The organism is Amycolatopsis acidiphila, from assembly GCF_021391495.1.
GTDB lineage: Bacteria > Actinomycetota > Actinomycetes > Mycobacteriales > Pseudonocardiaceae > Amycolatopsis_E > Amycolatopsis_E acidiphila.
The window spans coordinates 4287938-4514665 of the sequence record NZ_CP090063.1; the positions used below are offsets into that span (position 1 = coordinate 4287938).

Genomic DNA, 226728 nt, shown 5'->3' on the forward strand with positions numbered 1-226728 from the left:
GCTGAACCCGAGCGACGTGATCACGCTCGTCGAGCGCGCGCTGGAGGAGCTGGGCGAGCCGATCTACCTCGGCGACCACGGCATCGGGGTCAGCGCGAGCGCCGGCATCGTCGTGCGGGACGTCACCGAGGGAGGTCCCGAGGACCTGCAGCGCGCCGCCGAGATCGCCCTGCATCGCGCCAAGGAGGCAGGCAAGGCGCAGTGGATGCTGTTCGACCCGGAGCTCGACGCGCGCGACCGCGCCCGCTACCGGCTCGGCGCCGAGATCGCCGGGGCGCTGGAGAACGGCGAGTTCTCGCTGATCTACCAGCCGACGGTGCGGCTCGCCGACCACGGCCGGCTCGCCGCGGTGAACGCCGCCCTGCGCTGGCACCACCCGGAGCTGGGCGAGCTCGACTCGGCCGAGTTCTACCCGCTCGCCGACACCACCGGCATGACGATCCCGCTCGGCAAGTGGCTGCTGGCCCGGTCGCTCGCCGCGGCGGCCCGCTGGCGTGAGCGCTACGGCGAGGCCGCGCCGGAGGTGTGCGTGCGGCTGCCACGGCGCCTGGCGATCGAGCCCGACCTGGTACGCCTGGTCAAGGACCAGCTGGACACCTACCGGCTGCCCGCGCACGCGCTGCGCCTGTGCACCGACAGCGCCTCGCTGCTCGACCCGCGTGGCGAGGTGCTGGAGTCGCTGTCGGTGCTGTCGGACCTTGGCGCGAAGCTGGTGCTGACGGTCAGCGGCTCGGCGGACCTGGAGCTGATCCCGGCGCACGGGCTGAAGGTGCAGCACGCGGTCCTCACCGGCCCGGCGGTGGACGCCGTGGCCGACAGCGAGGACGAGGCCGCCGCCCGCCACCTCGACCAGCTGATCACGCGGGCCCGCGAGCTGCAGCTGCGCATCGGCGCCGAGGGCGTGGTCGACGCCCGGCACGCCGAACGGCTGCGCGCCCACGGCGTGCTCGCCGCCCGTGGCCCGTTCGTCGCGACCTCGGCGACCGACGACGAGGTGGACGAGCTGATCGAACGGCACCGGGGGCAGCGGTGAAGCCCGGCGACCTGGTACCCGACTTCACGCTTCCCGACGAGACCGGCGAACCCCGTTCGCTGTCGGGCTTCCTCTCCGCGGGGCCCCTCGTGCTGTTCTTCTACCCGGCGGCGATGACGACGGGCTGCACCGCGGAGAGCTGCCACTTCCGGGACCTGGCCGAGGAGTTCGCCGAGACCGGCGCCCAGCGGGTGGGCATCAGCCCGGACCCGGTGGCCAGGCAACAGGAGTTCTCCGCGAAGCACGGGTTCGACTACCCTCTGCTGTCCGATGTGGACGGTGCGGTGGCCACCCTGTTCGGCGTCCGGCGGAAGTTCGGCCCGCTGCTGACCCGGCGGCACACGTTCGTGATCGACACCGACAGGCGCGTGCTCGAAGTGGTCAAGAGCGAGCTGCGGATGTCCGCGCACGCGGACCAGGCGCTGCGGGCGCTGCGCTCACGGGGCGTCTAGCCGCCAGTGCACGTGCACCCCGGTGCTCGCGGTACCACCCGGCAGCTCCGCCGGCGCGCCGCCGACCCGGGTGAAGCCCAGCCGCCGCGGGATGAGGCCGCTGCGCTCGTTGGCCTCGTCGTGGCGGATCTCCACCCGGTTGGCACCGATGCGGAACGCCTCCGCGGTCAGCAACGCGGCCGCCCTGGTCACCAGGCCGCGCCCGGCGTACGGCTTGCCGATCCAGTAGCCGATCTCCAGGCCGCCGTTGCCGATCCTGCTCATCAGCCCGCAGGCGCCGAGGATCTCGTCGTCCTCGGTGACGTTCGCGTAGTCGTAGGCCACCCCGTCCCGCCACTCCTGCTGGGTCTTGGTGAGGAACTCGACGCTGTCGGCCTCGCTGTACCCGGCCGCCGCCCACGGCATGAACGGCGCGAGGTGATCGAGCGAGTCGTGCACCGCGTGGTAGAGCGCGGCCGCGTCGTCGGGGCGCCAGCGGCGCAACCTGACCGCGCCGTCGGACAGTTCGGGTTCGGGTTCCATGCGCTCGATGCTGCCGGTTCGGCGGCACCGAGCGCATCCCGTTAATTCATGATCGCGCTGTCCGGGATGGCGGTGTCCCCGCGCAGCGCGTCGAACAGCTGCTTGGACTTGGTCTTGTCCCAGTTCTCCGCGGACGCCGAGGTCACCGGGACCGTCGTGGTGACCACGCCGCCGTCGGAGATGCCGCGCATCGCCCATGCCAGGCCGACCAGGTTCTGCAGGTGGTCGCCCGAGTCCATGGTCAGCGCGTCCGGCGCGGCCGAGAGCAGCGGGAAGAAGTGGAACGGGTTGAGCAGTGTGCCCGCGGTCGCGATCTGGCTCACCAGCGCGCCGATGAACTTGCGCTGGTTCTCCACCCGGTCCAGGTCCGAGCGCGGGGTCGCCTCGCTGTGCCGCATCCGGACGAAGCCCAGCGCGTGCGCGCCGTCGAGGGTCTGGCAGCCCGCCGGGATGGTGATGTTGGTGAAGTCGTCGTGCATCTGCGTCGGCACGCACATGTCGACGCCGCCGATCGCGTCCACGACGTTCGCGAACCCGCCGAAGCCGATCTCGGCGTAGTGGTCCATGCGCAGGCCGGTGGCCTGCTCGACGGTCTTCACCAGCAGCTGCGGGCCGCCGATCGAGAACGCGGAGTTGATCTTGCCCTTGCCGTGGCCGGGAATGCTGACCTGCGAGTCGCGCGGCAGGCTCAGCAGGGTCGGCTTGGTGCTGTTGTCCGGCAGGTGCGCGACCATGATCGTGTCGGTGCGCGAGCCACCGCCGGCGGCGGCGCTGTCCCCGGTGGCCAGCTGCTGCTCCTGCTCGGTGCTGAGCCCGTCGCGGCTGTCGGAGCCCACGATGAGCCAGTTCGTGCCCGACGCCGCGGCCGGGCGGCCGCTGTAGTCGGACAGCGCGTCGACGCGGTTGATCGAGCTGTCCAGGTAGATCCAGACCCCGGCGAGGAACACCACGAACAGCACGACGAGGGTCAGCAGGATCTTGCCGAAGCCGAACCGGCGCCTGCGGCGCGGCCGCCCCGGCAGTGGCTGCTGGTCGTACGGCGCCTCGGGCGGCTGCGGCGGCGGCCCCGCCGGGCGCCGCGGCATCGGCCGCGCCGGGGCGCCGCGGCCCGGCAGCGGCAGCATCTGCGCCGACTGGTGCTGCCGCGGGCCTCGCGGCTGCGGGCGCGAATAGCCGCCACCGTAGTCACCGCCGTAGGTCATGCGCTTCTCACCCGTCCCCGATCTCGGCCTGCGGTGTCCCAGTGAACCGCAAACTTACGCAACAAGGACGTGTGACTCCCCGAAAGGGTTGTGCGCGCACTACAGCGGCAGCCGTAACCGCTGGTCAGGTGCCTTCTTCCAGGCCGGCAGCGTGGCCGCGCCCGCGGCGTCGAGGGTGAACCCGCGCACCAGCCGGTTCCACGCCGGCGCGCGCAGCAGCATGGCGTGGGCCTCGGACATCAGCTCGAACCGCACGAGCCGGGCGGCCACCAGCCGGGCCCGCTCCGCGTAGGCGTAGGACTCCGCCGGGTTCGTGACGTGGTCGAGCGTGCCGTGCGCGATGAGCACGCTGCGCTCCTTCACCGGCTCGACGGGCTCGCCACGCGGCGTCCACGGCGCGAGCGCGCACACCGCCGTCACCGCCGGATCGTCGGCGACCCGCAGCGCGACCCGGCCGCCCATCGAGTGCCCGACGAGGAACACCGGCGCACCAGGGCGTTCTTCGTGGATGCGCGCCAGCGCCCACCGAGCGTCGGCGACCGGGTGCAGCCCGGGCTCGTTCCAGCCGCGGACCCTGTTGCGCAGCAACCGGACCTCGACGCCGTGCCGGGCCGCCGCGGCGGAGATCGCGCGCGCCAGCGGCAGCATGCGCAGGTACGCCAGGCCCCATGGGCGCACCTGCGCCAGGCCCGCTTCGGCGCCGCCGTGCAGGACCAGCGCGACGGCCCGCACCGGCCCCTTGGCCGCCCACACGCGCAGGGCGGGAATCCGATCGGTCACTTCGTGATCAACGCCCACGCCACCCCATTCTTCCCGATAGTGTCTCCCGCGTGATCGGAGATCTGGTGACTGAAGCGGTGCGTGCCGCCGAGACCGACAACGCCGAGCAGGTCGCGCGGGCGGCCGAGCTGGTGGTGAAAAGCCTGCGCGCCGACGGGCTGGTCTTCACCGCGGGCGCCGGCCACTCGCTGGCCGCCGTGGCGGAGACCTTCTACCGGGCCGGCGGGTTGGCCTGCGTGTACCCGCTGTACCACCCGCAGCTGCTGCCGCTGCACGGCGCGCAGTCGAGCACGTCCGCCGAGCGCCGCAGCGGCCTGGCGGCCGAGGTGCTCGGCGCCGCGGCGCCCGGCCCGGAGGACGTGCTGGTCGTGTTCTCCACCTCCGGCGTCAACCCCTACCCGGTGGAGCTGGCGCGGGCCGCCCGCGCCGCCGGTGCGCCCGTCGTCGCCGTCAGCTCCCGGCGGTCGGTCGCCGCGGCGCCCCGGCGGGCCGGCAGCACCCTGATCGAGGAGGCCGACGTCGTGCTCGACACCGGCGTCCGCCCGGGCGACTCGAGCTTCCCGCCCGAGGAGCCCCGCACGGCCGCGCTCTCGACGATCCTCAACGCGTTCCTGTGGAACGCGGTCCTGGCGAAGGTGGTGACCCTGGCCGAGGACGCGCCACTGTGGCGCAGCTCCAACGTGGCCGGCGGGGACGAGGCCAACTCCGCGCTCTTCGCGCGTTACCAGCCCCGGGTGCCCGCCCTGGCCTGACGCCTCAGGCCGCGGCGGGCTCCTCGGCGAACTGCGTGTGATAGAGGTCGGCGTAGCGGCCCTCGGCGGTGAGCAGCTCCTCGTGCGTACCGCGTTCGACGATCTCGCCGCCCTCGACGACGAGGATCTGGTCCGCGGCGCGCACGGTGGAGAGCCGGTGCGCGATCACGAGTGCCGTCCGTCCGGCGAGCGCGTGCGTGAGCGCCTCGCCGACGGCGGCCTCGGACTCCGAGTCCAGGTGGGCGGTCGCCTCGTCGAGCACGATCACCCGCGGCTGCGCCAGCAGCAGGCGGGCGATGGTGAGCCGCTGCCGTTCCCCGCCGGAGAGCCGGTAGCCACGCTCCCCCACCACCGTCTCGAGCCCGTCGGGCAGCGACCGCACCAGGTCCGCGAGCCGGGCCCGCCGCAGCGCGTCCCAGATCTCCTCCTCGGTGGCGCCGGGTCGCGCGTAGGCGAGGTTGCCGCGGATCGTGTCGTGGAACAGGTGCCCGTCCTGGGTGACCACGCCCACGGTCTCCCGGATCGAGGCGAAGCTCAGCTCCTTGACGTCCACATCGGACAGCCGGACGGTGCCGGAGTCGACGTCGTACAGGCGCGGCAGCAGGGTCGCGATGGTCGACTTCCCGGCGCCGGACGAGCCGACCAGCGCCACCATCTGCCCGGCCTCGGCGCGGAAGCTGATCCCGTGCAGCACCTCCTCGCCGCCCCGGCTGTCCAGAGTGGACACATCCTCCAGCGACGCGAGCGAGTACCGGTCGGGCGCGGGGTAGCCGAAGCGCACGTCGTCGAACTCCACCGTCACCCCGCCCGCCGGCACGGCACGCGCCCCGGGCTGCTCGGTGATCATCGGGTCGAGGTCGAGCACCTCGAAGACCCGCTCGAACGACACCAGCGCGGTCATCACGTCGACGCGCACGTTGGCCAGCGCCGTCAGCGGGCCGTAGAGCCTGGTCAGCAGCAGGGCCAGCGCGACCACGGTGCCGGGCTGCAGCTGCCCGCGGATGGCCAGCCAGCCGCCGAGCCCGTAGACCAGCGCCTGCGCGAGGGCGGAGACGAGGGTGAGGCTGGTCATGAACCAGCGGGTCAGCATCGCGGTGCGGACACCGATGTCGCGCACCCGCCCGGCGCGCTCGCCGAACTCGTCGGCCTCCTGCCGCGGCCGCCCGAACAGCTTCACCAGCGTCGCGCCCGGCGCGGAGAACCGCTCGGTCATCTGGGTGGTCATGCCCGCGTTGAGCTGGGCGGACTCGCGCTGCAGGCTGGCCATCCGGCGGCCCATCCGGCGCGCGGGCAGCACGAACACCGGCAGCAGCACCAACGCGAGCACGGTGACCTGCCAGGAAAGGGTCAGCATCACCGCGAGCGAGAGCACCAGCTGGATGACATTGGTGACGAGGCCGGACAGGGTGGCGGTGAAGGTGCGCTGGGCGCCGATCACGTCGTTGTTCAGCCTGCTCACCAGCGCGCCGGTGCGGGTGCGGGTGAAGAACGCGATGGGCAGCCGCTGCACGTGCTCGAACACCGCGCGGCGCAGGTCGAGGATCAGCCCCTCGCCGATGCGCGCGGACTGCCAGCGCTCCACGAGGCCGAACCCGGCGTCGGCGACCGCGAGCACGGCCACCACCACCGCCAGCATGATCACCAGCCCGGCCTGGCGGCCGCCCACGATGGTGTCGACCACCTTGCCCGCGATCAGCGGCGTGGTGACCGCGATGACCGCGGAGACCACCGTCAGCACGAGGAAGACCCCCAGGCTGCGCCAGTACGGCCGCGCGAAGCGGGCCACCCGCCGCACGGTGCCGGGCGCCAGCCCGCGCGGTGTGTCGTTGCCGCGCATCGCCGAGCTCAGCAATGACCAGCTGTTGTCCACAGCGCCCCTCCACCCTCGCCCCGAAATCTCGACATTACTTCAAGTTCTGTTCACATATGACCTGGACAACGTCATATCTGAGCACAAGCTTCCCGAAACCACCCACCATTTTCGCGCAGCGGCCCGGGTGCCGGTGTCCCGGGCGGCGGGTCCGCCGGGCATCCGCCTCCGGAAACCCCGGCTTGCGAGGATCCGGCAGGACGGCACCAAGGGCCCCTGTAATCTTGCTGGTCATGGGTGTCGAAGCGTTGCACTCTCCACTCGCCCGCACCCGTGCCGCGGTGTCGCCGCTGGCGCTGGACCTGGTCTTCTACCTCGGTTGCCTGAGCTACGCCGTGGCGACCGCGGCGGGCTCGGAATTCTACGGGTTCCGGGTGTGGGGCGGGTTCGCCGCGATCGGCTACGGGCTCGCCGCGGCGCACACGGTGTGGCTGTGGACGCAGCGCGGCCCCTCGGGCCGGTGGCGCTCCCGCCGCGCCGGCCTGGCCGCGATCGTCGTGTTCGCGATGCTGGTCCCGCTGGCCGTGCTCGTGGTGCGGCGGCTGACCGGTGTGGACTGGCTGATCACGCCCTACTCGTGGAGCGCGCAGCCCGAGGTGTGGGTGATCGAGCGGTCCGCGAGCCTGCTGCTGCGGCACGGAACGCCCTATGTGGACGTCACCGCGCTCGGCCGGCCCCCGGAGGTCAACGACTACACCCCCTACGGCCCGGTGATGGCGTTGTTCGGCCTGCCGCGCGCGCTGTTCGGCGGCAGCCCGGTGGCCGACGCGCTCACCGACGCGCGGCTGATGTTCGCACTGACCGCGTGCCTGTGCGCCTGGCTGACGCTCCGGCTCATGGGCAGGCCTCGGGTTCCGGTACGCGCGGTCCAGCTCGCGGTCGCCTGCCCGCTCACCGCGCTCACCTGGTCGGTGGCCGGACCGGACCTCGCGATCGTCGGGCTGCTGCTGGTGTCCGGCGCGCTGGCCGTGCGGGACCGCCCGGTGGGCTCGGCGATCGTGCTGGCGGCCGTGGTCAGCGCCAAGCTGATCGTGGCACCGGCCGTGGTGGTGCTCGCCGTGCTCGTGGCCGCACGGCTCGGCCGCGGCGCGCTCGCCCGGTTCGCGGGCACGTTCGTCCTGGCCGGAGCGGTGCTGACCGTGCCCGTGCTGCTGGTCGACCCGGCGGCGTTCGTCGAGCACGTGATCCGGTTCCCGGCAGGCCTCGGGGTCGTGACCTCGCCGGCGGCCAGCCCACTGCCCGGCTACCTCATCGCGAGCACCGGAACGGCGGGAAAGGCCGTCGCCTTCGTGCTGCTGGGCTCGGCGGCGCTCGCGATACTGAGCTGGCTCCTGCGCCGCCCGCCGGTGACCGGCTCGGACGCGATGCTGCGGATCGCCGCGGGACTCGGGGCGTTCACCCTGCTCACTCCGGCCACGCGTTACGGATATCTGGTGTACCCGCTCGTGCTGCTGGGCGCGATGCTGTGTTTCCGCCGCGCGGAAGGCCGGAACCTCAGTGGTACTACTACTTCTTCTTCACCCGGGTAGCGCCACCGCGCCCGCGCAACTGCACACCTGATTCGGAAAGTACGCGGTGCACAAAACCGTACGAACGTCCGGTCGACTCCGCGAGGGCACGAATACTGGCGCCCTTCTCGTATTTCTTCTTCAGGTCAGCGGCCAGCTTGTCGCGCGTGTTGCCGGTGATGCGCGCACCCTTCTTCAGGTCAGCCACGTCTTCCCGCCTTCCTACGACAGTGTTCGGGGCCTGTCGCGGCCCTGCACAGGCAATGATCGATCACCGCGCCGCGGAATGCCAGGCGACGAGCGAAAAAATCCTCGGAAACGGTCGATATTGGGCCATTTCAGTGTGGTTGCCTACAACAACTAAACACCTGGGCCCCGTATTCACCGGGTCCCGTTATTGTTGGCGGCCAGTCACCGCCCGCGCCGCTCGACTATCGAGCGGCGACGGGCGGATTGGATCAGGCCAGCTGCACGAGCTCGAGGTAGTCGGCCGACCAGTGGTCCTCGGTGCCGTCGGGCAACAGGATCACCCGCTCGGGCTCGAGCGCCTCGACCGCGCCGGGGTCGTGCGTCACCAGGACGACTGCGCCGCTGTAGCTGCGCAACGCGTCCAGCACCTGCGCGCGGCTGGCGGGGTCGAGGTTGTTCGTGGGCTCGTCGAGCAACAGCACGTTCGCCGCGCTGGACACCAGGCCCGCCAGCGCGAGGCGGGTTTTCTCGCCGCCGGAAAGGGTGCCCGCGGGCTGGTCGAGCTGCTCGCCGGTGAACAGGAAGGAGCCGAGCAGGTTCCGCAGCTCCTGGGCGCCGGTGTCCGGGGCGAGGTGGCGGATGTTCTCCCACACGCTCGCGTCGTGGTCCAGCGTCTCGTGTTCCTGCGCGTAGTAGCCCAGCCGAAGCCCGTGCCCCGGCACGACCTGCCCGGTGTCGGGCTTCTCCATGCCGCCCAGCAACCGCAGCAGCGTCGTCTTGCCCGCGCCGTTGAGCCCCAGCACCACAACCTTCGAGCCGCGGTCGATCGCGAGGTCGACGCCGGTGAAGATCTCCAGCGATCCGTACGATTTGGACAGTTCCTCGGCGGTGAGCGGCGTGCGGCCGCAGGGGGCGGGCGCGGGGAACTTGATGTGCGCGACCTTGTCGGCGTGGCGCGTCTCGTCGAGGCTCGCCAGCATCTGCTCGGCCCGGCGCGCCATGTTCTTCGCCGCGACCGCCTTGGTGGCCTTCGCGCCGAGCTTCGCGGCCTGCTGCTGCAGGGCCGAGGCCTTCTTCTCCGCGTTCGCCCGCTCGCGGCGACGGCGCTTCTCGTCGGTCGCGCGCGCTTCGAGGTAACGCTTCCAGTTCATGTTGTAGTGGTCGAGCTCGCCGCGGGTGGCGTCGAGGAACCACACCTTGTTGACCACCTCGTCGAGCAGCTCGACGTCGTGGCTGATGATCACCAGCCCGCCCTCGTGCGACTTGAGAAAGCCGCGCAGCCAGTTGATGGAGTCGGCGTCGAGGTGGTTGGTCGGCTCGTCCAGCAGCAGGATCGTGTCCGAGCGGCCCGAGGAGCCGACATCCGAGGCGGCGAACAGGATCCGGGCCAGCTCGACGCGACGGCGCTGCCCGCCGGAGAGCGTGCGCAGCGACTGTGTGAGAACGCGCTCGGCCAGGCCGAGATTCGCGCAGATTCGCGCGGCTTCGCTCTCCGCGGCGTAGCCGCCGAGTGCGGCGAACCGCTCCTCGAGCCGGCCGTACTTGCGGATCGCCCGGTCGCGCGCGTTGTCGTCGACGAGCTCCGACATCGCCGTCTGCGCCTTCTCCATGTCGCGCAGCAATGCGTCCAGGCCGCGCGCGGACAGCACGCGGTCCTTGGCGGTGACGGACAGGTCGCCTTCGCGCGGGTCCTGCGGCAGGTAGCCGATCTCGCTGCCGTGGCGGACGTCGCCGGAGTAGGGCTCGCCCTCGCCGGCGAGGACCTTGAGCGTGGTCGTCTTGCCGGCGCCGTTGCGGCCGACGAGGCCGATGCGGTCGCCCGGCTGGATGCGCAGGGTGGTGTCGGCGAGCAGGATGCGCGAACCGGCGCGCAGCTCGAGGCCGGTGGCCGTGATCAAGAGAACTCCCGGAGGCGGGCGGATGAGGGCAGCGTGCGGTGGCCCGGCGTCAGGCCGGGCGCGAACCGCTATTCCCTGAGAATCTCCAGGTACCCCACACGACCAGTGTAGCGAGCGGGGGCCACCGGTCTTCCCCGCGGTGGCCGGGCTCACCCCGGCCGGAGCAGGATCTCCACGTCCCGTGCGCGCTCCGCGGCTTCGTCGAGCACCGCCCGCCGTGGCTCGACCACGTCCAGAACCCGTTGTGCCGCAAGGGCGAACAGCGGTTCGAGCCGGCTGTCGCCACGCAGCTCGTCGAGCGCGTGCCGGTCCCCGCCGAGCACGACGGCGGCCAGTTCCGCCAGCCGCGGGACGAGCACCTCGACGCCGTCGTCCGCGACGTCGCGCATCGCGTGCCGGGCCTGTTCCTCGCGCCGCCGGGCGAACCGCTGCTGCGACCAGCCGCCCGCGGCCGACCGGCCGTGCACGTGGTGCCGGTCGGTGCGCGAGAGGAGGACCTTGCCGTTCTCGGCGATCCCGAGGCTGTGCGCCCCGAGCCGCACCAGCAGCAGGCCGATCCGGCGGGGGCGCTTCGCGTGGACGACCAGCCGGACGGTCGGCGGCCCGGTGCCGGTCAGCGGCGGGAACGGCACCACCACCGTCGCCGTCGCGCCGTTGCCGCCCGTCACGACCACTTCGGTCTCGGTCGCCGCGGTGTCGCTGATCCCGCCGTTGCGCCGGGCGAAGCCGTCGAACCAGCCGGCGAGCCGCTCCGGTGACACCTGCACCACCCGGCCCCCGCCCGGCGCCTCCCGCCCGCCGGTCATAACACGAACGAGTCCGACCACGGCTGGGAAGACCGGCCCGACAGCGCGTCCAGCAGGGACACCGCCTGCCGGTCGGTCAGCGAGGACACGAAGTCGATCACCGCCCGGCCGCGCGCGAGCCCGCGCACGGCGTCCTCGCCCGTGACCGGTTCGCCGGTCGCGCCGACGAGCAGCTCCGGCGAGACCGAGGCCAGCTCGGTGAACTCGGCGTACGCCAGCTCGACCAGGTCGTGCAGCCGGCGCGGCAGCCTCGACTCCTCGTCCCGGTCGCCGAGCCAGGCGTCGAGCGCGTCGACCAGGGTGGTGATCAGGCTGGCCTGCCCGCGCTGGTGCAGCGCCAGCTCGGGCCGCAGCAGCACGAACTGGCGGTGCACGAACTTGAGTACAGCCACCTCGTGCCACTGCGCCGGGCGCAGCGTGACGTGCCCGGACCGGGTGCTCGGCGACTCCAGCACGGTGATCCCGCCGACCAGCCGCGAGGTCCACCGCGCGGAGAACGCTGCGGTGGCCTGCTCGGCCTCGATCGAGCCGTCGAACCCGCTGGCGAGCAGGCCGTCGACCAGCTCGGTGTGCACCCGCGCGACCGCGTCGGCGAACGCGTCGTCGTCGACGACCCACGAGTCGCGCGCGTGCATCCGGCGGCGCAGCAGCTCCAGCGACCGGCCGGGCCGCCGCGTCTGGGCCGCGAGCGTCGCACTGTCCAAACCGGCCAGTTCGAGCGCGTGCGCCAGCCACTGCCCCAGCTCGGTGGCGACCGGGGCGTGCTGCAGCACGCCGATCCGGTGGAAGTCCTGGATGTCGTGGATGGCGTAGGCGATGTCGTCGGCGGTGTCCATCACCGAGGCCTCGATCGTCTGCTGCCACGGCTCGATCAGCCCGGCGTACGGTGCCCGCGCCCCCTCCACGTCGTCGAGCTCGGTGCTGTAGGCGGAGAACTTGCTCGACCCGGTGCCCGGCGCGTCGGCGGGCTCGGCGGCCCCGCGCGGCGGGTTCGGCATCGCCGAGGGGTGCGGCTCGGGCCGGTGCAGCCGGGCCCACGGGTACTTCAGCACCGCGGCGCGCACCGCCGCCGTCAGGTCGAGGCCGACCGCGGACGGTCCGCGCACGTCGGTGGTGGTCAGGATGCGGAAGCTCTGCGCGTTGCCCTCGAACCCGTCGGCGAGGCCGAAGCGGTGCCGGGCCACCCGGTCGAGCACCTGCTCGCCCAGATGCCCGAACGGTGGGTGCCCCAGGTCGTGGGCGAGCGCCGCGGCCTCGGCGACGTCCGGTTCGAGGCCGCCGAACTTGCCGATCAGCTCGGCCGCGTCGGGCGTGGCGAGCAGCCGGTCGCTGATCGCCCTGGCGACCTGCGCGACCTTCAGGCTGTGCGTGAGCCGGTTGTGCAGCAGCCCGGACCCCGCCGCGCTGACGACCTGGGTGACCCCGCCGAGCCTGGCGAAGAACGGGGACGCCACGATCCGGTCGCGATCGGCGCGGAACGGGTTGTCCGCCAGATCCGACCAGGTGGTGGCGGCCTCCGCCGCGTCATCCCTGCGGCGGGCCCGGAGATCGCTGTCCATCCGGCAAGGCTAGCGACGCGCGGCGGGCCCGGCGCGACCGCCACGTCCCGGATGCTGGGAAACCGCCCGGCGATACGGCCGTTCCGGCGAACTCTCGGGACGCCCCGGTGAACATCAGTCGACATCTGTGGAGAAACGCCGTCTGACCGGCGAGTATCGGCTTCGTGCGCGCGTCCCCGAATGCCGTCCGGTTCGCCTTCCAGCCGTTGTACAGCCTGCACACCGGCGGCATCGTCGCGCTCGAAGCCCTCGCCCGCCCTGTCAAGGGCTCGGTGCACGAACTGCTCGACCGCGCGCACCGCGAGCAACGGCTGGCCGAGGTCGACGTCGCGCTCGCCGCCGACGCGGTGCGGGCCGAGGCCCGGCACGAGACGTTGCTCCCCCTGCACCTGAACCTGACCGCGCCCACCGCCGCCGCGCCCGAGACGGCGTTCGACCCGCTGCTCGACGCGCTCGCGCGGGCCCGCCGCCGGCCCCGCGAGGTGGTGCTGGAGATCGGGCCGCCGTTCGCGCAGGTGTGGCCCGAGCAGCTCCTGGCCGGCCTGCACCGGCTCGCCGAGCTCGGCTTCCGGCTCGCGCTCGACGGCCTCGGCCGCGCCGACCTGCCGTTCGCCCTGCTCGCCTCCGCACCCGTCGACCTGCTGAAGCTGGACCGCACCGTGCTGGGCGCCCTGCCGTCCAACGCCGCGTCCGTCGCGGTCGTGGAGTCGCTGCTGCACTACACCTCGCGCACGAACACCAGGCTCGTCGCGACCGGTATCGAGACAGAGGCCCAGCTGACCGCCGTCCGGAAACTGGGGGTCCGGATCGCGCAGGGCAACCTGTTCGCTCCGGCCGCCGACGGCGTCAACTGGACCCACCTGCTCACCCCCGCCACCCCCGAACCCGACGAGCGGGCGGTGCCGGGGTCTCTGGCCGCCCCGCGGGTGCGGGACTTCCTGCGCCCGGCGAGCACCCTGCCCCAGGCGGCGACCTGTGACGAGGTGCGCACCGCGCTCGCCGCGGGCGACGAGCCGACCGGCATCGTCGGCGTCGACGAGCACGACCGTCCACAGTGGTCGGTGGACCGGACGCGGTTCCTCGTCGCGGTCACCGGTCCCTACGGGCACGCCCTGCACGCGAGGCGCCCGGCCGCCCGGCTGGCGGACTCGCCGCACGTGATCCACGCCGACGCCGGCGCGCTGGAGCTGCTGGAGCTGGTCACCGACGCCGACTGGGGCCGCACCGGCGACGACGTGGTCGTGGTCGACGAGCAGGGCCGCTGCCTGGGCGTGGTGCTGGTGACCGAGGTCGTGCGCGGGGTGGCCGAGGCGAAGGTCGAGGAGGCCGCGGCGCTCAACCCGCTCACCCGGCTGCCCGGCAGCGAGACCGTCGCCCGCGACATCGACCGCCGGATCGCCTGCCGCGAGCCGTTCGTGACCGCCTGGCTCGACGTCGACTCGTTCAAGGCCGTCAACGACAACGCCGGGTTCGCCGCGGGCGACGACCTGATCCGCGCGCTCGGCCGGACGCTGACCGACCTGGCCTCGCGGCTGCCGCGGATGACCGTGAGCCATGTCGGCGGGGACGACTTCCTCATCGCCTGCGACGTCGACGAGATCGGCAAGATCGCGGGCGCGCTGCTGGACACGCCGTGGTCCGCCGAGGGCATGCCGGTCACGGTGTCGCTCGCGACCCTGGTGTGCGCCACCTCGACCATCTCGTCCTACCGCGAGGCCTCCCGGCGCCTGGCGCCCCTGAAGAAGCGCGCGAAGGCCGTGCCGGGGTCGAGCTGGGTGCTGGGCCGCCCGGACACCGAGCGGGTCGAGATCCTGCGGGGCCGCCGCCCCCTGCCCGAGCCCCGGCCGATCCTCGACCACACCGCTTAGCGCGCCGCCCGTTCGGGGCCGGCCGCGGCGAAGCCGTTCACCCAGTTCTGCTGGACCTGCGCCGCCTCCGCGGCGTCCGGGACGGCGTTCGTGCACGACGTGCCGGGACCGTGCCCGGACATGATCTCCGAGCAGGGACCGGTGTAGTCGTCGGGCAGCCCGAGGTTGTGGCCCAGTTCGTGCGCGGCGATCCTGGTGGGGGCGAAGCCCTCTTCGACCTGCTGCCGGTCGATGTAGACCTGGCCGTGCCCGTGGCCGTCGGTACTGGTGTAGGAGCCCTGCCCGTCGTCGGTCTCGTGGAACACGATCGTCGCCGAACCGCCCTTGACCAGCCGCACGTCGGACACCGCCGCGTTCCAGTTCGTCGCCGCCTGGTCGATCTGGGTGAGGTAGTCCGGCGCGCCGGCCGAGCTGTAGTACAACGTGGTCACCCCGGCCGCGTCCGCGCTCGCGCCCAGACCGAGCTGGACGCCGAACGGGAGGGCCACGGCCAGCGCCCCCACGAGCACCCGCCTGCCAAGCATGCCCATCACCCTCCTTGCGGTTGGGAATTCACGTGCAAGGGAGACGATAGGGATGCTCGGTCCCCCTTCAATACCACCGAAAGTACTGAAGGGGCACCGCAGCCGAGCGCGAAGCACGGCGACCGGCGAACCGGCGCGAAGAACCCCTCCCCGGCCGAGGCCGGGAAGGGGTTCTCGCGAAACGAACTAGACGGTGAAGCCGAGGGCGCGCAGCTGCTCGCGACCGTCCTCGGTGATCTTCTCCGGGCCCCACGGCGGCATCCACACCCAGTTGATGCGGAAGTCCTTGACCACGCCCGCGCTCCCGACGAGCACCGACGCCGTCTGGTCCTCGATCACGTCGGTCAGCGGGCAGGCCGCCGACGTCAGTGTCATGTCCAGCGTCGCGGTGTTGTCGGCGTCCACGTGGATGTCGTAGACCAGGCCGAGGTCGACGACGTTGATGCCGAGCTCGGGGTCGACCACGTCGCGCATGGCCTCTTCGATGTCCTCGATCTTCGCCACGTCACCGCCGGGCTGCGCCTGCTCGGGCAGGTCGGCGGCCGAACGGCCCTCGCGGGTCTGCGTCTGTTCCTCGGTCATGCCGTCGCTCCCTCTGCGTTCTCGCGGGACACCCGCACCCGGTCGGTCCTCGCCCGGCGCGCTCCCGTTTCGCACTCACTCATCCAGGCCTCCGGTCTTGACGAGCGCGTCCTTGAAAGCCATCCATCCCAGTAGAGCGCATTTCACCCGCGCCGGATACTTGGCGACCCCGGCGAACGCGACGCCGTCCTCGAGCACGTCCTCGTCCGGCTCCACCTGGCCGCGCCCCTGCATCAGCTCGACGAACTTGTCCATCGTCTTGAGCGCCTCCCCCACCGGCTTGCCGACGACCAGGTCGGTCAGCACCGAGGTCGAGGCCTGGCTGATCGAACAGCCCTGCCCGTCGTAGGAGATGTCGGCGACGGTGTCCCCGTCGAGCTTCAGCCGCAGCGTCACCTCGTCGCCACAGGTCGGGTTGACCTGGAACGACTCGGCGTCGAAGGGGTCGCGCAGGCCGCGCCCGTGCGGGTGCTTGTAGTGGTCCAGGATGATGTCCTGGTACATCGACTCCAGGTTCATCAGGCCACTCCGAAGAAGCGCTGCGCCTCGCGGACCCCGCGCACCAGGGCGTCCACTTCGGACAGATCGTTGTACAGGTAGAACGTGGCGCGCACGGTCGCGGGCACCTGGCACACCCGATGCAGCGGCCACGCGCAGTGGTGCCCGACGCGCACCGCGATACCCAGGCTGTCGAGCACCTGGCCGGCGTCGTGCGGGTGCACGCCGTCGATCACGAACGCGATCGTCGCGCCGCGGTCCTTCGTGTCGCCAGGACCGATCAGCCGCACGCCCTCGATCTGCGACAGCCCGGCGAGCGCGGCCTCGGCGAGCGCGTGCTCGTGCTCGGCGACCTTGTCCATGCCGATCGCGGTGAGGTAGTCCACCGCGGCACCGAGCCCGACCGCCTGCGAGGTCATCGGCACCCCCGCCTCGAACTTCTGCGGCGGCGGCGCGAACGTGGTGCGCTCCAGGGTGACCAGCTCGATCATCGAGCCGCCGGTCAGGAACGCCGGCATCGCCTCGAGCAGCTCGCGCCGTCCGTAAAGGACACCGATCCCCGACGGGGCGAGCATCTTGTGCCCGGAGAACACCGCGAAGTCCACGTCCATCCGGTGGAAGTCCACCGGGAAGTGCGGCACCGACTGGCACGCGTCGAGCAGGGTCAGCGCGCCGACCTCCCGCGCCCGGCGCACGATCGGCTCGACCGGGTTGATCGTGCCGAGCACGTTCGACTGGTGCACGAACGCGACCAGCTTGGTGCGCTCGTTGACCAGCTCGTCCAGGTTGGACAGGTCGAGGCGGAACTCGTCGGTCAGGTCGAACCAGCGCAGCGTCGCCCCGGTGCGCTGGCACAGCTGCTGCCAGGGCACCAGGTTCGCGTGGTGCTCCATCGCGGTGATGACGATCTCGTCCCCGGGCCCGACGACGAAGCGCTTCGCCGCGGGATCCGGTTCGGTGGCCGCGTTGCTCATCGCGTAGGCGACGAGGTTGATGCCCTCGGTGGCGTTCTTGGTGAACACCAGCTCGCCCTGGTCGGCCCCGACGAACTCGGCTGTCCGCGCCCTGGCGTACTCGTAGGCGTCCGTGGCCTCCTCGGCGAGCTGGTGCGCCCCGCGGTGCACCGCCGCGTTGGAGGTCTCCAGGAACTTCCGCTCGGCGTCGAGGACCTGGACCGGCCGCTGCGAGGTGGCGCCGGAGTCGAGGTACACCAAGGGTTTCCCGTCGCGGACGGTACGCGACAGGATGGGGAAGTCGGCGCGCACCGCAGCGACATCCAGCGACGTGGCCGTCGTGTTGGCGTCCGAACTCGTGGTCACGCGCCAACTCCTCTCTCGGTGTCAGTTCGGGGGAAAGCTCAGATGGCGGCAGCACCCACGTACTTGACGTAGCCGTTCTCCTCCAGCTCGTCCGCCAGCTCCTTGCCGCCGGACTCGACGATCCGCCCGCCCGCGAAGACGTGCACGAAGTCCGGGGTGATGTGGCGCAGGATCCGGGTGTAGTGGGTGATCAGCATGACGCCGGTCTCGCCCGACGCCTTGTACTCGTTGACGCCCTCGGAGACGATCCGCAGCGCGTCGACGTCGAGGCCCGAGTCGGTCTCGTCCAGGATCGCGATCTTCGGCTTGAGCAGCGCCAGCTGCAGGATCTCGTGACGCTTCTTCTCTCCGCCGGAGAAGCCCTCGTTCACGCTGCGCTCGGCGAACTCGGGCGAGATCTCCAGCTTGGTCATCTCGTCCTTGACTTCCTTGACCCAGTGCCGCACCTTCGGCGCCTCGCCGCGCACGGCGGTGACGGCGGTGCGCAGGAAGTTCGACATGGACACGCCGGGCACCTCGACGGGGTACTGCATCGCCAGGAACAGCCCGGCGCGCGCCCGCTCGTCGACCGTCATGTCGAGCACGTTCTCGCCGTCCAGCAGCACCTCGCCGGAGGTCACCTCGTACTTGGGGTGCCCGGCGATCGCGTAGGACAGCGTCGACTTGCCCGAGCCGTTGGGGCCCATGATCGCGTGGGTCTCGCCGGGGCGGATCGTCAGGTTGACGCCCTTGAGGATCTCCTTGGCGCCCTCGTCGGTCGTGACGCCGGCGTGCAGATCCTTGATTTCCAGTGTGGCCATGAGGTTTCTTTCGTCTTTCGTGGTGGCGGGGAAGGTCAGCTGCCGACGGCTTCGAGCTCGGTCTCGATCGCCTGCTGAAGGCGCTCGCGCACCTCCGGGATGTCGATCTTCATCAGGATCTCGTGGAAGAACCCGCGGACCACCAGCCGGCGTGCGGTCTCCTCCTCGATCCCGCGCGACTGCAGGTAGAACAACTGCTCGTCGTCGAATCTTCCCGTCGCACTCGCGTGCCCCGCGCCGGCGATCTCGCCGGTCTCGATCTCCAGGTTCGGCACCGAGTCGGCGCGCGCGCCCTCGGTGAGCACCAGGTTGCGGTTGAGCTCGTAGGTGTCGGTGCCCTCGGCCGCGGCGCGGATCAGCACGTCGCCGATCCACACGGCGTGCGCGCCGTCGCCCTGCAGCGCGCCCTTGTACATCACGCGCGACTTGCAGTTCGTCTCCGCGTGGTCGACGAACAGCCGGTGCTCCTGGTGCTGCCCCGCGTCGGCGAAGTACAGCCCCAGCATCTCGACGTCGCCGCCCCGGTCGGCGAAGGTCGCCGTGGGCGACACGCGCACCAGGTCCCCGCCGAGGGTGACCACGATGTGCTTGAGCGTCGCGTCCTTGCCGAGCGCCAGGTGCTGCTCGGAGACGTGCACCGCGTCGTCGGCCCAGTCCTGCACGCTGACCACGGTCAGCGTCGCGCCCTCGCCGATGACGAACTCGATGTTGTCGGCGTAGGTGCCCGAGCCCACGTGGTCGAGCACGATCGCGGCTTCGGCGTAGGCCTCGGCCCGCACCTGCACGTGCCCGTAGGCGGTGCTGCCCACACCCGGGCCGGTCAGCCGCAGCACCGTCGGCTTCGACGCCCGCGTCTCCTTCGGCACCGTCAGCACGGTCGCCGAGGTGAACGACGAGTACGCCTGGGCGGCGATCCGGTCACTGGGCTGCCCGGCCTGGCCGAGGCGGTTGTCCTCGCGGCCGACGGTCTCCACGCGCACCTCCGGCGCGGCGTCGGCGTCGACCTTGACCTCGCCGTCGGCGACCGCGGTGCCGTCGTGCAGGCCCCGCAGCCGCTTCATCGGGGTGAACCGCCAGTTCTCCTCGCGGCCGCCGGGAACCTCGAAGGCCTCGACGTCGTACCCGGTGTAGCGCTCCGCGCGGGAAGTGGCCGGGACGGTGACCTCCGCGGCTTGCGCGACGTTGTTGCTTGCCACCGTCATGTCAGCCGACGGCTCCTTCCATCTGCAGTTCGATCAGGCGGTTGAGCTCGAGCGCGTACTCCATCGGCAGCTCGCGCGCGATGGGCTCGACGAACCCGCGGACCACCATCGCCATCGCCTCGTCCTCGGTGAGGCCGCGCGACATCAGGTAGAACAGCTGGTCCTCGCTCACCTTCGACACCGTCGCCTCGTGCCCCATGGACACGTCGTCGTTGCGGATGTCGACGTAGGGGTAGGTGTCCGAGCGGGAGATGTTGTCCACCAGCAGCGCGTCGCACTTCACCGTCGAGCGCGAGTGGTGCGCCCGCTTGGCGACCCTGACCAGGCCGCGGTAGGAGGTGCGGCCGCCGCCGCGCGCCACCGACTTCGACACGATCGTCGAGGAGGTGTGCGGGGCCAGGTGCTCCATCTTCGCGCCGGCGTCCTGGTGCTGGCCCTCGCCCGCGAACGCGACCGAGAGGACCTCGCCCTTGGCGTGCTCGCCCATGAGGAACACCGACGGGTACTTCATCGTCACCTTGGAGCCGATGTTGCCGTCGATCCACTCCATGGTCGCGCCCTCTTCGCACTTCGCGCGCTTGGTGACCAGGTTGTAGACGTTGTTCGACCAGTTCTGGATCGTCGTGTAGCGGCAGCGGCCGCCCTTCTTCACGATGATCTCCACGACGGCCGAGTGCAGCGAGTCCGACTTGTAGATCGGCGCGGTGCAGCCTTCGACGTAGTGCACGTAGGCGTCTTCGTCGACGATGATCAGCGTCCGCTCGAACTGGCCCATGTTCTCGGTGTTGATCCGGAAGTAGGCCTGCAGCGGGATGTCCACGTGCACGCCCTTCGGCACGTAGATGAACGAGCCGCCGGACCACACCGCGGTGTTCAGCGCGGAGAACTTGTTGTCCCCGGCCGGGATCACCGAGCCGAAGTGCTCCCGGAAGATCTCCGGGTGCTCCTTGAGCGCGGTGTCGGTGTCCAGGAACAGCACGCCCTGGGCCTCGAGGTCCTCGCGGATCTGGTGGTAGACGACCTCGGACTCGTACTGGGCCGCGACGCCAGCGATGAGGCGCTGCTTCTCCGCCTCCGGGATGCCGAGCTTGTCGTAGGTGGCCTTGATGTCCTCGGGCAGCTCGTCCCAGCTCGCCGCCTGCTTCTCGGTCGAGCGGACGAAGTACTTGATGTTGTCGAAGTCGATGCCCGAGAGGTCGGCGCCCCAGTTCGGCATCGGCTTGCGCTCGAAGAGCTTCAGCGCCTTCAGGCGCGCCTCGAGCATCCACTCCGGCTCGGACTTCTTGGCGGAGATGTCGGTGACGACATCGGTGTTCAGCCCGCGGCGGGCGCTCGCGCCCGCGACGTCGGAGTCGGCCCAGCCGAACGCGTAGTTGCCCAGGGAGTCGATCGTCTGTTCCTGGGTCAGCGGCGCGGTGGCGGGATTGCGCTGCTCGGCAGCGGCAGTCATGCGCTTCCTCCATCCGGAGTTCGTGCTCGTTGTCCCTGCGGGCTCTCCGCCGGGACGTGGGTCGTGCACACGGAGTCACCGTGTGCGATGGTCGCCAGTCGCTGCACGTGGGTGCCGAGCAGCTTGGCGAATGCCTCGGTCTCCGCCTCGCACAGCTGCGGGAACTCAGCTGCGACGTGGGCGACCGGGCAGTGGTGCTGGCACAGCTGTTCGCCGCTGCCGACCTGACGGGTCGACGCAGCGTAACCCTCCCTGGTCAGCGCTGCGGCCAAGGCCTCGGCGCGCCGTGCCGGCTCGGCCGGCTCGGTGACCGCGCTCTCGTGCGGCTCGACCAGCGAGGCGACCCGGCGCTCGGCGAACGCCCGGACCGCGTCCTCGCCCGCGTGCTCGGCGAGGAACCGGATCGCGGACACGGCGAGGTCGTCGTAGGCGTGCCCGAACCGCGCCCGTCCCGCCTCGGTGAGCAGGAAGAGCTTGGCCGGACGGCCGCGCCCACGCGGGCCGCGCCGGGACGCGTCCCTCGTTTCGGCCTCCCCGTCGGCCAGCAGTGCGTCGAGGTGACGCCGCACCGCCGTCGGGGAGATGCCCAGCCGGTCCGCGACCACGACCGCGGTCATCGGGCCGTCCTCCAGCAGGAGGCGGGCCACTTCGTGCCTGGTCCGCCCCTCGGCCGTCGCCTGGGCGGGCACGGCCGCACCCGGAGCCGGGTGCTCCTGAGGTGTGCCGCTGTTTTTCACAACATAAGTGTGTCGTATTTCCGGCCGGGAGGCAAAGACAGATCAACCGTCAGTGACCGGGGTCACCGTCACCGCCCTCAACGGAGCCGTTACGCCCCGCCGCTAGTCTCTTCTCGTGGTAGTTGGCGAGCCGGACACCGGGGAGCGGCCTGCCGCGTCGCCGGTGGGGCCGCCGGCGACCGGGCCCCTCGAGAAGAACGAGCTGCGGGCACTCGACGTGATCCGGCGGTTCGGCACGGTCGGGGCACTCTTCCTCGCCCTGGGCTCCCTCGGCGCCGGGGCCGCGCCGGTGCTCAACCCGGTGCAGGACATCCCCGTGCTGCGGCTGTTCTCCCGCATCCCGACCGTCTCGCTCGCCATCGCCTTCACCGGCATGGGCATGCTCGTCATCGGCTGGCTCATGCTGGGCCGGTTCGCCCGGCCCGGCCGCGCCCGGCTGGTCAGCCGCGCGCAGCTCACCCGCACGCTGGTGATGTGGCTGACGCCACTGATGTTCATCCCGCCACTGTTCTCCCGCGACGTCTACAGCTACCTGGCCCAGAGCGAGATCGTGCACCGCGGGATGGACCCGTACGCGCTCGGCCCGGCGCAGGCGCTGGGCGTCGGCGACCCGCTGACCAGCGGCGTGTCGAACATGTGGCGCGAGACCCCGGCGCCGTACGGGCCGCTTTTCCTCAAGCTGGGCAGCTGGATCTCCGGGATCGTCGGCGACGACATCGTCGCCGGGGTGCTGCTGCAGCGCGCGATGGCGCTGGTCGGCGTGGTGCTCATCATTTGGGCGCTGCCGCGGCTGGCGCGCCGGTTCGGGGTCGAGCCCGCGACGGCGCTGTGGCTCGGCGCGGCCAACCCGCTCGTGCTGTTCCACCTGGTCGCCGGGGCGCACAACGAGGCGCTGGGCATCGGGCTGATGGTGGCCGGGCTGGAGCTGGGCATCCGGCGGCTGCCGGTGCGGGTGGCGGGCGACACGCCGCCGCCGCTGGCACGCGGGGAGATCCTGTTCATCGTGCTGGGCGCGGTGGTCATCACGCTGGGTGCCGCGGTCAAGATCAACGCGATGATCGCGCTCGGCTTCTTCGGGGTGATGATCGCGCGGCGCTGGCACGGCAGGCTCGCCGACCTGCTCAAGGCGTGTGCGCTGATGAGCGCCGTGTTCGCCGTCGTGATGGTGGCGCTGTGCTACGGCACCGGGCTCGGCTTCGGCTGGGTGGGCGCGCTGGGCACGCCGGGGCTGGTGCGCAGCTGGATCTCCCCCACCGCCGAGCTCGCGAACCTCGGCGGGGTGCTGGGCATCGCGCTGGGGCTGGGCAACCACACCGACGCGCTGGTGTCCATCGTGCAGACCGCGGGCACCATCGTGGCCGCGCTCATCACGCTCAAGTTCCTGTGGGACAGCTTCCGCTGGCGCTACCGTCCCATCATCGGGCTCGGCGTGTCACTCGGCGCGTTCATGATGCTGCACGTGGCGATGCAGCCGTGGTGGCTGCTGTGGGCGGTCATCCCGCTCGCCGCCGCGGCGGGCACCTCGCGCTTCCGTGTCGCGGCGATGATCGTCAGCGCCGTCGTCGCCTTCCTCGTCGCCCCACCGGGCAGCAGCTTCGACGGCCGCGCGTACGTGCCGCTGCAGGCCTATCTCGCCGCGCTCGTCGTCGTGGTGATCGCCCTGCTGGTGGTGCGGCGCACCGCGCCGATGCTGCTGAAGCGGGACGCGAAGCCGGTCACATAGCAAGGGGTCGTAGGCTTGTCGGTCGTGAGCACACCTGCCGTCGAGATCACCGGGCTGGTGAAGCGCTACGGCGCCAAGACCGCGGTCGACGGCCTGGACCTGAAGATGGACCGGGGCCGCCTGCTCGCCCTGCTCGGGCCCAACGGCGCCGGCAAGACCACCACCGTCGAGATCTGCGAGGGGTTCCTGCGCCCCGATGCCGGCCGCGTCCGCGTGCTGGGCTTCGACCCGGCGCGCGAGGGCGCGGCGCTGCGCCCGCGCATCGGCGTGATGCCGCAGGGCGGCGGGGCGTATCCGGGGGTGCGGGCCGGCGAGATGCTCGGGCTGGTCGCCTCCTGCGCCGCGCGACCGCTGGATCCCGCGTGGCTGCTGGAGATCCTCGGCCTGTCGCAGGTCCGCCGCACCCCGTTCAAACGCCTCTCCGGGGGCCAGCAGCAGCGCCTGTCGCTCGCCTGCGCGCTCGTGGGGCGCCCGGAGCTGGTGTTCCTCGACGAGCCGACCGCGGGGATGGACCCGCAGGCCCGCCGCCTGGTGTGGGACCTTCTGGGCGCCCTGCGCGCCGACGGGGTGAGCGTGCTGTTGACCACACACCTGATGGAGGAGGCCGAGGCGCTGGCCGACGACGTCGTGATCGTCGACCACGGCAGGGTCATCGCGGAGGGCACGCCCGCCGCGCTCACCGCCGAGGAGGGCGACGCGGCGCAGCTGCGGTTCAAGGCCCGCGCCGGGCTCGACACCGAGCTGCTCTCGGCCGCGCTGCCGGAGGGGTACAAGGTGCACGAGCCCACCCCGGGCAGCTACCACGTGCTCGGCCACGTCGACCCCCAGGTCGTCTCGACCGTGACCTCGTGGTGCGCGCAGCAGGGCGTGCTGGCGGAGGAGCTGCACGTGGGCAAGCGGGACCTGGAAGAGGTCTTCATCGAGCTGACCGGACGGGAGCTGCGCTCGTGAGCACGTTCGCCCCGGGCACCTTCACGCCCGAGCCCGGCGCCGGGCGACGCGGCCGGATGCTGCTGACGCACGCGAAGGTCGAGACGAGCCTCACCCTGCGCCACGGCGAGCAGATCCTGCTGACGCTGCTGATCCCGCTCGCGCTGCTGATCGGCCTGACGCTGCTGGACATCCTGCCGACCGGCGACCTCGGCCAGGTGTCCAAGGTGGACTGGGTGACGCCGCGGATCTTCGCGCTGGCCGTGATGTCCTCGGCCTTCACCGGGCAGGCGATCGCGCTCGGCTTCGACCGGCGCTACGGCGTGCTCAAGCGCCTGTCGGCGACGGCGCTGCCGCGGTGGCTGCTGGTGGCCGGGCGGATCGTGGCCGCGCTGGTGGTGGTGCTGCTGCAGGTCGTCGTGCTCGGCCTGGTGGCGGCGGCGATGGGCTGGTCCCCCTCCGGCGCGGGGCTGGCCGAGGCGGTGCTGCTGCTCGTGCTGGGCACGCTGAGCTTCGGCGCGCTGGGCGTCCTGCTGGGCGGGTCGCTGCGGGCCGAGGCGGTGCTGGCCCTGGCGAACATCGTGTGGTTCGTGCTGCTGCTCGCGGGCGGCATCCTGCTGGCCCCCTCCGCGCTGCCCTCGGGCGTGGCGGCCGTCGTGGAGCTGTTGCCCTCGGGCGCACTGGCCGAAGGCCTGCGCGAGGCACTGGTGAACGGCACGCTCGCCTGGGAGCCGGTCGTGGTGCTGCTGGCCTGGGGCGCGGTGGCGGGCGCCGTCGCGACGCGCACCACTCGCCTCACCTGACCGGGCGGGGTGCTGTCCATGGGACCAAGGTCCCGCGCCTATCCTCGATCCGTGGCTGTGAACTCCCTCGTCGCCCGGTTGCCCCTCCCCTCGCGCGCCGTCCAGAAGGCCGTGGGCATCGCGGCGGTGGTGGCGCAGGCCGGGATCGGCGTTACCGGGTCGGTCGTCCGGGTCACCGGGTCCGGCCTGGGCTGTTCGACCTGGCCGCAGTGCCAGCCCGGCAGCATGGTCCCCGTCGAGCACTCCGAGTACCACACGCTCAACCAGTGGATCGAGTTCGGCAACCGGATGCTCACCGGCGTGGTCATCGCCGTCGCCGTGCTGGCCGTGCTCACCGCGTGGCGCGTGCACCTCGCCACGCCCCGCAAGCGGCTCCTCGTGCTCGCCTGGACGATGCCCGGCGGTGTCGTGCTGCAGGCCGTCGTCGGCGGGATGACCGTGCTCGCGAAGCTCGAGTGGTGGACCGTGGCGATCCACTTCCTCGTCTCCACCCCGCTCATCTGGCTCGCGGTGCTGCTGCTGCACGGTTTCCTCGAAGGCGACGAGCCGCCCCGCAGGCTCGTCCCGCCCATCGCGCGCGCCTTCCTGACCGCCCTCGTCGTCGCGATGTGGGCGATCCTGGTCGCCGGCACCACCGTCACCGGCGCGGGCCCGCACGGCGGCGATGCCAACACCCACCGCCTCGACGCGCCGATCGAGACGCTCGCCCGGATCCACAGCGGCATCCTGGTGGTGTACCTGATCGTGCTCGCCGTCTTCGGCCTCACCCTGTTGCGCACGGGCGCCCCGCAGCGCCTCTGGCGCCGCTACGGCGTCGTGTGGCTGGTCGCCGTCGCGCAGGGTGTCCTCGGCGTCGTGCAGTACGCGCTGGGCGTCCCCGAAGCCCTCGTCTCGCTGCACGTCCTCGGCTCGGCGCTGGTCATCGTGGCGACAGCGGCGTTGTGGTGCGGCGCGCGCGACCGCGGGGCACCACCGGTCCGTGACGTTTTCCCGCAACAGTCAGGGGAACTCACCGCGGCGGGGTGACACGGCAGGACCGCAACAGGTCATACTGCCGTAACGCCGCAGCGGTGTAGGCGCCAGACCGAGGCACTAGGCTCAGGGCTGGCAAAAGGGCGGATTGTCCGGCTTCCGCCCCGGAACGGAGTGAGGTCATTTCCCGCATGAGTGCCACCGACATCCGACCCGGCGCGAAACCCCTGGTCTCGCACAGCCGGTCGACCGGCCAGATGATCGTGCTCAAGGCGTTCCTGCTGATCCCGTTCGCCGCGTTGCTCGCCGCCCTGCCGCTGGCCTGGGGGTGGGGCCTGAACTGGCTCGACCTCGCGCTCGCCGCGGCGTTCTACGCCGTGGCCACCCTCGGGGTGACCGTCGGGTACCACCGCTACTTCACCCACGGCGCGTTCAAGGCGGGCCGCCCGCTGCGGGTGGCGCTGGCGATCGCGGGCAGCATGGCCGTGCAGGGCTCGGTGATCTTCTGGGTCGCGAGCCACCGCCGCCACCACGCGTTCGCCGACCGCGACGGCGACCCGCACTCCCCCTGGCTGTTCGGCACCTCGCCGGCCGCCCTGCTGCGCGGCTTCTGGCACGCCCACATGGGCTGGATGTTCCAGCGCGAGGTCACCAACTACGACCGCTTCGCCCCGGACCTGGTCGCCGACCGCGACCTGCGGGTGGTCAACCGCTACTTCTGGCTGTGGATCACGCTGAGCCTCGCGCTGCCGGCGGTGCTGGGCGGCCTGCTGAGCTGGTCGTGGTGGGGCGCGGTCACCGCGTTCTTCTGGGCCGGGCTGGTGCGCATCGCCTTCCTGCACCACGTGACCTGGTCGGTGAACTCGATCTGCCACATGGTCGGCGACCGGCCCTTCGCCAGCCGCGACAAGGCGGCCAACTTCTGGCCGCTGGCGATCCTGTCGATGGGCGAGTCCTGGCACAACTCCCACCACGCCGACCCGACCTGCGCCCGGCACGGTGTGCTGCGCGGCCAGGTCGACGTGTCGGCCCGGGTGATCTGGTTCTTCGAGAAGCTCCGCTGGGCGCGCGACGTCCGGTGGCCCAAGCCCGAACGGCTCGCGGCCAAGCGGATCGCCTGACCGGATGGCCGGGCCCGCCCGCCGGGCTAGCGCCGGCCCGCGGGCCCGGCCATCCGGTGGCGGTGCTCGGCGCCGATCTTGACCGCGTTCACGGTCGCGGCGTCCCATTCGGCGAGTTCGAGGCCCTCGACCGCCTCGACGAGCGCCTCGCCGGTGGCCGGGGCGGGCACGATCACGTCGCCCAGCGCGCCGTCGGCGCCGACGAGCACGACACGCGCGCCCGCCCGGCCGATGTTCTCCACCACGCCCTTGGCGGGCTTGCCGTGGTCGGCGACGAACCTGCGCGCCGAGGCCAGCTGCTTCGCGGTCGGCGCCGGGGTCTTCTCGTTCTCTTCAGCCACGTGCAGCATCCTAAGGGCTGCGGCGGAACATCTCAGCGGGTGTGAGACTTGGGACCTGACAGACCCGTATCCCACGCATGCAGGAGGACCCATGCCCACGGCAGTGCAGATCCGGCAGACCGGCGGCCCCGAGGTGCTGGAGGTCGCCGAGGTCGAGATCGGCGACCCGGGGCCGGGTGAGCTGCTGGTGGACGTCGCGGCCGCGGGCGTGAACTACATCGACACCTACCACCGCAGCGGGCTCTACCCGATGGAGCTGCCGCTCACGCTCGGCCTCGAGGGCGCGGGCACCGTCGCCGCGGTCGGATCCGGTGTGCCGGACTTCGAGCCCGGCGACCGGGTCGCGTGGCAGGGGCAGATCGGCAGCTATGCCGCACAAGCCAAGGTGGCCGCGAAGATCGCCGTGCGGGTGCCGGACGGCGTCCCGGACGAGACGGCCGCCGCGCTGATGCTGCAGGGCATCACCGCGCACTACCTGGTCCGCTCGACGTACGAGGTCGACGACGGCGACGACGTCCTGGTGCACGCGGCCGCCGGTGGCGTCGGCCTGCTGCTGACCCAGCTGGCGAAGGCCCGCGGGGCGCGGGTGATCGCCACGGTGTCCACCGAGGAGAAGGAGAAGCTCGCCCGCGAGGCCGGCGCGGACGACGTGATCCGGTACGACCAGGCCGACTTCGCCGAGCGGACCCGCGAGCTGACCGGCGGCGAGGGTGTCGCGGTGGTCTACGACGGCGTCGGCAGGACGACGTTCGACGGCAGCCTCGCGAGCCTGCGCGTGCGGGGCGTGCTGGCGCTGTTCGGCGCGGCGAGCGGTCCGGTCCCGCCGGTCGACCCGCAACGCCTCAACAAGGGCGGCTCGCTGTACCTGACCCGGCCGACCAGCGCGCACTACGTGCGCACTCGCGAAGAGCTGGACTGGCGCGCGGGCGAGCTGTTCCAGTCCGTTGTGGACGGTTCGCTGAACGTCCGGGTGGGGCACCGCTATCCGCTGGCCGACGCCCGCCAGGCGCACGAGGACCTGCAGGGCAGGCGGACCACCGGGAAGCTCCTGCTGCTGCCCTGAGCGCCGTGGAACGGACCGGACCGCCAGGCTCGAGGCCTGGCGGTCCGGGAACCGCGGTCGCGGGACGGCCGCACCGCCTCAGGCGCCGACCGCGGCGCGGATCGTCTCCTTCAGCGAGCTGGTGGTCGCGATGACCGCGGTGGGCTCGTAACCGCAGTGCGCCATGCAGTTGGCGCACCGGGGGTCCTTGCCCCGGCCGAACTTGTCCCAGTCGGTCTCCTCGATCAGCTCGCGCCAGGTCTTGGCGTAGCCGTCGTCGAGCAGGTAGCACGGGCGCTGCCAGCCCAGCAGCGAGTAGGACGGGATGCCCCACGGCGTGCACTCGAAGTCCTTCTTGCCCTCGATGAAGTCGAGGAACAGCGGCGAGTGGTTGAGCCGCCACTTCTTGCGCCGCCCGTCGGCGAAGGCCTTCGAGAACAGCTCACGCGTCTGCTGCACGCCGAGGAAGTGCTCCTGGTCGGGCGCCTTCTCGTACGCGTAGCCCGGCGAGAGCTGCATGTTGTCCACGCCGACGACGTCGTTGAGGTAGTCCAGCACGTCGATGACGTCCTGCGGGGTGTCGGTGTTGAAGAACGTCGTGTTCGTCATCACCTTGAACCCGAGGTCCTTCGCCATCTTGATCGCGTCGATCGCCGCCTGGAAGCCGCCCTCCTTGCGCACCGAGGCGTCGTGCTTCTCCTCGAGGCCGTCGATGTGCACCATCCACGCGAAGTTGCGGTGCGGCTTGAACTTGTGGATGTGCTTGGACAGCAGCAGCGCGTTCGTGCACAGGAACACGATCTTGCCCCGCTCCAGCAGGATCCGGGTGATCTCGTCGATCTGCGGGTGCATCAGCGGCTCGCCGCCGGCGATGGAGACCATCGGCGCGCCGCTCTCCTCCACCGCCCCGATGGCCTGCTGCACCGGCATCCGCTGCTTGAGCAGATGCGCGGGCTGCTGGATCTTCCCGCAGCCACCGCACTTGAGGTTGCACGCGTACAGCGGTTCCAGCTCCACCAGCACCGCGTACTTGTCCCTGCGCTGCAACTTCTGCTTGGCCAGGTAGGCGCCGAGCCGGATGGACTGACGCAACGGCATTGCCATGATCTACCCCACTTCCCGAGGTAACGTGAATCGGACGTCTTCGTCGGCCACCTGGCTGTCCCGTACCGAGGTACGGCCGAGCCCGGCCAGGCACTGAGTCAGTTCCTCCACCAGGTGCGGCGGCGCGGAAGCACCCGCGGTGATCCCGATCCGCCCTGCACCGGCGAGCCAGCGCATGTCCACTTCGGACACGTCATCGACCAGGTGGGCCGGCGCGCCGTGCCGGCGCGCCACCTCCACCAGCCGCTTGGAGTTCGACGAGTTCGCCGAGCCGACCACCAGCACCAGGTCGGCGTGCTCGGCGACGGCGCGCACGGCGCGCTGCCGGTTCGTCGTGGCGTAACAGATGTCGTCCCGCCGCGGCACGGCCATCGCCGGGAACCGTTCGCGCAGCACGGAGGCGATCTCCTCCGCCTCGTCCACGGCCAGCGTCGTCTGCATCGCGTAGGCGACCTTCTCCGGGTCGCGCACCCGCACCTGCGCGGCCGCCGAGGCGTCCTCCACGACGACGACCTGCTCCGGCGCCTCGCCGATGGTGCCTTCCACCTCCTCGTGGTCGGCGTGCCCGATGAGCAGCACCGTGTCCCCGCGTGAGCTGTACCGGCGGACCTCGTTGTGCACCTTGGTCACCAGCGGGCAGGTCGCGTCGATCACCTTGAGGTCCTTGGCCACCGCGTCCTGGCGCACGGCCGGCGCGACACCATGCGCGGCGAGCACGGTCGTGGCGCCCGGGGGCACCTCGTCGACCTCCTGCACGAAGATCGCGCCCATGCCCTCGAGCCTGCGCACCACGTGGGCGTTGTGCACGATCTGCCGCCGCACGTAGACCGGCGCGCCGTACCGTTCGAGCGCGCGCTCGACGATCTCGATCGCCCGGTCCACCCCCGCGCAGAACGAGCGCGGGCTGGCCAGCAGGATCTCCCCGGCCCCCGCCGCCTCACACCACTCGCGCAGGGCCGGCGCGGCCGCCCGCAACGACCGCAGCCCGGCGATGCCGCGCAGCACCGTGCCGGGGCGCCACAGTGGACGGTCGGGGGTGTCCACCACGGCGCGTACCACGGCCAGCGGCCCCGGTACGGTGGCGAACTGGGCGGACTCCATGTCCACCGCGAGCGCACCCCTGGCGGCGAACCGGCCCCGGTCGACGCCGTCCACCAGCGACTCCGACGAAGCGACCGGTCCGGTGTGGACGGTCAGCCCGAGGCGGCGCAACGACGCCGCCAGCAGCGGCGCGGACCGCAGCCGCACCGGGCCCTCCGGGCCGTCGAGCTCGGTCGCCACCACCAGGTCGCCGGGTCGCACGCCGTCGGTGACCGCGCCCCCGATCCCCGCGACGAGCACCGGCGCACCGCCGGTCAGCCGCTCGGCCGACTCGGCCGCCCGCCGCGGTCCCATACCCGTGTGCAGCACGCGCACCCCGGGCGCCCGCAGCGCCGCCGCCTCGAGGTACATCGGCGCACACACCACACCGGTCATGAGCCCTCCAGGTAGCGACCGAGCGCCGAGACCGGGAAGACCAGCCGGTAGAGGTGGTAGTTGATGTAGAAGTCGCCGGGGAACCCGGTGCCGGTGAACTGCGGCTCGTCCCAGGTGCCGTCAGGACGCTGCGTCTCCGCCAGCCACCGCACGCCACGCTCCACAGTGGACGAACCACGCTCGCCGGCCGCGAGCAGCGCCAGCAACGCCCACGCGGTCTGCGAAGCGGTCGAGTCGCCCTTGCCGATCCACGCCGGGTCCCGGTAGGACCGCAGGTCCTCGCCCCAGCCGCCGTCGGGGTTCTGGCACCGCGCGAGCCAGGCGACCGCGCGCCGGATCACCGGATCGGCGGGCGAGACCCCGGCCGCCACCAGCGCGGGCACCACGGCACCCGTGCCGTAGAGGTGGTTGGCACCCCACCGGCCGAACCAGGAACCGTTGTCCTCCTGCGCGTCCAGCAGCCACTGCACCCCGCGGCGGCACTCGCGGGTACCCGTGAGCCCCTCCGCGGCCAGCATCTCCACCACGTGCGCGGTGACGTCGGCCGACGGCGGGTCGATGACGGCCCCGAAGTCGCAGAACGGCAGCTTCGTCGTGAGCGTACGGGTGTTGTCCGCGTCGAAGGCGCCCCATCCGCCGTCGCTCGACTGCATGCCCCGCAGCCAGATGGTCGCGCGGTCGACGGCCTCCTTCAGCCGCGGCCGGTCCGGGTACGCGGTGCGCCGCAGCGCGAGCACGATCTCGGCGGTGTCGTCGGTGTCGGGGTAGACGTCGTTGGCGAACTCGAACGCCCACCCGCCCGGCGGCGTCGTGGGCCGCTTCACCGCCCAGTCGCCGGTGACCCGGATCTCCTCGCCCAGCAGCCAGTCCGCCGCCTTCAGCAGCGTGGGGTCGTCGGCGGGCACGCCCGCGTCGTGCAGCGCGGTCATGGCCAGGCCGGTGTCCCACACCGGCGACTGGCAGGCCTCCAGCCGCCGCACCACGCCGTCCGGTGTCTCCTCCCGGATGATGAAGCCGTCGAGGCCCTCGAACCCGGCCTTCACCGCGGGGTGCTCGAACGAGTAGCCCAGCAGGTGCAGCGCGAGCAGCGAGTACACCCACGGCGGCTGGATGCCGCCCCACGAGCCGTCGGCCTCCTGCCGGGCGAGGATCCACTCCGCCGCCTGGCGCATCGCCAGCCCGCGCATCGGCTTCACCGGCAGCTTGGCGTAGGTGTGCAGCGCCTTGTCCAGGTATCCGAAGGCGCCCGCCCAGGTCCACGGCTTGAGGTTCGTGCGCGCCCGCTTGCCGGTCCGCAGCTCGTCCACCCCGAACGCCATCGGGCGGACCGGGCGCAGCGTGGCGACGATGGTCAGCGGGACCACGGTCTGGCGCGCCCAGCACCCCCAGTCGTAGACGTTGAGCGGGAACCAGGACGGCAGGAAGATCAGCTCCGGCGGCATGTTCGGCAGCTCGTCCCAGGACCACAGCCCGAACAGCGCCAGCCAGATCCGGGTGAACACCCGGGTGGCCTCGAGCCCGCCGTTCGCCAGCACGAACTTCTGCGCGGACCGCATGTGCGGCGCGGCAGGCGAGTCGCCGGCCAGCCGCAGCGCGACCCACGCCTCGACGGTCGTGGACAGGTCGCCGGGGCCACCGTAGAAGGTCGCCCAGGTGCCGTCCGCCCGCTGCTGCGAGCGGATCCAGCGCGCGGCCTCCTCGGTCTCGGTCGCGGTGCGGATGCCGAGGAACTCCCGCAGCAGCAGGTCCTCGGCGTCCATCGTGACGTTGGTCTCCAGCTCGCCCTTCCACCAGCCGCCGTCCTCCTGCAGCCCCTTGAGGTGCGCGACCGCGCGCGCGAGCGTGTCGGCGGGGTTTCGCAGCGCGCTGGGGGTTTCGGCGATCTGGGTCATCAGGCCTCCCTCGTGACGATGAACTGCGCGAGCGACAACAGCTCCTCTCGCGCGTGGTCGGGAATGCGCGCGTCCTCGAGCTTGCGGCGGCCCGCGGCCATCCGGCGGTAGGCCTCGTCCAGCGCCCACTTGCGCCCACCCGCCTGCTCGATCAGCTCGGCGGCGCGGCGCACGGACTCCTCCCCCGGCGGCTCCGTCCTGGCCAGCCATTCCGCCACCTCGCGGCCCAACCCGCCACCGTGCGTGATCGCGTAGGTCACCGGCAGGCTCTTCTTGCGCGCCCGCAGGTCGGAGTACACCGGCTTGCCGGTCACCGCCGTCTCCCCCCAGATCCCGAGCACGTCGTCGACCAGCTGGAACGCCAGGCCGAGGTCCGCGCCGAAGCCGGCGAGCGCGTCGACGGTCGCGCGGTCGGCGCCGGCGAGCACCGCGCCGATCGCGGTGCTCGCGGACAGCAGCGCACCGGTCTTCCCGGCGGCCATGTCCAGGCATTCGTCGAGGCCGACGTCGTTGCGCTGCTCGAAGGCGACGTCGAGCACCTGGCCGCGGATGAGCTCGTTGGTGGCCTCGGCCAGCAGCCGGGCCGCGGCGACCGCGCACGGCCCGTCGACGTCGAGCAGCACCTCCTGGGCGAGCGAGAGCATCGCGTCGCCGGTGAGGATCGCGCTCGCCGCACCGCGCACCGCCCACACCGTCGGCCGGTGCCTGCGCTCGGTGTCGCCGTCCATCAGATCGTCGTGCAGCAGCGAGAAGTTGTGCACCAGCTCGACGGCGACCGCGCCCGGCAGGCCGACCGCGGGCTGCGCGCCCGCCGCCTCCGCGGACAGCAGCGCCAGCGCCGGCCGGACCGCCTTGCCGCCGCCCGAGGTCGGGTTGCCGTCGAGGTCGGTCCAGCCCAGGTGGTAGTACGCGATCGAGCGGCTGGTCGGGTCGAGCCGGTCCAGCGCGGCCCGCATCGCCGGCAGGATCGCCTGCCTGCCCTGCTGCAGGGAGTCGAGAACAGCGGTCATCAGTCGTCCTTACTCTCGCGCGAAGTGGAACCGTCGTGGACGCCTGCGACGCCGAGGACGGCCCGGGCGGCCGCGTCACCGCTGCGCACGGCGCCCTCCATCGTCGCGGGCCACCCGGTGGCCGTCCACGCACCGGCGAGCACGACCCCGCCGGCGGCGGTCACTGCTCCCGGGCGCAGCGCGGCGCTGCCGGGGGCCGGACGGAAGGTGGCGTGCCGCTCGCGGGTGACGAAGAAGTCGCGCACCCCCGCGTCCGCGGCGGCGGGCAGAACCGCCCGCAGTGCGGGCAGGATCCGCTCGCGAACGTCCCGCACGGGGACGTCGACCAGGTCGTCGGCGGCCGACAGCGAGACGGCCAGGTACTGCCCACTGTCCACACCGGACTGTGCGGTGCGGTCGAACACCCACTGCACCGGCGAGTCGACCGCGGCGAAGAACGGCTCGTCGAGCACCCGGCGGTCGAACACGACGTGCGCGTTGACGATCGGGGAGCTGCCGAGCCGGGCGGCCCAGCCCTCGGGCAGGCTGACGCTGCCGGCGGGCAGCAGGCGGTGCGCGGCGTCCGGCGGGACGGCCAGCACTACGCGGTCGGCCACGAACTCGGTCTCCCCCGCCACGACCCGCCACCCGTCGTCCGCACGGGTGAGCGCGGTGACCTTCGTGCCCAGCAGCACCTGGGCCCCGGCCTCGGTGAGCCGCGCCTTCGCCGGGTCGCCGTGCAGCTCGCGCAGCGGGACCTTCGACCAGCCGATGTCCGCCGCGGCGGCGTCGGTGAGCAGTCCCAGCTGGAACACCGTCGCGGCCAGGGCGAGCGACGCGTCCGTCGCCGGGGCGTTGAGGGTGGCGATGCCGACGAGGTCCCACAGCTTCGTGATGGCCCGTTCGCTCTGCCCGTGCCTGCTCAGCCAGCCCGCGAAGGACTGCGCGTCGGTGCTGGGCGAGGCCGGGTCGACCCCGCGCAGCGCGAGGGCGGCGCCGGCGAACTTCAGCCGGTCGGCCAGCGGCAGCGGCCGGTACTTCAGCACCGAGTCCGCCAGGTGCAGGGGCGCGGGCAAGGCGTTGCGCCGCAACCAGACCGGCTCCCGCAGCCGGGGTGAGCGGACCTGGATGGCCAGCCTCGGCTGCAGGTGCACCTTGTCCAGCACCCGCAGCCGCCGCAGCAGGTCCAGGTAGGACGTGCAGCAGCGCAGGAACACGTGCTGGCCGTTGTCCACGTCCAGCTCGCCCCGGCGGAACGAGTGGGTGAGCCCGCCGAGGTGGCCCTTGGACTCCAGCAGGGTCACGTCCAGACCGGCGTCGGCGCAGCGCAGCGCCGCGGTGATGCCCGCGAGGCCACCGCCGATGACCGCGACCCTCGGTGTCACGACAGCCGTCCCGACAGCGCGCGCGCCGCCACTCCCAGCTTCTCCCGGCCGGACAGCGAGAGCCGGCGATCGAACACGAGGGAAGGCTGGTCGTTGATGCGTTCCAGGAGCTGCCGGTAGATGCCCGCCATCGCCAGGCAGGACGCCGAGCTGCGCCGGTCGAGCAGCGGCGCCAGGCGCAGCCCGTCGGCGTACCACTCCCGGGCCCGCGCGGCGCTGTGCCGGATGAGCGCGCTCAGCCCGCCGTCGGTGTCCTTCAGCCGGCCCTGCTCGTCGAGCGCCAGCTCCACGCCGAACGCGTCGAGGTCCTGCTGCGGCAGGTACACCCGGCCGTTCATCAGGTCCTCGCGGATGTCGCGCAGGATGTTGGTCTGCTGCAGCGCGATGCCCAGCGCGTCGGCGTAGCGGGAGGCGTCGGGATGGGGCTTGCTGCCGAACACCCCGAGGCACAACCGCCCGACGGAGCCCGCCACGCACCGGCAGTAATCGGTCAGCTCGTCGAAGCTGCCGTACCGGCGGCCCTCGATGTCCATCCAGACGCCGTCGAGCAGCTCGTCGAACGCGCCCAGCGGGATCGGGTACTGCTTCGCCGCGTCCCCGACCGCGACGAGCACCGGGTCCGTGCTGGTGTCCAGCTCGGCCAGCGACTTGCGGACCTCCTCCAGCCGGACCGACTTCTCCTCGATCGGCAGGTCCCCGTCGCCGATGTCGTCGACCCGGCGCGCGAGCGCGTAGACCGCGCACAGAGCGGAGCGGCGCCGCCGCGTCAGCAGCCGGATGCCGTAGTAGAAGTTGCGGGCCTCTGTCTTCGTGATCCGTTCACACGCGGCGTAAGCGACTTCGATATCGGTCAACGGCGGCCTCCCCGCAGCAGCAGCTTCGAAAGGTGGATCAGCACGTCCCGCTTGCGGGGCCGGGGCGTCGCGGAGAGGACGTCCCAGTTCGCGCGGCGGAGCGCATCGACGGTCGCCAGACCGCCGGCCAGGTAGCCGGCGATGGCCAGGCGCGCCCAACCATGCAGCAGCCGCACCAGCGGCGCACCTTCGGTCAGCTGATCGAGTGCTTTACCCACCTGGGCCGCGACGGCCTGGCGGACCGCCGCGTTCGCCCGCTCCGCGTCGAGGTCGGCATCGGTCGCGCCGAACCGCGCGAGGTCGTCCTGGGGCAGGTAGACCCGGCCCGCGCGCTTGTCCTCTGCCACGTCCTGGCAGTGCTCGACGAGCTGCAGCGCGGTGCAGACCAGGTCCGAGAGCCGCTCGGCCTCGGCCGAACGGACGCCGAAGATGCGCAGCACGATGCGGCCGACGGGGTCGGCCGAAAGGGTGCAGTAACCGGCGAGCTCGGCCTGGGTGGCGTAGCGGGTGACCTTCTGGTCCTGCAGGTTGGCCCGCACGAGCCGGTCGAACGGCTCCTTGTCCAGGCCCCGCGCGCGGATGACCGGGACGAGCCGGCGCAGCACCGGCTCGGCGGGCTCGCCGTCCCATGCCCGGGAGAGATCTTCACGAAAACGCAGCAGAGCCGCGGTCCGGTCGCCTTCGGCCTCGTCGCCGAGGTCGTCGATCACTCGCGCGACGTCGTACAACGCGCTCAGGTCGTGGCGCAGCGCCCGGGGAAGTATCCGCAGCGCTACCGGAAAGTTCTCGGCCTGTTTCTTTTCCTCCAGCGTGGCCACCCTTCCTGCTGGCCGCGGGGACAGCCCGGAGGCGCCGACCGTGTCGGAACCTGTCGGTGCGGGGCTCATTCGCCCATAATCCACCGGGAGGGGGCCGTGGTTCTTCGCACAGGAAACAAATTCCGGGAAGGCCGGGTTATCACGAGCGGACAGTCTTAACCCGATCGAAGGACGGTCTACGGCATAAGGGTGGAGGTAGCCGGTGGAAGTGGGCAGAAGAGCAGACTCGTCGGAGACGAAACTGGAGGAGCTCGCCGCCGCGACCGCCGAACGGCTGCCCAGGATGCTCGACGACGTCACCCGGTTGCTGAGCCACGACTGGCCGGACTACGCCGACTTCATCGTGACCGAACGGGACGAAGTGCTCGTTTCGGCCAACATGTTCCTGCACCGGCTGATGAAGATGGCCAAATGGGACATCACCGAGCTGCCGGGGGTTTCCGACCAGCCGCCCGAGCAGCTCGGCGAGCAGCCGCTGTTCGAGGAGATCGGCCGCGCGCAGTGGCAGCAGGGGCGGGACCTGACGAGCCTGCTGTCGGCCTACCAGATCGGCGCGCGGGTGGCGTGGCACCACGTGGCGGAGGTGGCGCTCGAGGTCGGGGTGCCCTCCGACGTGTTCGCCTCCCTCGCCGAAGCGGTGTTCATCTTCATCGACCAGCTGTCGTCCGCGTCCGCCCGCGGTTACGTGCTCGAGCAGTCCGAAGCCGCCGCGGCCCGGGAGCGCCTGCGTGACGACCTGGGCAACATGCTGCTGTCCGACCGGTCCGACTCCGGCGCCGTGCGGGCGGTGGCCGCGCGGGTGGACTGGCCGCTGCCCCGGGAGGCGGCGGTGATCCTCGTCGAGCCCGACAACCCCGTCGGCGGCGCCCTGCTGGCGCGGCTGGACCACTCGTGCCTGCACGTGCGGCGCCAGCGGATGATGTGCGCGATCGTGCCGGACCCGGACGGCCCGCAGCGGCGCGCGCGGCTGGCCACGGCGCTGCGCGGCGCGGGCGCGGTGGTCGGGCACGCCGTGCCGCTGGAGCACCTGCCGGCGAGCATGCGGGTGGCGGAGGTGGCCGTGCAGCTGCGGCGCACGCACGTGCTGGAGGACGACCCGGTGTTCGTCGACGAGCACCTGGACTCGATCATCGTGCACCGCGACGCCCGGCTGCTCGAAGCGTTCCGGGCGCAGTGCCTCGCGCCGCTGGACGAGCTGGGGCCGGTCACCCGCCAGCGGCTGTGCGAGACGCTCGCGTCCTGGCTGCGGCACCTCGGCGACCGGCGTGCGGTGGCCGAGGAGCTGCACATCCATCCCCAGACCGTGCGCTACCGGCTCACCCAGCTGCGCGAGCTGTTCGGCGAGCGCCTCGACGACCCGGACAACCGGCGGCGGCTCACCCTCGCGCTGGCGTGGGGCGTGCCCGAGCGTGACTAGGCCACCTCGTCGAGGACCTTCCGGAACTCCTTGACGAACGCCTCGGCGTCGTCGACGAAGGCCGGGTCGGTGGCCACGCTCATCGAGAACGATCCGTACCAGCCCAGCACCCCGACGACGAACGGGGTGCCGGGGGCGATCGGGATGATCGGGAACGCCGTGATGAGCGGGTAGCCGGCGAAGGTGACCTGCCAGCTCGCGCCCGGCATGTTCGAGGCCGTGCCGTTGAAGAACCGCCCGCCGTAGACCGTGCGGGCGAACCACGCGTGGAACACCGGCGGCATCAGGTTCGCCACGGTGTGCTGCACGAACCGCGACGCGATCGCCCGGGTGCCGGTCCGCAGCCTCGTGCTCGCCTTCGCGATGGCGGCCAGCCGGTCGGTCTCGGCCATGTCCCCCATCGGCACCTCGACCATCACCGCGGCGGTGACGTTGCCCGCCATCCCCGCCCGCTGCTCCGCCGCCATCAGCGGCACCGAGACCAGCAGCTTCTCCGGCAGCGGCCCCTTGGCGACACGGCGCAGCGCGGCGGCCGTGCCGGCCAGCAGCAGGTCGGTGACGCGGACCCCGTGGCGGCGGGCGAGCCTGCGCATCCACTCCAGGTCCAGCTTCAGCGTGCCGAACTCGCGTGCCGGGGAGTCCGACACCGGCAGCCGCGTCTGCGGGCGGGAGTCGGTGGCCAGCTGCGCGATGCCCAGGACGCCACCGGCGAGCTGCCGGAGCGGGCCCGGCCGCTTCACCTCGCCGAGCGCCGAGGTCAGGTCCGGTGAGCTGAACAGGTCGAGCATGAGGTTGATCGTGCCGATCCCGTCCGCCACCGAGTGGTGCACCAGCGACACGACGGCCGCGACGTCCTCCTCGACGCCGTTGACCACGCAGAACCGCCACAGCGGCCGGTCCCGCGGCAGCTGCTGCCCCGCCAGCTCGGCGACGAGCCGGTGCAGCGCGCCCATCCCGCCCGGGCGGCCGTCGCGGGACAGGTCGAACACGGGCACGTGCCAGGACCAGTCGATGTCGGCGTGCTCGACCCAGCGCCACCGGCGCCAGCGGGTCGGCGGCCCCAGCCGCTTGCGGAACTCGGGGCGCTCGGCCAGCTTCGCGGTGATGGCCGCCCTGGCCACCTCGTGCGTGGGCGGCGTGCCCGCGCGCGAGGTGTCCAGCATGATCAGGCCGCCGACGTGCTGCGGCGCGTCCGGCGTCTCCACGTGCAGGAAGAACGCGTCCGACGCCGGGATCCGGTCCGTTTCTCGTCTCGCCACGTCCGCGATCATGACACCGGCCGCCACGACGACGACAGCGCCCGCCGCGTCGAGCCAGTAGTGGTTGCCGGTCGCCAGGATCACCGCGAGGGTGACGAGCACGTGCACCGCGCTGAGGGCCTGCACCGCCCGGCCGCCCGAGATCCGCGCCAGCACCACCGACACCCACAGCGCCCAGCCCACGTGCAGGGAGGGCATCGCGGCGAGCTGGTTGGCGTTCTCCACCAGCGGCGAGCCCCACGAGCCGACCGTGTGCCCGAGCCGGACGGTATCGGCGAAGCCCGCGCCGGGGAGCATCCGCGGCGGGGCGACGGGAAACAGCCAGAAGCACAGCAGGGCCAGCAGGTTGAGCCAGGCGAACGAGTTGCGCACCTGCCGGTAGTGGCCGGGATGACGCAGATAGACCCAGACCAGCAGGATCAGCGCGCTGGCGATGTAGGTGACCGCGTACTCGTAGTTCGCCAGGGTGCGCAGCCAGCCCTGCCCGGCCAGCCACTGGTTCATCGGCAGCTCGAAGTCCAGGTGCAGGGCCCGTTCCAGCCACAGGATCGCGGCACCGCTGTCCAGCGCGCGCAGTTCGCGCGACGGCAGCGGCTTCGCCTCGATCAGCAGGTAGACGGCGAAGAGCGCCACACCTGCGAGCAGCTCACCCCACCAGCGGGGGCGCGTAGCCGACCCCGGCTGGTACCGCAGCGTTAACGGGGAGTTGGTTGACGACCCGGCTGTGAGCACACTCCGTCATATAGCACGAAAACCCCGCCGGGCGCTCGCTCAGCCGACGGGTGCCGGCGCCGGCCCGGCGGCGTTGCGCCAGCCCATCCGCAGCGTCACGCCCGGCACCCGGCGCAGCTTCCGCCAGCCGTGCCCGGCGCACACCGCGATGGTCAGCGCGGTGAGCAGCGTGCTGAGCACGCCGCGCGAGAGCAGTCCCGCCTCGACGCCCCAGTGCAGGAAGCCGATGGTCATCGCGGCGTCGATGAGCCGCGAACCGCCCCACATCAGGGCGACCTCGACGAACACCCGGTTCACCGTGCGGTGGGCGAACAGCTCCGCGGGCAGGCGGACGAAGTCCCGCGCCAGCCGGGCGGTGATGGGCCTGCCGATCACGGCGCTGCCCACGAAGATCAGGAACATCACGACCGAGCCGAGTGCCGGCTGCAGCACGTACACCACGGCGCTGGAGGTGATGAGGGCGAAGCAGGCGCGGCTGACCAGCATGCCCGTGCACAGCAGCAGCGTCCGCGGCAGGTCCCGGCGCATCATCCGGCGGGCGCCGATGACGAACACCGACCAGCCGAGCACCGCGCACAGCGCCGGCACCAGGCCCGCGAAGTGCAGCAGGACCGCCAGCAGGGCGCTCGGGACGACGACGGTCTCCAGGAGCAGGACCAGCGCTCGCGCCAGCGTCCCCCGCAGATGGGGGATCTCGATCACCAGATGGCGCTCGGGGTGCGCGTTCGCGTGCTTCACGTTTCGTATCACTCCTGGGCCTAAGTGTCCGGCGGTTGCGCGGGGGCCGCAACTTTGCGGGGCACGTTACCGGCGTTCGGGTAAACGCCATGTGTTGCCGTCCGGGTGGTTTCCCGTTGCACGGTGGGCGAATGGGCCAAACCGAACACGCCCGCCACCAGCAGCGCCGCGGCGCCGGCCGAGGCGGCGAGCGGACCGGGCGAGGTGGAGAGGGTGGCGTGGAAGGCGAGCATGCCGAGCACGTAGCTCACGGCCGGGTTGACGATCGACATCACCGCGATGGCGGCCGAGAGCGATCCGGAGCCGTAGGCCTGCTGGCCCAGCAGCAGACCGCTGAGGGTGGACAGCGCGAGCACGTAGCCGGGCCAGTCGAGCGCGGTGGCCAGCACGCCGTGGTTGAGCAGGTCGTCGGTGGTGAGCTTCATCAGCGCGGCGCTGATCGCGTAGCAGACGCCGGCGGCGCTCGCGATGAGCGCGCTGTGCATCAGCGGGCCACGGCCCTGGGCGATCTGCACGAGCGTCACCACGGCCGCGGCGGCGACCACGACCGCCACCACCAGTCTCCCCCGGTCGGGGGAGCCGTCCAGCGGGGCCGCGCCCTCGACGGCGAGGAAGCACGCCACCCCGCCGCTGATCGCGACGGCGGCGACCCAGTCCCGGGCCGCGGGCCACTGCCGGATGACGGCCGAGGCCATCGGCAGCGCGAACAGCAGCTGGGTGACCAGCAGCGGCTGGACCAGTGCGATGGAGCCGAAGTGCAGGGCGGCGGCCTGGCTGACGAAGCCGAGCAGGTTGGTGAGCCAGCCGGTGATCCAGATGCGCTGCCGGACGAGCCTGCGGATGAGCCAGAGGATGGGGATGCGGTGCCGGTTGGCCCGGTGCTCGGTGTCGGCGTCGGCCACGACGAGCACCGCGCTCCGCTGGAGTGCGGCGGAGGCGGCAAAAAGAAACGCGGTCGCGAAACCGAGGAGAACCGGGATCAACACATCGAGTTGCAGCGCTCCCCAGGGCAAAAAGATTCCGGCATCTCAGCCGGAACCACCGAATCGGGCCGCCAACCCACGGTACACGCCCGGCAGGACACCCCGCACGAGTACCGGCAGCCGTAACCAGCGCGGAACATACTGATCAGCGCGGTCTTCGCGGGCCGCGCGCAGCACCGCCGCGGCGACGCGGGCGGCGGGAACGGGGCGCGGGGAACTGCGTTCGTAGGGCCGCCCGCGCCGGGCGAAGAATTCGGTGTCCACCACTCCGGGCACGACGACCCCGATTCGCACCGCCGTTCCGGCGAGCTCGAATCGGAGGCTTTCGGCGAAACCGTCCAATCCGGCTTTCACGGCCGAGTAGACCGATTCGCCGGCGACTCCCGTCCGCCCGGCGATCGAGGTGACGAACACCACGCGCGCGGCGGGCCGGACGCGCAGCGCGGGCAGCAGCGCCCGGGTGAGCTCGATCGGGGCGGTCAGGTTCACGTCGACCACCCGCCGCACGTCCTGTGCGGTCATCTCGCCGAACGGACCCGCCCAGCCGACGCCCGCGTTGTTCACCAGGACGTCCACCCGGCCGAAGCGGGCCAGCATCTCCTCCGCCAGTGCGGGGACCGCCGCGACGTCGGCCAGGTCCCCGGTCACCACCGCGCCGCCGGTGCGCTCGGCCAACTCGGCCAGCCGCGCGGTGTCCCGGCCGTGCAGGACGAGCGTGGCCCCGGCGTCGTGCAGCGCGAGCGCGGTGGCGGCGCCGATACCGGACGACGCACCCGTCACCACCGCCACCGCCCCGCGCAGCTCCATCGGCGTCAGCCGGTGACCTTGACCGCGTCCACGACGAACACCAGGGTCTCGTTGGGCTTGATGCTCTGGTTGCCCGTCGCGCCGTAGCCCTTGTCCGGCGGGATGATCAGCAGGCGGCGCCCGCCCTGCTTGACGCCGACCAGGCCCTCGTCCCAGCCCTGGATGACACTGCCCTGACCGAGCGTCAGCGGGAACGCGCCGCTCGCGAAGGAATTCTGCTGGTCGACCTTGTCCGACCAGGTGTACAGGTCGTAGTTGACCTGCAACTGGCTGCCGTTCTTGGCCGCCGGGCCCGTGCCGGGCTGCAGGTCCTCGGTCAGCAGCGTGGTCGGCGCGCCGCAGGTGTCCGGGATCGTCACGGTCGGCTTGCTGCCGAACTGCCCGGTCACCTTCACGTCGTCGGCCGTGCAGGGCTTCAGCTGCTGCGTCGTCGGCGCCGCGGCGGCCGACGCGGAGACGCCCGCCGGGTTGGGCGCCGGGTACGTCGGGCCGTCCCCGGGCGGGTAGGACGAGGGCTCCTGGTGGGGAGAGCAGGCGGCGATGCTCAGCGCGGCGGCCACCACGATCATGATCTTGCCAGCGTTACGCATGGCGCTCACCTTAACCGGGCGTTGACCAGTCCTTATCCGGCACCCACAAGTGGTTCCAGCGCGTGCTCGGTGTAGACGACGCCCAGCCGCCGGGTCGCGCGCGTGAGCGCGACGTACAGGTCGTTCCAGCCTCGCGGGGAGCCGGCCACGATCTCCTCCGGCGCGAGCACCAGCACGCCGTCGAACTCCAGGCCCTTGGCCTCCTCGACGCCCAGCAGCGACAACCGCTCGTCCTCCGGCAGCTCCTCGCGCAGGGCCGCGAGCCGCCCGGCCGGGCAGAGCACCGCGACGGTGCCCCCGTCGGCCGCGCGCAGCTCGCCGGCGACGATCTCCCGCAGGCTCGCGTCCCCGAGCGGGCGCTGCCACGGCGGGATCCCGCTCTCGCGCACCGATGCCGGCGCACGCAGCCGCGGGTCGACGTTCGCGAGCGCGCCGGCGGCGAGGTCCATGATCTCGGCCGGGGTGCGGTAGTTGACGGTCAGCTCGCGCAGCCGCCACCGGTCCTCGACGTACGGGCTCAGCATCTCGCCCCACGACGAGGCGCCCGCGGCCGCGCCGGTCTGCGCGACGTCGCCGACCAGGGTCATCGACCGGCTCGGGCAGCGGCGCATGAGCAGCCGCCAGTCCATCGGCGACAGCTCCTGCGCCTCGTCGACGATCAGGTGCCCGAACGTCCAGCGCCGGTCCCGCGCGGCCCGCTCGGCGGCGGTCAGCTCACTGCGGCGCTGCTGGCGTTCGGCGAACAGCTCGGCGTCGAGGATGTCGCTGACCCGCAGGATCTCCTCGTCGACGATCTCCTCGTCCTGGTCGAGGATGTCCAGCACGCCCTCGGCGTACGCGCGCTCCTCACGTTCCCGGCGCTCGCGGGCGGCACGCTCCTCGGTGTCGTCCTCGCCGAGCAGCTCCGCCAGTTCGTCGAGCAGGGGCACGTCGGCCGGGGTCCACCGCGACTTCGGCGGGCGGACGAGGGACGCGCGCTCGGCCTCGGTCAGCCGGCCGCCCGCCGCGGACTTCAGCCGCTCGGGTGCACCGAGCAGGTCGCGCAGCAGCCGCTGCGGGGTCAGCCGCGGCCACAGCGAGTCCAGCGCCGCGAGCACCTTGTCCGAGGCGGCCAGCTCGGCCCGGATGTCGGCCCGGTCCCCCGCGTCGAGGACCTCGGCACCGGCGGTCTCCCCCTCGTCGAGCGGGATCTCCGGCACGCCCTCGAACAGGTCCACCTCCAACCGCCCGCTCGCCTGCTCGGCCAGCGCGTCCAGCAGCTGGTCGACGAACACCCGGCGGGCGACGTTGTGCGGGCGGAGGGTGGCGCGTGCCCTGGCCCTGGCCTGCTCGCAGGTGGCGCGGTCCAGCTCCAGCACGCCGTCGTCGAACTCGACCTCGAGCACGTCGTCCGGCACCTGCTGCCGGTCGGCGACGGCATCGGCGAGCACCTCGATCATGGTCCGGCGGCCCTTGACCTCGGCGGCCTCGCGGGTGTCCGCACCCGTGGCGCGCACCCCGGGGAACAGCTGGCCGACGGTCGAGAGCAGCACGCCGGTCTCGCCGAGCGACGGCAGCACCTGGCCGATGTAGCGCAGGAACGTGCTGTTCGGCCCGACCACCAGGACGCCGCGCGTGGCCAGCTGCTGGCGGTAGGTGTAGAGCAGGTACGCGGCGCGGTGCAGGGCCACCGCCGTCTTGCCGGTGCCGGGCCCGCCCTGCACGACGAGCACACCGCTCAGCTCGTCGCGGATGATCCGGTCCTGCTCGGCCTGGATGGTGGCGACGATGTCGCTCATCTCGCCCGTGCGGCGGCGCTCCAGCGCGGCCAGCAGCGCCGCCTCTCCGGCGAGCCCGAGGTCGTGCCCCTGGTCCGCGGCGCGCAGGTCGAGGATCTCGTCGTCGAGCGCGACGACGCGGCGGCTGAGGGTGCGGATGTGGCGCCGCCGCCGCACGCCCTCGGGCGAGGCCGCAGTCGCCAGGTAGAACGGCCGCGCCGCCGGGGCACGCCAGTCGAGCAGCAGCGGCTCGTAGTCGCCGTCCTCGTCGAACAGGCCCAGCCTGCCCACGTAGGTGGTCTCGCCGGAGTCGAAGTCGAGCCTGCCGAAGCACAGCCCCTGCTCGACCGACGAGAGCTGCGCCAGCCGCTCGGAGTACGTGGTGGTCGCGACGTCCCGCTCGGTGCGAGCCTGCGGGGTGCCCCCCGCCTGCCCGAGCGCCCCGGTGAGGCGCCGCTGGGCGAACTCCCGCTCGGCGTCCAGCTTGCGGTAGAGCAGCGACACGTAGTCCTGCTCCCCCGCGAGGTCTCCTGCGTTGTCGGGTTCCCGTTCTGGGGACACGGACAAGAGCAACCCGCCTTCACTTCAGGATTGATGGTCGGCTTGGGCAACCAACGACCCTACCCGCCGGGGAATTCCCGGTACGGCGGATTTTTCCCGCGCCGGTCCTAGAAGGGCAGGCCGAGCGCGGGCAGGCCGATCGCGGAGTCGACGGCCAGCGCGCAGAACACGACCATCAGATAGGTGTTGGACCGGTGGAACAACGCCATCGGCTTGGTCTCCACCCCGCGCCGGACCTGCCGTTGCAGGGAGTGCGCGTAGAAGAGGAACCAGGCGCCCGCCAGCACCGCGAACGAGGCGTAGAGCCAGCTCGTCACCGGCAGCAGCAGCAGCGTCCAGGCGACCATCACCCAGGAGTAGATGACGATCTGCCGGGCCACGTGCTCCGGCGTCGCGACCACGGGCAGCATCGGCACGCCGGCGCGCTCGTAGTCGTCGCGGTACTTCATGCCCAGCGCCCAGGTGTGCGGCGGGGTCCAGAAGAAGATGACGCCGAACATCACGAAGGCGGGCCACTGCACCGTGCCGGTCACCGCGGCCCAGCCGATCACCACCGGCATGCAGCCCGCGGCGCCGCCCCACACCACGTTCTGCGCGGTGCGGCGCTTGAGGCCGAGGGTGTAGACGAAGATGTAGAACAGGATCGTCGCGATCGCGAGCACGGCGGCGAGCAGGTTCACCGTGAAGAACAGCATCAGGAACGAACCCGCGCCGAGCACGAGGCCGAACACCAGGGCGTTGCGCCGTGGCACCGAGTCGCGCACGAGCGGGCGCCGCTTGGTGCGGTTCATCACCTTGTCGATGTCGGCGTCGATCACGCAGTTGAGCGTGTTCGCGCTGCCTGCGGCCATCGCCCCGCCGACCAGCGTGGCCACGATGAGCCACGGGGACGGGATGGTGCGGGCCGCGAGGAACATCGCGGGGATGGTGGTGACCAGCAGCAGCTCGATGACCTGCGGCTTGGTCAGTGCCAGGTAGGCGGCCGCACGGCCGCGGAGCCGTCGCAGGCCACCGGCGGGCGGTTCGCCCCCGGGGTGGTCGGCGCTGGTGCGCTCACTGCGGCCGTGCGCAGCGTTCACCAACGACATTTCGCTCCCTGGGTCAGATTCGGGCGGCGCCGGCACGAGGCGCGACACCGCAACTGATCGTAGTCGCGGGGTGCACGCCGATCGCTCGTGGGGTTCGCGTGTCGGCCTTCCGGCGCTCGGGTACCCGACCTACTAGGCTGCCCCCGAAGGGCTGGGCGGAGGCCGCGCGCACAGGGTCCAACCAGGAATATTGTGTCTTCGGTATCGATTGAGACGAATGGGCACCTGCGCGCGCGAACACGCCAAGTGACGAAACAGACAACGACGAGCATCGGGAGTTCGAGTTCAGTGTCCGAAACCGCCTCTATCAGCGAGAACAACCCTCTGCTCCGGCGGAACGTGCCCGCCGACTGGACGGACCTCGACACCCGCGCCGTGGACACCATCCGCGTGCTCGCCGCGGACGCCGTCGAGAACTGTGGCAGTGGCCACCCCGGCACGGCGATGAGCCTGGCGCCGCTGGCCTACACCCTCTTCCAGCGCGAGATGCGGCACGACCCCGCCGACCCCGAGTGGCCCGCGCGTGACCGGTTCGTGCTCTCCGCCGGGCACTCCAGCCTCACCCTCTACATCCAGCTCTACCTCGCCGGCTACGGTCTCGAGCTCGAGGACCTCAAGCAGCTGCGGAAGTGGAACTCCAAGACCCCGGGGCACCCCGAGTACCAGCACACCCCCGGCGTCGAGGTGACGACCGGCCCGCTGGGCCAGGGCCTGGCGAACGCCGTGGGCATGGCGATGGCCGCCCGCCGCGAGCGCGGGCTGCTCGACCCCGAGCCCGCGCCGGGCGAGAGCATCTTCGACCACCACATCTACGTCATCGCCTCCGATGGCGACATCGAGGAGGGCGTCACCTCCGAGGCCTCCTCGCTCGCGGGCCGCCAGGAGCTGGGCAACCTCGTCGTCTTCTACGACGACAACAAGATCTCCATCGAGGACGACACGAACATCGCCCTGTCGGAGGACACCGCCAAGCGGTACGAGGCCTACGGCTGGCACGTCCAGGTCGTCGAGGGCGGCGAGGACGTCGTCGCCATCCAGGACGCGATCAAGGCCGCCAAGGCCGACCCGCGCCCGTCGTTCATCCTGCTGCGCACCATCATCGGCTATCCCGCGCCGACGAAGATGAACACCGGCAAGGCGCACGGCGCCGCGCTGGGCGCCGAAGAGGTCGCCGCGGTCAAGAGGATCCTCGGCTTCGACCCGGAGAAGAGCTTCCAGGTCGAGGACGAGGTGCTCGCGAGCACCCGCAAGGCGCTCGACCGCGGCAAGCAGTGGCGCGCCGAATGGCAGGAGAAGTTCGACGCCTGGGCGGCGAAGAACCCCGAGCGCAAGGCGCTGGCCGACCGGATGTCCACCCGGACCCTGCCCGATGGCTGGGCCGAGAAGCTGCCGACCTGGGAGCCCGACGCCAAGGGCATCGCGACCCGCAAGGCCTCCGGTGAGGTCCTCTCCGCGCTCGCCGACGTGCTGCCGGAGCTGTGGGGCGGTTCGGCCGACCTGGCCGAGAGCAACAACACCACGATGAAGGGCGCCGACTCGTTCGGCCCGGAGAAGGCCTCCACGAAGATGTGGAACGCCAACCCCTACGGCCGCACGCTGCACTTCGGTGTCCGCGAGCACGCGATGGGCGCGATCCTCAACGGCATCGCACTGCACGGCGGCACGCGGCCCTACGGCGCCACCTTCTTCACCTTCTCCGACTACATGCGCCCGCCCGTGCGGCTGGCCGCGCTGATGCACGCGCCGGTCATCTACGTGTGGACGCACGACTCCATCGGACTCGGCGAGGACGGCCCGACGCACCAGCCGATCGAGCACCTCGCCGCGCTGCGCGCGATCCCGGGCCTGAACATGGTCCGCCCGGCCGACGCCAACGAGACCTCGGGCGCCTGGAAGGCGGCGCTGGAGGACAAGCGCCACCCGTCCGGGCTGGCGCTGACCCGGCAGAACGTGCCGGTGCTCGAGGGCACGTCGATCGACGCCGTCGCCAAGGGCGCCTACGTCCTGGCCGACGCCTCCGAAAGCGCAGCGGGCGAGCCCGACGTGATCCTGATCGGCACCGGGTCCGAGGTCCAGCTGGCCGTCGAGGCCCGCAAGGTCCTCGAAGCCGACGGAGTTCGAACCCGAGTGGTCTCCATGCCGTGTTTCGAGTGGTTCGAGGCACAGGACGAGGCCTACCGGGAGTCGGTGCTCCCGGCCGGGGTCAAGGCCCGGGTGGCGGTCGAGGCCGGCATCGCGCAGCCCTGGTACCGCTACGTCGGTGACGCCGGTGAAATCGTGTCGATCGAGCACTACGGTGCCTCGGCCGACTACCAGACCCTGTTCCGCGAGTTCGGGTTCACCGCCGACGCCGTGGTCGACGCCGCGCGCAGCTCGCTCGCCAAGACCAAGAAATCCTGACCAGAAAAGGGGATGAACGTCATGAGCGACCGACTTGCCCAGCTGTCCGAAGCCGGTGTCTCGATCTGGCTCGACGACCTGTCGCGTGAGCGGCTCAACTCCGGCAACCTCGCCGGCCTGATCCGCGACAAGCACGTCGTCGGGGTCACCACCAACCCGACGATCTTCGCCAACGCGCTGTCGGACGGTGAGGCCTACGACGAGCAGGTCCGGGAGCTCGCGGACCGCGGCGCCGACCTCTCGGCCACCGTGCGCGAGCTGACCACGACCGACGTGCGCAACGCCGCGGACCTGTTCCGCGACGTCTACCGCGCCACCAACGGGGTCGACGGCCGGGTCTCCATCGAGGTCGACCCCCGCCTGGCCAAGGACGCGGAGAAGACCGCGGCCGAGGCGCAGGACCTGTGGAAGACCGTGGACCGGCCGAACATCTTCATCAAGATCCCGGCCACCGAGGAGGGTCTGCCCGCCATCACGCGCACCCTCGCGGAGGGCCTCAGCGTCAACGTCACGCTGATCTTCTCGGTCGAGCGCTACCGCAAGGTGATCGACGCCTTCTTCGCCGGCCTGGAGCAGGCCAAGGCCAACGGCCACGACCTGCGCGGCCTCGAGTCCGTGGCGTCGTTCTTCGTGTCCCGGGTGGACACCGAGGTCGACAAGCGCCTGGACGCGATCGGCACCGACGAGGCCAAGGCGCTGCGCGGCGAGGCCGCCATCGCCAACGCCCGGCTCGCCTACGCCGCGTACGAGGAGCTGTTCGCCTCCGAGCGCTGGCAGGCGCTCGCCGGCGCCGGGGCCAACCCGCAGCGCCCGCTGTGGGCCTCCACCGGCGTGAAGGACCCGTCGTACTCCGACACCCGCTACGTCGACCAGCTGGTGGTCCCCAACTCGGTGAACACCATGCCGGAGAAGACACTGCTCGCAGTCGCCGACCACGGCGAGATCGACGGTGACAAGGTCACCGGCACCGCCGGCCAGGCGCAGGCGGTGTTCGACCAGCTCTCGGCTGTGGGCATCGACATCCCGGACGTGTTCCGCACGCTCGAGGACGAGGGCGTCGAGAAGTTCGAGAAGTCCTGGCAGGAGCTGCTCGACACCGTCGAGGGGCAGCTCGGAAAGGCGAAGAGCTGACATGGTGGGGGACGAAACCACGGTCACGATCGTCGACGGCGGGCTCGCGGCGAAGGCCGCGCCGCTGATCGACAAGTTGGTCGCCGACCAGGTCGCCTCGAAGCTCGCCGCGCAGGATCCCACGCTGTGGGGCCCGGACGCCGAGTCCGAGGCCTCGATCCGGCTGTCCTGGACGACGCTGCACAAGACCTCGCGCCCGCTGATCGGCGAGATCGAGGCGCTGCGCGAGGAGCTGCGCGGCGAGGGCGTCGACCGCGTCGTGCTCGCGGGCATGGGCGGCTCGTCGCTGGCGCCCGAGGTGATCACCGGGACCGAGGGCACACCGCTGACGGTCCTGGACACCACCGACCCCGGCCAGGTCGCCGACGCGCTCGCCGGCGACCTGCAGCGCACGGTCATCGTGGTGTCCTCGAAGTCCGGCGGCACCGTCGAGACCGACAGCCACCGCCGCATCTTCGCCAAGGCCTTCACCGAGGCCGGCATCGACGCGGCGCGGCGCATCGTCGTGGTCACCGACCCCGGCTCGCCGCTGGCGGAACTGGCCGAGCACGACGGCTACCGCAAGGTGTTCCTCGCCGACCCGCACGTGGGCGGCCGCTACTCGGCCCTGACCGCGTTCGGGCTCGTCCCGGCCGGGCTCGCCGGCGCCGACGTGGCGCGACTGCTCGACCAGGCCGCCGCGGCGGCCCAGGTGCTGGGCAACGACGACGCCGCGAACCCGGCGCTGCGCCTCGGCGCGGCCTGGGCCGCGGCGCACGCCGACGGCGCGGAGAAGGTCGTGCTGGCCGACACCGGCTCGGGCATCACCGGCTTCGCCGACTGGGCCGAGCAGCTGATCGCCGAGTCCACCGGCAAGCAGGGCACCGGCCTGCTGCCGGTCGCGGTCGAGGGCCCCACGGCGCCCGGCTTCGCCGACGCCGGCCCGGACGCGACCCCGCTCGCGATCGGCCCCGAGGTCGGTGCCGCGAAGATCGCCACCGGCGGCCCGCTCGGCGCGCAGTTCCTGCTGTGGGAGTTCGCGACCGCGATCGCCGGGCGGCTGCTGGAGATCAACCCGTTCGACCAACCCGACGTCGAGGCCGCGAAGAAGGCCGCACGCTCCCTTTTGGACAACCCCGCCGCGCTCGAGGGCGGCGAGAGCCCGTCCACTGTGGACGGCGTGGTCGAGGTCTTCGCGCCGGAGGGCGTGTCCACCGACGGCGAGCTGGCCGACGTGCTGCGCGCGTTCCTCGCGACCGCGCCGGAACACGGCTACCTCGCGGTGCAGGCCTACCTGGACCGGCTCGACGACGCGTCGGCGGCGCTGTTGCGCCCAGAGCTCGCCCGCCGCAGCGGCCTGCAGACCACCTTCGGCTGGGGCCCGCGGTTCCTGCACTCGACAGGGCAGTACCACAAGGGGGGTCACCAGAACGGCATCTTCCTGCAGGTCACCGGCACGCCGGAGACCGACCTGGAGGTGCCGGACCGGCCCTACACCCTCGGCAAGCTGCAGCACGCCCAGGCACTGGGCGACGGGCAGGTGCTCGCCGAGCACGGCAGGCCGGTGCTGCGGCTGCACCTGAGCGACCGGGCCGCCGGCCTGGCTCAGCTCTTCCGTGCTGTACAGGAGGTCGGCGAGTGAAGGAGCAGTGGACCAACCCACTGCGGGATCCCCGCGACAAGCGGTTGCCGCGCATCGCAGGGCCGTCCAGCATGGTGATCTTCGGGGTCACCGGCGACCTGTCGCGCAAGAAGCTGATGCCCGCGATCTACGACCTGGCCAACCGCGGCCTGCTGCCGGCGGGCTTCTCGCTCGTCGGGTTCGCCCGGCGCGACTGGGAGAACGAGGACTTCGGCCAGCTGGTGCACGACGCCGTCGCCGAGCACGCGCGCACGCCGTTCCGGGAGTCGGTGTGGCACCGGCTCGCCGAGGGCATCCGGTTCGTGCAGGGCAGCTTCGACGACGACGACGCGTTCGACCGGCTGGCCCAGACCGTCCGTGATCTCGATGCCGAGCGCGGCACCGGCGGGAACACGGCGTTCTACCTGTCGATCCCGCCGAGCGCGTTCCCGGTCGTGACCAAGCAGCTGGCCCGCTCCGGGCTGGCGCAGTCGGACGACCAGTCCTGGCGCCGCGTGGTCATCGAGAAGCCGTTCGGGCACGACCTGGCCAGCGCCAAGGAGCTCAACGGCATCGTCAACGACGTCTTCCCCGAGGAGTCGGTGTTCCGCATCGACCACTACCTCGGCAAGGAGACGGTGCAGAACATCCTGGCGCTGCGCTTCGCCAACCAGCTGTTCGAGCCGATCTGGAACTCGAACTACGTCGACCACGTGCAGATCACCATGGCCGAGGACATCGGTCTCGGTGGCCGCGCGGGCTACTACGACGGCATCGGCGCGGCGCGGGACGTGATCCAGAACCACCTGCTGCAGCTGCTCGCCTTCACCGCGATGGAGGAGCCGCTGTCGTTCGAGCCGCGGGCGCTGCGCGCGGAGAAGATCAAGGTGCTGTCGGCGACCAAGCCGGTCGAGCCGCTGGACCAGACCACCGCGCGGGGCCAGTACACGGGCGGCTGGCAGGGCGGCAAGAAGGTGCCGGGCCTGCTGCAGGAGGCCGGGTTCGCCAAGGACTCGACCACCGAAACCTACGCCGCCGTGACGCTCGACGTGCAGACCCGCCGGTGGGCCGGGGTGCCGTTCTACCTGCGCACCGGCAAACGCCTGGGCCGCCGGGTCACGGAGATCGCGGTCGTGTTCAAGCGCGCCCCGCACCTGCCGTTCGACTCCACCTCCACCGAGGAATTGGGCCAGAACGCGCTGGTGATCCGGGTGCAGCCGGACGAGGGGATCACTCTGCGGTTCGGTTCGAAGGTGCCGGGAACGACCATGGAGGTCCGCGACGTCACGATGGACTTCGGGTACGGGCACGCGTTCACCGAGTCCTCCCCCGAGGCGTACGAGCGGCTGATCCTGGACGTGCTGCTGGGCGAACCGTCGCTGTTCCCGGTGAACGAGGAGGTCGAGCTGTCCTGGAAGATCCTCGACCCGATCCTCGAGCACTGGGCCAAGCAGGGCGCGCCCGAGCCGTACCCGCCGGGCAGCTGGGGGCCGGCCTCGGCGGACGAAGTGCTCGCGCGTTCGGGCCGGAACTGGAGGCGTCCGTGATCATCGACCTGCCATCGACGACCACTTCCCAGGTCAACCGCAAGATGGTCGAGCTGCGTGAGCGCGGCGGGGCCGTGGCGCTGGGCCGGGTGCTGACGCTGGTCATCGTCGACGACGACGGCGAGCACCTCGAGGAGCACATCGACGCGGCGAACGAGGCCAGCCGGGAGCACCCGTGCCGGGTCATCGTCGTCGCGCGGGGGTCCCGCACGGCGGCCGCTCGGATCGACGGCCAGATCCGGGTCGGCGGCGACGCCGGCGCGAGCGAGGTCGTCGTGCTGCGGCTCTACGGTCCGCTCGCGGCCCAGGGCCAGAGCGCGGTCGTGCCGCTGCTGCTGCCGGACGCGCCGATCGTGACCTGGTGGCCCAGCGCGGGCCCGAAGGACCCGGCGGAGGACCCGATCGGCCTGCTCGCGCAGCGCCGGATCACCGACTCCGCCGCCGAGCGCAACCCGATCCGCGCGCTGATGACCCGGCGCAAGGCCTACACCCCGGGTGACACGGACCTGGCCTGGACGCGGCTGACGAACTGGCGTGCCCAGCTGGTCGCGGCGCTCGACCTGCCGCCGTACGAGGCGATCACCGCGGCGACGGTCACCGGCGAGGCGGACTCGCCGTCCACCGAGCTGCTCGCCGGGTGGCTCGCGGAGTACCTGAAGATCCCGGTCAAGCGGGTCAAGGTGCCGAACGCGCAGGGCATGGTGTCGGTGTCGCTCGAGCGGCGCTCCGGCGTCGTCGAGCTGCACCGCCCGGACGGCAAGGTCGGCACGCTGACCCAGCCGGGCCAGCCGACGCGGCGGATCGCGCTGCACCGGCGCAGCACCAAGGACTGCCTGATCGAGGAGCTGCGGCGGCTCGACCCGGACGAGATCTACGAGGCCTCCCTGCACGGACTCGAGAAGCTCACCTCGGGCGCGGCGAAGGCCGCGGCCAAGACCGGCGCCAAGGCCACGAGCGGCAAGAAGACGGCCAAGGCGAGCACGTCGTGAGCAAGACCGAGGTGGTCGTCTACGCCAATCCCGACCTGCTGGCTGCGGCGGTGGCCGCCCGCCTGGTGACCAGGCTGGTGGATCTGCAGGCGGCCAAGGGGTCGGCGTCCCTCGTGCTCACCGGTGGCAGCACCGGCATCGCGGTGCTCGACCAGCTGCGCCGCTCCCCCGCACGGGACGCGGTGGACTGGTCGCGGCTGGACCTGTACTGGGGCGACGAGCGGTTCGTGCCCGCGGACGACGACGAGCGCAACGAGAAGCAGGCCCGCGAGGCACTGCTCGACCACGTGCCCGTCGACCCGAAGCGGGTGCACGCCATGGCGGCCTCGGACGGCGAGTTCGGCGACGACGTCGACGCCGCGGCCGAGGCCTACGCCCGGGTGCTGGCGGACAACGCGCAGCCCGAGGACCACGGCGACGTGCCGAGCTTCGACATCACGCTGCTCGGCCTTGGCGGCGAGGGGCACACCGCGTCGGTGTTCCCGGAGTCGCCCGCGGTCTACGAGACCGAGCGGTCGGTGGTGGCGGTGCGCAACTGCCCGAAGCCGCCGCCGACCCGGATCTCGCTGACGCTGCCGGCGATCCGCCGGTCGCAGGACGTGTGGCTGCTGACCACCGGCGAGGCGAAGGCCGACGCGGTGGCGCTGGCGCTCTCGGGCGCCGGCGAGGTCCAGCTCCCGGTCGCCGGGGCGCGGGGCCGGCGGCGCACGCTCTGGCTGATCGACAAGGCCGCGGCGGCGAAGCTGTCCAACGTGTACAAGCCGCCCACGGCCTGAGCTCCCGGAGGGCCTCCGGTGCGCAATGGTCTGCACCAGAGGCCCTTCGGAGAGGGTCCAGACCACTGAAATCCGTAACAATGGGTGAAATTCACGGTCAGCACACGTGCGCCCGTTAGCATCCGCACATTTATTCGCTTGCGCGCGTCCCAGCGAACCCCTTCGCGCATCTCACCGTCAAGTCCACGAGACGAGTGAGGGCCGATCACATGAGCACTGAGGGACTCTCCATCGGCATTTCGGTCGGTGGTGCCAAGATCGCCGACCGGGCACGCAGACGCCACGGCGCACGCTGGGAAGTGCTGACCAGACGTGAGACGCTGGCGCCGCTCGCCGTCGACGCGGCCGCCATCCTGCTGGCGGCGCTCGACGTGTGGCTGGTCATCCCCGACAAGGCACCGCCCTACTCGATCTACCTCTCGGCGCTGGCGATCCTCGCGCTGGCGGCCCGCCGGTGGCTGCCCTTCGTCGTCGTGCTCGGTACCGTGCCGGGCTTTCTCACCGGCTGGTCGCAGCTCGCCGCGATGATCGCGCTCGGCATGCTCGCCACCCGCAAGCAGACGCACTGGCAGGTGTGGGTCGGCGCCGCGCTGGTGTGGATGTGCCGGTTCATCCAGTGGCCGCTGCCGGACTTCGCGTCGCTGAGCTGGCGCGAGCACGTGCTCGACGGCATCTACGGGGTGCTCGTCGCCGGGATGCCGATCGCGATCGGGCTGCTCATCGGCGCCCGCGCCCAACTGGCGCAGAAGCTCGTCGAGCTGGCCGCGAGCCGGGACCGCGAGCAGCAGCTGCGCGACGACGCGGTGCGCGCGGAGGAGCGGGCGCGGCTCGCCCGCGAGATGCACGACGTCGTCTCCCATGACATCACCCTGATCGCGATGCAGGCCGGGGTGCTGGCTGCCTCCGGGGAGTCGGGGAACGCCAGGCAGACCGCGCAGGTCATCCGGCAGCTCTCGACACGGACGCTCGAGGAGCTGCGGTCACTGGTCGGGGTGCTGCGATCCGGCGCCGCCGACGACGGCCCACAGCCGGGCATCGGCGAGCTGGACCAGCTCGTGCGCGGCTGCGAGGTCCCCGTGCAGCTGACCGTGGACAGCGTGCCCGAGCAACTGCCGGCGAAGGTGTCCGCGGCCGCCTACCGGACCGTGCAGGAGTGCCTGACGAACGTCTGCAAGCACGCCCCCGGCGCGGCCGCCACCGTGCTGATCCTGGGCGACGGCGACGCGCTGAACATCGAGGTGCGCAACGACGGGCCCAGCCGCCCGGCGACGCCGCTGCCCTCGGGCGGGCACGGCCTCACCGGCCTGGCGGAGCGCGCCCGGCTGCTCGGCGGCAGCTTCGAGACCGCGGCGACCGACGACGGCGGCTTCCAGGTGCGGGCGACCTATCCGGTCAAGTCCTGAGAACGCCGATGGGGGCCGGTTCCCGCTTGGGTCCGGCCCCCGATCGGAGCTCGCTTCCGGCTACCTAGATCTGGCGACGCTGGCGCAGCCGCTCGAGCGCCTCGGCGAGGATCGCCTCGCCATCGGCGTCGCTGCGCCGTTCCTTCACGTACGCCAGGTGGGTCTTGTACGGTTCGGTCCGTGGTGCCGCCGGCGGGTTCTTGGCGTCCTGACCACCGGGCAACCCGCACCGCGGGCAGTCCCACTCGTCCGGGACCTCGGCGTCCATCGAAAACGACGGACGGGACTCGTGCCCGTTGGCACACCAGTAGGAAACCCGGCGACGCGGCGCGGACTCGCCGCGCTCGGACTCGCCGGAAGGACCGGCACCGACCCTGGTGCCTCGAATCGCGTTACCGCCAACCATGAATCCTCACAGTGTGATAGGCGGCGCGCCCCCCATAGGCACGCCCGTGCACTCAGACCTTCAGCAGCAGGCCGAGACCCACGATGCTGATCAACCAGATCGCACCGAGCAGCAGGGTGATGCGGTCGAGGTTCTTCTCGGCCACGCTCGACCCCGCGAGACTCGACTGCATCCCACCACCGAACAACGAGGACAAGCCGCCACCACGCCCACGGTGCAGCAGTACCGCGATCACCAACAGCACGCTGGTCGCGATCAACAGGATTTGCAGGAACAGCTTCATCTCATCCTCTGGTGTCTCCGGGTGACGTACGACCCGACGGGCGGGTGGCCCATCGTACGACACCGCGAAAGGTGTTCCCTGATCGTGTGACGGTCTGAGGTTGCCAGACTACTCGGCGGCCGGGAGGCTCACGGCAGCGGACCCCCGGCGGCCAGGGCGCACAGCTTGGTGAACTCGTCGGCCTGCAGGCTCGCGCCGCCGACCAGCGCGCCGTCGATGTTGTCGCACGCCACGAGCTCACCGATGTTGCCCGACTTCACCGAGCCGCCGTACAGCACGCGGACCTCCTCGGCGACGTCGGCGCCGTACTTGTCCGCGATCGTGGCACGCAGCGCCTTGCACACTTCCTCGGCGTCGTTCTGGGTGGCCACCCGCCCGGTGCCGATCGCCCAGACCGGTTCGTAGGCGACGACGACGTACTCCTTGACCTGCTCGGCCTTGAGGCCCTTGAGCCCGGCCACCAGCTGCGAACAGGAGTGGGGGACGTGGCGGCCCTCCTCGCGCACGTCCAGCGCCTCGCCGACGCACAGGATCGGCTTGATGCCGTGCTTGATGGCCGCGCGGACCTTCTTGTTGACCAGCTCGTCGTCCTCGTGGTGGTACTGGCGCCGCTCCGAGTGCCCGACCACCACGTACTCGCAGCCGAGCTTCGCCAGCATCGGGCCCGACACGTCGCCGGTGTAGGCGCCCGAGTCGTACGGCGAGAGGTCCTGCGCGCCGTAGGTCAGCAGCAGCTTGTCGCCGTCCACCATGGTCTGGATGCTGCGGATGTCGGTGAACGGCGGCAGGACGGTGACGTCCACCTTCGCGTAGTACTTCTCCGGCAGGGAGAACGCGATCTTCTGCACCAGTGCGATGGCCTCGAGGTGGTTGAGGTTCATCTTCCAGTTGCCTGCGATGAAGGTCTTGCGGGCCATCAGGCACCCTCCGTGTTCCGCGCGGCCCGGGTGCGGGTGTCCCGCGCGGGCACCGCCGCACCTGGTCGGGCTCGACGAGCGGCTGCGCAATTTTCGCTCATCGGCCCTCCTCCTCCAGCACCGCGACGCCCGGCAGTTCCTTGCCCTCGAGGTACTCCAGCGAGGCACCACCGCCGGTGGAGATGTGCGAGAACCCGTCCTCGGGCAGCCCGAGCAGGCGGACCGCGGCGGCCGAGTCGCCGCCGCCGACCACGCTGAACGCGGCCGAGTCCGCGATCGCCTGCGCGACCCCCCGGGTGCCGGCCGCGAACGGCGCCAGCTCGAACACGCCGGCCGGGCCGTTCCAGAAGACCGTCCTGGCCCCCGCGATGACCTGCGCGAACCGCTCGACCGTGTGCGGGCCGATGTCGAGGCCCTTCCACTCGGCCGGGATCGCGTCCGCGCGGACCGTGCGCACCTCGACGTCCTCGGCCAGCGCCTCGGCGACGACCACGTCGACGGGGAGGACGATCTTGTCGCCGTACTCGCCGAGGAGCTTGCGCGCGGTGTCGACGAAGTCGCGCTCAAGCAGCGAGCCGCCCACGTCGTGGCCCTGGGCCGCGAGGAACGTGAAGGCCATGCCACCGCCGATGAGCAGCGTGTCGACCTTCGGCAGCAGCGCCTCGATGACGGCGAGCTTGTCGGAGACCTTCGACCCGCCGAGCACCACGACGTAGGGCCGCTCCGGCTCGCCGGTCAGCTTGCTCAGCACCGCCAGCTCGGCGAGCACGAGGCCGCCCGCGTAGGCAGGCAGCGCGCGGGCCACCTCGTAGACCGAGGCCTGCTTGCGGTGCACCACGCCGAACCCGTCCGAGACGAACGCGCCGCCGTCGCCGACGAGCGCGGCGAACTCGGCCGCGAGCTCCGCCCGCTCGGCGTCGGACTTGCTGGTCTCGCGCGGGTCGAACCGCACGTTCTCCAGCAGCGCGACCTCGCCGTCGGCAAGCGTGCCGACGACCTCCTCGGCCTGCTCCCCCACGACGTCCCCGGCGAGGCGGACCGCCTTGCCGAGCAGCTCGCCCAGCCGGTCGGCGACCGGGCGCAGCGAGTACCGCGGGTCGGGCGCGCCCTTCGGACGGCCCAGGTGCGCCGCGACGACCACCTTGGCGCCGGCCTTCGCCAGGCGCTCGATGGTCGGCAGCGCGGCACGCACGCGGCCGTCGTCGGTGATGGTCTTGCCGTCGAGCGGGACGTTCAGATCCGAGCGGACCAGCACGCGCCGCCCGGCGACGCCGTCGGCCAGCAGGTCTTCGAGCGTCTTGACTGCCATGGTCTCAGGAGAGCTTCGAGCCGACGAGCTTCACCAGGTCCGCCAGCCGGTTGGAGTAGCCCCACTCGTTGTCGTACCAGCCGAACACCTTGACCTGGTCGTCGATGACCTTGGTCAGCGGCGCGTCGTAGATGCACGAGGCCGGGTCGTTGACGATGTCGCTGGAGACGATCGGGTCCTCGCTGTAGCGCAGGATGCCGGCCAGCGGGCCCTGCGCGGCGGCCTGGTACGCGGCGTTGATCTCCTCGACGCTCGCCTTCTTCGTCAGGTTGACGGTGAGGTCGGTGATCGAGCCGGTGGGCACCGGCACGCGCAGCGAGTAGCCGTCGAGCTTGCCGTTCAGCTCGGGCAGCACGAGACCGATCGCCTTCGCGGCGCCGGTGGAGGTCGGCACGACGTTCAGCGCGGCGGCACGGGCGCGGCGCGGGTCCTTGTGCGGGCCGTCCTGCAGGTTCTGGTCCTGCGTGTAGGCGTGGACGGTCGTCATCAGGCCCTTTTCGATGCCGAAGCTCTCGTGCAGGACCTTGGCCAGCGGGCCGAGGCAGTTGGTGGTGCAGGAGGCGTTCGAGATGATCGTCTGCGAGCCGTCGTAGAGGTTGTCGTTGACGCCCAGCACGACCGTCAGGTCCTCACCCTTGGCGGGCGCGGAGATGATCACCTTCTTGGCGCCGCCCGCGATGTGCGCCTTCGCGGCGTCGGCGTTGGTGAAGAAGCCGGTCGACTCGACGACGACGTCCACACCCAGGTCGCCCCAGGGCAGGTTGGCCGGGTCGCGCTCGGCGAGGGCCTTGATGGTCTTGCCGCCCACGACGATGCCCTCACCGCTGACGCTGACCGGCTCGGGGTAACGGCCCAGGATGCTGTCGTACTTGAGCAGCTGCGCCATGGTCGAGACATCGCCGAGGTCGTTGAAGGCCACCACCTCGATGTCGTGGCCGGCGGCCTGCACGGCGCGGAAGAAGTTGCGGCCGATCCGACCGAAGCCGTTCACACCTACGCGAACCGTCACTGCTCGTCTCTCCTCGGGTCGACCCGGTCCGTGACCGGGCTACACATCTTCGGGCTCAGGGGCCACCCTAGCGTGCTGGCCTGCACGGACCGACATGGACCGACGAGATGTCCGCCACCCGGGTAAATCGATCAAGAGGCCAGCTCTTTCTCCAGTGGTGTCCGGAATTTGGGAGTTACCCGGACGGCGCCGAGCCAATCGCGCAACCGGTCCGCAGCACCCTCGATCGCGGCGAGCGCGTCGGCTCCGACGTCCTCCAGCACCCGGTGCACGATCTCCCCCGATTCCCGCTGCGCCCAGCCGCCGACGATCCGGCCGCCCCACCACACGGTGGGCCCGATGTTGCCGGTGCGGTCGAACAGCGGCGCCTGGTGCGCGCCGAGGTACCACTCGCGCCGCACCCAGCCCATCGGCGTGGGGTCGAGCGCGGGCAGGAGGGCGGCGGCGGGCTCGGGTTCGGGCACGGGGTCCAGGTCGTCGGGCAGGATCACCCCGGGCGTGCCGTCCAGGTCGACCTCGGCCGTGCCGAGCTCCGCGAGCGCCTTCTTCACCTGTGCCGCCGTCCAGCCCGTCCACCACTTGAGGTCCTCGACCGGGGCGGGGCCGAACGCGCGCAGCCAGCGGCGCGCCAGCTCGGCCCGTGCGGTGTCGGGCGGGAGGGCGGGAATGCCGCCCGGCAGCCAGGAGTCCGCGGTGGCCCAGGAGTACTGCGTGGACAGCCAGGAGCCGCGCGGGCGGCCGCGGACGATGCGGCCCTGCGCGGCGAGCAGGAACAGCACCCGGTTGGTGATGTAGCCGCGGGCCTCGTACGGCTTTCCCTGTGCCATCACGATTTCGGTGCGCAGCCTCGGCTCGCTGTCGGCGATCTGCTGCGCGTGCGCGCCGCCGCGGGCGGCCAGCGCGCGGTAGGCGCCCTCCTCGACCTCGGCGAGCCAGCTGCCGAGCTCCTCGTCCAGCTCCGCCGTGGCGAGGTGCTGGATGAGCAGCTTCCGTTGCTTGCGCGCGATTTCGTCGGCACAGGCGGCCTGCACGACGGGCGCGAGCGCCACCGGGACCACGAACATCGTGCGGCGCATCCCGAGCATCCGCAGCAGCGTGCGGTCCAGGTAGAGGGCGCGCTCCACCGTTTCCGGCTCCCGCAGCCGCACCGCGGCGGACAGGTGCACGGTGGCCGGGTCGGTCGCGTGCAGCGCGACGAGCGCGTCCGCGACCTCCTCGACAGTGCTCGCGGGCGCGCTCAGCAGCTGTCGCGTCATCAGTCGCGCGCGCCGCTCGGCAACGCCCACTCGTCTCGTCACACCCGCTTCCTACCAGCGGCCACCGACAAAACCGGTCGCAACGGCAGGCTCGCCGGGGCTAGGTTCCGCATATGGTCTCCTCTGCCCACTTCGCGGCGTTCGCCGCACTGGTGTTCCTCATGGTCGTCGTACCGGGGCCGAGCGTGCTGTTCACCATCAGCCGTGCCCTCACCGTCGGGCGCCGCGACGCGCTGCTCACGGTCGTCGGCAACGCGGCGGGCGTCTACACGCAGGTGGTGGCCGTGGCGTTCGGGCTCGGGGTGCTCGTGCAGGGCTCGGCCACGGTGTTCACCGTCATCAAGCTCGCCGGCGCCGGCTACCTCGTGTACCTGGGCGTGCAGGCGGTCCGGCACCGCCACAAGCTGACCGACGCGTTCGCCGCCGCCGTGCGCACCACGCCGGGGCGCACCCGCACGGTGCTGCGTGACGGGTTCGTCGTCGGCTTCGCCAACCCGAAGTCGATCGTGTTCCTGGCGGCCGTGCTGCCACAGTTCGTCGACCAGGCCGCGGGCCGGGTGCCGGTGCAGATCATGATCCTCGGCCTGTGCCTGCCCGTCATCGCGGTCCTGTCGGACAGCGTCTGGGCGCTCGTGGCCGGTGCGGCGCGCACCTGGTTCGCCCGCTCGCCGAAGCGCCTCGAGCTCATCGGCGGCACGGGCGGCCTGGTCATGATCGGCCTCGGCGCGGGGCTCGCGCTCGCCGGCCGGAAGGACTGACGCTCCCTAGAAGCGGAACAGCCCGTGTGGCGTGCCGCGCCCGGTGGGGCCGTCCCAGCCGGCGCCGGCGCTGCACAGCCGCCCGTCGAAGGTCTGTTTCGGATCGGCCGGCACGCCGCCGCTCGGCGGGAGGCAGCGGCCGTTGCTGATGCCGCCGTTGGTGCCGGAGGTGACGTCGTTGAAGCCGGCCGGGTCCAGCTCGTAGAGCAGGTTCGGCCCGAGCACCCGCGCCAGCGACCCGCTCGCGGCGTAGACACCGGCGACGAACGGCGAGGAGGCGCTGGTCCCGGCGACGACGGTCCAGCCGAGCGGATGGTTGGTCTGCGGGCTGTAGGTCACGTAGATGGCGAGGTTGTCCGCGACCGCCGACACGTCGACCCCGGCCCGCGCGCCGACACAGGTCGTGCTGACGTCGCCGGGCTGGCTCAGCGGCGGCGGGGCGCCGGGCGCGCAGCTGGAACCGGCGCCGCTCCACGCGCCCTCGCTGTAGCGGTCGGACTGCTTGACCAGCTCGGTGCCGCCCACCGCGGTGACGGTCGGCAGCGCCTGCGGCCACAGGTACTCGTTGGCCTCGAACCCGGAGTCGCCGCTGGAGGCGACGACGGCGACCCCGTGCGGCGCCAGCTGCGCCGCGACCGGCCCGTGCAGCATCGCGTCGTCCCCGGGCAGCCCGTAGCTGATGCTGACCGCGTTCGCACCCTGGGCGACGGCCGTCTGCACGGCCGTACCGAACGCGGCCGCGTAGCCGTCGTAGTTGACGGTGCCGTTCTGGTCGGTGCTCGGCAGCTCCGACTGCGGGATCTGGATCTCCATGATGCGGCAGTTCGGGCACGCGGCCGAGGCCATGTCGACGTCGAGCGCCGTCTCCACGGCGATCTGCTCGTCGACCGCGGCACCGTCGGCACCCGCGGTGGGCGCGAGGGGCGGGCCGCCGCGGAAGTCCAGCTGCCGGAAGCAGCCGCTCGCGCTCGTGCACGGCGGCAGGCCGTACTGCGCGCGGTACACCCCGAGGTCGCTCTCGAGCGTCGGATAGGCACCGACGTCGATGATCGCGACGGTGCCCGCGTTCGGCGAGGTCGCCGGGATGTCGTGGGACTGCTGCAGATCCTGGGCGCCCCAGCCGATCGGCGCCTCGTACGAACCGCCGACCAGCTTCTGGACCTGGCACGCGACGCGCGCCAGCTTTCCTTCGCACACCGGTTCGAATCTCCCGCTCCGGGACTGATCCGCCGCCGCGGGCGCCGAGACGAGCGCCGTTGTGAGAATCATTCCGGCGAAGACCGCGAGACCGGACCGCAACTTCGGGCTCCTCATCGTGCTGTTTCGGGAGTTGGGCTGCGCCACGGGCAAAGGACCCGGCCGCGGATCCGGCTGGGGGCACCGGATCCGCGGCCGGGCGTGGACGGCGTCCGGCCCGCGGCCGCCGGACGGGACGGGTGGTTCAGCCCAGCAGGCCGGCCAGCAGCGCCGACAGGCTCAGCAGCACCCGCTGCAGGAGCGCGTCGAGCAGGGTCGCCACGGACGGGATGTCCTGCCGCGCGGTCTGGTCCGCGGGCAGCTGGGCGATCTTGTCCGCGGCGGTGACGGCCTCGTCGTGCGCGGTCGCGGCGGTCTGGCGGGTGTCGGCCTGGATCGAGTAGCGGTCGCTGGTGGCCAGATCGGACAGCAGCGGCTCCAGCTGGGTCAGCTCGGCGCGGGCCCCGGTGGCGTCACCGGCCTTGGCGTCGTTGACCAGGTTGTCGCGAGAGGTCTGGACCTGAGCGGCCGCGCTTTCGGTGCTCGACGTGCCACTGCCGGCCGGGGTGGCCGCGGCTGCCATGCCGGCACCGGTCAGCGTCAGCACGCCGCCTGCGACGAGTACCGAGATCAGGCGCGCGAATCGGTTCTTCATTGTGGGCTCCTCGAAAGAGTGGGCTGTCTGCCTGCAATTCCTTACCCAATCGAGCCACGATTCACCCAGCATCCAGCCGAAGGAGCTAACGAAAGATATTCGAGACACTTTCACGAATTGCGTACGCACTCTTTCCGGAGATTCCCGGAGGAGTGGATCAAGACAGGAAAAGGCCGAAGTCGATCACTGCCCGTCGACGCCGCGCAACTCGTTCGAGGCAACGGCCACCCAGATCGGTGGCAGCGGGAAAAATTCTACCCGGACCCCTCCGGTAACCCGTTAGGGCAGGTCACCGCGGGGGCACCGGGTCGAGCAGAATCCGCCGCGAGGCCGGGTGAGCGGGCGGGGGCGGCCGTCACGGCACGCCGTGCCCAGCCGTCGCGGTGGGGCGGGAGTGGCGGCGGATTGTCCTACTCGGTCGCCTTCGCGAACAGGCGGGTCGCCGAGAGGTGGGAGGTGCCGTCGGGGGCGGCGAGCTCGTCGAGGTGGTTGCGGATCGTCGCGTCGACCGACAGGTACTTCCGCCCTGCCCGCAGGTCCGCGTCGTTGCGCAGGCGCACGATCAGCGGGAACTCCGACAACGCGCCCGCGTCGAACAGGCCGGTCGTGTAGATCAGCTGCACGCCCAGCGCCTCCGCGACCACCCGCTGCAGCTCCAGCAGGTACCCCGCCGACGCGCGGCCGATCGGGTTGTCCAGGAACAGCACCCCCGAATGCCGGTTGCGCATCTTCCCGCGGTTGTTCGCCCGCAGCGCCGCCAGCGTGCAGTACAGGATGATCGCCGCCGTCAGCTGCTGGCCGCCCGAGAACACGTCCCGGATCTCCGACACCCGCTGCCGTTCGGTGCGCAGCACCGAGTCCGGCTTGAGCATGTCCACCCGGAACCCCTTGGGCACCGCCGCCCGCACGCCCCGCAGCACGAGCGTCATCCCGTCGCGCTTGACGTCCCGCCCGTCGCTCGTCTTCCCGGCGGCGGCCTCGTCCACGACCTGGCCGAGCGCCTCGGTGAGCTCGGGCTCCTCGGGGTCGCCGAACCGGATGCGCAGGAACTCCTGCCCGGACCAGTCGCCCAGCCCCTCGGGCAGCCGCGACAGCCGCTGCGCGGACCGCAGCATCCGCAGCGCACCCTCGACCATCCCCTGCAGCCGGGCCACGATGCCGGAGCGGTGCCGGTCGATCTGCGCGAGGTCGTCGCTCAGGGTGCGCAGCCGCGGCCGCAATGCGGCCGCCCATTCCGCCGCGCTCGCGGGCAGGCTGTCGCGGCGCACCGAGATGATCTGCTGGCGCACCGGGCTCGACAGCTGCTCGAACCGCTTGTCCGTCGCGTACTGGGCGAGCGTGTCCGAATGCGCCCGCACCCGCTTCTCGGCCTGGTCCACGGCGGCTTCGGCCTCGGTCAGCGCGGAGATCAGCTTGCGATAGCGGTTCTGGGCCGCCTCGACGTCGCCGTCGAACACCGCCTCGGGCTCGCCGCCCGGCGCGAGCTGAGCCATCGACTCCGCCAGCACCCGGAACCCCGTCGCCGAACTGGTCGCCGTCTCCGAGGCGTGCTCGGCCTCCGCGCGCCGGGCCTGCGCCTCCTCCCAGGCCCGGGCGGCGGCACTCGCCTCCTCGGCGGCCTCGTCGATCAGCTCACGGCCGTGCTCGACGTCGCGCGGCCGGGCCTCGAGCGGCGCGCCCTGCCTCGGCAGCTGGTCGAGCTCCGCCTTGCAGGTCGCGACCGCGCCGATCGCCTCACTGTGCTCGGCCTCCAGCGCCGCCACGGCACGCCCGGCGCGCGCCTGGGCGGCGGCGCGGGTCGCGGCGTCGGAGCCGTCGGGCGTCTCCAGCAGCCGGGACGCCTGCTCGCGCACCGCCGGGTCGAGGACCTCGAGTGCCACCCGTGCCGCGGACTCGGCCGACTCCGCCTGCTCCAGCTCGGCGCGCAGGTCGCTGCCGACCTCGACCTTGGCGTAGGCGTCGCTCGCGGACGCGAACGCCCGGCGCAGGGCGTCCACCGGCTCCTTGGGCACGGGGTCGTTTTCGGACACCGAGCCGCCGCCGGGCACCTCGGCCAGCTCGGCGCGAGCGCTGCTGACCGTGCGCCGGTGCCCGTCCGCGGTGCGCTGTTCCTCCGCGGCCTCCTCGCGCGCGCGGGCGGCCTTCGCGCTCGCCTGCCCGGCTTCGGCTTCCGCACGGGCGATGACCTCGCGCGCGCGCCCTGCCTCGTCCGTCCACTGTGGAATCCGGACGACGTGCTCGGCCAGCTCGCCGAGCCTGCGCGCCCGCTCCTCCCCCGTGCGCGCCTCGGCACGCAACGCCGGGACGGCTTCGCGCAGCCGGTTCCGGCGGGCGGTCAGCTCGGCGAGCTGCCGTTCCGCGGTGACGACCGCCGTCTGGCTCTCGGCGAGCTCACCGGCCGTGGTCTCGGCCTCCTCGGCGAGCGTGGCGAGCGCCCCCGGCGGGTAGTCCTCGCGCCAGGTGGTGAGCTTCCATTCGAGCGCCGCGTCGTCACCGATCGCGGTCGCGAGCGCCTCCAGCTGCTTCTGCCGGCGCGAGTGCCGGGCGAGGATGGCCTGCCGTTCGGTGTCGGCGGCCTCCTCGTCGTACATCGCGGGGTTGGGCGGCACCAGGAACTCGACGCCCGGCGCGGTGCCCTCGCGCCTGACGGCCTCGGTGGTGCCCACCGGGAGCACGGCGCTGGGCAGCAGCTTGGCATCCGCCAGCGCCGACCGCGCGCGGGCGAGCTGGGCCGGGTCGTTGACCAGCACACCGCCGACCAGGTGCGGCAGCTCGGCGAGCACCCGCTCGCGGGCCTTGGCGTCCATTGTGGACAGATAGCGCCAGCCGGACCACGCGGTGATGCCCGCGCGCTCCAGCACTTCCAGCGCCGCCTGCACCTCGGGCGGCGCGGGCAGCAGCCCGCCGTCGCCCAGCGCGGCGAGCGCCCGCTCGTCGGCGGACTCCTCCATGCGCAGGGCGGTCTGCTCGCGCTCGGCGCCCGAACGGGCCTCGCGCAGCCGCTTCAGCAGCGCCGGGGTGTCGGTCTCCGGCTGGACGTTCTCGCCGCCCAGCAGCTCCAGCAACCGGGGATGCGCGGCGAGCGCGTCGGTGCGGCGGTGTGCCTTGGCCAGCTCGCCTGCCGCCCGGTCCGCGCGGGACTGGGCCGCCGACGCGCGCTGCTGCGCGGCGTGCAGGGCCTGCTGCGCCTCGGCGTGCTCCTCCGCGACGCGTTCGAGCTCGGCCTCGCGGGAGACCAGCTCGCTCGCCGCGTTCTCCCCGCGGGCGCGGGCTTCCTGCGCCGCCGCGGCGACCTGGGTGCCGTCGCTGAGCAGGCCGTCGCGCACGGCCTGCTGCACCCGCGCACGGAGCTCGTCGACGCGGGCGGACAGCTGGGCCTCCTCCGCGCGGTACCTCGCCGCGGTGCCGGTGGCCCCGTCGCGCTGGTCCTGCGCGGCGGCCGCCTCCGTCCGCGCGGCGGCGGCGCGTTCCTCCGCCGCCCGTGCCTGGTCCTCGGCCTCGCGGGCGAGCGCGAGCAGGCCGCGGGCGAGCGCGTTCGCCGCCGCGTTCTTCGCCTCCAGCGCCGGTTTCGCGGTCTGTTCCCGCTCCCCCACCAGCTCGCGGATGTCGGCGGCCTTGCGGACGGCGTTGAGGTGCGCCAGCACGGTGCCGGTCTCGCGCCAGGCCTCCGCGGTCGCGCGGGCCTCGGCCAGCTCGCCGTCGAGGCGCTTCTTGTCCGCGGTGGCGTCGGCGAGCCGCAGCTCGGCCACGACGCGCCGCAGCTCGGTCACGACGGCCGACAGCCGGCGATGATCGCCCTCGGCGAGCTTCTCCGCGTCACGGGTCTCCTCGACGAACGCGGCGAGACCCGCCAGCCGGTCGGACTCCAGCTCGTGGCGCGCGATCACGGAACCGGCGAACGCCTGCGCGTCCGAGCGCGCGGCGGCGGCGAGCTTGCGCGACGCGGCGGCCAGCGACTCCTCCTCGGCCAGCGGGACGAGCAGGTCGAGCGCGCCGGCGACGAAGTCCCGCTCGGCGATCAGCTCGCCCCGCTGGCCGAGGTTGTGCGCGTAGGTCTGCACGACGTCGGCGAGGTCACGCGGGTCGTCCTCGGAGATGACGGCCTTGAGCAGGAACTCGACGAACGCCTCGTCGGAGGTGAAGGCGAACGCGTCGGCCGCCTCGCCCTCCCCCGCGTTCATCGCCCGCTGATAGCGGAAGAGCTCGGTGTCCAGGCCGAGCGCGTCGAGCCGCTCGGTCCACTCGTGGTGGCGGCGGGTCCACGACAGCTCCAGCTCCGGTTCCGCCCGATGCGCCTCCTCGAGCCGCTCCGCGAACCCGGACATCGTCAGCAGCCTGCCGCCGTCGGTGAAGGGCAGCGACTCCAGGCCGGTGCCGGCGCTGGGGCGGAAGCAGAACCACGAGTCGATCAGGTTCGCCGGGTCGTTGGACACGACGTGCCCGCGCCACTCGGACACCTTGCCGGTGATGACCCGCTGCCCGGTGTCGGTGTGCTGCCACTCCAGCACGACGTGCGAGACGTCCTTGGCGGCGACGAACTTCTCCAGCACGCGGGTGTTCGTGGTGCCGACCACCTGGCGGCGTCCCGGCAGCATCACCGAGAAGATCAGCTTGATCAGCACCGACTTGCCGCCGCCGTTCTCCAGGAACAGCACGCTCGCCGGGGAGGGCCGCCGCGGCAGGCCCTGCTCGGCGGAGTGGATTCCGGCGGTGAACAGCGCGTCCTGCGTCGGCGCCTTGACCAGCGGGCCGACGCCGCTGAAGTCCAGCACCACGTCCTGGTACCGCGCGCCGGCCGGGCCGACCGAATGCAGGCGCACCCGCGAAAGCTCGTACATGTCCCCCCTACAGCGTGTCCGAAATGGACGGACGGAGGGTGCCCGCGGAGTCCCCCACCGCGACGACGCCCAGCTCCAGCAACTCCTCGAACGCGCTGTCCGCCGCCAGCTCCCGCACCTGGACCTGGTAGCGCGGCGTGGTCCGGTACGTGCCGCCCTGCTCGGTGCTCACCTGCACCAGGTACCCCTGGTCGGCGAGGAACCGCAGCGCCCGCGACACCATGCCCCGCGTGGTGTCCGAGGCGAGCCGCCCGTCCTTCGTCGCCGCGGCGGCCGGGCGGCGCGCGTAGGCCCGCCACGCCTGCTCCAGCTCCGGCGCGTCGGAGAGCGGGTCGTTGTTCTGCTCCGCCTTCGCGGCACGCTCGTCGAGGATGCGGCACGCCTCGCGGACCACGCCGTCGACCTGCTCGACGCTGACCCGCCCGATGTAGGTGTCGTTGGCGAGGTCGTCCGGGCGCGGGTAGCCGAGCGCGGCGGCGGCCAGGTGCACCAGGCCGTGCAGCACCTTCTCGGTCTCCCGGCGCTCGCGGATCTTGCTCTGCCGCGCGTAGGAGTCCATCTTGATCTCGAACACGGACTCGTCGGTGGCCGCGAGCACGGCGCCGGCCTGGGCGCTGACGTCGAGCACCATCAGCCCGAGCCCGGCGGCGACCGAGTTCGTCAGCTGCTTGAAAGCGTTGTCCTCGCGGTAGCGGCGCACCAGGTCGGCGTACACGACGTCACGGCCGGGCAGCTGCTTCGGCCGCATGCCGAAGGAGACCAGCCGGGCCGCCGACTCCGCGTCAGCGGTGTTCACTCAGGCCACCCCCTCTTCGTCGTGTGCGCGCTCGATGCGGGCCGTGGCCAGCAACAGGTCCGCGCCGCCGAACTCCGCGTCGTCCAGCAGCGTGCCGTCGTCCACGGCCAGCAGCGTGCGGTCGTCCCCCTGCCGGACGGCCGCGCCGACCTCCGGACTGTAGGAGTGCAGCGCCCGCAGCGCGACAAGGCGCGCCACGTGCGGGTCGAGCTCCCTGGCCTCGGCCAGCAGCCCGGACAGCCGCCGCGGGACCTCGGGCAGGTCCAGCAGCTCGTCGGCGCGCCGCCACTGCTCGTCACTGTAGTGGTCGGTCGTCTCCGAGGGCACGAGCTCCGGCTCGGGCACCTCGCCGACCAGCTTGTCACGCTCGGGCACGGGCCGCAGCAGGAGCGAGACCAGCGACGAAAGCGCGGGCACGACCGGGACGTTCAGCCCGGCGACGGCGTGGAAGAAGCCCTCCACCGGCTTGACCGCGTCGGCGATCGGCAGCTCGAGGCTCGGCACCAGCAGCTGGCCGAACAGGTCGATCGTGGCGCGCTGCGGCGGCCCGGAGAACTGCTGGCGGTCCTGCTCGGCGCGGAACACCGCGCCCGCGGCCTGCAGCCGGGACTGCAGCCGGGTGTGCCTGCTGATGCAGTCGCCCACGATGTCGACCAGCTCGGCCGCGCGGCGCTTGTGGCCGGGGTCCTCGGCCTCGTCGCGGGCACGGGTGATGTTGCGCAGGATCGCGTTCTCCGCACGGAAGCGGGCCTCGATGTGCGACAGCGCGGAGTCGAGCAGCTCGGGCATCTCCTCGGCCCAGTCGACCGCGCGCACGTCGCGGCGGGTCGCGTCGAGCTTGGCGCGCAGCGTCTCGCCGTACTGCACCGTGCGGTAGCGGGCCTGCTCGGCGGCGAGCTTCGCGTCGGCGAGGCGGCCGCGGCTGATCAGGTTCTCCAGCTTGACCTCGGCGGCGATCTGGGCCGACTCGACGTCGGTGTCCAGGGCCCCGACGAGCACGTTGATCGCCTCGTCGCTGGCGCGCAGGTACACCTCGCCGTCCGGGGCGGCCAGCTCGACCAGCAGCTTGAAGTCGAACGCGCGGCGGCGGTACGCGCCGGTCGCGTCGACGCTGCCGTAGACGCGGCGGAACCCGCGGTCGGCGGTGCCGACGTTGATCAGGTTGTCCAGCACCCAGCGCGCGACCCGCAGATGCTCCTCGCCGCCACGGCCGGGCGCCTGCGCGGCGATGAACGGCTGCAGGCGGCGCACGACGTCCTCGTGGTCGGCGCCGGTGTCGAAGTCCATCGCGATGGTGACCTGGTCGATCGTGTGCAGCGCGATCTCCGCCATCTGGTAGACCGTCGCATCGGCCCAGTCCAGCTTCGCCTTGCGCGCGTCGAGGTCGTGCAGGGGCGCGGTGCACGCGAGCGCCTTGAGCCGCCGGGCCAGGCCCTCGTCGACCAGCCCGCCGCTGATCAGGTCCGCATCTCGCACAGCGCATGAGACTAGCTGCTTGTACCTTCGGCCCCATGCACGACATGACCCGGGACGAGTGGTGGAAGTTCGCCGGCTACGGGACGCGCACGGGGAAGATCGCCGTGGTGCGCGCGGACGGCACGCCCCACGTAACGCCGATCTGGTTCGTCCTCGACGAGACCGCCGACGGCGACGAGCTGATCTTCAACACCGGCGCGGACACGGTGAAGGGCCGCGCCCTGCGGCGGGACCCGCGCATCTCGGTGACCGTCGACGACCAGCAGCCGCCGTACTCGTACGTGCAGTTCAGCGCCGTCGCGTCGCTGCACGAGGACGTCGAGGAGATGCTCCCGTGGTCCACCGCGATCGGCGCCCGGTACATGGGTGAGGACAAGGCCGCTGAGTTCGGCAGGCGCAATGCCGTGCCCGGCGAGTACCTCGTCCGCGCCAGGATCACCAAGGTCGTCGCGCACGCCGAGCTGGCCGGCTGATTTCCGCCAGCGCCGCGGGCCCGCGGCTGCGCAGACTGGCCGGGTGAAGCTGACCGAACGCGTCGACGAGCTGGACTGGGCCGCGCTGGGCGCGGAGGTGGACGAGTACGGGTGCGCGCTCACGCCGCCGCTGCTCAGCCGGGCCGAGTGCCGCGAGCTCGCCGCGCTCTACGACGACGTCCACCGGTTCCGCTCGATGATCGACATGGCCCGCTTCCGGTTCGGCGCCGGGCAGTACCGGTACTTCGCCTACCCGCTGCCGGACCTGGTGGCGGGGCTGCGCGCGGCGTTCTACCCGCACCTGCTCCCGATCGCGCGGGACTGGGCGGCGAAGCTGCGCCGGGACGCGCCCTGGCCCGACGACCTCGAGGACTGGCTGGCCGGCTGCCACGCCGCGGGCCAGGCCAAGCCGACGCCGATCCTGCTCCGCTACGGCGTCGGCGACTGGAACGCGCTGCACCGCGACCTCTACGGCGACCTGGTGTTCCCGCTGCAGGTCGTGATCGGGCTGGACGAACCGGGCACCGACCACACCGGCGGCGAGTTCCTGCTCGTGGAACAGCGGCCACGCGCCCAGTCCCGCGGCACCGCGACCGTGCTGAAGCAGGGGCACGCACTGATCTTCACCACGCGGGACCGCCCGGTGCGCTCCACCCGTGGCTGGTCCGCGTCCCCCGTGCGGCACGGCGTGAGCACCGTGCGGACCGGCCGCAGGCACACCCTGGGCCTGGTCTTCCACGACGCCGGTTAGGTGTGGTGTTCCATCAGCGGCGGAGCCGCCTGCGCCGTCAGCTTGCACCGCTACCCGCACCGGCCCGAAAGCCACCTCCGAAACAATTCCTAGGCGATCTCGCGCAACCTCGCCGCGCCGTCGGCGAGCAGCTCCGCCAGCGGCGGACGCTGCCGGCACGACACGTCGGTCAGCACCATCTCGCGCTCGATCCCGTGGCCGGACTCGCCGCGGCGGAACTGCGCGAGCAGCGTCGCCGGCGGCTGGGCCGACACCAGCCGCCCGTAGTGCGCCAGCCGGTCGAACAGGGTCTGCATGATCTGGCCCGACATCCGGCCCAGCGCCTGCGTCGTCTGGTGGCGGTGGACGCGCTTGCCCAGGTCCACCTGCCCGAGCGCGTCCAGCCCGCGTGACTCCAGGATGTCGATCAGGTGCCCGACCTCGACCCCGTAGTTGACCACGAACGGGATGCTCTCCAGCACCTCGCGGCGCCCCGCGTACTCCCCGGCCAGCGGCTGCACGAACCCGGCCAGCTCCGGCCAGTACATGTTCAGCAGCGGCCGGGCCACGAGCTCGGTCACCCGTCCGCCGCCGTCGGCGTCGGTGCCCGCCGCGCCGACCAGCGGCCGGTGGTAGAAGCCCTTGACGTAGGCCAGCGACTCGTCGGTCAGCAACGGGCCGAGCAGGCCGCTGACGTAGCCGCTGGTGAAGTCGTAGAGGTCGCCGTCGACGAAGACGACGATGTCGCCGGTGGTGGCGGCGAGGCCCTTCCACAGGGCCTCGCCCTTGCCGTCCATGCCGGGCAGCATCGGCAGCACGGAGTCCTGCGCGACGACGGTGGCCCCGGCCGCGGAGGCGACCTCGGCGGTGGCGTCCTGGGAGCGCGAGTCCACGACGAGCACCTCGTCGACGAGCGGGACACCCTCGACGAGGTCGCGGCGGATCGTGCGGACGATGTCGCCGACCGTCTCCTGCTCGTCCCGCGCCGGGATGACGACGCTGACGGTCGTGCCGCCCTTCGCGGCCAGCAGGTCCGCGGGCCGCCAGTCCGCGGACTGGCTGCTGCGCCGGGGGAGCCAGCTGCCCACATCGGCGGAGACCTTGAGTTCCGCCTTCTCGTTCGTCCTGTTGGAACGCACGACCATCCCCTTCCCCGAACCGGACGTAGCCGGAGTTCAGCGTCCGTGCCCGGGATTTCGCCGATCCTGCCGTGTCGAAACCGCTACGTTACGGCTTGGCGTACCCGGCGCTCCGCCGGTAACACCGCAGGTACATCCTGCAGCTCAGGCGATCGCCGGGCAGGCACGGGGTGCCTCTTCCGCCGGCGCGCCGGGGCGGCCGAGCCGGACCCGCAGGCCCCGCGCGTCGGCGCCGCCCTGACCGCCGACCGCGATGGCCGTGCAGACGACCTGGTCCACGGCCAGGTCCGGGATGCCGCCGCTGCCCAGCGGCTGGGCCGGGTACAGCTGGACGGACAGCAGGCCTTCGCGCGGCCCGGTCACCGAGAATGCGGCCGGGGGCAGCTCACTGTGCAGCCCGGCAGCGGTCTCGCCGCTGCTCGGCCCGGCCCCGAGCAGGGCCAGGGCTTCCGCGACGTCGCCCAGCCGTCCGGTCCGGCGGAGCACGGGCCGCACCTGCCGCCCGCGACGAAGTAGAGGAACGGCCCCGCCCCGACGCCCACCGGGGGCTCCCCGGCCGACACCGGGGCCGTCGGGCGCACCCCGCAACCGGCCAGCAGAAGCAGCAGCGCCATCGACACCACGACGCGTTTCACGACCCGGTCCCCCGTTTCGGCAGTCTCACCACGAACCGGGCGCCGCCGCCGTCCCGGTTTCCCGCTTCGATGTCCCCGCCGTGCAGCCGCGCGTTGTGCAGCGCGATCGACAGGCCGAGGCCGCTGCCCTCGGACCGGGTCCGCGCGGCGTCGGCCTTGTAGAACCGGTCGAACACGTGCGGCAGCACCTCGTCGGGGAGCCCGGGGCCGTGGTCGGCGACCTCGAGGACGACCGAGTCACCCGCGTCGGCGAGCATGATCTCGACCGGCGGCGCGCCGTGGCGCAGCGCATTGCCCACGAGGTTCGCCACGATCAGGTCGAACCGGCGTGGGTCGACCTCGGCGACGACCCCGGCGGGCAGCGCGGCGCGCACCTCGTCGGACCAGTGGCGGGCGCGCAGCGCGGCGGCGGTCAGTTCGCCGAGGTCGGTCGGCGTGGGGTCCAGCCGGGCGACACCGGAGTCGAACCGCGAGATCTCGATGAGGTCCTCGACCAGCCGGGCGAGCTTGCGCGTCTCGGCGCTGACCAGGCGGCCCGCCGTCGCCGCGTCGCCGGTGAGCCGGGCGTCGTCGAGCACCTCGGTGACCGCGGTCATCGCCGTCAGCGGCGTCCGCAGCTCGTGGGACACGTCGGCGACGAAGCGGCGCGTCGGCCTCCATCCGGCGCAGCTCCCCGACCGAGGCCTCCAGGCTGGCGGCGGTCTCGTTGAACGTCCTGGCCAGCTCCGCGAGCTCGTCGCAGCCGCGCGCCGGCAGGCGGACCGACAGGTCGTCGCTCGCGAGCCGGCGGGCCGCGTCGCGCACCCGGCGCACCGGCCGCAGCACCGCGCCCGCCACGAGCCAGGCGGCGAGCACCGCGAGCGGCACGCCGACCCCCGCGGTGCGCCAGCCGTCCAGCGCGAACGCGTCGATCTGCCGCTCCTGCTCCAGCAGGGAGTACCGGTTGTAGACCTCGAGTCCCGAGGGCACCCGGCGCAACTGCGCGTCCACGGTCAGCACCGGCATCCCGACCAGCAGCTCGGGATAGCCGTTCGTCACCACCCGCTGGAACTTCATCGTGGTGCCGGCGTGCACCGCGGCGCGCAGCTCCGCCGGCACGTACCCCTGGTCGGCGACCAGGTCGTCGTAGACGACGGTCGCGTTCAGCGTGTGGCCGAGCTGGTCCACGTCTGCCTGGGCCGCGGGCAGCCGCAGGTTCGGCGCGAGCGTGTCGACGTCGTCGCGCAGCGTCCGCATCGCCTGGTCCTGGTAGGCGGCGAGTACCGTGCGCCGGGCCGAGAGGTAGCTGACGCCGGTCGCGGCGCCGGTCGCCAGCAGCGCGACGAAGGTGACGATCACCATCATCCGCACGCGCAGGCCGAGCAGCCGCGTCAGGGCACGGCGCATCAGAGCGGGCCGAACCGGCAGCCGAAGCCGCGCACCGTGCGGACGTACACCGGGGCGGCGGGCACGTCCTCGATCTTGGCCCGCAGCCGCTGCACGCACGCAGCGACGGCGCGGACCGGCAGTGCCGGTCCGCGTCGCTGGTGAAACCGCTCATCGCGGCCGACCTGGTGCACCGCGGGATCGTCACCCCCGCCCGGCCGAGCCCGCGAATGACGCGGATGCTGTCCTCCAGCGACGACTCGATCGCCCAGCAGCTGTGGACCTCCGGCGGCGGCACCGGGATCGTGACCCGCACCGCGGAGCTGATGGGGCTCGAGGACACCGTGCCGCCCGCGGTCGAGCACCGCTGGGGCGACACGCTGGTCACCGCGAACGACATCGTCCGGGTCTACCGCTACATCCTGGCGCTGCCCGCCGCCCGGCGCGCCCTGCTGCTCGGCCCGCTGCGCGGCGCGGCCCGCCAGGCCGCCGACGGCACGGACCAGTACTTCGGCATCCCGTCGGCGTTCGCCAGGCCGTGGGCGGTCAAGCAGGGCTGGGCCTCGGGGCAGGGCGGGGTCGACGCGCACACGAGCGGACTCGTCGGCGCGGGCGACCGCTACGTCGTCGTGGTCCTGACCCACCCTCCCGAGGGCCGCACGCTCGCCAGCGCGACGGACGCACTCACCACCGCCACCCGCGGGTGGCGCCGCTGCTGCGCTGAGTCAGGCCTCTTCCTCCAGCATGTCGGCCGTCACGGCGGACTCGGTGTCGGGGATGTCGAGGTCCTTGGCGCGCTTGTCCGCCATCGCCAGCAGGCGGCGGATCCGCCCGGCCACGGCGTCCTTGGTCATCGGCGGGTCCGACAGCTGGCCCAGCTCCTCCAGCGAGGCCTGCCGGTTGGACAGCCGCAGCTTCCCGGCCGCGAGCAGGTGGTCGGGCGCGGTGTCGCCGAGGATGTCCAGCGCGCGCTCGACCCGCGCGGCGGCCGCGACGGCGGCGCGGGCGGACCGGCGCAGGTTGGCGTCGTCGAAGTTCGCCAGCCGGTTCGCCGTCGCCCGCACCTCGCGGCGCATCCGGCGCTCCTCCCACTGCAGGACGCTCGAATGCGCGCCGAGGCGGGTCAGCAGCGCGCCGATCGCGTCGCCGTCACGCACCACGACCCGGTCCGCGCCGCGCACCTCCCGCGACTTCGCCTGGATGCCGAGCCTACGGGCGGCGCCGACGAGCGCCAGCGCGGCCTCCGGCCCGGGACAGGTGACCTCGAGCGAGGACGAGCGGCCGGGCTCGGTCAGCGAGCCGTGGGCGAGGAACGCGCCACGCCACGCCGCCTCGGCGTCGGCGATGCCGCCGGAGACCACCGCGGCGGGCAGGCCGCGCACCGGGCGGCCGCGGTTGTCGATCAGCCCCGTCTGGCGGGCCAGGCCCTCGCCGTCCTTGACGACGCGCACGAGGTAGCGGGTGGTCTTGCGCAGCCCGCTCGCGGACAGCACATGCACGTCCGAATGGTGCCCGTAGAGCTCGTGGATCTCCTTGCGCAGCCGGCGCGCCACCGACCCGGTGTCGAGCTCGGCCTCCACCACGACCTTGCCGCCCACGATGTGCAGCCCGCCCGCGAACCGCAACATCGACGCGACCTCCGCGCGCCGCGGCCCGACCTTCGTGATCTGCAACCGGCTGAGCTCGTCCTTCACCGCGGCGGTCATCGCCATGGCCCCTCCCTGCTTTCTCCACCGTCCCGGCCTCCCGCACCCGAGGGGCGGCGACCGAGAGCTTCCCGCACACATGCCGCGAGCGCATCCGGATCGTGCAAACCCTCCGCGTTCGGGTCAGCCACGTCCGCGAGCAGCGCCCGCGCCCCCAGCTCCGCCGCCGCGTCACGCAGCCGTGCCGGCCCCGGCACCGATGCCCGGTCCGCGATCACCACGTCCACCCGCAGTTCGGGAGCGTGCTGGAAGAGTACGTGCAGGTGCCGTTCGGGTGAGAAGCCTGCCGTCTCCCCCGGCTGCGGGATCAGGTTGAGGATCACCACCTTCGTCGCGTCGGTCCGGACCAGGGCGTCGTGCAGCCCGGGCACCAGCAGGTGCGGCAGCACGCTGGTGAACCACGACCCGGGGCCGAGGAACACCACGTCGGCGCCCAGGACGGCGTCCACCGCCTCGGGACAGGCCGCCGGCACCCCGCCCGGGCGCTGCGGCGTCCGCAGCTCGATCCGCCGCACTCGGCCGGGCGTGCTCGCGACCGCCACCTGACCCCTGATCGTGCGGGGCTCGCCGTCGTTACTGACACCGGTGACCTCGGCCTCGATCTCCAGCGGTTCCGGCGACATCGGCAGCACCCGGCCGGACACCCCGAGCAGCCGCCGCGCCTCGTCGAGCGCCGCGACCGGGTCGCCGAGGACCTCGAACAGCCCGGCCAGCACCAGGTTGCCCACGGCGTGCCCGGTGAGCGCGCCGCTGCCGCCGAAGCGGTGCTGGAACACCTCCGCCCACAGGGTCGTGCCGTTCTCCGCCTCGGCCAGGGCCGCCAGCGCCTGGCGCAGGTCGCCGGGCGGCAGCAGCCCGAGCTCGCGGCGCAGGCGCCCGGAGGAGCCGCCGTCGTCGGCGACGGTGACGACGGCGGTGATGTCCGAGGTGACGCGCCGCAGTGCGGTCAGCGTCGCCTGCAGCCCGTGGCCGCCGCCGAGGGCTACCGCGCGCGGAGGCCGGCCCGGGGTCACTCGCGGCCCAGATCCCGGTGGATCACCTTCACCGCCATTCCGTCCTCATTGGACAACAACCGCGCCAGCTCCTCGGAGATGGCGACACTGCGGTGCTTTCCGCCGGTGCAGCCGACGGCAAGCGTCAGGTACCGCTTGCCCTCGCGCTTGTAGCCGGCGCCGATCAGCCGCAGCAGCTGGTGGTACCGGTCGAGGAACTCCTCGGCGCCTTCCTGCGACAGCACGTAGTTGCGCACCTCGGAGTCCAGCCCGGTGTGGTCGCGCAGCTCCGGGATCCAGAACGGGTTGGGCAGGAACCGCACGTCCATCACGAGGTCGGCGTCCATCGGCAGGCCGTACTTGTAGCCGAACGAGAGCACCGTCACCCGCGTCTGGGTGCCGGACTCCGAGCCGAACGCGTCCTCGATCTTCGCGCGCAGGTCGTGCACCGACAGCGCCGAGGTCTCCAGCACGAGGTCGGCCTCTTCGCGCAGCGGCGCGAGCAGCGCGCGCTCGGCGGTGATGCCGTCGGCGAGGCGGCCGTCGCCCTGCATCGGGTGACCGCGGCGCACCTGCTCGAACCGGCGTACCAGCACTGCGTCGGTCGCTTCGAGGAACAGCACGCGCGGCTTGTACCCGCGGGCGTCGAGGTCCTTGATGACGGAGGCGAGGTCGTCGGTGAACGCGCGCGAGCGCACGTCCATCACGACGGCCACCTTCGTCACCGCGCCCCTGGCCTGCACCCCCAGCTCGACCATGGTCGCGATGAGCTCGGGCGGCAGGTTGTCCACCACGAACCAGCCCAGGTCCTCCAGGCACTTCGCGGCGGTGCTGCGACCCGCGCCGGACAGCCCGGTGACGACCGCGACCTCGATCCCCGATTTATGGCCGTCGTCGTTTTCCGTCATGACTCCCTCTCCCCTGCGTCGAATGCGGAACGCCCCGCACCCGGTCGGTCCTCGTCACCGCACTCCTCCACCGGGCTCGCTGCCCGCGGTGCCTCCGGCCTGCAACGCCGCGACCACGGCCTCCGCCGTGCGCCTCCCCACCCCGGGCACCTGCGCGATCTCCTCGACGCCGGCCTGCCGGAGCTTCTTCACCGAGCCGAAGTGCCTGATCAGCGCCGCCCGCCTGGTCTGCCCCAGCCCCGGCACCCCGTCCAGCGCGGACACCTGGATGCGCTTGGAACGCTTCTCCCGGTGATAGCGGATCGCGAACCGGTGCGCCTCGTCCCGCACGCGCTGCAACAGGTACAGCGACTCCGACGTGCGCGGCAGGATCACCGGGTCCGGGTCCGCCGGCAGCCACACCTCCTCCAGCCGCTTGGCCAGCCCCACCACCGCGATGTCGGTGATCCCCAGCTCCGCCAGCACGTCTGCGGCCGCGGTCGCCTGCGGGCCCGCGCCGTCGACGACGAGCAGGTTCGGCGGGTAGGCGAACTTGCGCGGGCGCCCGGTCTCCGGGTCGATGCCCGGCGTCGTCCCCGGTTCGTCGGACTCGGTTGCGGTGTTTTCCTTGAGGTAGCGGTAGAAACGCCGTCGCACGACCTCCGCGATGGAGGCCACGTCGCCCTCGGTGGCCGCCTCCCGCAACGCGAAGCGGCGGTACTCGGACTTGCGCGCCACCCCGTCCTCGAACACCACCAGCGACGCCACCACGTCGCTGCCCTGGATGTGGCTGATGTCGATGCACTCGATGCGCAGCGGCGCGCTGTCGAGACCCAGCTGCTCCTGCAGCTCGGCGAGCGCTGCCGAGCGGGCCGTCAGATCGCCTGCGCGGCGCAGTTTGTGTTGCTGGAACGCCTCTTCCGCGTTGCGCTGCACCGTTTCCGCGAGCGCGCGCTTGTCGCCGCGCTGCGGCACCCGCAGCTGCACGCGGGACCCACGGAGCCCGGAAAGCCATTCGGCGAGCGCCTCGGCGTCGCTGGGCAGCTCGGGCACCAGCACCTCGCGCGGCACCGGCGAAGCGGTGTCCGCGGTCTGCTCCGCCAGCTCGACCTGCTCGCCGTAGAACTGCGTGACGAACTGGTCCACCAGGCTGCGGACGTCCATCTCCTCGACCTTGTCGATCACCCAGCCGCGCTGCCCACGCACCCGGCCGCCGCGCACGTGGAAGACCTGGACCGCCGCCTCCAGCTCGTCGTGCGCGAACGCCACGACGTCGGCATCGGTGCCGTCACCGAGCACGACCGCCTGCTTCTCCATCGCGCGGCGCAGCGCGCCCAGGTCGTCGCGCAGCCTCGCCGCCCGCTCGAACTCCAGCTGCTCGGCCGCCTCGGCCATCTCCTTCTCGAGCTTGCGGATCATCACGTCGGTGCGCCCGGCGAGGAAGTCGCAGAAGTCCTCGACGATCGAGCGGTGCTGCTCCGCGGACACCTTGCCCACGCACGGCGCCGAGCACTTGTCGATGTAGCCGAGCAGGCAGGGCCTGCCGATCTGGGTGTGCCGGCGGAACACGCCGGCGGAGCAGGTGCGCGCCGGGAACACCCGCAGCAGCAGGTCGAGGGTCTCGCGGATCGCCCACGCGTGCGCGTACGGGCCGAAGTAGCGCACGCCCTTCTTGCGCGGGCCCCGGTAGACGTGCAGCCGCGGGAACTCCTCGTTCATCGTCACCGCGAGCACCGGGTAGGTCTTGTCGTCGCGGTAGCGGACGTTGAACCGCGGGTCGAACTCCTTGATCCAGTTGTACTCCAGCTGGAGCGCCTCGACCTCGGTGCCGACCACGGTCCACTCGACGCTCGCCGCGGTGGTGACCATCTGGCGGGTGCGCGGGTGCAGCCCGGCGAGGTCGGCGAAGTAGGAGTTCAGCCTGCTGCGCAGGCTCTTGGCCTTGCCGACGTAGATGACCCGCCTGGTCGCGTCGCGGAACTTGTACACGCCGGGTTCGTCGGGGATGCTCCCCGGTGCGGGACGGTAGGTGGACGGGTCAGCCACGTCCCAAGCCTATGGCTCCCCTCCGACACTTCGCGCACCCCTCCCGCCGAGCACGGGGATGTCGTACCTGTATGTCATTCTCGGGTCCATGCGCATCGCCACCTGGAACGTCAACTCGATCGCGGCCCGGCTCCCCCGGCTGCTGGCCTGGCTGGAGTCCGCGAAGCCGGACGTGGTGTGCCTGCAGGAGCTCAAGTGTGCCACCGACGCGTTCCCGCCCGAGGTGGCCGAACTCGGCTACGAGGTGGCCGCCTACGGCCTCGGCCGGTGGAACGGGGTCGCGATCCTGTCCCGCGTGGGTACCGAGGACGTGCGGCGCGGCCTGGCCGACGAGCCGGTGTTCGACGACGCCGCCGAGCCCCGGGCGATCGCGGCGACCTGTGGTGGGGTCCGGCTCTGGTCGGTGTACGTGCCCAACGGGCGCGATCCGGGACATCCGCACTACGCGTACAAGCTGCGGTGGCTGGAGGCGCTGCGTGCCACGGCGGCCGCGGAGTCCGCGGCGGGCCGGCCGTTCGCCGTGCTGGGCGACTTCAACATCGCGCCGACCGACGAGGACGTCTGGGACATCAGCCTGTTCGCCGGGTCGACGCACGTGACCGAGCCGGAGCGCAAGGCGCTGGAGGCGTTGCGGGAAACGGGTTTGCGCGACGTCGTGCCGCGGGCGCTGAAGTACGACAAGCCCTACACCTACTGGGACTACCGGCAGCTGGCGTTCCCGAAGAACAACGGCATGCGGATCGACCTCGTCTACGCCAACGCCGCGTTCGCCGACACCGTGACCGATGCCTACGTCGACCGGGAGGAGCGCAAGGGCAAGGGCCCGTCGGACCACGCGCCCGTGGTCGTGGACCTGACCCGCTGACGCACTACGGCTGGTTCGCCCAGGCCTGCTTGTGCAGCCGCCGCAGGGCGCGGACCGCGGCGACCGCGCGGTCGCGGTCCACGGCCTGGATCGCCAGCACCCCGTAGTACTCGTCCTCGGGCAGCTCCAGCCGCGCGAACGACGCCCCGTCGGGGAAGCTGACCGACAGCACCTCCAGCCAGCTGTACCGCTTGGTCAGCAGGATGACGTTGCGGACCTCGATGCCCTCGCCGTCGGCGCGCACGCGCGGGGTCGCGAACAGCAGCGAGCCACACGCCAGCAGGATCCCGATGCCCACCATCGCGATCTGGTCGGACAGCTCGAAGATCGCGCCGGTGTTCGACCCGCGCAGCAGCACCGCCACGACCACGAACGCCACGACGAGGAACACGGCCAGCACGACCGCCATCCAGGTGGCCCGGAACGGCCGGACGACGACGGTGCTCTCCTCGGTCACTGTGCTCACGCGAACCCTCGCTCCGTCCACGGCTGCCGCAGCGACCGCAGGACCCGCGCGGTGTCCAGCGCGGCCTGGGTCGCCTCACGGCCCTTGTCCTCCGCCGAGCCCGGCAGCCCGGCCCGGTCCAGCGCCTGCTGCTCGGTGTCGCAGGTGAGCACCCCGTTGCCGATGGGGGTGGCCTCGTCCAGCGCCACCCTGGTCAACCCGGCGGTCACCGCGTCGCAGACGTACTCGAAGTGCGGCGTGCCCCCGCGGATCACCACGCCGAGCGCGACGACCGCGTCGTGCTGGCGGGCCAGCGCCTGCGCCACCACGGGCAGCTCGACCGCGCCGGCCACGCGCACGACGGTCGGCTCCTCGTTGAGCTTCACCTCACCGGCCGTCACCAGCGCACGTTCGAGCAGGCTGTCGGTGATCTTCGGGTGCCAGCGGGTGGCGACGATCGCGAGCTTGAGGCTCTCGCACTCGCTCAGGTCGAGTTCGACCTCGGGCCGCCCCTCACCGCTCACTGGGCCACGCCCCCGTTCCCGTTCCGCACGTCGGCGCCGACCTGGTCGAACTCCTCCAGGTTCGACAGGTCGTGGCCCATCCGGTCGCGCTTGGTGCGCAGGTAGCGCACGTTCTCAGGGTTCGGCGAGATCGGCAGCGGCACCCGGCCGGTCACCTTCAGCCCGTAGCCCTCCAGGCCGACCCGCTTGGCCGGGTTGTTCGTCAGCAGCCGCATCGAGCGCACGCCCAGATCGCACAGGATCTGCGCGCCCGTGCCGTAGTCCCGCGCGTCCGCGGGCACGCCCAGCGCCAGGTTCGCGTCGACCGTGTCGGCGCCCAGGTCCTGCAGCTGGTAGGCCTGCAGCTTGTGCAGCAGGCCGATGCCCCGGCCCTCGTGCCCGCGGATGTAGAGCACGACGCCGCGGCCCTCGTCGGCGACGGCCTGCAGGGCCGCCTCCAGCTGCGGCCCGCAGTCGCAGCGCAGCGAGCCGAACACGTCACCGGTCAGGCACTCCGAGTGCACGCGGACGAGGATGTCCTCGCCGTCGCCGACCTCGCCGTAGACGAACGCGATGTGCTCGATGCCGTCCAGCAGGCTGTCGTAGCCGACCGCGCGGAAGGACCCGGCGGCCAGCGGGATGCGCGCCTCGGCGACCCGCTCGACCTGCTTCTCGTGGCGGCGCCGGTAGGCGATGAGGTCGGCGATCGTGATGATCTGCAGCTCGTGGTCGGCGGCGAACACCTCCAGCTCGTCGCGTCGCGCCATGTCCCCCTCGTCCTTCTGGGAGACGATCTCGCACAGCACCCCGGCCGGCTGCAGGCCCGCGAGCCGGGCCAGGTCCACCGAGGCCTCGGTGTGGCCCGGCCGCCGCAGCACCCCGCCCTCCTTCGCCCGCAGCGGCACCACGTGCCCGGGGCGGCGGAGGTCGGCCGGCTTGGAGTCGGGGTCGGCGAGCAGCCGGATGGTGCGCGAACGGTCGGCCGCGGAGATGCCGGTGCCGATGCCCGAGGCGGCGTCCACGGTCACCGCGTACGCGGTGCCGCGCACGTCCTGGTTCGTGTGGTACATCGGCGGCAGGTCGAGCCTGTCGCAGTCCTCCTCGGTCAGCGCCGTGCACACGTAGCCGGAGGTGTAGCGCACCATGAAGGCCAGCAGCTCTGGCGTGGCCTTCTCAGCGGCGAAGATCAGGTCGCCTTCGTTCTCCCTGTCCTCGTCGTCCACCACGACCACCGGCCGTCCCGCCGCGACGTCGGCGATCGCCCGTTCGATTCCCGCGCTGTCCACCGGTACCCCGGCGCCACACGGCGTCCCTGCTGTCACGCGTCCTCCTCGGCGTTGACTCCATTGTGCGCCGCGAGGCCCGGCAGATGCGGTGTGGCCAGCTTCTCGACGTACTTCGCTACTACGTCCACCTCGAGGTTGACCAGGTCACCCGGTTCGGCGCGGCCCAGCGTCGTCAACTCCAGTGTGGTCGGGATCAGCGCCACCGTGAACTCGTCGTTCGTCACACTCGCCACGGTCAGCGAGATCCCGTCGACCGCGATCGACCCCTTCTCCACCACGTAGCGGCCCAGGTGCGACGGCAGCGCGAACCGGGTGAGCCCGTCCTTGTCGCGGGCGAGGAACACCCCCGTGCCGTCGACGTGCCCCTGCATGATGTGCCCGCCCAGCCGGTCCCCGACCGCGGTCGCCCGCTCGAGGTTGACCCGGTCGCCGGGCGCGATCTTCGCGAGCCGGGACCGTTGCAGTGTCTCGTGCACCACGTCCACGGTGAACTCGCCACCGGAGACCGCCACGACGGTCAGGCAGACCCCGCTCACCGCGATGGAGTCGCCGTGGCGCGCGTCGGAGGTCACCACCGGACCGCGCACGGTGAGCCGGGCGGCGTTGGGCAACTGCTCCACCGCCGTGATCTCGCCGAGCTCCTCGACAATGCCGGTGAACACTGCTGCCTCCTCGATGTTCTTTCAGTGCTGGGCGCGGGCGGCGGCCTCGCGCAGCGCGGCCACCGCCCTGCCCGGGTCTTCGGCGCCGTAGACGGCCGAACCGGCGACGAAGCAGTCCACCCCCGCCTCGGCGGCCTGCTCGATCGTGTCGGCGTTGATGCCACCGTCGATCTCCACCAGCACGTTGAGATGCCCGGTGTCGACCAGGCGGCGCGCGGTGCGGACCTTCTCCAGCACGTCCGGGATGAACGACTGGCCGCCGAAGCCCGGCTCCACGGACATCACCAGCAGCGTGTCGTAGTGCTTGAGCGTGTCGAGGTGGTCCTCCAGCGGGGTGCCCGGCTTGACCGACAGGCCGGCCTTCGCGCCCGCGGCGCGCAGGTCCTTCGCGAGCATCACCGGGTCCTTCGCGGCCTCGACGTGCACGGTCACGTTGTACGCGCCCGCCTCGGCGTACCCGACCGCCCAGCGGTCCGGGTCGTCGATCATCAGGTGGCAGTCGAGCGGCACGTCGGTGACCTTCAGCAGGGACTGCACGACCGGCAGGCCGAGGGTCAGGTTCGGCACGAAATGGGCGTCCATCACGTCGACGTGCACCCAGTCGGCACGCGTGTCACCGCTTCCCGCGACAGCTTTGATCTCCTCGCCCAGCCGGGCGAAGTCGGCGGAGAGGATGCTCGGTGCGATCAGAGGTCGATGGGCCACGATTACTCAGTGTAGAAGGTCAATCGGGTAACGCTTCGAGTGCCGTCGACCACGGTTCTGCAAGCTGGGAAACGTCGGCGCCACAGGCGGTCAGCGCCGCCACGTGCGCCCGCCAGCCCGGGGTGCGGGACCGGCTGGGGCTGGCCTGGTACCGCACCACGACGGTCACGCCCGGGTCGCCGAGGACGTCGCCGAGCACGGTGAGCGCCTGGTTGTCGGCGATGCCGAGCGCGAGCTTCGCCATCGAGTTCGCACTCCCCGGGGCGAACAGGAACACCCCGGGATCCGGGTGCGGGCGCGGCTGCCCCGGCAGTCGTGACGCGCTGCGCACCTCCAGGTCGGTCAGCGCCTGCAGCTTCGCCAGCTCGCCGGCGTACTCGAGCCACCGCGCGGCGGTCGGCGTGAGGGTGATGGCCAGTCGCCAGCCGCGCGCGGCCGCGGGCTCCGCCAGCTCCGTGCGGAACCGCGTGTCGAGCCCGCCGCACGAGGCGGCGACCAGGCCGAGAACCCTCACGGGCGCCGCAGGAGGGCACAGAACATGGCGTCGGTGCCGTGCCGGTGCGGCCACAGCTGCACGAACGGGCCGTCGCCGAGCTGCGGCACGCCCGGGAAGAACTCGCGGGCGTCGAGGACCTCCGCCTTGCTGCGGCGGGCGGCGTCACCGGCCACGCCCTCGGTCTCGGCGAGGTGCGGCGAGCACACCACGTACGCCACGACGCCGCCGGGACGCACCAGCTCCAGCGCGGACGCGAGCAGCTGGCTCTGCAGCTTCGTCAGGTCCGCCACGTCGGACGGCTTGCGCCGCCAGCGGGACTCCGGCCTGCGGCGGAGCGAACCGAGCCCGCTGCACGGCGCGTCGACGAGCACGCGGTCGTAGCCGGGCTCGAGGTCCGGCTCCCGCCCGTCCGCCACGTGCACGGTGACCGGCAGCCCCTCGGTGGCCTTCTCGACGAGACGCGCCCGGTGCGGCGCCTGCTCGACCGCGTCGACCCGCGCGCCGGAGATCGCGGCGAGCGCGCCGAGCAGCGCGGCCTTGCCGCCCGGCCCGGCACACAGGTCGAGCCAGCGCTCGTCGCTGCCCTCGACCGGCACCCGGCTGAGCGCGACGGCACACAGCTGGCTGCCCTCGTCCTGCACCGCGGCCAGCTTCTCGCGGATCGGCTCAAGGTCGCCGGGGTCGCCCGCGCCGGGCGGCAGGTGCACGCCGTAGGGCGAGTACGGAGCGACGTCGCCCCCGGTGATCGCGGCCAGCTCGTCGGCACTGATCTCGCCGGGACGGGCGACCAGGTGGACCGCCGGGCGCGCGTCGTCGGCCTTCAGCGCCGCCTCCAGCTCGGGCCCCTTGTCCCCCAGCGCCTCGGCGAACGACCGGGCGACCCAGCGCGGATGCGCCGTGCGCAGGGCGAGGTTTCCGATCGGGTCGGTACCGGGGTCCGGCGCGAGCTCGTCGAGCCAGGCGGCTTCGTCCTTTTCGGACACCTTGCGCAGCACGGCGTTGACGAAGCCCGCGACGTGCGAACCGCCTTCGAGTCGCGCCATGTTCACCATCGCGTCGACCGCGGCGTGCTCGGGGATCCGGGTCCGCAGCAGCTGGTAGGCGCCGAGGCGCAGGCAGTCCAGCACCACACCGTCCACTTGGGACAGCGGCCGGTCGAGGCAGGCGCCGATGATCTCGTCCAGCAGCCCCTGCGCGCGGCTGGCGCCGTAGGTCAGCTCGGTGGCCAGCGCGGCGTCCCGGCCGGCCAGCCTGCGCTGCCGCAGCATCTCCGGCAGCACCAGGTTCGCGTAGGCGTCGCGCTCGCGGACCGCGCGCAGCACCTCGAACGCGGCGCGCCGCGCCGGGTCCTCGTAGGGCGGCGGGCGGCGCGGGCCCTGCTTGCGCGGCGCGGGCCGCCCGCGCTGCGGCCGCGAGGGCCTCCGTTCCCGTTCCGGGCTCATGACAGGCGCTCTCCTTGCTCGATTCTCGTTCCCCGCGCCCAGTCGGTGGCCGCCATCCGTTTCTTGCCCTGCGCCTGCACCTCGCCGAGCTGCACCGCCTGCGTCGCGGTGCCCGCGAGCACCCGCTTGCGCTCGGCCCGCAGCTCGCCCGGCGCCAGGCCGCTCTCGTCGGTGCGGGTCACCGGGCCGAGCTTGAACCGCTCGCCGCGGAACTGCGCCCACGCGCCCGGCTCCGGCGTGACCGCGCGGATGTGCCGGTCCACCGCGGCGGCCGGGTCGGCGAAGGACACCCGCGCGTCCTCGACGGTGACCTTGGGCGCGTAGCTCACGCCGTCCTCGGGCTGCGGCACGGCGCGCAGCGTGCCATCCTCGATGCCGTCCATTGTAGACGCCAGCAGTTGCGCGCCGGACTCCGAGAGCCGCTGCAGCAGGGCACCCGCGGTGTCGGCCGGGCCGATCGTCTCGGTCACGACGCCGTACACGGGGCCGGCGTCCAGCTCGCGCACGATGTGGAAGGTCGACGCGCCGGTGATCTCGTCCCCCGCCCTGATCGCGGCCTGCACCGGGGCCGCGCCCCGCCAGGCCGGCAGCAGCGAGAAGTGCAGGTTCACCCAGCCGTGGGCCGGAATGTCGAGGATGCGCTGCGGCAGCAGGGCGCCGTACGCCACCACGGGGCAGGCGTCGGGCGCCAGCTCCCGCAGGCGGTCGAGGAACTCCGGCGCGCCGGCCTTCTCCGGCGTGAGCACCTCGATGCCGTGCTCGTCGGCGAGCGCCCCGACCGGTGAGCGCAGCAGCTTGCGCCCCCGCCCGGCCGGGGCGTCGGGCCGCGTCACGACGGCGACGACCTCGTGCCGGGGCGAGGAGATCAGGGCGCGCAACGAGGGCACGGCGGGTTCCGGCGTACCCGCGAACACGAGGCGCATCAAGGCACCTCGACGACTTCAGACTGGGCGGACATCGCCGACCAGTCTATGGCCCGGTCAGTCGGTGCCCGGAGCGGCCGCGTTCAGCGCGGCGACGACCTCGTCGTAGTCCCCGCGGGCCTCGCCGTAACGCAGGAACTTCACCCGCTCGACCTGGATCTCCCCGGCCTCGGGCCGGGCCTGCAGCAGGCTCGTCACCTCTGCCACGAACTCGTCCAGCGGCATCGCCTCGGCACTGTCCTAACGAATGGGACGAACAACAGGACTGCACCCAGCGGCGGTGCCATCGATTCCTCCCCCAAGGCTCGCCGCCCCTAGATCAGCTCCAGCGGGTCGAGCTGGACGCGGACCGGGTCGGGTTCCTTGCGGGCCACCCGCCGCGCCTGTGCCGCGGCGAGGGCGGCCGCCAGCGCCCGGCCGTCGGAGCGGAGGACGCGGATCAGGGCGCGTTCGCGGCCGGTGCGGCCCTCCTCGTCGGCCGGGCCCAGCGGGACGGGGCCGAGCACCTCGCCCGAGGCGGGCAGTGCCAGCTCCGCCAGCAACGCGGCGACGGCCTCGGGCGTGCCCTCCAGGCTCGCCATCCGGACCGCGGGCGGGAAGCCCAGCTCGCGCCGTTCGGACAGCTCGCGCTCGGCGTGCCAGGCGGGGTCCCAGCGCACCAGCGCCTGGACCGGCGTGAGTGCGGCCTCGGCGCCGACCACGATCCGGCCGCCCGCCGACGACGGCCGCACGAGCGCGGCGGCGGCCATCCAGCGGCGCAGCGTCTCCTCCGCCGCCCGCAGGTCCTGGCGGCCCAGCAGCGCCCAGCCGTCGAGCAGCAGCGCGGCGCCGTACCCGCCCTCGGCCACCGGCTCGGCGCCGGGCGTGCACACCACCAGCGCGGCCTTCCCGGGCACGGTGGCCAGCACCTCCTGCGCCCCGGACGTGCGCACCGCGACGCCGGGGAACGCGCGCCCGAGCTCCTCCGCGGTCCGCTTCGACCCGACGACCACCGCCCGCAACCGGACCGAGCCGCAGCTGGGACACCGGAAGTTGCCCTCGGGGGCACCGCACCACCGGCAGCTCGGGGGATGCCCGGGGCCCCCGTTGAGCGCCAGGGGACCCGCACACCGGCGGCAGTGGGCCGGGGTCCGGCACTGCGCGCAGGCCAGTGCCGGGACGTACCCGCGTCGCGGCACCTGCACGAGCACCGGCGCCCCCGCGCCGAGCGCCTGCCGGGCGGCCTCGAACGCGACCGCGGGCAGCCGCGCCACCCGCGCGGCCTCGTCCCGGGCGACGTCGAAGTCCTCGCCCACCGGCGTCACCCGCGGCGCCGCCGTGCGCAGGTCTTCCCGCGACGGGACGACGGCGTGCGCCCAGCCCGTTTCGACGAGCAGCTGGGCCTCGGCGGTCCGCGCGAACCCGGCGACGACCAGCGACGCCTTGTCGGCGTGCGCGCGCAGGGTCAGCACGTCCCGCACCTGCGGGTAGGGCATGTGCGGGTCGACGTGGAGGTCGTCCCCGTCGTCCCAGACCACGAACAACCCCGGGTCGGCGACCGGGGCGAACATCGTCGCCCGGGTCCCGACCACGATCGGCGCCGACCCGCGGGACACGGCCAGCCAGCGCCGGTACCGCTCGGCCGGCCCCAGGTCCGCCGACAACGCGACGACGGCGTCCTCCCCCGCCAGCGCGGCGCACGCGGCGTGCAGCCGGGCCAGGTCCCGCAGATCGGGCACCACGAGCACCGCGCCCCGGCCGTTCGCCGCGACGACCGCGGCGGCCTCGGCCAGCCGCGCGGGCCAGTCCTCCCCCGGCAGCGCCTGCCACACGGCGTGCGCCTGCCGGTTGCCGCGCAGCGCCTCGAGGAACGCCGCGCCCCGCTGATACCGCGACCACCCCGTGCTCACCGGCGCCGCGGGCACCTCGGCGCGCGGCCGGGCCGGCTCGCCCTCGGCCTTCGCGTGCCGGGGCGGGATCGCCAGGCGCAGCACGTCGATCATCGTGCCGCCGTAGCGCTCGGCGACCGTGCGCGCGAGCGCCGCGAGGCCCGGCCCGAGGACCGGCTCGCTGGAGGTGACGCGTTCGAGGAACGCCAGCCGCCCCGTGTGCTCCGTGGTGTCCGCGCGCTCGATCAGGAACCCGTCGACCAGCTGGCCGGCGAAGCGGACGCGCACCCGGCAGCCGGGCACGGCGTCCGCGTCGAGCTTGTCGGGCACCTGGTAGTCGAACGTGCGGTCCAGATGGGCCAGCGGCACGTCCACGACGATCCGTGCGACCGGGTTCGCCGCGGCAGGCTGCTGCTGGCCCTTGCGGGCGGCCCTGGGTCTCCCCCCGGCGGGCTTCTTCGTGCGCGGAAGGTCCCAGAGGGGTGTGGTTTCGGCGCCGTCAGGCACCGGAGGCGCTGCGCAGCGCGTCCGCGCGGTCGACGCTCTCCCACGGCAGGCTCAGCTCCGGGCGGCCGAAGTGGCCGTACGCCGAGGTCTGCGCGTAGATCGGGCGCAGCAGGTCCAGGTCGCGGATGATCGCCGCCGGGCGCAGGTCGAACACCTCGGTGATGGCGCGCTGGATCTTCGACGGGTCGACCGTCTCGGTGCCGAAGGTCTCCACGAACAGGCCCACCGGCACGGCCTTGCCGATCGCGTACGCGACCTGCACCTCGACCCGGGTGGCCAGGCCCGCGGCCACCACGTTCTTGGCCACCCAGCGCATCGCGTACGCCGCGGAGCGGTCCACCTTCGACGGGTCCTTGCCGGAGAAGGCGCCGCCCCCGTGGCGGGCCATGCCGCCGTAGGTGTCGACGATGATCTTGCGGCCGGTCAGGCCCGCGTCGCCCATCGGGCCGCCGATGACGAACCGGCCGGTCGGGTTCACCAGCAGCCGGACGTCGGTCGCGTCCAGCTCCAGCTCCGCCAGCTCCGGCGCCACGACCTGCTCGCGCACGTCCACCCCGAGCATCGTCTCCAGGTCGATGCCCTCGGCGTGCTGCGTCGAGACGACCACTGTGTCGAGGCGGACGGCCTGCTCACCGGCGTACTCGATGGTGACCTGCGTCTTGCCGTCCGGGCGCAGGTAGGGCAGCACGCCGTCCTTGCGGACCCGGGTCAGCCGCTGCGAGAGCCGGTGCGCCAGCGCGATCGGCAGCGGCATCAGCTCCGGGGTGTCCGAGCAGGCGTAGCCGAACATCAGGCCCTGGTCGCCCGCGCCCTGCCGGTCGATCTCGTCGAGCGTATTCTCCAGCCGCGACTCGTACGCGGTGTTCACGCCCTGGGCGATGTCGGGCGACTGCGAGCCGATCGCGACGTTCACGCCGCAGGAGTTGCCGTCGAACCCCTTCGCGGAGGAGTCGTAGCCGATGTCGAGGATCTTCTCCCGCACGATGGTCGGGATGTCCGCGTAGGCCTCGGTGGTGACCTCGCCCGCGACGTGCACCTGACCGGTGGTGATCATGGTCTCGACCGCGACCCGGCTGCGCGGGTCCTTCGACAGCAGGGCGTCGAGCACCGAGTCGCTGATCGCGTCGCAGATCTTGTCCGGATGCCCCTCGGTCACGGATTCCGACGTGAACAACCTGCGGGTCGAATCGGTCACGGCGCTCGTCACTTCCCATCAGCTCGGTCGAGAACAACCGGGTCCAGCCTACTGAGGCGACCCGCTACTGCTGGTTGAAGTCTGCCACCGCCGACCACACCGCCGCCGCCAGCTGTGCCTTCGAGCCGAGCGGAATCGGGCGTTCGGTGCCATCGGCGGACAAGAGCCACCCGGCGTTGTCCTCCACCTCGAACGCGCGGCCGTCGCCCACCGCGTTGACCACCAGCAGGTCGCAGCCCTTGCGCTTGAGCTTCGCCCGCGCGTGGTCGAGCACGCTGCCGTGCTCGTCGCCGGTCTCCGCGGCGAACCCGACGACGACCTGGCCCGGGCGCCGGTTCGCCACCAGCTCGGCGAGGATGTCGGCGGTGCGGTCCAGGGTGATCGTCGGGTCGGGCTGGTCGTCCGACTTCTTGATCTTGTGCTCGGCCTTCGTGGCCGGCCGGAAGTCGGCGACCGCCGCGGCCATCACCACGACGTCGGCGTCCGCGGCGGCCTCGTGCACGGCGACGCGCAGCTCCTCGGCACTCGACACGCGGCGGAGGTCGGCCCCCGCGGGCTGGGGCATCTCCACGGTGTGCGCGGCGACGAGGGTGACCTGGGCGCCGCGCTGCGCGGCCACGCGGGCCAGCGCGTAGCCCTGCTTGCCCGAGGACCGGTTGCCCAGGTAGCGGACCGGGTCCAGGGGCTCGCGGGTGCCGCCCGCGGAGACGACGACGCGCAGGCCTTCGAGGTCCCGCGGCAGCGCGTCGCGCTGGGCCAGCAGCAGCCGGGCGAGGTCGACGATCTCGGCGGGGTCCGCGAGACGGCCCTTGCCGGTGTCGGCCCCGGTGAGCCTGCCGGACGCGGGCTCGGCGACGACCATGCCGCGCGAGCGCAGCAGGGCGACGTTGTCACGGGTGGCCGCGTGCTCCCACATCTCGGTGTGCATGGCCGGGAAGAACGCGACCGGGCAGCGCGCGGTGAGCAGGGTGTTGGTCAGCAGGTCGCCGGCCAGGCCGTGCGCGGCGCGGGCCAGCAGGTCGGCGGTCGCCGGGACCACCACGACCAGGTCGGCCTCCTTGCCCACGCGGACGTGCTGGACCTCGGGCACCTCGGTGAACACGCCCGTGTGCACCGGATGCCCGGAGAGCGCCTCGAAGGTGGCCGCGCCGACGAAGTTCAGCGCGGCCTCGGTGGGCACGACGCGGACGTCGTGGCCCGACTCGGTCAGTCCGCGCAGCACCTCACAGGCCTTGTAGGCGGCGATCCCGCCGCCCACGCCCAGCACCACCCGGGGTTTGTCACTCACCTTCGGTGTGCTCGAGCAGGCCGCCGTGGATCTCGCGCAGGGCGATGGACAGCGGCTTCTCGCGCGGGCCCGGCTCGACCAGCGGGCCGACGTACTCCAGCAGGCCTTCGCCGAGCTGGGCGTAGTAGTCGTTGATCTGGCGGGCGCGCTTGGCGGCGTAGATCACCAGCGCGTACTTGGAGCTGACCTTCGCCAGCAGGTCGTCGATCGGCGGGTTGGTGATGCCTTCGAGCTCTTCACCATGGATACCCAGCGCTGCGGTCACTCGTGTTGCTCCCAAATCATGAGAAGTCCGTGTTCATCAAGTCTAACAACTGCCGCGCGGCCTCCCGCACGTCGGCGTTGACGATGCGCGCGTCGAACTCCCCCGCCGCCGCCAGCTCGCGCTCCGCCTCGGCCAGCCGGGCGGCCACCGCGGCCTCCTCCTCGGTGCCGCGGCCGGTCAGCCTGCCTACCAGTTCCTGCCAGGACGGCGGCATCAGCATCACCAGCCGGGCGTCGGGCATCGCCTCGCGGACCTGCCGGGCGCCCTGCAGCTCGATCTCGAGCACCGCGGGCCTGCCCTCGGCCAGCGCCCGCTCGACGGGCTCGCGCGGGGTGCCGTAGCAGTTGCCGGTGAACTCGGCGTGCTCCAGCAGCTCGCCGGCGCGCACCATCTTGTCGAACACGGGCCGGTCGACGAAGTGGTAGTGCACGCCGTCGACCTCACCGGGCCGGGGCGGCCTCGTCGTGACCGAGACACTGAAGTAGATGTCCGGGTCCAGCCGTCGCAGCTCGCCGACCACGCTGGACTTGCCGACCCCGGAAGGACCCGAGACGACGGTGAGCCGGCGCCGGGGACGCTGCCCCGGAACCGGCTCACCGTGCGTCGTCCGACCGGTCGGATCACCGGCCGCTACCACGTGCTGGTCGTGTTCCTCGCTCACTCGCCGCTGAACTCGGCCAGCAGCGCCTTGCGCTGCCGGTCGCCAAGGCCGCGGAGCCGTCGGCTCGGCGCGATCTCCAGGCGCTCCATGGTCTGCTGGGCGCGCACCTTGCCGACGCCGGGGAGAGCCTCGAGCAGGGCGGAGACCTTCATCTTGCCGAGGACCTCGTCCTCGTCGGCCTGCTTGAGCACGTCGGTCAGGGTGGTGCCGCCCCGCTTGAGGCGTTCCTTGAGCTCGGCACGGGCACGACGGGCGGCAGCGGCCTTCTCCAGCGCTGCCTTGCGCTGTTCCTCGGTCAGCTGGGGAAGTGCCACGTTTTCCTCCGTAGTACTCAAAATTCCGGGTGGGTGACGCGACGGTACCCACCCCCGGGTACCCGCCACAATGCGGGGGTGGCCGGTCACTTCCCGGTCCGGGGCCTGATATTAGCCCTCCCGCCACCCGCCGCCGCCCGCACGAGGAAACGCTTCGCGTTGCTGTGTCACACCGTGATCACCGAATCGAAGCCTGGATCTCGCGCACCCCGGCCCGCAGCGCCGCGGGGTCCGGGCCGCGCCTGAGCAGGTCCCTCGACGATGCCGGGAGCACGCCCCGCAGCTCATGCCCGAACACCGCCCGAAGATCGCTCACGGTGGCTCCCTGGGCCCCGAAACCGGGCGCCAGGATCGGGCCGTTGAGCGCGCCGAGGTCCAGCTCGCCCGGGGCCACCGTGGCGCCGACGACCACGCCGACGTCGCCGAGCGTCCCGGCGTCCGCGTTGATCGCGGCCACCTGGTCCACAATGGACTGCGCGACCGTCTTTCCGTTGGGCAGCAACGCGTTCTGCAGCTCCGCCGCCTCGGGGTTCGAGGTGCGGGCGAGCACGATCACGCCCCTGCCCTGGGCCCGGGCGGTCTCGATCGCGGCTGTCAGCGAGCCGAACCCGAGGTAGGGCGAGAGCGTCACGGCGTCCGCCGCGAGCGCACCGTGACCGTCCAGGTACGCACTGGTGTAAGCGCCCATCGTGGAGCCGATGTCGCCGCGCTTGACGTCCAGCAGGACGAGCGCGCCGGCGAGCCGGGCCTCGGTGATCACCTGCTCGAGAACGGCGATCCCAGGGGCCCCGTAGGCCTCGAAAAAGGCCGACTGCGGCTTGATCACCGCCGCCTCCGCGGCCAGGATCCGGACCGCGGAGAGGGCGAATTCTTCCAGTCCGGACACGTTCTGCTCGAGACCCCAGTCCGCGAGCAGCCCCGGATGCGGGTCGATCCCGGCGCACAACGGTCCGCGCTCCCGGATCTTCTCCGCCAACCTTCGCCCGAACGGAGCAGTCGCCGCTGCTTTTCCGGGCTCCGGCACTGCCCGCGCGGTCACGCCTGCGCCCGCAGCGACGCCTGCAGGTCCTGCAGCGACCGGACCCCGATGTCGCCCCGGATCAGCGCCTCGATGCCGTGCACGGCCGCCGCGGCGCCCTGCACCGTGGTGATGCACGGGATGTCGCGGGACACCGCGGCGGTGCGGATCTCGTAGCCGTCGATCCGCGGGCCGCTGTTGCCGTACGGGGTGTTGATGACCATCTGCACGCCGCCGTCGAGGATCACGTCGACGATGTTCGGGCCGGGCGGGGCGGCGGCGTCCGCTGTGCTTTCCGAGTGCTTGCGGACCTCCGTGCAGGCCACCCCGTTGCGCCGGAGCACCTCCGCGGTGCCCGAGGTCGCCAGGATCTCGAAGCCCAGGTCGGCCAGCCGCTTGACCGGGAACACCAGCGCCCGCTTGTCGCGGTTGGCGACCGAGACGAACACCTTGCCCGAGGTCGGCAGCGACCCGTAGGCCCCGGCCTGGGACTTCGCGAACGCCTCGCCGAACGAGGTGTCCACGCCCATCACCTCGCCCGTGGACTTCATCTCCGGCCCGAGCAGCGAGTCGACGCCCTTGCCCTCCGGGGTGCGGAAGCGGTGGAAGGGCAGCACGGCCTCCTTGACCGCCACCGGCGAGTTCGCGGGCAGGTGCCCGCCGTCGCCCTCGGCGGGCAGCACGCCGCGGGTCCGCAGGTCCTTGATGCTGGATCCGGTCATGACCAGCGAAGCGGCCTTCGCCAGCTGCACGCCGGTGGCCTTGGACACGAAGGGCACGGTGCGGGACGCACGCGGGTTGGCTTCCAGGACGTAGAGGACGTCGTCTTTAAGGGCGTATTGGACGTTGAGGAGTCCACGGACGCCGACGCCGCGGGCGATGGCTTCGGTGGAGGCGCGCACGGTGTCGATGTCCTGGCGGCCGAGGGTGATGGGCGGCAGCGCGCAGGAGGAGTCGCCGGAGTGGATGCCGGCTTCCTCGATGTGTTCCATCACGCCGCCGAGGTAGAGCTCCTCGCCGTCGAAGAGGGCGTCGACGTCGATTTCGATGGCGTCGTCGAGGAAGCGGTCGACCAGCACCGGGTGTTCGGGGGTGACCTCGGTGGCGCGCTGGATGTAGCCGGCCAGGGAGGGCTCGTCGTAGACGATTTCCATGCCGCGCCCGCCCAGCACGTAGGAGGGGCGCACCAGCACCGGGTAGCCGATCTCGTCGGCGATCCGTTTGGCGCCCTCGAAGGAGGTCGCCATCCCGTACTTGGGTGCGGGCAGCCCGGCGTCGCGCAGCACCTCGCCGAACGCGCCCCGCTCCTCGGCCAGGTGGATCGCCTCGGGTGGGGTGCCCACGATCGGCACCCCGGCGTCGGCGAGCCGTTGCGCCAGCCCCAGCGGTGTCTGCCCCCCGAGTTGCACGATCACCCCGGCGAGGGTGCCGGAGGTTTGTTCGGCGTAGACGACTTCGAGGACGTCTTCGAAGGTGAGGGGTTCGAAGTAGAGCCGGTCGGAGGTGTCGTAGTCGGTGGACACGGTTTCGGGGTTGCAGTTGAGCATGACCGCTTCGAACCCGGCCTCGCGCAGCGCGATGGCGGCGTGCACGCAGGAGTAGTCGAACTCGATGCCCTGCCCGATCCGGTTGGGCCCGGAGCCGAGGATGAGCACCTTCGGCTTGTCGCGCTGCGCGGTGACCTCCGACTCCGCGGCGGGATCGGACTCGTAGGCCGAGTAGTGATACGGCGTCTTCGCCGCGAACTCCGCCGCACAGGTGTCCACGGTCTTGAACACCGGCCGCACACCCAGGCGGTGGCGCAACGTACGCACCCCGGCCTCACCCGCCAGCTCCGGGCGCAGTGCCGCGATCTGCTGGTCGGACAGGCCGGTGCGCTTGGCCTCGCGCAGCAGGTCCGCGTCGAGCACCGGCGCGTCGCGGACCTGGGCACCGACCTCGCCGATGAGCGCGATCTGGTCGATGAACCACGGGTCCAGCCCGCTGGCCTCGTGTATCTGCGCCACGGTCGCGCCGAGCCGCAGTGCCCGTTCGACGGCGTAGAGGCGGCCGTCGTGGGGGGTGCGCAGCACGTCGAGGGTGTTCTCCAGAGTCGCGCCCTCGGGGTCGGGCCGGGTCCAGAACCCGGCGGCTTTGGTGTCGATGGAGCGCATGGCCTTGCCCAGGGCCTCGGGGAAGCTGCGGCCGATGGCCATCGCCTCGCCGACGCTTTTCATGGTGGTGGTCAGGGTGGGGTCCGCGCCGGGGAACTTCTCGAACGCGAACCGCGGCACCTTGACCACCACGTAGTCCAGGGTCGGCTCGAACGAGGCCGGGGTCTCCCCGGTGATGTCGTTGCGGATCTCATCGAGGGTGTAACCGATGGCGAGCTTCGCGGCGATCTTCGCGATCGGGAAACCGGTCGCCTTCGACGCCAGCGCACTCGAACGGGACACCCGCGGGTTCATCTCGATCACGACCATCCGCCCGTCCTCGGGGTTGATCGCGAACTGGATGTTGCAGCCTCCGGTGTCCACCCCCACCGCCCGCAGCACGTCGATCCCCACATCGCGCATGTGCTGATACTCCCGGTCGGTCAACGTCATCGCCGGGGCCACCGTCACCGAGTCCCCGGTGTGCACCCCCATCGCGTCGACGTTCTCGATCGAGCAGATCACCACCACGTTGTCCGCGCGGTCGCGCATCAGCTCCAGCTCGTACTCCTTCCAGCCCAGCACGCTCTCCTCGATCAGCACCTCGGTCACCGGCGACTCCGCCAGCCCCACCGACGCCAACCGCTCCAGCTCCTCGGGCGTGTGCGCCATCCCCGAGCCCAGGCCGCCCATGGTGAACGACGGGCGGATCACCACCGGCAACCCCAGCTCGGCTACCGTCGCGCGCACCTCGTGCATCGAGTGACACACCCTGCTGCGCGGCACCTGACCGCCGATCCCGCGCACGATGTCCTTGAACTTCTGCCGGTCCTCACCCCGCTGGATCGCCTCGACATCGGCGCCGATCAGCTCGACCCCGTACTTCTCCAGCACCCCCCGCTCGTGCAGGGCGACCGCGGTGTTCAACGCCGTCTGCCCACCCAGGGTCGCGAGCACCGCATCCGGGCGCTCGACCGCGATCACCTTCTCCACGAACTCCGGAGTCACCGGCTCGATGTAGGTCGCGTCCGCGAACTCCGGATCCGTCATGATCGTCGCCGGGTTCGAGTTGACCAGGCTGACCCGCAACCCCTCCTCCCGCAACACCCGACACGCCTGCGTACCCGAGTAGTCGAACTCCGCCGCCTGCCCGATCACAATCGGACCAGACCCGATCACCAGCACATGCTCGATATCCGTACGTTTCGCCATTACCGGGCTTTCTTCTCCATCAGAGTCACGAACTCGTCGAACAACGGCGCGGCGTCGTGCGGGCCCGCCGCGGCCTCGGGGTGGTACTGCACCGAAAACGCCGGCACCTCGGCGCAGCGCACGCCCTCGACCGTGTCGTCGTTCGGGCAGTAGTGGCTGATCCTCGCGGCACCGAACGGCGAGTCGAAGCTCTGCCCCGGCTCGCCCTCCAGCGCGAACCCGTGGTTCTGCGCCGTGATCGCGACCCTGCCGGTCTCCACGTCGATCACCGGGATGTTGATCCCCCGATGCCCGTACCGCATCTTGTACGTGCCCAACCCCAGCGCCCGGCCCAGGATCTGGTTGCCGAAACAGATCCCGAACAACGGGATCTCCCGCCGCAGCGCCTCCCGCGTCAACGCGATCGCCTCCACCTGCGTCTGCGGATCACCCGGCCCGTTGGACAGGAACACCCCATCCGGCTCCACCGCCAGCAACTCCTCCAGCGAACTCGTCGACGGCAGCACATGCGTCTCGATGCCGCGGCGGCTCAGCTGGCGTGGGGTGTTGGACTTAATGCCCAGGTCCAGCGCGGCGACGCGGAAGCGGCGCTCCCCCTGCGCCTGCACCACGTACGGCTGCGCCGTGGTGACCTCGCCAGCGAGGTCCGCGCCCTTCATCGGCGGGCTCGCCAGCACCTGGTCGGCCATCGCGGCGTCGTCGCCCAGCGCGTCGCCGGAGAACACCCCGGCACGCATCGCACCGTGCTCACGCAGGTGCCGGGTCAGCGTCCGGGTGTCGATCCCGGAGATGCCCACCACCCCCTGCCGCGCGAGCTCGTCATCCAGGGTGCGGCGGGAGCGCCAGTTCGACGGGGTGCGCGCGGGGTCGCGCACGACGTAGCCGGCGACCCAGATGCGGGCCGACTCGTCGTCCTCGTCGTTCCAGCCGGTGTTGCCGATCTGCGGCGCGGTCTGCACCACGATCTGGCGGTGGTACGACGGGTCGGTCAGGGTCTCCTGGTAGCCGGTCATGCCGGTGCAGAACACCGCCTCGCCCAGGGTGCGCCCCTGCGCCCCGTACGCCGCGCCGCGGAACACCCGGCCGTCCTCCAGCACCAGCGCGGCCGGTGTCTTCGCGTTCACTGGGCCCCTCCCTTGATCTCGCTGCCCAAGCTTTCGATCCAGTCCGGATAGCTGCCGTGGTCGTCCCCGCGGAAGCCGGTGTCCAGCTCCACCTCGCCCGCACGCCAGGTGATGATCAGCAGGCTGTCGGAACCCATCACCTTCCCGGCGATGGCGCTGCCGCGCCGGATCCCGGCGACCGCCTCGTTCGGGATCCAGAACCCGGGCGCGCCGGCCCGGTCGACCTCGACCCCGCCGGCGTAGCGGCGCAGGACCGCCCGGCCGCGCAGGCCCACCCCGCGGGTGACGATCCGGTCCTGCCAGTTGCCCGCCGTGGTCGTGCTGACGTAGAGGCCGGGAGCCTCCAGCAGCGGCTCGCCCGGTTCCTCGGGCACCTGCGGGAACGGCGGCACCAGAACGCTCTGCGATCGCGCCCGTCGTCGCCAGCCCACGCGCATCCCCCACACGGCGAGCGCGAAGCAGGCCAGCACGACCAGGACCAAGACAAAACGTTCCATTACCCAATCTTCCCTTCGCGTGCGGTGATTCGCCCGCGTAGCAGCGTGAGGGTCACCACGCCGGGCAGCCGCATCCCCTCGTACGGGGTGTTGGCGGCGAGGCTCGCCAGCTCCGTGCCCCGGACCGTCCACTCGGCGTCCGGGTCGACCAGCACCAGGTTCGCCGGCTCACCGGCGAGCAGCGGGCGGCCCTGGTCGGGCAGTCCCGCGATCTCCGCGGGCCGCTCGCTCATCACCCGGGCCACGCCCCGCCAGTCGAGCAGTCCCGTGCGGACCATCGTCTCGGTGACCACCGACAGCGCGGTCTGCAGGCCGAGCATGCCCGGCTTCGCGACCGCCCACTCGCAGTCCTTGTCCTGGACCGGGTGCGGCGCGTGATCGGTGGCGACGCAGTCGATGACGCCCTCGGCCAGCGCGGCCCGCAGGCGCGCCGCGTCGCCGCCGGTGCGCAGCGGCGGGTTGACCTTGTTCACCGGGTCGTAGCTCGCCAGGCGCTCGTCGGTCAGCAGCAGGTGGTGCGGGGTGACCTCGGCGGAGATGGTCCCGGCGCGCTGCCGGTCCTTCGCCCAGCGCAGCACCTCGGCGGTGCCCGCGGTGGAGACGTGGCAGACGTGCAGCCGCGCGCCGGCGTGCCCGGCGAGCAGGCAGTCACGGGCGACGATCGACTCCTCGGCCGACGCGGGCCAGCCGGCGTAGCCGAGCCGGGACGCGATCTCGCCTTCGTGCGCCTGCGCGCCGACGGTCAGCCGCGGCTCCTCCGCGTGCTGCGCGATCACGACGTCCAGCGCGGTCGAGTACTCCAGCGCGCGCCGCATGAGCAGCGGGTCGGCGACGCAGTGCCCGTCGTCGGAGAACATCCGGACCCCGGCGACCGACTTGGCCATCGTGCCCAGCTCGGCGAGCCGCTCGCCGTTGAGCCCCACGGTCACCGCGCCCACCGGGTGCACGTCGACGAGGCCGACCTCGCGGCCGCGGCGCCACACGTGCTCGACCACGACGGCGTTGTCGGCGACCGGGTCGGTGTTGGCCATCGCGAACACCGCGGTGTACCCGCCGAGCGCCGCGGCGGCCGAGCCCGTCTCGACCGTCTCGGCGTCCTCGCGGCCGGGCTCGCGCAGGTGGGTGTGCAGGTCGACGAAGCCAGGCAGCAGTACCTGGCCGGCCGCCTCGACGACCTCGGTGCCCTCGGCCGCCTCGATCGAGCCGATCTCGGCGATGAGACCGTGCGCGACCAGGACGTCCACCGGGTCGCCCTCGCCGTAGAGCCTGGCGCCCCTGATCAGAACCTGATCGCTCACTTCTCTTCCTCTCCGGCAAGCAGGTGGTAGAGCACCGCCATCCGCACGTGGACCCCGTTGCGGACCTGTTCGGTGATGGCGGACGAGGGCGCGTCGGCCACCGCCGAGGCGATCTCCATGCCCCGCAGCATCGGGCCCGGGTGCAGCACGACGGCGTGCTCCGGCAGCATCTTCAGGCGCTGCTCGCTCAGTCCGTAGGCGACCGAGTACTCGCGCGCGGACGGGAAGAACCCCCCGTGCATGCGCTCGGCCTGCACCCGCAGCATCATCACGGCGTCGAGCGCCGCCAGCTCGGCATCCAGCTCGTGCGACACCGTCACCGGCAGGGCGCTCACCCCCACCGGCAGCAGCGTCGGCGGCGCGACCAGCACCACCTCCGCGCCGAGCGCGGTGAGCAGGTGGATGTTCGAGCGTGCGACCCGGCTGTGCAGCACGTCGCCGACGATCGCGACACGGCGTCCGGACAGCGTGCCCAGCCGCTCCCGCAGGGTCGCCGCGTCCAGCAGCGCCTGCGTCGGGTGCTCGTGCATCCCGTCGCCCGCGTTGACCACGGCGGTGCCCGACTCGGCGAGCCAGCCCGCGAGCCGGTGCGCGGCGCCCGAGGCCGGATGCCGGATGATCACGCAGTCCGCACCGGCTGCGGCCAGCGTCAGCGCGGTGTCGCGCAGCGACTCGCCCTTGCCGACCGAGGAGCCGCCGGAGGAGACGTTGATCACGTCGGCGCTCATCCACTTCCCGGCGATCTCGAACGAGACCCGGGTGCGGGTGGAGTTCTCGTAGAACAGCGTGACGACGGTGCGGCCACGCAGAGTCGGCAGCTTGCGGACCTCACGCCCGAGCAGGGTCTTCTTCAGCTCGTCGGCGGTGTCCAGCACCGCGGTCGCGAGCCGCGGGTCGAGCCCGTCGGTGGCCAGCAGGTGTTTCATGCGCCTTCCCCCTTCCCGCGCAGCACCACGGCATCGCGTCCGTCCACTTCGGACAGGAGCACCAGCACCTCTTCCGAGCGCGAGGTGGGCACGTTCTTGCCCACGTAGTCGGCCCGGATCGGAAACTCGCGGTGACCCCGGTCGACCAGCACGGCCAGCTGCACCGAGCGGGGCCGGCCGTGGTCGCGCAGGGCGTCGAGGGCGGCGCGGACGGTGCGGCCGGAGAACAGCACGTCGTCGACCAGGATCACGACGCGGTCGTCGATGCCGGTGCCGGGCAGCTGGGTCGAGGCCAGCGGCCGGGTCGGCTTGCGGCGCAGGTCGTCGCGGTAGAGCGTGATGTCCAGGGCGCCGGTCGGCGGCGCGACCCCGGCGAACTCGGCGATGCGCTCGGCCAGGCGGCCGGCGAGCGAGGTGCCCCGGGTGGGAATCCCGAGGAGCACCGGTGGTTCACCCGATTCGGCGCCCAGTGCGGTCTTCTCGATGACCTGATGGGCCATTCGGGCGATGGTGCGCGCGACGTCACCGGCGGAGAGCAGTTCCCGCTCGCCGTCCGGCTCCGCCGCGCCACGAGGGCGTGACGCCACGGCTGACTCCTTCCCCGCCTCACGGGACGGGTCCTTAAAGGACGTCGATCTCCTGCTTGGCCAGGAAATCCGTCTGACAATAACAGGAGGGCCCGGGCTCCTCACCGGGTGGTATGACCCCTTCCCGGGGCATCACTTGCTTGACCTGGTGACGACAATGCGTAACCATTACTCTGAGTATTCAGCGCACCAGTCCCACGGCGGTCCTCCCGCCGGCTGGGCGAGGAAACGGAGAACCACCAGATGGGCGATTACGCCAAGGCGCTCGGGGCCAAGCTCCGCGGGATCCGCCAGCAGCAGGGGCTGTCCCTGCACGGGGTCGAGCAGAAGTCCGGGGGCCGCTGGAAGGCGGTCGTCGTCGGGTCCTACGAGCGCGGGGACCGCGCTGTCACCGTCCAGAAGCTGGCGGAGCTGGCCGACTTCTACGGGGTGCCGGTCGTCGAGCTGCTCCCGGAGGGCCGCGTCCCCTCGGGCGCCGAGCCGGCCACCAAGATCGTGATAAACCTGGAGCGGCTGCAGCAGCTGCCCGCGGAGAAGGTCGGCCCGCTGGCCCGCTACGCGGCGACGATCCAGAGCCAGCGCGGCGACTACAACGGCAAGGTGCTCTCGATCCGCACCGAGGACCTGCGGTCGCTGGCGATCATCTACGACATGACCCCGGGCGAGCTCACCGAGCAGCTCATCGACTGGGGCGTGCTCCCGCCCGAGGCGCGGCCCGCCAAGGAGGACTGAGCGCGCCGCGAGCTGGGTGAGGTCTGTTCGCCGAAAGCGCGAACCGGGCGCGCTCAGTCGTGCCCTCTGGGGGTCCGGCGCTGGTCGCCCGGCTTTCTCAAAGCACCGCGCGCAGGCGGTCGGCGATGTTGCCGATGCGGCCGAGCACGCCGTTGACGAACCTGGGGGAATCGTCGGTCGACAGCTCCTTGGCCAGCCCGACGGCCTCGTCGATCGCGACCGGGTCGGGCACCTCCGGCGACCACAGCAGCTCGTAGACGCCGACCCGCAGCACCGCCAGGTCCACCGGCGGCATCCGGTCGAGCGTCCAGCCCTGCGCGTGCTCGGCCAGCAGCTCGTCGATGCGCTCGCGGTTCGCGGTGACGCCCTCGACGAGCGAGATCGTGTAGTCGCCGATCGGGTCCACGGCCGTCGACCCGACCCGGTCCGCCATCAGCGTCACCGGATCGACGGAACGCTGCGCCGCCTCGTACAGCATCTCGACGGCGCGCCTGCGCAAAGCGCGGCGGCCCGGAGAGCCGCCGCGCTTCGGTGCTTCGGAGCTCAAGACGAGACCCGGCCCAGGTATCGCCCGTCGCGGGTGTCGACCTTGACCTTCTCGCCGGTCGTCACGAACAGCGGGACCTGGATCTCGGCGCCGGTCTCCAGGGTGGCGGGCTTGGTGCCACCGGTGGAGCGGTCGCCCTGCAGGCCCGGGTCGGTGTGCTGGATGACCAGCTCCACCGAGGTGGGCAGCTCGACGTAGAGCGGGACGTCCTCGTGCACCGCGACCTGCGCCTCGCTGTTCTCCAGCAGGTAGTTCGCGGCGTCGCCGAGGGTCTCGCCGGGCACCGTGATCTGGTCGAACGTCTCGCCGTCCATGAACACGTAGTCGGTGCCGTCGTTGTAGAGGTAGGTCATGTTCCGGCGGTCGACCGTGGCGGTCTCCACCTTCGTCCCGGCGTTGAACGTCTTGTCCACCACCTTGCCGGAGAGCACGTGCTTGAGGGTGGTGCGCACGAACGCGCCGCCCTTGCCCGGCTTGACGTGCTGGAAGCTCACGACGGACCACAGCTGTCCGTCGAGGTTGAGCACCAGGCCGTTCTTCAGGTCGTTGGTGGTGGCCACGGGTAGTCCAGTTCTCCTGTTGTCATCGTTTGCGTGGCCGCGTCTAGACGACCACGAGGTCCTTGCTGCTCAGGGTGAGGAGTTCGGGAACCGTGTCCCGCACGACCAGCGTGTCCTCGATGCGCACGCCACCGTGGCCGGCTAGGTATACCCCTGGCTCGACGGTGACCGTCATACCGACAGCTAGTGTACCGTCGCCCTTCTTCGCCAGGCTCGGTGCCTCGTGAATCTCCAGCCCCACCCCGTGCCCGAGGCCGTGGGAGAACTCATCGCCGTGGCCTGCCTGTTCGATCACCTCGCGCGCGGCCTTGTCCACGTCCTTGCTCACCGCGCCCGGGAACACCGCGGCGCTGCCCGCGGCCTGCGACCGGCGCACCAGCTCGTACAGCTCACGCTGCCAGTCGGCGGCCTTGCCGAGCACCAGCGTGCGGGTCATGTCCGAGTGGTAGCCCTCGACCGTCGCGCCGAAGTCCAGCTTCAGGAAGTCCCCGGCCGCGAGCACGGCGTCGGCGGGCCGGTGGTGCGGGATCGCCGAGTTCGCGCCCGCGGCGACGATCGAGTCGAACGACGGGCCGCTCGCGCCATGGTCGAGCATGAGGTTCTCCAGCTCCCGCGCCACCTCCCGCTCGGTGCGCCCGGGCCGGATCCCGCCGCGCTCGATCAGCCCGGCGAGCGCGGCGTCGGCGGCGGCGCAGGCCCGGCGCAGCGCCTCGATCTCGTGCTCGTCCTTGATCAGCCGCAGCTGTTCCACGAGCCCGGGCGCGCGGGTGAGCTCGAAGCCTTCCGCGAGGGCGTTGAGCGCCTCGTACTGCTCGACGCTGACGTGCTGGCTTTCGAAGCCGGTGCGGCCGCTGCCGCGCTTGACCAGCGCCGCCACGCTGTCGCGGTCGATGACGTGCTCGAGGTCGGGCACCTCGGCACCGGCCTGCGTGACGTACCGGCCGTCGGTGCAGAACAGCGTGCGTGCCTCGCTCCCGCTGTCGAGCAGGAGCGCCGCGTTCGAGCCGGTGAAGCCGGTGAGGTAGCGGACGTTCAGCAGGTTCGTGACGAGCAGCGCGTCGGCCCCGGCCTGGCGGACCAGCTGACGCAGCGAGTCCCGGCGGGCGGAGTGGAGGTCGGGCACCTCCTCACCTTACTGGCCGGTTGGCTTACAGTGGCACGATGCGGCCCTGGTTGACGCGTGGACTCGGGATGGCACTGCTGCACGCCATCGCCGACACCGCACTGGCGAAGGCGACCGTCTACGACCCCACGGGCCTGCTCACCGCGAAGATCGTGGTGATCGCACTGCTGGTCGGCGCGGCGGCGCTCTGGGGTGCCGTCGACGCCTGGCTGGGCCGCGAGGACCTCGCGAAGACCTGGGTGATCGCGTCGCTGTTCGGGGGCCTGGCCTCCGGCGTGCTGTACGTGATCGGCCGGGGCATCTTCGTCGACCAGTCCGGCACCCAGGAGCTGTGGCCCGCGCTGACCGGCGGGGCCGCGTTCACCGCGCTGCTCGTCCTGGTGCCCGCGGGCCTCGGCCTGCTCGTCGGCGGCCGGATCACCCGGCCCGAGCCGGCCGAAGCCGAGCCTGCCGTACGGAAGCGGCGAGCCCCGCCGGCCACCGCGCGGAAGCCCTCCCCCGCGCCCCGGCGCCGGCACGCCCCGTCCCCCACGCCGCGGGGCGAGTAGCGGCTACCGGCCGAGCGTCGCCGCCTCCGGGTACGAGCGCCACTGCGCCGCGCTGACGGCCTCGACCGCGGAACCGTTGAGCGCCGCCACGGTCGAGGGGTGCACGGGCCAGAGCTTCCCGTCGTCGAGCAGCAGTCCCATGCCGAGCCCCGGTGCCTGCAGCGCGCGAGCGCCGGAGGCCAGGTGCGCGGCGACCGGCACCCCGTCGAGCGCGTCGAGCCGCTGGTTCAGCACGTGGGTCGCGAGCTGCTCGGCGACCGAGCGGCGGTCGACGCGGACGAGCTTGCCGTCCACGACGAGGTCCATCGTGCGGACCGGCGAAGGCATCGCGTACCCGTCGAGCACGCCGAGGGCGCGCTCCCGGTCCCCGCAGCCCTGGATGCCCACGACGTCGAGGCCGTAGTGGCGCAGGTCGGTGGGCGCGTTGGCGTCGCCGAGGCTCGTCGCGCGCACGACGTCGAACGGCACGCGCCCGCACGGGTCGGTCGCCGAGGCGGGCGCGTGCCCGTCGGGCCGGCGCACCAGGCCGGGGCCTTCGCGCCACCCGCCGGGGATCACCAGGGCGCGGTAGGGGTGCGCGGTGAAGTCACGGTTCCAGAAGGTGACGGTGGTGCCGTCCTGGGTCTCGTGCGCGATGGCGAAGGCGTCGAGCGCGTCGACCCACTCCAGGTCGGCGCTGAAGGCGTCGACGATGGACGTCATGCGGGGCGCGGCCGTGTTCGGCACGGCGGCGAAACCCTTGTCCGTCAACGACTCCACGCCGGTCGCGAACGTGGGGTCCTTGGCACGCAGGACGAACTGGCCCGCCCCGTTCCACCCGGCGTCGCGGCCGGTGGTGTCGGTGAACATCAGGTAGAACCAGCCGTCGAGGTAGACCGCCGACGGCTGGCCGACGCCGTAGAGGTTGTCGCGGTGCTCGTCGTGCGAGGGCGCGACGATCGGGCCGTTCGCGCGCGTCCAGATGAGGCCGTCGGTGCTGGTGGCCAGGCCGATCGCGTTGCCGAGCGCGTGGTCGCCCGCCGCGCCGGTGTAGTAGAGGTAGTAGGTCCCGTCGACCCGGATGACCGAGGGGTCGCAGGTGTGCACGCCGTCGAACTGGCCGGGGTTCCCCGACAGGACGGCGGGCGGGACGCCGCCGCCGGGGCCGGTGAACGGGCCGTCGAGCGAGGACGACTCGGCGTAGAGGATGTCGTCGCCGGGCGGCGGGGCGGTCGGGTACTGGCTGCACCACCACATGCGGGTCCTGGTGCCGTCGAGCATGACCGTCGGGCCGTAGTTGTAGGGGGCGCCGGGGCCGCCCGCCGCGACGACGCCCGGGCTCTGGCGAGCCGCCCCGGTGGTGAGGACGACGTCGGAGGGGGCGGCCTGGGCGCCGCCCAGCGCGCCGCCGGGGCCTTCGGCCTGGGTCTCCGCGTTTCCCGTGGTGCACGCGACGGCCGCCGCGCCGAGCACGACGGCCAGGAGCGCAGCGGCCAGCCGGTGACGGAACCCGCGCATGTGGTGGTGACCCCTCTCTGACAGCTGGATCAGTCTAGAGAATCGCTAACCCTGTCGAGTGACACCATGCCGGAGAGCGACCAGCTCGACCTCGAACCGGTCGTCGTTCTCCAGGTACGCGGCGTAGTGGTCGGGGCCGCCGGCGTGCGGGTACCTGTCGGCGAACAGCGGCCGCCAGCCGTGCTCGCGCGCGGCTTCGGCGACCTCGTCGACCTGCTGGGTGGTTTCGACGTGCAGCGCGAGGTGGTTGAGCCCGGGGCGCAGCCGGTCGTGGCGCTCGGCGGTGAGCGCGGGCGAGCGCTCGGCCACGACGTAGCCGGAGCCGAGCCGCCAGCTGACGCCGTCGGGCCAGCGCTGGTACTCGCGCCAGCCCAGTTGGGTGAGCAGCCAGCCGAAGGTGGCTTCGGCGCGCGGGACGTCCGGCACCCACAGCTCGACGTGGTGGAGGTGGCCGTGCACGGCGGGCAGCGCGACGTGCACCCGGTGCGGCGCGCCATAGTGCTCCTCGACGCCGACGTCCCGGAAACCCAGTCGCTGCGCCAGTTTCAGACTGGCCACATTGGACTCGTGGATGAGCGCCCAGATCGCCGGGAGGCCGGCGGTGGCGAACCCGTGCCGGAGCAACGCGGCGGCGGCCTCGGTGGCGAGCCCTTGGCCGCCGTGGGCAGGATCGAGGAAGTAGCCGAGCTCGGCCGTGCCGGGCGGCATCGCGTCCGAGGGCCGCAGGTGCGCCAGCCCGATGACGGTGCCGTCCCGCTCGATTGCCCAGTGGCCGAGGTTCGCGGGCCCCCGGTAGCCGAGGCGGCGCTCGATCATCGCGCGGCACTGGACGGGATCGCTGAAGTCCGCCGCGAAGTACCGGCTCTGCGCGGGATCGGCGAACACACGCAGGACCGCGTCGGTGTCGGACCGCTCGAGCCCCCGCACGATGAGCCGAGAGGTCCGCAACACAGGGAGGTTCACTTCGCTGACTTTCCCTTCACACGGCGGGGTTGAGGGTTCTTGGTGGGTTGGAGGCGCCGGGTCGGGCCGGGTCGCGCTGCCGGGTCGCGCTGCGGGCCCGGCCCGGTTGGGCTGCCGGGTCGGGCTGCCGGGCCGGGTCAGGCGAGCTACCGGCTTCGGCTCCGGCTGCCGGCTTCGGCTCCGGCTGCCGGGTCCGGCTCCGGGGGCCGGGTCCGGGCCGGGAGTGGGTCGGGGCCGGGCTCGGTGGGGTCGAACCGGTGCCGGGCCGGGCCGGCTGGGGCCGGGAGCTGGTGGCAGCGTCCGGGGGCACCGAGCGTCGGTTGCCCCGCCACTCGGCGCTGTGGCGCTCCGTTGCGGCCGTCGCCGAGGCGACGGATCGCCATTCGGAACCGCGACCATCCGGTCGCCACCGGACGATCGTGGGCGCCCGGGACCGCGCCGATCGGCCGCCACTCGTCGCCGCGAACACCTGGTCGCCACCGCGACAATCCATTGCCACGCGGGACCGCGCCGACCGGTTGCCACCCGGCGCTGCAGCGATCGGGTCGCCACTCGAGACTGGCACCGTCCAGTCCACGCCGCCGGAGCGGTTGGCCAGCGCACCACCGCGACGCGGCTCCACGTGCCGCCGCCGCGCCCGTGGGCGCCGTCCTTGCCATGCGGCGGGGCGTCACGCCTCAAGGTCACCCTCGCGCGCCAGGCGGCGCCACGTCGTCTACTGGGCGTTCTCGGCCAGCCACCGCAGCGCCAGCGGGTATCCCGGCACGCCGAGGCCCGCGACGACCGCCGTCGCGATGTCGGAAAGGACGCTGTGGTGGCGGAACTCCTCGCGTTTGTGCACGTTCGAGATGTGCAGCTCGATGAGCGGCGCGGTCAGCTGCGCGGCGGCATCACGAACGGCGATCGAGTAGTGCGTCCACGCACCGGCGTTGAGCACCACCGGGAAGCCTGCGTCGGCGGCCTCGTGCAGCCAGCCGACCATCTCGCCCTCGTGGTCGGTCTGCCGCACCTCCACGTCCAGGCCCAGCTCGCCCCCGGTCTTGACGCACAGCTCCGCCAGGTCGGCGTGGGTGGTCGAACCGTAGACGGCCGGCTCCCGCTTGCCCAGGCGCCCGAGGTTGGGACCGTTGAGCACGAAGACCTTCACAGCAGCACGCTCCCGCCCTGGCTCGGCTTCTCGGCGGCGACCGCCGAGTACGCGGCCGCGAGCAGCGCCGGGTCCGGACCTTCGAGACGGCCCGGCTTCGCGAGGCCGTCCAGCACCACGAAGCGCAGCACGCCCGACCGGGTCTTCTTGTCGCCGCGCATGGTCTCCATGAGTTGCGGCAAGGCATCGGGGTCGTAGCTCGTGGGCAGGCCGAGGAGCTCGAGCACCGCGGCGTGCCGGTCGGCGGTCGCGTCGTCGAGGCGGCCGGCGAGGCGGGCCAGTTCGGCGGCGAACACGAGACCGACGCTGACCGCCGCGCCGTGGCGCCACCGGTAGCGCTCGCGCCGCTCGATCGCGTGACCGAGCGTGTGACCGTAGTTGAGGATCTCCCGCAGGTCGGACTCCCGCAGGTCCGCCGCGACGACGTCGGCCTTGACCTGGATCGAGCGGCGCACCAGCTCGCCGAGCACCTCACCCTGGACGTCGACCGCGGCCGCCGGGCTCGCCTCGATGAGGTCGAGGATCGCGGGGTCGGCGATGAACCCGGCCTTGACGACCTCGGCCATACCGGCGACGAGCTCATTGGGCGGCAGGGTTTCCAGTGTCGCCAGGTCCGCGAGGACCGCGGACGGCTCGTGGAAGACGCCGACGAGGTTCTTCCCGGCCTCGGTGTTGATCCCGGTCTTGCCGCCGACGGCCGCGTCGACCATGCCGAGCAGCGTGGTGGGCACGTTGACCAGGCGGACGCCGCGCATCCAGGTGCCGGCGACGAACCCGGCAAGATCGGTGACCGCCCCGCCGCCGAGGCCGACGACGACGCCGCGCCGGTCGAGACCGATGCGCCCCAGCACTTCCCAGCAGAAGCTGGCCACCGTGAGCGCCTTGCCGTCCTCGGCGTCGGGAATCTCGACGCGGTGGGCGTCGAGCCCGGCGGCTGTCAGCTCGTCGCGGATCGCCTCGGCGGTGGTCGTCAGCGTCGGCGGGTGGAACAGGGCGACCTTGGAGGCGTCCTTGAGCACGTCGGTGAGCTCGCCCAGCAGACCGCGGCCGATCACGACCTCGTACGGGCGGCCCGTCCTGACCTGGATCCGCACCGGCTCGGTCACTGCGTCTTCTCCAGTTCCTTGGTCATCTCGGCCACGATGGCGGCCACGATCTGTTCGGGCGTCCGGTCGTCGGTGCCGACCTCGATCGTCGCCACCGACCGGTAGACCGGCAGCCGCGCGTCGAGGAGGCTGCGATAGGTCGCGCGCGGGTTCACCCCGGCGAGCAGCGGACGCGCCGTGGACAGCCCGACGCGCTGGACGCCGGCCGCGAAGCCCACGTTGAGGAACACGACGGTGTGCGCGCGCAGCCGCTCCTGCGTGGCGGGGGCCAGTACCGCGCCACCGCCGACGGACAGAACGCCGTCGTGCTCGAGGAGCGCCTCGGCGATGACGTTCGCCTCGATCTCGCGGAACGCCGCTTCGCCGTCGGTGGTGAAGATGTCGGCGATCGAACGGCCTTCGCGAGTGACGATGTCGTCGTCGCTGTCGCGGAAGCTCACCCCGAGCTCCTTGGCGAGCAGCGGTCCGACGGTGCTCTTACCGGAGCCAGGCGGCCCGGCGACCACGATGCAGGGCTTCACCACCGCTCCTCCAGCGCCTTGAGGTAGCCCTCGGCGTTGCGCTTGCTCTCGGCGAGCGAGTCACCGCCGAACTTCTCCAGCGCCGCGTCGGCGAGGATCAGCGCGACCACGGACTCCAGCACTACACCGGCACGCGGCACGGCGCACACATCGGAGCGCTGGTGGATCGCCACCGCGGGCTCACCCGTCGCGACGTCCACAGTGGACAACGCCTTCGGCACGGTCGAGATCGGCTTCATCGCGACCCGGACGCGCAGCGGCTCACCGTTGGTGATGCCGCCTTCGAGGCCGCCCGCGCGGTTGGACCGCCGGGTGACCCCGACCGGGCCGGAGCCGGGATCGATCTCGTCGTGCGCCTGGCTCCCCCACCGGCGCGCGGTGGTGAAGCCGTCGCCGACCTCGACACCCTTCATGGCCTGTACGCCCATCAGCGCGCCGGCCAGCCGGGCGTCGAGCCTGCGGTCCCAGTGCACGTGCGAGCCGAGGCCCGGTGGCAGGCCGTAGGCGATCACCTCGATCACCCCGCCGACGGTGTCGCCGGCCGTCCGCACCGCGTCGACCTCGGCGACCATCGCTTCGGTGGCCTCCTGGCCGAAGGCGCGGACCGGGCTCTCGTCGATGGCCGCGAGATCGCCGGGGCCCGGCAGCGGACCTTCGGGCGCCTCGGCGGCACCGATGGAGATCACGTGGCTGACGATCTCCGCACCCAGCAGCTGGCGCAGGAAGGCGCGTGCCACGGTGCCCAGCGCGGTGCGGGACGCGGTCTCGCGCGCGCTCGCCCGCTCCAGGACCGGCCGCGCCTCGTCGAAGCCGTACTTCTGCATGCCGGGCAGGTCCGCGTGTCCGGGGCGGGGACGGGTCAGCGGCTCATTGCGGGCGAGGCCTTCCAGCTCGGCCGGGTCGACCGGGTCGGCCGCCATGACCTTCTCCCACTTGGGCCACTCGGCGTTCTCGATGTGGACCGCGATCGGGCCGCCCTGGGTGACGCCGTGCCGGACACCGCCGAGGAACTCGATGTGGTCGGTCTCGAAGCCCATGCGCGGGCTCCGGCCGAATCCGAGCCGCCGGCGGGCGAGCTGCTCGCCCACTTCGGCGGTGGTGACCTCGACTCCGGCCACCATCCCTTCGAGCACGGCGGCCAACGCGGGCCCATGCGATTCACCTGCGGTTATCCAGCGCAACACCTCACGATCCTGTCATGTCGCATGTCCTGCGACTCAAGCGCCCGTACCTGTTCCGTGAAACACCGCGACCAGCCAAGTCGCCAGGAGCAACCCGGGCCCGTGCGGCACGCCGTGACGGCGGCGGCGGGTCAGGGCGAGGACCACCGTGGTCATTGCGGCGAGCACCGCCGCGACCACGAGCGCGGCCCAGCTGACCGCCCCGAGGACGGCGCCGAGCGCACCCGCCAGCTTGACGTCACCGGCGCCGAGCGAGCTTCGCGACAGCGCGTGGACGAGCAGGTGGAGACCGCCGAACACCGCGCCGGCGGCAAGGGCGCGCACCGCCAGGCCGATGCCCGGACCGGTCGTCGCCGAGGCACACAGCGCGATCGCCAGGATGGGGTAGGCGGGCAGGGTGAGCACGTCCGGCAGGCGGCGGTGCCGAAGATCGGCCGCGGCCAGCGGGACGGCGAACGTCGTGAGGGCGAGGGGCACCGGTAGCCACCAGGACGGCCAGCCGTGGCCGAGCCAGCGCCACCCGACCACTGCCCAGAGGGCGGCGGTCATTGCGGCGACCGGGGCGAGGGGGACAGGAGCAGGAGCCCTTGCCCGGGCGAGGACGGCGGACGCGAGTACGGCGAGCGTCGCGCCCGCCATGGCGAAGAGGGCGGTGATGGCGATGGCGGCAGCGACGGAGGTTGACTGGGTGATGGATGGCAGTTCGTTGATCACGGAATCGAGCCTTCACCAGGGACGATCGGTGCCGCAAGAACGGATTTTTACGAGTGGGCAACTCGTGCGGAATGGGGTTGCGGGGCCCTGGTGAGTGACGTGCGACCGGGTGGGACCGGCGTGCGACTGGGCCAATCGTGCGGATGAGGGCAGGTGCGGCAGGGCTGGTTGAGGTGCGACGGCGGTATCCGGTTGGGGCGTAGGCGGCAGCGGTGGCTCAGGTGGCCGTGAGCGCGCGTGTGGGGTGGCGAGCGGCGGGGTTGGTTGAGGCGGGAAGTCGCAGCGCCCGGTTGGGGGTAGGCGGCAGCCGTGCCCCAGGCGGGCCAGCGGGAGCACCAGCGTGAAATGGCGAGCGGCGGGGTTGGTTGAGGCGGGAAGTCGCAGCGCCCGGTTGGGGGTAGGCGGCGACCGTGGCCCAGGCGGGCCAGCGGGAGAGGACGTGAGGTGGCGAGCGGTAGCGCTGGCTGAGATGGGCAGCGGGAGCGCCCCATGTGAAGTGGCGAGTGGTAACCCTGGTTGAGGCCAGACGCGGCGGGCTGGCTACGCGGCAGATGGCAGCGCCAGCGTGACATGGCAGAGGCAACGCTGGGGGCAATGGCAAGCAGCAGCGCTGGTTTCAGGTAGCGACGGGCACGCTGGTGCAGACGGCGAACAGCGGTGGTCGGTTGCGCGAGCAGCAGCGGCGCTCAGTTGCGGCGGCGAAGTGGGACCGAGCGGCAACGCTGATCAGTGGCGGCGACCGGCAGCGCTCCGCTGACGCAGCAGGTAGCGGCGAAGTGGGACCGAGCGGCAACGCTGATCTGCGAGGCGAGCGATAGCGCTAGCCGACGCGGCAGGCAAGGGCGGCGAAGTTGGGCAAGGAGCCGCAACACCGACGTGACACCGCAAGCGGCAGCACCGACCCGAGGCAGCAAGCCGCACCATGGACCCGGGGCCGCAAGCGGCAACACCGACCTGACGCTGCAAGCCACAACGCCAACCCGGGGCCGCAAGCCGTAACGCCAACCAGACACCACAAGCCGCAACACCGACTCGGGGCAGCAAGCACGAGCGGCCACGGCCCGGAACGAGACCCAAGAACCCCGATCAGGGCTGCCAGCGCAGTACTGCCAGCCCGGAGGCGGTGCGGATCTCCAGCGACTGGATGTCGTTCGGGGACATGGACGTGTCCAGCGAGATCTTGGCCGTGCGGTTGGGGTCCGCCCACCAGCTGGCCAGGTCCTCCTCCGTCCCATCGGGCCGGACCGCGACCAGCCGGTAGTCCGCCCCGTACGCCGCGCCCTGGTACTCGCACGACATGTCCACCCTCGAGCCACCCGAGACGGCGGCCACCGCCGCCGTCGCCTGGACCGGGGCCGCGATCAACGGGGTCATCGCCGTCCCGCCGACGCCACCTCCGGTCTGGGGCAGCACGATCGCCAGCGCCACCGCCGCGGCCGCCGCCACCCCGACGCCGAACGTCGTGAACGTGCGGCGCCGGCGGATCTTGCGCACCGAGTGCAGCATCGACGGCAGCAACCCCGCCGGCGGCTCGCCCGTCTCGGCCATCTCCGGCCCCACCTGCGCCAGCAACCCCGGCAGACCGGCCAGCTCCTGCACCGACCGCGCGCACTCCGGGCACTCCTTGAGGTGCGCCTCGAAGGCGGCCCGGTCCTCCGGGGACAACGCACCGAGGACGTACGCCGCATCGTAGGTCTCGAACTCGTCCGCCGGCCTGCTCATTGGGTCACCCCCCTCTCCTCCAGCGCGAGCCGCAGCGCGCGCAACGCGTAGTGCGTCCGCGACTTCACCGTGCCCGGCGCCACCCCGAGCACGCCGGCCGCGTCCGCGACCGAGTACCCCTGGAAGTAGCACAGCCCCAGCACCTCGCGGTGAGCCGCGGACAGTTCCCCCAGTGCCTCCGCCACGAGCCAGCCCTGCAACGCCCGCTCCGTGCCGTCGGGCATGGCCAGCTCGGGCGGCGCGTCGGTCATCACCTCCGAGCGGGCGGCGGCCGAGCGCCACCCGTCGATCGCGATCCGCCGCGCCACCGTGAACAACCAGGCCCTGGCCGATCCCTGCGACTGGTCCAGGACCCGCGGGTGCTTCCACGCGCGCAACAGGGTCTCCTGCACCAGGTCCTCGGCCCGGGCCCGGTCTCCTCCGGTCAGCCGCAACGCGTAGGACCAGAGCGCGGCCGCGTGATCGTCGTGCAGCGCGCGCATCAACTGGTCTTCCGCGGCCTCCTTCATACCCGGGCGACCGCCCTTGCCCCGGTCCGCGCCTGCGCGAAGATCAGCGCGATCCCGAACACGACGCAGCCGGCCTCGGTCACCACGCCCCACACCTCCGACGCCATCACGAACTCCTCGTGCACGCCCATCAGCCCGCCGGGCGTCAGCGAGATCAGGTACGCGCCCAGCGTCACCGCGCCGAACCCGACCGCCGCCAGCACCGGCAGCCAGTGGTGCCACACCGCCACCGCCACCGCGATCGCCACCCCGGCGACCACGTTGACCAGGAACAACGGCCCGATCGTGGGGATGTCGGAGAAGCCCTCGTTCGCATACAGGTCGTAGTGCACCCACGCCGACCCGAGCAGGCCCAGGATCACCAGGACCCGCAGCACCCACGCCACCATGTCCGACCCCATCTCCTCGCCGGAAAACCGTACAACCGTTCCCACGAGGCACCCCCCGGATCGGTTCAAGACGCACCACCTTGAACCGATCCGGGGGTCACTGCGTGAACAGAGGCATGACTGCTGAAACACCCACCCGTCGTACCGTCCTGACCACCGGGATCGCCGCGGCCGGTGCCGCGGCCGGTGCGGTCGCGCTCGCGGCCTGCGGCACCGACTCGGGGCCGTCCTCCAGTTCCGGCGGAGGTTCCGGCGACACGGTCGCGCCCGCGCCGTCGGGCACCGCCGTCGGCACGATCTCCGACGTGCAGGTCGGCAAGTGCAAGTCGGTCACCGTGAACGGCCAGGCGGCCATCCTGGCCCGGCCCACCGAGAGCAGTGCGGCGTGCTTCAGCGCCATCTGCACGCACCAGGGCTGCACGGTCAACCCGGACGGCAACCAGCTCAAGTGCCCGTGCCACGGTTCCGTGTTCGACGCGCTCACCGGCGCGGTCGTGAAGGGGCCGGCGGAGTCGCCGCTGCCGTCGATCGCGGTCAAGGTCGACGGCAGCAGCGTCGTCACCGCCTGACGCCGCTAGGCCCAGACGAACAGCTGCTCACCGGCGGTCACGGCACCGTCGGTGAGCAGCTCCGACAGCCCTTCCGCGGCCGCGTCGAGCGCGACCACCGGCACCACGGGCGAGTAGCCCGCGGCACGCACCGCGTCGGGGTTCCAGCGGATCAGCGGCTGCCCCGCCCGCACGGACTCGCCCTTCACCACGTGCAGGGTGAAGCCCTCCCCCTTCTGCTTCACCGTGTCGATGCCCAGGTGCACCAGCACGCCCTTGCCGTCGGCGCCCGCGACGACGAACGCGTGCGGGTGCAGGGTCACGACGGTGCCGTCGATCGGCGCCACCGCCTCCTGTTCCCCGCCCGCGGGCTGCACGGCGACACCCGGCCCGACCATCGCCTGCGCGAACACCGGGTCGGGCACCTCGCTCATCGGCACCGCATTGCCCGGCACCGGGCTCGCCACGACCGTGCTCACCGGCGCACCTCGCTGCGCCCGGCGCCCCTGCGAGCAGGTGCTGCCGCGTCGAATGATGCGCTCACAGCAGGTCCTGGATGTCCTCGGCGATCGTGTCGGCCTCCGGGCCCACCACGACCTGGACCACCGAGCCCATCTTCATCACCCCGTGCGCACCGGCCTTCTTCAGCGCCGCCTCGTCCACGACGGAGCCGTCCTGCAGCTCGCACCGCAGCCGCGTGATGCAGCCTTCGATGTCGATGATGTTCCCGGCGCCTCCGAGCGCCGCGAGAATCTTTTCCGGCCTGTCGTCGGCCACGGCGGCCTCCTTCTCCTCTGGTCTGAACACGTTCCCGTAACGGCGGTTGACACCCCAACGGTAGGCGGAGCATTCTGCCCCATCAAGAAATGGTCTAGACCGGAACGTACCAATCTTCGGTGCCAGGTGCGAGCCCTGGACCGAAGCCGAGACAAAACGGAGGTGGCGACATGGCGGCACCCGACGTCGCCGCCGACCGGGTGGTGGACGGCCCCACGCCGAAACACGCCCAGCTGCGGGAGATCCTGCGCCGCACCATCGAGCAGGAGCTCCCGCCCGGCTCGCCCATCCCGTCGGAGCGTGAGCTCGCCGAGCGGTACACCGTCTCGCGGCTCACCGTCCGCTCGGCCATCGGGAAGCTGGTCGAGGAAGGCCTGCTGACCAGGGCACGGGGCAAGGGCACCTTCACCGCGGCGCGGCGGATGGAGCTGCAGCTCTACCTCATGTCGTTCACCGGCGACATGCGCCGGCGCGGGCTCGTGCCCACCACCGAGGTGCTCGAACGGGCGGTGGAGGTCCCGCCACCGCCCACCGCGAGCGCGCTCGGCCTCGCCGGCGGCCGGCCCGCCTACCGGCTCCAGCGCCTGCGCCGGGCCGACGGCGTCCCGCTCGCGCTCGAGCGGGGCTGGTACCACCCCGGGCCGGTGCCCGGGCTGCTCGAGCTGGACCTCACCCAGTCGCTCTACGAGCAGATCGCACGTCAGTACGACCTCCGCTTCGACCACGCCCGGCAGACCGTCTGGGCCGAAGCGGCGGACCGGGAGACCGCGCGGCTGCTGGGCATCCGCGCGGGCGCCCCGCTCCTGGTCTTCCGCCGGATCTCCACCACCAGGGGAGAACCGGTCGAGGACATCACCTCGTGGTACCGGGGCGACCGGTACCAGGTGAGCATGCAACTGGACCCGACACTCCCCGCCGAACACGGAGGTATCCCGTGAGCACCACCACCGCCGAAGGATCGACGAGAGGCAAGGGCAGGGGGGTCGCCGGGCTGCAGCGCTTCGGCCGCAGCCTGATGCTGCCCATCGCGACCCTGCCGGCCGCCGGCCTGCTCAACAGGCTCGGCCAGGACGACATGCTCGGCCGCTGGGACGCGACGAAGAAGGTCGCGGCCGTCTTCGCCGCGGCGGGCGGCGGCCTGTTCGACTGGCTGCCACTGCTGTTCGCCGTCGGTATCGCGGTCGGCTTCGCTCGCCGCGGCGACGGCTCGACCGGCGTCGCCGCGGTCGTCGGCTTCGTCGTGTTCAACAAGGTCGTGCAGGTGTTCGCGCCGATCAGCGACCTCGAAGGGTTCAAGGAAGGCTGGTACCTGCAGCCGATCAAGTGGCCCTACAGCGTGCTGGGCGGCGTGATCGTCGGCCTGGTCACCGCGGTGCTGTGGCAGCGGTTCCACCGCATCAAGCTCCCCCCGTACCTGGCGTTCTTCGGTGGCCGCCGGTTCGTGCCGATCATCAACGCGCTCGCCCTGCTGGTCCTGGGCGTCATCTTCGGCCTGATCTTCCCCGCCGTGGACAACGTCATCCAGCACGCGGGCAACGCGGTGACCGGAGCGCCGGTGATCGGTGGCGGCGTCTACGGCCTGCTCAACCGGCTGCTCCTGCCGATCGGGCTGCACCAGCTGATCAACGTGCCGGTCTGGTTCATCTTCAAGGGCGGCGACATCACCAACTTCTTCAACGGGGACCCGAACGCGGGCGCGTTCACCACGGGCTTCTTCCCGATCTTCATGTTCGCGCTGCCCGCCGCGGCGCTGGCGATCTGGCAGACCGCCCGGCCGGAGCAGAAGAAGGTGGTCGGCGGCATCATGATCGCCGCGGCGCTGACCTCGTTCCTGACCGGTGTCACCGAGCCGATCGAGTTCGCGTTCATGTTCGTGGCGTGGCCGCTGTACCTGATGCACGCCGTGCTCACGGGCATCTCGCTGGCGGTCTGCAACGCACTGGGCATCCACCTGAGCTTCTCGTTCTCGGCAGGCGCGATCGACTTCGCGCTCAACGCGGGGGCACCGGCGGCGGCGAAGGCGTGGTTGCTGATCCCGATCGGCCTGGTCTTCGCGGTGATCTACTACTTCGTGTTCCGCTGGGTCATCATCAAGTGGAACCTGCGCACCCCCGGCCGCGAGGAGGAGGGCGCGGAGGTCAGCGACACCACCAAGGTCTGACGCACTCGGCGGACGGGCCCCGGCGCGAAATCCGCGCCGGGGCCTTCGTCGTAGGGTGGGCGCGTGGACAGCGTGCGCGGGATCGACGAATGGCCGGTGGACAACGCGGCGGCGGCCGTGGTCGGGGCGAACGGCACCGTGCTCGGGCAGCACGGCGATGCGAACCGGCAGTACAGGCTGGCGTCGGTGACGAAGCTGCTCACCGCCTACACCGCGCACATCGCGCTCGAAGAGGGCGTGGTCGAGCTGGACACCCCGGCGGGCCCCGAGGGCTCGACCATCCGGCACCTGCTCGCCCACGCCTCCGGCCTCGCCTTCAACGAGCACCGGCAGATGGCACCCGCCGGCACGCGGCGGCTCTACTCCAACGCGGGCTTCGAGGAGCTGGCCGAGGCCCTCGCCGAGCACTCCGGCATCCCCTTCGCCGAGTACCAGTCCGAAGCGCTGTTCGTCCCGCTGGGCATGGGCGCGACGAAGATCGAGGGCTCCCCCGCGGCCGGCGCCGTCTCGTGCCTGCGCGACCTCGTCGCGTTCGCCGCCGAGCTGCAGGCACCGACCCTGCTCCACCCGGCCACGCTCGCCGCCGCGACCGAGGTCGCGTTTCCCGGGCTGAGCGGTGTGCTGCCCGGGTTCGGCCACCAGAAGCCCAACGACTGGGGGCTCGGGTTCGAGATCCGCAACGGGAAGAGTCCACATTGGACCGGTTCGGGGAGCTCGCCGCGCACGTTCGGTCACTTCGGCCAGTCGGGCACCTTCCTCTGGGTGGACCCGGTCGCCGGCGCGGCGTGCGTCGCGCTCACCGATCGTGCTTTCGGGCCGTGGGCGGGCGAGGTGTGGCCCCCGTTCACCGATGCGGTGCTGGCCGAACTAAAGGCTTGACCCATTCGGGGCCAATCGGATGTTCCCGACTTCAGTAGGGTATTGACCGCCTTCGCGGGCCGATAGTTTTTCTTTCGCTGGGCCAGTTTTCTCGCACGATTCCCTCACCCTGCGGAGGTATCTCGTCATGCGGTTCTCCCGGTTGCGCCGCGCCCTGGTGGGCTTCGGCGTGCTCGCGACGGCTCTGACCACCCTGGCCACCGGCACGGCCCAGGCGGCCCAGCCGTTCGTCGTCGGCGGCCAGAACGCGAGCCAGGGCCAGTTCCCGTGGATGGTGCGCCTGTCGATGGGTTGCGGCGGCGCGCTGGTCGCGTCGAAGGTGGTGCTGACCGCCGCGCACTGCGTCGACGGCACCGGCGCCAACTCCGGCATCACCGCCACCATCGGCAAGGTCGACCTGCAGGCGAGCGGCGGGCAGTCGATCCGGTCGACCTACGTCTACCGCAGCCCGCAGTACGCCAGCACCGGCGCGCAGGACTGGGCGCTGATCGAGCTGGCCTCGGCCCCGTCCGCGCCGCTGCTCACGATCGCCGCGCAGGGCCAGACCTCGCTCAACACCGGCAACTTCACGATCATGGGCTGGGGCTCGACCACCGAGGGCGGCGGCCAGTCGCGCTACCTCAAGTACGCGACGGTGCCGTTCGTGTCGGACTCCTCCTGCCAGCAGTCTTACGGCAGCGACCTGCAGCCGGCCTACGAGCTGTGCGCCGGGTACTCCCAGGGCGGGGTCGACACCTGTCAGGGCGACTCCGGCGGCCCCATGGTGAAGAAGGACTCGGCAGGCGACTGGGTCGAGGTCGGCATCGTCAGCTGGGGCCAGGGCTGCGCCGAGCCCGGCTATCCCGGCGTCTACGGCGAGGTGCAGTCGTTCTCGAACAACATCAAGGCCCGGATCAGCTCCACCGGGACCGTGCTCAGGTAAGGCTCATCACCCGCACCGGCTCGCCGGCCCGGTAGGCCACGATGTCCTCGACCGCGTCGCGGAAGAAGATCTCGTACACGTCGCGGGTCACGTAGCCCAGGTGCGGGGTGAGCAGCGCGTTGTCCAGTGTCCGCAGCGGATGGTCGGCGGGCAGCGGCTCGGTGTCGAACACGTCGAGTGCCGCCCCGCCGATCTCCCCGCTGCGCAACACCTCCAGCAGCGCGGCCTCCTCGACGATCGGGCCGCGTGAGGTGTTGACCAGCCAGGCGTGCGGCTTCATCAGGGCCAGCTCCGCCGCCCCGACGAGGCCGCGGGTGCGCTTGCTCAGCACCAGATGGACCGAGAGCACGTCGGACCGGGAGAACAGCTCCTCCTTCGACACGGCCGTCACCTCGTGCTCGGCGGCGCGCTCGGCGGTCAGGTTCTGGCTCCAGGCGATCGTCTCCATGCCGAACGCCTGCCCGACCTTCGCCACCCGCGAACCGAGCCGGCCCAGCCCCAGCAGGCCCAGCGTGCGGCCGTGCAGCGGGGTGCCGACCGTGCTCTGCCAGCCGCCCGCGCGCATCGCGGGCAGCTCCACGGCGAGGTTGCGCATCGCCGCCAGGATCAGCGCCCAGGTGTGCTCGGCCGTCGGATGCGACAGGTAGCCGGTGCCGCACACCAGGATGCCGTGTTCCGCCGCGGCCTTCAGGTCGATCGCCGCGTTCCGCTGCCCGGTGCTGACCAGCAGCTTCAGGTCGGTCAGCCGGGCGAGCACCTCCGCGGGGAAGCGGGTGCGCTCGCGCATGGCGACCACGACCTCCGCCCCGGCGAGCCGGGCGACCAGCTCGTCGGGGTCGGCGATGTGGGAGGTGAACACCTCGATGTCGGCGTCGAGGGATGTCCAGTCGGCGAACTCGAGTGCCACGTTCTGGTAGTCGTCGAGGATGGCGATCTTCACCCGCCCGACGGTACCCGTTCGCTGATCGCGCGGAAGTACAGCAACCGCGGCGCGGTCCGCAGCAGCGGGCGCCCGCCGACCGTGAACGAGTCCTCGACCTGCTCGGTGCGGAAGTAGTCCGGGCGGTCGAACCAGGCGCTGGCGGCGTTCGTGACCGACTGCTCGTCGTAGGGCACGGCCAGCTCGTCGTACTGGGTCCGCGTCACCACGCACGCTCCAGGATGTCGTCCACCACGCCGTTCTTGGCGTCGGCGTAGTTCTGGATGTACTTCCAGGTGCGCGCCGCGAGCTCGCGCTTCGTGCTCGCGTACAGCTCGCGGTCGGTTTCGTGGGTGCGCAGGCGTTCCCGGAACCTCAGGTACCGGTCGATCTCCCCGCAACCGGGCGAGTAGACGTGCAGGTTGACGTCCGTGTCGGGTCCCTTGAAGCAGCGGTGCTCGTTCCAGTGCGGTTCGCGGATGGCGAGCCGGTAGCCCGCGGCTTCGAGCGCGGGGACGTACGAGGTCTCGTCGGCGGAGTCCGGGACGACGAGCAGGACGTCGATGACCGGCTTGGCGCACAGGCCGGGCACCGAGGTGGAGCCGATGTGTTCCAGCAGCACGACCCGGTCCCCCAGGACCGAGCGGATGCGGGTGGCTTCCCGCTCGTAGAGCCGGGGCCATCGCGGGTCGTACTCGGCGAGCGTGACTGTCGTGTCGAGCACGGGTGGTTCGGCCACCCAGGAGGCGTGGATCTCCTCGTCGGACGACGGGGTCCGTCCAGGCTTGGGCATGACTGTCCCTTCTTCAAGGCAGTCGGCCAACGTAACTCAGGCGATGGGCAGCGGCAACACGTTTTCCGTGGCGGCCCGCAGCGCGTCGCGCATCGCCGCCCGTGGCGCCGGCTGCCCGGTGAACTGCTCGACCTGCCCGAAAGCCTGGTGCAGCAACATGTCCAGGCCCGTCGCCACCCGGCCGCCACGCGCCGCGACCGCTTCCGCGAGCGGCGTCGGCCACGGGTGGTAGATGACGTCGAGGACGCAGTCCGCCGCGGCCAGCTCGGCCGCGTGCTCCGCGACAGCGGCCGGCGGGACGGTCGACACGAGCACCGACGCGTCGGAGACGGCCTTCGCGAAGTCCACCTCGGCCCAGACGAGCACCTCGGTCTCGACCCCCGCCCGCTGCGCCGCGGCGATCGTCTCGCCTGCCCGTGCGGGATCCCGCACGACCAGCCGGGCCCGCGCGACGCCCAGCTCGGCGAACGCGACGACCGTGGCCGCCGCGGTGCCACCCGCCCCGAGGATCACCCCGGTCGAACCGGTCGCTGCGGTGAAGCCGCCCGCGAAGCGCAGCGCGCCGACGACGCCGTCCACGTCGGTGCAGTCGGCGAACCAGCCGGAGTCCTCGCGCACCAGCGTGTTCGCCGCGCCCGCGGCACGCGCCCGCGCGGACGCCCGCGTCGCGAACTCGAGCGCGGCCCGCTTCCCGGGCATGGTGACCGAGAGCCCGGCCCACTCGGGGCCGAGCGCGGAGACGAACCCCGCCAGCCCGGCCGCATCCAGCTCGACGCGCTCGTAGGTCCAGTCGGCCAGCCCGAGCGCCCGGTACGCGGCCTCGTGCAGCACCGGCGACAGCGAGTGCGCCACCGGCTTGCCGAGCACCGCCGCTCTAGTACGCACCGCGCTGCCTCGCGAGCTCCTTGTTCTGCTTGTGCTCGTCCAGCGTCGTGGCGAAGCAGGACACCCCGTTCTTGTCGCACTTGACGAAGTACAGCCAGGACCCTTCGGTGGGCTGCAGGGCGGCCTGGATCGCGTCCGAGCTGGGCGAGCCGATCGGGGTGGGTGGCAGGCCCGCAACCGAGTAGGTGTTGTAGACCCCCGGGCGCCCGCGGTCGGCGTCGGTCGTCGTCACGACCGGCTTGTCGAGCAGGTAGTTCACCGTCGAGTCCAGCTGCAGCCGCTGGTTCTGGGCGAGCCGGTTGTAGATGACCCGGGAGATCTTCCCGAAGTCCTGGGTGACCGCCTCCCGCTCCACCAGCGACGCGATGATCAGGATCTGGTACGGGTTCTGCCCCTGCACCGACGAGGACGCCGCGAGCCCGGCGGCCTGGATCTTGGTCGCCGACTCCTTGAGCACGAAGCCGAGCAGCTCGTCGGCCTTCCAGCCCGGCTTGACGTCGTACACCCCGGGGGCGACCAGGCCCTCGATGCGGCGGGCGTCGGTGCCCTTGGCGGCGGCGCTCGCCGCCCAGTCGGGCACGCCCATCGCGGCCAGGTCCGCGGACGCGGCGACCTTGCGCAGGTCCTCCGCGGACACGCAGGTGCTCTGGCCGTTGAGCTGGGCGCACGAAGCCTTCGACAGCAGCGTGAACACCCCGGGCGTGACGCTGCCGTCGGGCTGGGTCACGTCGTCGAGCTGGGTGCCGGCGCGGACCTGCAGTACGCCGACGCGCGCCCCGGACGAGGTCAGCTTCGCCACGGCCGCGGCGCCGGACATCTTCGTCTTCATCACGTAGTAGCCCGGCTGCAGGCTCAGCACCTTGGAGTTGTCCTCGCTGGCCTTGACGAACGCCTTGCTGCTCGCGACCACCCCGGAGGTCGTCAGCTCCGTGCCGATCGCGTTCGTCGAGTCGCCCTGGCCGATCTCGATGACGACGTCGGAGTCCCCGGTGCCGTCGAAGTCGGCGTAGCCGAAGACCTTGTCGATGCCGTACCACGCGCCGCCGCCGATCAGCACGATCACCGCGAGCGCGCCGACCCAGCGGAATATCCGGCGGCCCCGCTTGGTGCGGCGCGGCGGTTCGTCCTCGTCCTCCGGCGGCTCGATGTACTCGGGCTCGGCACGCTCGTCGTCCTCGGCGTAGTCGTCCTCCGCGTACTCCTCCGCGTACTCCTCCGCGTAGTCGTCCTCGGCGTAGTCGTCCTCGTAGTAGCCGTCGTAGTCCTCGACCGGGATGACCTCGGTCGGCGTCTCGTCCGGCGGGATCGGCCGCGGCCGGCGCGGCCGCGGAGGCGGCGGCTGGCGGCGGTCGTCGAACAGGTCCAGGCCGTGGTCGGACATCGGGGGGCGCCGCACGGGCGGGCGGCGCACCGGAGGCGGCGGGGGCGGCGGCGGGGGTTCGTGCGGCACCGCGCGCGCGTGCCGCGGCGGCTGGCCGCGCGGCGGCAGGGGCGGGGGCGGCGTGCCCTCCGGGCGCCGCCGTCGGCCACCGGGCGGTGGCGGCGGAAGCTCTCGGCTCACGTTCGGCCCTCCCGAGCGAGATAGGCGGCCCGGCCGTCCAGCCAGCCCTGCAAGATCTCGACCGCGGCGGCCTGGTCGACCACCGCCCGCTGCTTGCGTCCCTTGACGCCGCGCTGCGACAGCATGCGGGCCGCGCTGACCGTGGTCAAGCGTTCGTCGGCCAACCGTACCGGGACCGGAGCGACCCGGCCCGCGAGCTGTCCGGCGTAGGCAACGGCGATCTCCGCGGCGGAGCCGTGGCGGTCCGCCAGTGTTCTGGGCAGTCCCACGATCACCTCCACCACCTCGTGCTCGGTGACGAGCCGGGCCAGCTGGTCGAGATCACTGTCGCTGTGCGCATCACGCGAAAGGGTAACGAGTGGGGTCGCGAGCACGGGCGCGGGATCGCTCAGCGCGACGCCGACGCGGACGGAGCCGACGTCCACAGCGAGCCGGCGACCGGCCCCGGGATCGGACTCCCCGGGCCGGTCGGCGTTGCGTGCGGTCACCCCGCGGCGACCGCGGTCCGCAGCGCGGCGATCGCCTGCTCGATGCCCGCCGGGTTCGTGCCGCCGCCCTGCGCCATGTCGGGCTTGCCGCCGCCGCGCCCGCCGATCTCCGGGGCGAACGAGGGCACCAGCTTGCCGGCCGCGAAGCCCTTGTCCCTGGCCTCCTGGGTGGTGGCCACGACGAAGCTCAGCTTTCCTCCCTGCGGCGCGAACAGCGCGACGACTGCCGGACGCGAGCCGAGCCGGTTGCGCACCTCCATCGCGAGCGCGCGCAGGCCGCCGCCGTCGATCTCGCCGCCGACCTGCTCCGCGACCAGCAGCACGCCGTTCAGGTCGCGCGCGGAGTCCGCGAGCGAGCCCGCCGAGCCCAGCACCTGCTGGGTCTTGAGCTGCTCGATCTCCTTCTCGGCGTTGCGCAGCCGGGTCAGCACGTCCTCGACGCGCGAGGGCAGCTCGGCCGTCGGCACCTTCAGCGTGCCCGCCAGCTGCGAGACCAGCAGCTGCTCCTTGCGCACGTGCTTGAGCGCGTCGGTGCCGACCAGGGCCTCGACGCGGTGCACGCCCGACCCGATCGAGGCGTCGCCGACCAGCTTGACCAGGCCCAGCTCGCCGATGCGGCCGACGTGCGTGCCACCGCACAGTTCGCGCGAGTAGTCGCCCATGTCGACCACACGCACGTCGTTGCCGTACTTCTCGCCGAACAGCGCCACCGCGCCCAGCTCGAGCGCCTTGTCCTTGGTCGTGACGTAGGTCTGCACCTCGACGTCGTTCTGGAGGTAGTCGTTGACCTCCTCCTCGACCTCGGTGAGCACGTTCGCCGACACCGGGCCGGGGGTGGTGAAGTCGAACCGCATGCGCCCCGGCGAGTTGAGCGAGCCGGCCTGCGCCGCGCGGCGGCCGTACGCGCCGCGGACGGCGGCGTGCACCAGGTGCGTCGCCGAGTGCGAGCGGGCGATCGAGCCGCGGCGGGCGCCGTCGACCGAGCCGGTCACCTCGGTGTCCAGCCCGATCTCGCCCTCGGTCACCTCCACGCGGTGCACGAACAGGCCCGGCACGACCTTCTGCACGTCGAGCACGTTGGCCTCGCCGCCCTCGCCGACGAGCACGCCGGTGTCGGCGACCTGGCCACCGCTCTCGGCGTAGAACGGGGTGCGGTCCAGGATCAGCTCGGCCTTGTCGCCCGCACGGACACTGCGCACGCCCTGGCCGTCCTTCAGCAGGCCGATCACCTTCGCGCCGGCCTGCAGGTCGGTGTAGCCGAGGAAGTCGGTCTCGCCGTGCTGCTCCAGCAGCTCCCGGTACACCGAGAGGTCGCCGTGGCCCTTCTTGCGGGCCGCCGCATCGGCCTTCGCGCGCTGGCGCTGCTCCTCCATGAGCGTGCGGAAGCCCGCCTCGTCGACCTCGAGGCCCTGCTCGGAGGCCATCTCGAGGGTCAGGTCGATCGGGAAGCCGTACGTGTCGTGCAGCTGGAACGCCTTGTCCCCGGCGAGGATGTTCCGGCCCGCGGACTTGGTCTGCTCGGCGGCGAGGTCGAAGATCCGCACGCCACTGGTGAGCGTGGCGAGGAAGGCCTCCTCCTCCACCCGCATCACGTCGCTGATGCGGTCGAAGTCGCGGGCGATCTCCGGGTACGACGGGGCCATCGCGTCGCGCACCACCGCGGCGAACTCGGGCAGCACCGGCTCCTGCACCCCCAGCAGGCGCATCGAGCGCACGATGCGGCGCAGCAGCCGCCGCAGCACGTAGCCGCGCGCCTCGTTGCCCGGGGTCACGCCGTCACCGATCAGCATCACGCCGGAGCGGGCGTGGTCGGCGATGACGCGGAAGCGGACGTCGTCGACGTGGTCGGCGCCGTAGCGGCGGCCGGAGAACTCCTCGGCCTTCGCGATCACCGGGCGCACCAGGTCGGTCTCGTAGACGTTCTCCACGCCCTGCAGCAGGTACGCCACCCGCTCGACGCCCATGCCGGTGTCGATGTTCTTCCTCGGCAGCGCACCGAGCACGGGGCCGCCCTTCTTCGGGCTCACCTCGCCCCGGACCTCCTGCATGAAGACCAGGTTCCAGATCTCCAGGTAGCGGTCCTCGTCCATCGCCGGGCCGCCGTCGCGGCCGTGCTCGGGGCCGCGGTCGTAGTAGATCTCCGAGCAGGGGCCGCCGGGGCCGGGCACGCCCATGTCCCAGTAGTTGTCGTCCGCGCCGCGCAGCTGGAGGCGGCTCTCCGGGATGTCGGTCGCCTTGCGCCACAACGCGGTGGTCTCGGCGTCGTGCTCGTAGACCGTCGCCCAGATCCGGCCCGGGTCGAGGCCGAGGCCGCCGTCGGCCTGCGACTTCGTGATCAGGTCCCAGGCGAAGGAGATGGCGCCTTCCTTGAAGTAGTCGCCGAAGGAGAAGTTCCCGGCCATCTGGAAGAACGTGTTGTGCCGGGTGGTCTTGCCGACCTCGTCGATGTCGCCGGTGCGCACGCACTTCTGGATGCTGGTCGCGCGCGGGTAGGGCGGCGGGACCTCACCGAGGAAGTACGGCTTGAACTGCACCATGCCCGCGTTGACGAACAGCAGCGTCGGGTCGTCGAGGATGAGCGACGCGCTCGGCACCCGGGTATGGCCGTTCTTCTCGAAGTGTTCGAGGAAGCGCTTGTTGATCTCGTGTGTTTCCACTGGTCTTTCCTTGGGCTGGGCGGCACGACGTGCGCCGCGCCGGGTCTGGCAGGGTGCGGCGACGGCGGAGAGCGCGAAGGGTCAGCTCTCCGCCCGGCGCGCTCGCGTCGGGCGCGGCCGCGCGGCGTGCCGCCCGTCGGCGGGCCGTGCCGAGGGCACGCCCGACCGCTGCTCCACCATGTCCCGCAACTCCTGCTCGCGCTCGCTCATCCCGGTCCGGATGTCGGCGCCGAACGAACCGATGGCGCCCGCCAGCTCCTGCATGGCGTCGCCCAGGTTCGAGGCCAACCCGGCCGGTGTTGCCTGGCGAGCAGTCCTGCTCGCCTTGCGGGAGACCGCGACCCCGGTCGCGACGCCCACTCCCAGCCAGAATAGCCGCTTCATGACTTGCCGCTCCCCTTGCGACCGCGGCGCGAGTGCTTGCCCTCGATGCCGGCCTTGGCCTTGCGGCGCGCACGGATGGCCTTGCTGATGCCGTAGGACAGTGCCGCCGTCTTCACCAGCGGACCGCCGAGGGTCGCGGTGAACACCGACGACAGCGCGGACACGTTGCCGGTGACCGCCTGGGCGTTGGCCGTGATCCCGTCGACCCGCTCGAGCTGGGTGTTGACGTGCGTGATGGTGTCGTTGGCCCCGATCAGCAGCGGGTCGGTGTTCTGGTGTGCCTTGCGGATCGCGATGGTCGCCTCGTCCAGGGTGCGGCCGAGCTTGATCAACGGGATCGCCAGCAGCACCACCAACAGCACGAATGCGCCTGCGGCGATCAGCGCGGCGATCTGCCCAGCCGACACGGTCCCTCCTCGAAGTGGCGACGGCGTGAATGCCGGTCAGGCTACCGTGCGTCGCCGCCCCGGGCTGGCCCGCCCCGCCGGGCCTGGCGCCCGCGCGTGCCGTAGTAGAGCGTCGCCATGTCCTCGTCGGCGTGCCCGGCGTCCATCGCGGCCTTCAGATGCCCCAGCGCGGCGCGGACGCCGCCGAGGTCGAGCGCGTCCCCGGCGGCGTCGAGCACCAGCTGCGCGTCCTTCGCGGCATGCCGGGTGGCGAAGCTGAGCGGGAACTCGCGGGAGATCATCGCGCCGCCCTTCAGGTGCGCGTACGGCACGTCCAGGCTGCCGCCGCTGATCGACTCGAGGAACAGCTCAGGGTCCACGCCCAGCTGCTCGGCGAGGCTCACGCTCTCCGCGGTCGCGTTGGTCAGCGCGAGCACCCAGGCGTTCGCGACCAGCTTCAGCTTGCTCCCGGCACCGGCGGGACCGACCCACATGGTGCGGCCGCCGATCGCGTCGAACACCGGCGCGCAGCGGTCCTTCAGCTCGTCGGGTCCCGACGCGAGCACGACGAGCTTGCCCTGTTCCGCGGGCTGCTTGGTGCCGAGCACCGGCGCGTCGACGAAGGCGACCCCGGCCTTCTCGGCGAGTGCGGCGAGCTTCCCGGTCCACTCGACACCGACCGTGCTCGTCTGCAGCCAGACCGCGTCGCCGGGGACCGCCTCCAGCGCGCCCCCGGCGACCTCGTGCACGGTGGGCCCGTCGGCGAGCATGGTGAGCACGAAGTCCGCACCCGCCACCGCGTCGGCCGGGGTGTCCGCGACCTCGGCGCCGTCGACCTGCTCCGCCTTCTCGCGGCTGCGGTTCCACGCCCGGACCTTCAGCCCGGCGGCGGCGAGGTTGGCCGCCATGGGGCCGCCCATGATCCCGGTCCCCAGCACGGCGACGGTGGTGTCGGTCATCAGCACACTCCTCGTTCTCGCGGTTCGCTCGCCGCGTTCCCGATGACGGCCCCGCCGAAACCCTCCTTGACTTCGAGTTATGTCGAGGTTTCATGCTGGCGGCATGGACAACGGCACGCACGTCGCAGTCGTCACCGGCGCCTCCCGGGGCCTCGGCCTCGCCCTGACCAGGGAGCTCGTCCGCCGTGGCTGGCGGGTGATCGCGGACGCCCGCGACGGGGACCGGCTCGACGCCGCGCTGTCGGGGTTGACGGGAGTCACCCGGATACCGGGCGACGTGACCGATCCCGGGCACCGCGGGGAAATCGCCGAAAGCGCACCCGATGGGGTGGATCTGCTCGTCAACAACGCGAGCGCGCTGGGTCCCAGCCCGCAGCCCGCGCTCGCCGGCTACCCGCTCGCCGAGCTGGAGCGTGTCTACGCCGTCAACACGATCGCCCCGCTCGCCCTGATCCAGCTGCTGCTACCGGGGCTGCGCCGCCGCCGGGGCCGGATCATCGACATCAGCTCGGACGCGGCGGTCGAGCCGTACGAGGGCTGGGGCGGCTACGGCTCGGCCAAGGCGGCGCTCGACCAGCTCACCGCGATCCTCGCCGCCGAGGAGCCGGCGGTGCGCGTGTACGCGTGCGACCCCGGCGACATGAACACCGACCTGCACCAGCAGGCCTTCCCCGGCGAGGACATCTCCGACCGGCCCGCACCGGAGAGCGTCGTGCCCGCACTGCTGCGGCTCGTCGAGCGCGACCTGCCCAGCGGTCGCTACCAGGCATCGGCGATCCCGGTATGACCATCCCCTTCACGCTCCCGCCGGACAGCGAGGCGGGTCGTCCGCCGGAACGACGCGGCCTGCGGCGCGACGGCGTGCGGCTGCTCGTCGCCCGCCCGGGTGGGATCGAGCACCGGCGCTTCCGCGACGTGGCCGAGCTGCTCGAACCCGGCGACCTGGTCGTGGTGAACACCTCGGCGACCCTGCCCGCCGCCCTGGACGCGGTGCGGGACAACGGAAGTCCGGCGCCCGTGCACGTGTCCACGCCGCTGGACGACGGCGACTGGGTGGTCGAGGTGCGCCGGACCGACGCGAGCGGGCCGGACCTCTCGCTGCGGGCGGGCGAACGCCTGGGCCTGCCGGGCGGGGTCACCTTGACGCTCGTCGGGCCGTACCTCTCGGCGCGGCTGTGGCGGGCGAGCGTGTCGCCGAAGGTGTCCGCACAGCACTATCTGCCCGAACACGGGCGGCCGATCGGCTACGGCTACCTCACCGGCCGGTTCCCGTTGCGGGACTACCAGACCGTGTACGCCACCGAGCCCGGCAGCGCCGAGATGGCCAGCGCCGGGCGCCCGTTCACCGAGCCCCTGCTCGTGCGCCTGATGGCCCGCGGGGTCATCGTCGCCCCCGTCCTGCTGCACGCCGGGGTGTCGAGCCCGGAGCTGCACGAACCGCCGAACGCGGAACGGTTCGCCGTGCCCGCGGCGACCGCGCGGCTGGTGGACGTGGTGCGCGCGGCCGGGCAGCGGGTGGTCGCGGTGGGCACCACCGTCGTGCGAGCCCTGGAGAGCGCGGCGGGACCGGACGGCGCGATGCACGCGGCGAGCGGCTGGACCGAGCTGGTGCTCGGCCCGGACCGTCCCGCTCGCGTGGTCGGCGGGCTGGTCACCGGGCTGCACGTGCCCGAGGCGAGCCACCTCCTGCTGCTGGAGGCCGTCGCCGGGCGGCGCCTCGTCGAGGCGGCCTACGCTGCGGCCGTCGAGCGCCGGTACCTGTGGCACGAGTTCGGCGACTCGACCCTCTTCCTGCCGTGAGAGCCCCCGCCGTATAGGTCGTTATACGGCGGTCATTCGCCGCGGATCGTGCGGCGCAGCCTCGGCACCCGCTCGGCCAGCGTGCGCTCGGCACCACGCTGCGTCGGGTTGTAGTAGTCCTGCCCGACCAGCTCGTCCGGCGGGTACTGCTGCGGGAGGACGCCCTCGGGCACATCATGCGGATACCGGTAACCCTGCGCGTTGCCGAGCTTCGCCGCGCCCGCGTAGTGCCCGTCGCGCAGGTGCGGCGGGACGGTGCCGATGCGCCCGGCCCGGACGTCCGCCAGCGCGCTGTCGATGCCCGTCACCACGGCGTTGGACTTGGGCGCGGTCGCCAGGTGGATCGTCGCCTGCGCCAGCGCGAGGCGGCCCTCGGGCATGCCGATGAACTGCACGGCGTGCGCCGCGGCGACGGCCGCCTGCAGCGCCGTCGGGTCGGCGAGGCCGACGTCCTCGCTGGCGTGCACGACGAGGCGCCGCGCCAGGAACCGCGGGTCCTCCCCCGCCTCGATCATCCGCGCGAGGTAGTGCAGCGCGGCGTCCACATCGGACCCGCGGATGGACTTGATGAACGCGCTGATGACGTCGTAGTGCTGGTCGCCGTCCCGGTCGTAGCGCACCGCCGCTTTGTCCACTGTGGACTCGACGGTGGCCAGGTCGATGGTCCGGTGCTCGGTGGCCGCGGCGGCGTCGGCGGCCGCCTCGAGCGCGGTGAGCGCGCGGCGGGCGTCCCCGGAGGCCAGCCGGACCAGGTGCTCCTCGGCTTCGCCGGTCAGCTCCAGCTCCCCGCCCAGCCCGCGTTCGTCGGCCAGCGCGCGGTCGATGAGCTCGCGGACGTCGTCGTCGGTCAGCGGGCGCAGCTGCAGCACCAGCGACCGCGAGAGCAAGGGCGAGACCACCGAGAACGACGGGTTCTCCGTGGTGGCGGCCACCAGCAGCACCGTGCGGTCCTCGACCGCGCCGAGCAGCGCGTCCTGCTGGGTCTTGGAGAACCGGTGGACCTCGTCGATGAACAGCACGGTGTTCTCGGAGTTGTACAGCCGTCGCCGCCGCGCTTCCTCGATGACCCCGCGCACCTCTTTCACCCCGGCCGAGAGCGCCGAGAGCGCCACGAACCGGCGCCCGGTCACCGTGGACACGAGGTTGGCCAGCGTCGTCTTTCCGGTCCCGGGCGGGCCGTAGAGCAGGACCGAGGCCGGGGCCGCGCCTTCGACCAGCCGCCGCAGGGGCGCGCCTTCGCGCAGCAGGTGCTGCTGCCCCACCACCTCGTCGAGCGACCGTGGCCGCATCCGCACCGCCAGCGGCGACCCGGCGGGCACGACCGGCTCCCGCGGCGCCCCGACCGGATCGGGCCGTTCGAGGTCGGGGTTCACCGTGAAGAGTTCGTCCTGCACGACTCCACGTTAATCGGCGGGTCCGACACGGCGCTCACGGCTCCTGCGCCGTGAGCTCCAGCTCGATCGCGGCCGGCTGCCGCTCGTGCCGGCCCAGGTAGGACTGCTTGGCCGAGGCGGCCATGATGCCCGCCGCGTACGGCAGCAGGTCCCGGCCGCGCCGCCACAGCCACGGGATGCCTTTCACCACGAGCCAGCCGACGTGATCCACGGTCCGCGGCCGGATCCCGCCCGAGCACACCAGGCTGACCGGCTCCACGATCGCGACACCCGCCTCGGCCAGCAGGCCGGTCAGCCCGCGGGCCAGCATCCGGTGCCCCAGCTCGGAGGGATGCAACCGGTCCACGCTCCACGACGACAGGTCGTACGCGCCCGGCAGCGCCGCCAGGTCCAGGCACGGCGCGCGGTGGCGGGCGACCACGCTGTCGATCGCTGCGTTCAGCTCCTCGATGCGCGCCCGCAGCGCGCGGGAAAGCGGGCCCGGCAGGCGGAAGACCCGGCCGTGGTCGTGGAAGCGCACCGGGACGACCACGGCGCCCCGCGCGCGCAACGTGGTCACGACGTGGTCGAGGTCCGCGGCCATCGCGGCGGCGTCGAAATCCGAGCGCAGGGTGTCGTTCATGCCGGCGATCACCAGCGCCACGTCCGGCCGGTGGGCGGCGGCCGCGGGCAGCTGCTCGGCACGCACGCAGCGCATCCGCGCGCCGGTGAAGGCGGTGTTCAGGTAGCCGTCGGGCGCCACGTCCAGCGCCCGCGCCACGAAGGGGCCGACGCCGCGCCAGCCACGGCCGGGCACGGGATCGCCGAGCCCCACGGCCGTCGAGTCGCCGAGCACGGCCAGTCGCCGCGCCCGCCGGGGCATCGCTTCGGTCAGGGGGATCTGCTCGCTCAGCGCGGTCACGCCTACAGACCATCGGCCACGCACACTCACCGGCGGTGAGCGCCGGGTAACGAGGCAGAGACCTCTTACCGAAATGCTGGGTACAGCGGCAGCGCGAGCCCGGGACCGTAGTGCTCGTCGAGCCCGGCGGCGACCGCGGCGGCGTGCGCGGCGATCTCGTCCTCGCCCAGCCGGGTGGCATCGGCGTCGAGGTTGCGCCACCATGTGACGAGGGCGGCCGGCTTCGCGCCGTCGCCCGCCAGCACGCGCCAGGTGTTCACCCAGACCAGCAGCAGCTGGTGGTCGAGCAGGTGGGTGAACAGCACGTCGCTGTCGGACAGCCCCGGCCAGACGCCGACGACCTCCGAACGCCACGCGGCGACCATCGCCTCGCTCATCCCCGCCGGCAGCGCGAGCGGCTCGGCACAGGACGCGAACGGCACCCGCAGGTGCGCGGCATCGATGAGCGCGTTGCGCACCCGGCCGCGCTCGAAGTCCAGGAACCGCACGCCGCCGCTGGTCACCAGGTTGTTGTCCGGGCTCAGGTCCACCGGGCTGAACGCGCGGTAGGCCAGCGACTTCGCTCGCACGCACGCCGCTTCGGCGAAGCGGCGCACCGAAGCCGGGGTGGACACGCCGACGTGCTCCTCGATCAGCGCCGGCAGCTGGGCGCACGCGGTGACCGGGGCGCTGTCCTCGTGCTTGACCGGACCGCCGAGCCGGCGCAGCAGCGCGTCGAAGTCGGCCTCGCGGCTGGCCGTGGTCGCGTGCATCCGGCCGAGGGACCGGGCCCAGGACAGCAGCGACCGCTCGGCCGCCCTGGCGTCGTGGCCGAGGAGCTTGTCCCGCAGGGTGGGCGCGTGGCCCAGGTCGTCGATGACCAGCACCCGCTGCGTCCCGTCGTGGGCCAGCAGCTCCGGGCACATCCGGTCCTCGGCGGGCAGCGCGGTGAACAGCTGGTAGCTCACGGCCTCCTGGGCGAACGGGTCGGGCGCCCCCTTCGGCGCCGGGTCCGGGTAGTGCTTGATCACCAGCGTGCGGGGCAGCCCGAAGGGCGAGGAGGCGATTCTCGCGCGGACGACCGTCGCCGGGCCGCTGCCCGGGAGGTGCTCGGGTTCGACCAGGGCGATGGCGCTGCCGAACCGGTGTTCGAGCACGACCTCGCCCGCCGCGACCGCGGCCGCGACGGCCGGATCGTTGGTCGCGGCCGTGCCTGCTGTGCCTTCTTCGGAAGTGTCCACGGTCATCGTCTTCGACCCTACTAGTGGCCCAGTACCCTTCTCCACCACAAATTCAGCCCGTGGAAAGCGATCGTCCGGCTGCGCGCACCCGTTGCCCCCGGCGGCGCAGGGCGAGTACCACCGCCGCGGCCGCGACGATGCCGAGCAGGTTCACCACGAGCTGCCCCAACGACTGCAACGAGCGCGCCCAGTCCCCGGTGACGGCCGCGACGGCGGCGTAGCCGGCCGCCGGCACGGTGGTGACCGAGATGAACACCCCCACCAGCGCGGCGGACTTCGCCGAGGTCATCGCGAGCATGCCGGCCGCGCCCGCCAGCAGCGCGACGATCAGCGAGTACCAGCCCACGTCGTAGACGAAGTCCACGGCCTGGTGCCCGGACCGGAAGTCGGTCACGTCCAGCAGTCCGACCCACTCGCTGAGCAGGGTCACCAGCCCCGTCACGACCATCGCGACCGGGAAGCCCACGGCGAGCGCCAGGCACGCGCGGCGCAGCAGGTCCCACCGGCGCAGCACCAGGCCCAGGGCGACGGCCGCGAGCGGCCCGAACTCGGGGCCCACGACCATCGCGCCGACGATCGTCACCGGCGAGTCGGTGATCACCCCGACCGACGCGAGCAGGCACGCGATGACGAGGAACGCCTGGAACGTGGCGTTCAGCCGCGACTCCTCGCCCGTCGTGCTGAGCAGCTCCTCCCAGACCACCGCGTCGGCGCTCTCCCCCGGCGCGTCCTCCTCGGCCTTGTCGGCCGCGTCCGAGAGCGCGGTGTCGATCGCCTCCAGCGTGATCCCGCCGTGGTGGTCGATGTCGAGCCCGCACAGCTGGTCGATGACCTCGTCGGCCGCCTCGCGGGCGACGTCCGCCTCGATCAGGTCACCGGCGGGGGCGAGCGCGGCACCGCGGTGCACGACCAGGTGCGCCGTGCCCGGCTGCGCGCGCAGCCGCTCGAGTGCCTGCTCGGTGCTTCCCGCCGGGCTGATCACCCGAAGGTGCAGCACGGGCTCACGCCGTGTTCTTGCGGGACACCCGCACCCGGTCGGTCCTCGTCACCGCGCTGCTCCCTCGCGGTCGCCGCCCGCAGCGCCTCCAGCCGGCTTCGGCGGCCGGGCGTCGATGCCCGCCTCCTTGCGCTGCTGCTCGGTGATGGGCGCCGGAGCGGCGGTCAGCGGGTCGTAGCCGCCGCCGGTCTTCGGGAACGCGATGACGTCGCGCAGCGACTCTGCACCGGCCAGCAGCATGGTGATCCGGTCCCAGCCGAAGGCGATGCCGCCATGCGGCGGCGCGCCGAACTGGAAGGCGTCGAGCAGGAAGCCGAACTTCTCCTGCGCCTCCTCCTCCGACAGGCCCATCACCTCGAACACGCGCTTCTGCACGTCGGCGCGGTGGATACGGATCGAGCCGCCGCCGATCTCGTTGCCGTTGCAGACGATGTCGTAGGCGTAGGCGAGCGCGTTGCCCGGGTCGGACTCGAACTTGTCGATCCACTCCGGGTTCGGCGAGGTGAACGCGTGGTGCACGGCGGTCCACCTGCCGGCGCCGACCGCCACATCGTCGCCGATCTCCTCGACCGGGGCGAACAGCGGTGCGTCCACCACCCACACGAACGACCACTCGCTCTCGTCGATGAGGCCGAGGCGGTGGCCGATCTCGACGCGGGCGGCGCCGAGCAGCGCACGGGCCGAGCTCGGCGTGCCGGCGGCGAAGAACACGCAGTCCCCCGGCTTGGCCCCGACCTTGGCGGCGAGGTGCTCGCGCTCGCTGTCGGAGATGTTCTTCGCGACCGGACCGGAGAGCGTGCCGTCCTCGGCGATCAGCACGTAGGCCAGGCCCTTCGCGCCACGCTGCTTGGCCCACTCCTGCCACGCGTCGAGCTGGCGGCGCGGCTGGCCGCCGCCTCCGGGCATCACGACGGCGCCGACGTAGGGCGCCTGGAACACCCGGAACGGGGTGTCGGCGAAGTAGTCGGTGAGCTCGGTGAGCTCGAGGCCGAAGCGCAGGTCCGGCTTGTCGGTGCCGTAGCGGGACATCGCGTCGGCGTAGGTCATCCGCGTGATGGGCCGCGGGACCTCGTGCCCGATCAGCTTCCACAGCGCGGCGACGATGTCCTCGCCGACCCTGATGACGTCGTCCTGCTCGACGAAGCTCATCTCGATGTCGAGCTGGGTGAACTCCGGCTGGCGGTCGGCGCGGAAGTCCTCGTCCCGGTAGCAGCGCGCGATCTGGTAGTACCGCTCCATGCCGCCGACCATCAGCAGCTGCTTGAACAGCTGCGGCGACTGCGGCAGCGCGTACCAGGAGCCGGGCCGCAGCCGGGCCGGGACCAGGAAGTCGCGCGCGCCCTCGGGGGTGGACCGGGTCAACGTCGGGGTCTCGATCTCGACGAAGTCCTGCGCGTGCAGCACCTCGCGCGCGACCCGGTTGGTCTCGCTGCGCAGGCGCATGTTGAACGCCGGCCCGCTGCGGCGCAGGTCGAGGTAGCGGTACTTCAGCCGCACCTCCTCGCCGACGTCGACCCGGTCGTCGATCGGGAACGGCAGCACGGCGGACTCGGACAGCACCTCGAGCCCGGTCGCGAGCACCTCGATCGCGCCGGTCGGGATCTCGGCGTTCTCGTTGCCCTCGGGCCGCTTGCCGACCTCGCCGACGATCCGCACGCAGAACTCGGAGCGCAGCTGGTGCGCGCGCTCGGCCATCTCGCCCTCGCGGAAGACGACCTGCGCGACCCCGCTGGCGTCCCGCAGATCGATGAAGATCACCCCGCCGTGATCGCGCCGCCGGGCGACCCACCCGGTGAGCGTGACGATCTGGCCGGCGTGCTCGGCACGCAGGGTGCCGGCGTCGTGGGTGCGAAGCACTGCGGTTGCTCTCCTTGACGGGACAGGTGGCTAGCAGGCGATTTGCTGCTCGTCAAGGCTAACGAACGCCGCGGGGGGCGGTGCCACCAGGTTTGTCCTACAGCAGCTTCATCTGTTCCGGCTCGGGCGCGGGGGCGGCCTCGCGCGGCTCCGGGACGCGGTGCCCGGCCTCGTTCTGGTCGCGGGCGAAGCCGTGCCGCCGCAGCAAGGGGCCCACGCGCGCGGCGAGCACCCGCCGGTAACGCCCGCCCGCGTAGCTGCCCCGGCCGTAGATCTCGCGGTAGCGCGGCACCAGCTCCGGATACTCGCGGGCGAGCCACTGCGCGTACCACTCGCGCGCGCCGGGCCGCAGGTGCAGCGCGAGCACGGTCGCGCTCGTCGCCCCGGCGTCGGCGACCGCCGAGAGCAGCTCGTCGAGCTGCTCGGTGGAGTCGGTCAGCCCGGGCAGCACCGGCGCGATCATCACCCCGCAGGGCAGCCCGGCGTCCCGCAGCCGCCGCACCAGCTCGAGCCGGGCCTGCGGGCTCGGGGTGCCCGGTTCGACGCGGCGTTGCAGCTCGCGGTCGAGCAGCGCGATGGAGACGCCGAGGCCGACGTCGACCTGCTTCGCGGCGGCCTGCAGGAGCGGGATGTCGCGGCTCATCGTGGTGCCCTTGGTGAGGATCGAGAACGGCGTGCCCGACCCGGCGAGGGCGCGGATGATGCCGGGCATCAGCTGGTAGCGGCCTTCGGCACGCTGGTACGGGTCGGTGTTCGTGCCCATCGCGACGTGCTCGCGCTGCCAGCCCGGTCGCCGGAGCTGGGTGGCGAGCACCTCCGGCGCGTTGATCTTCACGACCACCTGGGTGTCGAAGTCGTGGCCGGCGTCGAACTCCAGGTAGGTGTGGGTGTTGCGGGCGAAGCAGTTGTGGCTGACGACGCCGTTGGCGATGAAGTCGCCGGTGCCGGTGGTGATGTCGTAGAGCGGCTCCTCGGCGCCGAGCGGTTCGATCGAGGCGACCGCGTGGCCCGGCTCGACCGGCAACCCGTCCAGGGACAGCTTGCGTGTGGTGGCCGCGCCGGTCGCGTGGAAGAACCTCAGCTGTTCGGCGAGCCCACCGCTCAGCCGGACGACCCGCACGCCTTCCCCCTCGACCGCGAAGCCGAAGCCGAAGTGCTCGAGCGCCGAGGAGAACCCCTCGATGGTGTCCGCCCGCGCGCTCGTCACCCGGACCGTGCCCTCGCCGCAGCTGCCGTCCGCGTCGAAGGTGCCGGCGAGAAACCCCTTTCGCCAGTCATCCGCCGTTTGCCGGCCCGCCGTGGCCGCGGCCTCGGCGAGGTAGCGGGCGGTCCGGTCCAGCACGTCGGAGTTTCCCAGCGCGAGGCGGCGGCGGTTGTCCCCGCTCATCGCGGCGAGGTACCCGGCGCGGTATCCGGCCGTCTCCTCCGGCGCCGTCGCGAAGCGGCCGGTGCCCATCAGCCGCTCGCCGCCGCGTAGCTCCTGCACGTGCACCCAGCCGTGCTCGCCGAGGAACCGGTGGTCGCCACTGGCGACCAGCTCGGTGCCGTCGGCGAGGCGGAGGCGGTAGGCGGGCTTGCGGGTCTGCCAGTGCGCGAGGACCTTCGTGCGCACGTACCGTCCGTCCTCGGTGCCGTAGATCTGGTCGCCGGGCTCCAGGCCGGCCAGCGGTTTCGTGCGGCCGTCGCCCATCAGGACCGGGGTGTCCCCGCCCAGGCAGTAGACGCAGGAATGGCTGCAGCCGCGGTAGGGGTTGACGGTCCAGCGGAACGGGACGGCCGACTCGCCGGGCACCCGGTTGAGCACCGAGCGGGCCCGGACCTCGTGGAACGTCACGCCGGCGAACTCCGGCGACCGGACCGAGCGCACCAGTCCGTCGAGCCCCAGCAGGGCCTGTTGCGGGTCGGTGCCCGCGCGTTGGCTGTCCCACCTCATGCCCGCCAGTCGAACATGCGTTCGATTCTCTGTCAAGCGGATTGACAGGGAACCATCTGGTTGCCTATCGTCCAGACATGCAACCAAGGAGTTGCCCATGAGCGAGCTGGACGCGGTCTTCCGGGCGCTGGCGGATCCGAGCAGGCGGCGCCTGCTGGACAGCCTCAACGAGCGCAACGGCCAGAGCCTGAGCGAGCTGTGCGCGGGGCTGACCATGACCCGGCAGGCCGTGACGAAGCACCTGGCGGTGCTCGAAGGGGCGCGGCTCGTCGCGATCGTGCGGCGGGGCAGGGAGAAGTTGCACCACCTCAACGCCGAGCCCATCAACGAGATCGCCGAACGCTGGATCAGCAGTTACCACCGCGAGCACGCGCATGCGCTGGCGGACCTGAAACGAGCACTGGAGGACGACATCGTGAGCCGTACCGAGTTCTTCTACGTGACCTACATCCGCACGACGCCCGAGCAGCTGTGGCGGGCGCTGACCGAGCCCGAGTTCACCCTGCGCTACTGGGGCGCGGAGCTGAAGTCCGACTGGCAGCCGGGCTCCCCGATCCTCTGGCGCGAGGGCGATGGCGACTACCGGGACCTCGACCAGGTCGTGCTGACCGCGGAGCCGCCGCGGGTGTTGTCCTACACCTGGCACAACTACCAGCCGCAGCACGCGGAGCTCTTCGGCTGGAGCGACGAGCAGCTGGCGGTGCTGCAGCAGGAGAAGCGGTCCAAGGTGACATTCGAGATCGAGCCCGCCGGGGAGGCGTCGAAGCTGACCGTCCGGCACGACGGGTTCGACACGGAGACCGAGATGCTCAAGGCGCTCAGCGGCGGGTGGCCGGTGATCCTGTCGAACCTGAAGACCCTGCTCGAGACGGGCGAGGTCCTGCCGGAGGCGGCCCCGGCCCCCGCGTCGGCGGAGTCCCTCCGGCGGGGGTGAGCGGGGGGCCCGGGGGTGTCCCTATGGGGTTGTCAAGCGACTGCCGCGTTGGGGGCTGTCTGCGGGTGTCGGTAGTGGGTTCCGTTTCGGAGCATGGCTAACCCGCCCGCTTCACCAGGTCCCGCACCAGTTCGGCGACCTCCGTGGGGGTGAACTCCAGCGCGTTCTCCCCCACGGACACCTCGAAGCTGCACCGCGACGGGTCCGGCGACGAGCGCGCCCGCAGGAACAACTGCACGCCCCGCTCCGCGATCAGCTCCTCCCCCGCCCGCTCGGCCGCCGCCCGCGGGGCCGGCACGTGCACGTGGAACAGCGGCGTCTGCGGCGGGTCCGGGAACACCCGCGCGGCACCGTCCGCGTTCACCGCCGCCGCGAGGGCGATCGCGTGCTCGCGGAACTCCGCCATCCGCGGCAGCAGCCGCTCGAGCCCGGCGAGCGGGCCCAGCGCCAGCGGCCACGCGTCGGGGATCGCGCCGCCCAGCCTGCGGCGCCACACCGACGCCTCCGCCACCAGCGCCTCCGGGCCCGCGAGCACCGCGCCCCGGGTGCCCTGGATTCCTTTGTAGAGCGACACGTACACCGAGTCGAAGAGCCCGGCGATCTCCGGCAACGGCCGCCGGTAGTAGGTCTGCGCCTCCCACAGCCTGGCCCCGTCGAGGTGCGCAGCCGCACCACCGGCACGCGCCAGCGCCACCTGCTCGCCCAGCTCCGCCCACTCCGGCAGCAGCCCGCCCAGATCCCGCTGCGGCAGCTCCCACACCACCGCCACCAGTGGCTCGGCCACCGCCGCCAGGTCGGCCGTGCGCAGCAGCTCGTTGCGGTCGCCCGCCGGGTGCAGCCGCAGCCCGTGCACGGCGTTGTAGCCCTGCAGCTCCCAGTTGTCCAAATGCGACTGCGGATGCGCCGCGAACGCCCACCTGCCCCGCCGCTCCGCGTGCACCCGCAGCGCGGCCTGCTGCGCCATCGTCCCGCTCGGGAAGAACACCGCCGCCGCCGTGCCCAGCAGCTCCGCGATCCGCCCCTCCAGCCGCGCGACCGGCTCCTCCGGCGGCGTCTGCTCGTCGACCAGTTCGAGCCACTCGCGCAGCAGCGCGGCCGGCCTGCGCCGGATCGGGGCGTGCAGGGCCAGGGAACGCCGGATCTCCATGCCGGGGATCCTGCCACCATCCACCGACAGTTCCATGCTCCCGCTCAGTGGAAGAGCCCCTGGGCAGGCTACGTCGACCCGAACACACTGGACAGCCAAAATCGCAGCTAAGCCAGGAGTGACAGTGAGTTTTCTCGACGACGAGAAGTGGACCGGCCGAGTGTGGACCGGCCGCTGGGAGCGGGCGGCCGGCGGGGACTCGCCGGTCATCGAGCCCGCCACGGGCGCCGAACTGGGCCGCGTCGGCCTCGCGACGCCCGCGGACCTGACCCGGTCGGCCACGCTGGCCGCCGAGGCGCAGCGGGAGTGGGCGGCGACGCCGTTCCAGGAGCGGGCGGCGATCCTGCGCCGCGCGGGCGACCTGTGGCAGGAGCACGCCGACGAGCTGCGGACCTGGCTCGTGCGCGAGGCCGGGAGTATCCCCGGCAAGGCGGACTTCGAACTGCACGTCGCCGCGCAGGAGTGCTACGAAGCGGCCGCGCTGCCCTCGCACCCGACCGGTGAGCTGCTGCCGAGCGAGGCCCCGCGGCTGAGCATGGTCCGCCGGGTGCCCGCGGGCGTGGTCGGCGTCATCTCGCCGTTCAACGCGCCGCTGATCCTCTCGATCCGGTCGGTCGCCCCCGCGCTGGCGCTGGGCAACACCGTCGTGCTCAAGCCCGACCCCCGCACCGCGGTGTGCGGTGGCGTGGCGCTGGCGCGGGTCTTCGAGGAAGCCGGCCTGCCCGCCGGGGTCCTGCACGTCCTGCCCGGCGGCGCCGACGTCGGTTCCGCGCTGGTCGAGGACCCGCACGTGCGGGTCATCTCGTTCACCGGCTCGACCGCCGCCGGCCGCTCGGTCGGCGAACTGGCCGGGCGCCACCTCAAGCGGGCGCACCTGGAGCTGGGCGGCAACTCGGCGCTGGTCGTGCTCGAGGACGCCGACCTGGAGGAGGCGATGAGCGCCGCCGCGTGGGGCTCGTTCTTCCACCAGGGCCAGATCTGCATGACGACCGGCCGCCACCTCGTGCACGCCTCGCTCTACGACGAGTACGTCGAGCGGCTGGCGGACAAGGCCGACCACCTGCCGGTCGGCGATCCCGCGGCCGGACAGGTCGCGCTCGGCCCGATCATCGACGCCAGCCAGCGCGACAAGATCCACTCGCTGGTCACCCGCAGCGTGGAGGCCGGCGCGAAGCTCATGGCGGGTGGTACCTACGAGAACAACTTCTACCACGCCACCGTGCTCGCCGACGCGGGGCCGGGCGTGCCCGCCTACGACAACGAGGTGTTCGGGCCGGTCGCGCCGGTGACGAAGTTCTCCACTGTGGACGAAGCCGTGAAGCTCGCTTCCACCAGCGAGTACGGCCTGTCATTGGGAATCATCACCGCCGACGTCCACAACGGACTCGCGCTCGCCGACCGGATCCCGACGGGAATCGCGCACATCAACGACCAGACGGTCAACGACGAGGCGCTCGCGCCGTTCGGCGGGGTCGCCGCCTCCGGCACCGGCTCCCGCTTCGGCGGCCCGGCGGCCAACATCGAGGCGTTCACCGAAGCGCGCTGGGTCACCGCCCGCGGCGACGTGGCGGGCTACCCGTTCTGAGTGAAAGGGCGAACAGCCGGGACCCCGGCTGTTCGCCCACCCCCAGTGCGCCGGACGCGGTCACGGAACGGGCTCGGCAGCGGGCCTGCTGTCGCGGCGGCGTGGAAAGGCCCGCGCGGCGAGCTCGTCATAGGGCACGCCCTGGGCGCCCGGCCGGTTGCCTCCCGCGAGGCTGCCCAGCCACGCGCACAGGAAGCCCGCGGGCACCGACACCAGCGCCGGGATCGACAGCGGGAACAGGTGGTGCGGGCCGAGCACGTCCGGGCCGACGATCACCAGGCCCACCGACACGACGAGGCCGCCGATCAGCCCCGCGGTCGCCCCGACCCGGTTGAAGCCGCGCCAGTAGATCGTCAGCACCAGCACGGGCATCGTGGTGCTGGCGGCGATGGCGAACGCGACGTTGGCCAGGAACGCGATGTTCCAGGTCTTCATGAACAGCGCCAGCACGATCGCCACCGCCGAGATGCCGAGGCCCGCGAACCTCCCGACGACCAGCTGGCGTCGCTGGCTGATCCGCCCGCGATGCAGCACGGTGTTGTACAGGTCGTGCGCGACCGCGCCCGAGGACGCGATGGACAGGCCCGCCAGCACGGCGAGGATGGTCGCCATCACGACGCCCACCACGATCGCGAACAGCAGGTTGCCGCCGACGACCTCGGCGAGCCGCGCGGCGGCGAGGTTGCCCGCCTTGTTGTCCTTCAGGATCTGGTCGCGGCCGACCTCGTTCAGCGCCGCGTAGCCGAAGATCGGCAGCAGGATGAAGAACACCGCGTAGATCCACATCGCGAGCTGCGCGGACTTGCGGGCGGCCCGGGCGTCGCGGACGGTCAGGAACCGCACCATCACGTGCGGCAGGCCCATGATGCCCAGTGCCACGCCGATGTTGAGCGACACGTTGTTGAGCCCGGTGACCACGCTCGTGTGCTGCGGGGTGACCACCGCCGCGCCGTGTTCGCGCTCCGCCTGGATCATCGCGCCGACCGGGTTCCAGCCGGTGCGGGACATGATCACGCCGAAGAGCACCAGCACGGTCACGATCAGCAGGATCGCCTTGAACACCTGGATGTAGGTCGTGCCGACCATGCCGCCGACGAACGTGTACAGCGTCATCAGCAGGCCGATCACGATCACCGCGACCGGGAAGCTCACCCCGAGCAGCAGCTGGGCGAGCACGCCCGCGCCGACGAACTGGATCATCATGTACACGACCGAGAGCACGAGCGACGCCACGGCGACCACGCCGCGCAGCAGCCGCCCGTCGAACCGCGCGGCCACCGCGTCGGCGAGGGTGAACCGGCCGAGGTTGCGCAGCGGCTCGGCGATCACCAGCAGTATCAGCAGGTAGGCGATCGGGATGCCCAGGGTCAGGTAGACCCCGCTGAACCCGCCGAGCGCGACGGCGCCGGTGATGCCGAGGAACGACGCGGCCGAGAGTTGGTCGCCGGCGAGCGCCAGCGCGTTCTGCCAGCCGCTGACCCGCCTGCCCGCCACGTAGTGGTCGGCGGTGGACCGGTTGCGCCGCGCGGCGACGCTGGTCAGGCCCAGGGTGACCGTGACGATGACGGCGACCACGACCACCGCGAGCACGTTCACGACCGGTCCTCCCAGCGGTTCGCCCAGCGCGTGTACAGCGCGGCGCCGGCGAGCGGGAAGACGATGGCGAACGCGGCGGCGACATACCCGGCTCCGACCGAACCGACCTTGCCGTCGAACCAGGGCGTGAACGCGGTGAGCACCGGCACCGCCATGAACAACGCGAGCGCGCCGAGACCGCCGAAGAAGGCGATCCGTCTCCTGACCGCGAGCTCGGTGTCGGGACGCTTCTTCTCGGCCATCAGCCGAGGATGGCGACCTGGCGCCGCGGGGGCAACGAGATCGTTTCGCTGGTTGAGACCTCAGCCGACGAGGCGGTCCACGAAGCACCAGCGCCAGTCCTCGCCGGGCTCGTAGCTGCGGATCACCGGGTGCCGGGTGTCGTGGAAGTGCTGGGTCGCGTGCCGCCGGGGCGAGGAGTCGCAGCAGCCGACGTGGCCGCACTCCAGGCACAGCCGCAGGTGCACCCACGTCGTGCCCTCCCGCAGACAGTCCTCGCAGCCGGTGCCGTCGGAGGTCGCCTTGCCGGGCTGGGCGAGGTGCGCGCACGAGCCCGCGGTCGCGGCCGGGGTGCGCAGCTCGCGGCCGGTGGCGCGCGGGTTGTCCTCCTGCGGGTCCAGGATCGACTCCTCGATGTCGAGGCTGCTGAGGACGTTCCGGAGCACCTCGTCGTCGACCCTGGCCTCGTCGCGCGCGGAGAGCAGCACCTTCCGCTCGGCGTCGAGCATCTCCGAGCGCAGCCGCCGGTAGGCCGCGCTCGGCGTCTCGTGCAGGCTGCTGCCCGCACCGAGCCGTTCCCAGGCCGAGTCCGAGCGGTAGGCCTGCGTGTCCTCGAGCCGGGCGATCACCTCGGGCGGGTCGTCGGCCGTCCGGACCTCGTTGAGCCGGTCGAGGCCAGCGCGGGTCATCTCGTGCAGCAGCGCCGCCTGCTGCAGGGCGTCCTCGCCGGGGTCCGGCGCGGGCAGGTCGAGGCGGCGGACGAGCTTGGGCAGCGTGGTGCCCTGCAGCAGCAGGGTCCCGGCCACGACCACGAACGCGGCGAGCACGAGCACCCCGCGCTCCGGGGTGCCGGCGGGCAGCACGAACGCGGCGGCGAGGGTGACCACGCCGCGCATCCCGGCCCAGGCGATCGCCGCGGAGTAGCGCCACGGCAGCGCCCAGCTGGGCAGCACCCGCCGGGCCAGCGCCGTGCCGAAGACCCACACGATGCGGCTGACGATCGTGACCGCCAGTACCACGGCGCAGATCCCGCCGATGACCCAGCCGGACAGACTGCTGTCGGCGACCTGGCTGAGGATCTGCCGCAGCTGCAGGCCGATCAGCAGGAAGACGCTGTTCTCCAGGAGGAACTGGATGGTGCGCCAGTTGATCCGGCTGGCCAGCCGCGAGGGCCCGGCCAGCAGGCGCGGGGTCTGCTGGCCGAGGATCAGCCCGGCCACCACGACCGCGAGCACCCCGGAGCCGTGCACGGCCTCGGCGGGCAGGTAGGCGGCGAACGGCACCACCAGTGACGCCGCGGTGTCGAGCACCGGGTCGACCAGCCGCTTGTGCAGCTGCACCGCGAGCCAGCCGACCAGCACGCCGACCAGCACGCCGCCCACGGCGGCGAGCAGGAAGTCCAGCCCGACCTGCCAGAGCGCGATGGAACCGGCGATGGCGGCGATCGCCGTGCGCAGGGCGACCAGCGCGGCGGCGTCGTTGAGCAGGCTCTCGCCCTCCAGGATGCGCACCACCTGCCGCGGCATGCCGACGCGGCGGGCGACGGCGCTCGCCGCGACCGCGTCCGGCGGGGCGACGATCGCCCCGAGCGCGAACCCGGCGGCCAGCGGCAGGCCCGGCACGACGAGCCAGGCCACGAGGCCGACGGCGAGCGTGGTGAAGGCGACGAGCCCGACCGACAGCAGCGCGATCGGGGTCCGGTTGGCCCGGATCTCCACCAGCGACGTACGCAGGGCCGTCGAGTACAGCAGCGGCGGCAGCAGCCCGACCAGCACCAGCTCGGGGTCGAGCTGGTAGCCGGGCAGGCCGGGCACGAACGACCCCGCAACGCCGACGAGGACGAGGCACAGGGGCGGGGACCAGTCGAGGCGGCGGGCGATCCCGGTGACCACCAGGACCACGACGACCAGGCTGAGGATCTGGGTGGCTAGCTGCATCAGCCTTTTCAGGGTTTCTCCGGGGAGGAAAAGGCCTCCGTGGCCAGGGGTGCTGCGTGCTCGTACATCCGAATGGTGATGATATCCGCCCCGCAGGCCGGGAAACCCGAACCGCCGCCCGCCCCCCTGCGGCTGTGGGCGTCGCGAGCACTGCCCGCCATGGCGCGGGACCTGCGGTTCCTGGTCGGACTGGAGACGCCGAGCGAGGACAAGGCACTGCTCGACGCCGGGCTGAGCGCGATCGAGGGCTGGCTCGTCGAACGCCTCGGCCCGCCCGGCGAACTCCACCGGCACGACGGCGGTGCGCACGGCGACGTGCTCGAAGCCAGCTACCCCGGCGAGGCGCCCGGGCACGTGCTGTTCCTGTGCCACTACGACACCGTCTGGCCCGCGGGCACACTCGCGGACTGGCCGTTCCGGCGGGCGGGGACGATCGCGAGCGGGCCGGGCACCTTCGACATGAAGCTCGGCATCGTGCAGGCGGTGTGGGCGCTGCGCGGCGCGCGGGCGCTCGGGCTGCGGGTGCCGACCGTCCGGCTGCTGCTCAACGGCGACGAGGAGATCGGCAGCCCGGTGGGCCGCGCGCACATCGAGCGGCTGAGCGAGGGCGCGCTCGCGACGCTGGTGTTCGAGGCGTCGCTGGACGGCGCGGTGAAGACCGGCCGCAAGGGGGTGGGCCTGTTCGAGGTCACCGTCGTCGGTGTCGAGGCGCACGCCGGGCTCGACCCCCTCGCCGGAGTCAGCGCGATCCACCAGCTCGCCGAGCTGATCCCGGTGCTCGCCGCGCTCGGCGACCCGGCGAAGGGCACCACGGTCAACGTCGGGCTCGTCAACGGCGGCACCGCGCTCAACGTCGTCGCCGGGAAGGCAGGCTGTGGCCTCGACATCCGCGTCGCCGACCCGGCGGAGACGGCCCGGCTCGACGCCGCGCTCGCCGCGCTGCGGCTGTCGGACCCCCGCGCGCGGCTGACCGTGCGCGGCGAGTGGAACCGGCCGCCGATGGTGCCGAACCCGGCCACCCGGCGGCTGTTCGAGCTCGCCCGCCGGGTCGGCGCCGGGCTGGGGCTCGACCTGGCACAGGTGTCGGTCGGGGGTGCGAGCGACGCGAACTTCGTGTCCGCGCTGAACCGTCCCGTGCTCGACGGGCTCGGCGCGCTCGGCGGAGGCGCCCACGCCCGCCACGAGCACGTGCTGCTCGACCACCTGCCGGTGCGCACCGCACTCGTCGCGGGCCTGCTGAGCGCCCTCAGCCCTGCGGGATGACCACCCGTCCGAGCGCGCGCTGCAGCGCTTCCTCGACCTCGGCGCGGCTCGTGACCACCGCGGCGACGTAGGCGTCCGGGCGGATGAGCCAGTACTCGCCGGGCCGCGCGCCGAGCGCTCCGGCGAGCGCGCCGGTCGTGTCGATGTCCGCCAGCGCCAGCGCCGGCACCGGCAGCCCGGTCACGTCGGCATCGGCGGCGGCCAGCACGAGGAAGCCGTCCCTTGCCAGCTCCCGGAAGCGCTTACCCTCCACTGTGGACACCGGGACGTCGGGGACCAGGATGCCCGGCCCCGCCGCCGGCACGCTCCCCCGCGGCGGCCGCCCGGCGAACGGGCGCGACGGGTCCGGGGTGACCAGCGGCGAGGTGACGTACCAGAACGGCTCCGAGAGCCGCCCCGAGTCGACCCTGGCCTGCATGGCCGGGTCGCCCGCCGCGGTCGAGAGCCCGCGCAGCCGCACCTCGCGCTGCTCGTCGCTGCGCGGCACCAGGAAGTCCATCGTCGCCGTGGTGACCTCGATGTTCTCCACCGCCGCCGCGTGCCGCTCCTCGTGGTAGGACTCGAGCAGGTCCTGCCCCGCGCGCCCGTGCAGGACGTACGCGAGCTTCCACGCGGCGTTCTCGGCGTCGCCGACGCCGGAGTTGAGGCCACGGGCCCCGAACGGCGAGACCAGGTGGGCGCAGTCGCCGGCGAGCAGCACCCGGCCCACCCGCATCCGGTCCACCACCCGGGAATGGAAGCGGTAGACCGACTTCCACACGATCTCGTACGGGGTGTCCCCGATGATCGCCCGGATCCGCGAGTCGAGCGCTCCACCGGCCTCTTCGCCGGCCAGGTCGTAGTCACCGGGGACCTGCCAGTCGATCCGGAACGTCGAGTCCGGGCACGGGTGGATCAGCACCTGACGGCCCGGGTTCCAGGACGGGTCGAAGTGGAAGCGCCGCTCGTGCGCCCAGCCCGGCAGGTCGGCGCGGATGTCGCAGATGAGGAACCGGTCGTCGAAGGAATGCCCGTCGAAGGAGACCCCGAGCAGCCGCCGCAGGCCGTCCCCGCGCGCGCCCCCGCAGGCGACGGCGTACGCAGCGCGGATCTCCTGCCCGTTCGCGCAGCGGACCGTCACCCCGTTCGCGTCCTGTCGCAGGTCCTCGACCTGGTGGCGCCACCGGACGTCGATCAGCGGCTGGGCGGCGATCAGCTCGTCGAGGATCTCCTCCGTGCGTGCCTGGGAGATGTTCACGAACGGCGGGAACGCCGAGCGGCCGGCGTCGCCCAGGGTGTACGCGAAGAGCTCCTCGTCCCGGTAGAACGTGCGCGCGGTCGTCCAGGTGACGCCCTCGTCGGCGATGCGGCGGCCCGCGCCCACCGCATCCCACACGTCGAGCACGTCGCGCTGCTGGCAGATCGCCTTGGAGCCGACGAGGTCCCGGCACGGGCGGCCGTCGAGCAGCACCACCGGCACCCCCCACCGGGCGAGCAGCAGCGCCGTGGTCTGCCCGACCGGCCCGTTGCCGATGACGACCGATGCCCTCCGGGACCCACTGCCTGCGCCGCCCCGGGTCATGACTGCAGCTGGTCCCACACCTCGCGGTCCCGCTCGGCCGTCCAGATCACCGGCCGCTCGACCCCGGACAGCTCGTCCCACAGCCGCGACACGTCGAACGGCAGGCAGTGCTCGAAGATCGGCCACCTGCCGTACCGGGGGGCCAGCGCGGCGTGGGTGCGCTCGAACGCCTCCTTGAGCGTGCCGTCGGCCTCCTGCACGGCACCGACCTCGCGGATCATCACCCGCAGGAAGTCGCGGGTCTGCTCGATCGCGGCGTCGACCGCGTCCCGGCCCCGGCTGACCGCGCCCCGGCCGCCGACCAGCGCCTCGGCGCCCAGCGCCCGCAGCCGGTCCAAAGTGGACGACGACCAGTCGCGGTGGAAGGCGTCGCCGGTGTAGAGCGCCGCCTCGGCCTCGACGAGATCCCCGGCGTAGAGGATCTTCTGCCGGGGCAGCCAGGCCACGATGTCGCCCTCGGTGTGCCCGCGACCGCAGTACTGCAGCACCAGATCGCCCCGGCCGCCGCCGAGGTCGATGGTGAGGCGGTCGGAGAAGGTGAGCGTCGGCCAGGTCAGCCCTGGCACCGAGTCGGCGGCCTTGGCCAGGCGCGGCATCCGGCCGAACTCGCTCTCCCAGTCCTGCTTGCCGCGCTCGGCGACGAGGGCCCGGGTGTTCTCGTGGGCCACGATCACCTCGGCGTCGAACGCGGAGGCGCCCAGCACGCGGACGGCGTGGTAGTGCGACAGCACGAGGTACCGCACCGGCTTGTCGGTGTGCTCCCGCAGCCTGGCCAGCCAGTCCCGGGCGGCGACCGGCGTAGCGAGCGCCTCGAAGCAGACCAGGAAGTCCTCGCCCTCGATCGCGCCGATGTTGGGGTCGCCCTCCGCGGTCAGGGCATACACCCCGTCGTCGAGCACCTCGAGGGTCTGCTCCTTCTCCCCCAGGTCCGCCGAGGACGCGAACGCCTTCCGGGCCACGACGCCCACCTCCAACTGGTGAAAGCTTTGACTATTCGGTCACGCCGACTGTAACCCAGGTCACGCCTCAACGGAAGACTACGACGGGGGCGGCGCTCGCGCGGCGTTCTTGCGGGGCTGCCTAGGCTGGGCCCCATGTCCGCCGAACCGGCCGCGCCCGAGGACCTCGACTACCTGACCTTCGTCGACTATGCGATCGCGAAGACGACCGCCGAGCTGCCGGAGGTCGACGCGACCGCGATGCGCCTCGGGCTGACCCTGCACCGGCTCACCAGCGCGCTGGTCTACGACTGGGAGTCGACGGTGCACCGGCCGCGGGGGTGGAGCTGGGGCGGGTTCCGGGTGCTGTTCGCGCTGTGGCTGGCGGGGCCGATGGAGGCCAAGCGGGTGGCGCGGCTGTCGGGCATGAGCCGGGCCGCGGTGTCGGCGCTGGTGAACACCCTCGAACGGGACGGGCTGGTGTCGCGCAAGCAGGCCGAGCACGACCGGCGCGCGGTGCTGCTCAACCTGACCGAGGCCGGCCACGCCGCGATCACCAGCGCGTACGAGGCGCACAACGAGCGCGAGCAGGCGTGGGCCAACGCGCTGAGCAAGCCCGAGCAGACCATCCTCATCGGACTGCTGGAGAAGCTGACGACCAGCTCCGCCGCGACCGAGGCCAAGCGCCGTTTTTGATCAGCGCCGTTTTTGATCAAGGGCTTGACCGTGCCGGCTGGCCAGGCCGAGCGGGCGCCCCAGTCCCTCAGGACCGTGCGGCTCGGGACCTCAGGACAGTGCGGCCTCGATCGCCGCCACGACCTCCGGCGCCTCCGGCTCCGTGCGCGGACGGAACCGGGCCAGGACCTTGCCCTCGTCGGTGACCAGGAACTTCTCGAAGTTCCACTGCACGTCCCCCGCGGCGCCGTCCGCGTCCGGGGTCTGCACCAGCTCCGCGTACAACGGGTGCCGCTCAGGGCCGTTGACGTCGGTCTTCTCGAACATCGGGAACGTCACCCCGTACGTCGCCGAGCAGAACTGCGCGATCTCCCCCGACGTGCCCGGCTCCTGCCCCCCGAACTGGTTGCACGGGAACCCGGCCACCGTGAAACCCTTGTCACCGAAGCGTTCCTGGAGGCGTTCGAGCCCGGAGTACTGCGGGGTCAGCCCGCACTTCGACGCCACGTTGACCACGAGCACCGCCTTGCGGCCCAAGCCGCCGAGTGTCGCGGATTCGCCCGAAAGGGTGCGCAACGAGATGTCGCCGAGTGCCATGATCCGTCCTCCGTCAGCTGATCAGCCTGCAGCTCCACCGTGCACCCGGCGCCGGCCACTTCCCCTCGTACGTGACCGACGACACACTCACTCGGCGCTGCGCGGCCCCGGCACGGTCGCGACGCCCTCGGCGGGCTTGAGGCCGAGCGCGTCCAGCAGGAGCGCGCAGTCGTCCGCGTCGGCCGCCGACGACGCCACGGCGCGCACCGCGCGGCGCCGCTGGTCCAGCACGGCAGCGGTCTCCTCGAAGATGTCGCGCGGCGCGGCGGTCACCGCAAAACCGTTGTCTCGCATGCGTTTCCCCTCCACTGGTCCCGAACCCGTGTAACGGCAGGCCACCCGGGGTAGCCGGACACCGGAGAAAGGAGCGGTAATGAGCTACTCCCCTGACCCGGTACGCGCCGAGGGCCCGGCCGTCGTCACCGAAGGTACCCCTGACGGCCCGATCGTGCTGGTGCTCGATCCGGGGGGCGAGGCCAAGCACGAGGGCCTGCCTGCGACCTGGCGCGAGCAGCTCGACAGCTGGCTGGTCGTCTGGTGCCGGGTGCCCGCCGAGGGCGGCCTCACCGCGGCCGACGAACTGCTCGCCGACCCGCCGGGCAACGGGAAGACCGTGCACATCCTCAGCAGCGGCCCCAGCACCGACGAGGCGCTGCGCCTCGCCGAGGCCCACACCGAGTCGGTCCGCTCGGTGCTGCTGGTCGACCCCGGCGCGACCGGGTTCGTGGCGGCCGGGGACGGCGAGGACGTCGCCCAGCAGTGGGAACGCGAGACCGAGCAGCGGCGGTGGGCGCTCACCCGCTCGGGCATCGACGTCCGGGTGATCGCGCACAGCTCCGGCGGCGAGCGGGACCGCATCCCGGCGCCGCTCCCTCTCGGCCACCCGGACGTGGTGACCGCCGTGAAGAAGGCCATTGCCGAGTTCAGCTGAGACGAAGGAGAACAGCGTGACCCTTCCCGAGGAGCCCCTCGACACGGAAGCGCCGGTGGAGGACGTGCTCGAGCAGCGCCAGGAGGTCGACGACCCGGCCGCGGGCTTCGACACCGAGGTGCCGATCGAGGCCGACCCGAGCGACGTCGCGGAGCAGCAGGCAGTCGTCGATCTCGGCGACCCGGACGAGGTGCAGGGGTAGCTCGAACGGACGCATTGACAATGCTTTACCCGCAGGACGAGTATCGCGTTGAGTTTTGTTGGTTTCGCCGCCGAACCCAACGCTGGGGTGTCCGATGTCGTTCGTTTCGCGTGTCTTCGGGATCTTCGCCGCCGGGCTGCTCGCCGCCGGCACCCTGTCGGTTCCGGTGAGCACGGCCGCGCCCGGCGCGCCGGCCCGGAGCACCGACTTCGACTCGGGCTGGCGGTTCGCGCTCGCCAACACCACGGGCGCGGACGCCCCCGAGCCGCCGCCGGGTGACCGCGCGTGGCGACCGGTGGACCTGCCGCACGACTGGAGCATCGGGCTCGATCCGGTGCAGAGCGCGAACACCACCGCCGGCACCGGGTTCCTGCCCGGCGGCCTCGGCTGGTACCGCAAGGCGTTCACGCTCCCGCCGTCGCTCGCGGGCAAGAAGGTGTCGATCGAGTTCGACGGCGTGTACATGGACTCGACCGTGTACTTCAACGGCCAGGCGATCGGCAGCCACGCCTACGGCTACACCGGTTTCGCGCTGGACCTGACCCCGCTCGCGCACACCGACGGCCGCACGCCGAACGTGCTCGACGTGAAGGTGCGCAACCAGGTGCCCAGCAGCCGCTGGTACTCCGGCAGCGGTATCTACCGCGACGTGCACCTCGTCGTCACCGATCCCGCGCACGTCGAGCGGCACGGGACCACCGTCACCACGCCGGGCCTCGCCGACACGATCAAGGCCGGGTACGCGGCGGTGCACGTCGACACCACCACGAGCGGTGCCGGCGGCGCCGAGCTGACGACCACCGTCCGCGACGCCGAAGGCCGCGCCGTGGCCCGGGCCTCGGCGCCCGTCACCGCGGCCACCACCGGCACCGACCTGCGCGTGAGCCACCCCGTGCTGTGGTCCACCGACCGGCCCTATCTGTACACAGTGGACACCCAGTTGTCCGTGCGGGGCAAGGTCACCGACAGCACGACGACCACGTTCGGCATCCGCTGGAGCACCTTCGACCCCGACCACGGCTTCTCCCTCAACGGCAAGGCGATGAAGCTGCAGGGGGTGAACCTGCACCACGACCTCGGCGCGCTCGGCTCGGCGACCGACTACGGCGCGGTGCTCCGCCAGCTGGAGATCATGAAGAGCATGGGCGTCAACGCGTTGCGCACCTCGCACAACCCGCCCTCGCCGCAGGTGATCGAGGCCTGCCAGCGGCTCGGGATCGTGATGATGGTCGAGGCGTTCGACACCTGGCGCACGCCCAAGGTCGCCAACGACTACGGCCGGTTCTTCGACGCGAACAGCGACGCCGACATCGCCGAGATGGTGAACTCCGCGAAGAACTCCCCCGCGGTGGTGATGTGGTCGATCGGCAACGAGATCCCGGACTCCACGTCGGTGAGCATCGGCGTGCCGATCGCGCGGCGGCTGATCGCCGACGTCCGGGCGATCGACCCCACCCGGCCGATCGTGATGGGCTCGGACAAGTACCGCAGCGTGCCCGCCGACGGCTCGGCGCAGGACCAGATCCTGAAGATGCTCGACGGGATCGGCCTCAACTACAACACCGCGGCGTCGGTCGACGCGTTGCACGCCAAGTACCCGACGAAGTTCCTCTTCGAGTCCGAGTCCTCGTCCGAGACCTCGACGCGCGGCGAGTACGACAGCCCGGACCAGCTCAACAGCGGGGAGGACTACACACCGGGCAAGCGCGGGGCGTCCTCCTACGACAACAACCTGTCCTCATGGACCTACAGCGGCGAGTACGGCCTGAAGAAGGACCGCGACCGCGAGTACTTCGCCGGGCAGTTCCTGTGGTCGGGCATCGACTACATCGGCGAGCCCACCCCCTACGACAACGTGTTCCCCGTGAAGTCCTCGTTCTTCGGCGCGGTGGACACCGCCGGGTTCCCGAAGGACCAGTACTACCTGTTCCGCAGCCAGTGGACGAGCGACCCGATGGTGCACCTGCTGCCGATGGACTGGACCGCGCACAAACCGGGCGAACCGGTGAGCGTGTGGGCGTACAGCAACGCGGACACCGTCGAGCTGTTCCTCAACGGCAAGTCGCTCGGCTCGCGGTCGTTCGACTCGAAGACGACGACGTACGGCAAGAAGTACCTCGAGACCACCGGCGCGACCGGTGACGACAAGACCGTCACGGGCGGGCCCTATGCGGGCAGCTACACCAGTCCCAACGGGAGCGCGGGGCGGCTGCACCTGACGTGGACCGTGCCGTTCGCCCCGGGCCGGCTGGTCGCCGTCGCCAAGCGCGGCGGCAAGGAGGTCGCGCGCGACGTGCTCGACACGGCGGGTGCGCCGGCGGCGGTCAAGCTGAGCACGCAGGACTACGGCTCCCTGTCGTTCGTCACCGCGGACGTCGTGGACGCGCACGGGGTGCTGGTGCCCGACGCCGCGAACGAGCTGACGTTCCGGGTCACCGGCGGGAAGCTGCTCGGCCTGGACAACGGGCAGGAGGAGAGCGCCGAGAACTACCGGTCCAGTTCGCGAGCGGCGTTCCACGGCAAGGCGCTCGCGATCGTGTCGGCGGGCGCCCGGGTCAGCGTGACCTCGCCGGGGCTGCGGTCGCCCGAGGGTGCCGGGCCGCCGGTGCGCGTGCCCGCCGCCGACGCAAGCTTCTCGGGCGCGGCGGACACGATCCCGGCGGCCATGCTCGACGGCGACCTGTCCACGGGCTGGTCGAACTACTACCGCAAGGACCCGACGGCGCTGCTGCCCGCGGTGAGCAGCCCGCACGCGAGCGACTGGGTCTCGGTGGCGTGGCCCACGGCCCGGCGCACCGGCAGCGCCGCACTGTCGTTCACGACGGACGCCACGACCGCCTTGCCGTCGTCGATCGCGGTGTCCTATTGGGACGGTTCCCGGTTCGTTCCCGTTCGCGGCCAGCACGTCACATGGGCGGCGGGCTCGAACCAGCCCACCCGCGTCGAGTTTGACCCGGTCGTGACGACCAGGCTGAAGTTCGAGCTGACCAGCGGCGGGAGGTTCCTGCGCGTGGCGGAGCTGGCGGCCTGAGCGGCACGTTCTGGCAGCATGGGTTTCCGAGACCGTCACCCCTGCTGTGAGGAGACCCGTGGACCTGGTCACGCTGCGCCGCGACGTGCACGCGCATCCCGAACCCGCGTTCTGCGAGCTGCGCACCGCCGCGCTCGTGCTGGCGCACCTGCGGGAGCTGCCCGCGGAGATCCGCACGGGCGCGCTGGCGCTCGACGGGATCCCGGCCTATCCGGACGAAGCGGCGCTCGCGCGGTTCGCCGGCCTGGCGATCGACAGCGGGGCCGACGCCGGAGACGTCACGGCCCTCACGCGCGAGGGCACCGCGATCGTGGCCGAGCTGGCCGGGTCGCGCCCGGGGCCGACGTGGGCGCTGCGCTTCGACATGGACGCCCTGCCGGTGACCGAGGCCGGGGAGAGCAGGCACCTGCCCGCCGCGGAGGGTTTCCGGTCCAGCTACGAAGGGTTCATGCACGCCTGCGGGCACGACGGGCACGTCGCGATCGGGCTGGCACTCGCCGGGCGCCTCGCGGACCGGGACTTCGCCGGGAAGGTCCGGTTCCTGTTCCAGCCAGCCGAGGAGGGCGGCCGCGGCGCGCGGGCGATGCTCGGCGCGGGCGTGGTCGACGGCGTGGACCGGTTCGCGGCACTCCACCTGGGCCTGGACCTGCCGGCGGGCACCGTGGCGGCGGGCATCACGGGCATCTTCGCGACGACCAAGATGCGCGCGCGGTTCACCGGCGTCGCCTCGCACGCCGCGGCCGCGCCCCAGGACGGCCGCAACGCGCTGCTCGCGGCGGCGACGGCGGTGCTCGGGATCCACGGGCTGCCGCGGTTCTCGACCGCCGACACCCGGGTCAACGTGGGCACCCTGCGGGCCGAGGGCAACGTGAACATCGTGCCGGCGCTGGCCGAGCTGACGTGTGAGGCACGGTCGCGGGACGGCGCGGTGAACGCCGAGCTGACCGAGCGGGTCAAGCAGGTGCTGCGTGGTGCGGCGCTGGCGCAGGGCGTCGAGGTGGACATCGAGGAGACCGGCGGCTCGACGTCGCTCGACTGCGACGGCGAACTGCTCGACGCGGTGCTCGAAGCCGCGTCGAGGACCGGTCACCCGGCGGTCCGGCTGCACCAGATGGGCGGCAGCGACGACGCGAGCCTGTTCGCCGAGGCCGTCCAGCGCCAGGGTGGGCTCGCGACCTACACGGTCGTCGGCGGCGGAAACCCGGCGCCGCACCACAACCCGTACTTCGACGTCGACGAGGCCGCGCTCCCGGTGGCGGTGGATGTGCTGGAGGCGCTCGTCCGCGGGTGAGCCTTGCTCAGGCGCCGCGCGGTGGCAGGGACTCGTCGGTAACGATGGCGCCCGGGTGGGTGATCACCTTCGCGGCGATGGCGTGGCCCGCCGCGGCCGCGGTGCGCGGGTCGGCGCCGTCGAGGCGTGCGGCCAGGTAGCCGGCGTTGAAGGCGTCCCCCGCCGCGGTGGTGTCCACTGTGGACTCCACGGCGACGGCGGGGACCAGCACCGGCGGCGCGCCGTCCCAGACTACGCAGCCGTTGCCGCCGTCCTTCACCGCGATCTCCGCCACTCCCCACTCCCGCAGGCGTGCCACCGTCGCCGCGGGCGTGGGGTCGGCGAACAGCGCGTGCTCGTCGGAGAACGTCGGCACGGCGATGCTCGTCAGCTCCCAGGTGCGCCGGACGGCGTCGCGCGCCAGCTCCGCGGACTCCCAGCCCGCGGCCCGGTAGTTGCTGTCGAACATCACCCGCGCGCCACGCGCCCGAGCCGTCGCCAGCGCGGCCCAGAGGCGTTCGCGAGCCGCGACCGTCAGCAGCTGCAAGGTGATCGCCGAGAGGTACAGCACGTCGTAGCCGGAGAGGTCCGGGGCGATTCCGAGCGGTAGTAGGTGAAGCTGCGCTCGCCGTGCTCGTCGGTGCGGACGAGGTACAGCCCGGGCTGCGCCCCCGGCACACGATCGACCAGCCGCGTGCCCAGCCCCTCGCCGCGCATCGCGGCGAGGATGCCCGCGCTGTAGTCGTCGTCGCCGAGGCGGGTCAGGTAGTCGACCTCGACCGCCTCCGGCGGGGTGAGCCGCGCGAGGTAGACCGCGGTGTTGAAGGTGTCTCCCGCGTAGCCGAGGGACAGCGTCCGGGCGCCGGTGTGCGTCAGCTCGATCATGCACTCGCCGACGGCGAGCACGCGGGTCGTCAAGTTCGGTTACCTCTGTCTCGAGCGTTCCGGAGAACGGAATAGTATTTCGGCGAGCTGAATGGCAGCCTAGATCCCGGGCGAAAGGGGCGTCAAATGCCGGTCAGCGCGGAGGGCAGCGCGCTCCGGGCGCTGCGCGTGCTCGAAGCCGTGGGCGCGGCGGGCGGGCCGCACCGGCTGGGCCGGATCGCCCAGGAGACCGGGGTGACCAAACCGAGCACGCACCGGATCCTGCACGGGCTGGTCGCCGCCGGGTACGCGGCGACCGACGGCGACGGGACATACGGGCTCGGCCCGCGGGCCTTCGCGTTGTCGGCGCTGTTCGCGTCCGGACAGCACGGCGAACCGGTCCTGCGCCGCCTGCGGGACGAGACCGGTCAGCCGGTGCACGTGGCGCTGCGCAGCGGCAACCAGGCGATCTACGTGCAGAAGCTCGACACCGACCGCCCCTACCGGATGGCCTCGCGCGTCGGCGGCCAGATTCCCTTGCACTGCACGGCGATCGGGAAGGCCATCCTCGCGCACCTCGACCCGGCGCAGCGGCGCGCGCTGCTGGCCGAGACGGGCCTGCCCGCGCCAACGGCGCGCACCCACACAGACCTCGCCGCCCTCGAAGCCGAGCTGCGGAAGGTGCGGGCACTCGGCTACGCGGTCGACGACGAGGAGAACGAGGAAACCGTCCGCTGCATCGGCGCGCCGCTGCTCAATGGCGCCGGTACACCCGTCGGCGGGGTCAGCGTCTCGACGCTCACCTTCGCGGTGCCCGCCGGCGAGCTGCTCGCCCACGTCCCCCACCTGCTCGGCGCGGCCCGCCTGCTCGCGCGGGCTACACCTAGAGCGTGAGCGGCTTGACCGGCGAGCCGATGGCCTCGGGGGTGTCCCAGTCCACCCCGGGAATGTCGACGTAGAGCTCGATCTCGTTGCCGTCGGGATCGGCGATGTACAGGCTGTGCGTGGCGGTGTGGTCGCTCATCCCCAGTACCGGGGTGCCGGTCTGCTCGAGCTTCGCCAGCGCCTCGCGCAGCTCGTCGTCGGTGGTGCCGATCTTGAGGCCGAAGTGGTAGAGCCCGACGCGGCGCCCCTCGGGCTGGGCCGCGGCGTCCTCGCCGACCTCGATCAGCAACAGCTCGTGGTGCGTGCGCCCGGACGGCGCGTTGAACGCCGCGAACGGCTTGCGGTCCAGCTCGCCGTCGACGCCGCGGGCGGGCAGGATCTGCCGCCAGCCGAGCACGTCCCGGTAGAAGCGGGTGGACCGCTCGATGTCCCGGACGTAGAGCACCAGATGCCCGAGCTCTCTGACCTCCACCACACACCTCCGGTGAATTTGAATCTTCAACCGGTAAGCATACGGGAAGGACCTCGCCCGTGCCGGACACCGTTCAGCGCCGCACCAGGTACCGCAGGTGGGTGACCCGCTTGCCCTCGACCACCTGGACCGGCCCGTCGAGCCGGACGCTGGGGTCGATGTCGTCGAAGTAGCCGATGCCGCGGCCGAGGAACACGGGCACGAGGTCGATCCTGACCTCGACGAGCAGCCCGGCGTTGAGCGCCAGCTGCGCCACCGACGCGCCGGACAACCCGATGTTCCCGCCGCCGGCGACCGCCTTCGCCTGGCGGACCGCGCTGGGCACGCCGTCGTGGACGAAGGTGTACGGCACGCCGTCCTCGATGGGTGGCCAGCTCTCCGGCGGCGCCCGGGGCGTCACGACGAAGGTCGGCTGCCCGCCGGGCGGCCGCCCGCCCCAGCCGTTCGTGTAGTCGAAGACGCCGCGCCCGCACACGAACGCGCCGGGCTCACCTTCCTTCGTGGGCATCGTCCCGGTCCAGTACCGCGCACTGGGCTCGGTCATGTGAACAGTGGTCCGACGTGCCCGTCCACGTCGGCGATGAACCCGTCCAGTGACGTCGAGAAGCTCGCGAACACGGTCATGGCAGACAAGACCTGGCGCGGGCGGGAAACTCATCGCCGCCCGGGTCAGGCGTCGTGGTCCGTGGCGATCACGGTGGCGAGCGCGCTCAGCGCCGCTTCGGCCTCGGCGCCGTCGGCACGCAGCACGACCTCGTCCCCACCGCGCGCGCCGAGGCCCATCACCGACAGCAGGCTCCGCGCGTCGACGGGCTCGCCGTCACCGACGCCGATGGTCACCGGCACCGGCTGCGCCGCGGCGGCCTTGACGAACAGGGCGGCCGGGCGGGCGTGCAACCCCACCGACGAACCGACGATCACCCGGCGTTCCAGCATCACGACTCCTCGAGGAAAAGACCCAGCGGGTTGCCCCGACGATACCCAACGTGCGCCGAAAGGTCTAGACCACACTCGCCCGCCGCGGGGCACCGGTACTGCCGCGCACCATCAGCTTCGGCTGCAGCACCAGCTCCCGCGGCGCCAGGCCCGGGTCCTCCAGCCGCTCGACGACGGTGCGCACCGCCAGCTCCGCCTGGCGCAGCGGATCCTGCCGCACGGTGGTCAGGTCGATGTGCGAGAGCTGGGCGAGGTTGCTGTCGTCGAAACCGGCCACCGACAGGTCGCCCGGCACGTCCAGGCCCGCCCGCCAGGCCGCGTCCAGGAAGCCGACCGCGGACCGGTCGTTGCTGGCGAAGACGGCGGTCGGCAGCCGGTCGCGCTCGGCCAGCAGCACTGCCGCCGCCCGCGCCCCGGCGTCCTCGGTGTGGTCGCCGGGCAGTACCCGGATCTGCTCGGCCAGCCCGTGCCGCCGCATCGCGCCCAGGTACGCGCGGCGGCGCTCGGCCGCCCCCGCCTCGTCCCCGCCGTCGATGTGCAGGATCGCCGAGTGCCCCAGCTCGACCAGGTAGTCGATGACCTGGCGGACCCCCTTGGCCTCGTCGACGTGCACCGAGTCGACGGAGGCGCCGGGAAACCGGCGGCCGACCACCACGGCCGGCACCCGCTCGCCCAGTTCGGCGACGTAGTCGGCCTCGAGGTAGCCGCCGAGCAGGAGCAGCCCCTCGCAGCGGTGGCCCAGCAGCGCGTCGACCGCGTGGTGCTCGTCGCGCGCCGGGAGCGCGGCCGAGAGCAGGATCTCGTAGCCGAGCTGCTCAGCGGCCGGGTACACCGCCTCGATCAGGTCGGCGTGGAAGGCGTTGCGGATGGTGAACACCACCCCGAGCATCCGGCTGCGCGCGCGGGCGAGCATGCGGGCGGCGCTGTCGGGCCGGTAGCCCAGCTCGCGGGCGGCGGCGAACACCTTTTCCCTGGTCTCGTCGCTCGCGCCGGGCTCGTTGCGGAAGACCAGGGAGACCAGCGCGCGAGACACGCCGATGCGGGCCGCGACATCGGCCATCGTCGGGCGCCGCTCCCGCGCGCGGTTGCCTGCCATTCCCCGATCCTGCCTTCCCCCGCCCGAACCGATACGCCGAGGGTCTTGACACGTCAGTGTGAGCCGCAGCATAGTACCGCCTACTAGAGCGCGCTAGTAGTGCGCGGCAGCGCGCCCCCTCCCCGCACAAAGAGGTGCACGCCAGATGAGCAACAGCAACCGCCGGCTCGCCTTCGTCGCCACGCTCGCGGCGGCCGCACTCGCCGTAACCGGCTGCAGCAGTGGTGGCGGCAAGCAGGCCGAGCAGCAGAACGCTGCCGCCAACGCCGGGACCGCGGGCACGGCGAAGATCCGGATCGCGATGATCACCCACGAGACGCCCGGCGACACGTTCTGGGACATCGTCCGCAAGGGCGCGCAGGCCGCCGCGGCCAAGGACAACGTGGACCTCGTCTACTCCAACGACCCGGCGGGCCCGAACCAGGCGAACCTGGTGCAGAACGCGGTCGACCAGAAGGTGGACGGCATCGCGATGACCCTCGCCCACCCGGACGCGATGACCGGGGTGATCGGCAAGGCGAAGGCGGCGGGCATCCCGGTGGTCGGGTTCAACGCCGGCATCGACAACTGGGCGCAGGAGGGGCTGCTGGAGTACTTCGGCTCCGACGAGACGATCGCCGGGCAGGCCTTCGGCGACCGGCTCAACCAGGTCGGCGCCAAGCACGCGCTGTGTGTGATCCACGAGCAGGGCCAGGTCGCGCTGGAAGCGCGCTGCGCCGGGCTCAAGCAGGCCTTCAAGGGGCAGACCGAACTGCTCTACGTCAACGGCCAGGACGCCACCGCGACCCAGTCGACGATCCAGGCGAAGCTGCAGCAGGACAAGGGGATCGACTTCGTGGCGACGCTCGGGGCGCCGGTCGCGCTGCTGGCCGTGCAGTCGGTCACCGGCGCGGGCAGCTCCGCGAAGGTCGCGACCTTCGACACCAACAAGGCGCTGGTGCAGGCGATCAAGGACGGCACCGTGCAGTGGGCGGTCGACCAGCAGCCCTACCTGCAGGGCTACCTCGCGGTGGACTCGCTGTGGCTCTACAAGTTCAACGGCAACACCGTCGGCGGCGGCAAGGCGACGCTGACCGGCCCCGCGTTCATCACCAAGGACAACATCGACTCGGTCTCCCAGTTCGCCAACGCCGGCACCCGCTAGCGGCGCGAGGAGGAACGATGACGCAGGCAACCGCTCCCCTGCCCGCCGCGCCGGAGGCCGGCCGGGCGCCTGCCCGGCCGCGCTCCTTCGGGCGCCGGGTGATCGCCCGGCCCGAGCTGAGCTCGCTGCTCGGCGCCGTCGCGGTGTTCGCGTTGTTCTTCGCGGTCGCCCCGCCGTTCCGCGAGGCGGCGTCACTGTCCACTGTGCTCTATTCCAGCTCGACGATCGGCATCGTCGCGGTCGCCGTGTCGCTGCTGATGATCGGTGGCGAGTTCGACCTCTCCGCCGGGGTCGCGGTCACCAGCTCGTCGCTGACCGGGGCGATGGTGGCCTTCCAGCTCAACCTCGACGTGTGGGCCGGGGTGGTGGCGGCGCTGGTGCTGTCGCTGGGGATCGGGTTCCTCAACGGCTACCTCGTGATGCGCACGAAGCTGCCCAGCTTCCTGATCACGCTCGCCACGTTCCTGATGCTGCAGGGGCTCAACCTCGCGATCACGAAGCTGGTCACCGGCAACGTCGCCACCGACTCGATCGCCGACATGGACGGCTTCGACTCCGCCCGCGCGGTGTTCGCCTCGGAGGTGCACCTCGGCGGCGTGGCGATCAAGGTGACGGTGTTCTGGTGGATCCTGTTCCTCGCGATCGCCACCTGGGTGCTGCTGCGCACCAGGGCCGGCAACTGGATCTACGCCGTGGGCGGCCAGGCCGACTCCTCGCGCGCGGTGGGCGTGCCGGTCAAGCGCACCAAGATCGGGCTGTTCATGACGGTCGGGTTCGGCGCCTGGTTCGTCGGGATGCACCAGCTGTTCGCGTTCGACAGCGTCCAGTCCGGCCTCGGCATCGGCAACGAGCTGCTGTTCATCGCGGCGGCGGTGATCGGCGGCTGCCTGCTCACCGGCGGCTACGGCTCGGCGATCGGCGCCGGGATCGGCGCGCTGATCTACGGCATGACCACCCAGGGCATCGTCTACGCGGGCTGGAACCCGGACTGGCTGAAGTTCTTCGTCGGCGCGACCCTGCTGCTCGCGACCCTGCTCAACATGTGGGTGCGGCTGCGCACCTCGCGGAGGTGAGGCGGCGATGACCGCGAAACCCGTGGTGGAGCTCGACGGCGTCGGCAAGAGCTACGGCAACATCTCCGCGCTGCGCGGGGTCACCCTGACCGTGCGGGAGGCCGGGGTCACCTGCGTGCTCGGGGACAACGGCGCGGGCAAGTCCACCCTCATCAAGATCATCTCCGGGCTGCACGGCCACGACTCGGGGCGCTACCTGGTGGACGGCGAGGAGGTCCGGTTCGGCTCGCCGCGCGAAGCGCTCGACCGGGGTATCGCCGCGGTGTACCAGGACCTGGCGGTGGTGCCGCTGATGCCGGTGTGGCGCAACTTCTTCCTCGGCTCCGAACCGACGACCGGGGTGTGGCCGCTGCGGCGGCTCGACGTGCGCAAGATGCGCGAGACCACGGACGCGGAGCTGCGGAAGCTGGGCATCGAGCTGCCCGACGTCGACCTGCCCATCGGCAGCCTGTCGGGCGGGCAGCGCCAGTGCGTCGCGATCGCGCGGGCTATCTACTTCGGCGCGCGGGTGCTGATCCTCGACGAGCCGACCGCGGCGCTGGGGGTCAAGCAGTCGGGCGTGGTGCTCAAGTACATCGCCGCCGCCCGCGACGCCGGGCTGGGGGTCATCTTCATCACCCACAACCCGCACCACGCGTTCATCGTCGGCGACCGGTTCGTGGTGCTGCGCCAGGGCGAGGTGGAGCTGGACACGGCGCGCGACGAGCTCACCCTCGACGACCTGACCCACCACATGGCGGGCGGCGCCGAGCTCGACGCGCTCAAGCACGAGCTGGACCGGATCCAGGCGCCGGAGATGGGGGCGCTGCACGAGGCCGCCCGGTGACCGGGGTCGCGGTCATCGGCGCGGGCATGGCGGGCCGGGCGCACGCGGCGGCCTACCGCGCGGCGAGCACCGTCTTCGGCCTCGACCGGCCCGAGATCCGGCTCGTCGCGGTCGCCGACGTCAACACCGCGCTCGCCGAGGACGTCCGCCGCCGCTACGGGTTCGCGCGGGCCGAGGCGGACTGGCGCGCGCTCGCGGCGGCCGAGGACATCGACGCGGTGAGCGTCGTGGTCGCCAACGAGCTGCATCGCGAGCTGGTGGAAACCCTGCTGGCGGCGGGAAAGCACGTGTTGTGCGAGAAACCGCTGGCATCGTCGGTGGCGGACGGGCAGGCCATGGTCGCGGCGGCGCGGCGAAGCGATCGTGTCGCGGCGATCGGCTACACCTACCGCCGCTCCCCCGCCGTCAGCGCGATCCGGGACGAGCTGGCGAGCGGGCGGCTGGGCGAGCCGGTGCACTTCGCGGGCCGCGCGTGGTACGACTACGCACTCGACCCGCTGACCCCGATGAGCTGGCGCTACCGGGGCGGCGCCGGTACCGGCATCCTCGCCGACACCGGCAGCCACCTGGTGGATCTGGCGGAGTACCTGTGCGGCCCGGTCCGCGAGGTGCGCGGCGCGGTGTTCGCGACGGTGGTGCCCGAACGGCCGGTGCCGGCCGGGCCGACCGTGGGGCACGTGCGGGCCGAGCTGACGGGCGAGCGCTCGGCGGTGGAGAACGAGGACCTGGCGACCTTCACGGCGCGCTTCGCCGGCGGCGCGGTTGGCACGTTCTCCGCGTCCAGGGTCGCGCACGCGCTGCCGGACGGCCTGGGCTTCGACCTGTTCTGCGGCAACGGTTCCGCGGCATTCGACCTGCAGCGGGCGAGCGAGTTCGCGATCTCCGGCCCGGCGGGCGAAGGGCGCAGGCAGGTGTTCGCCGGGCCACGGCACCCGTATGTCCACAACGGACTCGCGGTCGACTCGCCCGGTGCTGGCCACGGCACCGGCGACATGTTCACCTTCCAGGCCCGCGCGTTCCTCGACGAGATCGCCGGGCTCAAGGAGCTGCCGCCGTGCGCGAGCCTGGCCGACGGGCTGCACGGGCTGCGGGTGCTGGCCGCAGTGGTGGAGTCCGCCCGGCGGGATGGCGGGGCCGTCGAGGTGGCCTAACCTCGCAGCATGATCGGTGTGGTGCACCCCGGGGAGATGGGCGCGGCCGTCGCGCACCTGCTCGACGACGTCGCGTGGGCGTCGGAAGGGCGGAGCGCGGACACGCGGCGGCGCGCGGAAGGCCTCACGGACCTGGGCACCGTCGCCCGGCTGAAGGCGGAATGCTCCGTGGTCCTGTCGGTGTGCCCGCCGCACGCCGCGGTGGCCACGGCGCAGGCGTTCGGCGACTACGACGGGCTGTACGCGGACCTCAACGCGGTGAGCCCGGCGACGGCGGCACAGATCGCCGGACTGGTGCCGCGGTTCGTCGACGGCGGCATCATCGGGCCGCCGCCGCATGCGCCCGGCACGACCCGGCTCTACCTCTCGGGCGCCGAGGCGGGCACGGTGGCGGCGCTGTTCGACGGCACGATCCTCGACGCCCGCCTCGCTCCCGACGCCTCGGCGCTGAAGATGGTCTACGCCGCCTGGACGAAGGGCACCACCGCGATGCTGCTCGCCGTGTGTGCGGCCGCCCGGAACCTGGGGGTCGAGGACGCGCTGACCGAGGAGTGGCGGCTGAGCCGGCCCGAGCTGCCCGCCCGTGCCGAGGACGCGGGCAGGCTGGGCCTGGAGCGCGGCTGGCGGTGGGCGTTCGAGCTGGAGGAGATCGGGCGCACGTTCGCCACGGCGGGGCTTCCGGACGGCTTCGGCGCCGCAGCCGCGGAGGTCTACCGGCGGCTGCCCCGCGACGGCGCTGCCGATCTGGCCGCCGCGCTCGCCCTGCTGTCCAGCTCCGCGTAGCCGGCCACCTCGGCCGGGACCGGGACGTGCCGGGCACCGCCGACCTACGATCAAGGCCATGAGCAATCCCCACCTCGACCAGCAGCCCGAGACCGCGGGGGCGCCGCTCGCCGGGGCGCGCGCGGCGGCGCTCGTCGTGCACGGCCGCGGCCAGACGCCGGACTACATGAAGGCCGTGCTCGACCGGGTCGCGCTGCCGGAGCTGGCGTACCTCCTGCCGTCGGCCGCGGACAACACCTGGTACCCGCAGAGCTTCCTGCAGCCGGTCGAGCAGAACCAGCCGCGGCTGGACCAGGCGCTGGAAACCGTGGCGGTCATGCTCGGCCGGATCGCCGGCGCCGGGGTGCCGCCCGAGCGGACGTTCCTCGTCGGGTTCTCGCAGGGGGCGTGCCTGCTCGCGGAGTTCCTCGTGCGCGACCCCCGCCGCTACGGCGGCGCGGCGATCCTCACCGGTGGGTACGTCGGCCCGGATCGCCGCTCCCCCAACGGTTCCCTCGACCACATGCCGGTGTTCCTGGGCACCAGCCGGCACGACGAGTGGGTGCCGCCCGCGCGCGCCGAGGAGACGGCGGAGCTGCTGCGCGCGATGTCCGCCGACGTGACGTTCCGGGTCTACGACGACCGGGAGCACCTGGTCAACGACGACGAGGTCGCGCAGGTCCGCCGCCTGCTCAGCGCCTGACGCTCAGCGCGAGATCGGTTCCAGCTGCGCGAAGATCTCCTCGCGGCGGTCCTCGAACTGTTCGGGCAGCTGGAACCGCGACCCCAGCTCCTGTGGCGACTCGTCACAGGTCCAGCCGCCTTCGGCGTGCGTGACCGCCAGCTCGAACAACGCGCCGCCGGGGGTGCGCACGTACACGCTCTTGAAGTACTTGCGGTCCTTCAGCTCCGAGATGTCGGTGTAGCCCACGCCCTCGATCTCGAACTTGAGCTCGTCCTGGTTCCGCAGCGTCTCGGCGTTCCACGCGAAGTGGTGGATGGTCCCCGACCCGTAGCGCCAGGTGCCCGGCTCCTCACGGCGGTTCACCACCAGCTCGACGGCACCGCCCTGCCCGGGCCCGCCGACCGTGTGCACCACCCGGTCGCCTTCCTCCACCAGCGACTTGCCGTAGAACGAGTCCGCCAGGAACTCGACCATGTTCTCCGGGTTCGACACGTGCACGCCGACCCCGTGGATGCCGTGGATCGCGTGCTCAGCCGGCACCCCGGCGCCGGTGTGACCCTCGCGCGGATCATCGTCGACGCCGACCATCACGTACTCGATGCCGCACGGGTGCCGGAACAGCAACCGCCGCCGGCCGAACACCTCGGCATTCTCCGTCTCCACCCGGTGCCCGGACAGCCGGCGCTCCCAGTAGTCCAGCGAACCGGCCGGGACGGCCAGCTGCACCTCCCGCGCCTGGTTGGTGCCGCGGCGCCCGATGATGCCCGCCTTGGCGAACGGGAACGTGGTCAGCACCGAGCTGGGATCGCCGTTCGCGTTGCTGTAGTAGAGGTGGTAGATCGGCAGGGAACCGTCGAACAGCACCGTCTTCTTGATGAACCGAAGACCGAGGACGTCGACGTGGAAGTCGACGTCCTCCTGCGCCGAGCCGACCGACATGGTGACGTGGTGGCTGCCGTTGAGATGAGCCATCGTCCGCTCCTCACTCCGTTGTGTCTACTGCGGAAGCCCGTGCCCCAGTGCCCGCGCGATACCCCGCGCGGCGGTCTGCACCAGCGGCGCCAGCGCCGCCGGTTCCGCGCCCTGCGCGCGGACGACGAGTGACACCGCGGCGAGGACCGTGCCGTCCGCCCCGGTGATGGGCGCCGCCACCGACACGCTGTCGGTGGTGACCTGCCCGTAGCTGACCGCGTACCCGTTGCGCCGCACGGCCGCGAGCGTCTCCCGCAGCTGGGTGGAGCCGGTGACGGTCTTCTCGGTGAACGCGTGCAGCGGCGCGCCCAGGATCTCCTCCTGCACCTGCGCCGGGGCGTGCGCGAGCAGCACCAGGCCGACGCCGGTGGCGTGCAGTGCGAACCGGCCGCCCACCCTGGTCAGCACCGGCACCGCGTGCCGCCCCGCGATGCGCTCCACGAACACCAGCTCGAGGCCCTCGCGCACGGCGAGCTGCACGTTCTCGCGGGTCACCTCGTAGAGGTCCTCCAGGAACGGCATCGCGGCCTCACGCAGACCGAGCCCGCGCGGGGCGAGCGAGGCGACCTCCCACAGCCGCAGCCCGATCCGGTAGCGGCCGTCGGCGCCGCGTTCGAGCGCGCCCCAGGCGACCAGCTCGGCGGCCCGCCGGTGCGCGGTGGCCAGTGAGATCCCGGCACGGCGGGCCAGCTCGGACAGCGTCAGCGCCGGGCTCGCCGGGGTGAACGCGTCGAGCAGCGCGAGCACCTTGCTGGTGACCGAGCGGTTCGGGACCACACTGTCCTCGCCGGTGCGCACGCCTCACCTCGGCTCTCTACAGGTCCAGGACAAGCTTAGGCCCCCGGCAGCGCGACACGCAGATCATCATGGTGTCGTTCGCGGCCTGCTCCTCCTCGGTCAGCAGCGAGTCACGGTGGTCCGGCACCCCTTCCAGCACGGTGGTCTCGCAGGTGCCGCAGGTGCCCTCCTGGCACGACGAGAGCACGGTGATCCCGGCCTCCTCGACCGCGTGCAGGATCGAGTAGTCCGCCGGCACGGTGATCGTCACGCCCGACTGCGCCAGCTCGACCTCGAACGTGACCTTCTCGCCGTCGTCGGCGCCCTCCTTCGGGGAGAACCGCTCGACGTGCAGCGCGCCGGAAGGCCAGGCGGCACAACGCTGTTCGACCGCGGCGAGCAGCGGCTCGGGGCCGCAGCAGTAGACCGCGGTGCCCGCCCGCGGCTCGCCCAGCAACGTGTCCAGGTCGAGCAGGCCGGTCTCGTCCTGCGGGAAGACGCCGACGCGGTCGCCGTAGCGCTCGGACAGTTCCTCGCGGAAGGCCATCGAACCGCGCGACCGTCCACCGTAGACCAGCCGCCAGTCCGCGCCGCGCGCCTGCGCCGCGGCGATCATCGGCACGATCGGCGTGATGCCGATCCCGCCGGCGATGAACAGGTACCGCGGCGCGTCCACGAGCGGGAAGTGGTTGCGGGGACCGCGGATCCGCAGCCGGTCCCCGTCGGCGAGCGCTTCGTGCACGTGCCGCGAACCGGCGCGCCCGCCGGGCTCGCGCAGCACGGCGACCTGCAGGACCGACCGGTCCGCGGGGTCGCCGCACAGCGAGTACTGGCGCACCAGGTCCGGGCGCAGCACCAGATCCAGGTGCGCGCCCGGCTCCCACGGCGGCAGCGGCTCGCCCTCGGGGTGGCGCAGCGTCAGCCGCAGCACGCCGTCGGCGAGGACTTCCTTGCGGGCCAGCAGGACGTCGAGCTCCAGCTCGGTCCGCGGCGTGGTCGGGGCACTCATGAAACTCCTGCGAGGTGTCGTTCGGGTGCGGGCGGTGCGGGCCGCGGCGCGTGGCCGTCGGGATGGCCCAGCAGCCACTCCCACAGCTCGACCGGGTCCTCCGACTCGTGCTCGGCGCCGCAGTGGCAGACGCCGACGAGCACGTCGGTACCGAGCTTCCAGTGGACGCGGTACACGGTGTCGCCGTGCAGCATCTGCACGCGGCCGGTCATTTCGCGGGGACCTTCGCCGCTTCGCCCGCCATCTTCTTGAGGATGCGGCGCGCGGCCAGTGCGCCGGTGTCGATGTTCACCGACAGCTCCTGGTAGCCCTCGGGCTCGGCCTGGATGACCTGCTCCAGGATGTCGAGCGCCTCGACGTCCTGGAGCACCACGGTGCGGTTGTTCTCGGCGAGGAAGTCCGTCACGCCCTGGTCCTCCAGCGCGAAGTCCCTTGCCACGGCCCAGAAGTCGTGGGTGCTGCTCTCGGTCTCCGGGGTGATCGCGTAGACGACCTCGACGTGGAAGCCGTTCGGGTCGCTGCCGTCGGGCTCGGGCAGCACGCCCACCGGCGCGATCCGGCTGTGCAGCAGGTACAGGCACGGCGGGTGGTACTCGATGTCCTGCCAGCGCGTGATGCGGCCCTCGACGCCCGTCGACTTCGCGTAGAACGGCGGGCAGGCCGCGTCGTCCATGTGGCGGCTGACGTAGAGGATCCGGTGCTCTTCGTCGACCTCGGTGGTGATCGGCGTGTCCGCGACCTCCGGCGTGCCGATGTAGCCGCCGTGCAGGTAGGTCTCGTGCGAGAGGTCGAGCAGGTTGTCCACCAGCAGCTCGTACCGCGCCTTGAGCGGCTCCAGCCCGCCCACCGTGGTGTAGGCGGGGTCGGCCAGCCACGGCGCCCGCGGGATCAGCCCCGGGTCCGCCAGGTCCTTCTCGCCGATCCACACCCACACGAAGGAGTCCTGCTCGACGACCGGGTACGCGGGCACCCGTGCGGTGCGCGGGATCCGGGCCTGTCCGGGCACGAACACGCACGTCCCGCCCTGGTCGTAGGTGAACCCGTGGTATCCGCACACGACCTTGTCGCCGTCGAGGCGGCTCTCGGACAGCGGGTAGCGGCGGTGCACGCAGCGGTCGGCCAGGCCCACGACCTCGCCGGCCTCGGTGCGGTAGAACACGATCGGCTCGCCGAGGATCGTACGGGCCAGCAGCTCGCGCCCGACCTCTTTGCCGTAGGCCGCCACGTACCACTGGTTACGCACGAACGAACTCATCTGCGGCTCCTCTGGGGGTAGATGCGACGGTTTCACTGTCGCCGCCGCCACACCGCCGCGACCAGCAGTCTTTTCAGCTGCTGAAAACTTATTTGAGGAGCCGCCGCAGGATCTTCCCGGTCGGGGACTTGGGGATCTCGCCGACGAACTCGACGAACCGCACCTTCTTGTAGGGCGCGACGCGCTCGGCGACGAATGCCATGAGCGCGTCCGCGTCGACCGGGCGCGCGGTCACCACGAAGGCCTTCGGCGCCTCCCCGCCCTCGGCGTGCGGCACGCCGACGACGGCGGCGTCGAGCACGTCGGGATGGGTCAGCAGCACCGACTCCAGCTCCGCGGGCGCGACCTGGTAGCCCTTGTACTTGATGAGCTCCTTGAGCCGGTCGACCACCCAGAACACGCCGTCGGCGTCGACGCGCAGCAGATCGCCCGTGTGCAGCCAGCCGTCGGTGACCGTCGCCGCCGTCGCCGCCGGGTCGTCCAGGTACCCGGCCATCACCTGCGGGCCGCGGACGAGCAGCTCACCGGTCTCGCCCGCCGCGACGTCCTCGTCGGTGCCGGGCCGGACCAGCCGGGCCTCGGTGTTCGGCGAGAGCACGCCGATGCTGCCCGGCGGGGTCGTGGCGAAGGCGTCGTCGAACACCTGGTGCGTGCCCGGGCTCGCCTCGGTCATGCCGTAGCCCTGCCGGATCAGGCATCCCAGGCGTTTCTCCGCCCGCTCGGTCACTTCCACGTCCAGCGGCGCCGCGCCGCACAACGCGTACCGCAGCGACGAGAGGTCGTAGTCGTCGACCTCGGGCGCGGTGGCCAGGGTGAGCACCATGGGCGGGGCGAAGTAGGCGCGCGTCACGCGGTGCCCCGCCAGCGTCCGCAGGTACTCGGCGAGCTCGAACCGCGGCAGCGTGACGACGGTGGCCCCGCCGAGCAGGCCCGAGTTGAGGATGATCGTGTGCCCGTAGATGTGGAAGAAGGGCAGCACCGCCGCCTGCACGTCCTGCGGGCCGACGCGCCAGCCGGCCCGGGTCTGGGCGAGGTTGGCCACGAGGTTGCGGTGGGTGAGCCGGACGCCCTTCGCCGTTCCGGTGGTGCCGCTGGAGAACGGCAGCACCGCGACCGTCGTGGCCGGGTCCGGCCGCGGCGCGGGCGGGGTGCCGCCGGTGGGCAGCGCGGTCAGGGCGAGCACGTCCTCGACGCCGGCGCCGGCCGCGGCCTCGCGTGCCTTGTCCCTCGCCTCGTCCGAGGCGATCAGCATCTTCGCCTTGGCGGCGAGCAGCTGCCTGGTCACCTCCGGCACGGTCAGCACCGGGTTGACCGGGGTGACCGCGGCCCCGGTCGCGATCACGGCGTGCAGCGCGACCGCGTACCGCGGCTGGTTGTGGCTCATCAACGCGACGACGTCGCCGGGACCCACCCCGCGCGCGGCGAGCCCGGCCGCCGTCGCGTACACCGACGACCGCAGCTCGGCGTAGGTGATGCTCTCCCCGGTGCGGCCGTCGACCAGGGCGGGTTTGTCCCCGTACCGCCGCGCGCCGCCGATCACGTACTCGGTGAGCGTCACGTCCGGGATCTCGATGTCGGGAAGCGGGCTGCGGTGGAGCATCACTCGACTCCTCACTGAAGTCCGAGCAGCGGGAACTAGCGGTAGAAGCGGGCGAGTAGCTGTGCGACGCAGGCCGGCTTGCCCGCACCCTCGATCTCGACCACGAGATCCGCGGTGATCTGGAGGCCGTCGCCGGCGACCTCCTCGACGTCGGCGAGCCTGCCTGCCGCCCGGATCCGGGCGCCGGCGGCCACCGGTGCGGGGAAGCGCACCTTGTTCAGGCCGTAGTTGACCTTCGTGGTGACGTCCTCGACGTCGAGCAGCTCCGTCCACAGTGGAATGACCAGGGACAGCGTCAGGTAACCGTGCGCGATGGGCCCGCCGAAGGGGCCCTGCTTCGCCTTCTCGACGTCGACGTGGATCCACTGGTGGTCGTCGGTGGCGTCGGCGAAGGTGTCGATCCGGTCCTGGCTCACCGTCTTCCACCCACTGGTGCCCAGATCCGTGCCTGCGAGCTTCTTCAGCTCCTCGAACGTGGCCCTCACGCCGTCTCCTCCAGCTTCAGCACCCGCACCGCGTTGTCCTTGAGGATCTTCGGCCGCACGTGCGGCTTCAGGTCGAGCTTCGCGAAGTCCGCGAGCCACCGGTCCGGGGTGATGAGCGGGTAGTCCGAACCGAACAGCACCTTGTCCTGCAGCAAGGAGTTCGCATAGCGCACCAGCTGCGGCGGGAAGTACTTCGGCGACCAGCCCGACAGGTCGATGTAGACGTTGGGCTTGTGCGTCGCGACGGCGAGCGCCTCGTCCTGCCAGGGGAACGACGGGTGCGCCATGATGATCGTCAGGTCCGGGAACCGCACGGCGACGTCGTCGAGCAGCATCGGGTTGGACAGCGACAGCCGCACTCCCCCGCCGCCGGGCATGTTCGCGCCGATGCCGGTCTGTCCCGTGTGGAACAACGCCGGGATGCCGTACTCCTGCGCCACTTCGAGCAGCGGGTCGGCGGTGCCGTCGTCCGGCGCGAAGTCCTGGATGCTCGGGTGGAACTTCAGCCCGCGCACGCCGTGGTCCTCGACGAGCCGCCGCAGCCGCCGCGCGCCCGCCCTGCCCTTGTGCGGGTCGATGCTGGCGAACGGGATCAGCACGTCGGAGTGCTTCGCGGCGCCTTCGGCGATCTCCTCGTTCGACAGCGCCTGATGCCCGCTGAAGTACTCGATGTCCACCGTGAACACCACCGCACCGATCCGGCGTTCCCGGTAGTACGCGGCGATTTCGTCCAGGGTCGGTCGTTTCGTGCCGGCGCCGAAGTGCTTCGAAGCCGCCTCGAGGAAGTCGTCGGGCAGCGACAGGTGCCCGTGCTCGTCGGTCTCGATGTGCACGTGCACGTCGATCGCGTCGAGTTGCTGGTGATCCACGATCTTCTCCTTATTCAGCCGGCAGGTTCTCGCCCACGGTCTCGAGCTCGGCGCCGACCGTCGTGGGCCACGCTTCGGCGATCGCGTCCGCACTCCAGCCACCCTCGGCGTAGGCGGCGGCGACCTGCTTCGGATGCGACCACAGCGAGAGCCGGTCACCGCCGATGCCGATGGCCTGCCCGGTGACGCCGGCGGCCGCGTCGGAGGCGAGGAACGCCACGAGCCCGGCGGCGTCCTCGGGTGTGCCGAACGCCAGCGCCCTGCGCGCGAACGACGGCACCGGCTCACCGGCTCGCAGCGCGTCGACGTAGCCCTTGAGCCCGGGAATGGTCTCGGTCATCGCGGTGGCGGCGACCGGGACGACCGCGTTCACGGTGATCCGCGCCCTGGCCAGCTCCATCGACCAGGTCCGCGCGAACCCGACGATGCCGGCCTTGGCCGCGGAGTAGTTGGTCTGCCCGAAGTTGCCGCGCTGCCCGGCCGGGGAGCCGACCAGGATCAGCCTGCCGCCCTCGCCCTGCTCGCGCATCCGCCGCACGGCCGCGCGGGCGCAGGTGAAGGTGCCGCGCAGGTGCACGTCGACGACCGTGTCGAAGTCGTCGTCGGTCATCTTCCACAGCACCTTGTCGCGCAGCACGCCCGCGTTGGTGACCAGCACGTCGAGCCGGCCGAACTCCCCGACCGCGCGGCGCACGAGCGCTTCGGCCAGCGTGGTGCCGCCCACCGCACCGACCTCGGCGACCCCGCCGACCTCCTTGGCCGCCGCCTCGGCGGCGTCCGCGTCCACGTCGTTGACCACGACCTTCGCGCCGTTCGCGGCGAGCTCCCTGGCGTAGGCGAGGCCGAGGCCGCGCCCGCTGCCCGTCACGATCGCGACCTTGCCGGTCAGGTCCATGGGTCGAGCCTCCTCGTCGAACGTTCTGCCGAGAAGTAGATGTACTCAACAATCGTTATAACTGTCAACCATTGTTTCCGTCATGTGGTTTGCTGGCAGAATGGGCTCGCAGCTCACGGGGAGGAGGAGTCATCGGCACTTCGGGGAACGGCACCCGCCCCACGCTCGACACGGACGCGGGGTTCCTGCTGGCGCGCGCGGGGGGCAAGGCCATCCGGGCGGTCAACCGGGCGCTCGAGCCGTTCGGCCTGCGCACCCGGCACTTCACCGTGCTGATGGCGGCCGCGGAGCACGGCGGGCTGTCCCAGCGAGAGCTCGGCGACCTGCTGGGCATCGACCCGAGCGCGGTCGTGGCACTCGTGGACGACCTGCAGCGGGCGGGCCTCGTCCGCCGCGACCCGCACCCGGAGGACCGGCGCACCCGGCTAGTGGTGCTCACCGGCGTGGGCGAGAAGACGTTCGACCAGGCGACGGAGGTGGCGCTGAAGGTCGAGGACGAGGCCTTCGCCCCGCTCGACGCCGGCGAGCGCGCCACCCTGATCGAGCTGCTGCGGCGCATCGCGCGCTGACCCGCCGTGTCTGCTGCGACATGGATCACGTCATCTCAATCGGTGAGCCTTGTCGCCCTATCGGGGGAAAATCAGTTAGCATAGGTCAACTAATTTTCCTCTTAGGTCAATGGCGACGTGAGCTTCCCTGGTTGGAGTGATGGAAGTGCAGTCTGCCCAGCAGACGGTGGACGCCCCGGTCGAACCGCGCCGGCACAAGCGCACCTGGTCGGTCGACGAGCTCGGCCCGCGGTACAAGTGGATCGCGTTGTCGAACACGACGCTCGGCATGCTGATGGCCACGATCAACTCCTCGATCGTGCTCATCGCGCTGCCCGACATCTTCCGCGGCATCCACATCAACCCGCTCGAGTCGAGCAACACCAGCTACCTGCTGTGGATGATGATGGGCTTCCTCGTCGTCACCGCCGTGCTGGTGGTGGGCTTCGGGCGGCTGGGCGACATGTACGGCCGCGTCCGGATGTACAACCTCGGCTTCGCGGTCTTCGCGATCTCCTCGGTCCTGCTCGCGGTCACCTGGATGGACGGGAGTACCGCCGCGATCTGGCTGATCGGCTGGCGGGTGGTCCAGGGCATCGGCGGCGCGTTCCTGATGGCCAACTCCAGCGCCATCCTCACCGACGCCTTCCCGGTCCGCCAGCGCGGTCTGGCCCTGGGCATCAACGGTGTCGCCGCGATCGCGGGCTCGTTCCTCGGCCTGGTCATCGGCGGGCTGCTCGGCCCGGTCGAGTGGCGGCTGGTCTTCCTCGTCTCGGTGCCGTTCGGCATCTTCGGCACCATCTGGGCCTACCTCAAGCTGCACGACACCAGTGAGCGCCACCGCGCCAAGATGGACTGGTGGGGCAACGTCACCTTCGCGGTGGGCCTGATCGCCCTGCTCGTCGGCATCACCTACGGCATCCAGCCCTACGGCGGCCACACCATGGGCTGGACCAGCCCGTTCGTGCTCTCCTGCCTCATCGGCGGCGCGGTCGTGCTGATCATCTTCGGGATCATCGAGACCAGGGTCGCCAACCCGCTGTTCAACCTGTCACTGTTCAAGATCCGCGCGTACAGCTTCGGCAACGCGGCGAACCTGCTCGCCTCGCTCGGCCGCGGCGGGCTGCAGTTCGTGCTGATCATCTGGCTGCAGGGCATCTGGCTGCCCCAGCACGGCTACAGCTTCGAGCAGACGCCCCTGTGGGCGGGTATCTACATGCTGCCGATGACGGTCGGCTTCCTCATCGCCGCACCGATCTCGGGCGTGGTCACCGACCGGATCGGCGGCCGCGCGCTGGCGACGGCGGGCATGATCGCGACCGCGGTGAGCTTCCTGCTGCTGGAGATGCTGCCGGTCAACTTCAGCTACTGGGCCTTCGCGGCGATCCTGCTGCTCAACGGACTCGGCATGGGCCTGTTCGCCTCACCGAACCGGGCCGACGTGATGAACAGCCTGCCCGCGAACGCCCGCGGTGCCGGCGCCGGTATGACGGCCACCTTCCAGAACTCCGCGATGGTGCTCTCGATCGGCTTCTTCTTCAGCCTGATGATCGCCGGGCTGTCCAACCACCTGCCCTCGGCGCTGCAGCAGGGCCTCACCGCGCACGGCGTGCCCGCCGCCGCGGCGAACGGGATCGCCGCGCTGCCGCCGGTCGGGGTGCTGTTCGCGGCGTTCCTGGGCTACAACCCGATCCAGCAGCTGCTCGGGCCGGTGCTGGGCCAGCTGCCGCCCGACCAGGCCTCGTTCCTCACCGGCCGCAGCTTCTTCCCGAACCTGATCTCGCAGCCGTTCTCCGACGGTCTCACCGCCGCGTTCTGGTTCGCGATCGTCGTCTGCGTCGTCGCCGCCGTGGCCTCGTGGCTGGTCGGCAAGCCGAAGCCGGCGACGGCCGGGGTGCCGCAGGAGTCGGTGGGCTCCGAACTGGCCGCGGAGGCCGGCGAGCTGGTGAACGTCGCAGGCGGGCAAGCCGCGCCACGGCGCCCGGTGCGCGCGCCGGGACGGCCCGGTGAGATCAGCGGTCACCTGCGCACACCCGCGGGTTCCGGGGTCAGCGGCGCGGTGATCACCGTGACCGGGGTGGACGGCATGCAGATCGGCCGCGCCCGCGCGGACGAGACCGGTGCCTACGCCCTCGACGGGGTCGCCACCGGCACCTACACGCTGATCGTGACCGCACCGGGCTTCCAGCCCGCCGCGGCCTCGGTCACCGTCAACGGCTTCGGCGCGGTGCACGACTTCGTGATCCTCGGCGGCGGCGTCGTCGCCGGCACCGTCCGGCGCTCCGGCGGTCTGCCGGTCGAGCACACCGCGGTGCTCGCCACCGACGCGAGCGGCCAGGTGGTCGGCCAGACCAGCACCGCGCACGACGGCAAGTTCCTGCTCACCGGCCTGCCCGCGGGCGAGGTCACCATCACGGCGAACGTCGACAACCACCGCCCGCACGCGGTGACCGTGCTCGCCGGCGCGGCGGAGCCCGCCGAGGTCGAGCTCCTGGTCGAGGCCGTCGGCGTGCTGCACGGCACGGTCACCGGCCCGGACGGGCACGGCCTGGCCAACGCGACGGTGACCGTCAGCGACAGCCAGGGCCACCCGGTCGCCATGGCGCTCACCGGCGCCGACGGCGAGTACGAGTTACGCGACCTCGAGCCCGGCGAGTACACCGTCGTCACGAGCCTGTACGAGCCCGCGGTGCGGCAGGTGGACCTCACCACGGGTGAGTCCGCGAACGTCGACGTGGACCTGGCCTCCGGCGCACGAGCGGAAACCGCGTCGTGACGGACAACGGGATCCCGCAGCAGAACCGGCACGCCGTCGAGGTCGCCGGACGCGTCTCCGACACCGACGGCGCGCCCATCCCCCGGGCCGCGGTCACCCTCGTCGACTCGGCGGGCCGCCAGACCGGCCGCACCGCCGCCGACGAGACCGGCCGCTTCCGGCTCGCGGCACCGGGCGCGGGCGCGTACGTGCTGATCACGTCCGCACCCGCGCACCAGCCCGAGGCCGCCACCGTCACGGTCACCGGCTCGCCGGTCCGGCTCGAGATCGCCCTGCGCGGCTCGGGCGGGCTGCGCGGCGTGGTCCGCGCGGCGACGACCGGCGTACCGATCATGGACGCCGCGGTCACCCTCACCGACGCGCGCGGCGACGTCGTCGACTCCCGGCTGTCCGGCCCCAGCGGCGAATACGCCTTCACGTCCCTGCCGGCCGGCACGTACGTCCTCGCGGTCAACGCGTCCGGCTACCGGCCGACCGCGGCCGCGGTGACCACCGGCGAGACCGGTGCCGCGCAGCAGGACGTGGAGCTGGCCGACGGCGCGGTGATCCGGGGCTCGGTGAACGTGCCCGACCACCCGCGACCCACCGTGACCGTCACCTTGCTCGACGACGGCGGGCACGTCGTGCGGACCACCGTCGCCGACGAGTCGGGCCGTTACTCCTTCCACGACCTCGATCCCGGCACGTATACCGTGGTCGCGACCAGCTACTCGCCCACGCGCACGACGGTGCGCATCGGTGACGGCGGTTGGACGCGGCACGACGTGCAGCTGGTGTAAGCGCTTACTCCGAGCGCTGTAAGTAATTCCGGCATATACGCTGAGTAGATAAATTGTCACTGGCTGGACACGGCGGCCAGTGTCTGATTGCATGATGCAGCCGGAGCGGGACCGAGGTCGGGGAGGTCACCGCGCCGGGTGTCAGAGACCCGTATGCGACGAGAAAGCAGTGGTAGTACATGGCTACGCGGGCTCGGGAACTGCTCATCCGGTCGCGAGCACTGCTGGACCGCTCACGTGAAGCGGCGGCACAGTTCCTCAACACCCCCCAGCACCCACCGCCCCGGTCACCGCTCGTGCTCGAGCCCGCCCCGGAGCGCACCGAACCCGTCGCCACCGGCGACACGCTGGCCGCGATCTGCGCCAACGTGGCGCTGCGCGACCTCAACCTGGTCGACTCCCTGCTCTCCCAGCTGGAGGAGATGGAGTCCAAGGAGGAGGACACCGACCGGCTGGCCGAGCTCTACAACCTCGACCACCTGGCCGCCCGGCTGCGGCGCAACGCGGAGAACCTGCGGGTGCTCGCCGGGCGCGACGCCAGCGACTCGGCACCGGAGACCTCCTCGCTCGTCGACGTGATCCGCGCGGCCATGTCCTCGATCGACCACTACTCGCGCGTCACGATCGGCCGCGTCGTCTCGCTCGGCGTCGTCGGCTTCGCCGCCGAGGACCTGAGCCGGCTGGTGGCCGAGCTGCTGGACAACGCGACGAAGTCCTCGCCGCCCAACGCCCCGGTGCGCGTCAGCGCGCATCTGACCGAGCAGGGCAGCGTGCTGGTGCGGATCGAGGACGAGGGCATCGGCCTGCCGCCGGAGCGGCTGCACGAGCTCAACGACCGCCTCGCCGACGTGCCGGTCCTCGACGACTCGGCGGTCCGGCACATGGGCCTCGCCGTGGTGCGCCGGCTGGCCGCCCGGCACGAGCTGAAGGTGTGGCTGGACCGCCGTGTCCCGCACGGCACCACCGCCTCGGTGCTGCTGCCGGCCCCGGTCGTCAGCGAGCTGCCCGAGGCCAGCTGGTCCGGCGCGCAGACGGTGAGCTTCCCGGCGGCCGGCGGCGAGGGCGCGAGCTCCTTCTCCCCCGAGACGCCTGCGCACGCGATGGCCTCGGGCCTGCCCAAGCGCAGCGCGACCGCCACGGCGCCACCCGTGCCGCCGTCGCCGCGGCCCCGGCCGCCCGCCGAGCCGGTCATCGGCGGCACCACGCCCAGCGGGCTGCCCCGCCGGGTCTCGCACAGCATCAAGGGCCCCAACGGCCACCAGGCCCCGCCCGCGCCGACGGCCGACACCGACGCGGACCGCAAGGCCGGGCACGACAAGCTGCTCGCCGACCTCGGCGCGTTCTCCGACGGGGAGCGTGCCGCCAGGGAGGACCAGCAGGACCAGCACGACACGGATGCAGGCGAGGGAAAGCAGCAGTGACGTCGAGCGACCACCGGCAGCCCGACCAGGACTTCTCCTGGCTGATCAACGATTTCGTCCGCAAGGTGCACGGCGTCAGCCACGCCCTGATCATGTCCTCCGACGGGTTCCCGCTCACCGCGTCGGACGCCATGACCACCACCGAGAGCGAGCAGCTCGCGGCGATCGCCAGCGGCCTGCTCAGCCTCGCGGGCAACAGCGCGAGCCTGTTCGACAAGGGCAGCTGTGAGCAGATCATCATCCGGCTCTCGCAGGGCTACTTCCTGTTCATGGGCATCGACACCGGGGCGGGCCTGGCCGTGCTGACCGGCTCCGACTGCGACATGAAGGTCGTCGCCTACGAGATGACCCAGTTCGTCACCAGCGCGGGACACGCGCTGACCCCCGAGACACGCGCCGATCTGCGTCGCGTGCTCACGGCCCGCCGCCCGCTCGGATAGCCAGGCACTGCCCGAAAAGGAAGTGATCACGATGTCCCAAGATCCGGGCCCGGGCCAGGCGGTGAAGAAGCCGCGCAGCAAGCGGATCCGCCCGTACACGCTCACCGGCGGGCGCACGCGTGGCCGGCACCAGCTGCTGGTGGAGACCCTGATCTCGGTGCCCCGCTACGATCCGGCGCTGTCGGACAAGCTGATGCCCGAGTCGAAGGCGCTCTACGAACGCGCCCGGTCGCAGGTGTCGATCGCCGAGCTGTCGTCCCTGCTGTCCATCCCGCTGGGTGTCGTGCGGGTGCTGGTGAGCGACCTGGCCGCACAGGGCGCGGTGTTCATCCACCCGACCGCACACGCGTACCACCATGATCGGAACGTGCTCGAGAGGATCCTCAATGGGCTCAAGCAGCTTCCCGTCTGATCCCGGCCTGCTCACGATCTCCGCGAAGATCGTGGTCGCCGGCGGGTTCGGCGTCGGTAAGACGACGCTCGTCGGGTCGGTGTCCGAGGTTCCCCCGCTCAACACCGAGGCCTGGATGACCGAGGCGAGCGAAGGCGTCGACGACCTGCCGCCCGACGGCACCAAGACCACCACCACAGTCGCGATGGACTTCGGCCGGATCTCGCTGTACCCGGACCTGATGCTGTACCTGTTCGGCACGCCGGGCCAGTCGCGGTTCTGGTTCCTGTGGGACGACCTCTCGCGCGGCGCGCTCGGCGCGATCGTGCTGGTCGACACCCGCAGGCTCGACCAGTCCTTTGCTGCCATCAACTACTTCGAGAACGATTCGGAGCTGCCGTTCATCGTGGCGGTCAACCTGTTCGACGGCGAGCTCGCCCACGACCTCGCCGAGGTCCGGGAGGCGCTCGCCCTGCGGCCCGAGATCCCGCTGATCACGTGCGACGCGCGCAAGCCCGCGTCCGCCGTCGCGGCCCTGCAGGAACTGGTGTCCCACACGCTCTCGCTGGCGGAGGTTTCGGAGTCCGGGAGGATTCGCGCGAATGCCTAAGGTCCTGATCGTGGGTGCCGGCCAGTCCGGCCTGCAGCTGGCGCTCACCCTGCGGGAGCACGACTACGACGTGACAGTGATGTCGGCCCGCACGCCCGAGGAGATCCGCGGTGGCCGGGTGATGTCCACCCAGGCCATGTTCCACCAGGCGCTGCAGCACGAGCGCGACCACGGGATCAACCTGTGGGAGAAGGGCACGGTGCGCATCGAGGGGCTGGGCGTCTCGATCGGCGGCCCCGACGGCGACCGGGTGATGGACTGGTTCGGCCGCCTCGACCACTACGCGCAGTCGGTGGACCAGCGCGTCAAGATGGCGGGCTGGCTGGAGCTGCTGGAGTCCCGCGGCGGGAAGGTCGTCATCCACGGCGTCACCACCGCCGACCTCGACGCGCTGCCCCAGCACTACGACCTCGTGATCGTGGCGGCGGGCAAGGGCGAGCTGGTCCAGCTGTTCGACCGCGACCCCTCCCGGTCCCCCTACACACAGCCGCAACGCGCGCTGTCCGTGGCGTACGTGCACGGTGTCGGGCCGCGGCCGGAGCACCCGGACTCACCCGGCGTGCGGTTCAACATCGCACCGGGCGCGGGCGAGCTGTTCATGATCCCCGCGTACACCCTGAGCGGGAACTGCGACATCCTGTTCTTCGAAGGGATCCCCGGCGGCCCGCTCGACTGCTGGGGCGACCAGCCAGGACCGCAGGAGTTCCTCGACCGCATGCTCGGGCTGATCCGGCAGTACATGCCGTGGGAGTACGAGCGCTGCCGCAACGCGGAACTGACCGATGCGAAGGCCACGCTCGCCGGCGGCTACACGCCCGTCGTGCGCCGTCCGGTCGGGGAGCTGCCCTCGGGTGCGTTCGTGCTGGGCATGGCCGACGTCGTGGTGGCCAACGACCCGATCACCGGGCAGGGCTCGAACAACGCGTCCAAGTGCGCGGCGTCCTATTTGGACAGTATACTCGCGCACGGGGACAAACCGTTCGACCGCGAATGGATGCAGGCCACGTTCGACAGTTACTGGGAGAACGCGCAGCACTCGACGGCCTGGACCAACGCGATGCTGCAGCCGCCGCCACCGCACGTGCAGCGGATCCTCGGTGCGGCACAGGCCAACGACGAGGTGGCCCGCAGGTTCGTCAACGGCTTCTCCGACCCGACCGACTACCAGCACTGGTTCCTGGACCCGGTGAAGGCCGACGAATACCTCACCGGTCTGGGCATTCCCTCGTAGCCGGCGCCGCCCGGGGGTAAGATCACCGCGGTCTCGGAAAGGGCTTTCTCATGCGTAGAATCCTGATCGTCGGTGCCGGGCAGTCCGGGCTGCAGCTGGCCCTGACCCTGCGGGCCCACGACTACGACGTGACGCTGATGTCGGCGAAGACGCCCGACGAGATCCGCGGCGGCTGGGTCACCTCGACCCAGTGCATGTTCGCGGACTCGCTGAGCATCGAGCGCAAGCACGGGCTGAACCTGTGGGACGACGTGGCTCCCGCGGCCGGGGGCCAGGGCGTCTCGATGCCGGGCCCGGACGGCGAGCGCGCGCTCAACTGGCTGGGCAAGTGGGAGGCAGGCCCCGCGCAGTCGATAGACCAGCGGGTGAAGATGTCCACCTGGCTGGAGCTGCTGGAGGACCGCGGCGGCAACGTGATCATCCACGGGGTGACCACCGCCGACCTCAACTCGCTCGCGCGGATGTACGACCTGGTGATCGTGGCGGCCGGCAAGGGCGAGCTGGTCCAGCTGTTCGACCGCGACCCGTCGCGATCCCCTTTCAGCAAGCCGCAACGCGCGCTGTCGGTGTCCTATGTGCACGGTACGGAGTCCCGGCCGGAGACGCCGGGCGCCGTGGACGTGTGGGTGAACCTGGTGCCCGGGATCGGCGAGCACATCTCGATTCCCGGCTACACGCTGTCCGGCCCGTGCCAGATCCTCTACGTGTCCGGGATTCCCGGCGGCCCCCTGGACGTGTTCTCGGACCGGCCCGCCGCCGACGAGCAGTTCCGGCGGCACCTGGAGCTGTTCAAGCAGTACCTTCCGTGGGAGTACGAGCGCTACCGCAACGCGGAGATCACCGACTCGAAGGGCGTCCTCACCGGCGGGTACGCCCCGGTGGTGCGGCACCCGGTCGGCGAGCTGCCCTCGGGTGGACTGGTGCTGGGCATGGCGGACGTGGTGGTGGCGAACGACCCGGTGAGCGGTCAGGGCGCCAACAACGCCGCGAAGTGTGCCGAGTCCTACCTCGCGAGCATCCTGGAGCACGGGGACAAACCGTTCGACCGCGAGTGGATGCAGACCACCTTCGACACGTACTGGGAGTACGCCCAGCACGTGACGCGGCTGACGAACACGATGCTCGTGCCGCCCCCCGAGCACATCCAGAAGATCCTCGGCGTGGCGCAGACGAACCAGAAGGTGGCCAACCGCTTCGCGAACGGCTTCAACAACCCGCCGGACATGGCGGACTGGTTCTTCGAGCCCGACAAGGCGGAGGCCTACCTGACGAGCGTCGCCTGAGCGCGCTCAGCGCGGGGCGTACATGATCACCGCCATCCCGGCGAGGCAGATGAGCGCGCCGAGCAGGTCGAACCGGTCGGGCCGGTACCCGTCCGCGACGACGCCCCACACCAGCGACCCGGCGACGAACACCCCGCCGTAGGCGGCGAGGATCCGGCCGAAGTGCGCGTCGGGCTGCAGCGTGGCGACGAACCCGTAGACCCCGAGCGCCACCACTCCCCCGCCGGCCCACACCCAGCCCCGGTGTTCGCGCACCCCCTGCCAGACCAGCCACGCCCCGCCGATCTCGAACAACGCCGCGAGCACGAAGAGCCCCACCGAGCGAACGACCGTCACGAGAGCATTGTCCTGGGCACCCGCAAGGCCCGCCTGCGCGCCCGCACTTCTCAGGTTTTTCATGGTTGCGCCGCAGCCGCCTCTCAGCCCCCGGGCGTTCACTGGTCACATGAGCTACTACCCGCCGCCACCGCCGCAGCCGAGGCCCAGCCAGCCCGGCCCGCTGCGCACCCTCGGCCTCGTGCTCGGCGCGGTCCTCCTCACCGCGCTCGTCGGGTCCGCGTTCCTGGTCGGCAGCCTCCACCGCTCCCCCATGGCGCGCTCGCTCGACCTGTACTCCCAGGGCAACTCCGGCCAGAACAGCAACAGCAGCCAGTCGCTCGACGCGAACGCCGTCGCCGACAAGGTCGACCCCGGGCTCGTCGACGTCAACACGACGCTCGGCTACGAGAACGCCCAGGCCGCGGGCACCGGCATGGTGCTCAGCCCGAACGGCGAAGTGCTCACCAACAACCACGTCGTCGAGGGCGCGACCAGCATCTCGGTCACCGACATCGGCAACGGCCGGACCTACAAGGCGACCGTCGTCGGCTACGACCGGACCGAGGACGTCGCGGTGCTGCAGCTGCAGAACGCCTCCGGTCTGGCCACCGTCACCACCGGCGACTCCTCGAAGGTCGCCGTCGGCGACAAGGTCGTCGGCATCGGCAACGCCGGCGGCACCGGCGGCGACCCGAGCGTCGCGCCCGGCAGCGTGACCGCGCTGAACCAGTCGATCACCGCGAGCGACGAGTCGAGCGGCAGCTCCGAGCAGCTGCAGGGCCTCATCCAGGTGAACGCGAACATCCAGTCGGGCGACTCCGGCGGCGCGCTCGCCAACAGCGGCGGCCAGGTCGTCGGGATGAACACCGCCGCCTCCACCGGCTACCAGTTCGGCGGCCGGGGCGGCCGCGGCGGCACCGGCGGCACGGGTGAGCGCCAGGGCCAGAGCGCCGGCGGCACCGGCTTCGCCATCCCGATCGACCAGGCGCTGGGCATCGCCAAGCAGATCGAGGCGAAGACCGCGTCCTCGACGGTGCACATCGGCGGCTCAGCCTTCCTGGGCGTCTCGGTGTCCGACAGCGGGCAGGGCGCAGTCGTCCGGCAGACCGTAGCCGGCGCTCCCGCCGCGCAAGCGGGCTTGTCGGCAGGTGACACGCTGACCGGCGTGAACGGCCGGACAGTCGACTCGGCCACCACGCTCACCACCCTGATGGACGGCTTCCACCCCGGCGACAAGGTCACGCTGAGCTGGCTCGACCAGTCCGGGCAGCAGCAGTCCGCGAGCGTCACCCTCGCCGAAGGCCCGGTGGGCTGAGCGAAAGCGCCCTTCCGGAGTGCCGTCGCGGACTGAGCTCGTCCGCGACGGCACTCCGGGAGGGGGGGCCCATGCGCGGACCCATCCCGGCGCCGGCCTGCTGCCTGCTCGTCGCGGCCTGTTCGGCTCCCCCGGCCGGCCCGGACCCGGCGGCGTCCTGCACGCTCACCACCGGCCCCCTTCCCGAATGGGCCCGCACCGGCTTCAGCCCGCCCGACCAATCGGTGCCGTACGTGCTCGGCGCGCGAGGGGAGATCCTCGGCGTGGTGTTCGCCCGCCCGCTGCAGGTGCCATCCGCGCCCGACCGGAACAACAAGATCCTCTGGGTGTCCGAAGAGGACTCGACCGGCCCGTTGCGGATCGACGCGACACTGGCTGGCTCCGGCCGAACCGAGACCCGCGAGGTGCCGGACGGCCCGTCGACGGTCGATCTGCCCGCCCCGGCTGCTGGTCGTTCGAGCTGTCCTGGCCCGGCCACCACGACCGCGTTCCCGTGGCGTACCAACGGGGTTGAGCCCTCCGGCCACGGGTATGCGGGAGGCATGACGCATACCGCACCCCTACCCCAGGACCAGGCGGGCCGGCCCTACCGGGCGATCGTGACCGGTTCCGACTCCGGCATCGGCCGCGCGATCGCCGTCGCCCTCGGCGGTGGCGGGGTCGACGTCGGCATCACCTTCCACTCCGACGCCGAAGGCGCGCAGCAGACCGCCGAGGAGGTCCGTTCCCTCGGCGCGCGCGCCGAGGTCCGCAAGCTCGACCTGACCGACCTGCCCACCTCGGCCGCGGCCATCGACGAGCTCGCCGAGGCACTCGGCGGCGTGGACGTGCTGGTCAACTGCGCCGGTACCGGCACCAGGACGCCCGCGATGGAGATGGACTTCGACACCTGGCGCGAGGTCGTGGGCGTCGACCTCGACGGGACGTTCGTCTGCACGCAGCGCGCCGCCCGCCGCATGATCGACGCCGGCACCGGCGGCCGGATCGTGAACATCACCAGCGTGCACGAGCACGCGCCCCGGGTGGGCGCCGCGCCGTACTGCGCGGCCAAGGCCGGGGTCGGCATGCTGACCAAGGTCCTCGCACTCGAGCTCGCCGAGCACGGCATCACCGTCAACTCCGTCGCGCCGGGCGAGATCTCGACCCCGATGACCGGCCAGACCGACGCCGACCCGCGCGAGCAGCAGCGGCCGGGCGTGCCGCTGGGCCGCACCGGCGACGCGCGCGAGGTCGCCGCCGTCGTCGCGTTCCTGACCACCCCCGCGGCGAGCTACGTGACCGGCGCGTCCTACGTCGTCGACGGCGGAATGCTGCTGATGGGGCCGCAGGGCGCGAGCGCGCTCGGCGACGACTCCTGGCGCAAGGGGTGATCCGCGCAAGATTGGAGAAGACGCTCACCGCCCGTGGCCCTTAGGTTGGGTGCACCACCAGGTGGAAGGAGCGCGGGAGATGAGCGGCGTACGAGTACTGGTCGGCACCCGCAAGGGCGCGTTCGTGCTGAGCTCGGACGGCACCCGCGCGGAGTGGGAGGTCGACGGGCCCCACTTCCCCGGCTGGGAGATCTACCACTTCACCGGCTCCCCCGCGGATCCGCGGCGGCTGTTCCTGTCGCAGACCACGAGCTGGTTCGGCCAGCTGATCCAGCGGTCCGACGACGGGGGCCGCACCTGGACGGCGATGGGCAACAAGTTCGAGTACGAGGGCACGCCGGGCACCCACCAGTGGTACGACGGCACCCCCCATCCGTGGGAGTTCGCCCGGGTCTGGCACCTGGAGCCCTCCCCGGCCGATCCGGACCTGGTCTACGCCGGCGTGGAGGACGCCGCGCTGTTCCGGTCCGTCGACGGTGCGCAGTCCTGGCAGGAGCTGCCGGGACTGCGCACCCACGGCTCGGGGTCCAGCTGGCAGCCGGGCGCGGGCGGCATGTGCCTGCACACGATCAAGCTCGACCCGCGCGACCCGGAGCGGATCTACACCGCGATCTCGGCCGCGGGCGCGTTCCGCAGCGACGACACGGGCAAGACGTGGCAGCCGATCAACCACGGCCTGCAGTCCGACGGCATTCCCGATCCCGACGCCGAGGTCGGGCACTGCGTGCACCGGCTCGCGCAGCATCCCGAACGCCCGGACACGCTGTACATGCAGAAGCACTGGGACGTGATGCGCACCGACGACGCCGGGGAGAACTGGCGCGAGATCAGCGGGGACCTGCCCACGGACTTCGGCTTCGCGATCGACGTGCACGCGCACGAGCCCGACACGGTGTACGTGGTGCCGATCAAGAGCGACTCCGAGCACTTCCCGCCCGAGGGCAAGCTGCGCGTGTACCGCAGCCGCAGCGGCGGCGATGAGTGGGAGCCGCTGACCGCGGGGCTGCCCCAGGCCAACTGCTACGTCAACGTCCTGCGCGACGCCATGGCGGTGGACCGGCTCGACGAGTGCGGGGTGTACTTCGGCACCACCGGCGGTCAGGTGTACGCCTCCAGCGACGCCGGGGACAGCTGGGCGCCGATCGTGCGCGACCTGCCCGCGGTCCTGTCGGTCGAAGTCCAGACGCTGCGATGATCCGCGTGGTGCTGCCGGCGCATCTGCGCACCCTCGCGCGGATCGACGGCGAGGTGAAGATCGAGCTGGACGGCCCGGTCACCCAGCGGGCCGTGCTCGACGAGCTGGAGTCGCGGTACCCGATGCTGCGCGGGACGATCCGCGACCAGTCGACGTACGCACGGCGGGCCTTCGTGCGGTTCTTCGCCTGCGAAGAGGATCTTTCGCACGAAGCGCCCGACGCGCCGTTGCCCGAGCGGGTCGTCAGCGGGCACGAGCCGTTCCTCGTCGTGGGCGCCATGGCCGGGGGTTAGGCTGGCTTCGTGCCAAGGCCCAACAGCACCGTGGTGATCGTCGTGGGCACCGACGCCGAGAAGGTCGTGCCGCGCCTCGAAGGACTGGCCAATGTCCGCGCTGCGACGGTGAAGGACGAGGATTCCGCGCGCGGACTGGTCGCGCAGTCACATGCCGCGTACGTCGTGCACGACGCCGACCCGCTCGCCGATCTCGCGACCGCGTGGACGGGTTTCTTCGATCGCGCCGACACCCCGGGCACGCTCGAGGTCGCGGTCGAGGCCACGCTGGCCGCCCTGCGCCGGGGAAGCGTCCAGCTGCCGGACTACTACGTCGTGCTCGACCCGGAATCCCTGCCGGAGACCCGGAAGCACTGGTGGCTCGGCGTGCTCGCCGGCGTCTCGCCGAACCGGGTCATCCCGGCGAAAGCGAGCGCGGCGGCGGTCGCGGCCGTCCTTTCGCGCCTGCCGTCGGGCCGCTGGTGGCCCGATCCGCCGGACGACTGGCTGCGCGGCCTCGGGCGCGCGGTACCGGACCGGGTGGGCGTGCCGGGCAGCACCTGAAGGCCCGCGCACGCCGCTCGCGGATGTCCACCCGGTCCGTCACCGTCCACTTTCGACACAATCCGTCCGACGAGGGAACTCGGCACCATGGACCCGATGTGCACGCCGTTCCGGATCGACGTCCCCGAAGCCGAGCTGCGCGAGCTTCGCGACCGGCTCCGCCGCACCCGCTGGCCCGAAGCCGAGACCGTCGACGACTGGTCGCAGGGCGTTCCGCTCGGCTACGTACAGGACCTGTGCCGGTACTGGGCCGAGGAGTACGACTGGCGCGCCACGCAGGCCCGGCTCAACGCGCTTCCCCAGTACCGCACGGAGATCGACGGCCTCGGCATCTCCTTCTTCCACGTCCGCTCACCGCATCCGGGGGCACTCCCGCTGGTGCTCACCAACGGCTGGCCCGGCTCGATCATCGAGTACCTCGACGTCATCGAGCCGCTCACCGACCCGCCCGACCCCGCCGACGCCTTCCACCTCGTGCTGCCGACGCTGCCCGGCTACGGCTTCAGCGACAAGCCGGCGCGGCCGGGATGGGGCGTGCAGCGGATCGCGCGGGCCTGGGCCGAGCTGATGGCACGCCTGGGCTACGAGCGCTACGGCGCGCAGGGCAGTGACTGGGGCACCAGCGTCACCACCAGCCTCGGCCAGCAGGACGCCGCGCACCTCGCCGGCATCCACGTGGTGCCGCCGATCGCCGCGCCCGACCCCGCCACCTTCGACGACCTGACGCCGCAGGAGCAGGAGACCCTGGCGGAGCTGCGGCACGCCGAGGACTGGGAGTCGGGCTACGCCGCGGAGCAGTCGAGCAAGCCGCAGACGATCGGTTACGGCCTGGTCGACTCCCCTGCCGCCCTGTGCGCGTGGATCGTGGAGAAGTTCCACGCCTGGACCGACCGTCCCGAGGACGTGCTCACGCGCGACCGGTTGCTGGACAACGTGATGCTGTACTGGCTGCCGGGCAGCGGCGCGTCCTCGGCGCGGCTGTACTGGGAGAGCTTCCGGCAGGTGTCGGAGTGGTTCACCCGCAGCACCGACGACGTCGTCCCGGTGCCCACCGGCTGCTCGATCTTCCCGCGGGAGCTGCCCCGCCCGTCCCGCCGGTGGGCCGCGCGGCGCTACCCCGACATCCGCTGGTGGCACGAGCTGGACAGGGGCGGGCACTTCGCCGCCCTCGAACAGCCCGAGCTGTTCACCGGCGAGCTGCGCTCGTTCTTCCGCCTCGTGCGCTGAGCGCTCACCATCTGGACCTGGTTGCGCGGCCGCGCGGACGGCGGTGCACTCAGGGCGAAGAGCCCACGAGCCGAGGAGCGCACCGATGTCCGTGACCGACGAACTGCTCGCGAACAACGCCCGCTATGCCGAGACCTTCTCCGGCCCGCTGCCGCTCCCGCCCGCCAGGCACGTCGCCGTCGTGGCGTGCATGGACGCGCGGATCAACGTCTACGGGGTGCTGGGCCTGCGGGAGGGCGACGCGCACGTGATCCGCAACGCCGGCGGCGTGATCACCGAGGACGCGATCCGCTCGCTCGCGATCAGCCAGCGGCTGCTGGGCACCGAGGAGATCATCCTCATCCACCACACCGACTGCGGCATGCTCACCTTCACCGACGACGGGTTCAGGAAGTCCATCGAGAACGAGGTGGGCATCAAGCCGGCGTGGGCGGCGGAGGCGTTCGACGACCTGGCCACGGACGTCCGGCAGTCGATCGCGCGGATCAAGGCCAGCCCGTTCGTGCCGAAGAAGGACTCCGTGCGCGGGTTCGTGTTCGACGTCGCCAGCGGCAGGCTCGACGAGGTCTGCTGACTCACCAGTCCGACAGCACGGTCTCGAAGGCCAGTTCGGCGGCGCCGAGCAGCTTCGCGTCCGAACCCAGTGAGGACGTGCAGACCCGGGTGCCGCCGAGCGCACGGCTGACCAGGCTGCGCTCCCGCACGATCTCCTCGACCCGGTCGACGACCGGGGCGGGCAGTGCGGTGAACAGGTCGCCCAGCACGACCAGCTGCGGGCACAGCAGGTTGACGACGTTTCCCAGGCCCAGCGCGAGCCATTCGACGAACTCGTCGAGCCGCTCCAGCGCGCCGCCCCCGGCCGCGCCCAGCTCCCGCAGCTCCGCGACGATCGCGCCGACCGGGGAGTCCTCGTCGATGCCGAGGGCACGGCAGAGGGCGCGCTCGCCGACCTCGGTCTCCCAGCAGCCGCGCGCCCCGCAGTAGCAGGGATGCCCACCGGGCTTGACCACCATGTGCCCGACCTCGCCGATGTGGTGCCCGCCCGCGGCCCGCAGGGACAGGCCATTGGAGATCACGCCGCCGCCCACGCCGACGTCCGCGCTGATGTACACCACGTCGTCGGCGCGGCGGGCGGCGCCGCGCAGGTGTTCGGCCAGCGCGCCGAGCTCGGCGTCGTTGCCCATGTGCACGGGCAGCTTGAGCGCGTGCGAGAGCCAGCCGCCCAGCGGCACGTCCGTCCAGTGCAGGTTGGGCGCCTCGTGCACGTACCCGTCGGCGCGGCGCACCACCCCGGGCACGGACACGCCGACCGCGACCGGGCCGACCTCCTGCTCGGCGACCAGCGGGCCCACGTAGTCCATGATCTTCGTGAAGACCTCGGTGGGCTGGCGGTTGCCGCCGCGCACCCGCCAGCTGTCCCGGCCCAGGATCTGCCCGCCGATGCCGACCAGCGCCATCGCGGCGCGTTCCACCCGGATGTCGATCGCCAGCACCACCGCGGCCTGCGGCTGCGGCAGCACCAGCAGCGACGGGCGGCCCGCCCCGCTGCGCTGGGCGGGCACCCGTTCCTCGACGACGCCGTCCTCGGCGAGCCCGTCCACCAGTGCCTTGATGGTGCTGCGGTTGAGCCCGAGCGCCGTGGCGAGCGTGGCCCTGGTGGAGGGACCGTCCACGTGGAGCCGGCGCAGCAGGGCCGCCCGGTTGTGGCGACGAACGTCGTCCGGGCGCGTCCCGGAGGTCGATGTTGTCGTCACCTATGGCTTCCCTGCTGCGGTCGTCTCCTCGTCCGGCACCACGCGGTCAGCGCGCGGCCGCGGCGCGCCTGCGCGACAGGGCGTCGACGGCCGCCGCGACGAGCAGCACGAGCCCGGTGATGATGTTAACCGTGTCCGCCTGGTAGCCGAGCAGGCCGAGTCCGTTCTGGACGGTCGCGAGCACGAGGCCACCGATGACCGCGTCCCGCAGGCGGCCCCGGCCGCCGAACAGCGACGTGCCGCCGATGACCGCGGCGCCGACCGCGAACAGCAGGGTGTTGCCGTTACCGGCGTTGCCGTCGACCGAACCGACCTTCGAGCTGTAGACGATCGCGCCGATCGCCGCGACCGACGAGCAGATCACGAACACGCTCATCCGGATCTTGTCGACCTTCACACCGGCCCGGCGCGCGGCCTCCTTGTTGCCGCCGACCGCGTAGACGTGCCGGCCGTAGCGGGTGCGGTCGAGCACGAACGTGCCGACCACGAGCAGCACCAGGATGATCGGCACCACCCACGGGATGCCCTCGATCGTGGTCAGCGCCGGGTTCGGCGAGCGGTTGAGGGTCAGCAGGTAGGTGGCCACCGCGCCCAGCACGACCACGGCCGCGACCTTGATCGCGATGAGCGTGGTCGGCTGCGCGACCAGCCCGTGCCGCAGCCGGGAGAAGTGCCGGAACAGCACCACGAGCGCGTAGCCGCCGGCGGCCACGACGAGCATGACCCAGCTGGCGGCCACGCCGAGGTTGCCGTTGGCCACGTCGAACAGCACGTGGCTGTCGCGGATCGGGATGGTGCCGCCCTCGCCGACCAGGGCGAGCACGACGCCGTACCACGCGATGAACAGTGCCAGCGTCACCACGAACGACGGGATGCCGATCTTGGAGACCAGCGCGCCGGTGATGCTGCCGATCACGGTGCCGATGGTGATCGCGAGGAGGATCTCGACCCACGGGTTCGCGGCGAAGCCGATCAGCAAGATCAGCAGCGACACCGCGGACAGCGCCACGCCGATCCAGACCCGCATCCAGGCGCACAGCGCGATCGCGATCACGGCGCCGACGATGAAGCCGTAGAACATCGTCGGGCCCATGGCGCCCAGCAGGTTGCCGTGCTGGGTCCAGTGCAGGGCGAGCACCGACGCGCAGACGCCGGACGCGGTGCCCGCGGACAGGTCGATCTCGCCCAGCAGCAGCACCGGCACGATGCCCATCGCGATGATGGTCTGCCCGCCGCCCTGTGCGAACAGGTTCGCGATGTTGTTCAGCGTCAGGAACGAGTCCGACAGGCTGGTGAACACCACGACCAGCAGGAGCAGGCCGAGCAGCGCGGGCACCGCGCCGAGCTCGCCGCCACGCAGCCGGCGGAAGTAGTCGCCGACCGCCTCGGAGGTGGTGCGCGAGGTGGTGTCGATCCCGAAGTCGGCGATCGCCGAGTCGGGGTCGGAAGGCTTGATGGGTGTCTCAGTCATTTCTGTTTCCTCGCCCTACACGGCCGCGACTTCGGGGCGGGCCAGGCCGAGATCGCCCGACCGGCCGGCGGTGATCAGCTCGACCACCTGGTTGTTGGTGACGTCCTTGGTCGCGACATCGGCGGCCAGCCGCCCGAGGTAGAGCACGGCGATCCGGTCGGCGACCTCGAACACGTCGTTCATGTTGTGGCTGATCAGCACGACGCCCAGGCCCTGCTCGGCCAGCCTGCGCACCAGGTCGAGCACCTGGCGGGTCTGCGCCACGCCGAGCGCGGCGGTGGGCTCGTCGAGCAGCACGACCTTGCTGTTCCACAGCACGGCCTTGGCGATCGCGACGGTCTGCCGCTGGCCGCCGGACAGCGACGCGACGGGCGTGCGCACGGACTTGACGGTGCGCACGGACAGCGAAGCCAGTGTCTTGCGCGCGTCGAGCTCCATCGACGCCTCGTCCAGCAGCCCGCTCCTGGTGCGTTCCCGGCCGAGGAACATGTTCTGGACGATGTCCAGGTTGTCGGCGAGCGCGAGGTCCTGGTAGACGACCTCGATGCCCAGCGCGGCAGCGTCACGCGGGTTGTGGATATGCACGGGCTCGCCGTTGAACAGCACTTCGCCGCTGTCCGTGCCGTGGATGCCGGCGATGCACTTGACCAGCGTCGACTTGCCGGCGCCGTTGTCGCCGACGAGCGCGGTCACCTCCCCCGCGCGCACCGTCAGGTCCACGTCGTGCAGCACGTGGACCGGGCCGAAACTCTTGTTCACACCGCGCAGCGCGAGGATCGGCTCGTTCACCGCGGTACCTCCACATCGTTGGGGGCACCACTGCGGGGAAGCACCGCCTCGGCGGCACTTCCCCGCGGTGGTGCGAGGGTCAGGAAATACCCAGCTGGGTGCACGCCGCGGCGACGTCGGCGGTGCAGATCTCGCTGGCCTTGACGTAGCCCTGGTCGACCACGGTCTTCACGTTCTGCTTGGTGATCGACTGCGGCTGGAGCAGCACGGACTTCACCGTACGGTTGCCCTTGGGGTCCGTCGAGGAGTCCTTGGCGACCGCGTCGGCACCGGCGGTGTCGCCCTTGATCAGCGCGGCGGCCAGCTGCGCGGCGGCGTCGGCCTCCTGCTGGATCGGCTTGAACACCGTCGAGTACTGGCTGCCCTGCAGGATGGCCGTCAGGCCCGCGGCGCTGGCGTCCTGGCCGGTCACCGGGACCTTGCCGGCGAGGCCGTTCTTCTGCAGCACGGTGATGATCGCGCCGGCGAGGCCGTCGTTGGCCGCGAGCACGCCGTCCACCTTGCCGCCGTTGGCCGAGAGCAGCTGCTCGAAGGTCGCGCCGCCCTTCTGGTTGTCCCAGCCGTCGATGGCCTGGCTGGCGACCTTCTTCAGCGCGCCCGAGGTGTAGAGCGGGCCGACGATGTTCTCCTGCCCGTTGTGGAACAGGGTCGCGTTGTTGTCCGTCGGCGAGCCCTCGATCTCGATGACCTGCGCACCGGGCTTGCTCGCGAGCGCGTCCTTGAGCGCGGTGCCCTGCAGTTCGCCGACCTTGGTGTTGTCGAAGCTGACGTAGTAGTTGGCGCTGCCGCCGAGGTTGAGCCGGTCGTAGTCGATGACCGGGACGCCCTGCTGCGCGGCCTTCTGCTCGACCGTCGCGCCGACGTCACCGCTGGGCGCGGCGATGATGAGCACCTTCACGCCCTGGCTGAGCATGCTGTCGGCGTACTGCGAGAACTTCTGGTTGTCACCCTGCGCGTTCTCGATGATCGGGGTCATGCCCGCCTTCGTCAGCGCCGACTGCAGCATGGGCTGGTCGAACCCGGCCCACCGCGCGGAGGTGGCGGTCTCCGGGAGGATGACGCCCACCTTCGGGCCGCCGTTGCTCGCGGCGCCGGACTGGTCACCGCTGCTCGAGCCGCCCGAGCTGTTGGCCCCACAGGCCGTCAGAGCGAGGGCAACGCCCGTGCCGGCGGCCAGCAGGGCAAGGGTCTTTCTCCGCTTCATTGCGTCCCCTAGGGAAATGTTGTGGTCGGCAACATTTGAATGTTGTGTGCGACAACATACGTCCCCGGACGGCGTAACGGAAGGTTTCCGTACCGATTCAGTCCGAAGGACTGTTCACGTTCTGGTAACAGCGTCCCGACCGGGCCTCGAGAGGGTGGTGTCGAGGAACGCCTGGGTCGCCGCCGTGATGGGCCCCGACCTGTGCACGAGCCACTGCGGGAGCCGTTCGGGCGGGGCGAACCGGTACACCTGCGCACCCGCCCGGCGGGCCAGCTCCGCCCAGCCGTCGGGCATCAGCCCGGCCCCGATCCCCCGCAGCACCATCGGCAGCACGACACTGCGGTCGCCCACCTCGGCCGCGATCACGACGTCCCCGACGCTCGCGGCCAGCCGGTCGAACAGCGCGCGCACGGCGGTGGCCGGCTTGGTCACCACGAACCGCATCCCCGCCAGGTCCTCACGCGCCACGGCGCCGTCCCGGCCGACCTCCGTGCCGGGCGGCGCGACCAGCAGGAACTCCTCGTCGCGCAGGTGGTGGGCGAGCAGCCCCCGCCCCGCCGGGCGCTCCGCGCTGCCGCACACGCCCGCCTCGCAGCGGCCCTGCACGACCATGGCCACCACCTCGGCCGCCGAGAGTGCCGAGGAGGTGCTGACGAGCACGCCGGGATGCCGCTCCCGCAACTCGGCGATGATGCTGATGACCGGTTCGAGCGCGGACGAGGAGGTCGCCGCGATGTCGACCCGGCCGACCGGGCCGTCCCCGACGGCACGGGCCGCAGCCCGCAGGGCGTCCAGGTCGCGCAGCACGAGCCGGGCACGGTCGGCCATGATCTCCCCCGCGTTCGACAGCACGGCGTTACGGCCCACCCGGTGGAAGAGCGCGACCCCCAGCTCGTGCTCCAGCTTGGCGATGGCGCGCGACAGCGACGGCTGGGCCACCCGCAGCGCCTTCGCGGCGTGGGTGAACCCGCCGTGCTCGACGATCGCGACGAAGTACTCGAGCTGACGTCGTTCCATAGCCGGACGCTATCGGAACGGTGTCGCAGATGTCTTGGACGCCTGCCGCCCGCACGCGGGACACTGCGGGGATGTTCCAGACCCGCCCCACGCTGCAGGGCACCTTCGGCATGGTGTCGTCCACCCACTGGCTCGCCTCGGCCACGGCGATGGCCGTCCTCGAGGACGACGGCAACGCCTACGACGCGGCTGTCGCCGCCGCCTTCGTGCTGCACGTCGCGGAGCCGCACCTCAACGGCCCCGCCGGCGAGGTGCCGATGATCGTCGCGCCCGCGGGCGCCGCGCCGAAGGTCCTTTGTGGACAGGGTCCGGCGCCGGCCGGCGCGACGATCGCCCACTACACCTCGCTCGGCCTCGACCTCGTCCCCGGCACCGGCCCGCTGGCGGCCGCCGTCCCCGGCGCGTTCGACGCCTGGCTGCTGCTGTTGCGCGACCACGGCACGAAGTCGCTGGCCGGGGTGCTGAAGTACGCGATCGGCTACGCCGAGCACGGCGTCCCGGCGGTGGAGCGGATCGGCGCGACGGTCGAGACCGTGCGCGAGCTGTTCGAGACCGAGTGGACCACCTCGGCCGAGGTCTACCTGCGGGGCGGGAAGGCACCCGCGCCCGGCGAGCTGCTGAAGAACCCCGCGCTCGCGGACACCTGGCGCCGCCTGCTCGCGGAGGCCGCCGCGGCGGGCGCCGGCCGGGAGACCCAGATCGAGGCCGCGCGGAAGGTGTGGCGCGAAGGGTTCATCGGCGAGGCGATCGCCGGGTTCGCGGCGAAGCCGACCATGGACACCTCCGGCGAGCGGCACGCGGGCACCCTCGCCGGCGACGACCTGGCGGCGTTCTCGGCAGGCTACGAGGATCCCGTCACGTTCACCTGGAACGGCTGGACCATCGCGAAGGCGGGCCTGTGGAGCCAGGGGCCGGTGTTCCTGCAACAGCTCGCCCTGCTGCCCGGCGAGCTGGACCACGGCAGCCCGGACTATTACCACACGCTCATCGAGGGCACGAAGCTCGCGATGGCCGACCGCGAGGCGTGGTACGGCGACAGCACCGACGTCTCGCTCCAGACGCTGCTTTCCCCGGCCTACAACGAATCCCGCCGTGCGCTCATCGGCGGCCAGGCCTCGTACGAGCTGCGCCCCGGCAGCCCGGACGGCCGCGAGCCGCGGCTGAGCGAGCACGCCGAGCTCGTCGCCGCCGGTGGCACGATCGGCATCCCCGCGGGCGCGGGCGAGCCGACGGTCGCCGAGGACGGCGCTACCCGGGGCGACACCTGCCACCTCGACGTGGTCGACCGCTGGGGCAACATGATCGCCGCGACCCCGAGCGGCGGCTGGCTGCAGTCCAACCCCGTCGTCCCCGGCCTCGGCTTCCCGCTCGGCACCCGGCTGCAGATGGCCTGGCTCGACCCCGGCCTGCCCAACTCGCTCGCGCCGGGCAAGCGCCCGCGCACCACGCTGAGCCCCTCGCTGGCGCTTCGGGACACCGTGCCGGTGCTGGCCTTCGGCACTCCCGGCGGCGATCAGCAGGATCAGTGGAGCACGCATTTCTTCCTCGCCGTCGCATTGGGCGGAAAAGTGCGGGGCGGGCTCGACCTGCAGGGCGCGATCGACGCCCCGAACTGGCACACCGACAGTTTCCCGAGCTCGTTCTACCCGCGCGCGATGGTGCCTGGCGCGGTCACCGTGGAATCGCGGATCGGGGCCGAGGTCGTGGCGGCGCTGGAAGGCCGCGGGCATGCCGTGACTGTCGCGGATCCCTGGTCGGAAGGGCGGTTGTGCGCTGTCGCGCGTGACCCGGAGACCGGTGTGCTCTCGGCTGCGGCCAACCCGCGGGGAATGCAGGGATACGCCGCCGGCAGATGATTCCCGCGTTTCCCGCGAGAGCGGGCCGGAATTCCCGGCCCGCTTTTTCCCATGCGATTTCCGAAAATAACGATATTAACACGTCTTAACGCATCGGAAATGGTGTCGGGGAAAAACCGTCGTACCTTGTTCCGCATGTCCCCCCGGTCTCTTTCCGCCGCGCTTGCGGTGCTGGCGACGGTGGCGCTGAGCGCGTGCGTGCCGGTGCAGCACGCGAGCGGACGCGGCGCGCACGTCGACGACTTCGGCACACCAGTGGGCGACCAGCAGGTCGCCCAGGGCGGCGAGCTCGTGATGGGCCTGTCGTCCGAGCCCGACCGCCTCGACCCGACCACGTCCAGCTCGCTCTACACGCGCTACGTGATGAGCACGATCTGCGAGAAGCTCTACGACATCGACGCGACCAGCAACATCGTGCCGCAGCTGGCGACCGCCCTGCCGACGGTCTCGCCCGACGGCCTCACGGTGACCATCCCGGTCCGCACCGGGATCGTGTTCGCCGACGGCACGCCGTTCGACGCCCAGGCCGTGGCGACCAGCCTGCAGCGGCACTTCTCGCTCAAGACCTCCCAGCGCACCAGCGAAATGGGGCCGGTCAAGAACATCGAGGCGACGGACGCGAGCCACGTCGCCATCTCCTACAAGCGGCCCTTCGCGCCCATCACCGCCGCGCTGGCCGACCGCGCCGGGATGATCATGTCCCCGGCGGCGCTGGCGAAGGAGGGCGACAACTTCGGCGACCACCCGGTGTGCGTGGGGCCGTTCGAGTTCGTCAAGCGGGTGCCGCAGACCTCGATCACCGTGACGCGCGACCCGCTGTACTACGACGCGAAGGACGTCCACCTCGACACGATCACCTACCGGATCATGTCGGACGCGAACATCCGCGCGGCGAACCTGCGCTCGGGCGACATCCAGGTCGCCGACACGATCTCGCCACAGGACGTGGACGCGCTGGCCAAGGACCCGGACCTGCGGGTGCTGCAGTCGCCGTCGCTGGGCTACCAGGGCATCACGCTCAACACCGGCAACGTCGACGGCGTCGGCAAGCCCACCAAGCCGATCGGCACCCCGATCGCGCAGGACCCGCGTGTCCGCGAGGCGTTCTCCCTCGCGATCGACCGGCAGACGCTGGTGGACACGGTCTTCAACAACTGGTTCGACCCCACCTGCTCCCCCGTCGCGCCGCAGACCCCGTACGCCTCGCCCGCCGCCAACGCCTGTCCGGCGTTCGACCCGCAGAGGTCGCGGCAGCTGCTGGCCGAGGCGGGGGTCCGGATCCCCTATCCGGTTTCGATGCAGGTGTCCAACACCCAGGACCAGCTGCGCTACGCCCAGGCACTGCAGGCGAGTGTCGCGGAGGGCGGGTTCGACCTGAAGGTCGTGCCGGTCGAGTACTCGACGCTGCTGGACGTGCAGAAGCGGGGCACCTTCGAGGCGCTGATGCTCGGCTGGTCCGGCCGGATCGACCCGGACGCCAACACCTCGCGGTTCCTCTCCACCGGCGCGGGCGGCAACTACGGCGGGTTCAGCTCGTCCACTTTGGACAAACTGCTGGCTTCGGCCTCCCGCACCACCGACGTCGGGCAGCGGGCCACCCTGTACGGCCAGGCCGTGCAGCTCATCCATCAGCAGAACCCCATCGTGTACACCTACCGGCTGCGCAACCTCACCGTGGAGTCCACCCGCGTCGCGGGCGTCGAGGTGTACTCCGACGGCGTGGTCCGGCTCGGCAAGGCCGCGTTCGTGAAGAACCAGGAGGGCTGAACGGTGCTGCGCTACCTGTGCCACCGGCTGTGGCAGTCCGCGGTGACGCTCGTGCTCGCCTCGATCGTCGTGTTCGTCGGCGTGCGTGCGCTGCCGGGCGACCCCGCGACCGCGATGGCGGGCGAGCAGGCCGACCCGGCGGCGATCGCCGCGGTCCGGGCGCAGCTCGGCCTGGACGAGCCGTTGCCGGTGCAGTACCTCAAGTTCGCCGGGCACGCGCTCACCGGCGACTTCGGCCGCTCGGCCCGCACCGGGACCCCGGTGCGCGAGATGATCGGCGCGACGCTGCCGGTCACCGTGCAGCTCGCGGTGTACGCGATGCTCATCGCGGTGCTCGCCGGGATGGCCGGTGGTGTCGTCGCCGCGGTGTTCCGCGGGCGCTGGCCGGAGTGGGCGGCCAACGGCTTCTCGCTGTTCGCGCTGTCGGTGCCGACGTTCTGGCTCGGCATCCTCGCGGTGCTCTACCTTTCGGTGCAACTGGGCTGGTTCCCCGCGTCGGGCTACGTCTCCCCGTTCGACCATCCGCTGCGCGGGCTCTACTACCTGACGCTGCCCGCGGTGATCCTCGGCCTGGCGCACGCCGCGGTGGTGCAGCGGCAGACGCGCTCGTCGATGGTCGAGACGCTGACCGCAGACTTCGTGCGCACCGCGCGGGCGAAGGGGCTCGGCCGGGGCGCGGTGGTCTTCCGCTACGGGCTGCGCAACAGCCTCATCGTGGTCACCACGATCGTCGGGCTGCAGCTCGGCGGGCTCATCGCGGGCGCGGTGGTCACCGAGCGGATCTTCAGCCTGCCCGGCATCGGGAAGCTGACCCTGGACTCGGTGTTCAGCCGCGACTACCCGGTGATCCAGGCCGTCGTGCTGGTGATCACCACCTCCTACATCGTGATCAACCTGCTCGTCGACCTCCTCTACACGGTCATCGACCCACGCCTGCGAGTGTCCGGGAGGACCCGATGACGATCGTCGCCGAGAGCCCCGCTCCCCTGGCCCGGGTGCGCGGGCGGGCGCTGCGCAAGGTGGTGCGCAACCCGATGGGCGTGGTCGGCGGCGCGCTGCTGCTGATCGTGGTCGTCGCCGGGGTGTTCGCGCCGCTGCTGGCGCCGTACCCGCCGACCGAGGTGCACTTCTCCACCCCGTTCCAGCAGCCCGGCACGATCGGGTTCGCGCTCGGCACCGACGACCTCGGCCGCGACATCCTCTCCCGCGTGCTGTACGGGACACGGGCCTCGCTCGAGGTCGGCGCGCTGTCGGTGCTGCTCGCGATCGTCGTCGGCGTGCCGCTGGGGCTGTTCTCGGGCTACTGGCGCCGGCTCGACGCGCTGGTGTCCAGGCTGGCGGACCTCATGCTCGCCTTCCCGTTCCTGATCCTCGCGGTGGGGCTGGCCGCGATCAACGGTGGCGGGCTGACCAACGCTGCCATCGCACTGGGCATCGCGCAGATCCCGACCATGGTCCGGGTGGTGCGGGCGGACACGTTGCGGCTCAAGGAGACCGACTTCGTGCTCGCGGCGCACACCATGCACGCCGGACCGTGGCGCATCCTCGGCCAGCACGTCCTGCCGAACGCGCTGCCGGTGATCATCGTGCAGGCCACCGTGATCATGCCGACGGCCGTCATCGGCGAGGCGATCCTGTCGTTCCTGGGCCTGGGCATCCAGCCGCCCGACCCGAGTCTGGGCATCATGCTGTCGGACGCCCAGCAGTACCTGTTCCGCACGCCGTGGCCCGGCATCTTCCCCGGCATCGCGCTCGCCGTGATCTGCCTGGGCTTCAACCTGTTCGGCGACGCGCTGCGCGACGCCCTCGACCCGCGGAGTGCCGCATGACGTCACCGTTGCTCGAAGTCGACGACCTCGGGGTGGCCTTCCGCGACGCCGCGGCCGTGCGTGGCGCGAGCCTGCACATCGCGCCCGGTGAACGCGTCGCCGTCGTCGGCCAGTCCGGTTCCGGGAAGTCCACCACCGCGCACGCGATCATCGGCCTGCTGCCCGGCTCGGGGCGGATCACCGGCGGCGCGATCCGCTGGCGCGGCGAGGACATCACGCACGCCGGGGAGAAGCGGCTGCGCCGCCTGCGCGGCCGGGAGATCGGCCTGGTACCCCAGGACCCGATGGCCAACCTGAACCCGGTGTCGCGGGTGGGCCGCCAGGTGGCGGAAACCCTGCTGGCACACCGGATGTGCGGGCGCCGCGAAGCCTGGGCGCGGGCGGTCGAGCTGCTCGGGCAGGCGGGGCTCGGCGAGCCCGCCCGCCGGGCCCGCCAGTACCCGCACGAGTTCTCCGGCGGGATGCGCCAGCGCGTGCTGATCGCCATCGCGCTGGCCTGCAAGCCGGACCTGCTGATCGCCGACGAGCCGACGTCCGCGCTCGACGTGACCGTGCAGCGGCAGATCCTCGACCACCTCGACAAGCTGACCCGCGAGCTGGGCACGGCGCTGCTGCTGGTCACCCACGACCTGGGGCTCGCGGCGGACCGGGCAGACCGGGTCGTGGTGATGTCCGGGGGCGAGGTCGTCGAGACGGGGTCCGCGCGGCAGGTGCTGACCGAGCCGCGGGAGGGCTACACGCAACGGCTCGTGGCCGCCGCGCCCTCGCTCAGCGGGCCGAAGCACACGGCGGTGTCCACTTCGGACGTCGTGCTCGAGGTGTCGAACGTGTCCAAGGAGTACCGCGTCCGTGGCCGCGGCGGGATCCTGCGCGCGGTGGACGACGTCTCGTTCACCGTCGGACGCGGCCGCACGACCGCGATCGTCGGCGAGTCCGGTTCGGGCAAGACCACCATCGCGCGCATGGTGCTGGGCCTGGTGCCGGCGACGTCGGGCACGATCCGGCTCGACGGCGTGGAGGTCGTCGGGCTGCGCGGTGCCCGGTTGAAGGCCGCCCGCAAGGCGATGCAGCCGGTGTTCCAGGACCCGTACGCCTCGCTCGATCCGATGTGGACGGTCGAGCGGCTGATCACCGAGCCGCTGCGCACGTTCGGTGTCGGCGACCGGTCGTCGCGGCGGGCGAAGGTCGCGGAGCTGCTCGACCAGGTCGCCTTGCCGGCGAACCTCGCGCAGCGTTATCCGAACGAGCTGTCGGGCGGGCAGCGCCAGCGCGTCGCGATCGCCCGCGCACTCGCGCTCGACCCACGGCTGGTGGTGTGCGACGAGGCGGTGTCCGCTTTGGACGTGCTCGTGCAGGACCAGATCCTGAGCCTGCTGGAGTCGCTGCAACAGGAGCTGGGGCTGAGCTACCTGTTCATCTCCCACGATCTGGCCGTGGTGCGCTCGCTCGCGCACGATGTGCTGGTGATGCGGGAGGGCCGCGTCGTGGAGCACGGGCCGGTGGGCGACGTGCTCACCTCACCCGCCGACCCCTACACCCGTCAGTTGCTGGACGCCGTGCCCGGGACGTCGGTCTCCAGCTGAGCGCTCGCCGCAGTCCGGCGCGACCGCCGCCGTTCTCAATGACGCTGCGTCACACCCGTGTTCGACACCGCGGACAAGTTGACGACTGTCCGTAATGGAAACCGGACAAGTGACTTTTTCCCACCCGCCGCAAACTCTTGAATGCAAATTGCGGTGACATTACGCTGCTGCCTCGACCACCTCAGCGACAACGTTTTCGGGCCCGCACGAAGGGAAGCACGATCTCCGGTGGACACCGCTCGGCTGCGCAGCAGCTGGAATACGGTCGCGGGTTTCGGCGGCGGAGTGCCGTTGTTCTTCTATTCGACCTTGTTCCTGACCCATCCGCACCTGCGGGAGATGTTCCCCGCCGGGATGTCGGCCCAACGCGACAAGCTCGTGCGTGCGCTGGGCAAGGTCGTCGCCTCGGTCGACGAGCTCGAGGCCGCCGTCCCGTTCCTGCGGCAACTCGGCCGCGATCACCGCAAGTTCACGGTCCCCGCGGACCACTACCCCGCGGTCGGCCAGGCCCTGCTCGCCACGCTCGAGCACTTCCTGGGCGACGAATGGAACCCCGACCTTGCCGCTGATTGGTCGGCCGCATACAAGCTGGTTGCGGACGTGATGATCGCCGCCGCCGGCGAAAGCGCGCACACCGCACCACCGTGGTGGCCCGCGGAAGTTGTCAGGCACGAACGCCGCAGCCTCGAGACCGCCGTGCTCACGTTGCGCACGGACCGGCCGCTGGGCTACCGCCCGGGGCAGAGCGTCTCGCTGGAGACCTCGCTGCGGCCGAAGATCTGGCGGTACTACTCCCCCGCCACGGCGCCCCGCGAGGACAACCTCCTGGAACTGCACGTCCGCATGGTCGACGGCGGCGCGGTCAGTTCCGCGCTCGTGCAGGCGATCCGCCCCGGGGACCTGCTGCGGCTCGGCGCGCCGATCGGCGGCCGGCTCACGCTCGACCACCCGCACGATCTCGTCCTGATCTCGGGCGGCACCGGGCTCGCCCCGCTCAAGGCGCTGCTCGGCCAGATCGCGAACGAGCCGCGGCCCCGGCGCGTCGACCTGTTCGTCGGCGCCCGCACGGCACGCGACCTCTACGACATGCCGGCACTGCAGGCGCTCGGTGCCGCCGTGCCGAACCTGCGCGTGGTGCCGGTCGTCTCCGACGACCCGCGCTTCGCCGGGCCGCAGGGCGCGGTCGGCGAAGTGGCGCTGTGCCACGGGTCGTGGCAGAACCGGAAGGTCTACGTCTGTGGATCGCCGGCGATGGTGACCGCGACGCGGAACCTGCTCTACGGCGCCGGAGTTCCGGACGAGCACGTCCACTGGGAGGACTTCGCCGGCTACCAGGACCCGGCCGAGGCCGGGATCGGCTTCTTGACGAGGGGATGAGGACTACCCGGTTATGACACTGCAGGCCGACAACCCGCGCCAGCCCACCGTACGGCGGATCCTCACCCCAGAGCGGATCCGCAGCATCACCTTCAGCAAGTCCCCCCTGGGCCGCCGGGGCATCGACCCGGACGAGGTCGAGCTGTTCCAGCGCCGGCTCGCCGAGGAGATGGCCGCCGGGGAGGCGGAGAACGCCCGGCTGCGCGCGGAGGTCGAGCGGTTGCGCGACTGGTACCGCAGCCACAACGAGAACATCGACCCGGCGCTGGTCACCGCACAGGTGAACGTCGAGGCGGTGAACCTGCTGTCCGAGGCGCAGCTGCAGGCGGAGGCCTACATCGCGCAGGCGGAGGCGCACTGCCGCCGGCTCACCGGCGACGCGCGGCGCCAGGCCACCACCCTGCTGCGCGACGCGGAGCAGCAGGCCGAGGTGGCCGCGCAGCAGGCGGTGCGCGCCTACCGGGACGGCGCCGGGGCGGACCACGCGGCGGAGATCGAGGACATGGAACGCCGGCTCGCGTGGCTGCGCGCGTTCTGCCACGCCGTGCAGGTCCAGCTCCACGCCGCGTCGGACGCGTTCGCGCAGGAGATCGACAAGCTCACCCAGTTCACCCCACCCGACCGGAGGCAGCCATGACGAGCATCTACGACCAGATCGGTGGCGACGAGGCCATCAGCGCGGTCGTCGACGACTTCTACGACCGGGTGCTGGCCGATCCCGGGCTCGCGGGTTACTTCGCCGGGACGAACCTGAACCGGCTCAAGGGCAGGCAGGTCGAGTTCTTCGCCGGCGCGCTCGGTGGCCCGGACCACTACCGGGGGCAGACCATGAAGGAGGCGCACCGCGGGCGCGGGATCGGCCGGCCGCAGTTCGACCGGGTCGCACAGCTGCTGGCGGAGTCGCTGCGGGACGCGGGCGTGCCGCCGGAGCTGGTCGGCCAGATCCTGACCGCGATCGCCCCGCTGGCCGAGGACATCGTCTCGCCCGCCGCCACCGCCGCGCCTCAGGTCTGAGAAAGTCCTGCCGCGGCAAGGAGTTCGCGGACCGCGGCCTGCTCGGTGCCGTGCAGTGGGGCCATCGGCAGGCTCGTGGTGCCGTGGGCGAGGACGCCGCGCGCGACGAGCGCGTATTTGAAGGCGCCGATGGCTGAGGCGTAGGGGCCGATCCGGCCACCGCCGACCGTGATCATCCGCCACAGCTCGCGCAGGCGCCGCTGCTCGGTGGCGGCGGCTTTCCAGTCGCCGCGTCGGGCGGCTTCGTAGAGGCGGACGTAGCCGTGCGGGTCGACGTTGCCCAGGCCGGGGACGAGCCCGTGCGCGCCGAGGAACATGGCGATGTCGGCCATCGTCTCGGAGCCGGTGAACACGCGGAAGTGTGGTGTGCCAACGCTTTCCAGTACGGTGCGGAGGCCGTCCAGGTCGCCGCTGGAGTCCTTGAGGCCGTCGAGCGTGCCGTCCTGCGCGAGCCCGGCGAGGACCTCCGCGGGGAGTTTCGCGTGCACCGAGCCGGGGATGTCGTAGGCGATGAGCGGCAGGTCGACGGCGGCGCGGATCGCGCGGAAGTGGGTGGGGAACTCGCTCGGCGCGGTGGGCGCGTAGAACGGGGCGGTGGCCACCAGCGCTTGTGCGCCATGGGTTTCGGCCGCGTGGGCGTGGGCGAGCACGCGGGGCGTGGTGGTGTCGACGATGCCGGCGAGGACGGGTACCTGCCCGGCGGCGCATCGGACGACGACGTCGAGCGCGCGGTGGCGGAGGTCGTCGGGGAGGTAGGCGACCTCTCCCGTCGAGCCGGTGACGAAGAGGCCGTGCACGCCCGCGTCGAGGAGGAACCCGGTGAGCCGCTCCAGCGACGGCACGTCCAGCTCGCGCTCGGGCGTGAGCGGTGTGCACAGCGGCGGCACGACACCGTGGTCAAGGACGGGGACAGGCATGACACTCCCTCGCACTGGGCTGATGACATAGGACGTTGGACGTCCTATGTCGGGACGATAGGCCTGCCGGGTCGGTGGGTCAAGGCGAGGTGACGTGCGGGGCGGTGGGGTGTGGGGGGCGGGGGCGGGGGCGGGGGTGAACCTCCTCCGCCACAGGCACGCGTCAGCCGGTGCGCGAATCTCATCGCCACAGCCGAGTCGCCCGCCTACCGCCGCCAGCGCCGAACCGCCCGCCGCCGCCAGGCGTCAGGCGTCAGGCGTCCCCGAACCGCCCGCCTCCGCCAGCGCCGAACCGCCCGCCCGCCGCCGCGAGGCGTCAGCGCCCGCTGCCAGCCGTCACCCACCCCCGAAACCGCCCGCCCGCCGGCCGCCCCCAGGCGCGCCGCCACCCCCACACCCGACCTCAACCAGCCGCGATGCGTTTGCGGATCTCGTCGAAGTGCTCGCTCACGGCTTCGCCGACGGCGGCCCCGTCGCTGGTCGCGATCGCCTCCACGATCCGGCGGTGCTTCGCCTCCAGCCCGTCCGGCCGCGACGTCGGCGTGCCGATCAGCGACTCCGTCTGCCGGTACACGTCCCAGAACAGCCGGATCAGCTCGAGCGCCAGCTCGTTGCCCGCCGCCTCGCCGATGAGCTCGTGGAACCGGCGATCGGCCACCGACGCGGTCGCCGGGTCGGCCATCCGGTCCACGCACTCGCCCAGCGCCGCCAGCAGCTGCCCGTTCCCGACGACCTTGCGCGTCAGCTCGGTCTCCAGGATCTGCCGCACCTCCAGCAGATCGCTGAGCCCGCGCAGATCCTGCCGCGACCGGGCCCGCGTCCGGAACAGCAGCGACGGGCTCAGCGCGGCCATGCTCGCATCCCCGACGAAGGTCCCGTAGCCATGCCGGATCTCGACGATCCCCAGCGCCTGCAAGGTCCGCAGCGCCTCCCGCACCGAGTTCCGCGCGACCCCGAACTCCTCCATCAGCCGCGGTTCCGGCGGCAGCGGGTCGCCGGCCCGCAGCCTTCGCCGGTCGATCAGCTCGAGGATGGAGTCGACCAGCTCCTGGCCGCGTGTGACCCGCACTCTTGCCCTCGCTTCGATCTGTGAGCTAGCGTACCGGCGCATCATACGACGTCCAACGTCCTACGAGTTTCCTCGACGAAGAGGGGAACATGGCTGCCACGCCGACCCGCGTTCCCTGGTACCGGCAGATCGGCCCGGGCCAGTGGAAGGCGTTCAGCGCCGCCTAGCGGCTACCTGCTCGACGGCTTCGACTTCGTGATCATCACGCTCGTCCTGACCGAGATCCGCACCGAGTTCCACCTGTCGCTGGCCGGTGCCGCGACGCTGGTGTCGGCGGCGTTCGTCTCCCGGTGGTTCGGCGGCCTCGCCCTCGGCGCCTTCGGCGCCCGCTTCGGCCGCCGCCCGGCGATGATCCTCAGCATCCTCTGCTACGCCGTCGGCACCGCCCTGTGCGGGTTCGCCTGGAGCTACTGGTCGCTGTTCGTCTTCCGGGCGGTCGTCGGCATCGGCATGGCCGGCGAGTACGGCTCCAGCAGCACCTACGGGATGGAAAGCTGGCCCAAGACCCTGCGCAACCGCGCGAGCGGCTTCCTGCTCTCGGCGTACCCGGTCGGCACGATCCTCGCCGCCCGCGCCTACGACCTCGTCGTCCCGCACCTGGGCTGGCGCCGGCTGTTCTGGATCGGGATCGTGCCGGTGCTCGTCGCGCTGTGGCTGCGCCGCGCGCTGCCCGAGGCGAAGGACTGGACCAAGGAGGTCGCCGCCCGCGGCGAGGGCTCCACCAGCGCGACCGCACTGCTGAACCGGAGGTGGACCGTGGCCAACGTCGTCATCGGCCTGGTCGTCGCGGTCAGCCTCGTGCTCGTCTTCTCCGGTAACGCCGGCTCGCTCTACCCGCTCTACATCGCGCTCTGCGTGCTCGGCTTCGCCGCGTTCGCCGTGCAGGTCAGCGGCCGTGCCTGGCCGATGGCGGTCGGGCTGATGGCCAGGGTGTTCTGCGCCTTCCTGTACTCGTGGCCGATCCAGTCGCTGCTGCCGACCTACCTCAAGACCGACCTGCACTACAACGCAGGCCAGGTCGCGAACGCGCTGACCTGGGCCGGGCTCGGCTACGCCCTGGGCTCGTGCCTCGCGGGCACCCTCGGCGACCGGTTCGGCACCCGGACCACCTACGTCGGCGGCCTGGTGCTGTCGCTGGTGTTCGTGTTCCCGGCGTTCGCCCTCGGCCGGGGCGGCAGCGTCGTCGCGGTCTGGGTGCTGCTGTTCGCCTTGCAGGGGACCAGCTCCGGCATCTCCGGGCTGCTGCCGAAGTACATCGGCGACCACTTCCCCGTCCGGCTGCGCGCGGCCGGCCTCGGCTTCACGTACAACGTCGGAGCACTGGGCGGCGCGGTCGCCCCGCTCGCGGGCGCGCAGGTCGCCGCGCACGTCGGGCTCGGCCCCGCGCTGGTCTGGCTCGCCGGCGGGCTGACGCTGGTCACGGCGCTCCTGGTCGGGTTCGACGTGCCGGCCCGGCTCGGCAGGCTCACCGGCCGGGCGCAGGAGCCCGCGGACGCCGCCGCCGGATGAAGCCCGGCGGCGATCACTGCGCGGGGATGCCCGGCGAACCGGCGGTAGCATTCCCGGCGTGCGTGATATCGCCGTCTTCAGCGGTAGTGCCCATCCCGAGCTCGCCGCGGAGATCTGCGCGCAGCTCGGCGTCGACCTCTACCCGGTCAGCGTGCGCCGGTTCGCCAACGACTGCCTCGAGGTCCAGCTGCAGGCCAACTGCCGCGAGCGCGACGTGTTCCTCATCCAGCCGATCGTCGCGCCGGTGCAGGAGCACCTGGTCGAGCTGCTGCTGATGCTCGACGCCGCACGCGGCGCGTCGGCGGCCCGCACGACCGTCGTGATGCCGCACTACGCCTACGCCCGGTCCGACAAGAAGGACGCACCGCGCATCTCGATCGGCGGCAGGCTGGTCGCGGACCTGCTGGTGACCGCCGGGGCGAACCGGGTGCTGGCGATGACGCTGCACTCGCCGCAGGTGCACGGGTTCTTCAGCGTCCCGGTCGACCATCTGCACGCCCTGCGCGAGCTGGCCGGGCACTTCCGCCGCTACGACCTGAGCAACACCACGGTCGTCTCCCCCGACCTGGGCAACGCCAAGCCCGCCTCGCACTTCGCGCGGCTGCTCGGGGTGCCGGTCGCGGCCGGGGCCAAGGAGCGCTTCGCCGACGACAGGGTCGCCATCAGCTCGATCATCGGCGAGGTCGCCGGGCGCGACGTGATCGTGCTCGACGACGAGATCGCCAGGGGCAGCACGGTACTGGAGCTGCTGACGCGGTTGCGCGAGTTCGGCGTCCGGTCGATCCGCGTGGCCTGCACGCACGGGCTGTTCGCGGGCGGCGCGCTCAAGCGCATCGGCGACCAGCCGGACGTGCTGGAGATCGTGTGCACGAACACGGTTCCGGTGCACCCGGAGGAGTCGGCACCGAAGCTCACGGTGCTGTCGATCGCGCCGGCGCTGGCGGAGGCGATGCGCCGCATCCACAACGGCGAGTCGGTCAGCGCCCTGTTCGACGCCCAGTAGCCGCGCAAGCCCCCAGGAAGCGTCCTCCTAGGCCAGGTGCTGTCTGCTGAGGAAGTCCCACATGATCGTCGCCGCGCCCGCCTGCTCCCCCACGTACGTCGTGTAGGGCGCTTTCGTTCGGGTGGCCGTCGGCCAGAAGTGCGTCAGTCCTGAGTAGACGGCCGCCGAGAGTTGCGTGCCGCCCCGGCAGCCGGTCCACGACGTGAGCGTCAGCGGGCCCGTGCGGGTGGTGGCGCCCGCACCCGTACAGCCGTTGCGGGACTGCCACTGCGCGACCGCCTGGTCCAGCGCGATCGTCGCGGTCGGCGAGAAGTGCTCGCTGCGCACCACCGAGTCGTTGGTGCCGCTGGCCATCAGCGCCGAGATCGGTTTCCCGCCGCCGCACGGGGCGAGCGGAACCGCACCATAGGTCGCGAGTGCGGCGAAAACGTCCGGATGCTCGCAAACCTCTTCGAACGACAGTTTCGCCCCATTGCTGTACCCGACGAGATAAATCCGGCGCAGGTCGCTTTCGAAATAATGTGACGCGTCGGCGGCGAGCCGGGTCAGGAATTCCGTGTCGTGCACGCCCTCCTTCGCCGCGACCCCACAGCAGCCGTGCCCGGCGTTCCAGGACTGGGAGATCCCCAGCGGGTAGACGATGTTCACCAGCCCGCGCTCGGCGTAGGGCAGGAACCCCGTGCGGGCCGACTCCTGCTGCGCGGTGATGCCGCGCCCGTGCAGCATTATCAGCAACGGAAGTCCCTTGTGTCGCACCGAAGACCCGACCGCGAGGTACGTCCGCTTCATCCCGTCCACGGTCAGCTGCCGCTGCACCGTCGTGGTGCCGTCGGTGCTCGCCGGGGCCGCCGTCGCCGCATGTCCCTCCGACACGACGGGCTCACTGACAGTCGGCGCCGAGCAGGCGGCTAATGTGAGGAACGCGCCAACAACGAGGAACAACCGTCTCATTTGTCCAGTTGTCCGGGAAACGCGCTGCTGGCGCCACAACTTCATGTGGACATTGTGCCCGCTGGACCGGGAAAAGCGGCGTGAAACCGCGAGTCTTCTCAGGTCTCTCTCATGATGGTGCCAGCGCGTACATAGGAACGTTGACCAGACTCGGCATGTGTTCGGCGAAAAGCGTGTGGAGGGTTTTATGGCGATTGTGTCCCGGTTGCTGTCCGCCCGGGCGCAGGAGCGGGGGGACGCGCTCGCGTTCCTGTCCGGGGCGGACGAGCGGGCACTGACCTGGCGTGCGGTCGCCGAGCACGCCGCGCACTGGCGGCACGAGGTGGCGCCGGGCAGCAGGGTCGGCCTGGTGATCGCCGATCCGCTCACGTTCACCGCGGCCTACCTGGGCTGCCTGTCCGCAGGGCTGACCGCGGCGCCGATCGACCCGCGGCTGACCGCCCCGGAGCTGGCCGAGGTGCTCGCCCGGCTGCGGGTGGACGTGCTCGCGACCGACCAGGAGGAGCCGGTCATCTCCGCCGACCTGGACATCGTGGCGGTCGATCTCGCCGGCCCGCGCCGGATCTGGTCGGCCACGACGGCGAACCGGCCCAGCGACGGCGCCGCGTTGCGGCCCGCGGTGCTGCTCACCAGCTCCGGCACGACCGGGCGCCCCAAGGGGGTCCCGCTCACCGAGTGGCAGCTGATGCACGCCGCCGGGCGCGTCGCGCGGCACCACCGGTTCGGCCCCGGCGAGCGCGGCTACACCCCGCTCCCGCTGTTCCACGTCAACGCCCAGGTGATGGGCCTGCTGGCGACCGTCGCCGGCGGTGCCTCGCTGGTCATCGACCGCCGCTTCGAGACCGACGAGTACTGGTCGCGCGTGGAGCGGCACTCCCCCACCTGGCTCAACGCCGTCCCCGCCATCCTCACCTCACTGGCCCAGCGGCCCGCGCCGCCCGCGCACGTGGTGGACCGGGTGCGGTTCGCGCGCTCGGCCTCGGCGCCGTTGCCGCCCGGGACGGCCCTGGCCTTCACCGAGCGCACCGGGCTGGGCGTGCTCGAGACCTACGGCATGTCCGAAGCCGCGGGCCAGATCACCTCGAACCCGCTGGACCCCCGGCTGCGCCGGGCCGGCTCGGTCGGCCTGCCGGTCGAGGTGGAGCTGATCGTCGCCGGGCCCGACGGCCGCGAGGCGCGCCCCGGCGAGGAGGGCGAGGTGCTGCTGCGCGGGCCGCAGATCGTCGGCGAGTACCTCGAGCTCGACGCGGACGGGCCCGAGCGGACCCGGTCCGCGCGCACCGCGGAGGGCTGGCTGCGCACCGGTGACGTCGGCGTCCGCGACGAGGCCGGGTTCCTGCGCCTGGCCGGCCGCGCGGACGACGTGATCAACCGCGGCGGCGAGAAGATCTACCCGCAGGAGGTGGAGAACGTCCTGCTGGCGCATCCCGGCGTCGCGGCGGTCGCCGTCGTCGGCGCGCCGCACGAGCGGCTCGGCCAGGTGCCGGTCGCGTTCGTGACCACCCGCCGGTCGGACCCCGAGGAGCTCAAGGAGTCGCTGCGGGCCTGGTGCGAGCAGCGGCTGACCCGCTACAAGCGCCCGACCGTCGTCGAGGTCACCGACGCGCTGCCGGTCGGCCCGACCGGGAAGGTGCTGCGGCGCGCACTGCGGTCCGAGCTGGCGGGCAGCCAGTGAGCAAACGCGGGGAGCACCTGTACTACGTCGACCTGATCCGCGTGCTGACCGTCGGCCTCGTCATCGGCACGCACGTCCTCGCGTTCGCCCCGGTGCCGCCGACCGTGCTCGTCGGTGCGCTCGGCATGGTGTTCCACGTCAGCCGCGAGGTGTTCTTCCTGCTCACCGCCTTCGTGCTGACCTACAGCACCGGGCGCAAGAAGGTCCGGTGGCCGAAGTTCTGGGCGCGGCGCTACCTGTTCGTCGTCGTGCCGTACCTGGTCTGGACCGTCGCGTACTTCTTCGCCAACGGCGGCCCGTTCTTCGGCGAGGCGTTCGTGCAGCAGCTGCTCACCGGCACCGCGCGCTACCACCTGTACTTCCTGCTCGTCTCGATGCAGATCTACCTGGTGTTCCCGCTGATCCGCGCGCTGCTGCGGGCGACGGAACGGTGGCACGGGCCGCTGCTGGGGCTGGCCGTGCTGTTCCAGCTCGCGTTCGCCTACGCCGTGCAGCACCAGTGGGACCTCGGCCCGCTCTCGGGCTGGGTGCGGGCGCCGGACGCGCTGCTGCCCAGCTACCTCGGCTACGTCCTGGCCGGCTCCATCGCCGCCTGGCACCGGGACGCGCTCGTCGGGTGGACCCGGCAGCACGTGCGGCTGGTGTTCGGCGGCGCGGCGAGCGTGGTCGCGCTCTCGGTCGTCGTCTACCTGGTGCAGGTCTGGGGCGACGGCCAGCCCCCGCTGCAGGCGAGCATGGTGTTCCAGCCGGTGGTGGCGGTGGAGAGCGCCGCGATCGCGTGGACCTTCCTCGCCACGGGCCTGCTGTGGCAGGAGCGGCGGCGGTTCGGCGAGAAGCTCGTCACCGCCACCTCCGACGCCTCGTTCGGCATCTACCTGCTGCACCCGCTGGTGCTGCAGGGCGCGCTGCTCGGCGCCGGCGCGACCGGGCTGGTCGACTTCGCCCAGACCGTGCCGAACGCGCTGGTGCTGGTCGTGCTCGTGGTGGTGTTCCTGCCGCTGCTCTACCTCGTGTCGGGGCTGCTCACCGCGGCCGCCCGGCGCACCCCGGTCAGCCTCGCGCTCACCGGCCGGCCGTGGTCGCGGCCCGTCCGGCGCAGCGTGCCCGCCCGCGGCAGCGAAGACCTCGCGCTCGCGAACACAGGAGGAGCCCGATGAGCCGTACCACGATGATGATCGACCCGGGCCTGCCGACCGGCCTGTTCACCGACGTGATCAGCAGTCACGGCCAGTACGTCGGGCTGGTCAAGTTCGGCTGGGGCACCGCGCTGGTGACCCGCGACCTCGACCGCAAGCTGGGTGTCCTGCGCGAAGCCGGGATCGGCTTCTACTTCGGCGGCACGCTGTTCGAGTGGTACCTGGTGCAGGACCGCCTCGACGACTACCTCGCGCTCGTCGAGCGCACCGGTGCGACGCACATCGAGGTGTCCAACGGCACGATCCCGCTCGATCAGCCCGCCAAGGCCGGGTACGTGCGGCGGATGGCGCAGTACCGGCCGGTGCTCTCGGAGGTCGGGTACAAGGACGCCGAGCGCTCGGCGCAGCTGTCCCCCGCCGACTGGGTCGGCGCGATCCGCGAGGACCTCGACGCCGGTGCCGAGCTGGTGATCACCGAGACCCGCGAGAGCGGCCGCAGCGGGATGGCGCGTCCGGACGGGCACCTGCGCGACGACGTGCTGCGGGCCGTGCTCGCCCGGGTGGACGCCGGGCGCCTGCTGTTCGAGGCCCCCACGAAGGACCTGCAGGTCGAGCTGATCCGGGAGCTGGGGCCCGAGGTCAACCTCGGCAACATCGCCGCCGCCGACCTGGTCGGGGTGGAGACGCTGCGCCGCGGCCTGCGCGGCGACACCCTGCTGCAGATGACCCCCTGCGCGGCCGGATTCCCGCTGCCGCGCACCGTTTCCGTCGCCTGAGGACAGTCCACAAAGGAGCATTGATGCGCGACACGCACGACGCCTGCCACATCGCGGTCCCCGCCAGGGACCTCGACGAGGCGGTGGAGTTCTACGTCTTCGGCCTCGGCGCGAAGATGGCCCGCCGCTACGACGACCGGGTGACCTTCGACTTCTTCGGCGACCAGCTGGTGTGCCACCTGTCCGACGACGTCCCGGCCGAGCCGGTGATGTACCCGCGGCACTTCGGGGTGAGCTTCGCCCGCGCCGAGGACTTCGACCGCCTCGTGCGGCTGGTGGAGAACCGCAAGCTGCGCACGCTGGCCGGGCCCGCGGTGCGGTTCGAGGGCACCGCCGAGCAGCACCGCACGATCGCGCTCGCCGACCCGTCGAACAACGTGATCGAGTTCAAGAACTACGACGACCCGCGGCTGCAGTACTGATGGCCGTTCTGCACCTGGTGCGCCACGGCGAGAGCGAGTGGAACCTCGCCGGGCGCGTGCAGGGCCAGTCGCCCGAGGCCGGTGCGCTCACCGCGCGCGGGCTCGACCAGGCGGCGCGCACGGCGGCCCTGCTCGCCGAGCGCCACCCGGACGCGGCGGCGATCTTCAGCAGCGACCTGCCGCGGGCCAGGCAGACCGCGGACGTCATCGCCGGGGTGCTCGGCCTGCCGGTGCACACCGATCCGCGGCTGCGCGAGCAGGATCTGGGCTCCCTGGAGGGTTTGCGGTTCGCCGACCCGCTGGACGGGGGCATCGTGCAGGACGCGATCGACCGGCTGTGGCGGGAGCCCTGGCGGCGCCCCGGCGGCGGGGAGAGCATCACCGACCTGTACGAACGGATCCACGCCACGCTCGACCGGTACGCCGGGGAGCACGAGGGACGCGAGCTGGTCCTCGTCACCCACGGCGGTCCGGTCCGGGTGGCCACCACCACGGCCGACCCACGGCTGCGCGAGCCGGTCCCACGGGTCGAGGTGGGCAACGCTACGGTGACCACACTGGACCGGTCGGGCCGGTACTCGCCGGACGCTTCGCGCTGATCCCGGCGCGGCGGGCGAGCCGCTCCACCGCCCATGACCGGCCCGCCCGGGTCGCCGCCACGAGCGGCACCCCGGACCGATCGGGCTGTTGCTGAACAGTCATCCTGCGGCGGCGCGGGCTATGGGAAAGTTACCGCGATGTCGTTCGAGACGGGAAGCAGAGCGTGGCGCGTCCTCGGCGCGGTGGCGGCGGCCGCGGTCGCCGTGGCCGCCGGGCTGCTCACCAGCCAGGGCAGGCTGCCCGCGGCGGTGGGCTGGACGGTCGAGGTGGTGGCCGCGGCCGCCACGGGCCTCCTCGTGCTGCTGGTGTTCCTGCCCCGGCGACGCGGACAGCGTGCCGAGCCGCCGCCCGGCGCGGCCCCGGCACGACCGGAGCTCGGCGGTACGGGGGCGATCCACATCCTGCGGATCAGTGAGCTGGACCCGATCCGGCTGGGCGTGCACCCGGCCTGGAAGCTGCCGGGCGGGGCGGCGATGCCGCCGTACGTGCCGCGCACGGCCGACGCCGAGCTCGACCGCGCGCTCGCCCGCGGCGGGCTCGTCCTCGTCCAGGGCGACGCGGCCGCGGGCAAGACCCGCACCGCCTACGAAGCCGTGCTGCGCAACGCGGCCCGGCTCGGCTGGGAGGCGGTGGTCGTGCCGCAGGACGAGACGGCCCTGCGCGAGCTCGCGCGCACCCCGCCGCCGCGGGCCGTGGTGTGGCTCGACGACATCGAGCGCTACCTGACCACCGACAGCCTCGACGACAACCTGCTGACGGCGTTGTGCCCGCGGATGCGTTCCGACAGCGTCGTGCTGGCCACCCTGCGCACCCGCGCCCGCGAGGACCTGGGCATCGACGCCGAGGGCACCGGCGGCCGCTCGCGCCGGGTACTCACCCGCGTCACCCCGGTCCACCTGGAGCGGCGCCTCGACCGCGCCGAGACCGCGGCGGCCCACCGGCACCGCACCGACGCCCGCATCGCGGGCGCGATCGTCGGGGACACCGGCGGCGGGCTGGCGGAGTACGTCGCCGCGGGCCCGCAGGCGGTGCAACGCTGGCGCTCCGGGCGCGAGGGCGAGAACGAACCGGGCGCCGCGCTCGTCAGCGCGGCGGTGGACCTGCGCCGCGCGGGATATCTCGACCCCGTGCCGCTGGACTGGCTGATGACGCTGCACCCGGTGTACCTCTCGGATCGTTTCCGCGCCAGGTTCGGCGAGACGGACCTGGCGGGCGCGCTCGACTGGGCGGTGCAGCCCGTGCGCGGGGCGAGCTCGTGCCTGATCCCGGCCGGGCCGAACCGCTACGTCGCGTTCGACTACCTCGTCGACTCGGTGGACCCCGGCGACGAGGTGCCGGAGGCGATCTGGCAGCGGCTGCTGGGCACGCACCTGCTCACCGCGGACCAGATGTTCCGCATCGCGCGGGCGGCGGTCCGGTTCGAGCGGCTGAGCGAGGCCACCCGGCTGTGGACGGGGCTCGCGCGGGGGCGCGACCAGTTCGCGATGTTCAACCTGGGCTGGGCCGCGCAGGCGAGCGGGGACGAGGCGAGCGCCGAGCAGTGGTACCTGCGGGCGGCCGAGGCCGGCAACAGCTGGGCGATGTCCAGCCTGGGCACGCTGGCGGAGAACCGGGACGACGTCGCGATGGCGGAGCTGTGGTACCGGCGCGCGGGTGAGGCCGGGGACACGACCGGCATGACCAACCTGGGCGGGCTGTTCGCGCAGACCGGGCGGATCGACCAGGCACGGGAGGCCTACCGGCAGGCGGCGGCGGCGGGCGATCCCAACGGGTCGCGCAAGGAGGCCGTGCTGGAGTTGCTGCACGGGGACCGCAAGCGCGGGGCGGACCTGCTGCGGCGGGTCGCGCTCGCCGGGGACCCGGCCGCGGTGCGGTTGATGGGGCTGCTGTCGCAGACCGACGAGCAGGAGCCGCACCGCCCGGACGTGGAGGCGCTGCGGCGGCTGGCGGCGGAGATGGGCGACGGCGAGGCGGCGCTGGACCTGGCGCGGAACCTGTGGAACCAGGGCGATCTGGACGCGGCGGAGACGTGGTTCCGGCGGGCCGCCGAGGGCGAGAACGGGCGGGTCGCCGAGTTCGGGCTCGCGGTGCTGCTGGAGCAGCGTGGCCGCGGCGGGGACGCCGAGCAGTGGTACCGGCACTCGGCCGAGCACGGCCTGCCGGAGGCGATGCTCAACCTCGGCACGCTGCTGCAGGAGCGCGGCGAGTACGACGAGGCGGAGAGCTGGTACTACCGCGCGCTGCGGTCCGGGCACCTGCCGGCGGAGGTGAACCTGGGGGCGCTGCACTGGCGGCGCGGCAACCTCGAGGAGGGCCGCAGCTGGTACCAGCGCGCCGCCGACCGCGGTGACGCGCTGGCGAAGCAGGCGCTGGAGAACCTCGAAGCGCGGGGCTGAGCTTCCCGCCCTGCACAACGGGCCACCTCCTTGTACCATGTACTTGATACAAGGAGGTGGCTGCATGAAACTCGGCAGCATACTGGGCCTCGCCTTGATCCTCGGGCTCTTCGGGCTCGTGATCCTCGTAGTCCTGTGGCCGGGCCGCAAGCACGGCGTGCGGCTGCTGCGCCGCTGGGGTGTACCCGATCCGTCCGAAGTGGACGTCGAGACCGCGGTGCGCTACCTCAAGCGCCGACGGTTCTGGTACCCGTGGCTGTTCTTCGTCCTCCCCCTGCTGAGCGAGGCGGTCGGGGCGAGCGGCGATGACGACTCCTGGACGGTGGCCTGGACCGTCCTGCTCGGCGGCATGCTGGGCGAGCTCCTCGCCTGGCGCCGGCCCGGCCGGGGGCGCAGGGAGGCGATGCTCGCCTACCGCGGCGTCACCGATCTCGTCCCGGTCTGGGCGCTGGTCCTGCTCGCGCTGGCGATCGCCGGCGGCGTGGTCCGGGCCATCCTCACCCACGTCTGGCCGCAGCTCGGCGTCACGCTCGGCTGCGCGGCCGTCGCAGCCGTGGTCGTCGCGCTGGCGCTGCGCCGTCCCGTCGCCGGGGACGCCGCGGTCGACCTCGTGCTGCGCGCCCGCAGCGCGCGGGTCGCCACCGGGCTCGCGATCATCCTGCCCGCCGCGCTGCCGCAGCCGGTGCTGAGCTTCGGCGCGGTGCTGGTGTTCGTGCTCAGCGTGGCCGCGGGCATCGCGGTGGTGACCCCGGACCCGCACCTCGCAGCCACTCTCACGTGAGCGCACTGCGCGTCGTCGTCGACGCCGGGAGCGGGCTCGCACCGTGGCGCCAGGTGCAGGACCAGATCATCCGGCTCATCGCCCGCGGCGCGCTCGCCCCGGGCACCCGCCTGCCGCCGATCCGGCAGCTGGCCGGCGACCTCGGCCTCGCCTCGGGCACGATCGCCCGGGTCTACCGCGAGCTGGAGGCCGCGGGCTGGGTCGTCACCGCCCGCGCCCGGGGCACGGTCGTCGCGGAGGCGGCGGCCCGGTCCGACCCGGCCGCGCTGCTGCGGGCCGCTGCGGCGGAGTTCGCGACCTCGGCGAAGGAGCTGGGCGCCGACGAGGAGGCGGCCGTGGCCGCGGTACGCGCCGTCTGGAGCCCACCCTAAGCTCGGCGCATGGCGAAGTACTTCGACGTGCATCCGGACAACCCCCAGCGCCGCTCGATCGACCAGGTGGTGGGGATCGTCCGGGAAGGCGGGCTCGTCGCGTACCCGACCGACTCGTGCTTCGCGCTGGGCTGCCAGCTGGGCAACAAGGACGGCATCGACCGCATCCGCTCGATCCGCCACCTCGACGACCGGCACCACTTCACCCTCGTCTGCCGCGACTTCGCCCAGCTGGGCCAGTTCGTGCACATCAACAACACGGTCTTCCGCGCGATCAAGGCCTCCACCCCGGGCAGCTACACCTTCATCCTGCCCGCCACCAAGGAGGTCCCGCGGCGCCTGCTGCACCCGAAGAAGAAGACCGTCGGCGTGCGCATCCCCGACCACGTCGTCGCGCAGGCGCTGCTCGCCGAGCTCGGCGAGCCGATGCTCTCGAGCACCCTGCTGCTGCCGGACCAGCAGGAGCCGCTGACGCAGGGCTGGGAGATCAAGGAGGAGCTCGACCACGTGCTCGACGCGGTGATCGACTCCGGCGACTGCGGCACCGAGCCGACCACCGTGGTCGACTTCTCCGAGGACGAGCCGGAGATCATCCGGCGTGGCGCCGGGGACCCGTCCCGCTTCGAGTGACCAGCCGCTGCACCACTCGGTGGTTCGTGCCGCTGCACAAAGATTTCGGTCAGGGCGCCGCGCTCGTCTGCTAGAGTCCGAACGGTACTTAGCGATCGATAAGTAAGGGCGGCTCGACGGCGTGCCTGACACCGGCTGGCGGCACTACGAACCGCTCGAGCTCTCGCCGATCCTGACCAGTGCGCTGGATGCCTTCTACGAGCAGGGTTTCCACGGCACGGCGGTCCGCGACATCGCGCGACGCGTCGGCGTGACCGTGCCTGCGCTGTACTACTACCACGAGAACAAGGAAGCCATCCTCGTCGCGCTGCTGGAGACCGCGACGAAGGACGTGGCATCCCGCGCGTTCGCCGCGGCCGAGGAGGGCGGGGGCGACCCGGCCGCGGAGTTCGCGAACGTCGTCGAAGCAGTCGTGCTGCACATGACGCACCGGGTCCGCCTCGCCGCGCTCGACTCCGAACTGCGGTATCTCCAGCCTGCCAACCGCAAGCACTACGCGCAGACCCGCAAACAGCTCGAGGACCTGCTCACCGGCATCATCGCCGACGGGGTGCGCGGCGGCGTCTTCGCGGTCACCGAGCCCGCCGAGACCAGCCGTGCGCTGCTCGGCATGTGCCAGGCCGTCGCGACCTGGTACCACGACGGCGGCCCGCTGGGCCCTGAGGAACTCGCCGCCCGCTATGTGGAAATCGCACTACGAACCGTGGGAGCCAACGGTGGCCAGACCAGTTCGGATCGCCAACTTCTCCGGCTACCTCGGCGACCGGTTCACCGCGATCGACGAGGGGATGGCCGGTGATCCGGTGGACGTCCTGGTCGGCGACTACCTCGCCGAGGTCACGCTCGCCGCGCTGGCGGCCCGCTACCGCAAGGACCCTTCGCGCGGCTACGTCGAGTACTTCCTCGACCAGATCCGCCCGCACCTGGGCGCGATCGCCGACCGGGGCATGAAGGTGGTCACCAACGCGGGCGGCTTCCATCCGGCCGGACTCGCCGCGGCCCTGCGCGAGCTGAACCCGGGCCTGCGGATCGCGCACGTCGAAGGCGACAACGTCATCACGCGCCTCGCCGAGTACCAGGATTCGGGGCACGCACTGGAAAATCTCGACACCGGGCAGCCGTTGTCCTCGTGGGGCGTGGCTCCGATGGCGGCCAACGCCTACCTCGGCGGCTGGGGCATCGCGGCGGCGCTGGCCGAGGACGCGGACATCGTCGTCTGCGGCCGCGTCACCGACGCCTCGCTCACCACCGGCCCCGCGGCGTGGTGGCACGGCTGGGCCCGCGACGACTGGGACGCGCTCGCCGGAGCCGTCGCCGCGGGACACGTCATCGAGTGCGGACCGCATGCGGTCGGCGGGAACTTCTCCGGCTTCACCCGCATCGCGAACATGCTCACGCCCGGCTTCCCGATCGCGGAGGTCGCCGCGGACGGCAGCAGCGTCATCACCAAGCACGCCCGCGACGGCGGCGAGGTCACCGTCGATACCGTCACCGCGCAGCTGGTGTACGAGATCCAGGGTCCGCGATACCTCAATCCGGACGTCACCGTGCACCTGGACAGCCTGCGGCTGAGCCAGGACGGCCGCGACCGCGTCGCCCTGTCCGGCACCACCGGCTCGCCGCCCCCGCCGACCACGAAGGTCGCGGTGTTCGGTCAGCTCGGCCACACCATCGTCAACACGGTCTACGTCACCGCGCCCGAGGTCGGCGCCAAGGTCGAGCTCCTGCGCGCGCAGATCGGCAAGGACCTTCCAGCCGGGGCGGACGATCTCGACATCACCCCGCTGGGCACCGCGGCCGAGGATCCCGAAACCCAGTGGCAGGCCACGGTTCCCGTGCGTGTCATGGCCACCGCGCGCGACCGGCAGGCGCTGCTCGAGCTGGACCTGCCGGGCCGGCTGAGCAGCTTGTACCTGCAGAGCGTCCCCGGCTTCTTCCACGACGGCGGCACCAACCTGGTCGCCACACCACGGGGACGCATCGACTACTGGCCCGCGCTGCTGCCGATGAGCGCGGTGCCGCATCAGGTGGTGCTCGAGGACGGCCGCACCCTCGACATCGCGCCACCTCCCGAAACCGCGGTCGGCGCCCAGCCCGTGCACCCGGAGCCGGCGGAGGCACCGGCCGCCGCGAAGGTCCGCAAGGCGCCGCTGGGTTCGGTCGCCCATGCCCGCAGCGGGGACAAGGGCGGCAACTCCAACGTCGGCGTGTGGGTGCCCGACGAGCGGGCCTGGCCATGGCTGCGCGACACCTTGTCCACGACCGGGCTCCGGCGGCTGCTGCCCGAGGTGAAGGACCTCGACATCGTCCGGCACGAGTTCCCGCACCTGCGGGCCGTGCACTTCGTGCTGCGCGGGCTGCTGGGCACCGGCGGCTCGTCCAACCTGCGCGTGGACCAGGTGGGCAAGGCGGTCGGCGAGTACCTGCGCGCCAAGCACGTGCTGATCCCCGAGGAGCTGACCGATGGCACTGACTGACCGGGTCGCCGAGGCGGTCGCGAACCCGCGGACCGACGACGCGTTCGACCCGCACGCCGAGTTCGCCGAGGTGCTGGCGGGCATCGACGTGAGCCCGGCCGACACCGGTGGCACGGTGACCTTCACCGGCGCCGACCCGGTGGTGCCCAGCACCCTGCGGCTCGCCGGCGCCGCGGCGATCGCGTTGGCCGCCAAGTCCGCCACGATGGCGAAGCTGTGGCGGCTGCGCGGCGGCGAGGGCCAGGACATCGCGGTGGACCTGCGGACGGCGCCACACCGGTTGTGCCCGTTCTACGACCGCAAGTGGGAGCTGCTCAACGGCTATCCGGGCAGCTCGCCGTCGAATCCCAGCCAGGCGCTGGGTTTCCGCTTCTACCGCACGGCCGACGACCGCTGGGTGATGCCGCTCAACCCGTATCCGAAGATCAAGGTCGCGGCCCAGACCCTGCTCGGCGTGCCGGACGAGCCCGAGGCGGTCGCGGCCGCGATCGGCCGGTGGAAGGGGCTCGAGCTGGAGGACGCCGCGGTCGAGGCGGGTGCGGTGCTGCCGATGCTGCGCACGACCGAGGAGCTGCTGACGGAGGCGCACTACCGCGAAACGCTGGCCGGCCTTCCGCTCATCGAGATCACCAAGATCGGCGAAAGCGAGCCGGAGCCGTTCACCGAGGGTGCCGCGGACCCGCTGTCCGGTGTGCGCGCGCTCGGCATGGGACACGTGATCGCGGGCGCCGGGGTCGGCCGCGCGCTGGCGCTGCACGGCGCCGACGTACTGAACCTGTGGCGCCCCAACGAACTCGAGCACGACGTCACCTACCTCACCGCCAACGTCGGGGTCCGGTCCTCGACGCTCGACCCGTACCGGCACGGCGACCGGATCAGGGCCCTGCTCGCCGGGGCGGACGTCTTCTTCGCGAACCGCCGCCCGGGATACCTCTCGAAGATCGGGCTGTCGGCGGAGGAGGCCGCGGCGACACGGCCGGGCATCGTCCACGCGACCACCTCGCTCAACGGCGAGCGCGGCCCCTGGTCGGGCCGGATCGGCTTCGACCAGTCCGCGGGCAGCCTCGTCGGCATGATGCACCTGGAGGGCGACGGGCAGCGGCCCGGACTGCCGCCCATCCTCGTGGTCAACGACTACGTCGTGTCGTGGCTGATGACCGCGGGCGTCGTCGAGGCGCTGGCCCGGCGTGCCGTCGAGGGCGGCAGCTGGAAGGTGCACGTCTCGCTCACCCGGGCCGCGCTGTGGATCCTCAGCATGGGTGTCTTCGACAAGGGCTACGCCGCCGAGGTCGCCGGCCGCGGCGAGGAGCACGCCTACCTCGACCCGGAGACCTTCACCGCGGACACCCCGCTGGGGCACTACCAGGGGGTGACCGACCAGG

Annotated in this window: 220 protein-coding genes and 2 pseudogenes (2 of these 222 only partly in view); 85 read left to right on the forward strand and 137 right to left on the reverse strand. The window is 72.1% G+C overall.

What is annotated here, in order from left to right:
* Together LWP59_RS20875 and LWP59_RS20880 are read left to right on the forward strand one after the other, a co-directional pair.
* On the forward strand, nucleotides 1-1033 hold the 3' portion of the coding sequence (locus LWP59_RS20875; protein WP_229857239.1) for a diguanylate cyclase domain-containing protein. The gene continues 821 nt to the left of window position 1, outside the view; only the last 1033 of its 1854 coding nucleotides appear in the window; its start codon lies off the left edge, out of view; it ends in the stop codon at nucleotides 1031-1033.
* Entirely contained in the window at nucleotides 1030-1485 is a 456-nt protein-coding gene (locus LWP59_RS20880; protein WP_144643127.1) for a peroxiredoxin, read from the forward strand. Before LWP59_RS20875 ends, LWP59_RS20880 begins: the two co-directional genes overlap by 4 nt.
* Here LWP59_RS20880 and LWP59_RS20885 read toward each other — a convergent pair.
* The 3 genes from LWP59_RS20885 to LWP59_RS20895 all read right to left on the reverse strand — a co-directional run bounded on the left by LWP59_RS20885 (nucleotide 1471) and on the right by LWP59_RS20895 (nucleotide 3989).
* Nucleotides 1471-2007, reverse strand: coding sequence for a GNAT family N-acetyltransferase (locus LWP59_RS20885; protein WP_144643128.1), 537 nt, complete (start codon nucleotides 2005-2007; stop codon nucleotides 1471-1473). The genes LWP59_RS20880 and LWP59_RS20885 overlap by 15 nt on opposite strands.
* A gap of 41 nt (nucleotides 2008-2048) precedes the next feature.
* The gene (locus LWP59_RS20890; protein WP_144643129.1) at nucleotides 2049-3209 is read right to left on the reverse strand and encodes an LCP family protein; all 1161 of its coding nucleotides are present in this window, start codon (nucleotides 3207-3209) and stop codon (nucleotides 2049-2051) included.
* Nucleotides 3210-3308: 99 nt separating this feature from the next.
* The gene (locus LWP59_RS20895; RefSeq protein ID WP_144643130.1) at nucleotides 3309-3989 is read right to left on the reverse strand and encodes an alpha/beta hydrolase; all 681 of its coding nucleotides are present in this window, start codon (nucleotides 3987-3989) and stop codon (nucleotides 3309-3311) included.
* Between the two features lie 50 nt (nucleotides 3990-4039).
* On the opposite strand from LWP59_RS20895, the gene LWP59_RS20900 reads away from it, so the two are divergent.
* Nucleotides 4040-4741, forward strand: coding sequence for a sugar isomerase domain-containing protein (locus LWP59_RS20900; protein WP_144643131.1), 702 nt, complete (start codon nucleotides 4040-4042; stop codon nucleotides 4739-4741).
* Between the two features lie 4 nt (nucleotides 4742-4745).
* Here the strand turns inward: LWP59_RS20900 and LWP59_RS20905 are convergent, their stop codons facing one another.
* On the reverse strand, nucleotides 4746-6611 hold the full coding sequence (locus tag LWP59_RS20905; RefSeq protein WP_144643132.1) for an ABC transporter ATP-binding protein: 1866 nt from the start codon (nucleotides 6609-6611) through the stop codon (nucleotides 4746-4748).
* A 233-nt stretch (nucleotides 6612-6844) separates the two neighbouring features.
* Between LWP59_RS20905 and LWP59_RS20910 the strand changes: the two genes are divergently transcribed.
* Nucleotides 6845-8140 (forward strand): glycosyltransferase 87 family protein, encoded by a 1296-nt coding sequence (locus tag LWP59_RS20910; RefSeq protein WP_144643133.1) that lies wholly within the window; start codon nucleotides 6845-6847, stop codon nucleotides 8138-8140.
* Here the strand turns inward: LWP59_RS20910 and LWP59_RS20915 are convergent.
* From LWP59_RS20915 to LWP59_RS20930, 4 genes are all read right to left on the reverse strand, one after another.
* Complete coding sequence (locus LWP59_RS20915) at nucleotides 8118-8327, reverse strand: helix-turn-helix domain-containing protein (protein ID WP_005437638.1); 210 nt, start codon at nucleotides 8325-8327, stop codon at nucleotides 8118-8120. The two genes, LWP59_RS20910 and LWP59_RS20915, sit on opposite strands and share 23 nt — an antisense overlap.
* 250 nt (nucleotides 8328-8577) lie before the next feature.
* A complete protein-coding gene (locus LWP59_RS20920; RefSeq protein ID WP_144643134.1) occupies nucleotides 8578-10206 on the reverse strand; it encodes an ABC-F family ATP-binding cassette domain-containing protein in 1629 nt (542 codons plus the stop codon).
* Nucleotides 10207-10355: 149 nt separating this feature from the next.
* Nucleotides 10356-11012, reverse strand: a complete 657-nt coding sequence (locus LWP59_RS20925; RefSeq protein WP_191334777.1) for an acVLRF1 family peptidyl-tRNA hydrolase — start codon at nucleotides 11010-11012, stop codon at nucleotides 10356-10358.
* Nucleotides 11009-12571 (reverse strand): deoxyguanosinetriphosphate triphosphohydrolase family protein, encoded by a 1563-nt coding sequence (locus LWP59_RS20930; RefSeq protein ID WP_144642488.1) that lies wholly within the window; start codon nucleotides 12569-12571, stop codon nucleotides 11009-11011. The genes LWP59_RS20925 and LWP59_RS20930 overlap by 4 nt, the downstream gene beginning before the upstream one ends.
* Before the next feature lie 164 nt (nucleotides 12572-12735).
* Between LWP59_RS20930 and LWP59_RS20935 the strand changes: the two genes are divergently transcribed.
* Entirely contained in the window at nucleotides 12736-14439 is a 1704-nt protein-coding gene (locus LWP59_RS20935; RefSeq protein ID WP_144642489.1) for a GGDEF domain-containing protein, read from the forward strand.
* Here the strand turns inward: LWP59_RS20935 and LWP59_RS20940 are convergent.
* The 8 genes from LWP59_RS20940 to LWP59_RS20975 all read right to left on the reverse strand — a co-directional run bounded on the left by LWP59_RS20940 (nucleotide 14436) and on the right by LWP59_RS20975 (nucleotide 21551).
* A complete protein-coding gene (locus LWP59_RS20940) occupies nucleotides 14436-14963 on the reverse strand; it encodes a snapalysin family zinc-dependent metalloprotease (RefSeq protein WP_144642530.1) in 528 nt (175 codons plus the stop codon). The two genes, LWP59_RS20935 and LWP59_RS20940, sit on opposite strands and share 4 nt — an antisense overlap.
* Before the next feature lie 186 nt (nucleotides 14964-15149).
* Nucleotides 15150-15545: a metal-sulfur cluster assembly factor gene (locus LWP59_RS20945; RefSeq protein WP_144642490.1), complete on the reverse strand. Its 396-nt coding sequence runs from the start codon at nucleotides 15543-15545 to the stop codon at nucleotides 15150-15152.
* A 75-nt stretch (nucleotides 15546-15620) separates the two neighbouring features.
* A complete protein-coding gene (gene sufU / locus LWP59_RS20950; RefSeq protein WP_144642491.1) occupies nucleotides 15621-16064 on the reverse strand; it encodes a Fe-S cluster assembly sulfur transfer protein SufU in 444 nt (147 codons plus the stop codon).
* The gene (locus LWP59_RS20955; RefSeq protein ID WP_144642492.1) at nucleotides 16064-17362 is read right to left on the reverse strand and encodes a cysteine desulfurase; all 1299 of its coding nucleotides are present in this window, start codon (nucleotides 17360-17362) and stop codon (nucleotides 16064-16066) included. Before LWP59_RS20955 ends, sufU begins: the two co-directional genes overlap by 1 nt.
* Before the next feature lie 38 nt (nucleotides 17363-17400).
* Nucleotides 17401-18162 (reverse strand): Fe-S cluster assembly ATPase SufC, encoded by a 762-nt coding sequence (gene sufC, locus LWP59_RS20960; RefSeq protein ID WP_144642493.1) that lies wholly within the window; start codon nucleotides 18160-18162, stop codon nucleotides 17401-17403.
* Between the two features lie 35 nt (nucleotides 18163-18197).
* Nucleotides 18198-19364 carry a Fe-S cluster assembly protein SufD gene (gene sufD, locus LWP59_RS20965; protein WP_144642494.1) on the reverse strand — a complete coding sequence of 389 codons (1167 nt, stop codon included), beginning with the start codon at nucleotides 19362-19364 and terminating at the stop codon, nucleotides 18198-18200.
* Between the two features lies 1 nt (nucleotide 19365).
* Nucleotides 19366-20814, reverse strand: a complete 1449-nt coding sequence (gene sufB, locus LWP59_RS20970) for a Fe-S cluster assembly protein SufB (protein WP_144642495.1) — start codon at nucleotides 20812-20814, stop codon at nucleotides 19366-19368.
* Nucleotides 20811-21551, reverse strand: a complete 741-nt coding sequence (locus LWP59_RS20975; RefSeq protein ID WP_186383403.1) for a helix-turn-helix transcriptional regulator — start codon at nucleotides 21549-21551, stop codon at nucleotides 20811-20813. Before LWP59_RS20975 ends, sufB begins: the two co-directional genes overlap by 4 nt.
* Nucleotides 21552-21666: 115 nt before the next feature.
* On the opposite strand from LWP59_RS20975, the gene mptB reads away from it, so the two are divergent.
* The 5 genes from mptB (at nucleotide 21667) to LWP59_RS21000 (ending at nucleotide 27100) form a co-directional block, all read left to right on the forward strand.
* A complete protein-coding gene (gene mptB, locus LWP59_RS20980) occupies nucleotides 21667-23274 on the forward strand; it encodes a polyprenol phosphomannose-dependent alpha 1,6 mannosyltransferase MptB (RefSeq protein WP_144642497.1) in 1608 nt (535 codons plus the stop codon).
* A gap of 24 nt (nucleotides 23275-23298) precedes the next feature.
* Nucleotides 23299-24225, forward strand: coding sequence for an ABC transporter ATP-binding protein (locus LWP59_RS20985; RefSeq protein ID WP_144642498.1), 927 nt, complete (start codon nucleotides 23299-23301; stop codon nucleotides 24223-24225).
* A gap of 56 nt (nucleotides 24226-24281) precedes the next feature.
* Entirely contained in the window at nucleotides 24282-25007 is a 726-nt protein-coding gene (locus tag LWP59_RS20990; protein ID WP_186383405.1) for an ABC transporter permease, read from the forward strand.
* A 51-nt stretch (nucleotides 25008-25058) separates the two neighbouring features.
* Nucleotides 25059-26033, forward strand: a complete 975-nt coding sequence (locus LWP59_RS20995; protein ID WP_144642500.1) for a COX15/CtaA family protein — start codon at nucleotides 25059-25061, stop codon at nucleotides 26031-26033.
* A 137-nt stretch (nucleotides 26034-26170) separates the two neighbouring features.
* Nucleotides 26171-27100, forward strand: coding sequence for an acyl-CoA desaturase (locus LWP59_RS21000; protein WP_144642501.1), 930 nt, complete (start codon nucleotides 26171-26173; stop codon nucleotides 27098-27100).
* A gap of 26 nt (nucleotides 27101-27126) precedes the next feature.
* Here the strand turns inward: LWP59_RS21000 and LWP59_RS21005 are convergent, their stop codons facing one another.
* Nucleotides 27127-27441 (reverse strand): hypothetical protein, encoded by a 315-nt coding sequence (locus LWP59_RS21005; protein WP_144642502.1) that lies wholly within the window; start codon nucleotides 27439-27441, stop codon nucleotides 27127-27129.
* Between the two features lie 91 nt (nucleotides 27442-27532).
* Between LWP59_RS21005 and LWP59_RS21010 the strand changes: the two genes are divergently transcribed.
* Nucleotides 27533-28504 (forward strand): quinone oxidoreductase family protein, encoded by a 972-nt coding sequence (locus LWP59_RS21010; protein WP_144642503.1) that lies wholly within the window; start codon nucleotides 27533-27535, stop codon nucleotides 28502-28504.
* Between the two features lie 78 nt (nucleotides 28505-28582).
* Here LWP59_RS21010 and hpnH read toward each other — a convergent pair whose 3' ends face one another.
* The 7 genes from hpnH to hpnC are packed head-to-tail and all read right to left on the reverse strand — an operon-like array spanning nucleotide 28583 to nucleotide 37001.
* Nucleotides 28583-29587: an adenosyl-hopene transferase HpnH gene (hpnH, locus tag LWP59_RS21015; RefSeq protein ID WP_144642504.1), complete on the reverse strand. Its 1005-nt coding sequence runs from the start codon at nucleotides 29585-29587 to the stop codon at nucleotides 28583-28585.
* Between the two features lie 3 nt (nucleotides 29588-29590).
* Nucleotides 29591-31063 (reverse strand): 4-hydroxy-3-methylbut-2-enyl diphosphate reductase, encoded by a 1473-nt coding sequence (gene ispH, locus LWP59_RS21020; RefSeq protein ID WP_144642505.1) that lies wholly within the window; start codon nucleotides 31061-31063, stop codon nucleotides 29591-29593.
* A complete protein-coding gene (shc, locus tag LWP59_RS21025) occupies nucleotides 31060-32955 on the reverse strand; it encodes a squalene--hopene cyclase (protein WP_144642506.1) in 1896 nt (631 codons plus the stop codon). The genes ispH and shc overlap by 4 nt, the downstream gene beginning before the upstream one ends.
* Nucleotides 32955-33965 carry a polyprenyl synthetase family protein gene (locus LWP59_RS21030; RefSeq protein WP_144642507.1) on the reverse strand — a complete coding sequence of 337 codons (1011 nt, stop codon included), beginning with the start codon at nucleotides 33963-33965 and terminating at the stop codon, nucleotides 32955-32957. Before LWP59_RS21030 ends, shc begins: the two co-directional genes overlap by 1 nt.
* Nucleotides 33965-35329 (reverse strand): hydroxysqualene dehydroxylase HpnE, encoded by a 1365-nt coding sequence (gene hpnE / locus LWP59_RS21035; protein ID WP_144642508.1) that lies wholly within the window; start codon nucleotides 35327-35329, stop codon nucleotides 33965-33967. The genes LWP59_RS21030 and hpnE overlap by 1 nt, the downstream gene beginning before the upstream one ends.
* A complete protein-coding gene (gene hpnD / locus LWP59_RS21040; RefSeq protein WP_144642509.1) occupies nucleotides 35326-36183 on the reverse strand; it encodes a presqualene diphosphate synthase HpnD in 858 nt (285 codons plus the stop codon). Before hpnD ends, hpnE begins: the two co-directional genes overlap by 4 nt.
* A complete protein-coding gene (hpnC, locus tag LWP59_RS21045) occupies nucleotides 36180-37001 on the reverse strand; it encodes a squalene synthase HpnC (protein WP_229857237.1) in 822 nt (273 codons plus the stop codon). The genes hpnD and hpnC overlap by 4 nt, the downstream gene beginning before the upstream one ends.
* Nucleotides 37002-37209: 208 nt before the next feature.
* Between hpnC and LWP59_RS21050 the strand changes: the two genes are divergently transcribed.
* Nucleotides 37210-38418, forward strand: a complete 1209-nt coding sequence (locus LWP59_RS21050; protein ID WP_229857235.1) for a PucR family transcriptional regulator — start codon at nucleotides 37210-37212, stop codon at nucleotides 38416-38418.
* On the opposite strand, the gene LWP59_RS21055 is transcribed toward LWP59_RS21050, so the two are convergent.
* The 7 genes from LWP59_RS21055 to LWP59_RS21085 form a co-directional block, all read right to left on the reverse strand.
* The gene (locus LWP59_RS21055; RefSeq protein ID WP_229857234.1) at nucleotides 38415-40310 is read right to left on the reverse strand and encodes a bifunctional phosphatase PAP2/O-acyltransferase family protein; all 1896 of its coding nucleotides are present in this window, start codon (nucleotides 40308-40310) and stop codon (nucleotides 38415-38417) included. The two genes, LWP59_RS21050 and LWP59_RS21055, sit on opposite strands and share 4 nt — an antisense overlap.
* Before the next feature lie 138 nt (nucleotides 40311-40448).
* Nucleotides 40449-41147, reverse strand: coding sequence for a DUF3159 domain-containing protein (locus LWP59_RS21060; protein WP_229857233.1), 699 nt, complete (start codon nucleotides 41145-41147; stop codon nucleotides 40449-40451).
* Nucleotides 41148-41167: 20 nt separating this feature from the next.
* Nucleotides 41168-42133 carry a DMT family transporter gene (locus tag LWP59_RS21065; protein WP_144642513.1) on the reverse strand — a complete coding sequence of 322 codons (966 nt, stop codon included), beginning with the start codon at nucleotides 42131-42133 and terminating at the stop codon, nucleotides 41168-41170.
* A 42-nt stretch (nucleotides 42134-42175) separates the two neighbouring features.
* Nucleotides 42176-42937, reverse strand: a complete 762-nt coding sequence (locus LWP59_RS21070; RefSeq protein WP_144642514.1) for an SDR family NAD(P)-dependent oxidoreductase — start codon at nucleotides 42935-42937, stop codon at nucleotides 42176-42178.
* A 5-nt stretch (nucleotides 42938-42942) separates the two neighbouring features.
* The gene (locus tag LWP59_RS21075) at nucleotides 42943-43527 is read right to left on the reverse strand and encodes an FKBP-type peptidyl-prolyl cis-trans isomerase (RefSeq protein ID WP_144642515.1); all 585 of its coding nucleotides are present in this window, start codon (nucleotides 43525-43527) and stop codon (nucleotides 42943-42945) included.
* 32 nt (nucleotides 43528-43559) lie between these two features.
* The gene (locus tag LWP59_RS21080) at nucleotides 43560-45845 is read right to left on the reverse strand and encodes a helicase domain-containing protein (RefSeq protein ID WP_144642532.1); all 2286 of its coding nucleotides are present in this window, start codon (nucleotides 45843-45845) and stop codon (nucleotides 43560-43562) included.
* Nucleotides 45846-45952: 107 nt separating this feature from the next.
* Entirely contained in the window at nucleotides 45953-46933 is a 981-nt protein-coding gene (locus LWP59_RS21085; protein WP_144642516.1) for a heme o synthase, read from the reverse strand.
* Between the two features lie 288 nt (nucleotides 46934-47221).
* Between LWP59_RS21085 and tkt the strand changes: the two genes are divergently transcribed.
* The 7 genes from tkt to LWP59_RS21120 all read left to right on the forward strand — a co-directional run bounded on the left by tkt (nucleotide 47222) and on the right by LWP59_RS21120 (nucleotide 56779).
* Nucleotides 47222-49333, forward strand: coding sequence for a transketolase (gene tkt / locus LWP59_RS21090; RefSeq protein ID WP_144642517.1), 2112 nt, complete (start codon nucleotides 47222-47224; stop codon nucleotides 49331-49333).
* Nucleotides 49334-49354: 21 nt separating this feature from the next.
* A complete protein-coding gene (gene tal / locus LWP59_RS21095; RefSeq protein ID WP_144642518.1) occupies nucleotides 49355-50464 on the forward strand; it encodes a transaldolase in 1110 nt (369 codons plus the stop codon).
* A 1-nt stretch (nucleotide 50465) separates the two neighbouring features.
* A complete protein-coding gene (locus tag LWP59_RS21100) occupies nucleotides 50466-52085 on the forward strand; it encodes a glucose-6-phosphate isomerase (RefSeq protein ID WP_144642519.1) in 1620 nt (539 codons plus the stop codon).
* Nucleotides 52082-53611, forward strand: a complete 1530-nt coding sequence (gene zwf, locus LWP59_RS21105) for a glucose-6-phosphate dehydrogenase (RefSeq protein WP_144642520.1) — start codon at nucleotides 52082-52084, stop codon at nucleotides 53609-53611. Before LWP59_RS21100 ends, zwf begins: the two co-directional genes overlap by 4 nt.
* The gene (opcA, locus tag LWP59_RS21110; RefSeq protein WP_144642521.1) at nucleotides 53608-54600 is read left to right on the forward strand and encodes a glucose-6-phosphate dehydrogenase assembly protein OpcA; all 993 of its coding nucleotides are present in this window, start codon (nucleotides 53608-53610) and stop codon (nucleotides 54598-54600) included. Before zwf ends, opcA begins: the two co-directional genes overlap by 4 nt.
* On the forward strand, nucleotides 54597-55376 hold the full coding sequence (gene pgl, locus LWP59_RS21115) for a 6-phosphogluconolactonase (protein WP_144642522.1): 780 nt from the start codon (nucleotides 54597-54599) through the stop codon (nucleotides 55374-55376). The genes opcA and pgl overlap by 4 nt, the downstream gene beginning before the upstream one ends.
* Before the next feature lie 209 nt (nucleotides 55377-55585).
* Nucleotides 55586-56779 carry a sensor histidine kinase gene (locus LWP59_RS21120; protein WP_144642523.1) on the forward strand — a complete coding sequence of 398 codons (1194 nt, stop codon included), beginning with the start codon at nucleotides 55586-55588 and terminating at the stop codon, nucleotides 56777-56779.
* 64 nt (nucleotides 56780-56843) lie between these two features.
* Here the strand turns inward: LWP59_RS21120 and LWP59_RS21125 are convergent, their stop codons facing one another.
* The 6 genes from LWP59_RS21125 to LWP59_RS21150 all read right to left on the reverse strand — a co-directional run bounded on the left by LWP59_RS21125 (nucleotide 56844) and on the right by LWP59_RS21150 (nucleotide 62001).
* Nucleotides 56844-57185, reverse strand: a complete 342-nt coding sequence (locus tag LWP59_RS21125) for an RNA polymerase-binding protein RbpA (RefSeq protein ID WP_144642524.1) — start codon at nucleotides 57183-57185, stop codon at nucleotides 56844-56846.
* 52 nt (nucleotides 57186-57237) lie between these two features.
* Nucleotides 57238-57468, reverse strand: a complete 231-nt coding sequence (gene secG, locus LWP59_RS21130) for a preprotein translocase subunit SecG (RefSeq protein WP_144642525.1) — start codon at nucleotides 57466-57468, stop codon at nucleotides 57238-57240.
* 128 nt (nucleotides 57469-57596) lie between these two features.
* Nucleotides 57597-58385 (reverse strand): triose-phosphate isomerase, encoded by a 789-nt coding sequence (gene tpiA / locus LWP59_RS21135; RefSeq protein WP_144642526.1) that lies wholly within the window; start codon nucleotides 58383-58385, stop codon nucleotides 57597-57599.
* Nucleotides 58386-58482: 97 nt separating this feature from the next.
* Nucleotides 58483-59694, reverse strand: coding sequence for a phosphoglycerate kinase (locus tag LWP59_RS21140; RefSeq protein ID WP_144642527.1), 1212 nt, complete (start codon nucleotides 59692-59694; stop codon nucleotides 58483-58485).
* 4 nt (nucleotides 59695-59698) lie between these two features.
* On the reverse strand, nucleotides 59699-60703 hold the full coding sequence (gap, locus tag LWP59_RS21145; RefSeq protein WP_144642528.1) for a type I glyceraldehyde-3-phosphate dehydrogenase: 1005 nt from the start codon (nucleotides 60701-60703) through the stop codon (nucleotides 59699-59701).
* 131 nt (nucleotides 60704-60834) lie between these two features.
* Nucleotides 60835-62001: a winged helix DNA-binding domain-containing protein gene (locus tag LWP59_RS21150; RefSeq protein WP_191334776.1), complete on the reverse strand. Its 1167-nt coding sequence runs from the start codon at nucleotides 61999-62001 to the stop codon at nucleotides 60835-60837.
* 71 nt (nucleotides 62002-62072) lie between these two features.
* Here LWP59_RS21150 and LWP59_RS21155 point away from each other — a divergent pair, with 71 nt between their 5' ends.
* Nucleotides 62073-62717: a LysE family translocator gene (locus LWP59_RS21155; protein ID WP_144642947.1), complete on the forward strand. Its 645-nt coding sequence runs from the start codon at nucleotides 62073-62075 to the stop codon at nucleotides 62715-62717.
* Between the two features lie 6 nt (nucleotides 62718-62723).
* Here the strand turns inward: LWP59_RS21155 and LWP59_RS21160 are convergent, their stop codons facing one another.
* The 5 genes from LWP59_RS21160 to LWP59_RS21180 all read right to left on the reverse strand — a co-directional run bounded on the left by LWP59_RS21160 (nucleotide 62724) and on the right by LWP59_RS21180 (nucleotide 71718).
* The gene (locus LWP59_RS21160; RefSeq protein WP_186383436.1) at nucleotides 62724-63914 is read right to left on the reverse strand and encodes a S8 family serine peptidase; all 1191 of its coding nucleotides are present in this window, start codon (nucleotides 63912-63914) and stop codon (nucleotides 62724-62726) included.
* Between the two features lie 244 nt (nucleotides 63915-64158).
* Complete coding sequence (locus tag LWP59_RS21165; RefSeq protein WP_144642945.1) at nucleotides 64159-64608, reverse strand: hypothetical protein; 450 nt, start codon at nucleotides 64606-64608, stop codon at nucleotides 64159-64161.
* A gap of 410 nt (nucleotides 64609-65018) precedes the next feature.
* A complete protein-coding gene (locus LWP59_RS21170) occupies nucleotides 65019-69446 on the reverse strand; it encodes a coiled-coil domain-containing protein (RefSeq protein ID WP_144642944.1) in 4428 nt (1475 codons plus the stop codon).
* Between the two features lie 7 nt (nucleotides 69447-69453).
* Nucleotides 69454-70194 carry a hypothetical protein gene (locus LWP59_RS21175; protein WP_144642954.1) on the reverse strand — a complete coding sequence of 247 codons (741 nt, stop codon included), beginning with the start codon at nucleotides 70192-70194 and terminating at the stop codon, nucleotides 69454-69456.
* A gap of 48 nt (nucleotides 70195-70242) precedes the next feature.
* A complete protein-coding gene (locus LWP59_RS21180) occupies nucleotides 70243-71718 on the reverse strand; it encodes a hypothetical protein (protein ID WP_144642943.1) in 1476 nt (491 codons plus the stop codon).
* A 35-nt stretch (nucleotides 71719-71753) separates the two neighbouring features.
* On the opposite strand from LWP59_RS21180, the gene LWP59_RS21185 reads away from it, so the two are divergent.
* Nucleotides 71754-72191: a PPOX class F420-dependent oxidoreductase gene (locus LWP59_RS21185; protein ID WP_144642942.1), complete on the forward strand. Its 438-nt coding sequence runs from the start codon at nucleotides 71754-71756 to the stop codon at nucleotides 72189-72191.
* Between the two features lie 43 nt (nucleotides 72192-72234).
* On the forward strand, nucleotides 72235-72942 hold the full coding sequence (locus LWP59_RS21190) for a 2OG-Fe(II) oxygenase (protein ID WP_229857232.1): 708 nt from the start codon (nucleotides 72235-72237) through the stop codon (nucleotides 72940-72942).
* Between the two features lie 89 nt (nucleotides 72943-73031).
* On the opposite strand, the gene LWP59_RS21195 is transcribed toward LWP59_RS21190, so the two are convergent.
* The 10 genes and pseudogenes from LWP59_RS21195 to uvrC form a co-directional block, all read right to left on the reverse strand.
* On the reverse strand, nucleotides 73032-74060 hold the full coding sequence (locus tag LWP59_RS21195; RefSeq protein WP_229857231.1) for a glucosyl-3-phosphoglycerate synthase: 1029 nt from the start codon (nucleotides 74058-74060) through the stop codon (nucleotides 73032-73034).
* A gap of 144 nt (nucleotides 74061-74204) precedes the next feature.
* A complete protein-coding gene (locus tag LWP59_RS21200) occupies nucleotides 74205-74546 on the reverse strand; it encodes a hypothetical protein (RefSeq protein WP_144642939.1) in 342 nt (113 codons plus the stop codon).
* Between the two features lie 145 nt (nucleotides 74547-74691).
* Nucleotides 74692-75324 (reverse strand): sensor histidine kinase, encoded by a 633-nt coding sequence (locus LWP59_RS40760; RefSeq protein ID WP_308431679.1) that lies wholly within the window; start codon nucleotides 75322-75324, stop codon nucleotides 74692-74694.
* Between the two features lie 112 nt (nucleotides 75325-75436).
* Nucleotides 75437-76081 (reverse strand): annotated as a pseudogene (locus tag LWP59_RS40765) (HAMP domain-containing protein); the annotation flags it as partial.
* Nucleotides 76081-76194 (reverse strand): annotated as a pseudogene (locus LWP59_RS21210) (winged helix-turn-helix domain-containing protein); the annotation flags it as partial. The pseudogenes LWP59_RS21210 and LWP59_RS40765, both read right to left, overlap by 1 nt.
* 281 nt (nucleotides 76195-76475) lie before the next feature.
* Nucleotides 76476-76652 carry a hypothetical protein gene (locus LWP59_RS21215; protein ID WP_186383435.1) on the reverse strand — a complete coding sequence of 59 codons (177 nt, stop codon included), beginning with the start codon at nucleotides 76650-76652 and terminating at the stop codon, nucleotides 76476-76478.
* Nucleotides 76653-76785: 133 nt separating this feature from the next.
* On the reverse strand, nucleotides 76786-77772 hold the full coding sequence (gene whiA, locus LWP59_RS21220) for a DNA-binding protein WhiA (RefSeq protein ID WP_144642938.1): 987 nt from the start codon (nucleotides 77770-77772) through the stop codon (nucleotides 76786-76788).
* Nucleotides 77763-78779, reverse strand: coding sequence for a gluconeogenesis factor YvcK family protein (locus LWP59_RS21225; RefSeq protein WP_144642937.1), 1017 nt, complete (start codon nucleotides 78777-78779; stop codon nucleotides 77763-77765). Before LWP59_RS21225 ends, whiA begins: the two co-directional genes overlap by 10 nt.
* Nucleotides 78776-79666, reverse strand: a complete 891-nt coding sequence (rapZ, locus tag LWP59_RS21230; RefSeq protein ID WP_144642936.1) for an RNase adapter RapZ — start codon at nucleotides 79664-79666, stop codon at nucleotides 78776-78778. Before rapZ ends, LWP59_RS21225 begins: the two co-directional genes overlap by 4 nt.
* A gap of 54 nt (nucleotides 79667-79720) precedes the next feature.
* Nucleotides 79721-81691: an excinuclease ABC subunit UvrC gene (gene uvrC / locus LWP59_RS21235; RefSeq protein WP_144642935.1), complete on the reverse strand. Its 1971-nt coding sequence runs from the start codon at nucleotides 81689-81691 to the stop codon at nucleotides 79721-79723.
* Nucleotides 81692-81779: 88 nt separating this feature from the next.
* Here uvrC and LWP59_RS21240 point away from each other — a divergent pair, with 88 nt between their 5' ends.
* Complete coding sequence (locus tag LWP59_RS21240; RefSeq protein WP_144642934.1) at nucleotides 81780-82556, forward strand: exodeoxyribonuclease III; 777 nt, start codon at nucleotides 81780-81782, stop codon at nucleotides 82554-82556.
* 4 nt (nucleotides 82557-82560) lie between these two features.
* Here the strand turns inward: LWP59_RS21240 and LWP59_RS21245 are convergent, their stop codons facing one another.
* The 22 genes from LWP59_RS21245 to pyrR all read right to left on the reverse strand — a co-directional run bounded on the left by LWP59_RS21245 (nucleotide 82561) and on the right by pyrR (nucleotide 103910).
* On the reverse strand, nucleotides 82561-82965 hold the full coding sequence (locus LWP59_RS21245; protein WP_144642953.1) for a PH domain-containing protein: 405 nt from the start codon (nucleotides 82963-82965) through the stop codon (nucleotides 82561-82563).
* 53 nt (nucleotides 82966-83018) lie between these two features.
* A complete protein-coding gene (ribH, locus tag LWP59_RS21250; protein WP_144642933.1) occupies nucleotides 83019-83525 on the reverse strand; it encodes a 6,7-dimethyl-8-ribityllumazine synthase in 507 nt (168 codons plus the stop codon).
* Nucleotides 83522-84826, reverse strand: a complete 1305-nt coding sequence (locus LWP59_RS21255) for a bifunctional 3,4-dihydroxy-2-butanone-4-phosphate synthase/GTP cyclohydrolase II (protein WP_144642932.1) — start codon at nucleotides 84824-84826, stop codon at nucleotides 83522-83524. The genes ribH and LWP59_RS21255 overlap by 4 nt, the downstream gene beginning before the upstream one ends.
* Nucleotides 84823-85452 carry a riboflavin synthase gene (locus tag LWP59_RS21260; protein ID WP_144642931.1) on the reverse strand — a complete coding sequence of 210 codons (630 nt, stop codon included), beginning with the start codon at nucleotides 85450-85452 and terminating at the stop codon, nucleotides 84823-84825. Before LWP59_RS21260 ends, LWP59_RS21255 begins: the two co-directional genes overlap by 4 nt.
* A gap of 21 nt (nucleotides 85453-85473) precedes the next feature.
* On the reverse strand, nucleotides 85474-86142 hold the full coding sequence (gene rpe / locus LWP59_RS21265; protein ID WP_186383438.1) for a ribulose-phosphate 3-epimerase: 669 nt from the start codon (nucleotides 86140-86142) through the stop codon (nucleotides 85474-85476).
* A 34-nt stretch (nucleotides 86143-86176) separates the two neighbouring features.
* The gene (locus LWP59_RS21270; RefSeq protein ID WP_144642929.1) at nucleotides 86177-86671 is read right to left on the reverse strand and encodes a flavoprotein; all 495 of its coding nucleotides are present in this window, start codon (nucleotides 86669-86671) and stop codon (nucleotides 86177-86179) included.
* The gene (locus LWP59_RS21275) at nucleotides 86668-88095 is read right to left on the reverse strand and encodes an RsmB/NOP family class I SAM-dependent RNA methyltransferase (RefSeq protein ID WP_144642928.1); all 1428 of its coding nucleotides are present in this window, start codon (nucleotides 88093-88095) and stop codon (nucleotides 86668-86670) included. Before LWP59_RS21275 ends, LWP59_RS21270 begins: the two co-directional genes overlap by 4 nt.
* Entirely contained in the window at nucleotides 88092-89018 is a 927-nt protein-coding gene (fmt, locus tag LWP59_RS21280; protein ID WP_144642927.1) for a methionyl-tRNA formyltransferase, read from the reverse strand. The genes LWP59_RS21275 and fmt overlap by 4 nt, the downstream gene beginning before the upstream one ends.
* Before the next feature lie 57 nt (nucleotides 89019-89075).
* Nucleotides 89076-89243 (reverse strand): hypothetical protein, encoded by a 168-nt coding sequence (locus LWP59_RS21285; protein ID WP_229857230.1) that lies wholly within the window; start codon nucleotides 89241-89243, stop codon nucleotides 89076-89078.
* A gap of 89 nt (nucleotides 89244-89332) precedes the next feature.
* Nucleotides 89333-91393 (reverse strand): primosomal protein N', encoded by a 2061-nt coding sequence (locus tag LWP59_RS21290; protein ID WP_144642926.1) that lies wholly within the window; start codon nucleotides 91391-91393, stop codon nucleotides 89333-89335.
* Nucleotides 91386-92588: a methionine adenosyltransferase gene (metK, locus tag LWP59_RS21295; RefSeq protein ID WP_186383434.1), complete on the reverse strand. Its 1203-nt coding sequence runs from the start codon at nucleotides 92586-92588 to the stop codon at nucleotides 91386-91388. Before metK ends, LWP59_RS21290 begins: the two co-directional genes overlap by 8 nt.
* Before the next feature lie 64 nt (nucleotides 92589-92652).
* Nucleotides 92653-93876 carry a bifunctional phosphopantothenoylcysteine decarboxylase/phosphopantothenate--cysteine ligase CoaBC gene (gene coaBC / locus LWP59_RS21300; protein ID WP_186383433.1) on the reverse strand — a complete coding sequence of 408 codons (1224 nt, stop codon included), beginning with the start codon at nucleotides 93874-93876 and terminating at the stop codon, nucleotides 92653-92655.
* Nucleotides 93869-94141, reverse strand: a complete 273-nt coding sequence (gene rpoZ / locus LWP59_RS21305; protein WP_091507578.1) for a DNA-directed RNA polymerase subunit omega — start codon at nucleotides 94139-94141, stop codon at nucleotides 93869-93871. Before rpoZ ends, coaBC begins: the two co-directional genes overlap by 8 nt.
* Nucleotides 94142-94157: 16 nt before the next feature.
* On the reverse strand, nucleotides 94158-94778 hold the full coding sequence (gmk, locus tag LWP59_RS21310; protein ID WP_144642950.1) for a guanylate kinase: 621 nt from the start codon (nucleotides 94776-94778) through the stop codon (nucleotides 94158-94160).
* 20 nt (nucleotides 94779-94798) lie between these two features.
* Entirely contained in the window at nucleotides 94799-95116 is a 318-nt protein-coding gene (gene mihF / locus LWP59_RS21315) for an integration host factor, actinobacterial type (protein ID WP_017983071.1), read from the reverse strand.
* Nucleotides 95117-95294: 178 nt separating this feature from the next.
* Nucleotides 95295-96092 carry an orotidine-5'-phosphate decarboxylase gene (gene pyrF, locus LWP59_RS21320; RefSeq protein ID WP_229857229.1) on the reverse strand — a complete coding sequence of 266 codons (798 nt, stop codon included), beginning with the start codon at nucleotides 96090-96092 and terminating at the stop codon, nucleotides 95295-95297.
* 59 nt (nucleotides 96093-96151) lie between these two features.
* On the reverse strand, nucleotides 96152-99478 hold the full coding sequence (gene carB / locus LWP59_RS21325) for a carbamoyl-phosphate synthase large subunit (protein ID WP_144642925.1): 3327 nt from the start codon (nucleotides 99476-99478) through the stop codon (nucleotides 96152-96154).
* Complete coding sequence (gene carA / locus LWP59_RS21330; RefSeq protein WP_144642924.1) at nucleotides 99478-100602, reverse strand: glutamine-hydrolyzing carbamoyl-phosphate synthase small subunit; 1125 nt, start codon at nucleotides 100600-100602, stop codon at nucleotides 99478-99480. The genes carB and carA overlap by 1 nt, the downstream gene beginning before the upstream one ends.
* Complete coding sequence (locus tag LWP59_RS21335) at nucleotides 100599-101099, reverse strand: PH-like domain-containing protein (RefSeq protein WP_144642923.1); 501 nt, start codon at nucleotides 101097-101099, stop codon at nucleotides 100599-100601. The genes carA and LWP59_RS21335 overlap by 4 nt, the downstream gene beginning before the upstream one ends.
* Entirely contained in the window at nucleotides 101099-102397 is a 1299-nt protein-coding gene (locus tag LWP59_RS21340; protein ID WP_144642922.1) for a dihydroorotase, read from the reverse strand. The genes LWP59_RS21335 and LWP59_RS21340 overlap by 1 nt, the downstream gene beginning before the upstream one ends.
* A complete protein-coding gene (locus LWP59_RS21345) occupies nucleotides 102394-103323 on the reverse strand; it encodes an aspartate carbamoyltransferase catalytic subunit (protein WP_144642921.1) in 930 nt (309 codons plus the stop codon). The genes LWP59_RS21340 and LWP59_RS21345 overlap by 4 nt, the downstream gene beginning before the upstream one ends.
* Complete coding sequence (gene pyrR / locus LWP59_RS21350) at nucleotides 103320-103910, reverse strand: bifunctional pyr operon transcriptional regulator/uracil phosphoribosyltransferase PyrR (protein WP_144642920.1); 591 nt, start codon at nucleotides 103908-103910, stop codon at nucleotides 103320-103322. Before pyrR ends, LWP59_RS21345 begins: the two co-directional genes overlap by 4 nt.
* Before the next feature lie 243 nt (nucleotides 103911-104153).
* Here pyrR and bldD point away from each other — a divergent pair, with 243 nt between their 5' ends.
* Nucleotides 104154-104642 (forward strand): transcriptional regulator BldD, encoded by a 489-nt coding sequence (gene bldD, locus LWP59_RS21355; protein ID WP_020422358.1) that lies wholly within the window; start codon nucleotides 104154-104156, stop codon nucleotides 104640-104642.
* 97 nt (nucleotides 104643-104739) lie between these two features.
* Here the strand turns inward: bldD and nusB are convergent, their stop codons facing one another.
* The 3 genes from nusB to LWP59_RS21370 are packed head-to-tail and all read right to left on the reverse strand — an operon-like array spanning nucleotide 104740 to nucleotide 106872.
* Nucleotides 104740-105189 carry a transcription antitermination factor NusB gene (nusB, locus tag LWP59_RS21360; protein ID WP_144642919.1) on the reverse strand — a complete coding sequence of 150 codons (450 nt, stop codon included), beginning with the start codon at nucleotides 105187-105189 and terminating at the stop codon, nucleotides 104740-104742.
* Nucleotides 105186-105749, reverse strand: a complete 564-nt coding sequence (gene efp / locus LWP59_RS21365; RefSeq protein ID WP_144642918.1) for an elongation factor P — start codon at nucleotides 105747-105749, stop codon at nucleotides 105186-105188. Before efp ends, nusB begins: the two co-directional genes overlap by 4 nt.
* Nucleotides 105750-105792: 43 nt before the next feature.
* Nucleotides 105793-106872: a M24 family metallopeptidase gene (locus tag LWP59_RS21370; RefSeq protein ID WP_144642917.1), complete on the reverse strand. Its 1080-nt coding sequence runs from the start codon at nucleotides 106870-106872 to the stop codon at nucleotides 105793-105795.
* A gap of 38 nt (nucleotides 106873-106910) precedes the next feature.
* On the opposite strand from LWP59_RS21370, the gene LWP59_RS21375 reads away from it, so the two are divergent.
* Nucleotides 106911-107420 carry a B-4DMT family transporter gene (locus LWP59_RS21375; RefSeq protein ID WP_191334775.1) on the forward strand — a complete coding sequence of 170 codons (510 nt, stop codon included), beginning with the start codon at nucleotides 106911-106913 and terminating at the stop codon, nucleotides 107418-107420.
* A gap of 3 nt (nucleotides 107421-107423) precedes the next feature.
* Here the strand turns inward: LWP59_RS21375 and LWP59_RS21380 are convergent, their stop codons facing one another.
* The 10 genes from LWP59_RS21380 to LWP59_RS21425 form a co-directional block, all read right to left on the reverse strand.
* Nucleotides 107424-108917, reverse strand: coding sequence for a glycoside hydrolase family protein (locus LWP59_RS21380; RefSeq protein WP_222425735.1), 1494 nt, complete (start codon nucleotides 108915-108917; stop codon nucleotides 107424-107426).
* Between the two features lie 45 nt (nucleotides 108918-108962).
* A complete protein-coding gene (locus LWP59_RS21385) occupies nucleotides 108963-109880 on the reverse strand; it encodes a GNAT family N-acetyltransferase (RefSeq protein ID WP_144645021.1) in 918 nt (305 codons plus the stop codon).
* 715 nt (nucleotides 109881-110595) lie between these two features.
* Entirely contained in the window at nucleotides 110596-111027 is a 432-nt protein-coding gene (aroQ, locus tag LWP59_RS21390; RefSeq protein WP_144645023.1) for a type II 3-dehydroquinate dehydratase, read from the reverse strand.
* Nucleotides 111024-112133, reverse strand: coding sequence for a 3-dehydroquinate synthase (gene aroB, locus LWP59_RS21395; protein WP_144645025.1), 1110 nt, complete (start codon nucleotides 112131-112133; stop codon nucleotides 111024-111026). The genes aroQ and aroB overlap by 4 nt, the downstream gene beginning before the upstream one ends.
* The gene (locus LWP59_RS21400) at nucleotides 112130-112654 is read right to left on the reverse strand and encodes a shikimate kinase (protein ID WP_186383599.1); all 525 of its coding nucleotides are present in this window, start codon (nucleotides 112652-112654) and stop codon (nucleotides 112130-112132) included. Before LWP59_RS21400 ends, aroB begins: the two co-directional genes overlap by 4 nt.
* Nucleotides 112651-113838, reverse strand: a complete 1188-nt coding sequence (aroC, locus tag LWP59_RS21405) for a chorismate synthase (protein WP_144645027.1) — start codon at nucleotides 113836-113838, stop codon at nucleotides 112651-112653. The genes LWP59_RS21400 and aroC overlap by 4 nt, the downstream gene beginning before the upstream one ends.
* Nucleotides 113839-113871: 33 nt before the next feature.
* Nucleotides 113872-114549 (reverse strand): prepilin peptidase, encoded by a 678-nt coding sequence (locus LWP59_RS21410; protein ID WP_308431678.1) that lies wholly within the window; start codon nucleotides 114547-114549, stop codon nucleotides 113872-113874.
* A 1086-nt stretch (nucleotides 114550-115635) separates the two neighbouring features.
* Nucleotides 115636-116271, reverse strand: a complete 636-nt coding sequence (locus LWP59_RS21415) for an anti-sigma factor family protein (RefSeq protein WP_144645029.1) — start codon at nucleotides 116269-116271, stop codon at nucleotides 115636-115638.
* Nucleotides 116268-116780: a sigma-70 family RNA polymerase sigma factor gene (locus LWP59_RS21420; protein WP_144645031.1), complete on the reverse strand. Its 513-nt coding sequence runs from the start codon at nucleotides 116778-116780 to the stop codon at nucleotides 116268-116270. The genes LWP59_RS21415 and LWP59_RS21420 overlap by 4 nt, the downstream gene beginning before the upstream one ends.
* The gene (locus LWP59_RS21425) at nucleotides 116777-117169 is read right to left on the reverse strand and encodes a hypothetical protein (protein ID WP_144645057.1); all 393 of its coding nucleotides are present in this window, start codon (nucleotides 117167-117169) and stop codon (nucleotides 116777-116779) included. The genes LWP59_RS21420 and LWP59_RS21425 overlap by 4 nt, the downstream gene beginning before the upstream one ends.
* Nucleotides 117170-117285: 116 nt before the next feature.
* Between LWP59_RS21425 and LWP59_RS21430 the strand changes: the two genes are divergently transcribed.
* A complete protein-coding gene (locus LWP59_RS21430) occupies nucleotides 117286-117738 on the forward strand; it encodes a QcrA and Rieske domain-containing protein (protein WP_144645033.1) in 453 nt (150 codons plus the stop codon).
* A 5-nt stretch (nucleotides 117739-117743) separates the two neighbouring features.
* Here LWP59_RS21430 and LWP59_RS21435 read toward each other — a convergent pair whose 3' ends face one another.
* Nucleotides 117744-118196, reverse strand: a complete 453-nt coding sequence (locus LWP59_RS21435) for a PTS sugar transporter subunit IIA (RefSeq protein ID WP_144645035.1) — start codon at nucleotides 118194-118196, stop codon at nucleotides 117744-117746.
* A 61-nt stretch (nucleotides 118197-118257) separates the two neighbouring features.
* A complete protein-coding gene (locus LWP59_RS21440) occupies nucleotides 118258-118494 on the reverse strand; it encodes a glucose PTS transporter subunit EIIB (RefSeq protein WP_144645037.1) in 237 nt (78 codons plus the stop codon).
* Between the two features lie 170 nt (nucleotides 118495-118664).
* On the opposite strand from LWP59_RS21440, the gene LWP59_RS21445 reads away from it, so the two are divergent.
* The 4 genes from LWP59_RS21445 (at nucleotide 118665) to LWP59_RS21460 (ending at nucleotide 122456) form a co-directional block, all read left to right on the forward strand.
* The gene (locus tag LWP59_RS21445) at nucleotides 118665-119432 is read left to right on the forward strand and encodes a GntR family transcriptional regulator (RefSeq protein WP_144645039.1); all 768 of its coding nucleotides are present in this window, start codon (nucleotides 118665-118667) and stop codon (nucleotides 119430-119432) included.
* Nucleotides 119429-120655 carry a PTS transporter subunit EIIC gene (locus LWP59_RS21450; RefSeq protein WP_186383600.1) on the forward strand — a complete coding sequence of 409 codons (1227 nt, stop codon included), beginning with the start codon at nucleotides 119429-119431 and terminating at the stop codon, nucleotides 120653-120655. Before LWP59_RS21445 ends, LWP59_RS21450 begins: the two co-directional genes overlap by 4 nt.
* A gap of 63 nt (nucleotides 120656-120718) precedes the next feature.
* Nucleotides 120719-121534, forward strand: a complete 816-nt coding sequence (locus LWP59_RS21455; RefSeq protein ID WP_144645041.1) for a serine hydrolase domain-containing protein — start codon at nucleotides 120719-120721, stop codon at nucleotides 121532-121534.
* A 127-nt stretch (nucleotides 121535-121661) separates the two neighbouring features.
* Nucleotides 121662-122456, forward strand: coding sequence for a S1 family peptidase (locus tag LWP59_RS21460; RefSeq protein ID WP_144645043.1), 795 nt, complete (start codon nucleotides 121662-121664; stop codon nucleotides 122454-122456).
* On the opposite strand, the gene LWP59_RS21465 is transcribed toward LWP59_RS21460, so the two are convergent.
* The 10 genes from LWP59_RS21465 to LWP59_RS21510 form a co-directional block, all read right to left on the reverse strand.
* Nucleotides 122449-123396, reverse strand: a complete 948-nt coding sequence (locus LWP59_RS21465) for a D-2-hydroxyacid dehydrogenase family protein (protein WP_144645045.1) — start codon at nucleotides 123394-123396, stop codon at nucleotides 122449-122451. The genes LWP59_RS21460 and LWP59_RS21465 overlap by 8 nt on opposite strands.
* The gene (locus LWP59_RS21470; protein ID WP_144645047.1) at nucleotides 123393-123605 is read right to left on the reverse strand and encodes a hypothetical protein; all 213 of its coding nucleotides are present in this window, start codon (nucleotides 123603-123605) and stop codon (nucleotides 123393-123395) included. The genes LWP59_RS21465 and LWP59_RS21470 overlap by 4 nt, the downstream gene beginning before the upstream one ends.
* A complete protein-coding gene (locus LWP59_RS21475) occupies nucleotides 123599-124168 on the reverse strand; it encodes a GrpB family protein (protein WP_144645049.1) in 570 nt (189 codons plus the stop codon). Before LWP59_RS21475 ends, LWP59_RS21470 begins: the two co-directional genes overlap by 7 nt.
* A 36-nt stretch (nucleotides 124169-124204) precedes the next feature.
* Nucleotides 124205-125035 (reverse strand): shikimate dehydrogenase, encoded by an 831-nt coding sequence (locus LWP59_RS21480; protein WP_144645061.1) that lies wholly within the window; start codon nucleotides 125033-125035, stop codon nucleotides 124205-124207.
* A 7-nt stretch (nucleotides 125036-125042) separates the two neighbouring features.
* Nucleotides 125043-126614, reverse strand: a complete 1572-nt coding sequence (gene mltG, locus LWP59_RS21485; protein ID WP_233921920.1) for an endolytic transglycosylase MltG — start codon at nucleotides 126612-126614, stop codon at nucleotides 125043-125045.
* Nucleotides 126611-127102 carry a Holliday junction resolvase RuvX gene (gene ruvX, locus LWP59_RS21490; RefSeq protein WP_144642227.1) on the reverse strand — a complete coding sequence of 164 codons (492 nt, stop codon included), beginning with the start codon at nucleotides 127100-127102 and terminating at the stop codon, nucleotides 126611-126613. The genes mltG and ruvX overlap by 4 nt, the downstream gene beginning before the upstream one ends.
* Complete coding sequence (alaS, locus tag LWP59_RS21495; protein ID WP_144642226.1) at nucleotides 127099-129759, reverse strand: alanine--tRNA ligase; 2661 nt, start codon at nucleotides 129757-129759, stop codon at nucleotides 127099-127101. Before alaS ends, ruvX begins: the two co-directional genes overlap by 4 nt.
* Before the next feature lie 81 nt (nucleotides 129760-129840).
* A complete protein-coding gene (locus tag LWP59_RS21500) occupies nucleotides 129841-130143 on the reverse strand; it encodes a hypothetical protein (protein ID WP_144642225.1) in 303 nt (100 codons plus the stop codon).
* A complete protein-coding gene (locus LWP59_RS21505; RefSeq protein ID WP_144642224.1) occupies nucleotides 130140-130550 on the reverse strand; it encodes a DUF948 domain-containing protein in 411 nt (136 codons plus the stop codon). Before LWP59_RS21505 ends, LWP59_RS21500 begins: the two co-directional genes overlap by 4 nt.
* A gap of 41 nt (nucleotides 130551-130591) precedes the next feature.
* Nucleotides 130592-131488: an NAD(P)-dependent oxidoreductase gene (locus LWP59_RS21510; protein ID WP_144642223.1), complete on the reverse strand. Its 897-nt coding sequence runs from the start codon at nucleotides 131486-131488 to the stop codon at nucleotides 130592-130594.
* Between the two features lie 103 nt (nucleotides 131489-131591).
* Here LWP59_RS21510 and LWP59_RS21515 point away from each other — a divergent pair, with 103 nt between their 5' ends.
* On the forward strand, nucleotides 131592-132275 hold the full coding sequence (locus tag LWP59_RS21515; RefSeq protein ID WP_144642222.1) for an SDR family NAD(P)-dependent oxidoreductase: 684 nt from the start codon (nucleotides 131592-131594) through the stop codon (nucleotides 132273-132275).
* The gene (locus tag LWP59_RS21520) at nucleotides 132272-133288 is read left to right on the forward strand and encodes an S-adenosylmethionine:tRNA ribosyltransferase-isomerase (protein ID WP_144642221.1); all 1017 of its coding nucleotides are present in this window, start codon (nucleotides 132272-132274) and stop codon (nucleotides 133286-133288) included. Before LWP59_RS21515 ends, LWP59_RS21520 begins: the two co-directional genes overlap by 4 nt.
* Nucleotides 133289-133320: 32 nt before the next feature.
* On the opposite strand, the gene LWP59_RS21525 is transcribed toward LWP59_RS21520, so the two are convergent.
* The 6 genes from LWP59_RS21525 to LWP59_RS21550 form a co-directional block, all read right to left on the reverse strand.
* A complete protein-coding gene (locus tag LWP59_RS21525) occupies nucleotides 133321-134682 on the reverse strand; it encodes a replication-associated recombination protein A (RefSeq protein ID WP_144642220.1) in 1362 nt (453 codons plus the stop codon).
* A 34-nt stretch (nucleotides 134683-134716) separates the two neighbouring features.
* Nucleotides 134717-135517: an SGNH/GDSL hydrolase family protein gene (locus LWP59_RS21530; RefSeq protein ID WP_144642235.1), complete on the reverse strand. Its 801-nt coding sequence runs from the start codon at nucleotides 135515-135517 to the stop codon at nucleotides 134717-134719.
* A 131-nt stretch (nucleotides 135518-135648) separates the two neighbouring features.
* On the reverse strand, nucleotides 135649-136809 hold the full coding sequence (locus LWP59_RS21535; protein WP_144642219.1) for a phosphotransferase: 1161 nt from the start codon (nucleotides 136807-136809) through the stop codon (nucleotides 135649-135651).
* Nucleotides 136810-136855: 46 nt separating this feature from the next.
* Nucleotides 136856-137800 carry a DUF389 domain-containing protein gene (locus LWP59_RS21540; RefSeq protein WP_144642218.1) on the reverse strand — a complete coding sequence of 315 codons (945 nt, stop codon included), beginning with the start codon at nucleotides 137798-137800 and terminating at the stop codon, nucleotides 136856-136858.
* 48 nt (nucleotides 137801-137848) lie between these two features.
* Nucleotides 137849-139657: an aspartate--tRNA ligase gene (gene aspS, locus LWP59_RS21545; protein ID WP_144642217.1), complete on the reverse strand. Its 1809-nt coding sequence runs from the start codon at nucleotides 139655-139657 to the stop codon at nucleotides 137849-137851.
* A 97-nt stretch (nucleotides 139658-139754) separates the two neighbouring features.
* On the reverse strand, nucleotides 139755-141590 hold the full coding sequence (locus tag LWP59_RS21550) for an intein-containing Rv2578c family radical SAM protein (protein WP_144642216.1): 1836 nt from the start codon (nucleotides 141588-141590) through the stop codon (nucleotides 139755-139757).
* A 106-nt stretch (nucleotides 141591-141696) separates the two neighbouring features.
* Here LWP59_RS21550 and LWP59_RS21555 point away from each other — a divergent pair, with 106 nt between their 5' ends.
* Nucleotides 141697-142524 carry an ArsR/SmtB family transcription factor gene (locus tag LWP59_RS21555; protein WP_144642234.1) on the forward strand — a complete coding sequence of 276 codons (828 nt, stop codon included), beginning with the start codon at nucleotides 141697-141699 and terminating at the stop codon, nucleotides 142522-142524.
* A gap of 97 nt (nucleotides 142525-142621) precedes the next feature.
* Here the strand turns inward: LWP59_RS21555 and LWP59_RS21560 are convergent, their stop codons facing one another.
* Nucleotides 142622-143707, reverse strand: a complete 1086-nt coding sequence (locus LWP59_RS21560; RefSeq protein WP_229857227.1) for a threonine aldolase family protein — start codon at nucleotides 143705-143707, stop codon at nucleotides 142622-142624.
* Nucleotides 143708-143795: 88 nt separating this feature from the next.
* Here LWP59_RS21560 and LWP59_RS21565 point away from each other — a divergent pair, with 88 nt between their 5' ends.
* Nucleotides 143796-145256, forward strand: a complete 1461-nt coding sequence (locus LWP59_RS21565) for a benzaldehyde dehydrogenase (protein ID WP_144642214.1) — start codon at nucleotides 143796-143798, stop codon at nucleotides 145254-145256.
* Nucleotides 145257-145316: 60 nt separating this feature from the next.
* Here the strand turns inward: LWP59_RS21565 and LWP59_RS21570 are convergent, their stop codons facing one another.
* Genes LWP59_RS21570 through LWP59_RS21580 form a run of 3 tightly spaced genes read right to left on the reverse strand, consistent with a single transcriptional unit; the run spans nucleotide 145317 to nucleotide 149008 of the window.
* Nucleotides 145317-146852, reverse strand: coding sequence for a solute symporter family protein (locus tag LWP59_RS21570; protein WP_144642213.1), 1536 nt, complete (start codon nucleotides 146850-146852; stop codon nucleotides 145317-145319).
* On the reverse strand, nucleotides 146849-147094 hold the full coding sequence (locus tag LWP59_RS21575; RefSeq protein WP_144642212.1) for a DUF485 domain-containing protein: 246 nt from the start codon (nucleotides 147092-147094) through the stop codon (nucleotides 146849-146851). The genes LWP59_RS21570 and LWP59_RS21575 overlap by 4 nt, the downstream gene beginning before the upstream one ends.
* A 60-nt stretch (nucleotides 147095-147154) precedes the next feature.
* Nucleotides 147155-149008, reverse strand: coding sequence for a Na+/H+ antiporter (locus LWP59_RS21580; protein ID WP_144642211.1), 1854 nt, complete (start codon nucleotides 149006-149008; stop codon nucleotides 147155-147157).
* A 78-nt stretch (nucleotides 149009-149086) separates the two neighbouring features.
* On the opposite strand from LWP59_RS21580, the gene LWP59_RS21585 reads away from it, so the two are divergent.
* Nucleotides 149087-150271, forward strand: coding sequence for a M20 family metallopeptidase (locus LWP59_RS21585; RefSeq protein WP_144642210.1), 1185 nt, complete (start codon nucleotides 149087-149089; stop codon nucleotides 150269-150271).
* Here LWP59_RS21585 and LWP59_RS21590 read toward each other — a convergent pair.
* Both LWP59_RS21590 and LWP59_RS21595 read right to left on the reverse strand, forming a co-directional pair.
* A complete protein-coding gene (locus LWP59_RS21590) occupies nucleotides 150255-151832 on the reverse strand; it encodes an FAD-dependent monooxygenase (RefSeq protein ID WP_144642209.1) in 1578 nt (525 codons plus the stop codon). The genes LWP59_RS21585 and LWP59_RS21590 overlap by 17 nt on opposite strands.
* On the reverse strand, nucleotides 151829-152791 hold the full coding sequence (locus LWP59_RS21595) for an MBL fold metallo-hydrolase (RefSeq protein WP_144642208.1): 963 nt from the start codon (nucleotides 152789-152791) through the stop codon (nucleotides 151829-151831). The genes LWP59_RS21590 and LWP59_RS21595 overlap by 4 nt, the downstream gene beginning before the upstream one ends.
* A gap of 135 nt (nucleotides 152792-152926) precedes the next feature.
* On the opposite strand from LWP59_RS21595, the gene LWP59_RS21600 reads away from it, so the two are divergent.
* Nucleotides 152927-153466 (forward strand): MarR family winged helix-turn-helix transcriptional regulator, encoded by a 540-nt coding sequence (locus LWP59_RS21600; protein ID WP_144642207.1) that lies wholly within the window; start codon nucleotides 152927-152929, stop codon nucleotides 153464-153466.
* Nucleotides 153467-153556: 90 nt separating this feature from the next.
* Here the strand turns inward: LWP59_RS21600 and LWP59_RS21605 are convergent, their stop codons facing one another.
* Nucleotides 153557-154042 (reverse strand): glutathione peroxidase, encoded by a 486-nt coding sequence (locus LWP59_RS21605; RefSeq protein ID WP_144642206.1) that lies wholly within the window; start codon nucleotides 154040-154042, stop codon nucleotides 153557-153559.
* An 87-nt stretch (nucleotides 154043-154129) separates the two neighbouring features.
* Nucleotides 154130-154336, reverse strand: a complete 207-nt coding sequence (locus tag LWP59_RS21610) for a hypothetical protein (protein WP_144642205.1) — start codon at nucleotides 154334-154336, stop codon at nucleotides 154130-154132.
* A 79-nt stretch (nucleotides 154337-154415) separates the two neighbouring features.
* On the opposite strand from LWP59_RS21610, the gene LWP59_RS21615 reads away from it, so the two are divergent.
* The 4 genes from LWP59_RS21615 to LWP59_RS21630 all read left to right on the forward strand — a co-directional run bounded on the left by LWP59_RS21615 (nucleotide 154416) and on the right by LWP59_RS21630 (nucleotide 159497).
* Nucleotides 154416-154973: a hypothetical protein gene (locus LWP59_RS21615; protein WP_144642204.1), complete on the forward strand. Its 558-nt coding sequence runs from the start codon at nucleotides 154416-154418 to the stop codon at nucleotides 154971-154973.
* Between the two features lie 16 nt (nucleotides 154974-154989).
* Nucleotides 154990-155175 (forward strand): hypothetical protein, encoded by a 186-nt coding sequence (locus LWP59_RS21620; protein WP_144642203.1) that lies wholly within the window; start codon nucleotides 154990-154992, stop codon nucleotides 155173-155175.
* 94 nt (nucleotides 155176-155269) lie between these two features.
* Complete coding sequence (locus LWP59_RS21625) at nucleotides 155270-158206, forward strand: glycoside hydrolase family 2 TIM barrel-domain containing protein (RefSeq protein ID WP_144642202.1); 2937 nt, start codon at nucleotides 155270-155272, stop codon at nucleotides 158204-158206.
* A gap of 58 nt (nucleotides 158207-158264) precedes the next feature.
* Nucleotides 158265-159497 carry an amidohydrolase gene (locus tag LWP59_RS21630; protein WP_144642201.1) on the forward strand — a complete coding sequence of 411 codons (1233 nt, stop codon included), beginning with the start codon at nucleotides 158265-158267 and terminating at the stop codon, nucleotides 159495-159497.
* 7 nt (nucleotides 159498-159504) lie between these two features.
* On the opposite strand, the gene LWP59_RS41095 is transcribed toward LWP59_RS21630, so the two are convergent.
* Both LWP59_RS41095 and LWP59_RS41100 read right to left on the reverse strand, forming a co-directional pair.
* Nucleotides 159505-160047 carry a PfkB family carbohydrate kinase gene (locus LWP59_RS41095; protein WP_222425638.1) on the reverse strand — a complete coding sequence of 181 codons (543 nt, stop codon included), beginning with the start codon at nucleotides 160045-160047 and terminating at the stop codon, nucleotides 159505-159507.
* Nucleotides 160011-160394 carry a PfkB family carbohydrate kinase gene (locus tag LWP59_RS41100; protein WP_222425637.1) on the reverse strand — a complete coding sequence of 128 codons (384 nt, stop codon included), beginning with the start codon at nucleotides 160392-160394 and terminating at the stop codon, nucleotides 160011-160013. The genes LWP59_RS41095 and LWP59_RS41100 overlap by 37 nt, the downstream gene beginning before the upstream one ends.
* A 93-nt stretch (nucleotides 160395-160487) precedes the next feature.
* Between LWP59_RS41100 and LWP59_RS21640 the strand changes: the two genes are divergently transcribed.
* A complete protein-coding gene (locus LWP59_RS21640; RefSeq protein WP_144642200.1) occupies nucleotides 160488-161234 on the forward strand; it encodes an IclR family transcriptional regulator in 747 nt (248 codons plus the stop codon).
* Here LWP59_RS21640 and LWP59_RS21645 read toward each other — a convergent pair.
* The 4 genes from LWP59_RS21645 to LWP59_RS21660 all read right to left on the reverse strand — a co-directional run bounded on the left by LWP59_RS21645 (nucleotide 161224) and on the right by LWP59_RS21660 (nucleotide 163729).
* Entirely contained in the window at nucleotides 161224-161697 is a 474-nt protein-coding gene (locus LWP59_RS21645; protein ID WP_144642199.1) for a VOC family protein, read from the reverse strand. The two genes, LWP59_RS21640 and LWP59_RS21645, sit on opposite strands and share 11 nt — an antisense overlap.
* Nucleotides 161698-161770: 73 nt before the next feature.
* A complete protein-coding gene (locus LWP59_RS21650; protein ID WP_222425636.1) occupies nucleotides 161771-162241 on the reverse strand; it encodes a dihydrofolate reductase family protein in 471 nt (156 codons plus the stop codon).
* 125 nt (nucleotides 162242-162366) lie between these two features.
* The gene (locus LWP59_RS21655) at nucleotides 162367-162633 is read right to left on the reverse strand and encodes an HPr family phosphocarrier protein (RefSeq protein ID WP_144642198.1); all 267 of its coding nucleotides are present in this window, start codon (nucleotides 162631-162633) and stop codon (nucleotides 162367-162369) included.
* Nucleotides 162634-162697: 64 nt separating this feature from the next.
* Nucleotides 162698-163729, reverse strand: a complete 1032-nt coding sequence (locus tag LWP59_RS21660) for a LacI family DNA-binding transcriptional regulator (RefSeq protein ID WP_229857225.1) — start codon at nucleotides 163727-163729, stop codon at nucleotides 162698-162700.
* 145 nt (nucleotides 163730-163874) lie between these two features.
* Here LWP59_RS21660 and LWP59_RS21665 point away from each other — a divergent pair, with 145 nt between their 5' ends.
* From LWP59_RS21665 to LWP59_RS21690, 6 genes are read left to right on the forward strand one after another with little or no spacing between them, the layout of a single operon-like run.
* Nucleotides 163875-164873 (forward strand): substrate-binding domain-containing protein, encoded by a 999-nt coding sequence (locus tag LWP59_RS21665; RefSeq protein WP_144642197.1) that lies wholly within the window; start codon nucleotides 163875-163877, stop codon nucleotides 164871-164873.
* A 17-nt stretch (nucleotides 164874-164890) separates the two neighbouring features.
* On the forward strand, nucleotides 164891-165946 hold the full coding sequence (locus LWP59_RS21670; protein WP_144642196.1) for an ABC transporter permease: 1056 nt from the start codon (nucleotides 164891-164893) through the stop codon (nucleotides 165944-165946).
* 7 nt (nucleotides 165947-165953) lie between these two features.
* Complete coding sequence (locus tag LWP59_RS21675; RefSeq protein WP_144642195.1) at nucleotides 165954-166772, forward strand: ATP-binding cassette domain-containing protein; 819 nt, start codon at nucleotides 165954-165956, stop codon at nucleotides 166770-166772.
* The gene (locus LWP59_RS21680) at nucleotides 166769-167923 is read left to right on the forward strand and encodes a Gfo/Idh/MocA family protein (protein WP_229857224.1); all 1155 of its coding nucleotides are present in this window, start codon (nucleotides 166769-166771) and stop codon (nucleotides 167921-167923) included. Before LWP59_RS21675 ends, LWP59_RS21680 begins: the two co-directional genes overlap by 4 nt.
* Nucleotides 167924-167932: 9 nt before the next feature.
* Nucleotides 167933-168706 carry a DUF1932 domain-containing protein gene (locus LWP59_RS21685; protein WP_144642194.1) on the forward strand — a complete coding sequence of 258 codons (774 nt, stop codon included), beginning with the start codon at nucleotides 167933-167935 and terminating at the stop codon, nucleotides 168704-168706.
* A 58-nt stretch (nucleotides 168707-168764) separates the two neighbouring features.
* Nucleotides 168765-169388: an alpha/beta hydrolase gene (locus tag LWP59_RS21690; protein ID WP_144642193.1), complete on the forward strand. Its 624-nt coding sequence runs from the start codon at nucleotides 168765-168767 to the stop codon at nucleotides 169386-169388.
* A 3-nt stretch (nucleotides 169389-169391) separates the two neighbouring features.
* Here the strand turns inward: LWP59_RS21690 and LWP59_RS21695 are convergent, their stop codons facing one another.
* The 9 genes from LWP59_RS21695 to LWP59_RS21735 form a co-directional block, all read right to left on the reverse strand.
* Nucleotides 169392-170342, reverse strand: coding sequence for a VOC family protein (locus LWP59_RS21695; RefSeq protein ID WP_144642192.1), 951 nt, complete (start codon nucleotides 170340-170342; stop codon nucleotides 169392-169394).
* A 24-nt stretch (nucleotides 170343-170366) separates the two neighbouring features.
* Nucleotides 170367-171140: an IclR family transcriptional regulator gene (locus LWP59_RS21700; RefSeq protein ID WP_229857223.1), complete on the reverse strand. Its 774-nt coding sequence runs from the start codon at nucleotides 171138-171140 to the stop codon at nucleotides 170367-170369.
* Between the two features lie 16 nt (nucleotides 171141-171156).
* Nucleotides 171157-172128 (reverse strand): PDR/VanB family oxidoreductase, encoded by a 972-nt coding sequence (locus tag LWP59_RS21705; RefSeq protein WP_144642191.1) that lies wholly within the window; start codon nucleotides 172126-172128, stop codon nucleotides 171157-171159.
* Nucleotides 172125-172340, reverse strand: coding sequence for a hypothetical protein (locus tag LWP59_RS21710; protein ID WP_144642190.1), 216 nt, complete (start codon nucleotides 172338-172340; stop codon nucleotides 172125-172127). The genes LWP59_RS21705 and LWP59_RS21710 overlap by 4 nt, the downstream gene beginning before the upstream one ends.
* Nucleotides 172337-173383, reverse strand: coding sequence for an aromatic ring-hydroxylating dioxygenase subunit alpha (locus LWP59_RS21715; RefSeq protein ID WP_144642189.1), 1047 nt, complete (start codon nucleotides 173381-173383; stop codon nucleotides 172337-172339). Before LWP59_RS21715 ends, LWP59_RS21710 begins: the two co-directional genes overlap by 4 nt.
* Before the next feature lie 88 nt (nucleotides 173384-173471).
* Nucleotides 173472-174983: an AMP-binding protein gene (locus LWP59_RS21720; protein WP_144642188.1), complete on the reverse strand. Its 1512-nt coding sequence runs from the start codon at nucleotides 174981-174983 to the stop codon at nucleotides 173472-173474.
* Between the two features lie 35 nt (nucleotides 174984-175018).
* Complete coding sequence (locus LWP59_RS21725) at nucleotides 175019-175468, reverse strand: MaoC family dehydratase (protein WP_144642187.1); 450 nt, start codon at nucleotides 175466-175468, stop codon at nucleotides 175019-175021.
* Nucleotides 175465-176337, reverse strand: coding sequence for an amidohydrolase family protein (locus tag LWP59_RS21730; protein WP_144642186.1), 873 nt, complete (start codon nucleotides 176335-176337; stop codon nucleotides 175465-175467). Before LWP59_RS21730 ends, LWP59_RS21725 begins: the two co-directional genes overlap by 4 nt.
* 10 nt (nucleotides 176338-176347) lie before the next feature.
* Nucleotides 176348-177232 carry an SDR family NAD(P)-dependent oxidoreductase gene (locus LWP59_RS21735; protein WP_144642185.1) on the reverse strand — a complete coding sequence of 295 codons (885 nt, stop codon included), beginning with the start codon at nucleotides 177230-177232 and terminating at the stop codon, nucleotides 176348-176350.
* 89 nt (nucleotides 177233-177321) lie between these two features.
* On the opposite strand from LWP59_RS21735, the gene LWP59_RS21740 reads away from it, so the two are divergent.
* The 9 genes from LWP59_RS21740 (at nucleotide 177322) to LWP59_RS21780 (ending at nucleotide 186711) form a co-directional block, all read left to right on the forward strand.
* Complete coding sequence (locus tag LWP59_RS21740) at nucleotides 177322-177801, forward strand: MarR family winged helix-turn-helix transcriptional regulator (RefSeq protein WP_229857222.1); 480 nt, start codon at nucleotides 177322-177324, stop codon at nucleotides 177799-177801.
* A 139-nt stretch (nucleotides 177802-177940) separates the two neighbouring features.
* Nucleotides 177941-180556, forward strand: a complete 2616-nt coding sequence (locus LWP59_RS21745; protein WP_186383381.1) for an MFS transporter — start codon at nucleotides 177941-177943, stop codon at nucleotides 180554-180556.
* Nucleotides 180553-181335, forward strand: coding sequence for an MSCRAMM family protein (locus LWP59_RS21750; protein ID WP_229857221.1), 783 nt, complete (start codon nucleotides 180553-180555; stop codon nucleotides 181333-181335). The genes LWP59_RS21745 and LWP59_RS21750 overlap by 4 nt, the downstream gene beginning before the upstream one ends.
* Nucleotides 181336-181514: 179 nt before the next feature.
* Complete coding sequence (locus LWP59_RS21755) at nucleotides 181515-182756, forward strand: sensor histidine kinase (RefSeq protein WP_144642184.1); 1242 nt, start codon at nucleotides 181515-181517, stop codon at nucleotides 182754-182756.
* Nucleotides 182753-183196, forward strand: coding sequence for a roadblock/LC7 domain-containing protein (locus LWP59_RS21760; protein WP_144642183.1), 444 nt, complete (start codon nucleotides 182753-182755; stop codon nucleotides 183194-183196). Before LWP59_RS21755 ends, LWP59_RS21760 begins: the two co-directional genes overlap by 4 nt.
* A gap of 31 nt (nucleotides 183197-183227) precedes the next feature.
* Nucleotides 183228-183608 (forward strand): DUF742 domain-containing protein, encoded by a 381-nt coding sequence (locus LWP59_RS21765; RefSeq protein ID WP_144642182.1) that lies wholly within the window; start codon nucleotides 183228-183230, stop codon nucleotides 183606-183608.
* Entirely contained in the window at nucleotides 183583-184197 is a 615-nt protein-coding gene (locus LWP59_RS21770; RefSeq protein WP_144642181.1) for a GTP-binding protein, read from the forward strand. The genes LWP59_RS21765 and LWP59_RS21770 overlap by 26 nt, the downstream gene beginning before the upstream one ends.
* Nucleotides 184190-185428 carry a styrene monooxygenase/indole monooxygenase family protein gene (locus LWP59_RS21775; protein WP_144642180.1) on the forward strand — a complete coding sequence of 413 codons (1239 nt, stop codon included), beginning with the start codon at nucleotides 184190-184192 and terminating at the stop codon, nucleotides 185426-185428. Before LWP59_RS21770 ends, LWP59_RS21775 begins: the two co-directional genes overlap by 8 nt.
* Before the next feature lie 50 nt (nucleotides 185429-185478).
* Nucleotides 185479-186711 carry a styrene monooxygenase/indole monooxygenase family protein gene (locus LWP59_RS21780; RefSeq protein ID WP_144642179.1) on the forward strand — a complete coding sequence of 411 codons (1233 nt, stop codon included), beginning with the start codon at nucleotides 185479-185481 and terminating at the stop codon, nucleotides 186709-186711.
* Between the two features lie 6 nt (nucleotides 186712-186717).
* Here LWP59_RS21780 and LWP59_RS21785 read toward each other — a convergent pair whose 3' ends face one another.
* Entirely contained in the window at nucleotides 186718-187047 is a 330-nt protein-coding gene (locus LWP59_RS21785; RefSeq protein ID WP_191334773.1) for a YnfA family protein, read from the reverse strand.
* A 109-nt stretch (nucleotides 187048-187156) separates the two neighbouring features.
* Between LWP59_RS21785 and LWP59_RS21790 the strand changes: the two genes are divergently transcribed.
* From LWP59_RS21790 to LWP59_RS21820, 7 genes are all read left to right on the forward strand, one after another.
* A complete protein-coding gene (locus LWP59_RS21790) occupies nucleotides 187157-188344 on the forward strand; it encodes a S1C family serine protease (protein ID WP_229857220.1) in 1188 nt (395 codons plus the stop codon).
* 71 nt (nucleotides 188345-188415) lie between these two features.
* Entirely contained in the window at nucleotides 188416-189714 is a 1299-nt protein-coding gene (locus LWP59_RS21795; RefSeq protein WP_229857219.1) for an SDR family oxidoreductase, read from the forward strand.
* Nucleotides 189715-189793: 79 nt separating this feature from the next.
* Nucleotides 189794-190909, forward strand: a complete 1116-nt coding sequence (locus tag LWP59_RS21800) for a WD40/YVTN/BNR-like repeat-containing protein (protein WP_144644657.1) — start codon at nucleotides 189794-189796, stop codon at nucleotides 190907-190909.
* Nucleotides 190906-191202 carry a MoaD/ThiS family protein gene (locus LWP59_RS21805; protein WP_144644654.1) on the forward strand — a complete coding sequence of 99 codons (297 nt, stop codon included), beginning with the start codon at nucleotides 190906-190908 and terminating at the stop codon, nucleotides 191200-191202. The genes LWP59_RS21800 and LWP59_RS21805 overlap by 4 nt, the downstream gene beginning before the upstream one ends.
* A 9-nt stretch (nucleotides 191203-191211) precedes the next feature.
* Complete coding sequence (locus LWP59_RS21810; RefSeq protein ID WP_144644652.1) at nucleotides 191212-191745, forward strand: hypothetical protein; 534 nt, start codon at nucleotides 191212-191214, stop codon at nucleotides 191743-191745.
* A 96-nt stretch (nucleotides 191746-191841) separates the two neighbouring features.
* Nucleotides 191842-192972: an epoxide hydrolase family protein gene (locus LWP59_RS21815; protein ID WP_144644649.1), complete on the forward strand. Its 1131-nt coding sequence runs from the start codon at nucleotides 191842-191844 to the stop codon at nucleotides 192970-192972.
* 85 nt (nucleotides 192973-193057) lie between these two features.
* On the forward strand, nucleotides 193058-193546 hold the full coding sequence (locus LWP59_RS21820; RefSeq protein ID WP_144644646.1) for a beta-class carbonic anhydrase: 489 nt from the start codon (nucleotides 193058-193060) through the stop codon (nucleotides 193544-193546).
* A 1-nt stretch (nucleotide 193547) separates the two neighbouring features.
* On the opposite strand, the gene LWP59_RS21825 is transcribed toward LWP59_RS21820, so the two are convergent.
* The 5 genes from LWP59_RS21825 to LWP59_RS21845 form a co-directional block, all read right to left on the reverse strand.
* A complete protein-coding gene (locus LWP59_RS21825) occupies nucleotides 193548-194726 on the reverse strand; it encodes an ROK family transcriptional regulator (RefSeq protein ID WP_144644643.1) in 1179 nt (392 codons plus the stop codon).
* A gap of 46 nt (nucleotides 194727-194772) precedes the next feature.
* Nucleotides 194773-196197, reverse strand: a complete 1425-nt coding sequence (locus tag LWP59_RS21830) for a sugar ABC transporter permease (RefSeq protein ID WP_144644641.1) — start codon at nucleotides 196195-196197, stop codon at nucleotides 194773-194775.
* Nucleotides 196198-196212: 15 nt separating this feature from the next.
* Nucleotides 196213-196986 (reverse strand): ATP-binding cassette domain-containing protein, encoded by a 774-nt coding sequence (locus LWP59_RS21835; RefSeq protein WP_144644638.1) that lies wholly within the window; start codon nucleotides 196984-196986, stop codon nucleotides 196213-196215.
* Between the two features lie 79 nt (nucleotides 196987-197065).
* On the reverse strand, nucleotides 197066-198190 hold the full coding sequence (locus LWP59_RS21840) for a sugar ABC transporter substrate-binding protein (RefSeq protein WP_144644636.1): 1125 nt from the start codon (nucleotides 198188-198190) through the stop codon (nucleotides 197066-197068).
* Between the two features lie 114 nt (nucleotides 198191-198304).
* On the reverse strand, nucleotides 198305-199207 hold the full coding sequence (locus LWP59_RS21845; RefSeq protein ID WP_144644633.1) for a LysR family transcriptional regulator: 903 nt from the start codon (nucleotides 199205-199207) through the stop codon (nucleotides 198305-198307).
* A 71-nt stretch (nucleotides 199208-199278) separates the two neighbouring features.
* On the opposite strand from LWP59_RS21845, the gene LWP59_RS21850 reads away from it, so the two are divergent.
* The 8 genes from LWP59_RS21850 (at nucleotide 199279) to LWP59_RS21885 (ending at nucleotide 208633) form a co-directional block, all read left to right on the forward strand.
* Entirely contained in the window at nucleotides 199279-201063 is a 1785-nt protein-coding gene (locus tag LWP59_RS21850; RefSeq protein ID WP_144644630.1) for a gamma-glutamyltransferase family protein, read from the forward strand.
* A gap of 135 nt (nucleotides 201064-201198) precedes the next feature.
* Complete coding sequence (locus tag LWP59_RS21855; RefSeq protein ID WP_144644627.1) at nucleotides 201199-202830, forward strand: ABC transporter substrate-binding protein; 1632 nt, start codon at nucleotides 201199-201201, stop codon at nucleotides 202828-202830.
* A gap of 3 nt (nucleotides 202831-202833) precedes the next feature.
* The gene (locus LWP59_RS21860; RefSeq protein WP_144644624.1) at nucleotides 202834-203790 is read left to right on the forward strand and encodes an ABC transporter permease; all 957 of its coding nucleotides are present in this window, start codon (nucleotides 202834-202836) and stop codon (nucleotides 203788-203790) included.
* Nucleotides 203787-204659: an ABC transporter permease gene (locus LWP59_RS21865; RefSeq protein ID WP_144644620.1), complete on the forward strand. Its 873-nt coding sequence runs from the start codon at nucleotides 203787-203789 to the stop codon at nucleotides 204657-204659. Before LWP59_RS21860 ends, LWP59_RS21865 begins: the two co-directional genes overlap by 4 nt.
* Nucleotides 204656-206242: an ABC transporter ATP-binding protein gene (locus LWP59_RS21870; RefSeq protein ID WP_144644617.1), complete on the forward strand. Its 1587-nt coding sequence runs from the start codon at nucleotides 204656-204658 to the stop codon at nucleotides 206240-206242. Before LWP59_RS21865 ends, LWP59_RS21870 begins: the two co-directional genes overlap by 4 nt.
* Nucleotides 206243-206470: 228 nt before the next feature.
* Entirely contained in the window at nucleotides 206471-207619 is a 1149-nt protein-coding gene (locus LWP59_RS21875; RefSeq protein WP_186383579.1) for a globin domain-containing protein, read from the forward strand.
* A gap of 13 nt (nucleotides 207620-207632) precedes the next feature.
* Nucleotides 207633-208256 carry a DivIVA domain-containing protein gene (locus LWP59_RS21880; RefSeq protein WP_144644611.1) on the forward strand — a complete coding sequence of 208 codons (624 nt, stop codon included), beginning with the start codon at nucleotides 207633-207635 and terminating at the stop codon, nucleotides 208254-208256.
* Nucleotides 208253-208633, forward strand: coding sequence for a group I truncated hemoglobin (locus LWP59_RS21885; RefSeq protein ID WP_144644608.1), 381 nt, complete (start codon nucleotides 208253-208255; stop codon nucleotides 208631-208633). The genes LWP59_RS21880 and LWP59_RS21885 overlap by 4 nt, the downstream gene beginning before the upstream one ends.
* Here LWP59_RS21885 and LWP59_RS21890 read toward each other — a convergent pair.
* Nucleotides 208624-209550 (reverse strand): dihydrodipicolinate synthase family protein, encoded by a 927-nt coding sequence (locus LWP59_RS21890; protein WP_144644605.1) that lies wholly within the window; start codon nucleotides 209548-209550, stop codon nucleotides 208624-208626. The genes LWP59_RS21885 and LWP59_RS21890 overlap by 10 nt on opposite strands.
* A gap of 403 nt (nucleotides 209551-209953) precedes the next feature.
* Nucleotides 209954-210619: a FadR/GntR family transcriptional regulator gene (locus LWP59_RS21900; RefSeq protein WP_144645409.1), complete on the reverse strand. Its 666-nt coding sequence runs from the start codon at nucleotides 210617-210619 to the stop codon at nucleotides 209954-209956.
* Between the two features lie 195 nt (nucleotides 210620-210814).
* On the opposite strand from LWP59_RS21900, the gene LWP59_RS21905 reads away from it, so the two are divergent.
* Both LWP59_RS21905 and LWP59_RS21910 read left to right on the forward strand, forming a co-directional pair.
* Nucleotides 210815-212128 (forward strand): MFS transporter, encoded by a 1314-nt coding sequence (locus LWP59_RS21905; RefSeq protein ID WP_308431677.1) that lies wholly within the window; start codon nucleotides 210815-210817, stop codon nucleotides 212126-212128.
* A 58-nt stretch (nucleotides 212129-212186) separates the two neighbouring features.
* Nucleotides 212187-213131 carry a ribose-phosphate diphosphokinase gene (locus LWP59_RS21910; RefSeq protein WP_144645407.1) on the forward strand — a complete coding sequence of 315 codons (945 nt, stop codon included), beginning with the start codon at nucleotides 212187-212189 and terminating at the stop codon, nucleotides 213129-213131.
* A 27-nt stretch (nucleotides 213132-213158) separates the two neighbouring features.
* Here the strand turns inward: LWP59_RS21910 and LWP59_RS21915 are convergent, their stop codons facing one another.
* Nucleotides 213159-214004 carry an alpha/beta hydrolase family esterase gene (locus tag LWP59_RS21915; protein WP_186383611.1) on the reverse strand — a complete coding sequence of 282 codons (846 nt, stop codon included), beginning with the start codon at nucleotides 214002-214004 and terminating at the stop codon, nucleotides 213159-213161.
* Nucleotides 214005-214269: 265 nt separating this feature from the next.
* Between LWP59_RS21915 and LWP59_RS21920 the strand changes: the two genes are divergently transcribed.
* The 12 genes from LWP59_RS21920 to LWP59_RS21975 all read left to right on the forward strand — a co-directional run.
* Nucleotides 214270-215757, forward strand: a complete 1488-nt coding sequence (locus LWP59_RS21920) for a class I adenylate-forming enzyme family protein (protein WP_144645403.1) — start codon at nucleotides 214270-214272, stop codon at nucleotides 215755-215757.
* A complete protein-coding gene (locus tag LWP59_RS21925) occupies nucleotides 215754-216914 on the forward strand; it encodes an acyltransferase (protein ID WP_186383610.1) in 1161 nt (386 codons plus the stop codon). Before LWP59_RS21920 ends, LWP59_RS21925 begins: the two co-directional genes overlap by 4 nt.
* Entirely contained in the window at nucleotides 216911-217669 is a 759-nt protein-coding gene (locus LWP59_RS21930; RefSeq protein ID WP_144645399.1) for a phosphosulfolactate synthase, read from the forward strand. The genes LWP59_RS21925 and LWP59_RS21930 overlap by 4 nt, the downstream gene beginning before the upstream one ends.
* Nucleotides 217670-217692: 23 nt before the next feature.
* Complete coding sequence (locus LWP59_RS21935) at nucleotides 217693-218091, forward strand: VOC family protein (RefSeq protein ID WP_144645397.1); 399 nt, start codon at nucleotides 217693-217695, stop codon at nucleotides 218089-218091.
* The gene (locus LWP59_RS21940) at nucleotides 218091-218690 is read left to right on the forward strand and encodes a histidine phosphatase family protein (RefSeq protein WP_144645395.1); all 600 of its coding nucleotides are present in this window, start codon (nucleotides 218091-218093) and stop codon (nucleotides 218688-218690) included. The genes LWP59_RS21935 and LWP59_RS21940 overlap by 1 nt, the downstream gene beginning before the upstream one ends.
* A 138-nt stretch (nucleotides 218691-218828) precedes the next feature.
* Nucleotides 218829-221087 carry a tetratricopeptide repeat protein gene (locus LWP59_RS21945; RefSeq protein ID WP_144645393.1) on the forward strand — a complete coding sequence of 753 codons (2259 nt, stop codon included), beginning with the start codon at nucleotides 218829-218831 and terminating at the stop codon, nucleotides 221085-221087.
* Between the two features lie 64 nt (nucleotides 221088-221151).
* Complete coding sequence (locus LWP59_RS21950) at nucleotides 221152-221868, forward strand: hypothetical protein (protein WP_144645391.1); 717 nt, start codon at nucleotides 221152-221154, stop codon at nucleotides 221866-221868.
* A 5-nt stretch (nucleotides 221869-221873) separates the two neighbouring features.
* Entirely contained in the window at nucleotides 221874-222239 is a 366-nt protein-coding gene (locus LWP59_RS21955; protein ID WP_144645411.1) for a GntR family transcriptional regulator, read from the forward strand.
* A 9-nt stretch (nucleotides 222240-222248) separates the two neighbouring features.
* The gene (locus LWP59_RS21960; RefSeq protein WP_144645389.1) at nucleotides 222249-222869 is read left to right on the forward strand and encodes an L-threonylcarbamoyladenylate synthase; all 621 of its coding nucleotides are present in this window, start codon (nucleotides 222249-222251) and stop codon (nucleotides 222867-222869) included.
* 121 nt (nucleotides 222870-222990) lie between these two features.
* Nucleotides 222991-223668: a TetR/AcrR family transcriptional regulator gene (locus LWP59_RS21965; RefSeq protein WP_144645387.1), complete on the forward strand. Its 678-nt coding sequence runs from the start codon at nucleotides 222991-222993 to the stop codon at nucleotides 223666-223668.
* Nucleotides 223586-225346: an acyclic terpene utilization AtuA family protein gene (locus tag LWP59_RS21970; protein ID WP_229857217.1), complete on the forward strand. Its 1761-nt coding sequence runs from the start codon at nucleotides 223586-223588 to the stop codon at nucleotides 225344-225346. The genes LWP59_RS21965 and LWP59_RS21970 overlap by 83 nt, the downstream gene beginning before the upstream one ends.
* Nucleotides 225333-226728 carry the 5' portion of a CoA transferase gene (locus tag LWP59_RS21975; protein ID WP_144645383.1) on the forward strand. 80 nt of this gene lie beyond the right edge of the window, so only the first 1396 of its 1476 coding nucleotides appear in the window; it begins with the start codon at nucleotides 225333-225335; its stop codon lies off the right edge, out of view. The genes LWP59_RS21970 and LWP59_RS21975 overlap by 14 nt, the downstream gene beginning before the upstream one ends.

Excerpts from the sequence above, each read along its gene's own strand:
- LWP59_RS20885 (WP_144643128.1), bottom strand. The coding sequence starts at position 2,007 with ATGGAACCCGAACCCGAACTGTCCGACGGCGCGGTCAGGTTGCGCCGC.
- LWP59_RS20890 (WP_144643129.1), bottom strand. The coding sequence starts at position 3,209 with ATGACCTACGGCGGTGACTACGGTGGCGGCTATTCGCGCCCGCAGCCG.
- LWP59_RS20910 (WP_144643133.1), top strand. The coding sequence starts at position 6,845 with ATGGGTGTCGAAGCGTTGCACTCTCCACTCGCCCGCACCCGTGCCGCG.
- LWP59_RS20925 (WP_191334777.1), bottom strand. The coding sequence starts at position 11,012 with ATGACCGGCGGGCGGGAGGCGCCGGGCGGGGGCCGGGTGGTGCAGGTG.
- LWP59_RS20930 (WP_144642488.1), bottom strand. The coding sequence starts at position 12,571 with ATGGACAGCGATCTCCGGGCCCGCCGCAGGGATGACGCGGCGGAGGCC.
- LWP59_RS20940 (WP_144642530.1), bottom strand. The coding sequence starts at position 14,963 with ATGCTTGGCAGGCGGGTGCTCGTGGGGGCGCTGGCCGTGGCCCTCCCG.
- LWP59_RS20945 (WP_144642490.1), bottom strand. The coding sequence starts at position 15,545 with ATGACCGAGGAACAGACGCAGACCCGCGAGGGCCGTTCGGCCGCCGAC.
- sufU (WP_144642491.1), bottom strand. The coding sequence starts at position 16,064 with ATGAACCTGGAGTCGATGTACCAGGACATCATCCTGGACCACTACAAG.
- sufC (WP_144642493.1), bottom strand. The coding sequence starts at position 18,162 with ATGGCCACACTGGAAATCAAGGATCTGCACGCCGGCGTCACGACCGAC.
- sufD (WP_144642494.1), bottom strand. The coding sequence starts at position 19,364 with ATGACGGTGGCAAGCAACAACGTCGCGCAAGCCGCGGAGGTCACCGTC.
- sufB (WP_144642495.1), bottom strand. The coding sequence starts at position 20,814 with ATGACTGCCGCTGCCGAGCAGCGCAATCCCGCCACCGCGCCGCTGACC.
- LWP59_RS20990 (WP_186383405.1), top strand. The coding sequence starts at position 24,282 with ATGCTGCTGACGCACGCGAAGGTCGAGACGAGCCTCACCCTGCGCCAC.
- LWP59_RS21000 (WP_144642501.1), top strand. The coding sequence starts at position 26,171 with ATGAGTGCCACCGACATCCGACCCGGCGCGAAACCCCTGGTCTCGCAC.
- LWP59_RS21010 (WP_144642503.1), top strand. The coding sequence starts at position 27,533 with ATGCCCACGGCAGTGCAGATCCGGCAGACCGGCGGCCCCGAGGTGCTG.
- hpnH (WP_144642504.1), bottom strand. The coding sequence starts at position 29,587 with ATGGCAATGCCGTTGCGTCAGTCCATCCGGCTCGGCGCCTACCTGGCC.
- ispH (WP_144642505.1), bottom strand. The coding sequence starts at position 31,063 with ATGACCGGTGTGGTGTGTGCGCCGATGTACCTCGAGGCGGCGGCGCTG.
- shc (WP_144642506.1), bottom strand. The coding sequence starts at position 32,955 with ATGACCCAGATCGCCGAAACCCCCAGCGCGCTGCGAAACCCCGCCGAC.
- LWP59_RS21030 (WP_144642507.1), bottom strand. The coding sequence starts at position 33,965 with ATGACCGCTGTTCTCGACTCCCTGCAGCAGGGCAGGCAGGCGATCCTG.
- LWP59_RS21070 (WP_144642514.1), bottom strand. The coding sequence starts at position 42,937 with ATGGAGCTGCGCGGGGCGGTGGCGGTGGTGACGGGTGCGTCGTCCGGT.
- LWP59_RS21075 (WP_144642515.1), bottom strand. The coding sequence starts at position 43,527 with ATGCGTAACGCTGGCAAGATCATGATCGTGGTGGCCGCCGCGCTGAGC.
- LWP59_RS21085 (WP_144642516.1), bottom strand. The coding sequence starts at position 46,933 with ATGTCGTTGGTGAACGCTGCGCACGGCCGCAGTGAGCGCACCAGCGCC.
- tal (WP_144642518.1), top strand. The coding sequence starts at position 49,355 with ATGAGCGACCGACTTGCCCAGCTGTCCGAAGCCGGTGTCTCGATCTGG.
- LWP59_RS21100 (WP_144642519.1), top strand. The coding sequence starts at position 50,466 with ATGGTGGGGGACGAAACCACGGTCACGATCGTCGACGGCGGGCTCGCG.
- LWP59_RS21120 (WP_144642523.1), top strand. The coding sequence starts at position 55,586 with ATGAGCACTGAGGGACTCTCCATCGGCATTTCGGTCGGTGGTGCCAAG.
- LWP59_RS21125 (WP_144642524.1), bottom strand. The coding sequence starts at position 57,185 with ATGGTTGGCGGTAACGCGATTCGAGGCACCAGGGTCGGTGCCGGTCCT.
- secG (WP_144642525.1), bottom strand. The coding sequence starts at position 57,468 with ATGAAGCTGTTCCTGCAAATCCTGTTGATCGCGACCAGCGTGCTGTTG.
- tpiA (WP_144642526.1), bottom strand. The coding sequence starts at position 58,385 with ATGGCCCGCAAGACCTTCATCGCAGGCAACTGGAAGATGAACCTCAAC.
- LWP59_RS21140 (WP_144642527.1), bottom strand. The coding sequence starts at position 59,694 with ATGGCAGTCAAGACGCTCGAAGACCTGCTGGCCGACGGCGTCGCCGGG.
- LWP59_RS21155 (WP_144642947.1), top strand. The coding sequence starts at position 62,073 with ATGGTCTCCTCTGCCCACTTCGCGGCGTTCGCCGCACTGGTGTTCCTC.
- LWP59_RS21165 (WP_144642945.1), bottom strand. The coding sequence starts at position 64,608 with ATGAAGAACCGATTCGCGCGCCTGATCTCGGTACTCGTCGCAGGCGGC.
- LWP59_RS21170 (WP_144642944.1), bottom strand. The coding sequence starts at position 69,446 with ATGTACGAGCTTTCGCGGGTGCGCCTGCATTCGGTCGGCCCGGCCGGC.
- LWP59_RS21175 (WP_144642954.1), bottom strand. The coding sequence starts at position 70,194 with ATGCGGCCGAAGCAGCTGCCCGGCCGTGACGTCGTGTACGCCGACCTG.
- LWP59_RS21185 (WP_144642942.1), top strand. The coding sequence starts at position 71,754 with ATGCACGACATGACCCGGGACGAGTGGTGGAAGTTCGCCGGCTACGGG.
- whiA (WP_144642938.1), bottom strand. The coding sequence starts at position 77,772 with ATGGCGATGACCGCCGCGGTGAAGGACGAGCTCAGCCGGTTGCAGATC.
- rapZ (WP_144642936.1), bottom strand. The coding sequence starts at position 79,666 with ATGACGGAAAACGACGACGGCCATAAATCGGGGATCGAGGTCGCGGTC.
- LWP59_RS21240 (WP_144642934.1), top strand. The coding sequence starts at position 81,780 with ATGCGCATCGCCACCTGGAACGTCAACTCGATCGCGGCCCGGCTCCCC.
- LWP59_RS21245 (WP_144642953.1), bottom strand. The coding sequence starts at position 82,965 with ATGGCGGTCGTGCTGGCCGTGTTCCTCGTCGTGGCGTTCGTGGTCGTG.
- LWP59_RS21275 (WP_144642928.1), bottom strand. The coding sequence starts at position 88,095 with ATGAGCCCGGAACGGGAACGGAGGCCCTCGCGGCCGCAGCGCGGGCGG.
- fmt (WP_144642927.1), bottom strand. The coding sequence starts at position 89,018 with ATGCGCCTCGTGTTCGCGGGTACGCCGGAACCCGCCGTGCCCTCGTTG.
- LWP59_RS21285 (WP_229857230.1), bottom strand. The coding sequence starts at position 89,243 with ATGCCGCTGGACGAGTTCGTGGCAGAGGTGACGAGCCTGCTGCAGGCC.
- carB (WP_144642925.1), bottom strand. The coding sequence starts at position 99,478 with ATGGCGAAACGTACGGATATCGAGCATGTGCTGGTGATCGGGTCTGGT.
- LWP59_RS21335 (WP_144642923.1), bottom strand. The coding sequence starts at position 101,099 with ATGGAACGTTTTGTCTTGGTCCTGGTCGTGCTGGCCTGCTTCGCGCTC.
- LWP59_RS21345 (WP_144642921.1), bottom strand. The coding sequence starts at position 103,323 with ATGAAACACCTGCTGGCCACCGACGGGCTCGACCCGCGGCTCGCGACC.
- bldD (WP_020422358.1), top strand. The coding sequence starts at position 104,154 with ATGGGCGATTACGCCAAGGCGCTCGGGGCCAAGCTCCGCGGGATCCGC.
- LWP59_RS21375 (WP_191334775.1), top strand. The coding sequence starts at position 106,911 with ATGCGGCCCTGGTTGACGCGTGGACTCGGGATGGCACTGCTGCACGCC.
- LWP59_RS21380 (WP_222425735.1), bottom strand. The coding sequence starts at position 108,917 with ATGCGCGGGTTCCGTCACCGGCTGGCCGCTGCGCTCCTGGCCGTCGTG.
- LWP59_RS21415 (WP_144645029.1), bottom strand. The coding sequence starts at position 116,271 with ATGAGCAGGCCGGCGGACGAGTTCGAGACCTACGATGCGGCGTACGTC.
- LWP59_RS21420 (WP_144645031.1), bottom strand. The coding sequence starts at position 116,780 with ATGAAGGAGGCCGCGGAAGACCAGTTGATGCGCGCGCTGCACGACGAT.
- LWP59_RS21425 (WP_144645057.1), bottom strand. The coding sequence starts at position 117,169 with ATGGTGGCGTGGGTGCTGCGGGTCCTGGTGATCCTGGGCCTGCTCGGG.
- LWP59_RS21430 (WP_144645033.1), top strand. The coding sequence starts at position 117,286 with ATGACTGCTGAAACACCCACCCGTCGTACCGTCCTGACCACCGGGATC.
- LWP59_RS21445 (WP_144645039.1), top strand. The coding sequence starts at position 118,665 with ATGGCGGCACCCGACGTCGCCGCCGACCGGGTGGTGGACGGCCCCACG.
- LWP59_RS21460 (WP_144645043.1), top strand. The coding sequence starts at position 121,662 with ATGCGGTTCTCCCGGTTGCGCCGCGCCCTGGTGGGCTTCGGCGTGCTC.
- LWP59_RS21475 (WP_144645049.1), bottom strand. The coding sequence starts at position 124,168 with ATGCCCAAGCCTGGACGGACCCCGTCGTCCGACGAGGAGATCCACGCC.
- LWP59_RS21500 (WP_144642225.1), bottom strand. The coding sequence starts at position 130,143 with ATGAAGCGGCTATTCTGGCTGGGAGTGGGCGTCGCGACCGGGGTCGCG.
- LWP59_RS21510 (WP_144642223.1), bottom strand. The coding sequence starts at position 131,488 with ATGACCGACACCACCGTCGCCGTGCTGGGGACCGGGATCATGGGCGGC.
- LWP59_RS21515 (WP_144642222.1), top strand. The coding sequence starts at position 131,592 with ATGGACAACGGCACGCACGTCGCAGTCGTCACCGGCGCCTCCCGGGGC.
- LWP59_RS21520 (WP_144642221.1), top strand. The coding sequence starts at position 132,272 with ATGACCATCCCCTTCACGCTCCCGCCGGACAGCGAGGCGGGTCGTCCG.
- LWP59_RS21535 (WP_144642219.1), bottom strand. The coding sequence starts at position 136,809 with ATGACCGTGGACACTTCCGAAGAAGGCACAGCAGGCACGGCCGCGACC.
- LWP59_RS21550 (WP_144642216.1), bottom strand. The coding sequence starts at position 141,590 with ATGAGGTGGGACAGCCAACGCGCGGGCACCGACCCGCAACAGGCCCTG.
- LWP59_RS21560 (WP_229857227.1), bottom strand. The coding sequence starts at position 143,707 with ATGGAACTGTCGGTGGATGGTGGCAGGATCCCCGGCATGGAGATCCGG.
- LWP59_RS21575 (WP_144642212.1), bottom strand. The coding sequence starts at position 147,094 with ATGGCCGAGAAGAAGCGTCCCGACACCGAGCTCGCGGTCAGGAGACGG.
- LWP59_RS21580 (WP_144642211.1), bottom strand. The coding sequence starts at position 149,008 with ATGCAGCTAGCCACCCAGATCCTCAGCCTGGTCGTCGTGGTCCTGGTG.
- LWP59_RS21585 (WP_144642210.1), top strand. The coding sequence starts at position 149,087 with ATGATATCCGCCCCGCAGGCCGGGAAACCCGAACCGCCGCCCGCCCCC.
- LWP59_RS21590 (WP_144642209.1), bottom strand. The coding sequence starts at position 151,832 with ATGACCCGGGGCGGCGCAGGCAGTGGGTCCCGGAGGGCATCGGTCGTC.
- LWP59_RS21600 (WP_144642207.1), top strand. The coding sequence starts at position 152,927 with ATGTCCGCCGAACCGGCCGCGCCCGAGGACCTCGACTACCTGACCTTC.
- LWP59_RS21605 (WP_144642206.1), bottom strand. The coding sequence starts at position 154,042 with ATGGCACTCGGCGACATCTCGTTGCGCACCCTTTCGGGCGAATCCGCG.
- LWP59_RS21610 (WP_144642205.1), bottom strand. The coding sequence starts at position 154,336 with ATGCGAGACAACGGTTTTGCGGTGACCGCCGCGCCGCGCGACATCTTC.
- LWP59_RS21615 (WP_144642204.1), top strand. The coding sequence starts at position 154,416 with ATGAGCTACTCCCCTGACCCGGTACGCGCCGAGGGCCCGGCCGTCGTC.
- LWP59_RS21625 (WP_144642202.1), top strand. The coding sequence starts at position 155,270 with ATGTCGTTCGTTTCGCGTGTCTTCGGGATCTTCGCCGCCGGGCTGCTC.
- LWP59_RS21640 (WP_144642200.1), top strand. The coding sequence starts at position 160,488 with ATGCCGGTCAGCGCGGAGGGCAGCGCGCTCCGGGCGCTGCGCGTGCTC.
- LWP59_RS21650 (WP_222425636.1), bottom strand. The coding sequence starts at position 162,241 with ATGACCGAGCCCAGTGCGCGGTACTGGACCGGGACGATGCCCACGAAG.
- LWP59_RS21655 (WP_144642198.1), bottom strand. The coding sequence starts at position 162,633 with ATGCTGGAACGCCGGGTGATCGTCGGTTCGTCGGTGGGGTTGCACGCC.
- LWP59_RS21660 (WP_229857225.1), bottom strand. The coding sequence starts at position 163,729 with ATGGCAGGCAACCGCGCGCGGGAGCGGCGCCCGACGATGGCCGATGTC.
- LWP59_RS21665 (WP_144642197.1), top strand. The coding sequence starts at position 163,875 with ATGAGCAACAGCAACCGCCGGCTCGCCTTCGTCGCCACGCTCGCGGCG.
- LWP59_RS21670 (WP_144642196.1), top strand. The coding sequence starts at position 164,891 with ATGACGCAGGCAACCGCTCCCCTGCCCGCCGCGCCGGAGGCCGGCCGG.
- LWP59_RS21675 (WP_144642195.1), top strand. The coding sequence starts at position 165,954 with ATGACCGCGAAACCCGTGGTGGAGCTCGACGGCGTCGGCAAGAGCTAC.
- LWP59_RS21685 (WP_144642194.1), top strand. The coding sequence starts at position 167,933 with ATGATCGGTGTGGTGCACCCCGGGGAGATGGGCGCGGCCGTCGCGCAC.
- LWP59_RS21690 (WP_144642193.1), top strand. The coding sequence starts at position 168,765 with ATGAGCAATCCCCACCTCGACCAGCAGCCCGAGACCGCGGGGGCGCCG.
- LWP59_RS21695 (WP_144642192.1), bottom strand. The coding sequence starts at position 170,342 with ATGGCTCATCTCAACGGCAGCCACCACGTCACCATGTCGGTCGGCTCG.
- LWP59_RS21705 (WP_144642191.1), bottom strand. The coding sequence starts at position 172,128 with ATGAGTGCCCCGACCACGCCGCGGACCGAGCTGGAGCTCGACGTCCTG.
- LWP59_RS21710 (WP_144642190.1), bottom strand. The coding sequence starts at position 172,340 with ATGACCGGCCGCGTGCAGATGCTGCACGGCGACACCGTGTACCGCGTC.
- LWP59_RS21715 (WP_144642189.1), bottom strand. The coding sequence starts at position 173,383 with ATGAGTTCGTTCGTGCGTAACCAGTGGTACGTGGCGGCCTACGGCAAA.
- LWP59_RS21720 (WP_144642188.1), bottom strand. The coding sequence starts at position 174,983 with ATGCTCCACCGCAGCCCGCTTCCCGACATCGAGATCCCGGACGTGACG.
- LWP59_RS21735 (WP_144642185.1), bottom strand. The coding sequence starts at position 177,232 with ATGGACCTGACCGGCAAGGTCGCGATCGTGACGGGCAGCGGGCGCGGC.
- LWP59_RS21745 (WP_186383381.1), top strand. The coding sequence starts at position 177,941 with ATGGAAGTGCAGTCTGCCCAGCAGACGGTGGACGCCCCGGTCGAACCG.
- LWP59_RS21755 (WP_144642184.1), top strand. The coding sequence starts at position 181,515 with ATGGCTACGCGGGCTCGGGAACTGCTCATCCGGTCGCGAGCACTGCTG.
- LWP59_RS21765 (WP_144642182.1), top strand. The coding sequence starts at position 183,228 with ATGTCCCAAGATCCGGGCCCGGGCCAGGCGGTGAAGAAGCCGCGCAGC.
- LWP59_RS21770 (WP_144642181.1), top strand. The coding sequence starts at position 183,583 with ATGGGCTCAAGCAGCTTCCCGTCTGATCCCGGCCTGCTCACGATCTCC.
- LWP59_RS21775 (WP_144642180.1), top strand. The coding sequence starts at position 184,190 with ATGCCTAAGGTCCTGATCGTGGGTGCCGGCCAGTCCGGCCTGCAGCTG.
- LWP59_RS21780 (WP_144642179.1), top strand. The coding sequence starts at position 185,479 with ATGCGTAGAATCCTGATCGTCGGTGCCGGGCAGTCCGGGCTGCAGCTG.
- LWP59_RS21790 (WP_229857220.1), top strand. The coding sequence starts at position 187,157 with ATGAGCTACTACCCGCCGCCACCGCCGCAGCCGAGGCCCAGCCAGCCC.
- LWP59_RS21795 (WP_229857219.1), top strand. The coding sequence starts at position 188,416 with ATGCGCGGACCCATCCCGGCGCCGGCCTGCTGCCTGCTCGTCGCGGCC.
- LWP59_RS21800 (WP_144644657.1), top strand. The coding sequence starts at position 189,794 with ATGAGCGGCGTACGAGTACTGGTCGGCACCCGCAAGGGCGCGTTCGTG.
- LWP59_RS21805 (WP_144644654.1), top strand. The coding sequence starts at position 190,906 with ATGATCCGCGTGGTGCTGCCGGCGCATCTGCGCACCCTCGCGCGGATC.
- LWP59_RS21815 (WP_144644649.1), top strand. The coding sequence starts at position 191,842 with ATGTGCACGCCGTTCCGGATCGACGTCCCCGAAGCCGAGCTGCGCGAG.
- LWP59_RS21820 (WP_144644646.1), top strand. The coding sequence starts at position 193,058 with ATGTCCGTGACCGACGAACTGCTCGCGAACAACGCCCGCTATGCCGAG.
- LWP59_RS21830 (WP_144644641.1), bottom strand. The coding sequence starts at position 196,197 with ATGACTGAGACACCCATCAAGCCTTCCGACCCCGACTCGGCGATCGCC.
- LWP59_RS21840 (WP_144644636.1), bottom strand. The coding sequence starts at position 198,190 with ATGAAGCGGAGAAAGACCCTTGCCCTGCTGGCCGCCGGCACGGGCGTT.
- LWP59_RS21845 (WP_144644633.1), bottom strand. The coding sequence starts at position 199,207 with ATGGAACGACGTCAGCTCGAGTACTTCGTCGCGATCGTCGAGCACGGC.
- LWP59_RS21850 (WP_144644630.1), top strand. The coding sequence starts at position 199,279 with ATGTTCCAGACCCGCCCCACGCTGCAGGGCACCTTCGGCATGGTGTCG.
- LWP59_RS21855 (WP_144644627.1), top strand. The coding sequence starts at position 201,199 with ATGTCCCCCCGGTCTCTTTCCGCCGCGCTTGCGGTGCTGGCGACGGTG.
- LWP59_RS21865 (WP_144644620.1), top strand. The coding sequence starts at position 203,787 with ATGACGATCGTCGCCGAGAGCCCCGCTCCCCTGGCCCGGGTGCGCGGG.
- LWP59_RS21870 (WP_144644617.1), top strand. The coding sequence starts at position 204,656 with ATGACGTCACCGTTGCTCGAAGTCGACGACCTCGGGGTGGCCTTCCGC.
- LWP59_RS21880 (WP_144644611.1), top strand. The coding sequence starts at position 207,633 with ATGACACTGCAGGCCGACAACCCGCGCCAGCCCACCGTACGGCGGATC.
- LWP59_RS21885 (WP_144644608.1), top strand. The coding sequence starts at position 208,253 with ATGACGAGCATCTACGACCAGATCGGTGGCGACGAGGCCATCAGCGCG.
- LWP59_RS21890 (WP_144644605.1), bottom strand. The coding sequence starts at position 209,550 with ATGCCTGTCCCCGTCCTTGACCACGGTGTCGTGCCGCCGCTGTGCACA.
- LWP59_RS21920 (WP_144645403.1), top strand. The coding sequence starts at position 214,270 with ATGGCGATTGTGTCCCGGTTGCTGTCCGCCCGGGCGCAGGAGCGGGGG.
- LWP59_RS21930 (WP_144645399.1), top strand. The coding sequence starts at position 216,911 with ATGAGCCGTACCACGATGATGATCGACCCGGGCCTGCCGACCGGCCTG.
- LWP59_RS21935 (WP_144645397.1), top strand. The coding sequence starts at position 217,693 with ATGCGCGACACGCACGACGCCTGCCACATCGCGGTCCCCGCCAGGGAC.
- LWP59_RS21940 (WP_144645395.1), top strand. The coding sequence starts at position 218,091 with ATGGCCGTTCTGCACCTGGTGCGCCACGGCGAGAGCGAGTGGAACCTC.
- LWP59_RS21945 (WP_144645393.1), top strand. The coding sequence starts at position 218,829 with ATGTCGTTCGAGACGGGAAGCAGAGCGTGGCGCGTCCTCGGCGCGGTG.
- LWP59_RS21950 (WP_144645391.1), top strand. The coding sequence starts at position 221,152 with ATGAAACTCGGCAGCATACTGGGCCTCGCCTTGATCCTCGGGCTCTTC.
- LWP59_RS21960 (WP_144645389.1), top strand. The coding sequence starts at position 222,249 with ATGGCGAAGTACTTCGACGTGCATCCGGACAACCCCCAGCGCCGCTCG.